The sequence below is a fragment of the Saccharophagus sp. K07 genome, assembly GCF_014336955.1.
Classification (GTDB): Bacteria; Pseudomonadota; Gammaproteobacteria; order Pseudomonadales; family Cellvibrionaceae; genus UBA5868.
Genome location: NZ_QRAI01000004.1, coordinates 1 through 230,686 on the forward strand (window position 1 = coordinate 1; position 230,686 = coordinate 230,686).

Genomic DNA, 230,686 nt, shown 5'->3' on the forward strand with positions numbered 1-230,686 from the left:
CGGTGCGGTGGGCACGCAGACCTCGACGGATCCTGCGAACGCGACGCCGTTCACCTGCACGGGCAGCCTGAGCTGCACGCTGCCTGCGGGCACGGTGCCGGGCACGTACACGGTGAGCTACACGGCGGTGGTGACCGATGCCGCGGTGGGCACGGTGCGGAACGCGGTGGTGGCCCAGGGTGGCAACGACGACCCGAGCGGCCCGCCGCCGTCGTGCGCGGGCGAGTGCGAGGTGGTCACGCCGGTGGCCGCGCCCACGGTGACCGTGGTGAAATCGTCCGATCCGGCGTCCGGCGAGATGGTGCTGGCCGGCCAGACGGTGACCTACACCCTGACCATCCAGATCGAGCGCTCGGCGCTCGCACAGGATCTGGTGCTGACCGACACCTTCTCGGGCGGCCAGGCGCTGGCCGGCGACCTGCCCGACGAGTGTGCGGCCACGGAGGCAGGCCTGACTTGCACCTTCCCGGCGGGTACGGCGCCGGGTGAGTACACGTTCTCCTATGCCACGGTCGTGGAGGCGGGGGCGTCCGGCACGATCGGCAACGTGGTCGTGGCGGCAGGCGGCGGCGACGAGGATCCGGTCTGCAACGTGTGCTCGACCGAACATCCGGTCGGTGTTCCCGCGATCGAGGCTGTGAAGACGGCCACGCTCACGGTGGATAACCGCACGCCCGGCGTCGGCAATGTCGGCGACGTGGTCACCTACACGATCACGGTCACCAACGTCGGAAACGTCACGGTCGATGGCTTGATCGTGACCGACAGCTTCAATGGTGGCGAGGCCGTCACCCTGACCTGCGCGCCGGCGCAGCTGGCACCGGGCGAGTCGGCGACCTGCGAGAGCTACAGCCACACCATCACGGTCGAGGATACGAACGTGGAGGATGGCCTGCTGCGCAACATGGTCATCGCGACCGCCACGGCGACTAGTGGCACCGCGAATCCGGTCACGGTCACCGTGACGAGCGAGTCCGAGGTGGTGGTCGAGGTCGAGCAGGATGTCACGACCGTGCGCATCGTGAAGCAGGCGAGCCCGCGTGATGTCCGGGTCGGCGACCTGGTGCGCTACACCGTGGTCATGGAGAACACCGGCAGTTACGACCTGGTCAACGGCACGCTGGTTGACATGCCACCGGCTGGCTTCACCTACGTCGACGGCTCGTTGACGGTGGCCGACCGTGATGGTGCGGGCGTGGTTGTCGGCAGGTATCCGGTGATCCGGGTCGAGGGCCTGGACATCGCCGCCGGCGAGACCGCGACCGTGACCTACCTGCTGCGCGTGGGTGCGGGTGTCCGCGCCGGCATCCATACCAACAGCGCAGTTGTCGAGGATGGCGGAGAGGTGATCTCCAATGTCGCCACGGCGGACGTGCAGCTTGTCGCCGATCCGTTGCTCGACGAGTCGCTGATCATCGGCACGGTCTTCAACGATCGCGACGGCGACGGCTGGCAGGACAGCGCCACCATGACCGGTGTCCACGTCCAGGGTGGCTTTGCGCCTGGCGCGTACGTGGCCAATTCGACCACGGTGGACCGTGGCAATGGCCCGCGGCCCGAGCCCGACGCCAGCTCGCCGCTGCTGCACGGCATCGGGATCGGCACGATCGAGGGCCGCCAGTCCGAGGCCGATCCGGTCGAGCGTCACCAGGTGGTGGTGAGCCAGCTGCTGACTGCGCCGGAGTTCACCGACGACTTCGTGCTGACCACGAAGGAGGGCATCACGGTGCGCATGGATGCGGAAGGCAACACCCGTGTCGAGCACAACGGTGACGCCGCCAGGGGGCTGACTGCTGCCGAGCCGGTGGTCGAGCGCCGCATCAGCAAGGTCGAGGGTGGCTACCGCGTCGACTACGTGATCGGCAACGCCGGCATCGACGAGCGCGGTATCCCGGGCGTGCGCATTGCCTCGGTGGAGGGCCTGATCGTCGAGACCGACCAGTTCGGCCGGTATCATCTGGTCGGCATCGAGGGTGGCCTGTGGGAGCGTGGTCGCAACTTCATCCTGAAGGTCGATCCCGCGACCCTGCCGCCGGGCAGCGAGTTCACCACGGACAACCCGCTGGTGCGCCGCATCACCCCCGGCCTGCCGGTGCGCTTCGACTTCGGCGTCAGGCTGCCGTCCGGCCTGGTCGAGGGCGGCAGCAAGGATGTCGAGCTGGAGCTGGGCGAGGTGCTTTTCGCACCCGGCAGCGCCGAGGTCCGCCAGCAGTACATGCCGGTGATCGAGGCCATGGCCGAGAAAGTCCGCCAGTACGGCGGTGGCGAAGTCGTGATCGAAGCCACCGCCGGCAACGAGGCACTGGCCTTCGACCGGGCGACCGCGGTGAGGGATGCGCTGCTGTCGCGCCTCGACGGCAAGCTGGCCAAGGCGCTGCGGGTCAGCACCCGCACGCAGCAGGATGATCCGGACTCGCTGGTCATCGGCGTGGACGAGGGTGGCCTGCTGCTCGGCGCGGTGATGTTCGACACCGACAGCTCGAACATCCGGCCGGAGTTCGAGCCGCTGCTCGACCGGGTCGCGCAGGCCCTGGAGAAGATGGGCAGTGGCAGCATTGCCATCGTCGGACATACCGACATACGTGCCTCCTACGAATACAACGCCAAGCTCGGCATGCGTCGCGCACAGGCGGTGTTCGATGCACTGGTCAAACGGTTGAGTCCGGAGGTGAGAGCCAGGATCCGGGTCGACATCAGCAACGATCCGAAAGCCCCTGTGGACGGTCGGAAATGAGGGGGCAGGCCATGGAAAAGCGTATGAAGATGAAGCTGCTCGACTACACGCTGATCAGCCTGCTGGCAGGCATGGCCGCCCCCGTGGCCGTTGCCGGGGAGGGCGACGGTAGCGGAGTCCCGGCACCGTCTCCGGCCCAGCTGGCCGGGGAGACGGCCCGGGCCCAGGCCGCCGGTGCGCATTCCCTGGACTGCAACGACAGCGGGTGCGCGGATGGCGAGGGTCTGCTGTTCCGGCTGCGTACCCGCAGTTACGACCGCCCGGTGTCGGTTGGCACCAGCAGGAAGTCCACGTCGGAAGAACTCCAGCCCGACCGCCGTGCCACCATCGCGGCCGAGAAGCCTGGCCGGGCCGTCGTGGTCGGCAAGTGGTCGGTGGACCTGCCGAACGGTGGCGTGATCTGGGCTACCGAGGACCCGAACCTCGGTGTGCCCGAGTTCACCCTCTCCGCGCCGTCGCTGGTGCCCTTCGACGGCTCGCGGATCACCAGGCCGGTCAGGTTCTACGCCTACAACAACTACCCGGCGTTCATCGAGCGTGTCGAGGTGCTGGTCTACCGGGCCAGCGACGCTGACCTGGTCGCGCCCCTGGCGAAGATCGAAATGCCGGTGGCTGCTGTCAGCGAGGTCGAGTGGGATGGCAGCCTGCCGTCCGGCTTCAAGGCCAGACCGGGTGACGAGCTCGTTTACGTCGCCCGGGCCTATGCCGCCGACGGGGCCTACGACGAGACCTGGCCGAGGCGCATGCAGCTGGTCACGCCGGAGGAGGCCGAGCGTGGCCGCCAGCTCCAGCGCAACGCCACCGAGAAGCAGTTCGGTGTGGCCATGGGCGCCGACGAGGCCGAGCGCGCGAGCCAGATCGACACGATCTTCGGCCAGAACACCCTGCGCCTGCAGAACATCCCGATCTACGGCTCGCGGGTGCGGATCCATGGCCGCAACATCCCCGAGGGGATGCTGGTGACGATCAATGGCCGCAACCATCCCGTTGACCTCGAGCGGAAGCTGGTTGCCGAGTACCTGATGCCAATCGGCCAGCACAGGTTCGATCTTGTCCTGAAGGACAGGGATGGCCGGGAGGTGACGCACAGCCTCGAGGTCGACGTCAGCGGCAGGTATTCGTTTGCCGTGGCCATCGCGGACCTGACCCTCTCCGGGAACAAGGTGACCGGTTCGATCGAGCCGCTGGCCGGCGACGAGCGCTACGACGACAGCTTCCTGGTCGAGGGCCGGCTGGCCTTCTACCTGAAGGGCAAGATCAAGGGCAAGTACCTGGTCACCGCGCAGGCGGACACCCGTGAGCGCGAGATCAGCAGGCTGTTCAAGGGCTTCTGGGACGCCGACCCGCAGGACATCTTCCGCCGGCTCGACCCGGACGCCTACTACCCGGTCTACGGTGACGACTCCACGACGTACCGTGACGTGGACACCATGGGGCGCCTGTACGTCCGCGTCGACTGGGAAAAGAACCAGGTGCTGTGGGGTAACTACCACACAGGCATTACCGGTACCGAGTACGCGCAGTACTCCCGTTCACTGTATGGCGCGGCGGCGAGCATGCGTTCGCGCCGTACCACCGCCTATGGGGAGCAGGGCAGCGAGTTGCGCGTGTTCGCGTCCGAGGCGCAGACCGCTCCGGGGCACAGCGAGTTCCTCGGCACGGGCGGCAGCCTGTACTACCTCAGGCACACCGACATCCTGCCCGGCTCGGACAAGGTGGTTCTGGAGATCCGCGACCGTACCACGGGGCGCGTCGAGAAGCGCGTCGAACTGCTTCGCGGCGCCGACTACGAGATCGACGAGTTCCAGGGCCGGATCCTGCTGACCCGCCCGCTGGCGCAGGTCACGCGCGAGAACATCCCGACGCTGACCATGGATTCGCCGCTGGACGGGTTCACGCAGGTCCTGCTAGTCGACTACGAGTACATCCCGAGCGGGTTCGACCCCGACGAAGTGACCGCCGGCTTCCGCGGCAGGCACTGGCTTGGCGACCACGTCGCCGTGGGCGCCACCTGGGTCGAGGAGAACCGTGCCGGCGATGACTACTCGCTGATGGGGGCCGACATCACCCTGCAGGCGGGCCGTGGCACCTACCTGAAGGTCGAGCACAGCCGAACCGAGGCGACCAGTGCGCCGGTGTTCTATTCGGACAACGGTGGCCTGAGTTTCACAGAGATCAATTCTGGCCTGGGCTCCCGTGAGGGTGAGGCGACCGCGGTCGAGGCGCGGGCCAACTTCAAGGAACTGGGCTGGACCGCGCTTGACTGGTCCGTGGGCGCCTGGTGGCGCAGGGCTGATGCCGGCTACTCGATCGCCCGCTTCGACATCGGGGCGGACGTCAAGGAGTATGGCGTCGAGGTGCTCGGGCAGTTCTCGCCGTCGTTCAACCTGTACGGGCGCTACACCCGTGCCGAACGTGGCGCCGAGGCGCTTGGCCAGGCGCAGCTGACGGGCGAGAGGCGCATCAACGACAACGCCACGCTCAGCGCCGAGTTGCGCCGGGTCGAGGAGGAGCGTACGTCCGGCGATGCCACCGGCACGCTGGCCGCCCTGCAATACCGGCACAGGTTTGGCACGAGGCTGGAACTGTGGGCCGCGGGCCAGGTCACTGTGGATGACGATGGCGGCGCCTATGACGACAACGACGCCTTCCGCGTTGGCGGCAAGTACCTGTTCGGTGACCTGTCGAGCGTGGGAGCCGAGCTGGGGACGGGCGACCGCGGCGACGCGGCCAGGATCGACGCCGAGTACCGGCTGACGCCCGACCATACCTTCTACGGTGCCTATACCTATTCGACCGACCGCAGCGATTACGATCCGCTGTTCCGCGACCGGCTGCACAACGGCTGGACGCTGGGCCAGCGCTGGCGGTTGTCGAACCAGGTCAACATGTTCAACGAGAGCCAGTACCTCAAGGCGCCGAACGAGTCCGGCCTGGCGCACACCTTCGGCATGGACTTCTACCCCGGCCTTGGCTGGAACCTCGGCTTCACCCTGCAGGATGCAGAGCTCGAGCGACTCTCCGATGGCGCCGTCATCGACCGCCGTGCGATCAGCCTGCATGGCGGCCGCACGTCGGAAGCCACCCAGTGGCAGAGCAAGCTCGAATGGCGGAAGGACACCGGCGCCGAGCAGCGCGAGCAGTGGGTGACCACGAACCGCCTGATGCACAAGGTCAACGATAGCCTGCGCGTCGCCGCACGGTTCAACTATTCGAAGACCGAGGACGAGCTGAACCCGCAGGCCGGCGCGAAGTTCATCGAGGGCAACGTCGGCTTCGCGTGGCGCCCGTGGAACACCACGCGCTATGCGCTGCTGGGCAAGTACACCTACCTGTACGACGTATCCACGCTGGGCCAGGTGGGCCCCAACGTCGCCAACTACGACCAGAAGTCACACGTCTTCTCGATGGAGGGCGTGTGGAACCCGGACGACAACTGGGAGCTGGCCGGCAAGCTGATGCGGCGCAAGGGCTCGGTGCGCCTGGGCAGGCTGGAGGGCGAGTGGGCGGATTCCACCGCCACCTTCGCCGCGGTCCAGGTGCGTCGGGAGTTCGCCGAGGACTGGCACGCCCTGGCTGAGCACCGCTGGCTCGACGTGAAGCATGGTGGCACCCGCCGCGGCTGGCTGGTCGGCATTGACCGCGACATCGGCAGGAACTTCCGGGTTGGCGTGGGCTACAACTTCACCGAGTTCAGCGACGACCTGACCGACTTCGACTACGACCACAAAGGGTGGTTCATCAACTTCGTGGGGAGCTATTGATCATGGGTTACGCGCACAAACCGCTTGCAGGCCGGCCGTTCCGGACCGATAACGGGGCGACCGGGCTGCCGCGCGGCGGACAGGACAACACCATGAAGACGGAAAACTCCCTCGGGCGCCGTGCGGGGCTCGCGCTGGTCGCCGTGCTGGCGCTGGTGTGGGCGGGCGCCGCGTTAGCGAGCGGGGCCAGCACCCAGCGGGAAGTGAACCCGACCGGCGGCGCGGCTGCGGACGCTTCCGACGGCCTGCGCTGGCTGTTGGGCAGCAACAGCCAGTTCCAGGTGTATCTGGGCGGGAAAGCGCAGGTCTACAACCCTACGGCAACCCCGATCGGGGGGGGGGCTCTCTTCAACAGCGTTTACCTGCGCGTGGATCGCGGTACGAACAACACGACCCGCGTCTATCACAACTCGGACCTCACCTCGGGCGTGACCGGAACGCTGCCGTTCACCCAGACCTCTCAATCCGGCATCAGCGGCAGCGGCACCGCCGCTTCGCCCTGGGAGGTGACGACGGTACTGACCCCGTCCAACTCCGCCGACAGCGGAATCACCGTGACCATCGTGGATAGCTACATCCGTCCGCAGATGTGGCTCACCAGGCGGGTGACCATCAGCGGGATGCCCGCCAGCGGCGCTGATATCAAGTTCTACCAGAACGTCGATACCTACCTGCAGGGTGGCGACAACGGCCCGGGCTTCGCCCGGACCTCGGCATGGAACACGACCGGCACGCCCGACATCGTCGGTGTGAGCAAGGGCGGGCAGTTCGAGGCGCTGTGGTACGTGCCTTCCTCGGGGACGCCGCACTGGGACCGCTATTTCAGCGGCTATTTCCAGTTCCCCGGTCGCCTGATATGCCGTGGCGCCACTAGCACCGGCGGCTGCCTGACCGGCACCGGCGACCTGAACAACGCGATCGATACCAATCCCAACACCGACAACGGCATGGCCGTGCAGTGGGACATCCCCGCCGGCGCCTCGACCTTCACTGTCGAATACCGCCTCACTTTCGCCATGGGGGCGGTGGACCTGACCAAGGAGTTCGAGCCGGAAGTCATCAGTGCCGGCGACGTGTCCACGTTGATCTTCAATCTCAACAACCGCACCGTCAACGCGGTGGCCAGCATCAACTTCACCGATACGCTGCCGACCCAGGTCCGGGTTGCGGCCACGCCCAATATCCGCACCAGTTGCCCCTCGGGCGGCGCCATGACCGGCAGCCTTCCCGGAGGCATGAGTGTCACGGCCACGCCCAATACGAATGTGATCCAGGTCGTCGGCGCCAGCGTCAACGGCGCACCGACCGGTGGCGAGCTGCTGTGCCAGATCGCGGTGGACGTGACCTCGGACGTCGTCGGTGAGCACCACAACACCAATGCCAGCATCAGCGGCACCAACAACCTGGTGAACCTGGTGGGCGACGAGGTGCTGACCGTGCTGCAGCCGCAGCTGGCCGCCAGCAAGTCGGTCGAGGGCACCCTGGTGCCCGGGCAGTCGGGCACCAGCGACGACGGCCATTACCTGATCGGCATCAAGAACACCGGTGCCGGCGCGACCGTCGGTACGATCAACCTGGTCGACACCCTGCCGGCCGGCTTCAGCGCGGTCGCAGCCTCCAGCGTCGACGGCACTATCGACTGCGGCACCCTGCCGGCTACCGGTACGCTGACCTGCAGCTTCACCCCGGCAGCGCCGATCGAACCGGGCGCCAGCGCCACGGTCCGGATCAACGTCGCGATCGAGTCCTCGGCCAGCGGTTCGGCCACCAATGTCGTGGCCGTTGGCGGCGGTGGCGATCCGGACCCGCTGCCGGCCTGCCCTGACGCGGACAACCTGCAGTGCGCGGAGGTCACCACGCCACTGTCACCTGAGGCGGACCTGCAGATCACGAAGAGCAACGAGTCCGATGCGGTGCAAAGTGGCGAGGAGACGGTCTACCAGATCGTGGTGAGCAACCTGGGTCCCAGCGATGCCGACGGTGCGGTGGTGAAGGACACCCCGGGTACAGGCCTGAGCTGCACGGCGGTCTCCTGTGGCGACGAGCAGAACGGCGCGGTCTGCCCGGTGCCGCCGCTCGACGTCAATGACCTGACGGGCGGCGGCATCGCCATCCCGACCCTGCCGGCAGGCGGTTCGGTGAAGTTCCAGGTCACCTGCACGGTGGATTGAGTGGCCGTGGTTGATGTGGGTGGCAAGCCAAGTGTCTGCATTGTGACGGATTTCCGTGTCCGCGAAGTTTCCTCCGACGCAAAATCTGGGTATCTGGCCCGAGCCGGTGGGCAATCGGCCGCAGGCCTGCAAGGGTCCGCTTGTGTCGGGCAGGGGTAGGGGAAAAGATGGCGTGGTTTCCCGTGCGGGGGCACGGGAAAATGTGTACGCCCATCGTTTGCATTACACCTGATCGCAGACGGCGGCGTCAGCCCCGTCGCTTCCGGATATGGGTGGCAGTACTGGACCGCTCGCATGGCGAAACTGGCAGGGGCAAGCCTCGGTAACAGGTTGCAGTGTGTTCCGGGCAGAAGGGATTCGAGGTTGTTCCGGGTGCTTGGACCCGGCTGGGCGTGATGGCATGGACTGCATGCCATCGCGATGCGATTGACCAGGTGGCGACTGATTGTCGAGGAATGCGTTGAACAGGGGGGGGTTGTGTTGCGGAGAGATCGGCTTGGGGGGCCGGATCCGTACCGTTCGATCATTTGTAGCAGCAAGAGAACATCGGGCTGGCCGGCGCGACGGGCATCGTGTAGTGCCGTGGCCGCCATCGCAGTGGCGTGCCTATGGCTCCTGCCGCAGGGGCTTCATGCACAGGATGCGCCGGGTGGCGTGAGCAATGGCCTGAGCGTCTGGTACGAGGCGTCCCACGGCTTTTCGGGCGGCGCCAGCCCGACCTGGGAGTGCCGTGCGCCGGCGAGCTGTACGCCGGCAGGGGTGGGGCAACTGACGCTACAGTACGACGGTGCGTCCAACGGAAACGTGGAACGCATCCCGGGCGCGATGAACTTCAATCCAGCGCTGCACTACAGTGGCCGGGCGTACATGGGGTCGACTTCGAACCTCAACCGCGACCACGTGGTGCCGCGAAATGCCGGTTCCGGTTTTGGCGTGGGATTCGTCAGCGACATGCTGCTGTCCCTGGTCGCGGTGGGAGCGACTTTCGGGGACTGCGGTTCCGATCGCTGCGATACGGGCATGCGGTGGAATGCCACCAATTTCGGCAAGCGGCAGAACGCCACGACCGGCCAGGCGAACTACGCCACTGGAAGCGAGAATGGCCCCACGGCGAACGTCTACGGTTTCTGGGCCAGCACGGGCTCGGGCCATGCCAACACCCGGAATGGCATGACCGGTTCCGGTACGACCAGGGAGCGGGGCGACGTTACCTACCAGTTGCGCCTCGGGAGCTTCCCGGGCTACGTCTATTCGGAGAGCAACAACTCGTATACCCCGGGCGTCAGCCGGCTGGCGGAAGGGTTCTACTACTCGCGCCAGGTCACGGCTGCGGAAGCGCAGCGGATCTCCTCCTATCTGGCCATCAAGTACGGCATCACGCTGGATGCGGATGCTACGCGGCGCAACGCCACCAACTTCCAGTACGTTTCCAGCAGCGGCTCGGTGGTGTGGGACGGCGACAACGCCGCCTATTCCGGCTTCCACAGCAACGTGATCGGCATTGCCAAGGATGGCGTGCTGGACCAGCGGATCTCGCGCAGCGTCAATGGCGGCAACGGGACGACGTTTGCGAACCAGCTCGATATCCTGACCCTGGCGCATGGCGTGCTGGCATCGCCAGGCGCGTTCGTCTACACGTGGCAGACCAATGCCGCAGGCGACGGGCCCGGCGACGGACCGCAATTACAGGAAGGCCAGTTCCTGATGGTCGGCCGCAATGACGGCGCGGTGGATGCCAGCACCGCCGCGACGGTTTCCGGCAATGGCACGACCGCAGACGGCCGCTGGCGGCTGCTGAACCGGCGCTGGCGTGCACAGAACACGGGCGGCGTGGGCGTGGTCAGCCTCCGGTTCCAGTTGCCCGCCGGTGGTGTAACCGCGTTGGGGGGCGATCTGAACCGTGTCGTCCTGCTGGTCGACAACGACAACAATCTTGCCAACGGTGGTACGCGCGTGGTGACCACGGGGCGCGCGGTGTCGGGCAACGACATCAGTTTCAATGTCACCCTTGCCGACGGGGAAGTCTTCACCCTGGCCTACGGCGTGCCCGCGTTGACCAAGACATTCTCGCCCTCGGCCATCGTCACCGGCGGCATTTCGACCCTGACATTCAACCTGACTCACCATGCGCCGGATCCGGCGACGGGAATCAACTTCACCGATACGCTGCCGACCCAGGTCCGGGTTGCGGCCACGCCCAATATCCGCACCAGTTGCCCCTCGGGCGGCCCCATGAGCGGCAGCCTTCCGGGCGGCATGGGCGTCACGGCCACGCCCAATACGAATGTGATCCAGGTCGTCGGCGCCAGTATCGATGGCGCGGGTGCAAGCGCGGTCTCGTGCCAGATCGCGGTGGACGTGACCTCGGACGTCGTCGGTGAGCACCACAATGCCGCGGCGAACATCTCGGGCACCAGCAATCTTGACAATCTTGTCGGCGACGAGGTGCTCGAAGTCATGCCGGTTCCCCTGGCCGATCTGTCGGTTTCCAAGACCAGCGGTACGGGGGCGGTGCTGGGCGGGGAAGAGATCGTGTATACGATCCTGGTCGCCAATGCGGGCCCGTCTGCGGCCGACGGTTCGGTCGTGAAGGATGTTCCGGCATCCGGACTGACCTGCACGCTGGTGACGTGCGGGAGCGAAACCGGCGGTGCGGCCTGCCCGGCCTCGCCGGACATCAACGACCTGCTTGGCGGCGGCCTGTCCATCCCGATCCTGCCGGCGAACAGTTCGGTGACGTTCGAAGTCACCTGCACGGTGGATTGACCGGCGAGCGGCAGTCGGGTTCACGGCCAGGTTCCCGGGTTCGCGGCCGGGCTCCGGATGGAGCCCGGTTTTTTTTGGTTCTTCTCCCAACTGAGGGGAGAGAGGCGCACGGCCGACCCGGCAGAATTGTTGTTCTCGAAGCAACAAAACGGGGCCGGCCAGTCCTGGGCGGTGCTGGAACTGGCGCCCGTAGAGGGCGCAGAGCGCCTTTGTTCGGGCTGTGACCAGCCGGTAGCGGCCATCCACGACCAGACCGTTCGTCGGATCCGGGACCTGCCGCTGTTCGAATACGCGGTGGAATTGTGGGTACCGCGGCTGCGCCTGGCCTGCCCGCGCTGCGGCCCGAGGCTTGAGCGACTGGACTGGCTAGACCCCCACGCCCGGGTGACCCGGCGGCTGGCCGAGAGCGTGGCCCGGCTGTGCGCCGGGACATCGGTGCGGCACACCGCCCGGTGGTTCGGGCTGGACTGGAAGACGGTCAAAGCGATCGACTTCCGGCATCTGGAGCGCTCGCTGGGCCCGCCGAACCTGGACGGCGTGCGGCTGCTGGCGATGGACGAGTTCGCGATCCAGAAGGGCCACCGGTACGCGACCGTGGTGGTCGACCCCGAGCGCAAGCGGGTGCTGTGGGTGGGGCGCGGGCGTTCGAGAGCGGAAATCAGGCCGTTTTTTGAGCTGCTGGGCCCGGTGCGCTGCGCCCAGGTCCGCGCCGTGGCGATGGACATGAACTCCGCCTACGACCTGTTCCATGTCGTGGCCAAGTACGGCCGGGAGGTGATCGACCGGGTCCGGGTGGACGAGGCAGACCGGCTGCGCGCCGATAAGCCGGCCCGGCGGGTGGTCAAGACATCGCGCTGGCTGCTACTTCGTAATCGGGAGAACGTGCCCGACGAGCAGGTGGTGCGGCTGAAAGAGCTGCTGGCGGCCAACAAGGCCTTGTTGACGGTCTACTTGCTGAAAGAAGACCTGAAAGGGCTATGGCGCTACCGGCGCGAGGCATGGGCCTGGAAAGCGTGGAAGAGCTGGAAGCGACGAGCCCTGCGCAGCGGCCTGGAGCCGCTGCGCGTGTTCGTGCGGCGGCTCGAGCCCTACCTGTCGGGGATCCTGGCCCACTGCCGCTGGCCGCTGGGAACCAATCTGGTCGAAGGCATCAACAACAAGATCAAGGTCATCAAGCGGGTGGCCTACGGCTACCGGGACGACGCCTACTTCTTCCTGAAGATCCGGGCGGCCTTCCCCGGACTTGGGTGAAGAACCTTTTTTAAGCGGTAATTCCGGCTCGTAAATGGCAACCGCACCAGCTCGCTCCAGATAACTTTTGCCGTAGTTGAACTGGATGCTGCCCTGCTCATCAGCTTCGAGTTTTCCCGCAACCACGGGCTCGATTGCATCGGGTAGCCATATCCAAACGTAGGCTTCTCTGTCCGTATGCTTAGAAGTCATCGTCTACATCCTTTGTCCTTTTGCGTATGGATTTGGGCAGCAGTGCGAGTTTGTCTTCGGTGTGGCGAATATGCCGGGTAAGCGTGGTTGCATCGGCATCAAACAGTTTGACGCCGACGATGGTGGCAACCTCAAAGGTTGCACCTAACTCACACTTGGGATCGCCTTTCTCAATACGTTGCAATAAACCACGGGAGATCCCGGCACGCTCGGCGACCTCCTGCGCAGTCATTCGGCGCTCTTTTCTTGCAGTGCGGATAAGGTTACCCAGAAGAGCAATTGCCTCCTGGCTATAGCGGGAATAGGTGCGCGTTGAAACTTTAGGCATGGCGTCGCCTTGACTTATATATGGATCATATAGCCATCTTATGGGCTATATATGGATCATTCTAGCAGAATTTAATTTAGTCCTTCGAATATGATCCATATGTAGATCATAAAGGCATCTAATGGTTTATATATGGATCAAGGAGGCGAATAGATGGATGTGCGAAACGCATTCAACTGAGCGTCTAAAAGACATTCAAGCAGCAATAAAAAAGACTTAACCCCCCCTAAGCGGCGCCACCACAAAGTTATCCCGCCCACTCGCCTTCACCTCATACAAACTCTCATCCGCGCGCTTCATCAACTCGGCGGCGGATTCGGCGCCGTCGCTGATGGCGGCGCCGATACTGGCAGAGGGGGTGCATTCCTGGCCGTCTTCCAGTGCGACCGGTTTTTTCAGGGTGGCACGCAGGCGGGTGAGCTGACTGCGCAGGCCTTCTTCCGATTGGATATCCACCAGAACAAGCGTGAATTCATCGCCGCCGAGACGCGCGACTGTATCCACCTCGCGCACCGATCGCAGCAGGCGTTGGGCGGTTTCTTTCAGCAGCACGTCGCCGGCTTGGTGGCCCAGGCTATCGTTGATCTGTTTGAAATAATCCAGGTCGAGATACACCAGCGCCATATGGGTTTTGTTGCGCCGGCTGTTGCGCAGGGCCTGTTCGAGGCGTTCGAGGAACAGGCGGCGGTTGGCGACGCCGGTAAGGTCGTCCTGGAACGCGAGCACTTCCAGGCGGGTGCGATCCTGTTGCAGTTCGGTGACCAGACGATTGAGTGCCGAGGTCATTTCGTTTTCGATATCCGACTGTTCGCGCACATCGAGATTTTTCTCGCGAATCACCCGGCGGGCAATTTCCGCCAAGTGCTGCAATTGTTTCTGCCGGCTGAGATGTTGCTGACGCGAGGTCGCGCCATTGTCGCTGGCGCCTTCGAGCATATTGCCCGGCACATAGATACCACCGTCGAGAATCAGATTGATCGCCGCAATGATTTCATCCGGTTCAAGATTTTTTTGGATAAAGCCGCTGGCACCACTGCCCAGTGCGCTGAGAATCACCTGCGGGTCGTCGCGACCGGACACTATGGCAATGGGCAGAGCCGGGTCGCGCTGTTTGAGTTTTAACAGTACATCCAGGCCGTGATCGGCGCCGAGGTTGTAGTCGAGCAACACCAAATCTATGTCGGAGTGCTGCTCCTGCATCGCCAGGGCTTCTTGACCGGTTGCTGCATGCAGAATGTGCTGAAACTGGTTGTTCGAAGACAACAGCATCTCCAGCCCGTGGCGAAAAAGTCCGTGGTCGTCGACGAGAAGCACCTTCATGTATGGAACAAGCCTGTCATGACTGAATGGCCCTTTTGCATGTGTCCAAGCCTTTTTTTATAAAACCGGCGGAGGCGTGCCGGTCACCAGCTATTAAAGAATGGTGGAGCAGAGGCCGGTTGGCAACTCTGTTTCGGCCTAGACCATTATTTTGAACGCTGGTTTCGCTGAGCTAAGCCGCCGAAGATTAGGGGCAAACTCAGGAATAAATCCGGGATAAACCAGGGAAAAGCCAGATACAAGCCAGGAAAGCATTTGGCGCCGACAGATTTTTGACTTAAGCTGCGACCCGCCTTTGGGAACGGGCTTTTTTGGCGGAAAATCACCGCTATTTTTCCTAATATGCGATACGTTTTGGTGCGTAGAAGTCGTCTATAGTTAATAACAAGATTTCCGGGCCACGGTTTTCTCTTCGCTTTGCGTTGCGGCACAGACAGGAGTCGTACGCCTCCCATACACCGATACCCATAACTCAAACACATGCGAAATTGGATAAATGCTGTATCGATAGCCCTGCTGGTGGCCCTGTCGGGTGTCCCGCTGTCGTCGCAAGTCCATGCCCAAAGCGTTAATCCCGCGGACGATACATTTCGTCTGCGCGTTACTTCTTTCTCTTTGAAAGGAATCGAACACGCCTACCGCCACGGTTTGTCCCCAAAAGAAGTGGAAAAACGGCTTGCACTGGAGCGAGCGCGTTTTCCGGAAACCATGAGCGTTGACGAGCTGCATCAGGTAGCCGATGCACTCACTCTCTTTTTGCGCAATAGCGGTTATGTCTTCCACACGGTTTATCTGCCGCCGCAACGGGTGGATGGCGGCATAGTGGAAATGCGTGTGCAAGAAGGGTTTTTGGGCGGGGTTAACGTTATTAATCAAACCTCCTGGCCGGACCGCCGCTTCGCGCGCATTTTCCGCAAGCAGGTGGGCAAGGTTCTGTACGGCCCGGACGTGGAAGAAAAGGTCCAGGCGTTGAAAGCCCAGGGCGGCTATCGCGTATTTGCGTTTTATTCCCGCGGCAAAAAAGCGGGTGAGACCTTCCTAAACCTGCGGGTCGATCCTGAGCTCAAACGCGTATTCGCCTTAAAAGCCGACAACCACGGCAGCCCGGCCAGCGGCGAGCATCGTTTGATCGGGCAGTACTCGGAATATCAACTCACCGGCCAGTTCGACCGCCTGTCGCTTGCAGTGCTTTATGCCGTGGACGACGTGGCTAACACCTATGGCAGCATTGCCTATCAGCGCCCCTTCGGTGGGCTCGATTTCATCTGGGATATCAGCGCCAGCAACAACCAGTTTGAAGTGGGCGACCGCTTTGCGGCCCTGGGATTGAAAGGCGATGCCACCACCGTGCGCACGGGTTTTACCTATGTGGCGCGCCACCATCCCACCGCGCGCAGCACCTTGCGCCTGGGCGTGTACGATAAGCGCAACAACATCGAAACCGACTCCATTACGGTGGCGGATGAGCTGAGCCAAGTGGTATCGCTGCAGTGGAGCAAGAGTTTGCAGTCGGCCAAACACGGGGCCGTATTCAACAGCCTGTTGGAATACAGCTACGGCGAGTATGAAGTCGACGGCCTGCCGGACGGTGACTTCAGCAAACTGGATTTCAGCGTGCTGGTCGCCAAAGGCACAGGTCGCGGTCGCTTGCGCAACGTGTGGCAGCTGAATGCACGCGGCCAGTACACGCCGGACATCTTGCCCAGCATTGAGGGGCTTGGTTTGTCCGGGGCCTATGGCGTAAGAGGTTTTGCACCAGGGGTGTTCAGCGCCGACAGCGCTGTGTTGGCGGCGTTGGAGTGGCGCCTGCCGAATTTGTTGCAGCGGGCGGACTCCTCCTGGCGCCTGGAGCCGTATCTGTTTGCCGAATACGCCAACGGCCACAAGGAAAATATTCTCGGCAATAAGCGCGATGCGCAGTTGAGCGGTGCGGGCATTGGTTTGTCGTTCAGCTGGGGCGGAAGGTTCAATGCTCAGTTGATAGGAGCAAAAGGGCTGGAGGGCAAAATTGACGGTGTTGAGGTCGAAAGCGATGAGCAGGTTCTGTTTGAAATCCGCTGGCAGTAATCCTGCGTCTGAGCGCATGGGTATTGGCCTTGCGCGCGCGCCTATTCCCCGCAAAAAACTCTACGCTGCTGTGTTGCTGGCTCTGGCCGGACCAGCTTACGCCCTGCCCGAAGGTGGCCAAGTGGTCGCTGGCGACGCCTCCATTGCCGTCAACGGCAATGTCATGGATATCCAACAGAACAGCCAGCGCGCCATCCTCAATTTCCACAGCTTTGATATCGCCAATCAGCAGACCGTCAATTTCCATCAGCCGGGCGCCGATGCCGTGGCACTCAACCGCGTAATGGGCGATCGCCTGTCGGAAATTCACGGCGCGCTCAACGCCAACGGCCAGGTGTATCTGATCAACCCCAATGGGGTGCTGTTCGGCAATGGGGCCGAGATCAATGTCGGCAGTTTGGTGGTTACCACTCTCGATATTTCTGACCAGGATTTTCTCGCCGGGCGCGATGCCTTTAGCGGCGCGGCCAGCGGGCGCGTGGAAAACCAGGGCCGCATCAACGCCGATGGCCGCGTGGTGCTCTTGGCTCCGGAAGTCGTCAACCGCGGCGAAATCACTGTCGCCAACGGCGACATAGTTTTACAGTCCAGCCGCCAGGCGCTGCTGCACACCCCCGGCAGCGAAATTCCAATTCTGGTGGAGGACGCCGACCTGCTCGGTCAAGTAGTCAATGAGGGCACCCTGACTGCAGGTGAAGTTGCGCTGATTCTGACCAGCGACAAAGCCAAACTGGCCTACGACGCCGCCATCAATAACAGCGGCCTGATCCGCGCCGTGCGCGCCACCGGCGAAGGTGGTGAGATTCATCTGCTGAGCGGTGCGGGCATACTCAATAGCGGGACTGTGGATGCCTCTGCAACAGCGGGTTCCGGCGGTGAAATCACCCTGACTGCCGAAACCATCAACCAATCCGGCCAAATTACGGCGAAAGCGGCGGGGACCGGTGACGGCGGCACTATCACCCTGCTAGCCGACAACGCCATCGCCATGCATTCCGGCAGTTTGATCGACGCCAGTGCCGATCAGGTTGGCGATGCGGGTGATGTGGTCATAATCGCGGAAAAATCGACTTGGTTTACCGAAGATTCCAATATCAACGCTCGCGGGGGCGAAATTGCAGGGGATGGCGGTTTTGTGGAGGTGTCCGGCCTCGAATTTATCAATGTTGCCGGTAATGTGAACACAGGTGCCAGCAATGGTGAGGGCGGACTTTGGTATATCGATCCTACCGATATCACCATTACTGACGGGGCCGCGGGTGATTTCAACTCGGACTTTACCGGGGGCAATCCCAATAACTGGTTTCCCAATAGCGGACAGAATGCCTCGACGATCAGTGTGACGTCACTGCGCAATCAGCTGGTCAACCACGGTAATGTGCGTATTGCCACTAATTATATGTCTCCGTCAAATACTGGAGTAACGGGCAATATAACTTTTGATGCAGTATTTGATTTCGATGGTCTGGGTACGGGCCGTTCCATAACACTGGAAGCAGACAACCAGATAATTTTTACCAGGTACGGAGGAATCTGGGATTCTAGTGGTGAGGGTGACGGGCTGAACCTGAATTTCACTGCTGCTAATGGCTTCATCATCGAGGATTCAAATCCCACCGCTCCAATTCCCGAGGATCGGGAATTAGGTGGAATCGTTAACAGCGGTTTGGGCACGATAAATATTACAGTGCTTGATGGAGACGCTTTAGTTACTGGTCTGGCCTCAGCTGCGACGGGCCTTGACGCTATCAAATTGGATGTTCAAAACGGCGCGATAATCGAGAACGGAAATTCCCTGTGGGACGTCATGCTCCTGACGAATGGCGGCGGAGTGACTTTGAAAGCGCAGTCCGGGATAAGCGGGCTCAGCATTCGTAATAATGAGGGCGGCGTCAGTTTGCTCGATGCTTCCACCACCACAGGCAATATCAGCGGGGTGCGTGCCGCCGGACATCTGGAGATTTCCCGTCTTGTTGTCGGTTCCACTTCTTCGGCTGCTGTGTCCGCCGAAGGGCAATTAACAATTGGGTCGGGCGCCCAACTGATCGGTAACAGCTTCGATTTCGAATCGGACACTCACATTTTGATTCCAAACGGTTTTACCACGGCCGGCACCCTGCGGCTGGACGCCCCGGATATTACCAATCTTACATTCGCCAGAACCTTAAATTTCGGCGCGGACCATCTGATCATCGACACCGAGGCCACCGGTGGCAATCTCATGATCAATTCCACGGTCAATACGCTCAGCGTAACCAACCGGTCAACCAATACCATCATTGTCGATGATACCGACGACTTGATTCTGGGAACGATTGAGCCGCTTGTGGGTGCGATCATGGTGAGCTCGGGTTCGGGTACAGATCTGACCGTTGGAGAAGACATCAATCTGACGTCCATGAATGGCGCGCTGACGCTGAATGCGGGGCGGGATCTGCTGGTCAATGCGGCCATCCTTGACGGCGCGGCCATCACCTTAACGGCCCCTCGCAACGTGCTCTTCTCTGCGGACGGTGCGGTGGATGCGGGGTCGGGCAACATCGGGATTACCGCCACCTCTGGTAATGTCGCGTTAGGGGCCTTAACGGGAGGCGCAATTACGGTTAATGCCGGCGGCTCCATCACCGACGCCAACGGCTCCGGTGTAAATCTCTCTGCAACCAGCGCCATCCTTACCGCTGGCACAGGTTCTATAGGGGCTTTGGCGGACGGTCTGGAAACTAGCGTAGGTACTCTTACGCTGAACTCCGCCAACGGCAGCGCGTTTATATCCAACAGTCAGGCGCTGAACCTGACCAGCGTGAACGTCGGCGACGACCTTAACGTCAGCCTGCCCACCGCCGGAAATCTCACCCTGAATCAGTCCACCCCCACCATTGGTGGCACCGCGACTTTCTCTGTGGCCAACGGCCAATTAATAGTGCCCAACACGGGGTGGACCACGACTGGCAATCTGACAGTCAGTGCCACACGTATTGTGGACTCGAACTCGAGCGCGACAGTTAGCCTGACGGCCAATAACGCCGACCTGACCCTTACCGGTGCGACGGCATCCACGTTGAATGTCGACTTCAATACCCTGGCGTTGCAGTTATCCGGCGGCCAGACGGTACAGGTGAACGATGACAATGACCTCACCCTCAACAACATCAGCAACAACGGGAACCTGACCGTAACTACCGAGGACGGCTCGGATCTCACCATCACAGATACCACGCCAGTTAGCAGTGGTCAGCTCACATTGAATGTGGGCCGAAATCTGGTGCTATCTACGGCCAGCTTGAATGTCACTGGCAATCTGACCATATCAGCCGACGACGTGCGCGATAGCAATGCGAGTTCCAACGTCTCCCTCGGCGGCGCCGATGCTGATATCACCCTGCGCACTGCTGGCAATCAGGACCGAAACTGGGATACGGATTTCGATCAACTGACTCTGTTAATCGCAGGGGGAGGCAATTTCAACCTGACCAATGCCGGCGCTTTGCAGCTGACCTCGGTCAAGACGGGTATTGGCAACGCCAGTTTTGCCACTGAGAGCGGCAACTTGACCTTTGTCGCAGGCACTATTGATGGCGACGCCGCGTTCAGCGCGACCAATGGCAATGTGGTGCTCAACAATGCGCCGACGGTGATGGGTGATCTGACCCTGACGACGGTGGGTTCCGGAAATGTGATTCTGCCCACTGCCGGCATCAGTATCGGCGGTACTTTAACGGTCGATGCCGACAATCTGTTGGACGGCGATGCCAACCTGACCCTGACCGCAACCGACGCCAACATCACCTTGCGCAATGCCGGTAATCAGGCCCGCAGCTGGACGACCACGTTTGACCAATTGGTGTTGGATATCACCGGCACGGGCAATTTCAGCCTGACCAACAGCGGCGCTTTGGACCTTGTTTCTCTAACCACCGGCGGTAATACCACGGTCACTACGAACGCGGGCGACCTGGCTATTGGAACGGCTTCCGTTGGTGGCAATGCCGGATTTACCGCTGCTGAAAACCTGACGCTGACTTCACTGACCTCTAATGGCAACGTCACCGTAACGGCTGCCGATGGCGACATCAGCTTTGGCACAAACTCGATTGCCGGCAATGCGGTGTTCAATGCGGCTGGCGACGTGATTCTGACCAGTGACAACCTGACCGTGGGCGGGAATTTAACTGTCGCCGCCGACAATTTACGCGGTAGCACTGCTGCCGCTGATCTGACCCTGAGTGCGACCAACGCCAATATCGACCTGAGCGCTGCGGGTAACCAGGACAGAAACTGGGAGACGGATTTCGCTCAGCTGACACTGGCGATCGCCGGCACGGGCGATTTCAACCTGACCAACGCTGGCGCTTTGCAGCTCACCTCTGTCGATACAGGTATTGGCAACGCCAGTTTTGCCACTGAGAGCGGCAACTTGACCTTTGTCGCTGGAACCATTGGCGGCAACGCCGCGTTCAGTGCGACCAATGGCAATGTGGTGCTGACAAGCGCACCGACGGTGACGGGTGATCTCAGTCTGACGACTGTGGGTTCGGGCAATGTGGTTGTGCTGAATTCCGTTATCAGTGTCGGCGGTGTTTTAACGGTTGACGCGGACAATCTGCTGGATATCGATTCTGATCTGACCCTGACTGCAACCAGTGCCGACATCACCCTGCGCAATGTGGGCAACCAATCCCACAATTGGACAACCACCTTCGACCAACTGGTATTGGATATTACCGGCACCGGCAATTTCAGCCTGACCAACAGCGGCGCTTTGGACCTCGTTTCGATAAGCACCGGCGGCAATACCAATATCTCGACTAATGCGGGCGACCTGGCCGTTGGCACTGCTTCCATTGGTGGCGATGCCGTATTTAGCGGCGCTGGCGATTTGACCCTGGGCTCGGTAAGCGCCGGTGGCGACGCGGCATTCACTTCCATCAATGGCGATATCTCCTTTGGCTCCGGCACCATCGACGGTGATACGGTATTTAATGCGACTGCGGGCAATGTGGAGCTGACGGGCACCCCTACCTTTAGCGGTGACTTAAGTCTGTTTACCGGCGATGTGATTCTGGCGGGCAACAGTCTGGCAGTGGGCGGCGATCTGACGATCGAAGCCGACGATTTGCGAGGCACTTCTACGGACTTGACCTTGAGTGCGGTGAACGCCGATATCACCCTGCGCGATGGTGGCACGCGAAACTGGTCGACGGATTTCAATCAGCTGGTGTTGGATATTGCTGGCACTGGCGACTTTAGCTTGATTAATAGCAAAGCTTTGTCTTTGACCTCTGTTACAACGGGAGGCAATGCATCTTTCACTACCACCGCCGGGAATCTTACGGTTGGCACGAGTGTGATTGACGGCGATGCGGATTTCACCGCGCAAAATGGTGGGATTACCCTGGGAGCTGGCACCTTCGGTGGTGATGTCACTTTCAATACCAGCGGTGGCGATATAGTTCTGACGGATACCCCTTCCGTGACCGGAGATTTAAACCTGGTCACCCAGGGCGCCGGCGATGTGGTTCTAAGTGGTGGGCTGGATGTTGGCGGCAAGCTGGTTGTCGACGCCAATGATCTGGTCACTACCGATCCCTCTCTGACGCTGACCGCTACCAGTGCCGATATCACTCTGCGTGATACTGGAGATCAAGCCCGCATCTGGAATACCACCTTTGACGAGTTGGTATTGACTATCGCCAGCACGGGCGATTTCAGTTTGACCAATACCGGCGCTTTGGATCTGACCGCAATTACCACCGGCGGCAACGCCAGCATTTCCGCAAACGGCGATTTGACCCTGGGTATTGCCAACATCGACGGCAACGCGAGTTTTACCGCGGATGGCAACTTGGCTGTGACTTCCCTAACGGCTGGCGGCAATGGGGAATTTACCTCTACCAATGGCGATATCACCTTTGGCTCCGGCTCTATCGACGGCAACGCTGTATTCACTGCAACCGAGGGCAATGTAGAGCTGACAGGTGCTCCGACCTTTGGCGGCGATTTAAGTCTGTATACCGGTGATGTGATTCTGTCCGGCGACAGTTTGGCGGCAGGCGGCGATCTGACGATCGAAGCCGACAATTTGCAAGGCTCGTCTGCCGACCTGTCCCTGAGCGCAGTGAATGCCGCTATCACCCTGCGCGCTGGCGGTGCTCAGCCCCGCAACTGGACAACCGATTTTGCTCAGCTGGTACTGGATATTGCCGGCACCGGCTCTCTCAACCTGACCAACAACGGCGCTCTTACCCTGTCCTCCGCGAGCACTGGCGGCAACGCGCTATTCCGGACGATCAGCGGCGACTTGACCCTCGGCTCGGCCATTGATGTGGCCGGCGAGCTGGCTCTGATCACCCAGGATTCCGGCGATGTGATTGTGTCGGCCGCTGGCCTGGAACACGGAAACCGTTTGACCATTGAGGCTGACAACGTATTGGCGTCAAGCGGGGATATAAGACTCACCGCCACTACTGCGGATATCACTTTGCGCGGCGGTGATCTTGCGACTTCATGGCTGACTGACTTCGATGAGTTGGCGTTGCAGATCGACGGTGACGGCGCATTTAGCTTGACCGATGAGAATGGTCTTACTCTCACCTCCATTCGCACTGGTGGCAACGCGAGTTTTACGACTACAGGTGCGAATTTGATCGTGAACGCTGATCCTGAGGTCAACGGAGATCTCACCCTCGCCACTGCTGGCATAGGCGATGTGGTTCTGACCAGCTCCAGCCTTGTGCACAGCGGCAATCTGACCATCAACGCAGACAATCTGACCGGCACTGATGAGACCCTGACACTCGCTGCCACTAATGCCGATATTCGCCTCCGCGACAGCGCCGACGCACACGCTTGGACGACCAGCTTCGACACCTTGACCCTGTCTATCGCTGGCGGTGGTGCGATTGCCGTGCAGGATACCGATGGGCTGACTCTCGGTGTCATCACCACTGACGGCGAGGCCAGTTTTGCCAGCACTAACGCGGATCTGATTCTGACGGCAGCTCCCTCGGTCGCGGGAGGTTTGAGCTTAATCGCCGACGGTTCCGGCGACGTGGTGCTGCAGAATTCGCAGCTGCTGCACAGCGGCGATTTGACGGTTGTAGCGGACAACTTGCGGGGCAACGCTGGTTCCGAGGTCACCCTGGCCGCGACCAACGCGGATATCACCTTGCGCGATGGCAGTTTGGCGCGCACCTGGAACACCGATTTTGCGCACTTGGCGGTGGATATTGCCGGCACTGGTGCGCTGGCGGTTATCAATCAAGGCAGTTTGGTCTTGGATTCGGTTAAAACCGGCGGCGACGCCAGCTTCCGCACCTCCAATGCTGATTTGACGCTGACAGCCAATCCCGACGTCGGCGGAGCACTGACCCTCGCTGCGATTGGCAGCGGCGATTTGATCCTTGCTAACGCCGGTCTTACCCATTCCGGTGACTTGACCGTGGTGGCTGATGAACTGATCAGCAACTCGCCTATTCGCTTGATCGCGACCAACGCGGATATTCACCTGCGCGGCGGCTCGTTGGCTCAGGCCTGGTCCACCGATTTTGCGCGTTTGAATTTGCGCATCGACGGCGCGGGCGATTTTGCTCTGGTCGATGACAACGGCCTGACCCTGGATTCGGTCAACGTGGGCGGTAACGCCAGCTTTACAGCAACCAATGCGAATTTGGTGGTGGAATCAGCTCCTGTGATCGGTGGTGACCTCACCCTGCGTACCCTGAACTCGGGCGATATAGTGATTCCGGATGCCGGGCTGGCGGTCAGTGGCGACCTCACCTTGATTGCCGACCGCGTATTGGATGGTGATGCCAATCTCGACCTGACGGCGGCCGGCTTGTCAGTAACCTTGCGCGACCAGCAGCAGGCGGCCAATTGGACGACCCACATTGACCGGTTGAATCTCGACCTTAGCGGTGGTGGCGCTTTAAATCTGACCAACACCGGCGCTCTGACCGTCGACAGCATAATCAGCGACGGCGCCGTTGATGTCGCGACCAGCGGCAATCTGCAGATCGGCAATTTGAGCGGCACGGACATGGCGTTTAACGGCGCGAATATCACGCTGCTGCAGAACACCTACGCTGTCGATGAGCTGGCGCTGACGGCGGCGGATCAATTGACCCTGGCCAACGGCGGCGTGTCGGTAGCAGACATGCTGCGGGTGACCGCAGCGCGTATGAATACCGCCGGCGGCGGACCTGTGGTTCTGGCAGCAAACAGTGGCGACCTGACGCTCACCGGAAATCAGGATCTGTCCCTGGTTACCCGTATGAGCCAACTCGGCCTGACCTACAACTCGGCCAACGCCCTGTCGATCCAGAACGACCGCAGCCTCACCCTGCAGCGTTTTGCGGTGCCGAATGTGACCAATCTTTCGCTCTCGGTTAATGGCACTCTGACCGTTCCTGCAACCGGCCTTGCAGCCAGCAACCGCCTCACCATAGACGCGGTGGATTTGCTCGATGGCGACCGTTCACTGTCGCTGTCGGCGCGGGAACTTGCGGTGCGTCTGAACAATGTGGGCGGCAACCACAATTGGACGGTCAATGCCGACTCTCTGGATGCTTTGCTGCGCGGCAAGGGCAATTTGACGGTTGCAGCGGCCAATGGACTGCGTTTGCAGGACCTCAATGGCGATTCCAACGCGGTGATGATTGAAAACGGGAATTTCTCCCTCGCATTGAGCAGCGGTGACTTGGTGCTGTCCGACAATATCAGCGCAGCGGATTTAACAGCGGATGGCCAGCGCGCCGGTATGATCGACTTGGAAATCCAGGAAGGCAGTGTCACTACCTCTGGCCCCACCACTTTGTCGTCTACCAATACCGTTGATCGGGACGCCGATGACCTGTATGGAATCAGCATTCGTCTTACCGATACCAGCGCCGCCGCGCGCAGCATAACTTTGGGCAGTGCGAACGGCTCGGCAACTTTGCGCGCCATCGGCGGCGATGTTCTTTTGGATACGCGCCCGTTGGGGACGGCGGAGGAAGCATCACGGACCTTGGTCCATACTTCCAACAGCTCGATTGAGATATTCAACAATTCCAATGATCCGCGCACTGGTACGGTATTGATCAACGGTGAACTGGTAGCAGCAGAGCCGTGGCAGAGCGTCGGACAGAACCGGCGTCTAGTGATCGTGGCCGATTACGCAGCACAACCGGCACCCGGTGGAGTATTGGACGAGTTGGACGATCTCGATGGCAATCTGGATATAGTGGACGAGGTGAACAAGTCCGGTCCGCAGGCGGCGCAACAGTTTGAGCAGGTGTTCGGCACCTGTGATGAACTGGATCAGAAAAATCAGCACCGCTGCCGGGTGGACGCCGCGCTCAAGTCCTTCCTGTCACATTGGTTAGTCGGCGGTGAAATGCCGCCGAAAACGGAGATCCGTAGATGATTGGCCGTTGGTTGGACGCAGTCCCGCCGTTGCAACGTCAGTATTCGCATCTGCCTTGGTGCCGCCGACTGGCCGCGCTTTTGGTAGCGTTGTGGCTGCCGGCTGCCGATGCCTATGCGCAGAAGGCCAGTGAAGCGGAACTCCAGGTGCGCGCTCAGTTCGTCTACAACTTCGCCAACTTCGTTGAATGGCCGGATGATGCGTTTGCCAATAAAACCGCGCCCATCAAAGTCTGCTTGTTCGGCGAGGTGGATTTCGGCCCCTATCTTTACACCTTCTCCGGCACGCGCATCGGCGAGCGGACGTTGACGGTGCAAAAGGCGGATCAAATCGAAGAAATTCGCTCCGGCTGCCATATTTTGTACGTCGGCCAGGATGAGCGGGTGCGGTTGCCGACCTTTTGGCAGGAGATTCAATACATCTACGTCCTCAGCATTGGCGATCGCCAAGGTTTTGCCGATAAAGGCGGCATCATCAATATTCTGCGTACGCGCGATCGCGTGCAGTTCGACGTGAATATCGAAAACGCTTTGCTGAACGGCCTGTTTCTGGATTCCGACCTGTTGGCGCTGGCTCGGGTGATTAAACGCAACTCCCGCACTGGTCCCTGAGTTTCCAGCATGCTGCGATACCGCGATCTCTCGATACAGCGCAAAATTTCGCTGATCATCGGCATAGGTATCGCCTCCGCGATGATCGTCACTGTCGCCAACTTTATTTCCTTCGACCGCGAGAACGTTAAACGCGACCTGAGCGAGGAAATGCGCGTGCTCGCCCGCATTACCGCCGCGCGCAGCGCCGCCGCCGTGGCCTTCGGCGACCGGGCCAACGCGCTGGAAAACCTCACCACCCTCGCCTTGCGCTCCACCGTGCAATACGCCTGTATTTACGACGAACAACAGGCATTGTTTGCCCGTTTTCACCGCAAAGAGAGCGAATTTCCCCCCTGCGCGGAGGTGCTCGATTATCAGGACAGCAACCAGTTGCTCGGGCGGCAGGATTTACTGGAAGTGGTGGAGCCGATCTTCCGCAAAGGGCAGCGGCTGGGTTATGTGCTGGTTGCATCCGACCTGTCGCCGATTTCCGAGCGCACCAACAAGTGGATCGTCACCAGTATTTTCGTAACTGCAGCCGCTTTGCTGGTGGCGTTCCTGATGACGCGTCGCATGCGCCGCAGCGTGGTGCAACCCATCATCAACCTCGCCAACGTAATGGACGATGTGCGCCGTTCCAACAATCTCAGCCTGCGCGCCTGGGCGCATGGGCGCGATGAAACCGGGCGGCTGGTGGAGTCCTTTAACGAAATGCTGGAGATCGTGGAGAAAAACAACCGCGATCTGGAGATGCTCTACCGCGGTCTGGTGGAAAAAAGTGCGGAGGCGGAATCCACCGCCGCATCCCTGGAATTGCGCAACCAGCAGATCAAAGACCTGTTCAACAGCGCCGCCCACGATTTGCGCCAGCCGCTGCAGGCCATGAGCATTTTTGCCCAGACCCTGCAGAAAAAAACCACCGATCCGGACCAACTCGCGGTGGTCGAAAAACTGCGCCAGGCACAGCAAAATCTCACCAGTTTGTTCAACGAAATTCTCGATGTGTCGCGCTACGAGTTCGACCTGAAAGCGGCGGGCACTCAGCCGATCTCCATCAAACAACTGCTCAGCAAAGTCTTTTTGGAATTTGAAGCCATTGCCCAGGAAAAAGGCCTGCGCTTGCGCTTCCACACCTGCGAATATCGGGTGTTGGCTCACGGCGCTCTGCTGGAGCGCATTATCCGCAACCTGCTCAGCAATGCCATCCGCTACACCGATCAAGGCGGTGTACTGCTCGGTTGTCGCCGGCGCGGCGATCGCCTCGTCGTCGAAGTGTGGGATACCGGGCGCGGCATTCCCAAGGCGCAACAGCAGGAGATTTTCAGCAAGTTTGTCCAGGTTAAAGGCGAAGATCGCGAGCAGCGCGGCGGCTTTGGTCTCGGCCTCGCCATCGTCAAGCAGTTCGTCGATAGTCTGGGTTATCACTTAACCGTGGAATCGCGCGAGGGACGTGGCACGGTATTTCGCCTAGTTGTACCGCTAGTGGATGAACCCACACCGGCGCGCCGAGTGGCTGTTCCAATGGGCGACCTGCGACCCATGGATCGCAAGTTCACCGGCGATGTGGCCACTCTGGAGGGCCTGCAAGAGCTGGAAGAAACCCGCATTTTGTTGATCGATGACAACTCCGATATACGTCAGGCGCTTAAGATGACGCTCACGGAATGGGGCTTCATAGTGGATGATTTTGCCGACATCCAATCGATGGAAACCTACTACCGTCAGGGTGGGCGTGTTCCCGAGGTGATTATTTCCGACTACGAACTCGGCCCGACGGAAACGGGTGATCTGGCTATCCATACGGCACGCCAATGCCTGCAGCGGGATATTCCGGCATGCATTATCAGTGCGGCGGAAGATGAAGCGGTTTGGGAAAAAATCAAAGCCACCGGTTTCGCAGCTCTGCGCAAACCAGTTAAACCGGCGCGTTTACGCGCATTGATCAACCATCTTTTGCAGTAGGTTGCGGACCTGTACCCACCCTGCTGCGACCGCTGTCAGCAGCATAGGTATTGGTGACACCAGCAAAAGCCCATCCGAAAGTAATGTTTTGCGATTTATCCGTATGAAACCCCCGCACAGCGCGTATAATCCGCGCACGAATTTTTCATGTTTCTCTCATTTTTGGCCCAAGGAGACACTCTCGTGAAATTTATGCCCTCAATGATCAAGGCCTTAGGTCTTTTGGCCGTCATTACCGGTTTCTCTGTCGCTGTATACGCCGCTACCGAAACCGTAGCGGATCGAACCAAGCCCGTTGGAGAAGTCTGCATGGCGGGCGATCCTTGCGCAGCGGCAGTTGTCGCTAGTGCCTCCTCCGGTGAACCCCGCAGTGGTGAACAGGTTTACTCCACCAAATGTTTTACCTGCCACGCCACTGGCGCTGCAGGTGCGCCGAAATTAGGTGATGCAGCGGCGTGGGCACCGCGCCTGTCTGAGCGCGGCGTAGACGGCTTGTATGAAAGTGCACTCAAAGGCTTTAAAGCCATGCCGGCCAAGGGTATGTGCATGGACTGCAGCGAAGAGGAAATCAAACACGCTGTGGACCACATACTGGCGAGCTCCAAATAAATTGCAAAAAACCGCCTTCGGGCGGTTTTTTTATGCCCCTATTTTTGTAAACCTTTCTTCTATCCTTTCCCCATATGCGTCGGCAGACATCAGATAGGATTTTTCAGATGAGCTACTACGAAAAATTGGCAAACCACTTTCGCAAACTCTCCCGCCTGTCTCATTTGGGATCCATATGCGGCTGGGATCAGGCGACCATGATGCCGCCCGGCGGCAATCAGGCGCGTGGTGAGGCTCTGGCGGAACTCGCGGTGGTCATGCACGAAATGGCCACAGCGCCACAATTGGCGGACTGGTTTGCTGCGGCCAAGCAGGAAGAGTTGAGTGATGCCGAGCGGGTGAGCCTGCAAGCCATGGAGCGCAATTGGCGGCTCGATACTGTGCTGCCCGCCCATCTGGTGGAGGCAAAGGCGCTGGCTGCTAGCCGCTGCGAACACGCCTGGCGCGAGCAGCGCAAAAATAACGACTGGCAGGGATTTCTGCCCAATTTGACGGAAGTGATTCAACTTGCGCGTGAAGAAGCGGCAATTCGTGCAGAGGCGACGGGAACCAGTGCGTACGACGCATTGCTGGATTTATACGAACCCGGCATGACCTGCGCCCAGCTCGACGCTCTATTCGGCGATTTGGTTACCTGGCTGCCGGATTTGATTAGGACTGCAGAAGAAAAACAAAAAACGCGAACCTTTACTGTGCCGCAAGGGCCTTTCCCAACCGAAAAACAAAAAGAACTCAGTCAGAGCGTAATGGCATTACTCGGTTTTGATTTTAATCACGGCCGTCTGGACGTCAGCGCTCATCCATTTTGCGGCGGCGTGCCAACCGATGTGCGCATTACTACGCGCTATGACGAAGCGGATTTTGTAAAAACGTTGCTCGGCGTTATTCACGAATCCGGCCATGCGCGCTACGAACAAAATCTGCCGCGCGAATGGTCCGGTCTGCCAGTGGGCCAGGCGCGTTCCATGGGCGTACACGAATCCCAGAGTTTGTTTTTTGAAATGCAGTTGGCGCGCAGTCGTGAATTTGCCGAATTATTAGCGCCTATGGCTGCCAAGGTATTTGCGCGCGAATCCGATCCGGCATTTTCCGCTGACAATCTCCACCGTTTTAATACGCGCATGAAGCGCGGTTATATCCGCGTTAACGCGGACGAAGTCACCTATCCCGCCCACGTGATTTTGCGCTACGAAATCGAACGTGCACTTATCGAGGGGACTTTGGCTCCGGCGGATATTCCAGATGTATGGCATGAAAAAATGCAGACCTATCTCGGGCTATCGACACTGGACAATTACCGCGACGGCTGTATGCAGGATATTCACTGGACCGGCGGTGCGTTCGGTTATTTCCCGACTTATACCCTGGGCGCAATGTACGCCGCGCAGTTATTTGCCGCTGTCGATAGATCCATTCCCAACCTCCGGGAAAATATCCTGCGCGGTGAATTAACCGAATTGTTCAACTGGCTCAAAACCCATATCTGGCAAAAAGCCAGCACCTTGAGCACCGATGAATTAATTCGCAGTGCGACCGGAGAAAGCCTTAACCCCGCGTATTTTCAACGGCATTTGCGGGCGCGATATTTGTGATGGTGTCGTTCTTATGCTCGGAGCGAGATTTGCTTGCCCCGAACATCATGAATACACTATGCGTTCGCTTACGGATCACCTACCAATGAAAAGGAGTTTTTATGGACACTTTAATCCCTGAATATTTTGAGTACCGGATCAAAGCAGGCGATAGCCTTTCGATGATCATGGCCAAGTTCTACGGTGTAGGGCCGCGCAGTCCGAGTTACAACAAGATTCTCAACCAGATACTGTCCCTCAATCCCCATATCAAAGACCCAAGCCTGATCCGAACGGGGTCACTGCTGCGGTTGATGGCGATTCCAAATGCAGCGCCAACACCAGTTGTTGCCTCCAGTCCCTTATTCAATCCGGTATCAACACCTTTTGTTCTCCCATCCGCTGCCATGTGCCCGGCGGAGTATGGCCCAGAGAGCTTTGTGCTCAACGATATCCCCGCTCAGGATGAATTGGATTTTTGGATGCTGAGCTGGCTGGCGCAGAATTCTAATTATCTTGTGATTCCTGGCAGCATCGCCGCAGGCGCTAAAGGTAATCTCCTCAGCCCGGCCAATATTGGTTTGATCGAGCAGATCAGCGAGCTTTACGCTCGCTACAAATCCGGCGCCCTTAGTAAAAACCAATACGACTACCAGCGCCGACTCTTACTCAATCAATTCAAAAACAATATCGGCCCTTTCGAGCGCTGGCTCTTCGGCAATAAAACTTCCCATGAGGCCATCCGCATCGCCCGCGGCGGCGGTATTCCCGCTACTAAAAATATCAGACCAAGCCGCGCGCCTTAAGAGGCTCGCAGCATATGGCAAACACGGTGGGTATGTATTGACCGGCGTCGGTGTCGCCGCCTCTTGTATGCAAATTGCGGATACGGATAGCCGGCAGGAGAAAAATGAGATATTGGTGGAGACGGTGGCGAGTACATCCGTTGGGCTAATAGGTGGCGTCCTCGTTAGCATGTTTTTGGTGTCAAACCCAGTGGGTTGGGGCACGGCGCTGGTCCTGGCAGCAGGAAGTGCGGCAGTTAGCTACGGAGCAGGCTACGGTGCGAAGAAGGCTTACACCGCCAGTGGTAGCGAGGTCGATTTCGTTGCTGGCACAGGTCTGGATTCCATATGTCGGAAGAATTAATCAGCACATTGTTTAATTTAGGCGTCTTTTTATGGGCCGCCGCAATGGCATGTCTCGCCTGTATTTTTGTCATGCACGTATTAGTTCCGAAACGACTGTTACAAGTCTATTTTAAAGAGCCGTATTTCTCGCCGGCGGAAATCGAGTTTTTCACTGGATTCCCGTTTGGCTACATGAGAACCGTTATGTTTATGCGCTTGGCGGGCTTTCCGCAAAGCGGGAAAAAGAGAGGCCTGACAGAAGCTTACAAATTGACTCCGTTGTGGTTTCAAACCGCCTCGAAAATCATTTTGACTGCATTCTTGATATTTTCACTACCTCTGATTGGATTAGGGCTTTTTTTCTTTTTTGCTTTATAGAGTCTTTTTGTGTTCGGTGATCTTTATGCCCAGGACAAATTCGGCGGCATCAGCAAAAACCAATACGACTGCCAGCGCCGACTCTTGCTCAATCAATTCAAAAACAATATCGGCCCTTTCGAGCGCTGGCTCTTCGGCAATAAAACTTCCCATGAGGCCATCCGCATCGCCCGCGGTGGCGGTATTCCCGCTACTAAAAATATCACCGACCAAGCCGCGCGCCTTAAGAGGCTCGCCACATATGGCAAACACGGTGGGTATGTGCTGACTGGTGTTGGCGTGGCGGCTTCTTGTATTCAAATCGCAGATACTGATGATCGACAAAAGAAGAACGAGATATTTGTGGAGACGGTGGCGAGCACTTCTATTGGCTTGGCGGCTGGTTATGCAATAACTCTCTTTCTTGTGTCAAATCCAGTCGGTTGGGGAACGGCTTTAGTTCTGGCTGCGGGGAGTGCTGCTTTTAGTTTTGGTAGCGGGTATCTCGCAAAGAAGGCTTACACTGCTTTGGGTAGCGAGGTGGACTTTGTATCGGGAGCGGGTGTGGATTCCATATGTCGTTAGAGCTTTTACGCTACCCAACATACCTATGGGCAATTCTGCTCTTCATCCTTATGGGTTGGCTCGTGGTTGTTTTTATCCTGCATTTCTTTGTGCCCAAGAGCTTGCTAAAAAACTATTTTAAGGAACCCTACTTTTCTCCTGCAGAAATTGAGTTTTTTACTGGCTTTCCTTTTGCGTATATGAGGACGGTCATGTTTATGCGAATTGCTGGCTGGCCGAGTAGTGGTAAAAAGCGTGGATTAACGGAAGCTTATAAATTAGCTCCCCCCTGGTTTCGTATCGTGTCAAAGCTTTTAATCAGAGTGCTGTTAACGGTTTTTTCTTTGTTTTTTATCCTGGGTATTTTTTTACTTAGTGCATTCTGCATACTTGGTCATTGTTGAAATGGGGGCTTGTCGCAGATTTTTTTTGAATGATGGATAGTTCAATTGTTCTGTGGCCCTGCTCAGCGTTTCGATGTTTGCGCTGTAGTGAAGTGGGCGATTTTTTTCAGTTTTTGACTACAACCATTGGCTTGGCTGAGACTGCAGAAGTAACTTAAAAGGCGCATTGAAGCGCCTTTTTTGCTTTCTAGGCTTAGTAGATTGGGTGTCAAGTTCCGCCACGCGCACGCTCGGTGCGTATAATGCCTCCTTTTTGGCAAGCAGAAGGTGAGGTTGAGATATGAGTACTCCTATCCGTATTGGCATTATTGGCTACGGCAACCTTGGGCGTGGGGTTGAGTTGGCGATTGCACAGAATCCCGATATGACCTTAGTCGGTGTTTTCAGTCGGCGAGATCCTGCCAGTGTTCCCAGTAAGGCCAAGGTCTATTCGGTCGATGAGGTGATGAACTTTAAGGATCGCGTCGATGTGATGATCCTGTGCGGCGGGTCGGCAACGGATTTGCCAGAACAGTGTCCGGCGTTTGCGCGGCATTTTAATACCGTCGACAGTTACGACAACCACGGCAAAATTCCCGAGTATTTCGAGCGCGTCAATGCGGCTGCGGTTGCGGGTGGCAACGTCAGTGTGATTTCGACGGGGTGGGACCCGGGTCTGTTTTCTCTCAATCGTCTTTTGGGGCAAGCCATTTTGCCGCAAGGTGTGGACTACACCTTCTGGGGCAAAGGTGTGAGCCAAGGTCACTCCGACGCCATCCGCCGGGTCCCCGGTGTAAAAGCCGGTGTGCAGTACACCGTACCTTCTGAAAATGCCTTGGCTCGCGTACGCGCTGGCGAAAATCCAGTATTAAGCACGCGAGAAAAACATAGACGGGATTGTTTTGTCGTTGCTGAAGAGGGCGCGGATCAAGCGGCCATCGTCGAGGCGATCGTCAATATGCCGAATTATTTTGCCGACTATGACACCACGGTGACTTTTATTACGGAAGAAGAATTAAAGCGCGATCACGCCGCTATGCCACACGGCGGCTATGTTCTACGCAGCGGCAAAACCGGTGCAGACTCAACCCAATTAATGGAATTTTCCATCAAGCTCAGCAGTAATCCGGAATTTACCGCGAGCGTGTTGGTCGCGTATGCACGAGCTGCGTTTAAATTAGCGCAAGAGGGCGCGGTGGGCGCTAAAACAGTTTTGGATATTCCGTTTGCGTATCTTTCGCCAAAATCCGGGGCAGAACTGCGCAAAGAGTTGCTGTAATAAACTAAATAGGGGTTATGTTCTAACCCTTAATTTGGGCCAAATCTCCAACCATCTTTTAGATGTTATTCGCTTTTCGAATTCCTGCGGCTTGGGTCGTTTGTCATTGAGTGTAATGGTGTACTCAAACAGCGGCTCAAAGCCAAAAGGCGACAGCAAGGCAATTTCACCCGATTCACTCAAAGTCGCTCCAACGGCGGTTTCAATCTCCACCCAATAACTCATGGCGTCCAGAGTGGATGTATAGGGGTTGTCGTTATTGCGTTGGTGCATGCGCGCCTGATTTTTAACGGACCATAAAATAGGCAGCCGATCCGTTAATTTGCTTTCGATTTCGCGATCTCTTTCTGCAGAAACATCGCTTGGATCAAAATAAATAAGATCTATGTCGTTCAGCGCGGTTGGCAATGAATAATCATGCAGCTTGTCCCACACCAGATTTCTGACAAAACCTGCCGCAAGGCACCAATCCGGTAGTTGCATTTCTGCTGCGGTAGAAAGCGCATCCATGCGCAGTGAATCGCACTCAATCCATCGTTTGATGACGGCTTCATAGTTCATGAAATAGTTGACATCTCTTACAAAGAGAGTCGATTCTCGCAATAAGTATGTTTGATCGAAAAGCCGGAAAGATCAGTATCCAGGCACGCCGGTCTTAATCGCAATGTTGACGGTGCTGCCGTTCGGTAAGCGTAAAGATGGGAGCCGCAATTACCACAAAATACGCGGAATTTTGCAGCAGAGGATTCAATTTCTTTTAGTAAATCAGCGCCAGATATCAGAGTGAAACTTTCGCGAGCTATGGTGACACCCATTGAGAAAGCAGAAGCATGCGCCTTGCGGCAGGTAAGGCAATGGCAACATTCAATCTCTGCAATAGTCTCGCCAACTCTATATTTGACGCTGCCGCATAAACATGAACCTTCGTACATCGCTGTCTCCGAACGCTATTGCGTTTGATTGAAATCGTTCAGTTTGGAGGTTTTCCAAATGTGAAACAAGAACTAATATTAAATGGGCCGAAAAGGGAGATTCAGAAAAATCGTATGGCTAAGGAAAAATATTGCTTAATTTTTACCGAGACGTTTTATGCAAATCTCCCGGGGAAAAATCACAAGGTCAGTCTTTGTCATATTGAGTTTGATGATTGGTTTTGTCATAGCTAACCAAGCCATAGCTGAAACAAGCAAAAACCGCATATTTGTTCTCACCGACATAGGCAATGAGCCAGATGACCAAATGTCGTTTGTGCGTTTGTTGATGTATGCCAATGAACTGGATATCGAAGGTCTGGTTGCGACCACCTCCACTTGGCAACGCAATCACACGCAACCGCAAACTTTGCGCGAAATTATTAAAACCTACGGCAAAGTCAGGCCGAATTTACTGAAGCATGAAAAAGGCTGGCCGGAAGGCAAAACCCTTCTTTCCTTGGTCAGCAGTGGCCAGCCCAGCTATGGCATGGCCGCCGTCGGCAATGGCAAATCCACGGACGGTTCGCGAGCATTAATTCAAGCGGCAGACCGAGCGGATAATCGACCGCTGTGGATCAGTATTTGGGGTGGTGCCAATACGCTGGCGCAAGCCTTATGGGATGTACGGGCAACGCGTTCTGCGGAAGAACTGGCTGCGTTTGTCGCAAAATTAAAAGTCTATTCCATTTCCGATCAGGACGATGCGGGCTTATGGATTCGCAGAGAATTTCCCGATTTGTTTTATATAGTGATGCCCTCCTCACAAGACAGTGACGATTATTACTACGCAACCTGGACCGGAATTGCGGGTGATTTTTTTTATCGCAACGGTATGGGCGCAGACAGCAGTTTAATTACCAATGAATGGTTGGAAGCCAATATTCGTAAAGGACCGCTGGGCAAACATTACCCGAAATTTGAATATATTATGGAAGGCGATACACCCGCCTTTTTGCATCTGCTCAATAACGGTTTGGCCAGCTATGAATCCCCGTCTTGGGGCGGTTGGGGTGGGCGTTATGTGTATCGCCAACCCAAAGGTGAAACGCGAAAAATATGGACACAAGGCGGCGGTGGCGGAAGTTTAACGTCGCAGGATGAAGTCATTGGTATCGACGGCAAAACCTACGTTTCCGATCAAGCCACTATTTGGCGCTGGCGCGAAGCCTTTCAACACGATTTTGCCGCGCGCATGGATTGGACAATCAAGCCTTATAAACAGGCCAACCATCATCCGGTGATCATTGTAAATGGCGTTACAGGAAGTGAACCTATTCGGGTTTCGATTGAAGTTGGTAAAACTCTGGTGCTGGATGCCAGCGAAAGCCATGATCCAGACGGGCACGCACTTTCCTATCAATGGATAATCTATCCGGAAGCGGGCTATGAACCCGGTCAATCCATGGCAGGAGTGGAATTCACCAACATCAACGGCAGCAAAGCTACTTTTAAAGCGTTAAAAACCTGCCGCGGCGACTGGCATAATCGCAATCCGGAGTGTGAAAAAGGCCTTGTGCATATTATCTTGGCAGTGACGGATAATGGCATGCCGAAATTAACCAGATATCGAAGAATTATCGCAGAGGTGCGTAAATAATTTTTCGTGCTATAGACGGCGAATTATTTAAATTTGATAAGCAACTCGCCGTCTGATAATGGACCATACTGATCATCCAATAGAAATATTTGCGATACCCCACTCGCTGCCGCAGCTTCCCGAAAAAATCTGAGTTCCAATTCGGTATAACCGCCTTCCATTTTCGAAACCAGGTGTATCAGCAGCTTTGGTTTGATTAAACCAAACAAGGTTTTGGGTTGACTGGCAACTGCGCGTTTAAATGCGTCCTCGACATCAGAGAATTTCCCCGCTAAAGAACGAGGATGTGCCAGCCCCTGTGACGGAAACTGCTTCTCGTTATTTTCCCCTACCGTTCTGGCTTCCAGATAACCTTTAAAGACTTTGATGTAAATAAGTTTTCTCATTTTGGGGGTCTCCTGTGTGCTGCCACCTTATGACAATTTTACTTAGGTCTCAATAAATAAATCGTATGGTCGCCGCAACCTGGGCTGATTTTTGGAGCTTTGAAGTTGCGAAGACCTATTTGTTGTTCTAACGTCCATAGAGGGTTTATAGAAATATGCTTAACATGGTTTATCGGGAGAGATAAATGTATCGAAATTTGATTTGTGCGCTATTGATTCTATGTGGAAGTCAGACTCATGCGGATCAAGCGGTTTCAGGAAATCTTGTCAGAATAGATGCTGCGTATAGCATCGAGTCAGTGGCGTATGATGACGAATATGACGAGGTGGCTTATGTGGGTGGCGCGTTGACCGGATTGGTGACCTTTCAATCAGAGCAGGGTTTTTATGGGCAGTTGGGCGCTGCGAGACTATCGATAGACGAAATGCAAATCAATGATGAAACCTATGATGTCAATATAAAGGAATCGGGTCGCTCTTTCGGCTTTGGTTATCGTATGCCCCGTGAAGCAGATGGTTTGTATTGGGGCATTGGCTATGGAAGGGTCAATGCTAAGGGTGCTGAGGCAGTTAACTCAATAAAGGTTTTTTGGGAGAAAGAGACAGATCTCCGCTACGGGGTCATCTCGGTTTCTTATAGCGATGGTAAAAATACGAAAATGCTAGCCGTAGCGGGACGTCATATATGGTTTTTTGGACACAGCGGATTCGGTATGGGGGTATCCTGGGGCGTAGGATCGGGCAAAATGAAATCAGAAAATATGAATGTTGATATGGGACAAGCAACATTGGGCGCGATCATAATGCTTAGACCCAAGTTCTAATAAGGTATTACAGGCCTGTCCTGGCTCGCGTAACTAATATCTCGCAGTGATTGTTTTGCTAATCCCGGGGGCGCTGCCCCTTTTCTATTTTTTTGGTCAATCAAATATTAATGATCGACTCCGCTAGCCCATGTAACATCGTCAAGCGGCAACTAAGATCTATATATCAAATTTTGCCATCCAGGATAACCTGATTTAAGAGGGAAAACGCATAACATACTCTTTCTGACCTGTAGCGCTGTCTAGGCTTTCTTCAATAATGAAAAACCCCTGCGATTTATAAAAATGGATGCTGGGTATATTGGCTTTATACACGGATAGGGTAAGAGTTTTTCTTATGGTTTTGGCGTGTTCAACAAGCGCTTTTCCTATACCTTCTCCCTGCTTATCGGGTTTGACAAAAATTGCGGCCAGTCTGTCATCCAGAAGTGCAACAAAGCCGAGAACTTCCGACTTATCTTCATATATGTAAACGTCGGATGCGGGAATATAAATGTCTCGCATATTTTGCAGCTGTGAGCGCCAAAAATTTGCCTCGACAAAATCATGTGCCTTGAGTGAGGCGGACAGCCATATATCGAGTACAGCATCCATATCTTCGGATAAAAATTTACGAATCATAAAAGCTGGTTGAAGTTTGATCTTTGCCAAATGGCATCATACAGGCTCTGAGGGATTGGAAGTTAAATAATTTGTAGCTGCTGATGTGAGGCGCCGTTCTAGGAATAGGAGGGCGTAATGCCCTCCCCGCATCATTGTTGGGTACTGCTATCAAGAAGAAAAACCAGTCCCAACATATGAAACTCGTCGACATTTTGCTCGATCGCCAACTCTCTAATATTCTGGTCCAGCGTGGCGGTTATGCCGTGATTTTTCAGTTTCTGCAACAGCTCAGTATGATCGGTGCGGGTGACATCGGCTAGCGCGGACAGAGGTGCGTCAATAAGCGCATAGGAAATCGGCCATTTTAATTGCGGAGCGGTGATATGTCCGAAGGAAAAGGTCGAAATAAAAACAATCATGGAAAAAATAGCCACGCTGCCCCGCCCCCAGTTGGATCGCAGGTGTTTTGTCAGCGGTTTGAAATTTATCACCATATGTCCAGCTGCGCCTATAATAAAAATCCACGAAAACCACTCGTGTGCGAAGCTGAGATAGCCGGGTACAACATCAAAAAACATCAGCACGCCGGTAACGGTCATCAAAATAAAGGAGCCTATGGTGATAGGTGTGGACCAGGTGCGTAAAGTAAATGGTTTTGCTGCTTTCATATCAAGTTCCTCTTGAACTGGTCAGCGGTCATTAGGGTGTAAACACAATGCGCTCGCCGTTAGACGGCGTTGCTGTCCACATATGTTCCACTTCGGAGAGAGGGACGGGTTTTGCGTCTATCTGAAATCTACCACGGGTAATTTCTTTGATCAGGGAAGGTAATTCTTTAAGAATATCGCGACCGGTAACAGAACCGAGCCCGCTGCCCACGATTTGAAAATTGGCTGCGCGCAAAAATAAACCTGGAATAGCGGCGATATCGCCAGCCATAGAACCGACATGTATCCAGGTGAGCAAACGGCTGCGATCAGCTCTCTGTGTCAAGACCGTCTCGATATTTTTTGCAGCGCTTTCGCCCCAGACAAAATCGAGCACTATATCCACCTCACGCGCGAGAGTGCCCAGTCTGCTGTCCCCAAGCGTCACAATATCGGTTGCACCGAGTGCGGGAAGGTGTGCGAGTTTATTTTCGTTGCGGCCGGCCGCGATGACTTGAGACGCGCCAAGGTAACGTGCAATTTGCACGGCCAAACTTCCCGAGCTGCCGGTAGCTCCGAGCACAAGTACTTTCATTTTTTTGCGAAATGGAACGCGACAACGCAATGCAAGCCAGGATGCCATGGCCGGATTCATGGCCGCCGCAATGGTCACCGGATCGCAACCGCTGGGCAGCTTGATGCTGTGGTCGACTTCGATCACGGTTTTCTCCGCCATAGAACCTATCTGATCAGGACTTACGACGAAATAACGCAACTTGCCATCTGGGCCTTTTCCAACACCATCCATGCCGGGAACCAAGGGAAGCTTTCCAACCCCGGAATAGTGGGCACCCGAGGCGCGTCCGCGCGTAACGTGGTGTAAGCCGGCGGCGAGAACTTCCACGAGCATTTCGCCGCGTCCGGATGGTGTGGGATCAGTGTAATCGCTGTAACTGGGAGGTTGATGAAACGAGGTGATAACGGCTGCTTTCATGGGGTCTCCTTGAGGCATGCGCCTCTCAATTAGTTCGTAGTGCGATCTATTATTGATGCGTAATACGAACTATGTCAAGCTGCCGCAAAAATTGAGAAACAGAAAAATCCTATGAAGAAAGAGCATTCCCTTTCCGCTGGTGAAGAACTGGTGGATGCGCTTATGACCACCTCCTTTATCACCATGGCCATCATCAACAAGATCGGCGCGGAGCATGATTTGTCGCTCTCGTTGATTCGAGTGCTGGGGATTCTGTGGGATCGACGGCCGCGCATGACGGAACTTGCCGATTACCTCGGTTTGGAAAAACAAACCATGTCAGGATTGATCGCCCGAGCGGAAAAAAGAGGATTGGTCGTGCGCGCAGCATGCAAAGACGACGGCAGAGCCACAGAAGTTTTTTTGACAAAAGAGGGAGCCGAACTCGTCAAACAGTTGCGAGATCAGGGACAGCAGGCGCTTATGCCATTGATTGAAAGTCTTAATGCTTCAGATCAGCAACGCCTGCAGGAACTACTGTTGCGCATGCTTAATGCAAAGGGCGCGCGTGGAAATTGACCTTCGGTATTATCGAAGGTCGTTGTTATAAAAATAAATTTACTGAATCTCAAAACTCATCTTCAGCTAAGGCATATGTCTCCATATTGCCGTGCTGAACCTTATAAAGCGTCATTGTCACGTTGCTGTAGCGTGTGCCGTTGTCGATAGGTGTTTCATTTAGAGTGAAATCCTCGGATCTGGATAGACGACCTGTGGTGAGGTCTCTATATCGAACGTCATATGCGCCGGCATCGATTTTCTCGAGGGTAAATTTCTGAAATGCGGGAATAAAGAAAAACCGCACGGGATTTGCCTCATCCTCCTTGAGAGCAACGAGTTTCACAAATACATCGGAATCATTTTGAATGTTGTCAATGGTAAGAATCGATAGGCCACCCTCGTTCAACTGCGGATATTCTGCAACATAAGCAGCCGTTGTTGGCCATGGCGCACCATTTGGTGCAGTGTCCGGTCTGACATAGCCTGGCTTGGGTGAAAGCTTTGGCTGGATATAGGGTGCCGGGTTGCCGGTGTAATAAGGTCGATGTCGCGCCGGCATATCAGCATACTCTTGGTAATTTATTCCGATTGCCAAAAGCGCGAGCAAGGGTAACAAGGTGTAAGCAGCTATAGATGCTACAGGCGCTCTCTTTTTGGCTTTTACGCCATCGGCTCTGACCTTAAAAAAATCATCGTTATTCAAAAGATAATTCAGATCGCGGGAATTTACGGCGGACCTGAAATGGGCATCAAAGGTTCGTAATCCATTCACAAATTCCTGATATGCAGACTCTGGGGAAATATGGAAAGTTTCCCTCTTGTTATTTGCCACTATTTTTACTTCTGTATCAGTGTAAATGCCGTAACTGTGGCGGTGCGTGGCCTTGATGTCGGAAATCGTCCAGATAGGCCAATAGGAAATTTTGTCAAATTGCAGTTTGATCAAGTATAGAGGTGTCACCAGCAGCCAGGACTTCAGCGGCTTTGTATGCCACGAAAAAATCCACACAATATTTTTCGCCAGAAAAAAGCTCAGCAGGGTCATTCCGCCAAAATAAAACTTGGTCGTATTATCGCTCCATGGTCCATCGCGCGATACGAGAAAGAGAACGCAAATAAGAAGGGAAAGAATGGCACACCAGCAATAGTTTTTGATTACACCGTCGAGTTTGATTCTCAGTTGATTGTTATTAAGTCCTAAGGCTCGCTCCTTTATCCTTCTTTGCGAGTCTTCATCCAAATCGTAGAAGTTGATATGCCCAGGGACAGGTGTACTGAATTCAATCTCTCTTATGGAATCCGAGCCGACATTTTCTTTCACGGGAGTTGGAGATTCCTGTTCTGTAATCCAGGCATCGTGCCGACTTCTGGCCTCCGGGTCAGACAATACCGCATAGGCATCGTCAATCATTTTCATCACCTGCCGTGACTCGGCGGAATTTCCATTTCGGTCAGGATGATACTTTTGTGAGAGTGTTTTGTAGGCGGCGCGAATCGCTTCTGGTGTCGCGTTTCTGGCTACTTTCAAATTATCGTAATGGGTCCGTACTTTTTTCATAATGAATAGTTTGAGTTGTTTAATTTTACGCAGCCAACGAGAGAAGTCCGGCGTACCCAAAGCCAGTCAAATCAAGATTCTGGGCGGTCAATTTCTAAACGATTGGTTCTCCTTAAAAACCAAAACGCATGTGATCAAAGATATGATTCGAGCTTGATACTTGGCTAGAGAGGCATCCGGCAAAATGTAACAGATTGTGAGCCGGTTCTTGCTATCGAGAAAAGTTCATGGACAATACGAAGGTCGAGCATAGCTTGGCGCTGAGTATCGCGGCATTTGCTACGCCTGCCTATACTGTAGCGAGGCCAATGCTGGCCTGGAAGCTTGTCAACTACTTGGAGAGCACAATATGGAAAACAACATCTACAAAGCCCCTGAATCAGAACTGACTCCCCCGAATGAAAGCCCTTCAGAGTTGGCACCGCGCGGCCGCCGGCTGTTGGCTTCGATCATCGATAGCTTGATTGTGGGCGTAGTAACGGTTCCCATTATGTATTTAACTGGCGGGTTTGATGGCGTCTCCGAGGGGCAGCAGCCATCTTTTTTATATGCATTGATCATTGGCTTTGTCAGCATCGCGGTCTTCCTCGCAATTAATTTCAATTTATTGAAATCCTCGGGGCAGACTGTTGGCAAGCGGGCTCTAAAAATAAAAATTGTGACACTCGATGGAGAGCTTCCTGAAGTAGGTAATCACCTTCTCAAGCGCTACGCCGTATTTATGTTGTCAGGACAAATTCCCTTTATTGGTCAATATCTTTCCTTGATCAATGTTTTATTTATCTTTGGTCGAGAGAGGCGCTGCGTTCACGACCATATTGCTGGAACCAAAGTTGTTTCCTGCTAATAGATCAATTCCCGAATTTGCGTAACAAGGACGTTGCGTGATTCTCTGCAATAAAATCTCACCTGTTGGTCCAATCAGATATGCGTATGGATACCTCAATAACGACTGCACATAATTTTTTTAATTAAACAACGCTGATATAGCACTCGCGATCCCTTCGACGACAGACACTACGCCTCCGACTATAGCTTCTAGGACGCCAACCAATGTCTCCAGTATGCTTCCCCCGCTTGCAACAACAGGCGTCGCCATACCGATTAAGGAGATAGTTATAACTGCTACAGCGAGCGCCTCGAATCCGGCGATGAGTACGTATATCAATGCCCCAATAAGTGCGAATGAGCAAAGGGAATTTAACGCTCTGATTTTTAATGATTTGTGCTTTCTATCCATGGTTGTTATCTCCTAAGACATGTGAATTGTCGCTCAATTAAATGAGCATTTCTGATCCCGATATGGGGAACCGTCGATAATACCAGTCAAAACTCTAAAGAGGATATAGGTATCCTTCAGGGGAAGAGAGCAAGCCGTTGATACATATTTGCCCAGCTATAAATGAGAAGATTGTCTCATACGATGTTGGCGTCAGTAATCATATTTGCCACTACTTACTAGTGGAAATACAATGGCCGCTTTCACCTGGAATCCATCAGTGACAAGGAGTGCTTATGACTGCCTCTAGCCCTGAATATTTTGAATATCGAATCAAAGCTGGCGACAGCCTGTCGATGATTATGGCCAAGTTCTATGGGGTGGGCCCCCGCAGTCCCAACTACAATACATACCTCAGTCAGATTCTTTCGCTTAACCCCCATATCAAGAATCCAACCAGATCCGTGCGGGATCCTTGCTACTATTGATGGCGGTTCCGAGCACAGCTCCTGGACCTGTAGCGACTACTTCCTATAGGTCAATTTACGATCCTGTTTCAGCTCATTTTCAACTTCCGCCTACAGCGCCAATGTGTCCAAAATCTGGTCCAGAGGCGTTTGTGCTCAATGATGTCCCGGCTCAGGATGAGTTGGATTTTTGGATGCTGAGTTGGCTGGCGCATAATTCTAATTATTTGGTTATCCCTGGTAGTATTGTCGCAGGAACACAGGGAAATTTGTTGAGTGGAGGTAACATTCGTTTGCTTGAGCAGGTTGGAGATCTTTATGCTCAATATAAATCCGGGGGAATTACTCAAAATCAATATGAGTATCGGCGCAGACTATTGCTCAATCAATTTAAAAATAATATAGGACCATTTGAGCGTTTTCTCTTTGGCAGCAAAACCACTCATGAAGCTATACGAATAGCCAGAGCAGGTGGAGTTCCCGCTACTGCAAATATTGATCACCACGTAGACCACCTTAAGCGCTTAGCCAGTTACGGAAAATATGGCGGCTATGTTTTGACGGGTGTTGGTGTGGCTGCCTCCTGTATGCAAATTGCAGATACAGAGGATCGTCAAAAAAAGAATGAGATATTTGTTGAAACAGTTGCGAGTACTTCTGTGGGCTTATTGGGAGGAGCACTCATAGGTGCATTTTTGGTGTCCAATCCCATTGGTTGGGGAATGGCTTTGGTATTGGCTTCAGGGAGTGTGGCGGCTGGTTATATTAGTGGTGTTGTTGCTAAGAACGCATATACCACGTTTGGAAAAGAAGTAGATTTTGTATCGGGAATGGGAGTGGATTCGGTATGTCGGTAGAGCTGCTGCGTTATCCGACCTATCTGTGGGCTACTTTACTTCTTGCTCTTATGGCTTGGTTGATGGTTATTTTTATACTGCACTTTTTTGTGCCAAAAGCCATGCTTAAAACTTATTTCAAGGAACCCCATTTCTCCCCAGCCGAAATTGAATTTTTTACCGGTTTTCCCTTTGCATACATTAGAACTGTAATGTTTATGCGTCTCGCGGGCTGGCCGGAAAGTGGGGAAAAGCGTGGGCTAACGGAAGCCTACAAGCTTGCTCCGTCTTGGTTTCGTGTCATATCCAGGATTTTAATAAGATTTTTGTTTGTGGGCTCTGCATTGTTGGGCATTCTTGGGATTTTTCTATTTGCCGGATTTTATTACTTTGAAAATTTCTCTAGCTAAGCTCCTTGATGAAATCTTTTGCCTAGCGTTCCTAACTGAGGCGAAAAATATTTTTATTTAAAATTATGGATCGTCTGGGAGTGCTATTAGTCAGTCCTAGACGATCCATATCCGTGGCTCTCCGTCTAAATAATTGCTGGCTCAATATCTTTAAATCTTGTCTTTTACATGGCTGAATACATCCAGCCTATCACCACCTGCGCTGTAATGCCCATCCAACGCGTAAGCCATTTCCTCCAGCGGCGCATTTCGGTAGCCGTAGGTTTGAATTTCTTGTACGTAGCGTTTGATAACCCCCCTGCACCGAGTAAGTGCCATTGGGCAACATGGACGAGTTCGTGGAAATGCAGTCTCAGAACTTCTGCCAGAGGTTTGAGTACATACAAAATAATACGTAAGCGGAAGCCAGCGCTACCACAGGCTTATGGTGGGTCAAGTAATTGATTCGCTGGCGATTGGGAGTGATGTGCTTTGTCAGAAAAGACGGGACGAAACGGCGTTTCCTTTCTGGACTGCAAGATCACAACAGTACATTTTCGACGTTGCTTTCTTTTTACAAAAACAGAATATAAAAATTAGCGCTAAAAACTGTTGGGAATCTTTTTGGTGCCTATTGTGCCAATTAACGTTTTTGTGCGTCCTCTTTATTGATTTAAAACTAGCATAAAGGTAGCTTGATAACGCGTTCAGCTAAATCCTGTCTATGCTTAAAAAGCTGTAGCGACCGGACCATCCCTTCGCAATTTTACAGGGATGTCTACCTGCCCTCCGATAGGTTTCAACAGGAGTAGGTTTTATGATTAGGCGCATAATAAAGAGTCCGAACGCCTGGCTCTCCCTTTGTATATCTCTCTTTTTTTCTCTTACTTTTTCGTTGCCGAGCTATGCCGACGGGACGGGCAATTGGGCCAATGGTGAGGAGACTTATAGAAAAGTCTGCGCGTATTGTCATGAGGCGGGCGTTGGTCCCTATTTGCTTGGTCGACAATTTCCTGCCGTAGTTATCCAATTCATAGCGCGTAATGGATTGCGTGCAATGCCTGCGATGAAGCCGGGTTTTATCGACGATGTTGCCTTGAAGAACGTCGCTGAATTCATCGAAAAATCCAAAGCCGGTCCAAATGCTCCTAAGGTGTCTTTCATGGAATCTTCAGTCCAAATCACTGACAGCGGATCTCGCACCTACGCCCAAGGCGAAGTGCCGGAAAGTCTTGCTGCTATTAAACCTGCGCGGAATGAGGAGTAAATCATGGATGCAAAACGTCGCATTTTATTAAAGGGCATTACCGCAACTGCTGCAGTCTCTACGGTCGCACCGCATGTGATATTGGCTGATCCTGTCGAGCAGGCATTGGTGACATTGCGCGAAACCAGCGCTGGCGATTTGGTACAAAAACCGATTGTGGCGGTCGCGATAGAATCGCTTAAAAACTCAGCCTTTATGCAAGCGGTTCGCACAGCACAGCCTGCCGAAGAAGTTATTTTGCAAGGCGTGGATTTTTCAGTTTTGAGGGAATTGCTCACGCAAAAAGAAAATAATCTGGTCGGCATTATTGATCACGCCAACGCGGCGGTGCTGGTGCAACTCAGTCGTCATTACAATGCAAAAATTCACTGGCTAGGCCAACACGCGATTTACGATCATTCCACCGCCCATAATTTTTTTAAAAGTGGCGACAGCAGCAGTTGTCACGCTTCCCTGCTTGAAGGGCTGGGCGCCTGTGAGGCATCGCATGCGGTGCGCGAACAGGGATTACATTCCAGCAGAATTTCCGGCAAAGCGACGGCGGTTCATCCGCAAGCCTGGGCAGGCCATTTAGCCTTGGCGCTCCATGATGTTGGCAAAGGCACGGCTAACACGCCTCTTGTTCTGAACCAGCCGAGTCAATTGATAAGCGGTTCGGCTGTGACCTTCTTGATCGAAACCTGTTAGGAGCAGCTCATGGAAAATGACGGCAAAACCGTGTTGCCGCGCAAGGTGACCGAAGCGAATTTTAATAAGGCAGTAGGCAAATTTCGTGAGCTGTTGGGTGAAGAAAACGTTCTGCTAAAAAACGAACAAATCGCGCCCTATATGAAAGTGATGATGCCAAAAGCTGAGGCTGAATTTGCGCCTTCCGCTGTTATTAGTGCGACAACGGTGGAGCAGGTGCAAGAAATTGTCCGGGTGTGTAATGAATTTAAAATTCCCATCTGGACGGTTTCCACCGGGAATAACTTTGGATACGGCACTGCGGCTCCTCATCATGCCGGGCAGGTGATTCTCGATTTAAAACGCATGAATAAAATTATCGAAGTTGATCCTGACCTTTGCACTGCGCTTATCGAACCTGGCGTTACTTATCAGCAGTTGGTCGATTATTTAAAAGAAAAAGGTTACAAATTGTGGGTCGATCCACCCGCGCCCTCGGCGATTGTGGGGCCGGTGGGTAATACCTTGGATCGCGGTGTTGGTTACACACCCTACGCAGAACATTTTATGGTGCAATGCGGTATGGAGGTGGTCCTGGCAAACGGCACTGTGCTGAGAACCGGAATGGGTGGCGTGGCCGGCTCCAATACCTGGCAAGTATTTAAATGGGGTTATGGCCCTTATCTCGACGGTATTTTCACGCAATCGAATTACGGCATAGTCACCAAAATGGGGTTGTGGTTAATGCCCGAGCCGCCAGTGTACAAACCTTTCTGTATTAAATTTAAAAACGACGATGATGTGGGCGAATTGGTTGATGCGTTCCGCCCATTGTCGATCAACAATATTATTCCAAACGGCGTGGTATTGGCCGGTACACTGTACGAAGCATCGGCCACTATAAGGCGTTCCGATTACACAACGGAAAAAGGCGCGACGAGTAAGGCGATCATTCAGAAAATTCGCGATGAACATAAGATCGGTGCCTGGAATATGTATGGGCGCTTTACGGCACCGCTGAGCAAGTGGCGGTTAACTGGAAAATCGTGCTCGATCTGGTTAAGCGCTTGGGTAAGGGTGAAATAGTCACCGAAAAAGAAGCCGGTGATGATCCAGCCTTTAAATACCGAGCCGATTTAATGCGCGGCAATATGACCATGACCGAGTTTGGTTTGTATAACTGGCGCGGTGGCGGTGGCTCTATGTGGTTTGCACCTGTGTCGCAAGCGAAGGGTTCGGAAACATTGAAGCAAGTGAATTTGGCAACCCGAATCCTCAATAAATATGGCCTGGATTACGTGGGTGAATTTATTGTGACCCAGCGCTGTATGCACCACATTATCGATGTGCTTTACGATCGTACCGATGAAGAGGAAATGCATCGCGCCCACGATTGTTTTGCTGAATTGCTCGATGAATTTGAAAAAGCGGGTTACGGTGTGTATCGCGTCAATAACGTCTATATGGATCGCGTCGCCAAGGCATTCGGCAAGGCGCAGCAGGAAATAAACCATACGCTTAAACGCGCTCTTGACCCCAACGGCATATTAGCGCCGGGCAAATCCGGGATTGATATCAACCGACCGGTATCTTGAGGCGACGGATGCTGCAGTTCATAACAACCAAATTGAGATGTAGAAAATACTTTCTCGAATAAAAAATTCTCGTCTTTGTCGATTGTCGCGGTCACCGTTCGACTATCGAGTGGGAGCTGATGTCAATCGATAAAAGCGAGGAAACCCTATGAGCAAAGTAACGCCCTTCCTGATGTTCGATAATCAACTCGCAGAAGCTATAGCGTTTTACACCTCTGTGTTTCCGGAATCAGAAATCAAATACAAGGCGCGCACCGGTGAGGACGGCCCAATTACGTCTGCGGAGTTTATCGTCGGCGGTCAGCATTTTATGGGCTATAACGGTGGTCCCTACTTCAAATTTTCCCAGGGAATCTCTTTTTTTGTCAGCTGTGAGGACCAGAAAGAAGTGGATCAGTATTGGGATGCGTTCGTGAAAGCTGGCGCAACGCCATTGCAGTGTGGCTGGATTACCGATCAGTTCGGGGTTACCTGGCAAATCGTTCCCAAGCGTTTTATGGGACTGATTGCCGACGAAAATCCGCAAAAAGTTCAGGCGGTCATGGACGCTATGATGACAATGGAGAAGCTTGATGTAGCGGCACTGGTGCAGGCTTACGAATCTGCGTCGTAACCTGTTGGTTGGCTTAGCTGAATCTAGATTTGCGCAGATAAAGATGCTCAGGGGCGAGCGCTGGACTCCCTCTCCCGCCGGAGAGGGGTTGGGGTGAGGGCCCCTAAGCCGCCACCACACTGCCGCCATGCTCCTCCAACTTCGCCGGTTGCGGAGCGAGTTTGGAGAATTTGGCGCAGCCGAATAAAACCCCACTGACCACCAGATAGCTCAGCGCCATAATCGGGCTTTCGCCAAAACCTATGGATTCGCCGTGCATAAAACCGAAGAAGGTCAGCACCGCGCCGGCGAGAGCAAAAGCGGAGGCTTTGGAGAAGGTGCGGTCGATAACGCAAACGCCTATGGCACCGAGCACCAATCCGCCCAGAATCGCGCCGCCGCCCAGCACTTCCAGGCCGTGATACAGCACGCCAGCCTGGCCGAGGTTTTCCAGCCCTACCGCCGCCGCGCTGGTACCGGCAGCGCCGAGCGAATTGTCGATCAGCATTTTGCCCCAGGCAGCCAGATGCGGTGCGAGAGCGAGAATAATCGCGGGCGCGTGGGATTTGGGACTCTCTTGAAATGCCTGAGCGCCGATCAGCATGCCGATATACAGCAGGATCGGTGAGATCGCCACCACCGGAATCAACGCCATCAGCAACGCGATAATGCCGAACCAGGAGAATATGATCACCGCCAATCCCGTGGCCGCTGAATAACCTATGCCGCCGCCCATGGCCTTCCAGCCGGGGTGGCCGATATAAACCGCGTTGATAAACGGATTGCCCATCAAACAGCCGATCAGGCTGATGGTGCCGTCCGCCGTCAGCACTCGGGTGGTCGGGTAGTTGTCGCCGGCCACCGCAGCGCTTTCCACGTTGTCCATGGCCTCGACCAGATCGTAGATACCAAAGGGAATGGCGGTCACCAGAATGACGCCGAGAAATTCAAAGCCGGAAAATACATGGCCGAAGGCTGGCAGCGGCACCGAGAAACCGAAATTTGACAGTGCGGAGGTGACATTAGTGACGGACATGCCGCCGTAATCCAGGCCAAAAGCGGTGGAGCCCCAGGCGATCAAGCTGCCAACCGCGATGGCCACTACTCCCGCCGGTACGCCGCGAAAATAACGCACACCGCCAAACCAGCTCACCACAATCACCGCAAAACACACCACGCCGATCAGCGGAGTGATAAACATCTCCTGCGCCGGCCGCATGGAAATAAACGCAATGGACACACCCGCAAGAGTGCCGAGCAGAGCTGCGCGCGGCGTGATTTTGCGAATATAGGGCGCAATAAATCCGCCGACCATCAACACAAAACTCTGCACAAATACCCAGGTAAGACCAGCCTCCCAGCCTTTGATGGGATCGCCCGTGCTGAGCGAAATCGGCAGCATAATCACAAACACCACCACAAACATATGCGGCACGCTGATGCCGGACGGCAGGGCGCACACATCGGTGCGACCGGTTTTTTGTGCGAGGCGATAGGCGAGATAGGCGTAATAAACCGTGCTCAAAAACATCATCAATCCCGCCGCCGGCAAAATGCGGCCAAAGACAATGTCATCTGGCATTTTCAGCACATAGCGCAGCAACCCGGTCAGCACCAGCATATTCACCAGAATGTTGGTGCCAAAACCGAACAATGCATTCCAATCCCCTGGCCGCCAAAGCTGCGGCCGGTGCAATATCGAGTTCATAGCGATGACTCCCAAGGTCATGAGGATAAGAGGACCAAGGTCAACTGCGAGGCAGGTTATGCCACTGATCGGTCCGGCGAGCGTGAAGGCGCCAACAGGGCGTGGCGCAAATTCCGAAGAGGCCTAAGCAAGCGTCAAGCCATTTGCATACATTGTTGTATACAACGCATAACCCTATGAAAATTAAAAGAATTTTTGCTGCGATCCAGAGCGGGCGGATGATATTGATTGCCCTATTGCGAGGCGTGGGGTGCGTTTACGGTGCGCGGCGGGGTAGAAAAAATAAGTTCCCTGGCTATTGGCGCAGAATTTTTTCCAGGGCTTTTCCCTTGGCAAGCTCATCAATCAACTTGTCCAGGTAACGAATCTTCTGCATCAAGGGATCTTCAATAGTTTCTACGCGAATACCGCAAACCACACCCTTGATGAGCGAACTGTTGGGATGAATTTCGGGAGCTTGCGTAAAAAACGTTTCCAAATCAATTCCGCGATCAATCTCCTTTTGCAGGCTCACTTCGTCATGCCCGGTAAGCCAGCAAATCACCTGATCAACCTCCTCTTTGGTCCTGCCTTTGCGCTCCGCTTTTTCCACATATAGCGGGTAAATCTTGGCGAAGGGAATATGGAAAACTTTATGGCCGGTCATTTGGGTTTCCTCGGGCTTAGATTCTGTGAGGTTAATCAAAACTCGTGCCCATGCTACAACTCTTTTTTATGAGTTTTGCATTTTTAATTACTGCTTCAATAATTTCCTTGGATTGGGAATCGCGAGAATATACAAGGACTGCAAACTGTAGGAGTTTGCTGAAATGTATGCCTTCGATTCGTTTTCAGTCGAAAATATAAAGATATCCAAGCGGTTGTTATTGAAGCCATAGTGTCTGGATTTTATTTGACAAACCATTGAATCAACAATGCTACGAGTAAATAACTGGCCGTCAGTATAAGCCTCCGCCGGTATTTAAATTTTCCTGCGCTCCTTGCAGATGGAGTATCACAGTAGCTGTGACGCAGAATCCGATCAATATTGGCCAGAAGGCGGTTTTTTGATTTTTGCTCATGAGGTGAATCCTTGAAGAATTTCATCATGGTTAATGCAACGCTTTGGCTCTAATGGTCCAAGATGCATGCAGATATCGTTGGTGTTTTTGGGGATTTTCATGGGTGTTGGCGAATGGATATTCATCAATCTGAATGTCAATTCTAATTTCAGTGTGTTGTTTCTAATCTGTCAGAACAGCATTGACTTGACGAATTGAAGCCATAAATATAATTTGGCAGAAGATGTGTCGGCATCAAGAGATCAGTTTGATATGTGTCGCGGTAATGTGGAAATTGTCGTGTGCATATTTTGGGATGTCGGGAAGGTTGGTCTAATCGATTGTCAGGACGAGAAAGCTATGGCTGAAAAGATAACAAGTTTGGAAGAAGATTTGTATCTCGAAAAAAGGAAGTTGGGAGAGCTTTTCGATAGTTCGTATCCCTTAAGTATAAATCTTTGGCGAGGCCGGAAGCCCGAGGATACGGGTAAGCCTGTACTTTATCCGATTTTAAAATCATTTCTCTTGTCTAATGGAAATATTCGAGATCCGGATATTAGAACGTATAAACGAAATGGTGAAGTCTGGATAGACTCTAAATCAGGTGGGGTATCGCTCTTCGATAAACTCGGCATTCCCAATAAGAAGTGGATGTATTATAGGTTGAGTTCTAAAACGAAAATTCCAAATGGACTGTATATAGTGAAAGATAGTTTTAATAAAAAACATGAGGCTTATCATTATAGTATAAAGGCAGGTTGGGACATGCCGCTTAAGAAGTTTCTTATGCTGTTGGATGAGCTGTCGGTAGATCTTATTTTTGAGGTGAAGTGATGGAAAAATTAACGCTTTCGGATCTTTGTATTTTGATTCCTTTGCTGGAAAGAGAGTTGGAAAAAATTCATTGTGAAATAGATTCTGATGACGATGAAATATCCAATGACGCATCTGAACTTTCAGTTCCTTATGGTGCTACATCGGCCAAATTGGAGAAAATCTACAAGTCGCTCTGGTCGGAAGGTGACAATTATCCATCTTATGAGGATCTCTTAAAAAGAAAATAAATCTGACGTGTCAGATCGGGCCATGGATGGTGCATTCGTATTATCTAAAGTCGATTGACACTTTTACCAGTTTAAGGCTGGAGTCTGGGACTCTGTTGTGTCTTATTAACAGCTTGTAAGGTTGGTTACAGATATTTTCCCACGAGTGTCCCCATAACCCCAATATGCTCCTCCCCCGCATTCAGCGCCGGAATATAGTGATAACTCTCCCCGCCCGCGCTTAAGAACAGCTTTTTATTTTCCACTCCGATTTCCTCCAGCGTCTCTAGGCAATCCGCACTAAATCCCGGACAAATAACGGCGACTTTTTTTATTCCGTTTTGCGCGAGTTGCTGGAGGGTGGTGCTGGTGTCGGGTTTTATCCATTCTTCTTTGCCGAATTGGGATTGGAAGCTGGTGATATAACGGTCTTTATCCCAGCCGAGTTTTTCGGCCACCAGGCGGGAGGTTTTTTGGCAGTAGCAGTAGTAGGGGTCGCCGCCGTCGAAATAGCGTTGCGGCATGCCGTGGTAGGAGAGAATTAATTTTTCCGGTTCACCGTGTTCGGCGATATGCGCTTTTACGCTGTTGGCGAGCGCTTCGATATAAAGCGGGTGGTCGTGATAGGTGTTGATGAAATGCAATTCGGGTGTCCAACGCCAGTGAATTAATTCCTGTGCGACCGCATCAAAGGTGGAGCCGACGGTGGGGCCGGAGTATTGTGGGTAGAGTGGTAAAACAATAATTCGATTAATGCCTTCGTCCTGAAATTCGCGCAGCACTTTTCCTATCGCCGGTTCGCCGTAGCGCATGCCTAATTTTACGCGCACTTTTCCCGGGTATTTGCGCTCGAAATATGCATTTAATTTGGCGGTTTGCTCCAGGCTGATGCTCATCAGGGGCGAGCCTTGTTCGGTCCACACACTTGCATAAAGCTTGGCAGATTTTTTTGGCCGCACGCGCAGGATGATTCCGTGCAGAATCGGCCACCATTTCCATTTGGGCAGTTCGATAACCCGGGGGTCGGAGAGGAATTCTTTCAGGTAGGGGCGCAGCGCTTCGGCAGTGGGAGCAGCGGGGGTGCCGAGGTTGGTCAGCAGTACGCCAACGGTGGGCTTGTGCCGCTCGTGGAAGGTTTTGTCCTGGCCGCGATAGTTCATGAAGGCTCCCAAACATCGGTTATCGGTTGTTATGGTTCGCCATTATGCCAGAGCTCGGCAGTGCTTGCCTGGGCCGGGTTACCCCGAATGGGCGATGTTAGGCTGCGCGTGCGTTTTTCGGTTGCTGGTTATAGATTGATAAAAATATCATGGCGCCTTTTTGCGTCGCTTGGGCTGTTCGATGACCGTTGCAAATACCATATCGCTGTTTATCGCTTTGACTATTCTGGCGGTGATTCCGGGGCCGGGGGTTTTTACCATTGTGGCCCGCTCCATGGCGTCGGGCTTTTATTATGGTTTGGCGGTGGTGCTCGGCATTATTTGCGGCGATTATGTTTTTATTCTGCTGTCGGTCTACGGCTTGTCGACGCTGGCGAATACGCACAGCGGATTATTTGCCGCTATCCAATATGCGGGCGCTGCTTATTTGTTTTGGCTCGGCGTCAAGCTGCTGGTCGCAAAGCCCAATTATCAGGAAGTAAAATCCGAAGCGGAGTTATCCTTTTTTTCAAACTATCTCGCGGGCCTGATCGTTACACTGGGCAATCCCAAAGCCATTTTGTTTTACTTCAGTTTATTGCCCGCCTTTGTCGACCTGCAGAAAATTTCGCTCGCGGAAGTGGGTTTGATTTTAGTTCTGGCGGGCACGGCGGTGGGTGGTGTGGCGGTTGTCTATGCCTATCTGGCTAGCGCCGCCGGGCAATTTTTTACCAGTGAGAAAGCGTTTAAGACCATTAATGTGGTTGCGGGAATTATTATGATTGGCACAGGGATTGTGTTGGCTTTAAGGGCTTGAAGGTGTTTTTTGAATTAATTGTTGGAAGGCGGCTGTGCGCCTTTCCGATCTACGAATTCAATTTCTACGAGGGAATTTAGGGGCGCAAAGTCCGGCGTTATGCCTTGCGCTGCAATTTCCAACACAGGCGAATTCCCAATAAAACCGCCACACCAATTCCAAACACCACCGCATCCTGATAACTCGACCGCACCTGCATAAACACGTGCAGCCACGCTAGCACGGCGATCAGATAAAAGCTGTTATGCAGGCGCTGCCAGTTTTTGCCCAGGCGACGCATCATGCTTTTGGTGGAGGTAATGCCCAATAAAATCAGCAGAACAATCGCGGGCAGCGTAAACAGTATGTAGGGGCGTTTGACTAATTCGGCGGCGAACAGGGTGAAGTCGAGGCCGAGAATAAAAACCAGAAATGCCGTCATATGCGCCAGCGCATAAAACAGCGTAAATAATCCCAACATGCGTCTGTGAATCTGCAGCCAGCGAAAATGAAAATGGCGGAATTTTACTAGGCGGCGCAGCGGAGTAACGGCGAGGGTGATTAATAAAAAATAAAAGGTGTAATGACCGGTCAATAAAACAATGGTTTTCGCTGGGTCGGCGCCGAGTTGATTGGTGAGAGTTGCCCAAACCAGCCAAGTAAAAGGTGCGAGCGATAATAAAAAAGTCGCAATCCGGCGCCAAGTGACGGGCATAAAACGATTCCAATAAATAAAACGGTCTCAATAAAACGTGCGCAAATCCATGCCGTTATAAAGGCTGGCTACTTGCTCGGCATAACCGTTGAACATTTGGGTCGGAATAATATTGGGGCGCAGCAGGCCGCTCGGCAGGCGGCGCTCTTGCGCCTGGCTCCAGCGCGGGTGATCCACTTTGGGATTTACATTGGCGTAAAAGCCGTATTCTTCCGGAGCAATGGCGCTCCAGCTGGTGTAGGGCTGAGTTTCCGTCAGCTCGATTTTGACGATGGATTTAATGCTCTTAAATCCGTATTTCCAGGGAACGACCAAGCGCAGTGGCGCGCCGTTTTGGTTGGGCAGAATTTTGCCATAAAGACCAACAGCTAAAAGTGTGAGCGGATGCATGGCTTCATCCAGACGCAAGCCTTCGCGATAGGGCCATTGAATGGTGCTCAAGCGCGCTTTTTGTCCGGGCATTTCTTCCGGCCGTTTAAGCGTGGTAAACGCCACGTATTTGGCTTTGCTGGTGGGTTCAAAACGTTTTAATAAATCCGCCAGAGGAAAACCGATCCACGGAATTACCATCGACCACGCCTCCACACAGCGCAAACGATAAACGCGCTCCTCCAGGGTTACGCCTTTAAGAATATCTTCCAGATTGTATTTGCCGGGTTTGGCCACTTCGCCGGCGATCTCCACTTGCCAGGGATCGGTGCTGAGCTTGCCGGATTTATTGGACGGATCGGATTTGTCGTAGCCGAATTCATAAAAGTTGTTGTAGGTGGTGACGTGTTGATAGGGCGTCAATTCTTCTTTGCTATCTGCGGCGGGGGTGGCTTTACCGATTTGGTTTTTCAGCCAGGCAGGACCCTTGGGATCGGCGGGTGCCATATGGACAGGTTCAGCGAGTGCGCCGCCGCTGAGAGCTATAGCTCCAAGTCCTGCGGCGCCTTTCATCCATTGACGGCGGTTGAGGTACACCGACTCAGGGGTGATCTCGGATGACGGAATATCGGAAGGGCGGCGGATCAACATAAGCACCTCGGCATGCTGTGTGAAGCAACACCGGCACAGGGCCGGTGCCCTTGGGTAACTTATTCAATCATTACCCCGCCCTAAAAGACCATCACCTAATGGCAAAGTGCGGTCGCTGCGTTTTCCCAGGCTTGGACTTCATTGGGGTGCTCAAACGAGTACAGCACGGTGAGATTGGGATTGACGTTTTCCAACATGCTTTCACATTGAGCCGCACAGGGACTCATCTCGATATAGACCCGATTAACCAATCCGGCCAAGTCACCTCTGGTGGCGCTTAACTCGGTTTGCAATCTATCCAAAGCGGTTATTAAAGCGCTGGCTTCCCCGTGACAGCGCATATGAGGATTGGTGTAGATGCCTTCGCTAATGGGGTTTTGGAGCTGGCTATTGCCAAAGATGTAACGAGTATTGCCTCGGATAACCACTTCCAATAGTGCGCAGCAGGAGCGAGGTCCTATGCCGCGCATATTGTGCACGTGAAATTTTTTCAGTTCCAAACAACGTCGGACCAGCTCGTTTGTACCAACCATGTCATAAGCAACACGCTGCAAGTGTAAAGGCATGGCGATTTCCCTCCCGATGAGTTAGCAACACAGTGATGATCTGCCTGCGGGAAGGCGATGTTTGTGCGGGAACCCACTGGCGGCGGCGCCTTGATGCACCGCTTACCAAGACACGAGGCTTCACCAAGAAAGCGTGTGCTCAGGGTCCAGAGAGGAGTGCAGCAACAATCTGTGCTCTTTGATCAGTTGTTGCGGCCGGGTAGCTATGGCCTGGTAGGTCAATTGCCCTTCGCTGGCCGAATTGGCTTCCAGGCCGACCCAGGAGTCGGGCTGAGTGCTTTTGGCGGTTTGTACGCACATGGAGGCAATATCCACCACCTGATTCCAACTAAAGGCCAGTGGATCTGTGAGCAGGAAGGGGAAGCTGGCGAAGCCGATAGCGCAGTTGCAGTGAATCTCGGTTTCGTCGACTTCAAAGGCGTGTTGGCGAATCGCCTGCAGCAGGCGTTCGGCCATCAGGGGCGCGGCCTTGCGGTTGCTAAAGCGCGCGACCACCAGAAACTCATTGGCACTCCAGCGGGCGAGAAAATCCGAGCTGCGGAATACCCGCGCCATCACCCGTTTGGTCTGTACCAGCACCTTGTCGCTCGAGCCGCGGCCATAGCGCTCATCAATCTGCTGTAGGTCTCCAATAGAGAGCATAAAAAACAACAGGTCCGAGTTGGGCGGCGGTGGTTCGCCCCCTGCCCGGCCCCGGTGGGAGCGCAGGGTCAGGGCTATATCGGAATCCAGATAGGTCGTCACATAACGGCGGTTGTGCAGGCCGGTCAAAGGGTCGATCAGACTGGTGTCTTCCAGCCGCTCGTTCTGCGCTTTGAGGTGTTCCATCAAATGCGCCTTCAACAAGGCTGCGCGCGTGTGCGTGTGGAAGCGGTTGAGCGTGTCCAGGTCGACATGATCAAACGCGTCCTGGGCGGACAGGTTCAACAGACAGAGGAAACCGACCACGCCGTCCTCAAAGCGGATCGCCAACGCGATCTCTGAGCGGGTGGGCAGCAGGCTCACCAGGGCGGCGTAGGCGGCGCTTTGGGCGGTGGGTTTTAGACGGTAGATATCGGCATCGAGCTTTTCACCCTGCTCGCAATAACGGGTGATCAGGGTATGGGCGTTGACTCTCAAGTTCTGCTGTTGGGCGTAGGGCAAACCGTGGCCAGCGATGGCCTGGAATTCCAGAGTTGCTTCGTCGAGCGACCAGTAGATCGCGCGCTCGGCGCCGGGGAACAGGCGGCTGGCCTCGCGCAGCAGCACGTCGAGCAGACGGGACGAGATCACCTCCTGATTGATGGTGGCGACTATGCCGTCCAGGGTCTCCAGCACGCGGTTGGCGTGGATGACCGCCTGGGTGCGCTCGCGCACTTTTTCTTCAAAGTGGCGGTGGCTGTCGAGCAATTGCAGGTGGGTGCGCACACGCGACAGCAGTTCGCCTTTGGCGATGGGTTTGGTGAGGAAGTCGTTGGCGCCCACCTCAAACCCGTCTTTCAAATCGGCGATCAGGTGTTTGCTGGTCATCAAAATGACCGGCAGCTCTTTGAGCGGGTAGACCTCGCGAATGGCGGCACACACTTCGTAACCGCTCATGCCGGGCATCAAGCTGTCGAGCAGAACCAGGTCGAAAAAGCCGCCTTTGTGCAGCAGTTCCAGTGCCTGGGTGCCGCTGTCGGCTTCCTCTAACTGGTAACCGAGAGGCACCAGGTAATCGCGCAGAATCTGGCGGTTGGCGGATTCGTCGTCGACCACCAGCAAGCGGAATTGCCGATTTTCGCGGACTTCCTCGGTGTCGACGATCGTCAGTTTGCCGTCGGTTATGACCACTTGGGGTGTGGTTTGGGCGACGGTTTCGCGAACAGCGGGCACTGGTGGGCGCGCTTCGCCTGCAGAGCGCAGACTGAAATAGAAGGTCGAGCCGCGACCGGGTTCGGAGGTGACGCGAATCTCGCCGCCCTGCAGTTCGACCAGCTGGCGGGTCACAGCCAGACCGAGGCCGCCACTGCCGGTGCGGTGGTGCTGCTCATCGAAGAAGGAGAAGATCTTCTCCAGATTGGCTTCCGGAATACCTTTGCCAGTGTCGCTGACCGACACCCAAATCCATTCGCCGTCGTGGTGGGCGGTGACCACTATGGAACCGTGATCGGTGAACTTAATGGCGTTGCCCACCAGGTTGTAGAGCACTTGCTGCAGGCGGTTTTCGTCGGCGAGCACCAGCGGCAGAGCCGCGTCCACGTGGTTGCTCAGGTCGAGATCCTTTTTCCCCACCAGCGGCCGGCTGAGCACCAGCACGGAATCCACCAGGGCGCGCAATTCCACCGGTTGCAGTTGCACCTGCAGCTTGCGGTTTTTCAGGCGAGCGAAGTCGAGAATGTCGTTGACCAGATTGCTCAAGCGCTTGCCGCTGGCGGAAATCATCTCCAGGTTGAGGCGCATATGCGGGTTGAGCTCACCGGCGACACCTTCGAGCAGCGTGTCCGCCAGACCGATAATGCCGGTGAGCGGTGTGCGCAGTGCGTGGGAGGTGTTGGCGAGGAAGTCGTCCTTCATCTTGTCCAGCTGGCGCAGGCGTTCATTCACTTCGCGCTCGCGCACCACCTTGCGGTGCTGCGCCTGGATAAAGCTCCATACCAGCAGGCCGAGCACTGCCGTGTAAATCAAATAGGCCCACCAGGTACGCCAGAACGGCGGCGTGATGGTGATGCGCACCTCAAGCCCGTCCTCGTTCCACACGCCGTCGTTGTTGGCGGCTTTGACGCGGAAAAAATACTCGCCCGGGCTGAGGTTGGTGTAAGTGGCACGGCGCGCGTGGCCTATATCGTTCCAGCTGCGGTCGAAACCTTCCAGTTTGTAGGCGTAACGGTTGCCCTCAGGCACATAGTAATTGAGCGCTGCAAACTCAAAGGAAAACACCGCCTGGCGATGGTTGAGCACTATATGGCGCGTGGTGGTGAGGGATTCTTTGAGGGCGGAGTCTTCCGCTCCCGGCTCCTGATTTTTGTTGAATACCTGGAATTCGGTAAGCACTACCGGCGGTTTGAAGGTGTTCTGCTGCAGTTGCTCCGGGGCAAAGCGGATAAAGCCCTGGATGCTGCCAAACACCAGGTCGCCATCCCGCAACTTCAGCGCCGCGCCGTAATTGAATTTGCCGCGCGCCCATTCAGTGCCGTTGTAATTGCGTACGGTATAGGTGCTTGGGTCCAGACTGGCTAGGCCATCGGAGGTGCCCAGCCACAACAGGCCTTGTCTGTCTTGCAGGATGGAGGTGATGTTGTCGCTGGCGAGGCCGTCTTCTGTGCGAATTACCTGAAAGGTGGTGCCATTGGGGTGTAAACGGTTGAGCCCGGCGCGGGTGCCGATCCAGATTTGCTGGTCGCTGTCCTCGAAAATCGTCAGCACTACGTTATTGCTCAGGCTGAGCGGATTGCCCTCCTGGTTTTGCCAGTGGCGGAACTCGCCCGTGTGTTTGTTCAAGCGGCTGAGACCGGAGTTGGTGCCGATCCAGATCATGCCGCGTTGGTCTTCAAATAAAGACCAGATAATGCTGCCGATGGTGTGACGGGGATCTTTCTTATCGTAGGGAATGCGCTCGAAGCGGTCGTTCTGCCGGTCGTAACGGTTCAACCCGCCACCTTCGGTGCCGAACCAGACATCGCCATCCTTATCCACCAGCACGGCCCAGACGTTCGGGTGGGAAATGGCTCCTTCTTCACCAGCCTGCGCCAGATACTGACGCACTTTGCCTGTCTTGGGGTTGTAACGGTTTACCCCGCCGCCCCAGGTACCGATCCAGATGTCGCCCTCGTGATCCTGCGCCAGGGCGAGAATGGCGTCCGCGCTGAGGGATGGGCTGGAACTGGGTTCGTCAGTGGCTTTGCGCAGGTACTCATAGCGGCCATCCGGGTGGATGCGGTTGATGCCGCCGCCGTCCGTACCGACCCACAGGCTGCCGTCCTCGGTTTCGAGAAAAGCGAGCGCCGACGGGTGGTTCAGGCCACTGCGATGTTCGGGGTCGTGATGCACATAGGCCACCCACTGGGCGGCGCGATGAAAGATATTGACGCCACTGGGGAAGTTGGCCGTCCAGATATCGCCGGATTGATCTTCCATCACCCGGCGTACCACGTCGCTGCTGATCGAAGTCGGGTCGAGGCTGTTGTGGATAAAACGGCGGACCTCGAGACGATCATCGCGGATCAGATTCAGCCCGCCACCATCGGTCGCCACCCAGATGTCGCCATTCCGATCTTCCAATACATCCCAGACGATATTGCTGCCCAAACTGTCCGGCTGGCCAGGGTTATAAGACCAGGACCGGCTGACCAGGCCATCGTCCACACGGTGGACGCCGGCGTCAGTGCCCAGCCAGATTTCACCTTCGCGCCCTTGAGATATAGCGCGCACTGTGTTGCTGGCGATCCGCAAGGTTGCGTCGGCCTGGGTGTGATAGTGGGTCAGTGACTGGTCGAGCGGGTCGTAACGGGTGGCGCCTCCGCCTTCTGTACCCAGCCAGATCTTGCCGTCTTTATCTTCGAATACAGACCAGATATGCGGGTGTGTCAGGCTGTGTGGCAAAGCGGTAAAACGTCCGGTCGCTGGGTCGAGCATACTGGCGCCACCACCGAACGTGCCTACCAGTAAAGCTCCGCTGCGTGTGATTTTGACCGAGCGCACTGTGTCGTGGGGCAGACTGTGGGGATTCTTCGGATCGTGGATAAAGCGAGTGAAGTTATCGGCTTGGCGGTTAAAGCGATTTACTCCACCTTCTGTGGCAATCCACAGATCGCCGTTGGCATCTTCTGTAATGGTCCAGATGGTGTTATCGCTCAGGCTGGCGGGGTTGTCTGGCTGGTTGCGATAGACGCGAAAAGAATAGCCGTCGTAGCGCACCAGACCATTTTCGCCGCCCATCCAGATAAAGCCGATGCTGTCCTGGAATATGGCGTCTATGGCGCTGAGGGTGACCCCTGCACGGCTTTTGACACTTTCAAAGCGGGCGTGGAAGTCCTCACTACTTGCGAGCGCACTGCAGGACCACACACATAACCAGAGCAACCAACCCAGGATATGTGGATGTTTCGTGATGTATTGTCGGGAAGGTCTCAAGCGGTCCGAACCTGTGACATGAAAACAACTGAACAGACGGCCCGCGCGCCCGTTCTCCCCGTTCAGTTTAGTTCGGGTTCCCAGTGTCGGTGCAGGCAATCATCGGCTAACCGAGCGAGCCGCCCCAATATGAGGCGGCATAAAGCACATCAAGGTTTAACTGAGCGCACCATACGCACGGCAAAGAGATTTTCCCGGCTGGTACTGACGTGGTCGCCGTTGATGAAGTTGACGCCCCAAGCTGAGTAAGGGTTGAAGTTATTGGGCGATGAGGTCCAGTAACCTTTGGCCTCGGTGGCAGGGAATAGACTGAGATCAATGGCTGGGTCGAAGCAGGCTGCCTCCACGATCGAAGCCAGTTCCTTGCGATTGGGCAGGCGCCAGTCGCTATAACCTGCAAAAGACTTGGCTGCTGCTGCAGCTTTTATAGCGTCGGGCCAGGTGAACTCCGCCGCTTTGCTTTCGTCCCGCACGCAATTGCCGTTTTGCCATTGGTAGCCGAGGGAGCAGCGCATCCACATAAGACCGGTTTTGGTATCCACGGCGACGCCGTTGTCTTCTGCAATCACAGCGCTCGAATCAAAGGTCCGGCGCAACAGCGTATTGCACTCAGCGGCGGCGCTCAGCGCAGCGAAAGTCAGGGCGCAGGCTGTCAGGGTTCGCATCAGGCTTTTCATTGTTGACCTCCTCTTACCAAACGCACGTGAGACGCATCGCCTTTATTGGTGAAGCTCGCACTGCCATCACTGAAATAGATGTACCACGCGCGCGACGGGTCGCGTGCCAGTGACTGGTTGGTGAAGAAGCGCGGTTCCTTGACGTCCGGGAAGTAGGCTGTGTCCACGGCGGGAAGCGCGTTGGACATAACCACGATGGAGGATAACTCGGCCACTGAGGGCAGACGCCAGTCGGAGAAGCCGCACAAGGAATTCTGGTTGACCCAGTTGACGAAGCTCTGGGTGTCGCAGCTGTCGGTGCCGCAGGTGCCGCTGCTGCTCTGGTCCGGGAAAGCGCCGTTGTATTCATCGCCGTCCAGCACCCAGCGGTAGGTGTGTCCGGTATAGCGGGGATGACTGGGATCGCTTTCTTTGATCTCCCAAATCAGGCCGGTGACGTTATCGCGCACACAGGACCAGCGAGTGCCTTCCGCCTCTGTGCCAGCGGGATCCCAGCTACCATCCTGAATGGCGAGTGGCGCGCCGGTGCTGTCCAGTTTAGTCCAGTCGAAGCCGGCCACGCCGCCACCGGTTTTGCTCAAGGTGCCTTGCGCGGCGGCCAGGTCTCGACCGTATTCGGCGTCTTGTCCGGGCAGTTCCGCTTGCGGGCAAGGCTGTTCGGTCGTTTCCGGGCCGGCGCACAGGACAAGCCCCGTGTCATTTAATTGGCCGACTACTGGATAGTCTTTGTGATGGTCATGATTGTCCTCAGGGGGATTGGAGCCGCCGGAAGTGCCGTCATTGCCGTTACACCCCCATAAGAGAGCTAAGGCTAATGGCCAGACTGGCCGTAAGAGTACGGATTTATTCATTTTATATAGACCCTTTCTATCGGAGTGACGCAGTTAATTGTCTGCGCGGATGCCTAAAAAGCGCAGAGATTGTTCCGAAAAACCGCACCGAACGAAACCCCTTCGATCGGGTGTGACTTGTGTCGCGTAGCTTAACTTAGGTCCTTATTAGCTTTAGTGCGACAAAGCTCTCAAAATTCACAGTTTAATTATTAGCCGGTCGTAGATGACCATAAGTCAATCGTATAATCGAGTCCCGAAAGCTAACTGAACAATCTTTGTACAGGGTGTGAAAAGGTTGCTCAGGTCTGGGTGGGTGTGAGATGGGAAGGATGGCCGAGAAAGGAATGTGGTGGTGTGGCTATTAAATCCTCACGCGCTTTAACGCTGTTTATTCTAATTCCAACAAGGTAGCAGATTATGTTTGCAAAACAGTCACTGTCCGAGTTCATCCGGACCCTGAAACTGGCTGGGGTGTTGGTGTCGGCCGCCGCACTGTTCGCTTGTGGCGGCGGAGATCCCGGTCCAGACGAACCTCCGGTCGGTTCTTCCTCCTCTTCTTCTTCATCCTCAAGTTCAGGCACATCCAGTTCCGGTGGTGTGCGCTTCGAAGATGCCGATTTGGCCGCGGGCGAACAGAAGTTCAATCAAACCTGTCTTGCGTGCCATAGATATGAAGGCAACGGCAGCTTCACCTCCGCTGGTGAAAAGCCGCGCTTCAACCTCAATGACATCATGGCCAAACGCGGAGGTTTCTCCGGTTTAGCGTCTTATATCGCCACCTATATGCCCTTAACCAACCCGGGTTCATGTCCTGGTGAGTGTTCGGTGAATACGGCTGGTTACATGGTGAGCCTGACCCGTCAAGAAGATAAGCCGGTCGCGTGTGATTCGTCCGAGCCATTGACTTACGGCATGCGCACCCTGCGCCTGTTGACCCAGCGTGAATACAAAAACTCGCTGATCGACTTGGGCCTGGCCTCCGAAAGCGACTTCTCTGAAGATCTGCTGCCGCCAGACTCACCGCTGACAAAAAGTTCTTACCCCATCCACGTCCACGCATCCGTTGCGGTTGATGAAGCCCGTAACAACATGCTGGTCAATGCGGCCGAGAAACTGGCCCCGGCTGCTGCTACCCGCGTTCGTCAGACCACCGGTTGCGGCACCAATGCGAACAACTGCGCGAACTCTTTCTTGAGCCTCGCAGAGCGCATTTTCCGCCGTCCTTTGACTTCCGCCGAGCAAAATACCTACCGCAAATTCTTCACCGATTACGGTGCAGAAGAAGGTATGACATTGGCGCTGACTGCAGCCATGACATCACCTCAGTTCCTGTATCGCTCCGAGCTGGGTATTCCGGTTGCTCAGGCAATTCAGCGCAACATGGACATCGGCAGCATCAATGGTCAGAGCAAATTGCGTCTGGCTGATGCCGACGCTTATGTATTGGATAACTACGAGTTCGCAGCCTTGCTGGCATACACCTACACCGGTAGTACTCCTGACCAGACTTTGATGCAGGCTGCTCGTAACAACCAGTTGTCCACTGAGTCGCAGATCAACCAGCAAATCGATCGCTTGTTACAGACCTCTCGCGGTCGCGAACAAGTGGGTGAGTTCGGTGGTAACTGGATGCGCGCTGACGACGTATTGCGTCAATCTCGCTCCGCCTTCCCAGAGTTCACTGCCGACATCAAGAAAGACATGGCTCGTGAAGTGCGCGAACTCTTCAAGCACGTGTTCTTCAACGACCTGCCCTACGACCAGTTCTTGGGTGGTGACTTTGCCGTGGTCAACCGTCGTCTGGCTCAGTTCTACGGAGTCAACAACTTCAACGGTTCCGACAGCGACTGGAAAGCGATTTCCATCCCGAATCGCGGTGGTGTGATTACCACTGGTGCATTCATGGCGGGTAACGCAGACGACGTGGCTTCTGGCCCGATCAAGCGTGCCGTTGACGTGCGTGAATTGATGTTGTGTCACCACATAGGTGCGCCACCGACCGACCTGGGCAGCTCTCTGGAGCGCGACCGTCTGAAACAAGAAGCCTTGGAACTCGAAGCCTCCGGCATCATGACCAGCCGTATGTACTTCGAAGCCATCACCAAGTCTGAAGACTGTCAGGTTTGCCACAGAACCATGATCAACCCATTGTTTGGTATGGAAGACTTCGACCAACTCGGCCGCTACCGTACCCACATGAAAGGTATGGGTGTGAACGGTGTTGACGGTCTGCCGATCGACACTGCAGGTCAGTTGATTGGTCTGAGCGATCTGTATGACTTCGACAACGTGATTGAATTTAACGGTTCTAAAGACCTCGGTCAGAAGATCTCTAAATTGCCGGCAGTACGTGAATGTTTGTTGGTCAACACATTCCGCTTCACCACAGGCTTGCCTTTGGACAAGGAGAACTATTCTCGTCAAAACGGTGGCCAGGTCGATGAGCCCATCAAGCTCAGCGACGATCAGCAAAGCAATTTTGCGTGCGTGAAAGACCAGTTGCGCAGTACGTTCGAATCTTCGAATGGCAGCGTCAGAAGCGTTTATCGCAAGATCGGTACTCTTGATCTGCTTCGTTTGCGCAAACCAATCGATCGCGCTTACGTTAACTGATGGCTTTTGGGAATAGATCAATGAACAAGATAGCTGAAAGAACATTGAAACAAATCAACAAAGACCGCCGTCGGTTTTTGGAAATGTTGAGTAAGGCAGGGGTTTCGACCTCTGTCCTCAAAGCGTCCAGCATCGCTGGCGCCATGATGGGTGCGCGTTTTGCGGAAGCTCAAGAAGCCCGCAAACTGATCCTGATTTATCACCCGAATGGTTCGCCAAATGGTCGTTACTTGAACGGCATTGGTATCCGTCCGTTCCAGCCCTACAGCAGCTCCGTTGCAACCCTGGAAATGACCATTTCCAACCCCGGTGGTCACGGTAACTTGTGGCTGGCGGCTGGTGCTGCGTCCTACAACAGCAACGATTCCAACTCCAGCAGTGTGAACATGCAGGTTGCCAAGGTGATCGGTAACCTCACGCCGTTCCGCTCCATTCAGTTGGGTGTTCAGTCTCTGAACGAAGCGGGTATTGACCGTCTGAACGGCGCGGCCGTAACGCGCATCAACAGCCCGCAGACTGCATTCCAGCAATACTTCAGTGGCGGCGCTGGCGGCGGCTCGAACAACGGCGGTGGCGGCGGCGGTCCTAGCGTTTACGACAAACGCCGTAGCGTTCTCGACGCCAATAAGCAAGGTCTGGATGCGTTGTTGAACTCCAACGTATTGGGCGTGGAAGAGCGTTTCAAACTGGAAGGTCACCTTGAAGCACTGGAAATCCTGGAGCGTCGTATCGCCCAGGAAGAACAGCGCGATAACCAAGGTGGCGGCGGTGGTGGCGGTGGCGGCGGCAACGCTTGCTCCAACCCCCAGGTGGCTACCAGCAAATCCGCGTTGCAAGAATATAAAGCGCAAGGTGATATCGCCGTTGCTGCTCTGGCGTGCGGCTTGACCAACGTGGTGTCTATCCAGTTCAGCGAAACTCAAGCCAGCTGGATTCCGAATGACGGTACTTCAGACGCCGTGCCTTGGAGTGCGGATCACCACCAAGCCAACCACGGTAATGGTCCCCAGCACCTGCCAGCAATCCTGGAGTATATGAACAAGGGCGTCGCCCACATTATCTCCAAGCTGCAGGCTGCGAACCTCTACGACAAAACCGTCGTGCTGGTGATCAGTGAAATGGGTGACGGCCAAGACCACTCTGCAGGTAATGGTCCGATCACGGTTGCAACTGGCATTTCAGGTCTGAGAGCCGGTTCACGCAACGTCGGTCAAAACCACTACGCGGTGTTCGCAGACGTATACAAACTGCTCGGATTGCAATCCTCTGTGGGCGGTATGCTAGCCAACTACGGCTCTGGTGGCATTGTCGCCTAATTCGGTTTACCGAAACACAAAAGCCCTCTTCGGAGGGCTTTTTTTTGTTTTTTACTGGGTGAGGGCGCGCAATTGGACAGGCGCGAAAAAAAGGCGATTCAACCGAATCGCCTTTTTATTTTTTTTTGCATAGACATGCTCTTCTCAGGATCAAATATCGCCCTCACCTAAATTTGAATTTGAAGAGGAGTTGGATTGTGCCGGTTGCAACTACGAACCTATAAACACTCTTTTTCCAGGAGATTGGAATTGCGTCTATTGCGGCGTGCAAACTTCCAAATCCCCTCTCCCTCTGGGAGAGGGTTAGGGTGAGGGGAATACGCAGAGGTCTCGGGAAAATCAGTCAACTATGTCAGGAAAAGACATTATTTTTTAGATTTATCACTCTCGATTTATAAATCCAAAGTCACACCCGCCACAATTTGCCTGCCCTCCCCGCGGTTAAAGCGCATACCCGCGACTACATCCGAATAATATTCATCGTCCAATAAATTTTTCACGCTGAGCTTGAAAGCCAAAGGCACGCCCGCCAGTTTGGTGAAATATTGCAGATTGGCTTCCAGGGTATAAAACGCATAAATGGAAAAATCGTTGCTGTGATTGGCGTAGCGCTGGCCGACATAATGACCACCAATGTTCAGCGATAAGGATTTAAACGGCTCGTGATGTAAAAAAAGACTGGCGGTTTGTGGACTGGTGGCTGCTGGTGTATTTCCTCGGTAAGGACCGTAGGTCAATTTATTATCCTGCGCGGAAAATGAACCCATAAACTGCGTCCGGAAAGAAATTTGCGCGGTGAAATCCATTTCGATTCCATAGACGCGCTGACCGTATTCCTGCCAGGAAAATTGCTTGATCGATACTTCGTCGATCCAATAAATATTGTTTTTATTGATGCGATAGGCGGCAAAGCCCGCGAGTATTCGACCATTCCAAAAATGACCTTTGATACCTGCTTCCCATTGATCGGAGAGTTCGGGCTCATCGATCGGATCGCCCAGAATGGCTTTGGCCTGATTGGAACGCAACCCCTGCGCGTAATTGCCGAACAACTGAATGTCATCCGTGATTTGATAGTGGAAGCCGGATTGCAGCCGAATTTTTTGCACGGGTTTGAACGACATTTCGGTATCTGTGGCAAAAATTTCGCGTGTCGTTTCAATTCGGCTCAAACGCGCACCGCCGGTCAGACTGAATTTGTCGTTGATTTCCAGGGTATTTTGCAAATAAATTCCAAATTCGTCGGACACTTGCCGATATTCGGATATTTCGAGATTGCCCGTGGGTCTGTCAGGGGAAAATAAAATATTGAATAAATAGACCAGCGAAGGAAAGTTCGACTCCGTCCAGGTTTGGCCAGATAAGGGCTGGCGACTTTCTATGGTATAGGATTGAAAAATATCCTGGCGATGCCAGTCAGCGCCAAGATGGATATGATTGGGCAAACCCAGCAGGGAAAAACTGCCCTCCAGTTCAACGCCCGATTGCATGCCGGTTTCCGAGGATTCTTCATCGTAAATACTGCGCACTGTGCCGAGCGATAACAGCGGATCGTAAGGATTCTGCGGATTATTGCGGTATAAAACCGGTATGGCTATCTGGCTGCCCGGAATCAACATCATATAAAGGTTTTGTAATTCTTCCGATTTCAGCAGCAGGTCGGATGCAAGATAATCCATGGTGCCGCGTACGCCGCGCCGCTCTTCATCGCGCAGGAAAAATTTACCTTTTAAACGCCAGCCGGAATCTTCCGCATCTCCAGGAAAAAATCGTATGGCGTTGATATGGAAAAGATGCCGATCGGCGGAAAAATATGGAGTCGCATAGCGGGCCATTTGATCGAAATTGGCGCCGGGAAAATTGTCTTCGGGAACAGGTATCAAAACCTGAAAATCGTCTACCGCTCGTTGTTCGGTCTGCTGAAATTCGTAGCCTATATCGACCAGGCTTTGATTATCGATTTGCCATTGCAGAACCGGTGCGAATAGGCGTTGTTGCAAATCATTGATGTCCGCCGCTTCAGCGCGCTGAAAATTGACAAGATTGGCGCGGAAGCGAAATTTATCGTCGAGCAAATGATTGCTGATATCGGCGGAGAATTTTTCCCAACCGTTATTGCCAACAGAAAAATTGAGTTGCGTCAAAGGTTCATCGAGCGGCCTTTTTCTCACCAGATTGATCATGCCCCCTGGTTCTCCCTGGCCGTAGCGAATGGTTGAAGGGCCTTTTAACACTTCTGCGTGTTCAATATTGTCCGGCAAAAAACGTCCGCCAGTGCTGTTTTCCACGCGCAAGCCGTCGACATAGACCGCATGCCGCGGAAATCCGCGCATATAAAAGTCGTCGTTGCTATCGCTGCGTCCATCGGCCGGGGTGATGCCGCTGCCATTTTTGAGCAGGTCGGAAATATCCAGCGGCATTTGATCCTGAATTAACTGCGATGGCAAAACCGTGTGAAAACGCGAATTGTCGTAAACCACTGAACCATTTTGCAGTTGGCTGTTGGTCAAGGTGTTGTAGCGATAGGGATAGGAGGGTGCGTAAACCAAAACTTCTTCAATGCGAGTGTTATTTTCCGCTGCGACATTTGCACCAGGTTCTGGTGCGGGTTGCGTATCCTCGCGGGGGAAAATTCGGAAGGAATTGGTCGCGTCGTCGTAGCGAAAATCCAGCGGCGCCTTGGCAAGCAATTTTTGCAGCGCCTGCTGTGGCGTATGCGGGCCAATAATAGGCGTGGAATTATAGCCATCCAACCATTTTTGATTGACCACCACCGTCACCTCGGCCTGCAGTGCGAGTTCGATTAAACCCGTCTGCAACGGCTGACCGGGTAAATCGAAATGGCGGTAGCTGGTGGGTGCTTCTGCGCAGGCGAATGAAGGGCAAAACAGTGCGGCGCACAGCAGCTTGGGGCGGAGCGCAAAAGCACGCCCGCGAATATTCCGTGACATAACCAGTACTCAATTTATTTTTATTTATTCCGCTGCGCGCAAAATCAGAGTTGCATCGTCCTGTGGATCGGGCTCGACCTTGAGCCCCAATGCGGCGGCAAGCGCTTGTGCGGTGGCGTTGGCATCTTGCAGTTGTAGCACAGCGCTGACTTGCAGGTCGCTCAAGGCGTGATCGGCAACCACAATGCGAAGGGATAAATAGCGATTCAGGTCTTCCACGACCTTTTGCAGAGATTCACCGCGATAAATCAATTGTCGCTGGCGCCAGGCGAGCGCGGCCTGGGCGTCAATGGGGAGGGCTGCGGCACCGGGCAGTGCATTGCGCAGGGTAAGTTGTTGATTCGCCGTTAAGGTGATAGCGGGCTCAAAGCGGGCGTCCTCATCCAGAGGGTTTTGCGACAGGCCAACTTTGCCTTCCAGAACGGTGACGATCGAATCCGTGCCGGTGGCGCGCACGGAAAATTGCGTGCCCAGAACGCGTACGGTGCCGTCGTTGGTGTGGACATCAAAAGGGCGCTTGGGATCGGAGAAAACCTCAAAAAACGCTTCCCCTCGCAGCAAATACACTAGGCGGCGTTTGGCGTGCAGCTCCACCAGCACTTCGCTATCGGTGTTAAGGACCAGACGGGAGCCATCTGACAGCAGCAATCCCCGCTGCTCGCCCACCAGCGTTTGTGCGTTGAGATATTCCGGCTCAGGCGCGCGCAGGAAAAATAACATGGCAACCAACGCGATGCAGGTGACGGCCAACCCCAGGGACCAGATTACATTGCTATGACGCTCGGGTTTGATGTTCTCGACATAGCGCAGAACCTCGCCTCTCCGCCACAGATCTTCGGCTTTGATATACGCGGCCTGGTGCAGAGGTGAGGCGTTCAGCCAGGCAAAAAAGGAATCCTTCTCCGACTCGCCGAGATCGGGAGAATTAAGACGTACCAGCCAGCGGATAGCAGCCTGTTCGGCTTGTTCGGCTTCGCGCGATCGCTTTGGTCGGATCATGAGATATTGGCCACGTAAAGTTCGCTAAAAGACATGACACCGCACACGCGGCTCACCTCCATCAAGCAGAGAAATCTTCTCGCAATGCTTCTCGCAAATACTGCAGCGCTTTAATCATATGCTTTTCCACGGTGCTGACGGGAATGCCCAATTCTTCGCTGATTTCGCGATAGGTTTTGTCTTCCATACGACTCAATAAAAAAGTGCGCCGGTATTTTGGGGAAAGCCCGTGCAGCACCTGCCGCAGTTTTTCCAAGTCCCGCTGTGACGAATAAGCGCGGTGTGGTGACGCGGCATCATCCGCTTCTTCCTCGTGCTCTTGAGTTGCAACATAGTGATTGTGATGGTGCTGTTTGCGAATGCGGTTGAGCGCGAGATTGCAAGCGGTTTGATATAGATAGGCTTTGGGGTTGTCGAGCTGGGCGGTATCCACCGAGCGCAGAACATTATGGAAGGCATCTTGGACTATGTCTTCAGCATCGTGGTGGGCATCAAATCGATGGGCAATAAACCTTTGCAAGTCTTTTTGATAACGCTCGAAAAGGGATTGAAGGTGATAGCGCTTGTTCATACTGCTCAGGGTTTGCCCATCTGGCGTGCGGCAGCATCGTAGCAGGTGCCACAGAAGGCAAACAAGCGCGTGGCGAAACGGCGATCCAGGATGTGACGCTGTTATGTGTGATTGTGCGTCAGCACGGCCAGAAACGGCGCTGTGGGTTTGTCGATCCAGTGGGAGTTGGCGACACCGGCGATGGTGAAGCCGAGTAGGACCAGAACGATTAACGCGGATCGGGCGATGGATTTGTGGGGGCGTCGATAAATAGCCGGTTCTGGTTGCAGTAACAAATGTTTGGGTATGCGGCGAGGTTTTTGAAAACACATAAAACAATCCTGCACGGTCAGTGGATTTGCTTAACAGCATTGCAAAGCAAATCGGTGGTGCCAGTGCAGGAACTGGGCAATGGCCAGATCAATTGTGGCGAATTGTGTTCCTGGCCCTAGCTCTCATAAGCGTTGATCAACGTCTCCAGATCAATTCGCTGCATACGCATCAGCGCTGTCATCATGCGGGCAATCCGCTCTTTTTCCCCTTTGGTCAAAAGTGTCATCAGCTGTTGTGGCACCAGTTGCCAGGACACGCCAAACCGATCTTTCAACCATCCGCACTGCTCCGGTTTGCCACCGTCGCAGAGTTTGTCCCAATAAAAATCAATTTCCTGTTGCGTGGTGCAGGTAATCACAAAGGAAATGGCGGGGGAAAAACTGAAAAAAGGACCGCCGTTCAAAGCGGTGAATTCGCTGTTGTTAAGTTCGAAGGTGATGGTCATAACACTGCCGGCGGGAGCTGGCGCGCCTTCACCGTAGTAGGTTGTACTGAGAATGCGCCCGCGGGGAAAAACCGACAGATAAAACCGCACTGCCTCTTCCGCATTATTGTTAAACCAGAGACACGGGGTTATAGGCTGCATGGCATGGCCTCTCAAAGTGGTGATGTACACCTTAGTCGCTTAGAGAGGCGGTAAATCGACAGGAGGAAGCTCGCGGCCAAGCCGCGAGCGGAGGGCTGATCAGGAGTTTTTGGCTTTGCCTTTGAAGATTAATTTGCGTCCCAAAATGCCCAGGCCAATGAGGATGTAAACGCCGAATTTTTTCAGAAACACTAGCGCCAGTGCGAGGAATCCGGTTTTTGCCAGAACTTTGCCGGCGACCAGGGCGCCGAGTCCGTAGGCGGCAACTTTATCGAGATCCGGATTGAAGTCCGCATAACGCGAGCCTTGATCAAATTCCGCCATGGCCAGCACCGCATCCAGGTTCTGATCGATCACCGCTTTTTGTTCCATACCGGCGATAAAGTTGAGTACCAGCACGCCTTTGCGGCCCAATACCCGGATGTTGTAGTTCAAGGTGTTTTCGCCCATGTCGCCGAATTTCAATTCCTTGGCCCAGTGCAGTTTGTGGGTGGCTTTATCGTAAAACGGCGGAGATGCCCAGCCGACCAATTCGATAGGCTCATAACCCGCCTTCACCCGCTCTTTGCTGGCTTCTGCAGTGTCGGCTTTCATTTGTTTGAGAAGTTCCTGGTAATCGAGACTGTCGGCATCATCATCGGAGACGTAACCGTCTTGTTCGTATTCAATGGTGACCGCCCAGGATTCCGCCTCGAAAGGCGTGACATCGGCCGGCATCAGCATGCCCAGGGTATCCTGCCCCGGTGGGTTGCCCCACACTTCCACCAGCACTTTTTCCGCATCTTCCGCGTTTAAGTAATAGAAACCCTCGGGTACATGCAAAGTGGCGCCCGCCTCCGGCAGTTTGATCTCGCCGGTCTGGCGCTTCAGTGACGACCACAGGTTCATGGCCCACAGGAGAAATTGGTCGTCTTCGGTCATAGCCGCAGTGGTGTCTTCTTCGCTGAGTTGATCCGCTTGCGGAAATTCCGCGCGGGCTGTCGCGGTGACGGTGAGCAGAAGCAGGGTGAGTAAGAGGCGAAGTGTCATGTGCCGTTCCTTATGTGTTGGCCGAGGGCGTGCGACCTTAGGGTGTAGCAATAAGGTCAGTTATTAACCGTAGATGCGATGGAGGGGCTGCAAATGAAGAAGATGGAATGCCTTCCCTGGAGTCGTCGCGTAAAAGGTCTGGTGAAATTATAGACGGAGGACAGATCTGTCAATTGTGCCCGGCGCCAGGTCAAGACCGGCTGCGGCGCATCATCAGAATCACGGGAATAATCGAAACCAGCACCAGCGTCAGCGCTGGCAGCGCCGCCCTCTGCCATTCGCCCTCGGAAGTCATCTCAAATACCCGCACCGAAAGCGTATCCCAGCCGAAGGGGCGCAGCAGCAGGGTGGCAGGCATTTCTTTCATCACATCCACCAGCACCAGTATCAGCGCGGTCATCAAACTGGGGGTGAGCATCGGCAGGTACAGCCGCCGAATCACCTGCCATTGGCTATGGCCGAGGCTCTGCGCTGCTTCTTGCAGTTGCGGGCGAATGCGTTCCAAGCCGGATTGCACAGGGCCGAGGCCGACGGAAAAAAAGCGAATGACATAGGCGACGATCAACGCTGCTACGCTGCCCAGCAGAATTTGCCCCGCCACCTGGCCATTTGGCAGAAAGTGGCGCAACAGCGGCCAGAGCACTTCGCGATCCAGCAGGGTAAACACCATCATCACCCCTACCGCCAACACCGAACCGGGCAGCGCATATCCCAGAGAGGTCAAACGAATCACATGGGCGATCCAGCGGGAGGGGCTTAAGCGCTGGCCAAAGGCGACCAGCAGCGCCATCAGCGCCACCAACGCGGCGCTGATGGCGCCGAGCAGGAAGGTGTGTTTCATCAATTGGAAAAAGCGGGCGTCTAAGCCGGCAAAACCGGTTTTGACCACCCACAGCGCCAACTGGCAGAAGGGCACCACAAACGCCAGCAGCAATATCAAGGCGCAATAACAACAGGCGAACCAGCCGCGCCAGCCTGCCAGGCGAATGCGTTCGTGGCGTTTATGGTTTTGCTGATGAACCCGTCCCCGCCCGCGCGCCTGCTGTTCCACCACCAGCGCCAGAGCGACAAACATCAACAACAGGCTGGCCAACTGCGCCGCCGCCTGCAGGTTGAAAAAGCCAAACCAGGATTTGTAGATCGCGGTGGTGAAGGTGTCGTAATTGAACACGGCGACCGCGCCGAAATCCGCCAGGGCTTCCATCAGCGCCAGAGCCGTTCCCGCCACTATGGCCGGCCGCGCCATAGGCAGCACCACACGGAAGAAACTCGCCCAGGGGCTGAGTCCCAGAGAGCGGGCGGCGTCGGTCAGGCTACGCCCCTGCTGCAAAAATGCGCTGCGGGCGAGCATATAGACGTAGGGATAGAGTACCGCGCCCATCACCAGAATCACCCCGAGCGGGCTGCGGATGTCCGGATACCAGGCTTGCGGGCCAAAGAGCGAGCGCCACAGGGTCAATACCGGCCCGCTATAACTCATCAGGCCGAGGGCGACAAAGGCGACGACATAGGTGGGAATGGCCAGCGGCAGTACTAGCGCCCAGTCCAGCCAGCGGCGGCCAGGAAATTCGCACACGGCGGTCAGCCAGGCCAGGCTGACGCCGATCAACATCACCATCACGCCGACACCGAGCATCAGCATCAGAGTATTGTTCAGCAGGCGGGCGAGGCCAGTGGCGATCAGGTGCTGCCAGACATCCACCTGGGCGGATTGCCAGCTGAAAAAAATCACTAGCACCGGCATCAGCACCAGTCCGGCCATCAGCCAGATAGGCAGCTGCCACCAGCGGCTATGCAGCGACACGGAGGACATTTGCAGAATCAGCGCCGCAGCATCGAGGAAAGGCGGTCATTCATGCAATCAACGATAACCCGCGCGATCCATCAATTTCACGGCATCGGCCTGCAGGTAACCGGTGGCTTCGACATTGACCAGGTCGCCGTAGAACTCACCCCAGGCCTGGACCAGAGGGGACGGTTTCACTTTTGGGTTGACCGGGTATTCCTCATTGGCTTCAGCAAACATGTACTGGGCTTCTTCCTGGGACAGCCACTCCAACAGCTTTTGCGCTTCTTCCGGATGCTTGGCGTGTTTGGTGATGCCCGCACCGGAAATGTTCACATGCACGCCCCGGTCAGCCTGGTTGGGCCAGAAAACCGCTAGGGGGATAGAGGGATTTTCCTTCTGCATACGGCCAAAATAGTAAGTGTTTACTATGGCCAGGTCGCACTGGCCAGCAATAACGGCTTCCAGGGCGAGGGTATCGTTGGAGTAGGGGTCGGTGGCGAGATTGTCGACCCAGCCGCGGATCACTTTTTCCGTCTGCTCTTCACCCAGGGTATTGATCATAGTGGCGACCAGACTCTGGTTATAGACCTTTTTGGAGGTGCGCAGACACAGGCGGCCCTTCCATTTGGGATCGGCCAGGTCTTCGTAAGTAGAGAGTTCTTCCGGCTTCACGCGCTCGGTGGAATAGACGATGGTGCGAGCGCGGGCGGACAGGCCGAACCACTGGTTGTTGCTCGCCTGCAGGTGGTTGGGAATATTGGCTTCCAGAATGGGGGAATCGATGGAGCGCAGCAGGCCTTTTTGCGCGGCGTGCCACAGGTTGCCGGCGTCCACCGTGATCAACATATCCGCCGGGGTGGCTTCGCCTTCATTCTCCAGGCGCGCGATCAGAGGACCGGCGCCGTCAGTAATAAAGCGGATATTGACGCCGGTTTCTTTGGTGTAGAGGTCAAACAGCGGCTTGATCAAGTGCTCAACGCGTTCGGAGTAAACCGTAATCTCAGGCTTTTTGGCGGCGGGACTGGCTGTTTCTTTTTTGTCTGTGCATCCGCTCAGTGCCAAAACAACGCTGGCGGTAACGGCTGCTGCCGTGCCCAAAAATCTCATGATTAACCCCCAAGAAAACGCGACACAAAATATGCAAATAGTAACCATTTGCAACAAGCGCTGCAAACCGGCTGGTGTGATGCTGTTCAGAAGCTGCGTTGTACCGGCACAGAATAAAGTGGGCTAGCGCGGAGATGAAATCCATTTCGCTGCTCTAACTTCTTGTTGGTTCAAACCTTTTATCTGACTCGCGAGTGAATGGCTTAGAATGGCGGTCCTTTTTGCCCCTACCTTCCTCTCCATGGAGAACCCAGGCGTATGAAAACCTTGTTGCGTTCGCTGTTGATTCTGGTCGGTTTGGTCGCGGTACTCCTGCTGGCTGTGGTGGTGCTGGTTTTTACCCTCGATCTCAATCGTCTCAAACCCTTGCTGGAAAGGCAGGCCGCAGAGCGGGGCATTGAATTGCAGATCCCCGGGGACATCAGTTGGAAGCTGTTTCCCAATCTGGCGCTCAGCCTGGGTGCACTCAATATTCACAGCATGGAAGACAAAACGCTGCTGGCGGCGGTAAATCAAGCCGATGTCTCCGTGCAATTGCTGCCGATTTTTAAACGCCAGATCCTGGTGGACGGCATCCGCTTGGATGGCCTGGAAGTGCACTATGCCGTAGATGAGCAAGGCAAAAGCGCCTGGGAAACCATTGGGGGTGATGGCTCAAAGCCAGCCGAGCCGCAAGCTGAACCCGACGATGCAGGCGCGCCGACCGAACTGGCCGTCGAGCGTGTGGATATCACCAAGCTGAAGCTGTTTTACACCAATGCGCAGACGGGCGACCGCGCGGAAATCCAGAACCTAAATCTGCAAGCCCGCAATGTGGCCTTGGAAGGACAGGCCTTTCCGCTCAAGCTGGAACTCGACGCCAAATACAACGATATGCCGAACACCCATGTGGTGTGGGATGGCCCTGTGGCGGTCAACCTGGATGCGCAAACCCTGAAAGTGACGGACGCGAACCTCAATATCCAGGTCGGCGCCGCCAAGCTGGTGGCTGCGCTGGCGACTGATACCTTCTGGGGTGAACCCTTAACCAGCAAGGGCCAAATCAAACTCGATCCCACTGCCCTGCCCCCGCTGCTGCGTGCGCTGGAGATCGAACCGCCACAAACCGCCAATCCCAAGGCGTTGCAACAGGTGGGCGCGACCGTCACCTACAATTTCGGGCCGGATTCTTTAACGCTGGAGCCGGTGTCCTTAACCGTGGATGGCACACGCATCGATGGTCAATTGCAGGTGAAGAATTTCGATAAACCAGCCATAGTCACTGGCTGGCAGGGCGGCTCTCTAGTGCTCGACGATTATTTGCCGCCGGAATCCGAGACCGAAGAAACCGCTGCGGCGCCGGAAACGCCACCGCAACCCTTGCCGTTGGAAACCCTGCGCGATTTGAATCTCAACGCTAAAGTCGGTTTTGAAAAGCTCACCTATAAAGGCTTGCCAATTAACCAGCCACAACTGCAGGTCACCGCCAATGGTGGATTGATCAAACTGGACACGCTGAGTTTGCAAACCGCAGACGGCAAAGTGACCGGTGAAGGGCAATTGGATGCGCGCGGTGCGGAAGCGCAATTGCGCATGGATGTGCAGTCGCAAGGCGTCGATTTAGGCACACTGCTTAAAACCTTTGCCGATCTGGATAAAGTGACCGGCAAAGCGTCCGCCACTGCCCATATCACCAGTCGCGGTGCAACCGATAAAGCCTTGCTGGAAGATAATTTAATTGTCGAAGCCACGGCGCAATCGGAAGAATTGCGCGTGGTGCCGATTAATATCGAAGAACAATTTTGCCGCGCCATTTCCATTCTGCAGCAACAATCCTTGCCGGAGAATTTAGAGTGGCCGGATATGACGCGATTGGAACCGGTAAAAATGCAATTGCGCTATGCAGAAAAAACCTTAAATCTGCAACAGCTCAATGCCACCATCGCCAATTTAATCAGTACCGCGAGCGGATTTTTTAAAGTCGATACCGGCGAATTTAATGTGCCGTTTTCTCTGTCGCTGGGTGAATTTGCCAATAAAGTGGAAGGCTGTTTACCCATCGATGAAAAATGGCGCAAACGCGCGCTTCCGATTCGCTGCAAAGGTTCTTTGGAAAATATCGGCCCGACCACCTGTTTGCCAGATACGCAATTGCTGACGGACTTGGTGAAAGACCGCGTGAAAAGTGAAGCCAAAGAAAAAATCGAAGAGGAAAAAGATCGTCTGGAAGACAAATTAGGTACTAAAGCCAAAGATTTATTGCAGGAAAAACTGGGCGAAGAAAAAAGCAAAAGTACGGAGCAGTCCGTGCGCAATTTGCTTGATCAATTTAAAAAGAAAAAAGAGCCTGAGCCTGCAAAGCAATAATCACCGAATATTGAATTGGGTTACATGAGTCGAATATCCGCATGAGTCGAACCTTCGCACAACGTCTGCTGCGTTGGTTCGACCAACATGGCCGCAAACATCTGCCCTGGCAAAATCCCATCACTCCCTATCGCGTCTGGGTGTCGGAAATCATGCTGCAGCAAACTCAGGTGGATACGGTGATTCCGTATTTCGAGCGGTTTATGCAGAGTTTCCCCAGCGTCAAACATCTCGCCGCTGCACCCATCGATGAAGTGCTGCACCATTGGACCGGGTTGGGCTATTACGCCCGCGCGCGCAATTTGCACCGCTGTGCGCAAATGATTGTGGACGAATACGCGGGGGAATTTCCCCAGGATGTGAACATTCTTGCCGAGCTGCCGGGCATAGGTCGCTCCACAGCGGCGGCCATTGCCAGTATCGCCTTTGAACAGCCGACCGCCATTCTCGACGGCAACGTCAAACGCGTGCTCGCCCGCCACAGCGCCATTGCCGGCTGGCCGGCGCAGCCGAAAGTCGCCGAGCAGTTGTGGCGTATCGCGGAAAGCCATATGCCGAAAAAACGCTGCCGCGATTACACCCAGGCCATCATGGATCTCGGCGCTACCGTCTGCACGCGGGCGCGCCCCAAGTGCGCTCTGTGCCCGGTGGCGGAGGACTGCATCGCCCTGGCGGAGGACAATACCACCGCTTATCCCGGGAAAAAACCAGCCAAAGATAAGCCGGTCAAACGGGCCTACTTTTTACTGTTGCAGGCACCCAACGGCGACATACTGCTGGAACGCCGCCCGCCGCAGGGCATTTGGGGTGGGCTCTGGTGTCTGCCGGAATTGCCGGTGGAGCAGCCGCTGGAAACCCACCTGGCTGGCTATGGCGAATTGAAGGGCACCGAGCGTTGGGAGGGCTGGCGTCACACCTTCAGCCATTATCATTTGGATATTCAGCCGGTATTGGTCAAACTGGCCAAGCGTCCGGTGGGCATCATGGAGGAAGGACGACATCTCTGGTATAACCTGCGCCAGCCCGCCGCGGTCGGATTGGCGGCACCGGTCAAAACCCTGCTGCAAAAATTATCCAAACCGCGCCAAGTCAATCTGTTGTAAGTCATTTCAGGAATTCGCCATGAGCCGTACCGTTTTTTGCCGTAAATATAAAAAAGAGATGGAAGGCCTGGACGCGCCTCCCTACCCTGGCCAGAAAGGTCAGGATATTTACGACAACATATCCAAACAGGCTTGGCAGGATTGGTTAAAACACCAGACCATGCTGATCAACGAAAAGCATCTCAACCTGATGGATAAAGCCGCGCGCCAATACCTGGCGGAACAGCTGGATAAATACCTGTCCGGCGAAGACTTTGACCGAGCCGAAGGATTCGTTCCGCCTACAAAATAATCAGGGCGCTACTCTTTTTGCATCTCGTGATGGCCAATGCTTGACTCCCGCCCAGAGAGCAGGTTTAATACGCGCCTCGCTCGGGCCAAGCGCCTGTCCGACAGCTGCCCAGATAGCTCAGTCGGTAGAGCAGGGGATTGAAAATCCCCGTGTCGGTGGTTCGATTCCGCCTCTGGGCACCATCATTTAGAAGGGTTTGGTAGTGATGCCAAGCCCTTTTTTATTGCCTTGAATTTCTGATTTTACCTTTCGTATTTTTGCCTCCATTCCATTCATTTTCGTACGACTCGATTCCTTTGTAAGCAAGCTGTTATCCGAGTCGCAGAACTGATATGCCCAGTTTGTAGTTTGGTTGTTCAGGGTCTAGGCGACCTAAGTTTCCTTTGTTACTATTCAGCCCTCGTTTAGGGATATTGCAGGGAAGTTTTGACGGGCGCGTATCGTAGGTGCTTAGGGAGAAGCTCAAAGGTATTGACCGATGAAGGGAAACACATCTATTGCTTCGCGATTTTGCGCCATAAATGGCGTATCCCAATCTTCCTCATATATTTCGCAACTGTTTCGGCCTAACAGGCGCTGCGTTTTGACTGACTAACTCACCGATGAGGTTTGCTATGCGCCGTTCTATTCCTTTTGTTTTTCTGCTGATTTTTTTGGAGGCTTCGGCTATGTCTTTTTTTAATCCAACTAAGACGTGTGTGTTTTCGGCGGTTAAAGCCCAACTTACCATGAACGGTGAACCACTAAAAAATGCAACAGTAATTCGCCGATGGGAATGGCAAGAACTGCGCGAAGAGAAAACACAGACGGATGAAAATGGATTTTTTGAACTGCCTGCGGTTTTTGAATCATCTTTAAGCCGTATGTTGCCAGTGGAGTTGGTTATTGCACAGGGGCTCTATGTTGTTGTTGATGGAGAAGAAAAAAAGTTCTGGTCAAACTCCAAACGTGAACCGGAGGAGAACGTGGAATTTAATGGGCGCCCTATATCTCTAGTGTGCGAATTAACTAATGAGATGAGAATTAATAGAGATTTTGGTTCAAGAATGAATACATTGTGTACATGGGAGAAATAAAATGGGAATTGAACTTAGTCCGGCATATGCAGCGAATTTGGCTGCAAACATTTACGATGTTAAATCTGCCATAACCAGGGAGGATTTTGTTGATGAATACAAGAATGATATGGAGCTTTCGCTGGCAAGTTTTGCGTCCGGTGTGACCGGCGGGTTCATTCTTAATAAGCCGCATGTAATGGCGGTATTTTCATCTGGCAAAGGTAAATACAAGGGACAAGCTTTTGTTGTCTTCAAGGGAACAGCAAGTCTTTATGATGCGCTCACTGACCTTAACACGGGAGTCCGTGCTTGTCATACGGGAACCCGTGTTCACCAGGGATTTTATTACGCTTTCGAATCAATTTATCAAGAGCTGAATCAGTTTCTTAGGGGCTTGAAAGGAGTTGCCGCGGTCCATTGTGTGGGGCATAGTTTGGGTGGGGCGATTGCAACTTTGGCTGCGGATTGGATTAAGTCAACCGGAGCTGTTGCACAGGTGAATCTATATACCTTTGGCAGTCCCAGAGTTGGTATGGAAATGTTTGCCAAAAAATGCACAACGCGGCTAGTGGCCGACAATATCTATAGGGTTTACCACAAAACTGATCCTGTTCCTATGGTGCCAACGTGGCCGTTTACTCACGTTCCTACCTCCAGTGTGGATTATCTTTTGTTTTCTCCCGTCTCGGCTATTCCTTGGGAATACCACAAGATGAAACATTATATCAAATCAGCAGAAAATGCGGCCGGATGGGCAGGCATGAAAACGAATCGACCTAAAGGTTATGGCCAAGTCGCGGTTGAAAGATGGTTGCAGTCTGATGGAATTGTGTCATTCACAGCGAATACCCTAGAGCTGCTTGATGCGGCCCTACTTTACGTAATCGAAAAAGTTATCAATGCGACGGGAATTGTTCTTGTGGCTGGATTTGCAACTTATTTTACCTTGCTTGATCGAATGGCCGTCTTTATGGCAAAAGCTGCGAAGACGACAGTAAAGGTCAGTATCTGGGTCCATCATTTGATTCGAAAAATGGCGGCCCTTATTGGGATAGTTGTCAAAGAAGGGGCAGACCTTACAGTTGAATTTATCCGCATGGTTTTTAATCGTGTATATCGTAAGATCGCGGATATGGTATGGCAGGCTGGACAGGACATTAATAAATAACGGTTGATTAACTTTGTTAACCATTTTCCTGATAGGTCTTTTTTTTATGTGTGCCGGAATCTTGGCGGGATTACTCGCTTGGATTTTGGCGCATTTTGTGAAAAAAGGACCTGATGGCCGAATTAATGTGAGTCAGGGCGGGCTTGTTGTAAAGCCAGTATTTGCCCTGGCCGTTGGCGGTGGCCTTCTTCTCGGTTTTGCTCTTATCGCTTTTGTCATTTCGGCACTTTGGTGGGTGTTTTCAGAGATTTTGCGTGATATGACACCTGGTGGCCTTTCTCTTTTGAGTCTGGGGATCGGCTTTTTGCCTTTGGTGGTATCTGCTCTTGGTGCAGGACTTGCCAAAATTCTGGGAGGGCGTATTGATGCGAGCGGAGCTCAGGGTTGTTTCTTTCTTGGTTTTGATTTGAATAATCTTGTCTATGCGCTTTTTATGAGTTATTGGGCAGTTTTCCTCTCAGGGGGACTGGCAATGTTTGGTCTTATTGGCAGCGGTATTTGGGCCGCCCTTCGGTAAAGTAATGCAAATAATCAATAACTATCCAGCAAAAACCCCCTGAACAAACCAACTGCCTTCCACTAAATCCTTATATACCCAAACCCTCAAACCATCCTCCCTTGCGGCAATATAATAATCCCGCGCTTTAGGCGCGGCCCACCAGTAACCCTCGATGCGTTCCGGGCCAGTTAATAATTGCAGTGTGCCGCGCCAGGAAAGAGTTTGCTGTCGATATTGGGCTGGTAGAGGATTTTCAAAAAGCCAGGTAGGGCGAAGGGCGTGTTGGTGGATTTGTGGAAGTTGTTGATTCACTGGAGTGAAGGCCGATAATTTTTCGCAAGTTTGCTCGGGTATATGACTGTCCTTGTAGCTGACTTTAAAAATCGCCTGCTCGCCGAGGCGGGCTTTTAATTTGCCTTCAAGGAGAGCCAAGTCATTACCACCACGGTTTTTGCTGCGTCGGCCACTGAAATCCAGGCTTTGATTCTGTTCCTGCCATTTCTGCAGATGTTGGCAGGTGAGTTCTATCGCATCTACGGCGAACGGCAATTGCTGGCTTTCGAGCTGAATAAGGGTGAGATCATAAAATAACTTCCAGGTATTTTGTGGGATGGCGCAGTGAACGCTGAGGTGATGCGAGTTTTGGTAAATATCAAACAGTCGCCATTCAACTTTCTGACAAGCGAGTTTGCGTTTGCGCAGGAATGCGCCGAGTTGCTGCAGCATCTGTTCCAGAGGGGTATGCAATTGTTCGACCTGGGTAATGGGATAATCGAATTGCATAGTGTCAAAGAAAAATTCTTTGGGTTGGTAGGTTTGAACCGGCTTTTCGAATAACGCTGTTTGCTGGAAATTCTGCTCAATGCCAAAAAGACGGGTAATAAAGTCAGCAAAGTCTTTGCCTAAGCGCTTTTTGATGCTGCTTATGGATTGGGTTTCGATTTGTCGGGAAATATCTCCCAATGTGTTAAAGCCGGTTCTCTTTAACGCTTCTACTTCATCTTCATCCCGCCAGTCAGCAAGTCTGGCGATTGGCACATGGTTTAAGCGAGCAATAAAATCCGCTGGGTTTTCATCGCCGGATATAGGGCTATTGTCATAGCTGAGCAACCAAGCCCCTTCTTCCGTGTGCGCCAAACCATAAGCTGTGGATATGTCTGCCATTGCAGTAGCAATTTTTCCGCATAGGTTTTTAAGTCCGCCGAAGAGTTTTAAGCAGCGGGAAATTTCCAGTAATAATCCTGAATCTGGAACTATGTTTGATCGTCGAATATGGACATAGGGCGTAAACGTATAGAGATGCGCCGTCAGTTGCTCCAGATATTCCTGTTCCCGTTGCATATCCCTTTGATAAGTGATGCAGTCGGATAAAAGGCGCGCCCTTGTCACATCCATACCAATATCCACACCCGCGCCGAGCGCGGCCGTGTTGGCGTAGATCACGCGCTGTTTTTCCAATACACAAACCGCCTGCTCATCGGGATGTACAGGAAAACTGACCAGCGGCAGATCCGGCAGGCGCAGGGCTAACCATAAACGGTTTTTCACGGCACTTTCCTTTTTGCGCGTTTTATCGAGCTGACGTTGTTGGTGGAATGTGTAGAAGGTGGAGATTGCTCTTGCCCGAGATTGGCATGTGCGGCTATCGGCAACCAGGTTTCCGGCAGGGCCAAATGGATCGATGTATTGGCCGAATTCAGTGAGCCTTTTTGTTTGAAAACCTGAATTTCCAGTGAGCGCAAATGCAATTGCGCACGTAAGCGTAAAGTGGCCGGTGAGCTTTGTTGGCGCACGGATAATGGCCGAAACAGCAGGTACAGGCCTTTGCCCTCGCTGCAGGCGAGCTGACATTTGCGCAGCTCGGTATAACTTAGATTGTGTTTGGGCTGCCACGCCATCAGTGCGGTGCAAATATCCGCGCGGGCAAGTTCAGTAAAACTCGCCAGAAAATCGGCTTTTTTTTCTGCCGCTACAACCAATAGGCGATCCAGATCAATGCCCGCTTGAATCAGTCCCGGCGCAAAGGGCAGGGCAGGCGGATTGAGCAGCACGGTGTATCCCTCCTTGAGCTGCCGCAATGCCGGAGCCAACAACAGCCATTCGCCTTGGCTCACCATATTTGTTCCATTCAATGCCGCCGGCTGACAGATTTCCACCAGACTCGCCAGCGGCCAGCCTTTATGCAATAAACATTCATTCAACTCCGCATGGCCGCTATCCAGAGCGGCTTGTGGTGCAAAACCCTGGGATTGCCCGCGCCATATATCACCGCGCTGGAGCAATTGCTCCAAAGTGATAAGTTTGTTTGGGTTCGGCTTGTCAGGGTTCATCACGCAAAAATCAAAGCTGTTTATTTATACAGTATATCGAAAGCGTGGTTTGGCGTGAGAATTTCTAGCCCTAGATGATGGACTGGATTAGATGTTTGCGGAATAACGCTGGTTTAATGAAAGTCCCTGGACTTAAGCTGAAAATCAGACGTCAATTTATGGCTGTAATCGGTCAGATGTCCGGCGACAACATGAACCACGGTATAGATCTTGTTGGTTTTTTTATCGCGCTCGGTGCCAATTTCCAGTTTTCCTTTCACCATCAACAATTGCGAATTTAATAACTCCCGGCGAAATTGCACCTGGGTTGCCTGCCAGACCACAACGTTGATGTTGCCGGTTTCATCTTCCAGGGTGACAAAAACCGTATTGTTTGCTGTGCCCGGGCGTTGGCGGCCAGTTACTAATCCGGCGACGCGCACAAAACCGCCGTGGCGCAAATGTTCCAGATCGCTGAATTTTTTGCAGCGATTAAAAGGATATTGCGCACGCAATAACGCCATAGGATGAGGCCGCAGGGATAAACCCGTGGTAGCGTAATCATCCAGCATATCTTTGGCTACGGTTGGTTCTGGTGTGAGCAATTCGTCGCATTCAATCTCGGCTTCTTCCAATAAAGTGAGATAGGGTTTGATCGCCGCTGCTTGCCAGCGCGCCTGATGGCGATTGCCACTTAAAGAACGCAAGGCATCGGCAGATGCCAAACATTGCAAATCCGTTTGTGTGAGATTGGTTCGCCGCGCCAGATCCTGCAGAGATTGAAACGGCTTGTCTTGACGCGATTCCGCAATCGCTTTGGCTTTTTTCTCATCGAGAGATTTTATCCGGCAAAAACCCAGGCGAATTCCTAATTCTCCATCGACCTCTTCTAATGTGTGGTCAAAATAGCTCGAATTAATGTCCACCGGCAGGACAGCAATATTATGGCGTCGCGCGTCTTGTACTAATTGCGACGGTGAATAAAACCCCATGGGCTGACTATTGAGCAGCGCACAATAAAAAGCAGCTGGGTGATGGCATTTGATCCAGGATGAGGCATAACATAGCAGGGCAAAACTGGCGGAGTGGGATTCTGGAAAGCCGTAGCCGCCAAAACCTTTTAATTGCTCGAAAAGTCGCTGGGCAAATTTCAGCGGATAATGGCGTTGCAACATGCCGTCGATAAAACGCTTTTCAAACTTCAATAAATTGCCATTTTTTCCCCAGCTTGCCATGGCGCGGCGCAATTCATCCGCTTCGCCACCGCTGAAGCCGGCGGCAACCATGGCAAGTCGAATAGCCTGCTCCTGGAAAATTGGGATGCCTAGTGTTGATTGTAAAACCTCTCTGATTTCATCACTGTAGTAACTGACCTCTTCTTGGCCATTGCGCCGCCGTAAATAAGGATGAACCATATCTCCCTGCACCGGCCCCGGCCGGACTATGGCAATTTCAATAACCAAATCATAAAACGTACGTGGGCGCAGCCGCGGTAGCATGGACATTTGTGCGCGGGACTCCACTTGAAAAACTCCCACGCTATCGGCCCGGCATAACATTTCGTAAGTAGCTGGATCTTCCGGAGGAATATCTTGTATTCCTTTAATGTGTGGTCCGTACGAGCTGACATAGTCAAACATTTTCTTTAAAGCCGTCAGCATGCCCAGCGCCAGCACATCGACTTTCAATAATTTCATGGTTTCCAGGTCTTCTTTATCCCACTGGATAATGGTCCTGCCGGGCATGCTGGCGTTTTCCAGAGGCACCAGATCGCTGACTCTGTCTTGCGCAATAACAAAACCGCCCACGTGCTGGGAGAGATGACGGGGAAAACCTTTGATTTCATTAACCAGATAAAAAAATTGCCTCAGCATTTTGTTTTGGGTATTCAGGCCGCTTGCGGCTATGCGTTCTTCTAAATCGCCACTGCTATCCCACCAAGCGTGGGATTTAGCAAAGTGATCAATTAACGTCGCATCCAGGCCGAGGGCTTTGCCCACATCGCGAATGGCACTGCGGGTACGGTAGGTGATTACCGTTGCAGCTATGGCAGCGCGCTCGCGGCCGTATTTTTCGTAAATATGCTGGATGACTTCTTCGCGTCTTTGATGTTCAAAATCCACATCAATATCCGGTGGCTCTTTGCGTTCTTTGGAAATAAAACGCTCAAAGAGGACATTGATTTGACCATGCCGAATTTCAGTGATGCCGAGGCAGTAACAGACCACTGAATTGGCGGCGGAGCCGCGGCCCTGGCAGAGAATATTTTTGCTGCGGGCGTACTGCACAATTTCATAAACCGTCAGAAAAAAATATTCATATCCTTCATCCTCAATTAATTGCAATTCCTTTCGCAAAATATCCTCAACCTCATCCGGGACGCCTTCCGGGTAACGGTTATGCTTTCCCAGGTCCACCAATTGCCGCAGATATTGCATGGAGGTCAAACCCGTCGGCACCAATTCGCGCGGATATTGGTAGCGCAGTTCGTGCATAAATTTTTCGCAGCGATTGGCAATGACGCGTGTTTGGTGCAGAAGTGATGTTGGATACAGCTGCTGCAGATTCTGTAGTGGCTTTAAATAGGCTTCTGCATTGCTGCGTAGGCGCGTGCCGAGTTCACTGACGGGGGTATTTTCGCGGATGCCGGTCAAAACATCCTGCAGCGGTTTGCGCGCACGTGTGTGCATCAGCGCTTCGCCGCAAGCGACCAGCGGAATATCCAGCGCCTGTCCGAGTTTGTGCCAGTGAATAAATTGGTGCTGCTCACCGCCGGCCAATTGGTGATCCACACCAATCCAAAGGCGATCTTTAAAAGCGCGCTTGAGCAGATGGGCGTTGCCATAAGCCCCGGTAAAATCCCGGTCCGCCAGCCAGATCACCAAACAGGTTTGCAGGCGGAAGCGCAAATCTTCCATATGGGCTTCGTAGGAACCCTTGTCGGCTCGTCGACGCGCCAAGGTAATAAACCCCGAAAGCTCTGCATAAGCCTTGCGGTCGGGGGCTATGGCAATGAGATGTAAGCCATTAGAAAGGCGAAAACGACTGCCGATCAGCAGTTTGAATATGTTCCGCTGTGCATCCGGTAAGTGTTTGACGATGCTATAGGCTTTGACGATGCCAGCCAGGGAGCACTCATCAGTGATGGCCAGCGCCTCGTAACCCAGCTCTATGGCGCGCAGCACCAATTCCTGCGGGTGCGAGGCGCCCGCCAGAAACGTGAAATTGGTGGTGGTGTTGAGGTGCGCGTAGAGCATAAATCCCACTGCATATACTGTATTTACATACAGTATATGCAGTGGGTGGTGCGGTGCAAGGCTGTGCTTGCGCTGAGCCTCTAATCGTCTGATTTATTTAAAGATTTTTTAACAAGCTGCAGGGTTGCACAGATATGTCGTGCTCCGGCTGGTCTAGCGGGCTTGCGCCCTTGATCAGCCATGCAAATCCCCTTCGTTGCCGAGCATTTTCACCATCTCATTGGTCGCCTTGACTAAGGCGTCGACAATGCTGGGTTCGTGAGAGGAGTGGCCGGCATCGCGGATGATATGCAGTTGTGCGTCCGGCCATGCGTCGTGGAGTTCGGTGGCGTTATCGAGAGGGCAGACCATATCGTAGCGACCGTGGATGATGATGCCGGGAATTCCCGCAAGTCGATCGGCATTTTTAATAATTTGGTCCGGCTCCATAAAAGCATTATTCACAAAATAATGCGCTTCGATGCGCGCGAGAGAAAGCGCCATATGCGGGTCGGAAAAAATATGCACTACATCCGGATTCGGCCGCAAGGTGGCGCAGCGCCCCTCCCAGATGGACCAAGCTTTCGCTGCGGACATTTTGGCAATTTCGTTCGCACTGGTGAGGCGTTTGTAATAAGCCTGAATAAAATCCCCATGCTCTTCCTCGGGAATCGCCGCGCAATAATCTTTCCAATAATCCGGGAAAATCCGGTCGGCGCCCGCTTGGTAAAACCAATACAAATCTTTTTCGCGGCACAAAAAGATTCCGCGCAAAATCATGCCGAGCACTTTTTCCGGATAGGTTTCTGCATAGACCAGCGACAGGGTTGATCCCCAGGAGCCGCCAAACAGCAACCATTTGTCGATGCCGAGATGTTTGCGAATGGCTTCCATATCGGCGACTAAATGCGCTGTGGTGTTATTTTCCAACTCTGCATGAGGTGTGGATCTGCCTGAGCCCCTTTGATCGAAAAGAACGATGCGATAACGATCCGGATCAAAAAAACGCCGGTCGTATTTCCCGCATCCAGCACCGGGACCGCCGTGCACGAACAGCACGGGAATGCCTTGGGGATTGCCGCTTTCTTCTACATACAGTGTATGAATTTCGTCCACCTTCAGAAGGTGTTCGGCGTAAGTGCGAATGTCGGGGAAAAGAACTTGCATGAGTTGCTCCGCCGCGCTTATGGCTCAGCCCTATGTCTTAACAGAGTAGGTGAAGGGCTGCTTTGCATCAAGACATGGGTTTTTTGGGCAAAAATTAACCAATTGGCTTGGTTGTCACGTTGGAATAGATGATTGGATTGCAATTATTGATGCCAAATTGTGTGTTATTTACCACAACTATAAGTTGCGTGACCGTTGCCCCCCCTATCGTTTTGGAGTAAGGTTGTGGCCGGGTGATTATGACAATAAGCGGTTGAAATTGCGCCAGAATTGGTTGAAATTCGATCAATTCTTTAATCGCCTTGATAAATACAAATATAGAACTACAAAAATACTAAAACTATAAAACTGGGCCTAAGGGGGAGTCTTGTTCTCATCATTAAATCCCTCCTTGTTAAATCAAGACTATATCTACTTGATCTGCTTGCACCTAGTGCCGTAATGGCTTGGAAATAATTAAAGGAAAGCGGGAACGAATCGTATGCATTCTGCACGTGCAGTTTGCATGCTTTTTTTAACAAAAAAACGCCTTTTGTGCTGAGGAAAATCTATGGGAGCTAAACCTAGTTCTTTCAAAAAGAAACTGCTCGCCTCTAGTATCTCGTCTTGCATGCTTGCGTCCTTAACTTTTGGGGCGAACGCGCAGGAAGATGCCAAGATTATCGAGGAGGTTCAAGTATTTGGTATTCGTGCCGCTACAGAAGCCGCAATGGATATCAAACGAGATTCAACCGGTGTCGTGGACGCTATCTCCGCTGAAGACATCGGTAAAATGCCCGACGCGAACCTTGCAGAATCTTTGCAGCGTATTACCGGTATTTCGATTGACCGAACAAACGGTGAAGGCTCCCGGGTCACGGTTCGTGGTATAGACCCATCCATGAACATGGTTACCTTGAATGGTCGCAACATGCCTGCGGTGACCAACAATGGTAACGTCGATGACACGGCATCTCGCGCATTCGACTTCGCCAACTTGGCATCAGAGGTCGTCAACGGGGTTGAAGTCTATAAAACCGGAAATGCAGCGATCACTTCTGGTGGTTTGGGTGCGGTCATCAATATCAAAACCTTGCGACCACTCGAAGTTGGTGAGCAAGCTTCTATCGGTGTTAAAGCGGTACACGATACCACTGTAAGAAATGGTGATGATCTCACCCCTGAAATCTCAGGTCTGTACAGCTGGACTGATGATGACAGCGTATTTGGTGTGGCAGTCGCAGGGTCTTATCAGGTTCGTGACAACTCGCGTTCTAACGCTTTTATCAACCAGTGGAATGAGGCAACTTGGGATAACCCCTCTCTCGCCCATTTGGACCCCACAGATCCTTCACAAGTACTGAATACACCGTTTGGTATTTTCTATCTCCCTAGCGATATTCGCTATGTGATTGAAGACAATACGCGTACTCGTACCAATGGACAGTTGACCCTGCAATTCAGTCCTTCTGATGCATTTACTGCAACTCTGGACTACACCTACGCCGAAAATGAGCTGGAAGCAGAGCGTTCTCAGCAATCTACTTGGTTTAACTTTTCAAACATTTCATTCATCGAGTTCAACCGCAATGCGATTGCCTCTCCAGCGATCTATGTGGAGGACTATCCATTACCGGGTGAGGAAGGCTACGGTAAAGACGTTTCATTTGCGCAACAGTATTTTGAAGCGACTACCACCATGGACTCCATCGGTCTTAACTTGAATTGGCAAGTGACTGACCGGTTGTCTTTTGAGTTGGACGCGCATAATTCCGTTGCTGAAAACGTCGGTCTGCAAAAAGAGCTTGGCTTGAACGCCAACATTGTTATCGGTGAGTACGCAGACTTCACCAGTGATTTGCCGGTGATGGGCATTACCATTGATGACTCCGTTTTAACCAAGGGTAATAACGACGGCATACTCAATGGTGGCGATGTGAGCGGCGCCATGGGAACCGTGCGTTATGCAAAACAAGAAACTGAAATTTCACAGCTGCGGTTGAATGGCAAATTCGACCTCACTGATGACAGCTTCTTGAAATTCGGTGCTGAAATTCGCAAAGACACCAACACGACTCGCGTGGACAATGGTGAAGCGACTGGACGTATCACCATGGGTAACTGGGGTGGTGTGAATCCGGATATTTTTGGTGAGGGTTGGGATAGCTTTTTCACCGCCGAGAACTTTGGCAAAGCATTCCCTGACTATGATGTGAGTACTACTAACCCGCGATTCCTGAATTTCGGTTTGAATGCGGATTATCACACCATCGAACGACGCATCGAAGAAATCTATGCTTCAGGTGTTGACCCGGTCAACTTCAAGGACTTCCCAGGCGGCAAGGTTCAGCCTAACAGCTTTGTTACCGGCATCTACAACGTAGACCGCGAGATCGAGGAAGAAGTTACCAGTCTGTTTGTGCAGTACGGCTTAGACTTTACCTTAAATGATATGCCCGCCAATGTCGTTGCCGGCGTTCGTGTAGAACAAACCGATATCACTTCAACGACCAATACTTTCATTCCAGTCGAATTGCACTGGGATGACCAGGACGACTGGAGCCAGGTATTGTCGAATGAGCAGGCTCTGATCTCTGCAAAAAGTGACTACCGCAACGTGTTGCCAAGTTTGGACTTTAGCGTCAGCCCATCAGAAGACGTAAAAGTACGTTTTTCTGCGAGCAAAACAATGGCGCGCGCTGGTTACGCCGATTTGCGCAGTGCTGTGGCAATCAACAACATCCGAGCCCTGACGGCGAATATTGGTAACCCAGCGTTGAAGCCGATGGAGTCTTTCAACCTGGATTTCTCAACGGAATGGTACTACGACGATGCCAGCTACTTGTCGGTAGGTCTGTTCTATAAGAAAGTGTCCAACTTTATTGGAACTGACACGTTTGTTTCTCCATGGTGGGACCTGAGAGATCCACGTACTGGACCGCGTTATGACGAAGCTGTGGAACAGCTGAGATCTGAAGGTATACAGCTGACGGATGAAAATATTCATACCCGTATGCTGATCAACGCCGGCCTGGATCCGAACGATGAAACAACCTACATCGCCGGTAACAGTGATGATGATCCAGCGCTTTGGATCACCAATACTCCGGTTAACGACCGCGACAACGAAATCAATGGCTTTGAGATTGCCATCCAGCATTGGTTCGGCGCCTCTGGTTTCGGCTTCCAGGCGAACTATACCGCTGTGAATGCGGATGTTAAGTTCGATGTGAACAAGCGCGGTGGTCAATTCGCCATGATCGGCTTGAGCGACAGTGCTAACTTCTCTGTGTTCTACGATGCGGATGGTTTGCAAGCTCGTTTGGCTTATAACTGGCGAGATCAGTTCCTGGATAACCGCACTCAATACAACAATGAACCATCATTTACCGAAGCATATTCTCAAATTGATGCGTCGATCAGTTACGATCTGACCGACAATTTGACGCTGACTGCTGAGGGCTTGAACATCACTGGCGAAAACTCTCGTCGCCACAGCCGTACAAAAGAAATGATGTGGAGTTTGGAAGATCTTGGCGCTCGTTACAGCGTAGGTCTCCGTTACAACTTCTAATGTTGGGTTGACTTTGCCCCTTCAGGAAAGCCGCTGGAGACAGCGGCTTTTTTCTTGCCACTCATTTATACGGTAAAGTTAAAGACCGGGGTGTTGGAAGGAAGGTTCATGATCAAAAAAATCGTGATATTGGGCGGAGGCAGTGCTGGCTGGCTTACGGCAGGTTTGATCGCCGCTGAGTGCCAAGCTGTCGAAGTTGTACTCGTTGAATCACCCGAAGTGAGTACCATTGGTGTGGGCGAAGGTACTTGGCCCACCATGCGTAATACGCTGAATAAAATTGGAATTTCAGAAACGGAGTTTATTCGAGACTGCTCAGCTTCCTTTAAGCAGGGTTCGAAATTTATTGGCTGGACGACTGGGCGCGGAGATGATGTTTATCATCATCCATTCACCTTGCCGAGCAGTGGAACGGAATGCAATTTGGTTGCCGCGTGGCGCAATTACTGTCCGAATGTGCCATTTTCCGAAGCTGTGAGTTTTCAAAGCAGGATCAGCGATCTGGGATTGGCGCCCAAAAATATTGCAATGGCAGAATACGCTGGAGCATTGAATTACGGATATCATTTGGATGCCGACCGGTTAGGAGTTTTGCTGAGCGATCATTGCCAGCGGAAATTGGGTGTTACAGTCATTCGCGATCATGTGACCCAAGTAAATTCTGCGGAAAATGGGGATGTTGAATCCCTAATGACAAAAAATTCCGGCATCGTGCAAGGCGATTTATTTATCGATTGCAGCGGTGGAAGAAGCTTGCTCATCGGGCAACACTACGGCATTAAATTAATCGATCAGTCAAAATATTCCGTAAACGACAGGGTGCTAGCGGCTAGGGTCCCCTACGGAAGCGAAAGGCCCGATATAGCCTCAATGACCATGGCTACAGCCATGTCCGCGGGCTGGATTTGGGATATTGGGCTGTCTACACGCCGCGGTGTTGGGTACGTATATTCCAGTGCTTATATCGATGACGAAGCCGCGGAAAATGAACTCAGGGAATATTTGAAAAAAGGAGCATCTCATTCAAATGTGGATGAGATTGAGTTAAGGCAGCTGCGCATTGCTGCGGGTTATCGAGAAAAAATGTGGGTTAATAATTGCGTAGCCATAGGAATGTCTGCGGGATTTATTGAACCCCTCGAGGCATCCGCGTTGGCTCTGGTCGAACTCTCGGCGAAGATGATCACCAATGAAATGCCGATGACTCGAAAAACCATGGAAATAGTTGCGCAGCGATTTAATAGAACATTTCGATATAGATGGGAAAAGGTCGTCGAGTTCCTCAAGCTGCACTATGTGTTGAGTTCGAGATCAGATACCCAATATTGGATTGATGCGAGATCCCCTGAATCCATTCCAGATGGCTTGAATGACTTGCTCGAATTATGGCGTTATCGTGCGCCGAGCAGCTATGACTTCCAATCAGTTGAGGAAGTATTTCCTAGTGCGAGCTATCAATATGTACTTTATGGAATGGGATTTCGAGCAAACGAAACCTTTGGCAAAAAATCCGATAGGGTGGAAGTGGGTATTGAGGCCATTAAAAGAAATTTTGAATTGGTCGGAAAATTTTCAGAAAGATTGCCGAAAAATTTTGATTTGATAGAGAAAATTCGCGTTCACGGTCTACAAAAGATCTGAGTACTTCTTATTAAGGTGAGCTATGCCTAGAATTGAGCTTCTTAACAACATAAATCATAAAAATTTACGTATTAATACGGCCAAAAAGAAGGAGTTTGGCGACTCTGTTGCAGGAGCGGTTATTTACCCGTTTGAGTTTTCCGCTGTTCACAAAGAATATCCAATTTTATTTCAAAAAGATGAGAATACTGGTGAGTTCCAGGCAATCGCATTTTTTGGCTTTGAGGAAAATGAAAATCTCTTTCTAGGTGATGACTGGGAGGCAAACTATATTCCAGCGGTCATTAGGCGAGAGCCATTTTTTATCGGCTTCCAGCAGGAATCGGGCAGTTCTGAACCTACCATGGTTGTCCATGTGGATATGAATAGTCCAAGAATCAGCACTGATGGTACTGGGCAACCAGTGTTTTTGGATAACGGCGGCAACACTGACTACTTGAACGAAGTTCGCGAAACGCTTGTGCATATGCATAATGGCATTGCGTCCAGCAAGCAGATGATGGCGCAATTTCTTGATCTTGATCTAATAGAGCGGGTCACCTTGGATATAACATTCCGCAATGAAGCCAAGTTTAAGACGGATATGTTTTACACAATTAATAAGGAGAAATTGTTTGGCTTAAATGAGTCGGCGGTTGCCGCAATGCATAAATCAGGATTGTTGCAGTTGGCCTATATGGCAATAGATTCGCTCAGTAATATAAAGACGCTCATAAAAAGAAAAGAGGCGAGATTATCGCGGAGCTGAGGGCGCAACATGAAGTAGCGGGAGTGCACTAGGCTGAGTGGCTTCTGGTAATTCTCCCAAGTCGCGTCTTGCTTTATGGTCGCGCCTTGCTTTATGACTGTTGAGTCCGGTTTTTGGTGTGGTGAATTAGATGGTTGCAAAAGTCAAAGAGATAGATGGAACTCGGTTGGGTTCCATCTCCAAAGATATATTGGATTCGCAATCTCCAATAGTTTTCAAAGGACTAATATCCCATTGGCCGCTTGTGCAACGTGCTAAAGAGTCCAATGAGCAAGCCATTGAGTATTTGAAGCATTTCTGCATTGAAAAACCGGTAGTTGTTTACTCTACGCCGCCAGAGCTGAAGGGAAAGTTTTTTTATACAGAAGATGGAACCGATTTAAATTTTAACTCCACGAAAGCCCCGCTAAGTTATGTTTTGCAAGAGTTAGCGCGTTTGCAAGACGTCGAGCAGCCTCCTTCGGTATACGTAGGGTCCACAACCGTAGACGTGTATTTACCTGGGCTGAGTGCTGAGAATAATATTCTCATTGAATCTCCAGCTCCCCCTCTGGTCAGCCTTTGGGTTGGTAATGGAACCACTGTTGCGGCTCATTTTGATGCGCCTGCCAACTTGGCCTGCTGCGCCGCGGGGCGCAGAACGTTTACCGTATTTCCGCCTGACCAAGTCGCGAATCTCTACGTGGGGCCACTTGATAAAACCCCATCCGGTCAGGCCATTAGCATGGTTGATTTCGACAATCCGGATTTTTCCAAATTTCCTAAATTTAAAGAAGCGTTGGAGCGTGCCTTTGTTGCCGAATTAGAAGCGGGAGATGCGTTATTTCTCCCGGGAATGTGGTGGCATCAAGTAAAAGCCAGTTCCAGCTTCAACGTGCTGATCAACTACTGGATGCGTGATGTTCCGCGTTTTATGGGACCTGGGATTGAGGCATTAAAACACGCCATATTAAATATACGAGATTTGCCCCCAAGTGAAAAAAAAGCGTGGCGTGAACTGTTTGAATTTTATGTTTTTTCTGATCAGGAAAATAAATTTGATCACATACCGCCGCCAGCCAGGGGATGTTTGGCTCCGCTAAATGAAGATAATGCGCGGCAAATTCGTGCTTGGTTACTAAATCGGCTTAATCGCTAAAGTCTGTTTAGATTAAATGAATAGAATTTAGTAGAGGAAAAGACTTGAAAAATCCAGAACGCCTAAAAATTGTAATTGCTGGTGGTGGCACAGCAGGTTGGATGACTGCGGCTGCTCTGGGTAAGTTGATGTCACATCGTTTGTCGATCAGGCTGATTGAGTCAGATCAGATTGGTACTGTAGGTGTTGGCGAGTCCACGATTCCTACAATGCAGGTCTTTCATCGCCTGCTGGGAATTGATGAGCGAACCTTTATGCGACAGACCAACGCAACATTTAAATTGGGTATCCGATTCGAGGGTTGGAAGGAAATCGGCAGTGAATATTTCCATTCGTTTGGAACGGCTGGTAAAGATACTTGGGCAGCTGAATTTCAGCACTTTTGGCTGAGAGCTAAGAAATTAGGAATTGCTGACGCCTTTGGCAGTTACTCTATAGAGTTGCAAGCAGCAGCAGCTAAAAGATTTGCTGCTGAATTTGAGCCGCGTTTAAATTACGCCTACCATCTGGATGCTACGGCATACGCAAAATATCTACGGGAGATGGCGGAAAAAAATGGTGTAATCAGGACGGAGGGAAAAATTAAGCATATCAAACTGGATGAACATTCGGGTCATATACGCTCGCTGATTCTTGAATCGGGTGAAGAAGTCGGTGGCGATTTATTCGTAGATTGTACGGGGTTTAGAGCACTATTAATGGAGGGGGCTCTGCATACCGGCTACGAAGATTGGTCGCATTGGTTGCCGTGTAATGGCGCAGTTGCGGTTCAAACAGAATCCGTTGAAGATCCAGTACCGTTCACTCGCGCAATAGCGCATTCTTTTGGATGGCAATGGCGAATACCTCTGCAGCATAGAGTTGGTAACGGACTCGTTTTTTGCAGTGATTATTGTTCCGCCGAGGAGGCCAAAGGCGTTCTCCTGAACAACATCAAGGGAGCTCCACTGAGTGAACCCCGCTTGATCTCTTTTAAGACCGGGAAAAGGAGAAAAAGCTGGAATAAAAACTGTGTGGCGATTGGTTTGTCGAGTGGCTTTTTGGAGCCGCTGGAATCGACCAGTATCCATTTGATTTCTTCTGCCATCTTAAGATTGATACGTCTTATTCCAATTAAAGAAATATCGGAAGAGGATGTGAATGAGTTTAACAGGCAGATGGACGTCGAGATGGCCGAAGTGCGAGACTTCATAATTTTGCACTATAAAGTTAATAACCGAGGCGACTCCAATTTTTGGAATTATTGCCGGCAAATGGAAGTGCCTGAAAAACTCCATCACCGGTTGGCGATGTACGAGCAATCTGCCCGTATCTTCAGAGCTCCAGAGGAGCTTTTCACCATAAATTCATGGAATCAAGTAATGCTGGGCCAAGGCATTACCCCGCGTGAATACCATCCGATAGCGGATATCACATCGGAAGCTGATTTGCGGGAATATTTCGACAAGATGCGGCGGTATATCAATGAGGTCGTCAGTAGGCTGCCCACCCATGCGGACTATTTAAAGTCCTACTGCAATAGTGGGGTCATGCAATAAATTTCAACTGCCCAAAAGACATTAAGGTTGGACGGGAGATAACTTCATAAAGGAAGTAATAGTTAATCTCCCATCCGCAGGATGACCCTGATGTTTGTATTCATTTGTGATTAGACCAGAGTGCAGACTGGTCGAACGGTAGATAACCAATCTATTGTAGCCCGCCTCTTCTGTGTGAATTTGAGTAAACAGATTGCTGTTGTCACAAATATATTGCGGCGGATCTGGGACTTCGCCATTTTGAATCTGCCTTTCTAAAACTTCGCTATAGGTTTCGACGCGCAGGCTGTCGACATACTCGAAACCCGTTTTGACATGCCTGTAAAACGCCGTCCCCCCACAGTTCAACTCTGGTCTGCTCAAATAGTGGATGCAAGCAAGTTGCTCTGGCTCATTTGAATCGAAATGGGGAATCCTCTGAAGAATATGAAGTTCTTCCGGTGAGCGTGTCACGCATGCATAGGTTGAAAAGAGGAAGCGGACAGTTCGATTATGTAAACCGAAACTCGGCAATACCATCTTGTTGACGGTCAGGGCTAGGTGTTCTGCGTAGCCTTGCGGCGCGGGTGCCCGAACACCCGGGTAAGAGGTTTTGTCTTGAATAAATTTTTGATGTCTTGCAGCTTCAACCAGGTCTGCTGGTAGAGGATGAAAATCGTCTATTACCATCAATGGCTGATGTTCGTTTCCTATTGTTTTGAAACTGCAGTTCATTTGATGAAACTACCAGAGTCTATATGACCGACTGTTTTGAAAATCAGACTTCGCTTTCACTTTCGGTTTCACTTTTCTTCTTCACCAAAAACTTGCCGAAGAAAACTCCCAGTTCGAACAATCCCCACATGGGCACTGCCAGCATGGCCTGTGAAAATACGTCGGGAGGCGTCAGCACCATGCCGATTACAAAACAACCGACGATAACGTAAGGGCGTTTTTGCGCGAGCCCTTCTGGGGAAATTACACCAGCGACAATCAAAATGATGGTTGCTACCGGAATTTCAAAAGCGAATCCGAAGGCAAAAAATAATTTGATAACCAGACTGAGATGGCTGGCAATATCCGGCATCACCGTAACGGACTGAGGCGCTATTGCGGTAAAAAATTCGAATAACATCGGGAATACCACAAAATACGCAAACGCCACGCCGAGATAAAACAAAATTACGCTGGAAATAAAAATTGGAATCGCCAGAGATTTTTCATTTTGATAAAGCGCCGGGGCAATAAACGCCCAGAGTTGATACAGCAAAAACGGCATGCTGACAAAAACGGCCACAAAAAATGTCAGCTTGAACGGCGTCAGGAAGGCCTGCGTAACATCGGTGACGATCAGGCTGCTGTTGCTTTCCGCCGGGAGGTGCTTGAGCAACGGGTCGGCGACGAATTCGTAAATATCGTTAGAGAAATACAGCAGGCCGCACAAAATCACGATCAGCACCACTATGGCCTTCAGCAGGCGGGTGCGCAGCTCGATAAGGTGCTCGATAAACGGCTGAGCGGGCAGCTGTTCTTCCGGTTCGTTGTTATGCGTCATAAACCATCAATGCTTGGAGCGGTCATCCGCGGACGAGCTGTCGCTGGAAAGCGGAGCTGAACTTTCGGATTGAGCGCTTGGTGGTTCTTGGGAGTCGGTTTGTACCGTAGGGGAAGATTGGCCTTCGGTGTGATCCGAGGAGGCTGGGGGCGCGGAGGATTGCGCTTCGCCGGTCAACAAGTTCCCGTTTTCGAACTCGCGTATCCTGGCTTCGAGTTCCAGGCGGGTATCCTTCATTTTTTCCAGGTTATACAGAACCTGTTCATTATGAAGCTCCCGGCGGATTTCATCGGCGCCTATATGTTTTTCCAGCTCTCGTCGCGTTTCCGCCAGGCTTCGTTTGATCCTGCCGATCCACAGCGCACAGGTGCGCACAGTGCCCGGCAGGCGCTCGGGACCTATCACGATAAGGGCTACTACGCCGATAACAAGAAGTTCGAAAAAGCTCACGTCGAACACGGCTTAAGACTGTTTGGTTTCAGATTTAGGCTGTTCGGCTTCGGTTTTGGTTTTGGCGTCTTCCGCGACTCGTTTCACTTCCGCAGATTCGTCTTTGTTCTCTTCGTCGGTCAGGGCTTTTTTAAAGCCTTTGATGGCACCACCCAGGTCGCCGCCGAGATTTTTCAAGCGTTTGGTTCCGAATAACAGCAGGACGATGACCAGGATAATAAGGAGTTGCCAAATGCTGATGCCGCCGATTCCCATAAATACACCTTTAAATTACTAAATAGCCCAAGATATTGGCCGCCTGTGTGTTGGTAGACCGTTTAAATATAGAAGCCATCTCAAGGTTGAGTTGGTCTCTACCGCCATAACCTATGACAGTTATCTTTCATACTTATGACTGGCGCATGGCCTTTTCCGTCAATCCGGACAAATTAAAACGCCGCGCGAGCTCTGCCAGCACGGCGTCCGCATTAGTGCCAAGATGCGACAACATTACCAAAGAATGAAACCATAAATCCGCTGTTTCATATATTACGTGACTCGTATCACCGCTCAACTCTGCGTCTTTCGCGGCAATAATCGTCTCTGAGCACTCTTCTCCGAGCTTTTTCAGGATCTGATTCAGGCCCTTGTGGTGGAGCTGAGCCACGTAGGAAGACTCTGGACTAGCGTTGTTTTTGCGATCTTCGAGTACTGTGGTGAGCTCTTTGAGTATGTCGTTCATTTATTTGTTCTTCAGATTGAGAAATTTACTTCGCGCTCAAGCTCCGTAGATATCCTCGGGCGCTTTGAGAACCGGGTCCGCCGCTTGCCATTCGCCGTCGCGCAGCACCCGGTAAAAGCAGGATTCGCGGCCGGTATGACAAGCGATGCCGCCTTTTTGCTGCACTTGCAGCACTATGACGTCGCCATCGCAATCGAGACGGATTTCCTCGACACTTTGCTGATGGCCGGAGGTCTCGCCTTTGTGCCACAGCTTGTTGCGCGAGCGCGACCAGTACACCGCTTCGCGTTTCTCAATGGTCAGGCAGAGTGCTTCGCGGTTCATCCAGGCCATCATCAGGATCCTGCCGGAGCGGGCGTCCTGAGCTATAGCGGGCACCAGCCCTTCGGAGTTCCATTTGACTTCGTCTAAGAATGCGGCCTGGGTCATAGCAATTTGGCAAGAGTGGTCACAATAGGGGGAGCAGTCTACCCGATCTTGTTATCGAGCGCCCAGAGCGGCAGAGGGGAAATCGACCCGCCGTTTGGTACGGCGGGTGCGGAAGGATCAAATTTTGAAACTGTCCATCTGGCGCTTCAGCTCAACACTTTCGGCTTCGAGCTGGTTGCCGTTGTCGGAAATGACCTTGGCGTTGTCGGATACACGCTCAGACAGAGAGTGAATCGCCGTGATGTTTTTGCTCACCTCGTTGGCGACCGAGCTCTGCTCGTCGGACGCGGTGGCGATCTGGTGGTTCATCTCATTGATGGTGTCGATATTGGCGCGGATGCGGTTGAGCGACTCTTCCACCTTGGTGGAGGTTTCCAGGGTTTCCTGTACGGAGGCAATACTGGTGTTCATCGACTGATGAGCTTCATCGGCAGCGCGTTGTAATTGCACGATGATCGAGCCGATTTCTTCGGTGGAAGCCTGGGTTTTTTGCGCCAGTGAGCGGACTTCGTCAGCGACCACGGCAAAACCGCGGCCTTGTTCACCCGCGCGCGCAGCTTCAATAGCGGCGTTGAGGGCGAGTAGGTTGGTCTGTTCGGCGATGGAGCGGATGACCTCCATCACAGAGCCGATGTTTTCACTGCTGTGTTTGAGGGTGTTGATCTTCTCTGCGGTGGCGCGGATCTGATCGGTCAGGCGATTGACGGTATCACGGGAAGACGACACGACTTGTGAGCCCTGCTCGGCAAAACGCGCGGTCTCGCGGGTGCGGTCGGCCGTGGCGCTGGCGTGACGGGCGACTTCGTCAGCGGAATGCGACAGCTCCTGCAGCGCGGCAGCGATTTGTTCGATTTCGCGCAGCTGCTGGCTGGTGGAGGTGACAGTGCTGTCGGTAGCGCCGGACATGACGCGCACATTATGGCGAACTTTTTCCGTGACTACTGTGACGTTTTTGATGATCGAGCCGATCTGCTCCATCACCAAGTTGAAATTGTTGGCGAGCTCGGCCACTTCGTCACCGCTGTCGGTGGGCAGGCGACGAGTCAGATCGCCACCACCTGCGGCAATGAGTCTCAGGGATTCGCTGATCTGATTGACAGGATAAATAATCAGTTTGCGCGACAGGAAGTGAACTGTCGCCAGGCTGGCGATCAACAAGATGATGACCACTATGGCGCTGACGCGAATTTGCTGAGCCAGAATTGCTTGCAGGCTCTGGGTAGAGAAAACGATATCGTAACGACCGATCACATCCTCACCGCGTTTGATTTCAACACCGGTGCGACCAACTTTTGGTGAATAATCAACAGTGCCAACTTCCTGAGCTGAGGCCAGTGTTTTTCCGCGGTGGTCGAATACTTTGATTTCGTTGACCAAATCCGTTTTGACGAAAGATTTGGCGATGGCCTCGATTTGCTGGAAGTCGTAAGCGAAAACCGCTTCCGAAAATGCCGAGTTGGCCAACTCAATCTGCGCGTTTATATCCGCTTCAAAAGAATGTTTTTGTTGCGCTTCGATGATCTTATAAGCCACCAATAAAACCGCGATGGAAACCACCACCATGGCGACCGAAAGAGCGATCATCAATTTCGTCGAGAGAGATCGTGTGATCATAAAGTTATAGTTCCTGCGTACGCTTCGCATCGGCAGAGATCGTCCTGATCCGAGCTGCCGGTTGAATGTGGATTACACGTGTGTGTTGTCGATTTCTGCTGAGTGAAACGCAATAGCAGTTTTCTTTTGAACGCCGTGGAAGAGGTACTCGTTGATACGCAAATACCGTTTGGCGTGGCCTTGTGCGGCGATGCTCTCGGATGGAGCATGCCTTTGCACAGGAATGGTAGTGGCGACCGCAACCATGAGTGCAGTACCAAACAACGCAATCGCCTTTTTTGTCCGTCCATTAACACCGACAGGGCGTTTGGAATGAATGGAAGTGCTTTGGGATGACGCGGGGTTTGGGGTAAATCTTTGTGCGCTCATGGGACTCTCATACAACTTCGGCCCCATATCCAGACGGAAATGTCGGAACTGCGATGGGGCATTTATGTTAATTTAAACTTAGCACAGGGTGGTCGCTTGTAAACCGCAGAACGGCCGCGCCAACCTCTATTCTTATCTGCTTCTGAGCTCCATTCGTCGCCAGTCATAAATCCTTATGCGCTGTTTAACAGCGATCCAAAAATCCTCAACAAAAACGTTCTAAAAAAGTTATCGGCAGCCACACAAAAAACTTGAGACAAGCGAGCGAGGCATTGGCACGAAATCTGATTGCACGAACTATGTGTGCAAGATATCGGAATATTTTTGTGAAAGCAGGTGCAGAACAGGCAAATATTCAAACTCGACCTACACTCAGTGGTCCCTCACGACTTTCAAGACCTCCCCAAGCTTCGCTTAGCGTTCACCACACCCCTCAGCCGGAATCATCTATGACGATTAATTGGAGCGATTATTCTCCCGCCGATTTTTATGATGAGCTTTTCAGCAGCCCCGGTAATCCTCGCAAACCGGCGCGCCGCTTGATCTCATATTTAAAATCGCTGCGGCAAGACGAAATTGAACAAAGACGCCAAGCCGCAGAAGCGACGATTCGCGAATTGGGCGTGACTTTTACGGTTTATACCGAAGAAGGAAATATCGATCGCGCTTGGCCGTTCGATATCATTCCGCGAACCATCGCAAAAAAACAATGGGATAAAACCGCTGCCGGACTAAAACAACGTCTGCAGGCTCTCAATCTTTTTATTGATGATCTTTATCACGAGCAAAAAATTCTGAAGGATGGTGTAGTGCCCGATTACATCATCAAACAATCCAAAAATTTCCGTCCCGAATGCGTTGGTGTTTCGCCCCCTTTTGGGGTGTGGGCGCATATCTGTGGCACCGATTTGGTGCGCGATAAGGACGGTGAGTTTTATGTGTTGGAGGATAATCTGCGTGTGCCCTCCGGCGTTGCCTATATGTTGGAGAACCGCGCAATCACTAAACGGGTATTACCCGATTTATTCGAAAAAGTTCATATCGAACCGGTAAATGATTACTGCGAGCGACTGTTCGACATGCTCATCTCGCTGTCGCCGCGCAAAATCAAACAGCCGGTGGTGGTGGTGCTGACACCGGGGATTTATAACTCTGCCTATTTTGAGCACGCCTTCCTCGCGCAACAAATGGGGGCGGAATTGGTGGAAGGAAGCGATCTCGTGGTGCAGGACGACTGCGTGTATATGAAGACCGTCGCCGGCCTGGAACGCGTGGATGTGATCTATCGCCGCATCGACGATATGTTCCTCGACCCGGAAGTTTTTCATCCGGATTCTGTTCTCGGGGTACCCGGTTTGATGCGCGCATGGCGCAAAGGCAATGTCGGTATGGCTAATGCGCCGGGCGCCGGAGTGGCGGACGACAAAGTGGTATACGCCTATGTGCCGGACATCATTCGTTACTATCTGGATCAAGATCCGATTGTCCCCAACGTGGAAACCTATCTCTGTTTTGACGATAAGCAGCGCGAATATGTGCTGGCCAACCTGGATAAATTGGTGGTGAAACCGGCGAACGAGTCCGGCGGTTACGGCATGTTGATCGGTCCTCACGCCAGCAAAAAAGAACGCGCTGAATTTGCCGAACTGATCAAAGCCAATCCGCGCAATTACATCGCGCAGCCGACTTTGTCGCTCTCTACTGCGCCCACTTTGATCGGCAATCATCTGGAGCCGCGCCACCTGGATTTGCGGCCGTTTATCCTGCAGTCCTCGGATATCTACGTCACCACTGGCGGCCTGACACGAGTCGCCATGCGCAAGGGTTCTCTGGTCGTCAACTCGTCTCAAGGTGGCGGCAGTAAAGATACCTGGGTGGTGGATACGGAGGTGAATTACTGATGCTGTCCAAAGTTGCCGAACGAGTTTATTGGACTGCCCGCTATATCGAACGCGTGGAAAATACCGCGCGTCTGGTGGCCGTCTATACCAATCTGCTGCTCGACTTGCCCAAAGGCGTCAATCTCGGCTGGTACAACCTGGTGCGCCTGAGCTGCCTGGAAGACTCTTTTATGGAACGCTACAAGGTGCAGGACGAGCGCAATGTGGTGAAGTTTCTGCTCGCCGATGAAAGCAATCCTGTTTCTGTGGTGACCTCGCTGAACATGGTGCGGGAAAACGTGCGCACCACCCGCGATGTGGTGCCGGCGGATACCTGGGAGATGATCAACGAGCTGTCCATCTTCGTCAGTGAAAACAGCGCCAAAGCGCTCAACCGCGGCCAGCGCCACGACTGTCTGGAAGGCATCATTCGCGGCTGCCAGCGCATCAACGGTTTGCTGTACGGCACCATGACGCACGATGAAGCATGGGACTTCCTGCGCCTGGGGCGCAACCTCGAACGCGCGGATATGACCACACGCCTGCTCGACGCCGGTTGTGTCGCCATAGTCCAAACCGAAGCCAACGAAGCGGCGGTCAATGCCCGGCAGATTATCTGGGGCAATGTGCTGCGCTCTCTCGGCGGCGAACAATCCTACCGACGCAAACTGCGCGCGGCCGTGCAAGGCGCCGACGTCGCCCAGTATCTGCTGGAAGACCCGCAGTTCCCGCGCACTATTGCCCACTGCCTCAACGCTATCGCCGACTCCGCCGCTAAGTTGCCGCGCTGCGAGCCGGTCAGCAAATACATCAAGGCGCTGCAGGGGCGGATATTCAAAGGGGTGGACTACTCAGACCTGGGCGAGTCCACGCGGGAATACTTGAACCAGCTCCAGGTGGAGTTGGGGCAGCTGCACGCGGTTTTCGCCAAGCAGTGGTTTAACTAAACCGCTGACCCCTCCCGATGTGATCTTGCAGGTGAGTTTCCTGGCGAGGATTGGGGTGGGGTTAGGAGAATTCAACGAATTTAAACCGGACCTTCAAATCCAGCCCCCTTCCATACCCCTTTTCAGAGCGGGCCGATCTTGGCTCAGGGGAGGTCGGGGTGGATCGAGACCGATTAGGATGCAATCACCATGACCATACGAGTGGCAATTCGGCATAACACTTATTACGACTTTGACCGGCCGATCAATCTGTCTCCCCACACGGTGCGCCTGCGTCCCGCGCCCCACTGTCGCACCCGGATTCACAGCTACAGCTTGAAAATTCAGCCGGAAAATCACTTTATCAACTGGCAGCAGGACGCCTTCGGCAACTATCTTGCGCGTCTGGTATTTCCGGAGAAAACCCGCCGTCTGGCGGTGGAGGTGGAAGTCATCGCCGATATGACGGTGATCAATCCGTTCGATTTTTTCCTCGAGGAGTACGCCACCCATTACCCCTTCAACTACGACAAACAAACCCTGAAGGAGCTGGCGCCCTACCTGGAAGTGCTGGAAGGCGGGCCGCTGTTTACCCGCTGGCTGGCGTCGGTGGATCTGAATAAAAAATGGCGCACCATTGATTTGCTCGTCGAATTCAACCAGCGCCTGCAGAAGGAAATTGAATACACCATTCGTATGGAACCCGGGGTGCAGGCGCCGGAGGAAACGCTCAAGCTCGCCCGCGGTTCCTGCCGCGACTCCGCCTGGTTGCTGGTGCAGTTGCTGCGCCATTTCGGTTTGGCCGCGCGCTTTGCGTCGGGTTATCTGGTGCAGCTCAAACCCGATACCAAATCCCTGGATGGCCCTTCCGGTGCGGAAGAGGATTTCACCGACCTGCACGCTTGGTGTGAAGTCTATTTGCCTGGCGCTGGCTGGGTGGGGCTAGATCCTACGTCTGGCCTGTTTGCCGGTGAGGGCCATATTCCCCTGGCCTGTACGCCCGATCCTGTATCGGCAGCCCCCATAACCGGCTACACCGACAAATGCGAAGTGGAGTTCTCCTTCAGCAACACGGTTGCGCGCGTCCATGAAGATCCACGCGTAACCAAACCCTATACCGAAGATCAATGGGACGCCGTCATGCAACTGGGCGACAAGGTCGACCACTTGCTGAATGAACAGGACGTGCGCCTGACCATGGGAGGTGAGCCGACCTTTGTCTCGGTCGACGATATGGAATCCGCCCAGTGGAACACTGAGGCATTGGGTGCGGATAAATTGCGCCTCGCCAAGGATTTGCTGCTGCGCCTGCGCGACCGTTTTGCCCCCTTTGGACTTCTGCACTACGGCCAGGGCAAGTGGTACCCGGGCGAAGAAATCCCCCGCTGGGCACTCGGCCTGTTCTGGCGCAAAGATGGTGAATCTCTATGGTTCAACCCGAAATATTTGGCGCGGGTGGATAAGGACTACGGCCACACCATCAACGACGCCGAACGCTTCCTAAAGCACTTGTGCAATCGTCTGGGCTTATGGGACAGCTTTTGCCAGCCCGCCTATGAAGACGGCCTGCATTACCTGCTGCAAGAGCAGAATTTGCCCGTCAATCTCGACGCTGAGATCGCCAGCGCCAAAGACTCCCTGGCGCGCCGCCGCTTGGCGCGGGTGCTGGAACAGGGCATTGGCACTCCTACTGGATACGTTTTACCCCTGGCGTGGAACTTCGGTACGGCGCACTGGTGTAGCAGCAATTGGCAGACGCGTCGCGGTCGCATGGTGCTGATTCCGGGCGACTCCCCTATAGGTCTGCGCCTGCCGCTGAACGATCTGCCGTTTGTGGAAGAGACCCTGCGGGAAATTGAGGTAGAACGCGATCCTTGGGCTCCAGCCGACACGCTGCCCAAACACAACGAAATGATCACCCAATATGACCTGATCGAGCAGCAAACCCTGTCTCCACCAGCTTATCTGGTGCAAGACGCCCAGATCCTGCGCCAGCCTCAGCCGCGCGATGACGAAGGCAAACCCAAGCCGGGCAAGGTCAAAGAGACGATTCGCGAGTATTGGGAAGTGCTGCGCACTTGCTTGTGCGTCGAGCCGCGCCACGGTCGTTTGCATGTATTTATGCCGCCGCTGACCCAGCTGGAGCACTATCTCAATCTGGTGGCGTGTCTGGAGGCTACGGCAGAGGATTTGAATCTGCCCATTGTGATCGAAGGCTACGAGCCGCCGCGCGACTCACGTCTGGTCAAGCTGTTGGTGACGCCAGACCCGGGTGTCATCGAAGTGAATATCCACCCGGCCAGCAATTGGCAAGAGTTGGTGGAAACCACCACGGCCCTGTACGAAGAAGCGCGTCAGGCGCGCCTCGCCACGGAAAAATTCATGCTCGACGGCCGCCACACCGGCACCGGTGGCGGCAACCACGTCACCATGGGTGGCGCCACTCCGGCAGACAGCCCGTTCCTGCGCCGTCCCGATGTGCTGCGCAGCTTTATCACCTTCTGGCAGCACCATCCGAGCTTGTCCTACCTGTTTTCCGGCATGTTTATCGGCCCCACTTCCCAGGCTCCACGGGTCGATGAAGGTCGCGACGAGATGTTGTACGAGCTGGAGGTCGCCTTCCAGCAGATGCCCAACGGCATAGTCAATCAGCCCTGGCTGGTGGATCGCCTGCTGCGCAACTTGTTGATCGATGTCACCGGCAATACCCACCGGGCGGAATTCTGCATCGACAAACTCTATGCGCCGGGTTCCAGCACCGGCCGTCTCGGCCTGTTGGAATTCCGCGGTTTTGAAATGCCGCCGCACGAGCGCATGGCGCTGGTACAAACCCTGCTTTTAAGAAGTTTGCTGGCGCGCTTCTGGAAAGAGCCCTACCACAAACCCCTGGTGCGCTGGGGAACCTTGCTGCATGACCGCTTTATGCTGCCGCACTATGTTTGGGCAGATGTTAAGGACGTGGTCAAAGATTTGAACGAGCACGGCATCGAATTCGATCTCGATTGGCTGTTGCCGTTCGAGGAATTCCGTTTCCCTCACTACGGGCGAGTGCAGTTGGATGATGCCTCGCTGGAGCTGCGCTGGGCCATCGAACCCTGGCACGTGTTGGGCGAGGAAGTGGGCAGTTTCGGCACGGCGCGTTATGTGGACTCATCAGTCGAGCGGGTGCAGATCAAAGCTACCGGTTTGACCGATAGCCGCTATATTGTGGTGTGTAACGGCCGCCGTGTACCTATGAATCCGACCGGGCGCCATGGCGAGTATGTTGCGGGCGTGCGCTACCGGGCTTGGCAGCCGCCATCGGCGTTGCACCCCACCATAGGCGTGCACGCACCTTTGGTGTTTGATCTGGTCGATACCTGGAATGGCCGCTCCATCGGCGGTTGTACCTACTACGTATCGCACCCGGGCGGACGCAATTACGACACCTTCCCGGTGAATGCGTTTGAAGCAGAGGCGCGACGGGTCAATCGGTTTACCGATATAGGCCACACTCAAGGACCTTATACGCCAAGGCCCTGGGTGGATGCGAAACGGGTGCTTAAACCACATACAGAGTCGCGCCCAATGACACCTCCGGCGCCGGAATCAACGGGGGAATATCCACATACCTTGGACTTGCGTCGCCTTTTTGAGACCTGATGGTGGCGAAAATTTGGCCAGACCGGAAAATGGCCGGTGACTTTATGGGTCAATCACCAAATAACACGACCCTCTAAATAGCCAAGAAAATTAAGGTCCCGTTTGCCACCATGAATTCCGATGTAACTGACCGCGCTGTACAAGCGCAATCCCAACTTGGTCACTTGGTCATACGCGACGAATCTCGCACCCCGGAAGGCGATTTGCGCGAGGGCTGGCGCTACCTGCTCGACGGGCTGCAGGCGCTCGGTCCCCAGGGGCTGAATGAGCGCGGGGAGAAGGCCCGGCGTTTGTTGCGCGATGACGGCGCCACCTATAACGTCCACGGCACCATGCGGCCGTGGGAGTTAGACCTGGTGCCCTTTGTGGTCGGCAGCGAGGAATGGGGACAAATCGAATCCGGCCTGCTGGAGCGCGCAGAGCTGTTCAACCAGTTGCTGCGCGATCTCTACGGCCCGCGCGACCTGGTCCGCACCGGTGTGATTCCACCGGAAGCCGTATTTGCCCACGGCGGCTTTCTGCGCGCCTGCTCCGGCATCCATCTGCCCGGCGATCACGATCTGATTATTCATGCCGTCGATATGGTGCGTACCAGCGATGGTGAATGGTGCGTGTTTGCCGACCGCAGCCAGTCTCCCAGCGGTGCCGGCTACGCATTGGAAAACCGCACTGTTATGTCGCGCGTGCTGCCCAGCCTGTTTCGCGACAGCCAAGTGCACCGCCTAGCACATTTTTTCCAGCGCCTGCGGGTCAAGCTCGCGCAACTAGCACCCCATGTCGACGAGCCGCGGGTGGTGGTGCTCACGCCCGGCGCGCTCAACGAAACCTATTTCGAACACGCCTACCTTGCCAATTACCTCGGTTACCCACTGGTGCAAAGCGGTGATCTGGTGGTGCGCAACGGCTTTGTCTGGATGAAATCCTTGGAGGGCTTGGCGCGGGTGGATGTCATTTTGCGCAGGGTGGACGACTGGTACTGCGATCCGCTGGAGCTCAAAAGTGATTCCCAGCTGGGCGTGCCCGGTCTGTTGGAAATCGCCCGCCAGAATCGCGTTGCCATAGCCAACCCGCTCGGTTCCGGGGTGCTGGAAAACCCGGTACTGCTGCGCTATCTGCCGCAGATCGGCAAACGTCTGCTCGGCCGCGAGCCGCGCCTTAAATCAGTCGCCACCTATTGGTGTGGCGATCGCAAGGACTTGGCCTATGTACTGGCCAACCAGGAACAACTGATCATCAAACCGATTTTCCGCGGCCAGGGACGCAGTCAGGTGGTGTCCGAACTGAGCCTCGCGGAGCGACAGGCGCTGCTCAAACAAGTCCAGGCGCAGCCGCATCTGTATGTGGCTCAGGAGCGCTTGGTTCCGTCCCATGTGCCGACCGTCGTGGACGGCACTCTGCAACCCCGCCCGGCGATTCTGCGCGGTTTTGCCGCAGCGAGTGAGTCGTCCTACACCGTTATGCCGGGGGGATTGACCCGCGTCGGCCTGACGGCGGGCTCGCCCCTGATCTCCAACCAGCTGGGTTCCATCAACAAAGATACCTGGGTGGTCGCCTCTGAACCTGAACGCCCGGTGGAAAGCGTGCCCCTGGGAGAGCGCCGACCATTGCTGCAGCAAAAAGCCGGCTTGCCGAGCCGCGTGGTGGAAAACCTGTTCTGGCTTGGCCGTTACGCCGAGCGTGCCGAAGCTTCTCTGCGGATGTTGCGTACCACTTTTGCGATGCTCAACGGCGCCGAGGTATTGCCAGCCGACAGCCGTCGCCAGTTGTTGCGCGCGCTGACCGAAGTAACCTGTACCTTCCCCGGTTTTGCCGGCCAGCCGGAGCTGATGAACGCGCCGGACAAAGAGCTGCTCTCGATAGTGGTCGACAGCAATCGCCTGGGCAGTGCGAGTTCGTCGTTGCGGGCCATGCTCAACTGCGCTGAAGAATGCAAAGAGCTGCTGTCCCCTGACATATTGCGCGTTTTCAACGATATACGCGATGCGTTGGAAGGCTTGAGCGACGCCATGGGCACCAGTCTGGCGGCCGCGTCGGAAGAAGCGCTCGATCCTTTAGTTACCACCCTGATGGCCTTCAGCGGTCTGTCTCAGGAAAGCATGATTCGCGGTGACGGCTGGCGCTTTATGGAGGTCGGTCGCCGCCTGGAGCGCGGTCTGCAAATCATCGCTCTGATTCGAGCGCTGCTGGTGCGCGATATGCCAGAGACGGAGCAGGCGACGATTCTCAAGGCCGTGCTTAAAACCCTGGAGGTCTTGATGACCTACCGCCGCCGTTATCGCGGTCGTATGGATATTGCCTATGGCCTGGAGCTGACCCTGCTCGATACCAGCAATCCCCGTTCATTGTTATATCAATTGGAACAACTGCAGGCTTTATTGGCCGATCTGCCGGATGCGGGACCGGCCAGTCGTGAGCTGCACGCTGAGCAGCGCGCTCTGTTGGATGCACACGCAACCTTGCGTCTAAGCCGGCTGGTGGAGCTGGTGGCGGTGAGCGAAGACAGTGACCGCCGCGATCAGCTGGATCAGTTGCTCAGCCGTCTTTATCACCTGCTGACGACCATTGCGTCGGACGTCAGCGACAAATATTTCGATCATCAAATCGCGCCCCAGCAGCTGGTGCGCGCGGTATGGGAGGCTTGATGCGTTATAGGATCATCCACGAGACCCAGTACAGCTACAGCATTCCGGTGCGGCGCTGCTACAACCTCAGTCATATGATCCCACGAGATACACCCCGGCAGAGTTGCACCCAGAGCAAAATCCGGGTCGATCCCAGCCCAGCGCAAGTGCAAAAGCACGAAGACTATTTCGGCAACACCGCCTATTTTTTTGCCATCCAGAAGTCCCACGATAATCTGTGCATCACGGCGGAAAACGAAGTGGAAATCCGCCGGGCGCCGGCACTGGCTCCGAGCAGCAGTTGCGCCGAGGTGTTGGCGCGGTTGCAATCCAGCAGCGCGGCGGAATGCTTGCTCGCGCGCGAGTTTATTCTCGACTCGCCCATGATCCGCAGCTTCCCTGCCTTGCGCGACTATGCTGCGGTTTCGCTCCACCCCGAGCGCCCTTTTCTCGATGCAGTGCGCGATTTGAATGAGCGCATCTACCGGGATTTCACCTACGACCCCGGCTTCACCACTGTGGCGACACCGCTGCAGGACGTGCTCGAACACAAACGCGGCGTCTGCCAGGACTTCGCCCACTTCGCCATCGGCTGCCTGCGCGCTGCGGGATTTCCCGCCCGCTATGTGTCCGGCTATCTGGAAACACTGCCGCCGCCGGGCAAGGAAAAACTTATAGGCGCCGACGCCACCCACGCCTGGTTTGCCGTCTACTCTCCCGAAACCGGCTGGGTCGAATTCGACCCCACCAACAACAAACCCGCCTCCGAGCAACACATAGTCACCGCCTGGGGGCGCGACTATTCCGACGTAACCCCGCTGCGCGGCGTGATTTTTGGCGGCGGTGACAAGCACGAGCTCAGGGTTGCGGTGACGGTGCAGCGGTTGGATTAGGCTCGGGTGTTTCGCAAAATGTTGGCCAATGGCAAGCCGCCAGATGACGGGGGCCAATTGCTCGCATAGGCGCGGGAGAGCTAGAGCGGTTGCACAAGTTTGCGGAATCTATTGGACGCGATCAGGTGTAATAGATGCTCGACCGGTTCCGCCCCGCCCGTTTGGCGTTGTAAAGGCCGCGGTCGGCGGTGTCGATCCACATGGTGGGGTCGGTGATTTTGGGGGTGAGTTCGGCGATGCCGAGGCTGATGGTGTAGTTGATGACGTGCTCTTCATAGGCCACGGATGAGGCTTCAACGGAGGTGCGCAAACGTTCCGCCACAATCTCTGCGCCAGTGGCGTCGGTGTCCACCAGTATCACCGCAAACTCCTCGCCGCCGTAGCGCCCCGCCACATCCGAATCGCGCAAGCTACTTACTAAGGCGGCCGCTGTGCGGCGGATGACTTCGTCGCCCGCAGGATGACCGTAGGTATCGTTGATATCTTTGAAATGGTCAATGTCCAGCATGATCAGCGAGCTTGCGCGGTGATAACGCTGATAGCGTTTGAATTCCTGCCGCAGGGACTGCTCCCAGGCTTTGCGATTGAGCAAACCCGTCAGCCCGTCCGTGCGGTTGATATGTTGCAGCTGCTCGTTGGCCTGCTGCAGCTGCTCGCGGTGGATCGCTACTTCGGTCACGTCGTAAATGATCACGCAGACATGATTGACCTCCCCCTGGGCGTTGGTTAGGGGCAGCATGGTGCAGTTCTGGTACATGAATTTGGCAGAGCCGGTGACCGGGCGGTAATTCTTGAAGTGAAACAGGTAGGGGCGCTGTTCCCAGGTGGTAAACGCAGCGGTTTGCAGCACTGCAACCGTCTCGATTTTGCGGCGAAACCAGGTTTCCGGAAGTTCGGGGAAAATATCGAAAATATTTTGATTCAGTACGGCTTCCGGTGCTTTGGCGCTGTGGTTTTGCATAAACCCGTTCCACAGCCGGATGTGCATGTTCAGATCGACCACCACCAGACCCACATCTATGTTGTGCAATATGTCCATTACCCAGTGGAGTTCATTGGCGAAATCTGGGGTGGTAGGGGTCATATTCACAACAACAGGTAGTCAAGTTTCTTGCACAACAGGTCAATAAACTCCTCAGTGAAAATCACCAGCAGGTCGCAATTGACGTTATAGCCTTCCAATTTATAGTTGATTTCCGTTACCAGCGCCTGTTGCCAAGTGACAGTTTTGGGATCAAACAGGTTGTCCAGGCGTTGGTGCTGGCCGAGAACCAACGGTGGGCCGAGGCTGAAGGACATATCCAGTTGTACAGCGACACCGCGCAAAAACGCGCCGAGCAGGACATTGGCGGTGTCCATCAAGAGTTCGCGTTCCGCTTGATGATCCAGCTCGCCATCGTATTTCAGCAGGCGGGAAAGGTCGGAAAAACTGGTGTCGTTGAAGAGCAGAATCGCCTCCCCGGCGATGCCGCCGCCGATAAATCCCTGGCAGACACCGGAAACCGACGCTGAACCGTCGATGGCGTTGATCGCCATGGCGATGTCGGATGGGGCAAGAATTTCAATGTGGGGAATGGAGAGCACCACAAACGTATCCAGCAGGCGCGCCAGGCGGTCGCCCGCTTGTCCCATAGCGATATTCGTCACCTCTTGCAGGCAATCGCGGTAGTCTTCGCTCAGGGTAATAGTGGTGTTCATGCCTTGCGGCTCTTGGCAAAATCGTGGGGCGTAATATCTATTCTAGTCGCCGGGCGCTAGAATGCCGCCCGGAATTCATATGACGCGCCCTTTGCTGTATGACAATTCATTTCACTCTTATCCCGGTTACCCATTACCAGCAGAACTGTTCACTGGTCTGGTGCGGTGACACAGGTAAAGCGGCCGTGATAGATCCGGGCGGCGATGTGGAACATCTTCTGCAACGAATCCAAGCGCAGAAGCTGCAGGTCGAGCAGGTCCTGTTGACTCACGGGCACATCGACCACGCCGGTGGCGCGCGGGCGCTGGCCGATCATCTACAGGTGCCGATTGTCGGGCCTCATCCCGACGAAACTTTTTGGCTCGATTTGCTGCCGCAACAGGCCCCGATGATGGGATTTGCTGAAGTTCCACCGCTGCGTCCCGACCGCTGGTTGCACGAGGGCGACACGGTCAAGGTCGGTGCACAGACACTCGAAGTACTCCACTGCCCAGGCCACACACCGGGGCATATTGTGTTTTTCCACAGACAAGACGGCATCGCCTGGGTTGGCGATGTCCTTTTCGCCGGCTCCATCGGGCGCACGGATTTCCCGCGCGGCAATTATGAAACCCTGGTGCAGGCCATTCGCAGCAAACTTTGGCCGCTGGGGGATCATGTGCGATTCGTGCCCGGTCACGGCCCTATGTCTACCATCGGTGAAGAGCGGCGTAGCAACCCGTTCGTGGCCGACAAACGTTTCGGTTAATCAAGAGGCAGCGCTATGAGCGAACAATTGGGCGACGATTTTGATCAGAACTACGTGAAGTTTCTCAGCGATGCCATAGAGACTGGTTGCGTCTGGGCGTTGGAAAGCGATGAAGGATTCGCGCTGTGCGCCTCCATCAACAATGAAGAAATTGACGTGATGCCCATGTGGTCCCAGCCAGAATATGCTGAATCCCATATCGAAGGCGAATGGAAAAACTATCGCGCGGTGCCTATAGCCCTGGAAGAGCTGCTCGAAGACTGGCTGCCCGGCATGCACGAGGATTTGACCTTGGTTGGACCCAACTGGAACAGTGATCTGGAAGGCGATGAAGTCGAACCACTCGATCTGTTGGAAGACTTCGAAGAAAATCTGGAAGATTGATTTTTAGTGCAGACCCGTGGGTTTTTCGCCAGCCAAACGAATACCGAGCACTTTCTGTAACTCGGCGGCGATCTCGGCCACTCCTTGTTGCGGACTGCGCACGTAGCGAATACGTCGCTCGGGGTCCACCACCACGATTCCCGGTGTGATGCGGATGTTATATCTCTGCGCCACATTTTCCGCTTGCAGCAACACTGGCAAGGTCATTTGGTGTTTTTGCAGAAATGCCTGCGGGTCGTCGTCCTCCCACACGTTCATCAAATAAAACTGAATCGGACGTTCGCCTTTGGCCTGATCGAGTTGTCGGATCACCGGCATCAGACTGTTACAGCTTTTGCACCAACTGGCCCAAAAAAACATGACTGTGGTTTTTCCCGCATCGGCCTCCTGATACAGGGACACAGGCGCGCCCTTCTGATCCATCAAAATCCAATTGGGAGCCACGTCGCCGATCGCACCGCCAGCTGAGACTGAGCGAACAACCAAGCAACAACACAGCGCCAGCAACAACACAAATGCATTTTTCCCCCCGATTGTCATCATTGGTCCAAAGACGCGCAGGTTCGCGGTGTTATAGAACATGATTTGGGGATACTCCTTGTTTGCGGTTAGAGCCAAGTGAAGAATATTTCGCCGGAAACTGAAAAACGCGAATAATCGAGACTGTCCCTTTTGATGAAGAACCCCCGCATGGGTTCACTACAAATACATCGCTAAACATCTTTATCGGAAAAAACGGTGAGTCGAATAGATATAAGTGGAGCGTCAACCAATGCCGATAGGATCGAGAAACTTCTAACGTACCACTTCCAAATCGCGCCCAAAAAAATGTCGGTGTAACACTCGGATCATGTTGTGGCGGATAAAGTGTTCCAAGTCCGCCAAATTCGGGAAGTCGGGTGTCAGCCCTTCGTGCCGGTGAAGCAGCTCCGTACCGTTGGAGCAGATAATTTCACAGGCGAGCAAGTAGGTGTATTGCGGCGACTCGCGAAACGGAGGGCAACGACGCAGCACTACAAAATTGTAGCCCTGCTGCAGCAAACGAGCGAGGTGTGGATAGAGGTTGTACTCTTCCGCCGAAAAGAGATATTCGGTTTCCTTGTACACCCGCCGACTGTGGATGTAACTGGTCATGAATCCCCCAGCGCACCGCCTGCGCTTAAGCGTGGTTGTTATTGTTTTAGCCGAGCAAAAAAACCGCCCTTGGTCTGGATTAAACCCTGTTCATTTGTTTCGCGGTGTGAGGTCAGTCCCATCCGGCAAGTTTTTATCGGATTATTGCCGAGGCTTATGACAAAACTTTGACATTCGTCATGTTGAAAATGGCGCCGCGTTACGGATCGCCCGGCGCAAGCGATGCAGGATAAGAACTAGCTTCTGCCCGTTGCCCTATGTGCTTGCGCCAGGCGGCAAATAACAGGATGGCGATCAACAGTTCCGCGAGATCGCCGCCGTAGTACATCAACTGCGCGGCCGCTTGAATGTCCGCCTGGCTATGAGGGGTGGCATAAGGGAATAGATGGATATACATCAATTTACTGCTGATGCCGTGAATCGCCATCGCCAGGAGGAGGATGCTCAAGCGGTCGCGAAAACCCGGGCGCGATGGTGCGGGATCCGGACCTGCCATGCTCCACGCAAATAAATAGCCTGCGAGTAAAAAATGCAGGTGAATGAAATGGTGCGACCAGGGTTGGTGCAACGAGGATCGATATAAAGGTGTGAGATAAAGAACCAGCATGCCGCCGAAGTTGAGAACCAATGCGGTGATCGGATGACACCACAGGCGAATTATTCGGCTGTGAAGGAATTGCACACACGCTTTTGCGCCGCGTCTGGGTAAATTGCGCAAGAGCAGACTAATGGGAGCTGCCATTACTAAAAACGTTGGCGCCACCATACCAATCAGCAAATGCTGTTGCATATGATGATAAAACGTATGGTGGTCATTCTGATGTAGCGGTGTTACAGCAAAAATAATTAACGCTGTGCCAAACCAAAAACTGGCCAAACGCCATAAATTCCAGATGCGTTTTTTCCACAAAATTTGCCTCAATACTCCGGCTGAATATATCAGAGCTAAACTCAGAATCAGTGTGGTGGGTAAAAAGGGATTCATTTGGGATGCATCAGGCGATAGCGCGCGAAGAATATCACTCCAATGATCAACAATAGAATTGCAGCAACGTTCCATGCGAAGTCGTAAGGCAAAATATTGTTTACACCGTAACGTATTTGGTGAAGCTTCAAGATTTTATGATTAATGGTGCCGTCAAATAACTGGAACCCTCCCGCACCCATAAAAAATCCCGCCCAGATTGCAATTATGTCTGCAGCTCCCCTACGGCGCTGCTCCAAAAAAATAAAAAATCCAGCAATAAGTGCCAGTAGTTCTACAGCATGGAGTAGGCCATCCGATAGCAGGCCGAAGGTAGGTGTCGCCAGGTCATAAAAATGGTGCCAGCCAAGGAGTTGATGAAAAATAATTTCATCCACGGCGGCCATGCAGCCGATACCGAATAATATGCCGGGACCGGTGGGACAGTTCACCAAAGGAAACTTTTCCATTAGGTCACCCAGAGAGAAAATAATCTCGCTAGAGAAAAACGGATTGATCTAAAAGGGAGCATCTAGATCAATCCGTTGGACAAACAATTGCCCTATGCGGATGTTCTATTTCATGGCTGCCATTTTGGCTTGGCTGCGCACACTTTCTTCATACCATTGGCGAATATGGCGCAGGTGCACATCTTCTTGTTCCAGCGCATGTTGAAATCGACTGGCCATATCCGTCATGTGCATGTCTTCGGCCAGCTTCATCAACAATTCCCAGGCTGCATTATCCGCCATCTCTATCGCCAGCATGGCTTGTAGGCTTTGACTAATGCTGGTGCGCGGGTCGGAAATGACTTTCATCAAGCCCGATGCCGCTACGCCTGATGCATCCGCATCGGGGGTTTGGGCGGTAGGGTCAGCGCCAATTTGTTTTAAGCAGTCCGCAAGCAACTCAAAATGCTCTTCTTCCTGCCGGCGAAATTCTTCCAACTTGTCGATGGGAAGTTGTACATCGGGCGATAGATCGTTAGGAGAATGCAGACATTTTGCAATTAATTGCTCATAGACGCGCACACCTGTTCGCTCGTACGCCAAGCGCTCACCTAATTTATTGATAAAAACTTCCGGATGTTTGCCGGATGCCATTTTGATAACAGTTTTAATCATGCTTTTGGCGGTCCCTGGTAAAGGAACAGAGCCAAGGGGTTCAGCATTTTCCAGGAAAAAATCTTCGATGGTGGACTTTGTCGTAGCGCCATTGGTAGTGGTCGGTATATCTTCATCCACATGCATCATCTTTTTAATCAGAATCGGCGACATATCTATGCCGGTGCGATTCATGCCCAAATGTTGGTCCATAATGATTGCCCTCTAAAAAGTTGTCGACCTATGCGATTTTTTTCGCCAGTTCAGTACCTGGTTGCCAGCGGTAGTTCATGGCGACGGCGTCGCTGGGTGAACCGGTGGAATTGAGTTGCTCGCGATAACGTTTGGAGGCTTCTCCTTCCTCGGTCTTGTGGACGAATTCCGTTCCGCGTGCGCGCAAGTCGATTTCTTCGCTCAAGGTTTTGCGCACGAATTCGCGTTGACTTTGATAGGCGATGGGATCGGGCAGTCTTTCTGGCAATATTTCCGCCGGATCGCGCCGCTCATATTTCTTGAATAAAGCCATTACTTTATTCAGATGACCCAACTCGTAATCCAGAAAACGTTCCCAAATCGCTTTTATCCTTGGATTGGATTCTGTCTCCATGCAGCTGTAGTAGTTATAAACTTCGTTTGCTTCATACAGCAGCCATTTTTCCAGCCAGGTTTCATTGGGGTCGATAATCGAGCCATATTGCGTAACGTGCTGTTCCTCGATGGAAGCAATTTCTGCATAAAGTGCGCGTGCAACCGGGTCGCTAAATGTTGGCCCAATATTCATGTAGTAATCACGCGTCTGATATTCACCGGAAAAAATCGTCAGCGCATTTAATTTGGAGATAGGATCCGTTGCGTGTTTGTCATAGGGCTCGCGCAAATCATCTTCGGGTGCGCGGTGTTCTACACTGGTAGGTCTGCCGGGCAGAATATCGGTGTAGCACTGCAAAATATTATTGGCGTCTTTGCCTTCCACGCGATCCATCAGCGCAGAATATCGATACATATGATCGAAATCTTCCAGCAAGCCAAAACGGTACGCCTGAGCTAAATATTCATCTGGTTCTTGCTGGGCAATGGCGGCGGTGACTTCAATGGCAACCTGCTCATAACCAATCGTAGTTTCCAGTGGCGAATGGTCGGCCCCGAGCAGCCAATTAATCATGGTTTGTTGATGGTGTTCGACGCGTCTTATATCCGCTAATGCATAGCGCAACGCGGGGTTGAATTGGCCGCACATATGAGAAAATCGATTGACCTGCTGTTCAATTCCATTCATCAAAATCACACGTACGCGTGTGAAAGCATCATCATCGAGTTTGCTCAGCGGTTTTGGCGTCAGTTCTCGCCAAGTGAATTTTTGCTGCTCCAGGGGGGTTCCCCGTGCATCCAATAGTGTAATGGTCATAAAGCACCCTCACCTCGATAGTGGTAGGAGACCATCGGCAATGCAAGCGGTATACCGCAAGGTTGCAAAATCAACATCTAATAAAAAATGCGATATTGCTTAACAAGATGGAGAAAGAAAAATTACAGGAGGAAATGGGTGAGGTAACGGATTTATCCGTTATAAGCATGTAGGAATTACAAATAAGTGCGTTAAATGGTTTTGGTTTGCTGCGATTGAATTAATTAAGCGCCGCACAGCGGCGCTTGCTTTTTATTGCAGTTGATCCAAAAGATCTTGCGCTAATTTTTTTAAACGTTGCGTATTTTCAGGTCCTATGCGAAACAATAATTTTTCCACTGCGGAGCGTTGTTCCAGTTCCGCTGTAGAAAAACGATAAGCAACGGATGGCCGTGCAAGCGTCGCATCTGGCGGTGGTGCCGGAGCTTTGACGATGCGGGTCAGTGCCCGAATAGTCACTTCGCGGAAATCCCCCTTTCTTACGCCAAGTTCCTCGTAAGCCTGCTCCAGCAACGGGTAGTAGCGTTCGTACATCTGCAGCAATTTTTCCGGGCCGACCTTTTCCAGACTTTCCAAGTAAGGTGTGTAACGCGCGTAGTTCTCGGCACTGATGGTCCAGGCTTCGCCGTTGTTAGCGGCGCTAAACGGCGTTTGCGGATCCTGAAACGGCCGGTATTGGCTCACCAGCTTTCCTTCTTCAAGAGCATTGACCGCGCGGACAAATTTGCGGATCAGATGGTCTTGGATCAGCCAGGATTGGAAGCTGCCTTCGGATGATTCCAACAAATAACTGAGAACAACCGCGTCGCTGCGATCCAGAGGTGGAAGTTTGCCCGCAGGTTCAGATGATTGCCGAGGCGCTTCCACGAGGGGGGCAGCCGCTTCAGTGTCTCCGGGCGGAGCCGGGTCGGGCGGCAAAGCAATCTCCGGTGCAACCTCGGCAACAGGAGCGGGTGGCAGAACCGTCGGCTCTGTTTTTGGCTTATTGCGCAGCAGCATCCAGTAAACTGCGCCGCCAATGGCGACAAGGGCAACCACTAACAACAGGATCGGAAAGGTTTTATTGCGACCGTATTCAGATTCATTCATAGCTATTGTCCGGATAGTTTTTCACCGCAACGGAATGTGGCGGAGTGAACTACTGCTGATAGAGGCTACTTTGGCAGAAAAGTTTATTCTGGTTATAGATCCCTCCGTATATATCTAACTCGTGTAGTCTGTCGCACGCTGTTTGTTGCCGAACCTTTTGCGAAGTTTGGCGGGATACCCTCGCCGGGATTACCAGTTGAGGCGCGGCCACTCCGGCCAATGGTCTTTGTCTGATTTGGACGCCCCCGGCGCTTCCGCTGGACGCTCCCCAGGCACCAGCGCGCGTTCCTCCCTGGGTGAGATTGGGGCCGGCTCTGAATCCTGTGCAAAAGCAAGGCTGAATTCTTCTTTCAGGATGGAGTAGATGGCGTGATCCACGTAACGATCGGTCAACCATTCCGCCTTGGGTTGCACACCCTCATAGAAAAATCCCAGGCGCTCCGGGACCTTGCGGCTGCTCATGTTCTGCGAAGCGCAGCGTATTTCAACCCGTTTCAAATCAAGGTGTTCGAAACCGTAGTGGCATAGGTGGCGCACCGCATCGGTCATTATGCCCTGGCCTACATATTCTGCGCCGAGCCAGTAACCGACGGTCGCTTTCCGCTCTGCTTTTTCCAGGTGGTAAAAACCGACGCCGCCGCATACTCGATCGTCCACCATGATGACAAATTGCGGGCCGCGTTCGGTGCAGAGTTGGCGAATAAAGGCTTCTGTGTCCTGAGGTGAATGGATGCGCTTGAGCCACGGCAGCCAAGGGTACAAATGACTTCGGCTGTTGTGGATTAGCTCAAACAGAGGTTCGGCATGCTCAACGCGCAGCGGATCGAGCCAGCCCATGTCGGTAGAAATGCGCATGTGTTAAACAAATTGCTGTTTTGTATGCCAAGTTTATATCGATCATTGCGTCGGAAGGAAAGGAATCAGTTCACCTTCACTTACAGCCGAGCGACAGAATATCCGTTTACCCAACACAGTGGTGCGCAACAGAACCTAACTGCGGGCTGTGTCTCCAAAAGCTTTCGCTATGGCTCGGTTAGCTCTTTGAGCATAGTCAAATTAATCTGTGAGGGTTCACTCCAGAATGTCCGCGCCAAGTGACTGCCCTTGTGGCTTGGCTAGGTATGTGGGCACTAAGGTTTGGCAGTTATCATGGCTTATCCAAAGTGGTGACCACTTCCTATCGGGTGAATCGGGTCTGCTTGACCCTATCTATCTATAACAGTAAGGCTGCGATTCGGTTTTCTTGCGCCGAATCGTTCTAATCCTCAAATTGCCCCACCTGCAACTGCCACCCACAATGAATTTGGGCACGGTGTTAGAAACGCCGGGCTGATCTGCGACTAGACAGTCGCTTGGAGTCGCGCTGGAGCAGGTGCGGCGGAGCTTTGGCATCAGTAGGTAAAGAAATTTTGGCTTCCGAATCGCTTGCGCAAGACTTGGCTACACCATCCGTATGGCGCATAGGGAAATGGGCTCTGATTTGCGTGTGCGTGAGTGCGTTGGCGGGTGCCGCTGCCATGTATATGGCCTACCAAAACTACGAGGCGTCGGTCGACAAGCTGTTGATCGATCCCCACCGGGATTATTCCCGTGTGCCCTTCAATATGGTGGACGCCACAGAATACTGTCGTCTTAAGACCGCTCGTCGTTACGGTAAAAATCTGGTGCTCAGTTATATCGACGAGCACTCCACGCGCCTCGACGTCAAAACCGGGCAATACAAGATCTTTATGTTTGTGCGCACAGGCAATTTGACCGATTACCAGGAAGAGGCGGTTCACTGCTTTATAGATCCGGAAAGCCGCATGTTGACCCATTACCGGACCATCAACTTGCACAAAGCCTCATTGATGTCCAGAGCCGCCAAATTCTTTGAACGTTGATTCCATGTGCCTGAACTTAATAGAGTTTTTGCCTTTTGTCCGATTTGTCGCAACGACTTCCGGCGCAACCCAACGGCCTTTCCTATACTCAGTTTGGATTAGGTAAAGGCGTATCGTCCTATGAAGTGGCTTCTATTGTTGGCGGGATTTTTTCCGATGGTGTTGGCCACTGCAGACAGCGGACGCGTGTATCTGTTGAGCAAGCGCCAGATCCTCAATTCCAACATGACGACCGTCGTATTTTTCTACGATCGCTCCGTTACCTCTATCGCAGAGTGCGAGCGTGAGATTCAACGGGGAATCCGCGGTCAATGGCGCTACTACACCCACAAATTCCCCACTCCCAAGGGCTATCTGGAGAAGCTGGACTATTACTGTGTGCAAACCGGCGCAGTGATCAGCCCCTGGTACGACAAGGCCCCCTATGACTTTGTGTATCAAATCGATATACGCCATTCCACCAGCCGTATTAAGGCGATGCCGCATTACGCGGAATGCCTGCGCGATCTGCGCCAGCAGATTCACGATGAAACACGGCATTTTTTCTGCGCGAAAGTCAGCCAGGAGATTCGTTTTTAGCCGTCCCGGTGGGAGAGGCCTAAACTGAAGGCAACAGTCGAAGAAAACCAAGGAATCCACAATGTGTTTTAAAGAACCAATGTGGGGTTTTGCACGACGTAAATTCGTGGAATCTGCCACATTGTCGCACTTCCGTTACCACAATAATGAACACGGACGGCGTGTATATGCCTATTAACCTGCTGTTCGATCCCACTGCTGCGCCTGGCGCGGCCAACTCAGGGGAGTCTGATCTCAGTGTTCACTGAATCCTTATGTGCCGAGCTGCGGGAAATACTGCCCGATTTTTCCCTGGATACGCCCTGCAATCCAGCGAGTGCCTCTCTGTCAGAAACAGCGCAGATTTACCTGGAGTTTTACGGCTTTCTGGAAGTGCTGAAAGATTCCAATGTGGATTATTTTTGGGGCTATCGCACCTGCCCCTGCCGCGGAGATCAACTGCGCATTGCCACTCATTACTGGCGTCTGCCGGAGGCAAAAGCGACGGTCTTTGTGGTGCACGGATTATTTGACCACGTCGGTTTGTTTCAAAAGCTGGTCGCTTATCTGCTCGCCCAGCAGTATTCGGTCGTGGCCATAGACCTGCCGGGCCATGGGTTGAGCAGCGGCGAAGCTACGGTGATCAAATCTTTTTTTGATTACGGCGCGGTTTTGGAGGACACCTTTAAGTTCTTCCGCTGGCAGCTGCCGGAAGGGCCGGTTTATGGCGTCGGCCAAAGCACTGGTGCTGCGGTGCTGATGGCCTTCGGTTTCAGCAGCTTGAAGCAGGGTGAAGCAGCGCCTTTTAAGCGCATGGCATTTCTCGGGCCTTTGGTGCGCCCGCGCCAGTGGACCTGGGGACGCATGGTTTTTCGCTGTGTGGGGCGCTACCTCAAACGCCTGACGCGGGATTTTGCCGTCCCCAATTCCCATAACGCGGAGTTTCACAGCTTTTTGCGTTACAACGATCCGTTACAAGCGCGCTGGTTGTCGATTGAGTGGATAGGCGCGTTGCACGAGTGGGTGGACGGATTTTCACTGCAGCCGAAAGACCCGACCCCGGCGTTGATCGTCCAGGGAACGGCGGATCGAGTGGTGGATTGGCGTTACAACGTGCCGGCAATTCAGGAGCGTTTCCCGAATTGCCAAGTGAATTACATCGAAGGTGCCATGCACCATCTGGTGAACGAGGCCGATACCTGGCGCAAACCTGTGTTCACGGGTTTGGGCCAGTTTCTGCGCCGAGGAAATTAATTGGCGGTATCGGCTTCCAGTTGCGGCAGCAGAGCGGCCAATTCCGGTGGAAAGAATGGCCTGCCGCGGTCATTGATTGCAGCCCACTGAACCTTGCCGTTGAGAATCAGCTTGCCGTCGCTGCGGTAGATGTCCTGCACGAATTCGCCGCGAATCTTACCCGCTCGACTGACATTCAGCCCCACCCAAAAATGGTCGCCGCTGCGCAGCGGGAAGCGGTAATCCAATTCAACCCGCGTGACCACCAGATTGATGCCTTTGGCGGCCAGCTGGGCGAAATCCAGATTGTGGCTGAGCAAATATTCGTGGCGCGTGTGCTCCAAATAATTCTGATAGACACTGTTGTTTACGATGCCTTGTAGATCGCACTCGTAATCGCGCACTTTGAAGTCGAGACGGAAGGCGTAATCCATTAAAACAATACCCTGCAGCGAATAGTGGCCGGAATGGCTTTGAGCTGTTCCAGAGCGAGCTCGCTATAGCCCGAATCCAGATCGATCACCACGTAACCCACCTTGTCTCTGGTTTGCAGATACTGGCCGGCGATGTTGATGTTGTTGTCGGAGAATATCTGGTTGATCGCCATCAGCACGCCGGGCACGTTTTGGTGAACGTGCAACAGGCGGTGCACACCTTTGTGCGTCGGCAGCGCCACTTCGGGGAAATTCACCGAGCCGATGGTGGTGCCATTGTCCGAATATTTGATGAATTTATCGGCCACTTCCACCCCGATATTTTCCTGCGCCTCCATGGTGGAACCACCGATATGGGGAGTGAGCAGCGCGTTGTCGAACTGGCGCAGCGGACTGACGAATTCTTCGTCATTGCCTTTGGGTTCGACCGGAAATACGTCGATAGCCGTGCCGGCAAGGTGTTTATCGGCCAGCGCGCGCGCCAGAGCGTCTATATCCACCACTGTACCGCGCGACGCGTTAATCAGAATTGCACCTTTTTTCATGGTGCGAATTTCTTTTTCGCCGATCATATTCTTGGTGCTGGGCAGTTCGGGAACGTGCAAGGTGACGATGTCTGCCTGCTGCAGCAAATCTTCCAGCGATCCGCACTGGGTGGCATTACCCATCGGCAATTTGCTGATCACATCGTAAAACACCACGCGCATCCCCAAGCCTTCGGCCAGCACACTCAACTGGCTGCCGATGGCGCCATAGCCGACAACACCGAGAGTTTTGCCGCGAATTTCATAAGAGCCGATGGCGGATTTGATCCACTCGCCGCGATGGCAGGCCGCGTTTTTGGCGGGGATATCGCGCAACAACAGAATCGCTTCGGCGATCACCAGTTCGGCGACGCTGCGGGTGTTGGAGTAAGGGGCGTTAAAGACCACAACGCCGTGTTCCTGCGCCGCCTTCAAATCCACCTGATTGGTGCCGATACAGAAGCAACCCACGGAAATCAGTTTGGGCGCATTGGCGAAGACCTTGGCGGTGACCTGGGTACGCGAACGGATGCCGAGAAAGTGAGCATCTTTGATGTGTTCGATCAGCTCGTCTTCCGCCAGGGCGGTTTTGAGGTATTCAATGTTGGTATAGCCCGCCGCATTGAGGCTGGCTACTGCGGAAGGATGCACACCCTCCAGCAGCACAAATTTGATCTTGTCTTTATCCAGAGAAATCTTCGCGTTCATGATGAATCGGCACCGGATGGGAGGGGGCAACCCCCGTAAAAAAGGGGCGCCAAGTTTAACACAGGCTGGTTATGGATTGAGCACAGAGTCGCGCGTAATCGTCTGTACACCCGTTTCCGTACCGAGCAACAACACGTCCGCACGGCGCATGGCGAACAAACCATTGGTCACCACACCCGTAATTTGATTGATGCGCTGTTCCAGCCCTACGGGATCGTGGATCTGCAGATCGTGGACATCGAGAATATGGCAGCCGTTGTCGGTGACAACGCCAGCGCGGTACACGGGGCGCCCGCCGAGTTTGCTCAGCTCGCGCGCGACGTAATTGCGCGCCAGGGGAATCACTTCGACTGGCAGCGGGAATTTGCCGAGCACCTGCACCTGCTTGCTCTGATCAGCGATACAGATAAACGTACGCGCTACCGCGGCGACGATTTTTTCCTGCGTCAGAGCGGCGCCGCCGCCTTTGATCAGCGCAAGATTGGGGTCGGCTTCATCCGCGCCGTCGATATAAAAACCGATCTCGCTGACATCATTCAAATCGCGCACCTCTATGCCGTGCTTGCGCAATCGCTCGGCGGAAGCGTTTGAACTGGCAACTGCCGCGGCGAATTTGTCCTTGTATTCGGCCAACAAATCAATAAAAAAATTGGCGGTGGAGCCAGTGCCTATGCCGAGCACGGCGGAGGGCTCCAGATGCGGCACAATACGGTCGATAGCGGCCTGGGCAACCGCCTGTTTGAGCTGATTCTGATTCATAGCGTGGGGAAATCGGGATAGAAAAAGCGCGCATTGTAGCGGGTTTCTCGCGCGACTGCGTCATGACTTCCTTTCCTTCATCCATTACCATTGCTAGCCTTTCCACACACACTCACTTCTCCCGGTTTGCCAATGCCCCAAAGTTACATCAAGCGCATATTGGATGCGCGTATCTACGATCTGGCGGTTGAAACCCCTCTGGATGACGCTCCGCTGTTGAGCGAGCGAACCGAAAATAACGTTCTGCTCAAGCGCGAAGATTTGCAGCCGGTGTTCTCCTTCAAAGTGCGCGGCGCCTACAACAAATTGTTGCAGCTGACCGAAGAGGAACGTGCGCGCGGCGTGATCGCTGCCTCGGCCGGAAACCACGCCCAAGGTCTGGCGCTCTCTGCCAAACACCTTGGCGTCACCGCCATTATAGTGATGCCCCGCACCACGCCATCCATCAAGGTGGACGCGGTGAAGCGGCACGGCGGGAAGGTGGTATTGCAGGGCGATACCTACGATGAAGCCTCCGCCTACGCCCAGGCATTGGTGGCGGAAAAAGGCATGATCTATATCCCGCCCTACGACGACCCGGACGTCATCGCCGGCCAGGGAACCGTGGCCATGGAATTGTTGCGCCAGCATCCAGCGCATATAGACGCGGTGTTTATTCCGGTCGGCGGCGGCGGACTGTGCGCCGGTATGGCGGCCTATATCAAATTTGTCCGGCCGCAAACCAAGGTGTTCGCGGTGGAGCCGGAAGACGCAGCCTGTTTGAAAGCCGCTATGAAACACAAGCGTCGGGTAGTACTCGATGAGGTCGGTATCTTTGCCGACGGTGTGGCGGTAGCGCAGATCGGTGAAGAAACCTTCCGCGTGATCAAAGACTGCATCGATGGCGTGATTACCGTCAGCACCGACGAAATTTGCGCGGCCATCAAGGATATTTTTGAAGACACCCGCTCCATCGCCGAACCTGCGGGTGCTTGCTCTCTTGCCGGCTTGAAAAAATATGTCGATAGCGAAGGCATTACCGGGCAGACCCTGGTGGCGGTCCACAGCGGCGCCAACACCAATTTCGACCGCCTGCGCTACATTTCCGAGCGCACGGAAATCGGTGAAGGCCGCGAAGCGGTATTTGCAGTGGTGATTCCGGAAAAACCCGGCAGCTACAAAAAATTCTGCAGCCTGCTCGGCAAACGCTCGGTCACCGAATTCAACTATCGCTATTCCGACAGCGGCCAGGCGAATATTTTTGTCGGCTTGCAGGTCAACCCTTACAAAAACGAGCGCCAGGAGTTGTTCGAAACCCTGACTAAGAAAGGTTATTTCGTCGTGGATATGACGGATAACGAAGTGGCGAAACTGCATATTCGCCACATGGTCGGCGGTCACGCGCCAAAAGAGCTGGATAACGAGGTGGTTTACCGCTTTGAATTCCCCGAGCGCCCCGGCGCTTTGTATAAGTTTTTGGACAAGCTCGCCGGGCGCTGGAACATCACCATGTTCCACTACCGCAACCACGGCGCCGCCTTCGGCCGGGTTCTCGTCGGCATGCAGGTACCGCCGGAAGAGCGCGAGGAGGTGGAACAGTCCCTGCGCGAGCTGAATTACCCGTACACCGAAGAAACCGACAACGAGGCCTACAGGTTCTTTCTGGCTTAAAAGTCTCTCAAAAGGAGTTCGCTCTACGAGGTGCGGACTCTTTTTCCGCTGACCGCAGGCTTAATCATTGCGTACTTGATGGAATCACTGCGTAACCGCGCGGTCCCATCAGTCTGGATCAACTGGGTGCCACCAAGATCAAATTTTAACCACTCTAATAACAAAACCTTTTTGGGGTGAGTGGCTGCTATTTATGTGATCCTTGTCAATTCTCCTTAAGTTGTATTTGCATTTACAGCAATTAGAACTAAGTTGAATAGTGAGTAAATTTTATTTCACAGGTTATTGTGCGCAGACTGGCAACTTCGGTATAAAGCCAGTCTCGCTCCATCCCGCCTGATTTTTCCAACGCATTTTAAGAAATACTGAGGTCCACCCAAATGAAGTCTGATGTTTTGACGCTAGCGGCCATAGTCTTTGTCATAGGCTTGGTTGTGAGTGGTTTGGGCATCATGGATGTATTTGAACCAGAGGTGTCTGCTCCTCCAGCAGCGCTTCAGCAGGGAGTTGTCGTTGTCCGGAATTGATCATCCGTCCAGCGAAGCCGTCATACTCAGATCAAAGAAAAAATCCGCTATTTCCCGGCCTTTTTAGGCGGAAGAAACAGCGGATTTTTTCGTTTCAGGCCTTTTTAAAACCTTCTTTGTCGTCGTCGATACAGTTTTTTTTCCGTAGCGATCAGATCCAAAGGTATGTCCCAGGGATCTGTGGGCAGGTGGTCGACGCGCTGTAATTCGTAGGCGATGCCGCACAGAAGCGGGCGCTGGGCGTGCAATTTTTGCAGGGCTCGATCGTAAAATCCCGCCCCCATTCCCAGGCGATTGCATTTTTTATCGAATCCCACCAAAGGCAAAAATACGATATCCAGCTTGTGTAAGGGTCTGGCTTTTTGCCGCGGTCCAGGCTCGGGTATGCCATAGCGGTTGCGATGCAAAACCTTTTGGGGTTGATGGCGGCGAAAAATAATCTGATCGCGACCGCGAATCACCGGCAAATAACAGTGTTTTCCGCGCCGCAGTGACCAGCGCATCAGCGGGCGCAAATCCATTTCACCATCGGCAGGCCAATAAAAGGCGATATGGCGGGCGTGGCGGTATTGCGGCAGCAGCAGAATGCGAGCACAGAGCTGGTGCGCGGCATTTTGCTGGGTGCGCAAAGGCAGTTCCCGACGCAGTTTGCGCAGATGGCGGCGAAGTTGTTGTTTGGAAGAGAGAGACATTAGCGCAGGAGGGAAATTAGAAGCCTGGGGTGCCGCTGTCGACTATACCTTGAACCCGACGGTTCAAGGGGGAGGGATCTGTTGCGTATTAGGCTTTCCGACGCGCGGACATGCACACAACACAAACTAGAAGCCTCCGGTTCTTACAGTATCGGCTCAGGGATTCGTCAACTGGCGAACACCCAAGGCGTTGACCAAGTATATCAAAGTGGGGGGGCGAAAAAAGCCTTAAATTTTCCTGCAGAGGACTGGACAAACGCAGGATTATGGGTTTAGCGCTCCGTCCAGCTTTTCCGCCAAACGTTCAAGTGCGGCACTCTGCTCCGCTGGCGCCGCGGTTTTGCGGCGTTCCTGCTGTAGTTCATGGCACAGGTTCAACGCCACCATGACGGCGATGCGATCTGTTCCCAAAACCGAAGGGCCGGCATTGCGCACCTGGCGCATGCGCTGGTCCAGTTCGCGTGCCGCTAACAGCAGAGCATCCTTCTCTTCGGCACGGCAGGCGACTTGGTAATCCTTATCCAATATACGTACGTTTACACGTTTGCTGTCGTGGCTCATTCTGGGTCGATCTCGAATTGTTTGAGGCGGGAAATCAGGGATTCAATACGACTACAGGCGAGATTATTAATTTCCTGTAAACGGGCGCGCTCTTCCATCCATTCCTGTTCTTTTTGGCGCAGGCTGCGGTTTTCCGCTTGTAGCTGATAAAACTGCTGGATCAATCTATCCAGCTTGGCTTCCACTTCCGCCATTAGTCGTTCCGACATAGGGTTCGCCCGTGACGCGATGATTGGCGGGTAACTATAGGTTCCGGCCCATGGCGGGTCAAGGCATGAACGGTGTTATGGCGGCTAAAGTGAGGGGTAATTCGTGGTAGCATGATCGACTTCCTGCGGCCGTCTATAAATCGGCGGCTCCTCCCTCACATGCATGCTTCGTATATTTTTGAGGTGACGAACCCGATGCAGATTTCCTATCAAGATTGGAGTGATTTTTTACTGAGAGTCGGTGCAGTGTGTTCCCCGGCGGAACTGCACGGACTCTTGTGCGGCATGCACTGTCGAGAGCCGAAAAACGATTGGATGGCCGATGCCCGAGCGTTTATGGATCTGCTGGATGGATGCGATCTAAATGCCGTGAATGCGGCGCTGGAAGCGCAGTACGAAGCCATAGGCGCGGCTTTGAACGACGGTCAATACCATATGCAGTTGCTGCTGCCTGACGATGTGTTGCCTGTCGCTTCGCGGGCAGAAGGGCTGGCTTTGTGGTGCCAGGGCTTTTTGCACGGGTTTGCCGGCAGCGAGGACCTGCTCGAGCGGCTGGACGAGGAAACCCGCGAAGCGGTGAAGGATTTAGCGGAAATTGCCCAGCTGGACGACCAGTGTGATGACAGCGAAGAAAACGAGCAGAATCTGCTGTCGCTGGTCGAATATGCACGTATGACGTTCTTTAGCATCGTCTCTCAACTCCGACCGCTCTCGGCGGAGGTGCCATACTCTTCTGCGACCCGTCACTAAGAGAACTCGCCCTATGTCGATTAGCAAAACCGAATACGCACGCCGTCGCAAAGCGTTGATGGAGCTGATGGAGCCCAACAGTATCGCCATAGTCCCATCGGCCAAGGAAAAAATTCGCAGCCGCGACACTCACTACACCTTCCGGCAGGACAGTGATGTGCACTACCTCAGCGGTTTTGACGAACCTGATGTGGTGCTGGTGTTGATTCCCGGGCGCGAACACGGCGAGTTTGTGATTTTCTGCCGCGAGCGCGACAAGGCGAAAGAAATTTGGGACGGCTATCGCGCAGGGCCGGAAGGGGCGTGCAAGATCTACGGCGCCGACGACGCATTTCCCATCGACGACATAGACGAGATTCTGCCGGGTTTGATCGAGGGCCGCGAACGCGTTTATTACGCCCTCGGGCGCGATCCCGAATTCGATGCGCAAGTCATGGGCTGGATCAACCGGATTCGCGCCAAAGTTCGCTCCGGCGCTATTCCTCCCGGGGAATTTCTCGACCTCAACCATTTCCTCCACGATTTGCGTCTATTTAAAAGTACGGCGGAAGTGCGTTTGATGGCCCGCGCTGGGGAAATTGCCGCCCAGGCTCATATCCGCGCCATGCAGTACTGCAAACCGGGCGTTTACGAATATCAGCTGGAGGCGGAAATTCTCCACGAATTTGCCATCAACGGCGCCCGTAATGCGGCCTACAACACCATCGTCGGCGGCGGTGCCAACGGCTGCATTCTCCATTACATCGACAACAACCAGGTTCTGCGCGATGGCGATCTGGTGCTGATCGACGCCGGTTGCGAATACGAATATTACGCCTCGGATATCACGCGAACTTTCCCGGTAAACGGGGTGTTTTCGCGCGAACAGAAAGCGCTGTACGAAGTGGTTTTGGAAGCCCAGGCTGCCGCTATCGCCAAGGTGAAACCCGGCAATCATTGGAATGAACCGCACGACGCGGCTGTGCGCGTCCTGACCGAAGGTCTGGTTCGCCACGGGCTCTTGAACGGCAATGTGGATGAGTTGATCGAGAAGGAAGCCTATCGCGAGTTTTATATGCACCGTACCGGCCACTGGCTCGGCATGGACGTTCACGATGTCGGCGATTACAAGGTTCACGGGCAATGGCGCGTGTTTGAGCCGGGCATGGTGTTGACGGTTGAGCCGGGTCTTTATGTATCACCAGACAACACTCAGGTCGCCAAAAAATGGTGCGGTATCGGCATTCGCATAGAGGACGACGTGGTGGTCACCAAAGACGGCTGCGAGATTCTCACATCTGGTGTGCCTAAAACCGTGGAAGAGATTGAAGCGCTGATGGCGGCCGGTCGGTCAAAAAGGGCGCAGAGCGCGTGAGCGAAACCCATCACCCTGTCGCCCATTACGATATCGCGATAGTCGGCGGCGGCCTTATGGGCGCCGCCCTGGCTTTGTTGTTCTGCAAAACCCTGCCCGGGCGCCGTGTTCTGTTGTTGGAGCAGCAGGCTCTCGAAGCAGTCGCTGATCATGTGCTGGCGCAACCCAATTTTGATGCCCGCTCCACGGCTCTCGCCCCTACGAGTGTTGCCACCTTGCGCCGTTTGGGCGTTTGGCCTGCTCTGGCAACTCATGCCACGGCGATTCGACGGGTACAGGTCTCCGATCGCGGCCATTTAGGTTGGGTGCGGCTGGACACTGACAATAATCACGGCGATCCCTTAGGTTTTGTGGTCGAGAATCGCGCTTTGGGACGCGCCTTGATCGACGCTCTATTGGCGTGCCCAGGTTTGCATATAGAAGCGCCGGTGTGTGTTAAACGCGTCCGGCCTGCCCAAGGGAAAACCTTTGTTGAAACGGCGGAGACGCAATTTAGTGCCGAACTGGTGGTGATTGCCGACGGCGCTGATTCACCCCTGCGACATGGGCTGGGGATTGGTGAATCTAACAAGGATTACCGCCAGAGTGCGGTGATCGCTAATGTTCGCCATGAAGAGCCGCATCAGGGAGTTGCGTTTGAGCGTTTCACCCACCACGGACCCTTGGCATTTCTTCCTCTGGGAGGTGCAGAAGGTCGGATCAGCGCAGTGGTGTGGACTTGGCCGGCGGAGCAAGCGGAACAGGCCATGTCCTTAAATGACGAAGCGTTTCTTGCGCGTTTGCAGTCCGAATTCGGCTACCGTCTGGGACGGTTGCGGCAGGTGGGGGTGCGGCAGAGTTACCCATTGCGCTTGTGTCTGGCGCGCGAGCAAGTACGCAGTGGCGTGGTACTGATGGGCAATGCGGCGCATTTTCTTCACCCGGTTGCGGGGCAGGGTTACAACCTGGCGCTGCGCGACGGTCTGCGTTTGGCTGAGGTCCTACAGGAAGCTGGTAATGGCAATCTGGGTGAACTTAGCCTGTTGCAGGAATACGAACGCCGGCAGGCGAACGATCAGCGCAATACGGTGCGCTTGAGCGATGGTTTTAATGAGTTGTTCCGCGCCGACCAGCTCCCTTTGATACTGCTGCGCAATCTGGGAATGATCGGGGTGGAATGGAGTTCCGTGATACGCAATGCCTTTATCCGCCAGTTGTCCGGGCGCGGGGATCGCCGAGCCAATCCCTGGGTTGGTAACCAGCGCATCAATTGAGGAGATGTCAGTGGATACAGAACGCTCGCATACAGCGGACGTGGTAATTGTTGGCGCCGGTCTGGTGGGTAGCGCCCTCGCTTGCGCACTCAGCAGTGCGCCTGATTTGCGCATCGTGGTGATCGACAACCAAACGCCCCCGCCTTCCCCTTCAGCTGATCGGTTCGATCATCGTGTGGTTGCCTTAAGTCCCGCCGCCATCAAGTTTCTGCGTGAGCTGCAGGTTTGGCAGAACATCGACGAGCGGCGTTATTGTGCGTATCAGGATATGGAGGTCTGGGATGGCGAAGGCAACGGCCGGATTGCGTTTTCCTGCAACGAGGTCCACAGAGACGAACTCGGCGTAATCGTGGAAAACAGCGTGGTGTTGCAGGCGCTGCATGCGGCCATGACGCCGCGTGTGACTTGGCTGACTCCGGTAAGCGTCACCGAGTGGCACCAGGTCAATGATCTGCAAAAGCTTGTTCTGTCCGATGGTTCCACAGTCACCGCATCACTGGTCACAGGTGCGGACGGCGCCCATTCCCAGTTGCGCGAAATGGCGGGCATACCCGTGAATGCCTGGGCCTACCATCACTCCGCCATTGTCACCACCATTCGCACGCAGCAACACCATCGTTTTACCGCCCGCCAGCGTTTTAGCCATCAGGGACCATTGGCATTTTTGCCATTGCACGGTGGCCCAAACGGAGAAATTGGACGTTATTGCTCCATCGTCTGGTCTCTGGACGAAGAGGTGGCTGAGCGCATGATGAACCTCGGCGACCAAGCATTCTGTCGTGAGCTGACGCGGGTGAGTGAGGCGTGTCTGGGAGAGGTCGAGTGGGCGGATCGCCGGCATTTGATTCCTTTGTGGCAGCGCCACGCGCGCGACTACGGTCGCCCCGGTTTTGCCTTGATTGGCGATGCCGCACACACGATTCACCCTCTGGCAGGTCAGGGCGTTAATCTCGGACTTTACGATGCGCGGGCTCTGGCGGGCGAGATAACCCGCGCGCACAGTCGCGGCGTGCCTTTACAGCATCCTTCAGTGGTGCAGCGCTATCAACGCCAGCGCAAGCTGCACAATCTCACCGCCATGGCATCCATGGAGGGCTTCAAAAGATTGTTCGGCAATCCTTCACCCTTGTTTTTAGTGGCGCGCAACCATGGGCTGAATTGGGTTGATCGCCAATTGTGGCTAAAGCGGCTGTTGATGCAGACCGCCGCTGGAGAAATCTGATCTCCTATGCCCGCCCGCACCGCTCAGCCGACGCCTCCCCTTATTGCCGAGTATCGCGATTGGCTGGTCTGCCACGACTGCGGCGTTGCACAAAAGGTCGTGCCGGTCGCGCGCGATTTACAGCTGGTGTGTTGCAACTGCGGTCACCCGCTGTATTTTGGCCGCGGCTCATGGCTCGATAAAACCACCGCAATGGCAGTGTCGGCACTGGTCTTGTTTATCGCCGCCCACGTCTTCGATTTTTTTACCCTGGTGCTCGGCAACAGCAGTCAAACCATCACTATTTTGGCGGGCGCAGGTTCTCTTATTGAGCGCGAAGAGTGGCTGTTGGCGAGTTTGGTGTTGGTCACCACATTTATTTTGCCGATTTTGGAAATTGCCGCGCTGCTGTATTTATTGTTGCCCTACCGTTTCAACAAACGCCTGCCCGGACAAATTCATGTGATGCGTTGGTTGGAGCGGTTGCAGCACTGGATTATGCACGACGTATTTTTATTGGGCGTGCTGGTGACTACCGTAAAACTGGGTGATAGTGCCACCGTTGTTCCCGGTCCGGGATTGCCATTGTTTTTTTTGTTGGTGGCGGCGTTGCAGGCGGGTTATTGGTTTATGGATAAACGCAATATTTGGAGTTGGCTCTACCCGAATAATTGTTTCAGTCAGAGCGACGAAGATGTTTTATATGATTGCGATGTCTGCAAAGCCATGGTCGGCGAAAGCATTATTCGCCATCACGGCTATTGTCCACGCTGTGGTGCGCGGATTTACACGCGCATTCCGCAAAGTCTGCAAAAAACCACGGCGCTGATTTTGGCGGCCATTATTTTGTATATCCCCGCAAATCTGTATTCGATCATGCTGTACGAAGAACTCGGAACAAATTACGACAGCACGATTTTGGCGGGTGTTATTGATCTTGCTGCGGCAGGATTGTGGATGGTGGCGTTAGTAGTGTTTGTGGCGAGCATAGTGGTGCCGATCGCTAAATTGTTGATGCTGATATTTTTGGTATGGTCGGTCAAAGTGCGTATGGAAGGCATGTACACAGTGCGCACGACCATGTATCGGGTAACCAAATTTATCGGCCGCTGGTCGATGGTGGATGTGTACGTGGTGACCTTATTAACTTCTGTCGTCCAATTTGGTCTGGTTGGCCATGTTGAGCCGGGGCCTGCGCTCTTGCCATTTGCTGCTGTAGTGGTTTTAACCATGTTGGCGGCGGAGACATTTGATCCGCGATTTATTTGGGACAACGCACCGCCTGATGCTGCCGCAGGCCATATGCGCGGTCGCACCCTTGCACAACTCAATTCAATGAATAACTCTGATTAAATCGACATTATGATTTTTCCTTTAGCCATAAGTGGTTGTTCAAGCGCCCGCGGCGCAGGAGAGCGGCTGTGAATTTGTCTGACGCCAGTCTCAAAAATGCGCCCTCCATATCACCCATCTGGATTGTGCCTATCGTAGCGCTTGTCATTGCTGCGTGGCTCGCCGTGCATTCCTGGCGGCAAAAAGGTACGGAAATCGAAATCCTGTTCGATAACGCCAACGGTATTCAGGTCGGGCAAACCCAAGTGCGTTTGAAAGATGTGCCGGTGGGAAAAGTTACCCGCATGCGCTTGAGCGAAGATTTATCGCAAGTGCGTGTATTTGCATTACTCGATCGCCAAGTCAGTCGCCATTTAAGTGAGAACACGCGTTTCTGGCTGGTGAGTCCGCGTGTCAGCGCCAGCGGCGTGTCCAACCTCGGCACCTTGATTTCAGGAATTTACATCGTCATGGACCCGGGAAAACCCGGGGATTTTCGCGATGTTTTTACCGGCTTGACCGAGCCTCCCGCAATTCAATCCGACGATCAGGGAACGCAATACGTATTGTTGGCGGATTCTCTGGGATCGATTGATTTGGGTTCGCCGGTATATTTTCGCCAATTGAAAGTCGGTGAAGTGACCAGCTATCGCCTGGATGACAAAGGCAACAATGTTGAAATTCGTATTTTTATCAAAGCGCCGCACGACAAACTCGTATTGCAACGCAGCCGCTTTTGGAATGTCAGTGGCGTGGATGTGAGCATTGGTGCCGACGGTATCAAAGCCGAAGTTGGCTCTTTGGCATCGATCATCAATGGCGGTATTGCATTCGAAAATACTGTCGGCTTCGAGCCACCGCGCCGGGCGCCGAGTGATCATCAGTTCTATTTGTATCCGGACCGCAGGTCGGTCATGGATGAGCGTTATACCCTGAAATATTTTTATCTCATTAAATTCAGCCACACGGCGCGCGGTTTGCAGGAAGGCGCTCCCGTGGAATTTCGCGGAATTAAAGTGGGAGAGGTCGTCGATGTGCAGCTGCAGTCGGTGGATAAAAATCCGCATAGTCTGCATGTTTATATTTCCATGGAGCCACAGCGCCTTGATCCCAAGCACGAACCGACGCGGGAAGAGTTTGACCAGTTAATGGAAGATCTCGTCAGTCAGGGGTTGCGCGCGAATTTGAAAACCGCCAATTTGTTGACCGGTGCAAAAATGATTGACTTGGTGTTCCCGCATGAGCCGACGCCGGGTGCATTCGTTCACTCAGAGCGCTACGGAGAAATTCCAGCCATGGACGACGCGGCGGAAGATTTGGAGCAGCAAATCAATCAGTTGGCCAAAAAAATCAACAAAATTCCATTGGAAAAAATGGGCACGGATTTGGCCGAGAGCTTTGCCAATCTCAATTCCATGCTGAAGGAACTGCAGCAGAACAATACTATAGCCAAACTCGACCAAACGCTCGGCAATGTCAGCGTCGCCAGCGAACAATTGGAATCCACCATGCTGGAAGCACAGAGCGCCATGCGCGATATGGCGAGCACACTCAAGTCAATTGATGGCATTCTCAGTCCGGATTCCGGTACTCAATATGAGTTGCGCTCCACTTTGGAAGCCTTGCAATCCGCCGCCGAATCCATGGAACGCTTGGGCGAAAAACTGAATCAAAAACCGAACGCACTGATTTTCGGAAATTAATCCTATGCGCCGAATTTTTCTTATCGTCTTACTTTGGCAATTGTTCGCTTGTAGTTCTACGCCGGAAATCAACCGCTACACTTTTGCGCGCGATATTCCCCCTACTGCGGGCGGCGCGGCAGAATTATCCGGCGGCTTGGGAGTTGGGCCGATTGAATTACCGGAATATTGGCGGCAAAAGGAAATTGTTGTGCTGTCCGGTGATAATCGCATTATCAGTAACCCCAATCACATCTGGGCGGGCGATCCTAAACTTGCGATCAGCCGAACCATAGCGACATCGCTCAGTCAACAACTGCAATTTAATGATATCTGGGCGCATCCCTGGGATTCGCGCAGCAAGCCGCAAAAGCAAATTTTATTGATTATCGAGTCCATGGGCGGACCTTTGGGTGGGCCGGTGGAATTGGTCGCCAAATGGCGCTTGACGGATGATTTTGGGATGAAGGTCATTGCCACTGAAAGGCAATCGTTTCAGGTAACCACTGCGAATAAATCCTATCCTGCATATGTGGAAGCGTTGAACCAAGCAGTTGGGCAACTTGCAGATGCATTGGAAAGTTCAGTGCGTCGCCATTTCCTTAATTAATCTTCGCGGGTTGGTGCAAAACACGTTTTTAACCATTTCCAGAAACTATTTCCCGCGGTGAGATAGCGGTCGAGTTCAACCTGGTTTTGCCAATAAAAATTTCCTTTGCGGAATAAAAATTCCCGTTTCAGCATGCGCTTGCGTGGATTCAGATGTTTGATAACGCGTGCGGGATTACCTGCTGCGACTACGTTAGCAGGAATATCGGATGCCACCACAGCGCCCGCGCCAATTACACTGTTATCGCCAATCGTGACTCCTTTGCAGACAATTACGCGAGCGCCGAGCCAGACATTATCGCCGAGGGTCACAGGTTCTGAGCAGCGAAAAGGTCGCGTGCGATTGTACAGCCCATGCCAGTCGCAATCGTTGATGCTACACTCCGTCGCGATCATGCAATTGGAACCGATGCGAATACCGATGGCAGAGGTAATTTCCACGCCGGGGGCGATCAGGCAATAATCACCAATTTCAATGAAGCCCTGCCCCTGCCGGCTCGACCAAGTGGTCATTCTGACGGGTTTTGTGGGATGGCTGATCAGATGCAAAAAATTCCCGGCGGAAATATTGCGACCGTGAATTTCGCAAGAGCGCGGTTTGACGATCAGTGGGTGAACGCCGAGCTGATCGAATTGCGGCACAACAAATCGCCGGACATACCAATCATTAATACGGCCGCTGAGATATTTGATAAAAAAAGGTCGATGATCTTTACGCACAGGGCTAATCGCACATGAATGAAATGTCGTTGCAGGATATGTCTAAATTAACGGAATTGCACCAAGCGCTTGAACAGCATCAGATTAAAGGTTTTTTGGCGCAGGATGAAGCTGAAGCGTTGTATCAGTATGCGCTGCATAGCAGTTCACTCGGCCCCTGTCTGGAAATCGGCAGCTATTGCGGCAAATCCAGCGTGTATCTCGGATCTGCCTGTCGCGCGCAAGACAATATTTTATTTACCATCGATCATCACCGGGGTTCGGAAGAGCATCAAACTGGCGAGGAATATCACGATCCGGATTTATTTGACCGCAACGCGGGACGAGTGGATACCTTTCCGGCGCTGCGCAAAACCTTGGATCTTTTTTCTCTACAACAAACCGTGGTCCCTATAGTTGCGCCTTCGCAAGTGGTGGCAAAAAAATGGGCCATGCCTCTTGGACTCGTCTTTGTCGATGGCGGCCACAGTTTGGAGCAGGCCCTGTTTGACTGCCTTACTTGGTCAGAATTTGTGGTTCCCGGCGGGTATTTGTTAATTCACGATATCTTTCCCAATCCTGCCGACGGTGGACAAGCGCCCTATCTTGCGTTGCAGGAAACGTTGAAAAAACAGACATTTTCCTGGGTTGGGACTGTGAGATCCTTGGCGATCCTGCAACGTCGATAATTAAGTGAGTTACACCACTTTCGATTTTCTGAAGCCGAATAATGTTCGATAACAAACGCAGAATTTACGACTTTTTACGACTGGATCACTTGCTGGACCGTGTCGAGGCGATATGGCCAGTGGTAACATACGCGGGTTTTTAACCAGTATAACCTTGGGGGTTATTTATGAAATCAATCAAAAGCAGTTTGTTGCTGGGTTCTTTAGTTGCGGCGCTCGGAGCCTCGGCCGCTGAGGCTCAGACTAACAGCAATGTACAAAATTATTCTGCTTCTAATCGTGCACCTGTCATCAGCTTCACGCATGTGGGTGCACGTTATATGTTCCAGGATCTGGACCAGGACGACGCCAATTGTGACCAGGATGGACCTAATATTTATGGTAGCCTCGACATCCAAGATGGTTGGTACGCTCGTGCATCATTTGCTGACGTGGGTGGCGATCACGGGTGTGGCTCCAGAAATGTACAGGTTGGAGGTGGTTTCCACACGCAATTGGATCGCAATCTGACAGCCTACGGAAGCTTGAGCTTTGAAACCATTTCTCCGGATCACTGGAAAAGCGATTCAGGTTTGATCTTTGCCGCTGGTATCCGCGGCTTTTTGACGAAGGAATTGGAAGGTGGTCTTGAACTGCAGCACAGCACTACATTTGATGGCAACACTTCCATCAATGGCCTGCTCGCCTATTGGTTCAACGATATGATCGCGGCTACAGTTGATGTAGGTTTGGGATCAGATGTCACTACTTTTGCGATTGGTGCACGTTTGAACTTCTAAAAATAAAAGGGCGACACTTGGTCGCCCTTTTTCTCAAGTTGACTGTCCCGCTTTTTCCGTGTTCCCAGCTAATAAATTGGACTTTTCCCAAACGCCTATTGGGCGCTTGATGGCTCGTTGAATCATATTTTCCTGTGCCGCTATTTCGGCTTCAAAAAATAAATTGCTGGCAAACCATTCGCCTTCCTTTTCTGATGGGGCTTGGATAGTCCCGCCGGCAAAAATATTGCTATGCGCTTCCACGTCTCGATTTTCGTTTACGTAAATCGACACTGCAGAGGCGTTTTTCTCAGGATAAAAAACATTTTCTTCAAGTAACACGCCAATGGCGTTCTGCATAAATAAGTTTGCAGTAATTCTTTCTTCATTTTTTGCGTAGCTTGCGGTATCTCCAATCCAGATATTTCGGCGCAGGCGAATATTGGATGAGCTTTCGTTTTCGGCCGATTGCACAACTACATTTGTATAAGAGAATTTATTGTCTTCAAATAAAATATCGTTGTTTTTTCCTGTTAGCAGGATGTCCGCCATGCCTTTGCCGGTAAATTCTGCATGTTCAGGCACAAGCTGATAAGCGGAAAATTCTAGTCCTATCACATGAAGGTTGGCGAAAGAATCGTTCATGGCAAAAAAAGCAGTGCGGGAATTTTCCAGCTTGGGACGTTCGCCTGAAATGCCGTAATAAGCGATAACTGCGGGCTCAGCTTCGCTGCGGCCAGAAACCAATTTAATCAATTGTTCATTGCGCCAGGTATCTCCGCGTTTTAAGTAAAGGTGATCGGGATAACCGTTGCGCATTTTCGCAAGGCCCGCACGCAGAGTTTTGCAAGGCGACGTTTCACTCAAGCAAGTATTGTCGTCATCCCCGGTGGAACTGCTGACATAGATCAATTTTGAATCTTTTGACGGGCGAATCGTGGTGAAGCCATTTTCCATTGCGGGTCTATTATCCAATGGAATTGTCTCGTTACTTGCCTCGGATGCAGCTTCCGTAATTTCTTCCTCCTCCTGTCCCGGCACGCCGATGCTGAAATTCACCACAAGCGGAACGCCGGCTTCACCTTGTGCATCTGGCTCGGCGTAAGGGGTGACGATAAGTGTATATTCGCCATCGGTAAAACCGTTGGCTAAAGGCATATGTTCAGCTTCGTCAGCCAAGGTATAGGTGGCACTGTTGGCGATGCGGCTGGCTGTGATAGGTCCGTCCAATTCAAAAAGCACGCTGCCGGTTTTTTCTGAATTCTCACTGATGGCAACAATATTGCCCCACTCTTCGCTCAGCATGCTGTTGTCAATTACCTTTCCCTCGTTAATACGAGTGATCGGATGAATCGAGCCGGTACCTTCATGCACAGCAACTAAGTCGGCAGCAATGATCGCAGGAACGGCCGGTGTCGGTTTTTTGCTATCGACCACTGTGAAGGAAATTTCTTTGGTCTGTCCTTTTTCGCCTTCCATATCAGGCCCTTCGTAAGGTGTTACGGCGAGCTTATATTTGCCTACCGGAAGGCCATCGTCTTTAATGCGCAGATTGTCTGTTTCGGCTTCCAGGGTGAAATCTGCCATATTTTCCCAGCGGTTGATTTGAAGCGGACCTTGCAGAGAAAAATGCACGCTGCCGACGAGAGATTCGTCGACAGGTTGAGCCAAGATATTGAGTTGATCGATATTGTATCCAGACAAATCTATAGTGGCGCCGTTAAACAGAATTGCTAGCTTGACTGACTCCTGAGATTCAGTAACACCAATAAGTTGTAGGGATTGAATATTGGATACGGCCGAAGCTGCGTTTAGCGAAAATCCTAATAGGGGCAAAGAAAGCAGAAAAGCGGTAAATAATTTCATTGCAACTCCAATGACATCTAACAAAGCGGAGCAAATAGCACCGTAGCACTAGGTCGTCGGAGAGTTTGGTTAATGAGAGGGATAGGGTGTTGACTAAAGTGCCAAATATGACAGGAAAATCAAAAATAATTTGCGGGAAGAAAAAACGGGGAATTGATTTAAGTTTGTTCAACCGGCGGTCCGATTTTACAGCCGCCGGTCGCGTTGTGAATTGAAAGTTTTATTTGAATCCGTCGCGAATAAATTGATTGATGGCAGCAGCTGAATATTTTGCATCCCAGGTTCCAACCTGCCTATTAAGAACCGCAGTCATAAATTCATCGAAACTATTTTGCCCTCCGAGGATTTGATTGTAGCCTCCAAGAGTACGTCCGGGTGCGCTATATTTTTTTTCAGCTCCTTGGTTGGGCGTGTCCCATTTCCATAGAATATTATTGCTCGCTTTTATGGAACCGCTGTCGAGTCCTAAAAAGGCCTTTCTGACCAGACTTTTATAAGTTTTATTCCAGTTTGTGTCCTCTGGAGATTGCCCGAAAACAATATTGCCGTGAGCTTGATAATCAGCGTCACCGTTGATATTAAAGTCGATACCCCAAAGGGCAGGTGTACACAAAACATTACCAGAGCATGGTTTGTCACCTTTGATCATGGAATGTCCTTCAGATACAACGTTGTTGACGGCATGCGCGCGCACACCGGAAACAAGAGGTTTGTCGCTGTATCCAATTAATAAGCCTATAGCGTTGCGGGCAAAAAAGTTATTTTCAGCAAGGCCTCCTGAACGCAACTGTGCGCCATGGCTTGAGGCTCTGGTGATAATATTGTTGCGTAATATCAGATTCTGTCCGACCGTCGAGTGTTGCACATAAATATTGTGATTAAACATATTGGCGCCGGCGCCGGCGACGGTCTGATGCCATCCACCGTGATCAAAGACATTTTCTTCCATTAACAATCCATCTACCCCATCTGCATACAAATTAGATGGTCTTTTATTTCGATTGAAAGAAGATTGGTTGTAGTAGGCGCCGGTCCAAATATTGCGTCTCAAAGAGATGTTTTTGGGATTCTCGCCATTCCAAAGTTGAAGAATTACCTCGGTGTAGGTGAATTTATTGTCTTCGAATAAGATATTTTCATTTCCGCCGAGCAGAGTAATGTCGGCTCCGTTAGCTCCAGTGAATTCCGGATTATTGGGATCCATTTTATAGGCGGAGAATTCAAGTCCTATAAAATGAAAATTTGTCATCTTGCCTTTGAAAATGTGTAGGGCAGCGGCTGCGTTTTCGAGTTTTGGTCTCTCTTTGTGGTCGCCGTAATAACTGATCACAGCTGGTTCCTGGGCACTTCTGCCCGAGTGAAGATTGATAAATCGCTGATCACGCCATACATCCCCTCTTTTGAGATAAAGGTGGTCTGGATAACCCTTGCGCATTTTTTCCAATCCGGCACCAATTGTTTTGCAAGGCTTTTGTGGGCTTGAACAATCATTTTTATTGTCGCCTTCCGAGCTGCTGACATAAATTTTTTTAGTATCTGGCGAAGCTTTGATGATGGTAAATCCTGTGTCGGAGATGTCTGCATGGGCTTCGCTGCAGAAGATTACAACTGATGCTAGGGAGAACGTTGTTATTAATCTTTTAATTTTCATGAAACCACTCCTTATTCAAAACAGTTGGTGTTTCGTTCGGTCTGGTGGGTTTTTATTGTTATAAAACGTTGCTGGTGATTATAGGTATGTATTCGGAGAAAACGTTTCAATGATGGAAATTCTGGCGCGCAACTAGTTTGTTTGCATGCACAAATTCGAAAAGAATCGAAGAATGTAAGCAACTTATAAAGATGTCTTATGCCAAGGAATATTTCGCAATTATACGAGTGAAGGGCTTCTAAGTGTGATTATGTGGGATAGGAAACAAAGGATGTGTGCACCGCCGCCTTTCTAATAAGGCCGGCGATGCAGGATAAAATTAGGGTTTAGTGCAGAGGATTCTGGTCGGAAGGAAAAAGCTCATCGAGATCAGCTTGGCCGTATTGATACACGGCGCCGCAAAACTCGCAATTGATTTGAATAATGTCTCGCTCACTCAACAACGCTTGCGCGTCGTTGCGGCCTAGTGACGACAAGGCTTGCAGGCCGCGTTCGCGTGAACAGGGGCACTTAAAAGCGAGTTGCTGAGCTGGAAATAAGCGCAGTTGAAATTCGTGGAATAGGCGCACCAGGAGTGTTGAATGGTCCAGTTCAAGAAGTTCTTGTGTGGTGACTGTTTGGGCCAAATGCTCGACCGTTTCCCAGGCGTCTTGACCATTGTTTCGCCCTTCACTGGGCGGTAGCGCTTGCAATAACAATCCTCCCGCACGATCTCCGTCGGAGCAGAGCCAAAGACGGGTCGGTAACTGTTCTGAACGGGCGAAATACTCGGTCAAACAATCCGCCAAGGTGTTGCCTTCCAATGCAACTATGCCTTGATAACGTTGCCCTTGAGTTGGATCCAGTGTAAGCGTCAGTATGCCGTTGCCAATCATTTCAGGGAAAGTCAGATTGCGCAGATCCGGCTCTCCATGTTCGCCAAATTTTACGATTCCTCGCAGTGTGCGTTGGTCGGTTGCCTCCGCCATTACCAGCGGCACCGGCCCAGCTCCCCGCGCTTGCAATGTCAGGGTGCCAGAAAATTTCAGAATTTCCACAATCAAGCTGACCGCCGCAAAAAACTCACCCAATAACGCACGAGCTTCGAGCGAGATATTTTGATGGGCCGTGGCATCTTTTAACGCTGTATCGAGGGAAACGATTTCGCCTCGAATATCGCAATCGTCAAAAACAAAACGGTGGATCTGATCCGCACTGGATGACTTCATCGGATTTTCCTTTGATAAAGGGTCAATCCCAATATTGGGATTCTTTGAATTGATGGATTTGGCGGCGCTGTTTTTTGGTCGGGCGACCTTCAGTGACTGGCTGCAGGGCGTACGCCAATTTGCGTTGCTGGGCGGAAAGTTCGCGACGCGCGATGCTTTCCTGTGTCTCTTCATAAAGCAGGGCCGCTTCCGGTGCGCCGCGGCGCTGCTCGGAGAGTGCTTTCACTATGACCTCGCGCTCATCGAAACCCTGGCGGATTTGCAGAACCATTCCAGGTGTTATATCGCGGCTGGCTTTGACGCGCTGGCCGTCAACGTGAACTTTGCCACCTTCAATGGCCTGCTTGGCCAGGCTGCGCGTCTTGAAAAAACGTGCGGCCCATAACCATTTGTCGATGCGTACCTTGTTTAAGGGTTCAGTATTCATGGTGACTCTGGACTGTGTACGGCTTGTGAAGGAATCAATTCATCGAAGTCGATGACATCGATAAATTCGCCAGAGCGCTGCGCCGGTTTTTGGGAATCGGGTTGATTGATGCAGACCAAGTAACGAAGCCCAAATGTTTGGGCAGTGCGTAATACTGTGACATTGTCATCGATAAAAAGGGTTCGGGACGGGTCGATATTTTCTGCCTGCGCCAGGCAACGCCAAAACTCCTGGGCTTCCTTTGGATAACGGTAATCGTGGGATGACACCACCAAGTCCAGCCAGCGGTCGATTTTGGTGACTTCCAGCTTCAAGGCAAGCCCCTTGCGATGGCTGTTGGTCGCCAAAATGACTTTTTTGCGCATATCCTTGAGAAAGCGTAAAAACGTTTCTGCGTGCGGCCGGGTTTGAATTTTATGTTGAATCTCGCGCTTCAACGCGGGAATATCCATGCGCACGAGATCCGACCAGTAATCCAGGCAGTACCATTGCAAGGTGCCTTCGTGGGACGCTATCAGCTGGCCTAATTCATGTTGCGCGTCGGGCAGGGCTAGGCCGTGGAACTCCGCGTAACGTTGGGGCAGGTGGGTCAACCAGAAGTAGTTGTCGAAATGCAGGTCGAGCAGTGTGCCGTCCATATCCAGCAAAACGGTATCCACTGCATTCCAATCAATCATGGGCAAAGTTGAACTAAAAAAACCGGTGGCCAGTATGCCTACAAAACCCGAGATATTAAAGCGCACCCTAGAATGTGAGAGTCGCCTCTTTCGCGTGGAATCCCTGGATTTACGTTTCAGCAATGGACAGGAGCGAACCTTTGAGCGCTTGATTGGCAGCGGTGTGCCCGCCGTCATAGTCGTACCCATGCTGGACGATCAGCGGGTGATTCTGGTGCGCGAGTACGGGGCGGGCATTCACGACTATCACGTATCCCTTCCCAAAGGGCGAGTGGATGCGGGGGAGAGCCTGGAGGAAGCCGCGGATCGCGAATTGAAGGAAGAGGCCGGTTACGGTGCCCGCAAACTCACTTTGCTTAAATGCCTGACACAGGCACCCAATTATTTATCACATCGCACCCAAATTGTTCTGGCTCAGGATCTTTATCCGGAAAAACTCGAAGGTGATGAGCCCGAACCTTTGGAACTCGAAATTTTACATTTAAATGAACTGCCAGCTTGGTTGGGGCGGGGCGATATCACCGAGGCGCGCACCATCGCCGCCTTGTATTTAGCGCGTGACTATATTGCTGCTCAAACAGCCTAATTGCCGCGGCTAACTGCCAAATTAGTTATGCAAACCCGTGCCAAATAGCGGCTAATTCGACCGCATAGCAGTTAAGCGACGACGCAGTGAGATAAGCCGGGTTCAGATCGGTGAAGCGCTTGCTTACTGCGGAAATATAGAGACGGAACGGGGCGGTACAAACAAGCGATTTAAAATTGTGGCGCTTGTTGTTGCAAAAAAGTCGTTGTAATCGAGCTTCGCTTGGGCGGCGTCGGGGAAAATTGACTATGCTTTTGTTCCAGCCTCCGGATACAGACTCCTGTCGGACGGACCATCAGATTGCAGTAAATTCAGGCAACAGCCGACCCATAAGCATAACGAAACAAGGCACGGATCATTATGAATACAGCCCCTCAAAATGTTTCGGGCATTGACAGTCACGATACGTCAATTCTCAAGCAGCAGTTAGTGCGCGAAATCACATGTTTGGAAAGACAATTGGAACGCATTCGCATGCGGGAAGATTTTGCGACTGACGCGACGCTTCAGACTTACGAGGAAATGATCGAAAGTCGCCGCAAGATGTTATACAACCTGCCTTGGGAATAAGGCAGGCAGAGCGCACCTGATGCCATTTCCCTTGTCGCACGCAGCCGACCTACGGTTATCTTCGCCCTATTGAACCCACTCGCCGGGACGGGACTCTACATACGCAAGTGCGCTATATCCGCACTTATGCTGCCTTTAGAATCCGGGTATCATCCGGGGGCCATAAAAACACATATACCGTCGCCAGCTGCTTTTATCTATGTATCACAGTTATTTCGGCTTGGATGAACAAGCGTTCTCCATTGCAGTAAACCCGCGTTACCTCTATATGAGCACCCAGCACCGGGAGGCGCTGGCGCATTTGCTTTACGGGGTAAGCAGTGGCGGTTTTGTGATGCTGACCGGCGAGGTTGGCACGGGCAAAACCACCATTATTCGTTGTTTACTCGAACAGCTGCCGGATAATGCCGACCTCGCCATTGTGATGAACCCTTCGGCAAGCGCGCGCGATCTGTTGTGCAGTATTTGCGACGAATTCGGCGTGGAATACTCAGCCGATGAAGCGAGTATCAAAGTTCTGACCGATAAGCTCAGTGAGTTTTTGGTTGAGAACCACCGCCAGGGGCGCAAGACCATCGTCTTGATCGATGAAGCGCAGTTATTGCGGATTTCCACCCTGGAACAGGTGCGCCTGCTGACGAATCTGGAAACCAACACGCAAAAACTGTTGCAAATCATTCTGGTCGGCCAGCCAGAACTCAACGAGTTGCTCGCCAAACCCGCCTTGCGCCAGCTGTCCCAGCGCATTACGGCGCGTTATCACCTGCGGCCTTTGAGCGTCGAGGAGACGGAGGCCTATATCAAACATCGTCTGGCGGTGGCGGGAATGCCGCCGGGCAGACAGCCATTTCCGCCAAAAGTCGTGCGCCGTGTGCACCAGATCAGCCGCGGTATTCCCCGCTTGATTAATGTGCTCTGCGACCGGATGTTGCTCGGCGCCTACAGTCGCGAGGCAACGCAGATCGACTCCGATATCTGCCGTCAGGCCGCCATCGAAGTGCTGGGCGAGGGCATAATGCCAAAGCGGCGGTCGTTCCAGCTGCAGCCGCATTGGATCTATGCCGGCACGGCGCTGATCGGATTTGTTCTCATCGGGGCTATTATCTGGTTATCGCTGGGTGCAGGTCGCGCAGTTCCCGAACCGCCGAAAATCGGTGGCAGCATTATCCGTGAAACCAATGCCAGCCCTGTAGCCGCGCCGCTTTTATCCGCAGCTCGTGAAGAAACCTGGTGGCAATTGAGTCAGGATCACGCCCTGGCGGATTTGCTCGGTGTGTTGGAGATCAGCTACGACGGTGCCATGTACCCCTGCTGGGTGGTGAGCAAGCAGGGCTTCAAATGCGAAACCCAAAAAGTGAACACATGGGAAGACTTTAAAGTCCTTAATCGACCTGCTGTGCTGTCCATTATCACGCCGGGTCGTCACAGTGCTTACGTGACAGTGGTTGGCATCAACGACACGCAAGCCTGGATCAAACAGAAAGATCGGATGACCACTGTTTCTCTTGCTGAATTGGGGCGTCTGTGGACCGGTGAGGTGGTGTTTATCTGGCGGCGACCTGAACAATTTAAGGATCCTATAGGTTTGGGATCGAAAGGTCCGCTGGTGAGCTGGGTTGCTGAGCAGTTTGCTGTTCTGGACCAGCAGAGCGCGCCCTTGACCCGCGATCATTTCAACGCGCAGCTGCAAAAGCGCGTCAAATTATTTCAGCGGGCAAACAATTTGAACGACGATGGTTTCGTCGGCATGCAAACCTTGTTGAAGCTCAATGAAGCACTCGGGGTGGAAAAATCCTTAACGGATTTGGCGCCGACATTGATTACGACGGGTGGATAATCTGCGATGTTAAACCCTGACAACGGTGAACACCTATGTCGCTGATTCTCGATGCGTTAAATAAGGCGGATCGCGAGCGCGAATATCGCGATACAGTGCCGGACATCAACACAGTTCACGGTGTGGCGCGCGCGAAGCAGGTGCGCCACCACTGGATTATTGCGGGATTATCCGCAGGTTTATTGGTGCTGCTGGTACTGCTCCTTGTTGTCTGGTGGCGCAGCTCGACGCCAGCGGTGGTGGAGCCTGTGGCGCAGACAAACTCCGAGATGGCACAGCCGTCTGCAGCAAGCACCCCTCCAGCAAAACCAGCCCCCCCGGTAACCGAAGTTGTGACTAAGCCTGTAACCTTTGTGGATCAGGAAGTTCAGGCCCTTTATCAACCGCAGGAAGATACCCGGGTAGTACAGGTCGTAGAGCCGAAAGTTCAGGCGGTACCTGTGCAACCGCCAGCGCCGGCAACTCCAGCGCGCCGGAATGACCTGAACGAAGAGACGATACGTGCGCTATGGGAAGAGACCAAACGGGAATTCGGCGAGCCGGTACCGCTACCGCTGATACCGCAGCCGCAACCTGTTGCGGTAAAAGCCGAACCCGCCAGGACAAAAACCAACGAATTGCCTGCCGATATACTGCCGGAAGAGACTCTCGCCGGGCATCCCACGGTGCCTTTTCTGCACGAATTGCCGGTGACCACACAAAACAAAATTCCTACTTTGATGTACGCCAAGCATCAGTACGACAACGGCATTGTGGTGCTCAACAAAGAGGAATTGCAGGTGGGAATGGCGACTCGCGAAGGAGTATTGCTGGAGCGGATTTTGGCCGATGGCGTGCTACTGTCCTATAACGGCACTCCATTTAAATTGGGATCGCTCAGCAGTTGGGTGAATTATTGATTGGGTGAGGTAGATAGGGGTCGACCACTTCCATTAAGCGATCCACTGCCCCGCGGTTCTGCTCAGTAAATTCCAACGCTTTGGCGCCGACCCGCAAGCGTTCCTCTGGGCGCTCGAACCAGCTGTCCAACTGTCGGGCGAGCGTCGCTGCATCGTGCACTGTCTTCATCCCTCCGCATTGCTCCAGCCGCTTGCTGATGTCGGCAAAATTGAAGGTGTGCGGCCCGCACAGAATTGGCAGACCCCAACAGGCCGGTTCAATGATGTTGTGACCGCCGCGTTCGATCAGGCTGCCGCCGACAAACGCCACATCCGCGCAGCCGTACAGCAGTATCATCTCCCCCATTGTGTCTCCCACAATCACTTCTGTGTGCTCCGGACAGGTTCCGCTGCTGCGGCGGCAGGTATTGAACCGGGCGGAACTCAGGGAATAAACCGTATCGAAGCGCTCGGGATGGCGCGGCACCAGGATCAAAAGTGCTGTTTGCTGGCGTCGCAATAGATTGGCAAAGGCATCCAGCACTATCTCATCTTCCCCTTCATGAGTGCTGGCGGCGATCACGACTGGCCGGTCCGCGCCGTAGGTCTGTCTTAGAGCAGTAGCGGCGGCTCTGATTTCAGGGGACAAGGTGATATCAAATTTCACACTGCCGATTACCCTGAGCTTGTTGGCTGCCAAGCCGAGGTCGAGAAAGCGCTGGCCATCCTCAGCATTTTGCACGGCGACGTGACTCAGGCATTCCAGTAACGCCCGTGTCGTTTTTGCAAAACGGGCATAGCGCTTGGCGGAGCGCTCGGACAAGCGGGCGTTGGCCAGAATGATCGGCAGCTGCTGCCGGGCGCATTCATGCAGCATATTGGGCCAAAGCTCGGTTTCCATAATGATGGACAGAATCGGCCGGGTTCGGCGCAGGAAGGCGGCAACAGTCCAGGGCAGGTCGTAAGGGGCGTATACGTGCAGAACCTGCTTGCCGAAGGTATTGGTTACGCGAGTGGAACCTGTGGGGGTCATGGTAGTGACCATAACCGACACACCTCCGTGGTCCAACAGGCGGCGAATAATCGGTGTTGCTGCTACCACTTCTCCTACCGAAACCGCGTGCACCCAAACCACCGGTCGTTGTTGCGGCGTCTCTGTATAGATGCCAAACCGCTCGGGCCAGCGGATTTTGTAACCGGGGACTTTTTTATCTTTGATCCACAGCCGGTAGAACACTACCGGCAGGGCGATGATAAAGATCAGTGTATAGAGAAAGCGCAGCATAGAGGCGCCTGTCCAATCAATCGGCGGATTCGTTGAATTGGGCGGCGTAGAGGCTGGCGTAGTAGCCGTTGCGAGCCAAAAGCTCGGCGTGCCGCCCCACTTCGACCACCCTTCCCTGATCCATCGCCACTATGACATCGGCGTTCTCAATGGTCGACAGGCGGTGCGCGATAACCAAGGTTGTCCGACCTTTCTGCAGCACTTCCAGCGCTGCTTGAATGGCTTTCTCTGATTCGTTGTCGAGTGCAGAAGTGGCCTCATCCAATATTAGGATCGGGGCGTTTTTATAGAGGGCCCGCGCGACCGCGATGCGCTGGCGCTGACCGCCAGACAAGCGCGCGCCTTGCTCGCCAACCAAAGTATCGAATCCTTGTGGCATGGCCTCGATAAATTCCAGAGCGTTGGCGTGCCGTGCAGCTTCGGTCACGCGGGCAAGATCCGGCTCGTCTTCGCCATAGGCGATATTGCGGGCAACTGTGTCGTTAAACAAAATCGTCTGCTGGTTCACCAGTGCTATTTGCCGGCGCAGGCTGTTAAGCGTTACCGAGCGAATATCCTGGTCATCAATCAAAATCGCTCCACTGGTGGGATCGTATAGGCGCAGCAACAAGTTGGTGATGGTGGTTTTGCCACTGCCGGATCGACCCACCAGCGCTACCGTGGTCCCGGGCTCAATGGTCAGATTGATATCGCGCAGGGCCTGCACGTCTTTGCCATAGGTAAAGCTCAGGTTGCGTAATTCGATCCGCCCTTTGCTCACCTGCAGTGGCTGAGTGCCGGTGTCGGGCTCCGGCTCCATATCGATTACTTCGAAGATGGTTTCCGCCGCCGCTAAACCCCTTTGGATGATTTCGTTGACCGCGGTCAGCTGGCGTAGCGGTTTGGTGATCATGGCAGAAGCGCCCAGATAGGCAATTGCGGAGCCGACGTTATCGTCCCACATGAGCAATACGAGAAACAGAATCACCGCGAGTGCTATAGCCACTACGATCTGAAACACTGGCCCCTGCAACGCCGCCACCCGTTCGTACTTGATGGACAGCCGGGTGTTTTCATCAGTGTTGTCATTGAAGCGGCGGATTTCATATTTCTGGCCGACGAAACTGCGCACCAGTCGGAACCCCTGCAGCGCCTCGTTGGCGATATGGGTAACGCCGCCCATGGTGGTCTGCATGCGCCGGCTGATACGGCGGAAATAGCGGCTGGCGATACTAACCAGAACCGCAAGAATCGGCGCGGTGATCAGGAAGCACAGGGTGAGCTGCCAGTTGTGATAGAGCATCAGGCCGAGTAGCGCTATAACCGTCAGGCCATCGCGCAACACCGTTTTCACCGCGTTGGTGACCGAACCTGTGACCTGGGTGATGTTGTACACCAGCAGGGACACGAGTTCACCGCTGTTGTGCTGGTCGTAATAGGTGGTGGGCAGATAGACGAGTTTGGCGAACAGCTCTTTGCGCAGGTCCGCCACCACATTCACGCCCACTCGCGCGATAAAAAAGTTGCCGAGATAACCGCCGAGGCCGTGCAACACCCGCAGCACCACCACGGCGATGGGCACCACCAACATGTATTGCGCGTCGCGTTTCTCCAGGCCGGTGATGAAGTACTCCATCATCTGCGCCATGGCGGCTTCCATAGCGGAGAACAAGACAAAGCCGAACAAGCTGATGGCGACAAACCAGCGATAGCGAAAAGCGTAGGTCAACAGGCGTTTATAGAGCTGAGCGCTGTTATAGGCAGACATGATGACGGCGTTCCGGCATGGTGGTTGGATTAGCGGCTGGAACAGATAAGACAACGGGGATGATCATCATCCCCGTGATGCTGGCCTGCTGCGATGTGGCTTATTTGACGGGTGTTAGCCATTCCTGATGCTGGTCGAGTTTGCCTTTCACTGCGTCGAAATACAGGCTTTGCAACTTGGAGGTAACCGGGCCGCGCTGACCCGCGCCTATGACTCGGCCGTCGAGCATGCGGATCGGCAGAACTTCTGCTGCAGTTCCGGTAAAGAAGGCTTCATCCGCGATATACACCTCATCGCGAGTAATGCGTTTTTCGCGCACTGTGTAACCCGCTTCAGATGCCAGTTGGAAAATGGTGCGGCGGGTGATGCCGTCCAGGCAGGACGTCAGTTCAGGTGTGTAGAGCACGCCGTCGCGGACGATGAAGATGTTCTCGCCGCTGCCTTCCGCCACATAGCCTTCGCTGTCCAGCAACAAGGCTTCTTCACAGCCGCAATCCAGGGCTTCGCGCAGCGCCAGCATCGAGTTGATGTAATGGCCGTTGGCTTTGGCCTTACACATGGCGATGTTGACGTGGTGGCGGGTGTAGCTGGAAGTGCGGACTTTGATGCCCTGCTGTTTGGCTTCTGGCGACATGTAAGAAGGCCAGTTCCAGGCGGCGACAATCACGTGGGTCTTCAGGTTGTCAGCGCGCAGTCCCATACCTTCGGCGCCGTAAAACGCCATGGGGCGCAGGTAGGCTTCGTCGAGGCCGTTTTCGCGCACTACTTGGCGATGGGCTTCGTTGATCTGCTCTTTCGACCAGGGCATCTTCATGCCCATGATGTGCGCGGAATTGAACAGGCGGTCGGTGTGCTCTTTCAGACGGAAGATGCAGCTGCCCTTATCGCCGGCGTGATAGGCGCGCACGCCTTCGAATACGCCCATTCCGTAGTGCAGTGTGTGGGTCAAAACATGAACGCGGGCGTCACGCCAGGGAACCAGTTCGCCGTCGAACCAGATGACGCCGTCTCTATCGGCAAATGACATAGGATTCTCCAATAACGGGTTTAAAACTAAGTGTCTTTTTCAAGTGTTGCATCGGAATCCAAAAGACGCCGCCAGACTTGGGTCACAATCCGACGCTCAGATTCCACTTGATCACCCGCTACGATTCCTGGCTGCTGTTGTAACGCCAGGCGGTGACCGAGGGACCGGAAGGCTTTGTAGGCTTCGATTAACTGGTTGACCTCTTGGGCACTTAACTGGCCGGACGTTCCGAGGCAAGTAAGGATTCGGATATTGTCGGTGAACTCAAATAATGATGGGTCACTGTGCGCCCAGGCCAGAACCGCGTATTGAACCATAAATTCAATATCGACGATACCACCGGCATCTTGTTTGAGGTTAAACAGCCCTTCCGCTTGCTGCTGTTTATTGCTGCCGAGTTGATTGCGCATTTTCTGGCGCATATCGGCAACCTCGCGTTTGAGCTTGGTCAGGTCGCGCTTCTGACTGAGCACCCGGCCGCGCAGCTCGGTGAAACGCTGCATCAGTTCCGGGCGCCCGGTGATGGCGCGGGCGCGCACCAGAGCCTGGTGTTCCCAGGTCCAGGCGGATTCGAATTGGTATTTTTCAAAGGCGTTGAAGCTGGATACCAGCAAGCCGGAGTTGCCGGACGGGCGCAGGCGCATATCCACTTCGTAGAGTTTGCCCGACGGCGTCTGGGTGTTGAGGATGTGAATGATCTTCTGCCCCATGCGCGCGTAGAACATGGTGTTGTCGATACTGCGCTGGCTGTCCGATTGCGTCACTGTGCTGCCCATAGGATCGGCGCCGTGGATAAACACCAGGTCCAGGTCGGAGCCGTGGGCGAGCTCAATACCGCCCAGTTTGCCGTAGCCGATAATAGCGAAATTGGGGACTTCGCTTACGTCGCCATCCGGATAACCGTGGCGGCGGACCATTTGTTGCCAGGTCAGCTGCAGCACATAGCCGAGAATCACTTCCGCCAGCTCGGTCAGATAATCGCTCACCCGCATCAAGGGCAATTTGCCGGTCACTTCGCACGCCGCCACCCGCAGAGCATGGGCGGAACGGAAATAGCGCAGCGCTTCCATCTGCTGTTCCAGATCCTCCGGGTCAATGCGCAACAGCTCCTGGCGCAAGTCCTGGGCGAGTTCTTCCAGCGGCGGCACGCTGTACAGGGTGGTGGGATTCAACAGCTCGTCCAACAGCGCCGGATGGTGGGCGAGTTGGGCGGCGATCCAGGGGCTGGCTTCGATCAGCACTACCAGTTGATTGAGCGCTTCTGGGTTTTCCGTCAGCAGCAAAACGTAAGCGCTGCGGCGCGCGGTGGCGGTCAGCAAGGGGATCACCCGGGCGAGGGTTTCGCACGGGTCGGCAGTGGTGGCCAAGCGCTGCAATAGGCGCGGCATGAATTCGTCGAAGCGCTCGCGGCTGAGGGCCGCCATGGACATGACCGCCGGCGAGGCCAGCAGCTCTTCACGCAGCAACAGCAGCGCGCGTTCGGGGTTGGGAAAGCCTAACCTAGTCAGTAATGCTGCGGCATCGGTACCCGGGTGGGTCAGTTGGTGCCAGAACAGACGCCAGTCGGCGAGTTCCTGCTGATCGGCATCGTTTTTCTGTTCGTCCGGTGTGGCTATAACTGCGCTGAACTGTTGGTGGACAAAATCGCGGTACTGGTTGAGTTGAGCGTAAAACGCGTCCCAGCTAGCAAAGCCCATCACATAAGCGATGCGACGACAGGATATATCGTCTTTCGGCAATTCCTGGGTTTGTTTGTCGTCGTATCCTTGAATGGCGTGTTCCACATCGCGCAAGAAACAATAGGCTTCACACAGGCGCTGGTCGACGTCCGGCGGTAGACATTGCAGGCGCTGCAGCATGGGCAGAACCTGCAGAACCCGCCGCTCCTGCAACTCTATATCGCGGCCGCCGCGGATGATCTGGAACGCCTGGGCGATAAATTCCACTTCGCGAATACCGCCGCGCCCGACCTTGACATTGTCGATCGCGCGCCGGCGTGAGACTTCCCGATTGATCAGCTGTTTGAGATTGCGCAGAGCATCGATCGCCGAGAAATCCACGTATTTGCGATAGGTGAAGCTGCGCAGCAGCGCCATCAGCTCCTGCTCATGGGTGGCGTTGCCGTTGCTGGCCACCACTCGCGCTTTGATCATGGCAAAACGCTCCCACTCGCGCCCCTGGGTCTGGTAATAGCGCTCGAGAGAATCGAAGCTGCTGACCAATGTGCCACTCTGGCCGTAAGGGCGCAGACGCATATCGACGCGGAACACGAAACCTTCGGGGGTGACTTGATCGAGGGATTTGATCAGACGCTGCCCCAGGCGGGTGAAAAATTCCTGGTTGCTATAGGAACGCGCTGCGCCAGTGGTTTCGCCGTTTTCCGGGAAGGCAAAAATCAGGTCGATATCGGAAGAGAGGTTCAGCTCCCAGGCGCCTAGTTTGCCCATGCCGATAATCAGCAGCGGCTGGCGTTCGCCTTTTTTATTGACCGGCTCGCCCATCTCCCGGCACAAGCGCTCGTAGTGGTAGTCGAGCGCGGTTTGTATGGCCAACTCCGCCAAGGTGGTCAGTTCGATCACTGTGCGGCGGGTGTCGGCCAGGCGGTTGAAGTCGCGCCAGATCAAACGCGTCATATGGCGATTGCGCCACAGACGCAGGCCACGCTCCCACTCTTCCGTCGACAGATCTTTGTCCGGCAGCCCTTGCTTAAAGTCGGCTACGCCGAATTCGCCCAGATTCTCCAGTACATACAGCAACCAGTCCGGGTGATCGCACAATTGGGTTGCGGTAAATGCACTGCCGATCAGCACTTTATGCCACTGCTGCAGGCGATCACCTTGTAGAAGATGCGTCAGCGTCGTGCGTTGTTCGGGAGTGGTGTTCTGGAAGAGGCGTTCTTGCAAATGCGAAAGGCGGGAGAGACTGACCAGATCTGTGCTGACCGCAAAACAAGGGTCGAGCGAGGAAGGTGTCATGGGAGAAGCTCGCTTTCCAGGTCGGATAGAAAGAAAAAGTGGTACAGCAGTATAGATAGTAAGTCGGGGACAGAAATCCCCGACTTTTGAGATTAGGGTGTGTAATTAACGGTGCGGGATTTATCCAACCACTGATCCAGCTCGCTGACATCCGCAGCAACCAGAACGCCAGCGGCCTGTTTCAATTGCAGAGTCGCCAGAACGTAGCTGTAGAGTGCGTTGTAGTAGTCGCGCTGAGCGATGTAGAGGTTGCGCTGGGCGTTCAATACGTCGACCAGATCGCGCGTCCCTACTTCATAACCTGCTTGAGTTGCTTCCAAAGCGCTGCGGCTGGAGGTGATTGCCTGCAGACGTGCTTTTACGGTCGCGGCAGTGGTCAATACATCCAGGTGACGTGAACGGGTGTTTTGCACGGTGTCGCGCTGGGTTTGCAGATAGGTTTCGCGCGCCTGGACATACTGCGCAGCTGCCTGGCGTCGGCTTGCGGAAATACCGCCACCGGAAAACAGCGGGACGGACAAGTCGAGACGAACGGTGGCGGCGTTCTGATCTTCAATGGAGATATCTTCCAACTCTTGTTCGGAATGGCCGTAGGTCAAAGATCCGGTCAAAGTCGGCAAGTGCGCGCTTTTGGCAGCTTTGGCACTGGCTTCCGCAGATTGGGCGGCAAACCAGGCAGCTTTGAGGGAAGCGTTATTATCCAGCGCCAATTTGACCCACTCGTCGCGGTTCAGAGGTTCCGGAGGAGTCACCGGAAACTGTTCGGACAGAGGTGACAAACCGCTATAGCTCTGGCCTGTTAGAACTTCCAAGGCTTCGAAGGCGATACCGAGGCTACCTTCCGCAACCAGGCGGTTGGCGGTGGCGGAGTCATACGCAGCTTGGGCTTCGTGCACTTCGGTAATCGCGGTCAGACCCACGGCAAAGCGCTGTTTGGTTTGCTCCAGCTGATGCGCCAACGCGTCTTGTTCGGCTTTCGCGGTGGCCAGATTGTCTACCGCCTGGAGAGCTGCGAAATACGCATTGGCAGTGCGCAGAATCAGATCTTCCTGGGCCAATACAAATTGCGCTTCCGCGGTGTCTGCCAGTGCTTTGCCGCGCGAATAGTTGTACCAAGTGCTCAGGTCGATAATGGATTGCCGCAGCGATGCTCCGTAGCCTGTGCTTTCCAAATCATATTTACCGGCTGGGCGAGTTTGTGTCGCTACCTCTGTGTCCAACCGAGTTTTGCTCCAATCGGCTGTTCCAGCGATTTGTGGCAGCAGTCCCGCACGAGTAATGCCTCGGTTCTCGACTCCCGCGTCTCGCTGTGCCTGAGCCGCTTTAAAACGGTGGTCGTTGGCCAGTGCCTGGGCGTAGATATCTTGGAGAGTTTCTGCCTGAGAAGTTTGTGTGAGCAAAACAAGCGCACAGCAAACCGAACTCAAGCCTGAAGCGATACGTGTTTTCATGAGGGTCCTTTAAGTCGTGTCGGTCAAAGTTTGGTATCGATCAATCGGGACGTGGCGAGTGTAACCACGGATCGTGAGTTATGCATGTGAATTTCTGTTAAGCGGGCCGTTGCGTCAGGCTTCAAGTGTAGACATCAATCAAATGAAAGCCCCCGTCATAATGAGCAATGTCCAAATAAGTGCGGGACGCTAAATCCCGTTTTAAATACCCATCCTGGTTTTTCAGCTCGCGCAACGCGGCAACATAGTCCTCGGTTTTTGTCCGGTTTGAGACCGATTCCGTTCGCGATCCCGCCGCCACTGACTCGTTGGTACGCTGCTCACCCGCCAATGGATTGGTTGGGCCAAGGGGGTAAACAAAGCCAGGATTTAAATTAACGGACATGGACGCAACTCCGGGCGATTCTCAAACACTGCCCGTTGTGATGGGGTGCGCTCGCGGACGGCTGAGATTGACAGCAATTATAGGCACAAGTTGCAAAGCGGAAAACGACCAGTCGGTCTTCGTTGGCAGATTAATTCCGACAAAGTGACCGATTGTGGAAAGACGAACTCGAAAAGGTGGTCATGCTTGGGTAGACTGTGCGCTCGTCTTGTCGGGGTGCTGGGTAGCAAAGGTGAAAACGCTGCTCGGCTGAGAAACACCCGCTGACCTGATCCGGTTAGTACCGGCGGAGGGAACGAGCGAAATTAAATGCCTGTCTTTTTGCATTTCTTATCCCTCCCTTGCCCGCGTCTAACTTTCCCTGAATTTTTATTAGAGATGTGAGTTGTCATGGCGATTGCGCCTGAATCCAGGAAACCTGCGGCAGTGGTTTTAAGTATTGCCGGTAGCGACAGTAGCGGCGGTGCGGGAATCCAGGCCGATTTAAAAACCGGCGCGGCATTTGGTGTATTTGTCGCGACCGCGATTACCGCCATCACCGCGCAAAATTCGGCGGGCGTGACCGGCATATATCCGATGACCGCCGCGCAGCTTGAGGCCCAGATCCAGGCGGTGCTCAACGGCTTGCCGGTCTCGGCCATCAAAATCGGCATGCTGGCCAATATTGAACTTGCCGAAACCGTTGCGCGCCTGCTGGAAACCACAAACCTGCCGGTGGTGCTCGACCCTGTAATGGGCGCCACCAGCGGCAGCAGTCTGGTGACCGAACAAGGTGTCACTGAATTTTTCCGCGATCGATTATTGCCTCTTGCCACAGTGGTCACGCCCAATGTGGCGGAAGCCGCCCGTTTATTGGATGCGCCACTGGCTTCCAGTTACGAAGAGTTGGAGCAACAAGCGCTCGCCCTGCATAAACGTAGTGGCCGCGCGGTGCTGCTCAAAGGTGGCGATGCACAATTGCCCCTGGCGGTGGATTATCTGGTGACCGACGAAGGCGTCAAACCCTTCTCTGCACCGCGCCAGGAAACCAGCCACACCCACGGCGGCGGTTGCACCCTGGCTTCCGCTATTGCAGCCAGTCTGGCGCAAGGGCTCGCGCTTGAGCAGGCAGTGGCGGCGGCCAAGACCTATATCCAGGGCGCCATTGCTCACAGCCCGCGTTTACAGCTGGTACCCCACAACGGCCCGATCCACCACTTTTACCAATATTGGTAAAAGTGACCCCCCATCCAGAGAGGAGCTCTATGAAACCGCAATCCGAACATTCTTTTGTCAATTCGCAGGCCCGGGTGGATGAGTCCTCGGTTCAGCCATTTCCCCAATCCCGCAAGATTTATGTGCAAGGCTCGCGTCCCGATATCCTCGTGCCTATGCGCGAAATCACCTTGGCGGATACGCCGACGGATTTTGGTGGCGAGAAAAATCCACCAGTGCGGGTGTACGACACTTCCGGTCCTTACACCGACCCGAATGTAAAAATTGATATACGCAAAGGTTTGCCGGATGTGCGCAGCGCGTGGATTGAAGAACGCGGCGATACGGAATTATTGCGCGGCAACAGTTCGACCTTTACCCGCGAACGCCTGCACGACCCGAAACTGGCAGCGCTGCGGTTTGAGCATATTCGCAGTCCGCGCCGCGCCAAGCCCGGCCACAACGTCACACAAATGCACTACGCGCGCAAAGGCATTATTACTCCGGAGATGGAGTACATCGCCATTCGTGAAAATATGAGTTTGCAGCAGGCGCGCGAGCAGGGCGTGTTGGCAGAACAACATCCGGGCATGAGCTTCGGTGCGAGCATTCCCAAAGAAATCACCCCGGAATTTGTTCGCTCGGAAGTGGCGCGCGGACGGGCGATCATCCCCGCCAATATCAACCACACCGAATTGGAGCCGATGATTATCGGCCGTAATTTTTTGGTCAAAATTAACGGCAATATCGGTAATAGCGCGATCAGCTCCTCTATTGATGAAGAAGTGGCGAAGCTGACCTGGGGAACCCGCTGGGGCGCGGACACCATCATGGATTTGTCCACCGGTAAAAATATTCACGAAACCCGCGAGTGGATTATCCGCAACTCGCCCGTACCCATTGGTACTGTGCCGATTTATCAGGCGTTGGAAAAAGTCGGCGGCATCGCCGAAGAGCTGACCTGGGAAATCTTCCGCGACACCTTGATCGAGCAGGCGGAACAGGGAGTGGATTATTTCACCATTCATGCGGGCGTATTGCTGCGCTATGTGCCCCTCACCGCCAAGCGCGTCACCGGCATCGTCAGTCGCGGCGGTTCCATCATGGCGAAATGGTGCCTGGCGCATCACAAGGAAAACTTCCTCTACACCCATTTCGAAGAAATCTGCGAAATCATGAAGGCCTATGATGTGAGCTTCTCTCTGGGAGATGGTTTGCGTCCTGGCTCCATTGCCGATGCCAACGACGCAGCGCAATTTGGCGAATTGGAAACTCTCGGTGAATTAACCCAAATCGCCTGGAAGCACGATGTGCAGACCATGATCGAAGGCCCCGGTCACGTGCCTATGCATATGATCAAGGAGAACATGGATAAGCAATTGGAAGTCTGCAAAGAGGCGCCTTTCTACACCTTGGGGCCGCTGACCACCGACATAGCGCCGGGCTACGACCACATCACCTCCGGTATTGGTGCGGCCATGATCGGCTGGTTCGGTTGCGCCATGCTCTGTTATGTGACGCCGAAAGAGCACCTGGGCCTGCCCAACAAGGACGACGTGAAAGAAGGCATCATCACCTACAAGATTGCCGCTCATGCCGCCGACTTGGCCAAAGGTCACCCAGGTGCGCAGCTGCGCGACAATGCGCTGTCCAAAGCGCGTTTTGAATTCCGCTGGGAAGACCAGTTCAACCTGGGACTGGACCCGGACACTGCGCGCGAATACCACGACGAAACCCTGCCCAAGGATTCCGCCAAGGTCGCGCATTTCTGCTCCATGTGCGGACCGAAATTCTGCTCGATGAAAATTACCCAGGAAGTGCGCGACTACGCAGCCTCTCAGGGAGTGGTGACGGATGTCGAAGCGGAAACCGTTACCCTGGTGGATGTGCAGGCGGAGATGGAAGCCAAGGCGCGTGAATTCCGCGCAAGCGGCAGCGAGATCTACCACAAGGTTTAAAAGTTGAGAGACGAGGACAGGTTATGGTGCGAGACGTGAAATTTTCCCGACAGGACGTCGAGGTGGTGAAAGAAGAGCCGATCTATTCCGGCTTCTTTCGCCTGGTCAATGTACGTCTCCGCCACCGCCTGTTCCGCGGCGGCTGGAGTCGCGAATTCAGCCGCGAACTCTTCGCCAAGGCGGAAGCGGCTTCTGCCGTGGTTTATGACCCGGTGCTGGATTTGATCGGGCTGGTGGACCAATTCCGCGTGGGCACTCTCGACTCACCTTATGGTCCCTGGACTCTGGAAAGTGTTGCCGGCATGGTCGAGGAAGGTGAGAGTCCGGCGAATATGATGTTGCGCGAGTTGCAGGAGGAAGCCGGTCTGCAAGCCAAGGATTTGCTGCCCATCACCGGCTTCTACCCAACCCCCGGCAGCTGCAACGAATACACCCATTTGTTCTGTGCCATCTGCGACTTAAGTGGCGCAGGTGGACTGTTCGGCGTGGATGGTGAGAACGAGGACATACTGTTCACCGCTTACCCAGCCGACGATGTGTTCAATGCTATGCTTCAGAGTAGAATGAACAACGCCGCCACATTAATAGGTTTGCAGTGGCTTCAGCTCAACCGCCCTCGATTGCGCGCACAATGGCAAAGCTGGTCGTAGGCACACAGGAGAATCCGTGATGAGAAAACCGCGATGGTAAAGGTGCTCGAACGACCCAGAGTTAAGCAGTCTCTGACCGTGAGCCTGCCTGATCATCACTCCTGCTGTGAAATCAATTACCACCGCTGTATGTCTCTTTTCCCCGGTTGCCGGGGTGACCGTGCGAGCTGGACATTTACCATAGGCGCCATTCGCGAAACCGCTGTTAAAGTCGAGTTGGAAGAAGCTGCTCCCTACACCTCCACTCTGCTGATCACGCAAACCTATTTAGCTCCTTTTTATCTTCAGGCACCGCAATTGCGTGTGCGTTTGTATCACGATGTAGGCATGGCTGAGGTGATTGCCTGGAATCGCCATCGCCACTGGCGGCCGGTGTATCAATACCCCAATCCGCATATGTACCACCCGGATGAAAAAATGGCGCTCAACCGCTTTTTGAGCGAGCTGCTGGTGCACTGCCGTAAATTGGGAATTGCCGACAATGCAATCTGTGAGTCGATTCGCATTAACAGAAACTAGCCACTGGCGAAATCGGAATTCACGTTCAAACTAGCTTCATATCAATCGGATATTTTCGATAAATCGAGCGACCTGAGGCAGTTTGAAGTAGTGGTGGGAGAATGACGAGCTTGAACGGTTCATCTATTAGGATTTTGCAAATTTCGGATTGCCATCTGGGGCGCGACGCCGACGAATCGCTGCTCGGTCTCAGAACGGCGGACAGCCTGACAGACGTGTTGGAACGCGTTGTCGAACAGGAAAAACCTTTCGATCTCGTGTTGTGCAGCGGCGATATTTCCAACGACGGCACCACGGCTTCCTACGATCGGTTTATTCAAACCGTACGGCGTTATTTGCCCTCCACACCGCTAGCGTGGTTGCCCGGCAATCACGACGACCCCGCAAGCATGCGCACCATTGTTTCCGCTGCGCCCAAATCCGATTTTGTCAGCATCGGCGGCTGGAACATTATCCTGCTGAATTCGCGCGTGCCTTTTGAAGAACGCGGCGAGTTGCCGCAGCGGGAATTGGATCGCCTGGAGCGCTTATTGGAATCCGATCCCGTATCGCCTACGTTGATTTTCCTGCATCACCAGCTCGTACCTGTTGGCAGCGCCTGGATCGATCAATATGTGGTGAGCAACGCGGCAGAATTTTTCGCCATTACTGATCGTTTTGAGAATGTGCGTGCGGTGTCCTGGGGACATGTCCACCAGGAGTTTTATACCGTGCGCAATGGCGTCGATTTATTGGCAACTCCCTCCACCTGTGTGCAGTTCAAACCGCTGCGCGACGACTTTACGGTGGACAGCGCCATGCCCGGTTATCGGGTCTACGACCTTCATCCCAACGGGGTCTATACTACTCAGGTCAGCCGGGTAGTCGAACGCACCTATATGATCGATATGGCCTCTGACGGCTATTGACCGTTTTTCTACCCCGCCAATACCCACATCAGGCCCCCTCGGGGCCTGATGCTTTTCTGGATGGTATTTTTTCATAACGGCTTTGCGCGACGGTGCTGCCCGTCCTGCTTAATCAAAGGATGAAAGTTATGCCTACTATGTTGTACATCCATGGGTTCCTGAGCTCCCCCAAATCGGCCAAAGCCCTGGCGACCCACCGTTGGTTACGATACCACCGCCCCGAATGGCGATATGAATGTCCGTTCTTATCCTCCCGCCCCATCGAAGCCCGCTCTGAGCTTGAAGCCCAAGTCACCCGATTGTTGGAAGAAGACGAAGACATCTATCTGGTCGGCAGCTCTTTGGGTGGGTTCTGGTCGACCTATCTGGCGGAGCGTTACAACCTTCCCGCTGTTTTGATCAATCCTGCGGTCAGCCCGCAGCGGCGGTTTACGGAGCTTGTTGGTCAACCTTTAAAAAACTACCATACCGGCCAACCTTTCACCCTGACCCAGCAGGATCTGGAAGAACTGGAAGCGTGCGATGTGGAACGTCTGCACGATACAGATCTCTACTGGCTGCTGGTGCAAACGGGTGATGAAACACTGGATTATCGCGATGCTGTCAAAAAATATCAGGGATGCCGGCAAACCGTAGAAACGGGCGGCAATCATGCTTTCGAAGGTTACGAAGGCTGGTTGGCGGAAATCGCCGCTTTTTTTGAAGAATACTCGTTTAATAAACACGAAAGCGCTTCATACAAATAAAGTTATCTGGCTGATTCGGCCGAATTTGCGATAACTTCGAGAAGCGCACAAATAAGAACGGCAGGGACGCGGTGAACCAATCAAATTCGGAAACAAGAGTGTTATGAGCAAATACACCGCTGAAGATATCGAAGTTCTCACCGGCCTGGAGCCCGTTAAAAAACGCCCAGGAATGTACACCGACACCACCCGCCCCAATCACCTCGCGCAAGAAATTATCGACAACAGCGTCGACGAAGCGCTCGCGGGTCACGCCAAAAAAATCGATGTCATCCTCCACAAAGATAATTCCGTTACCGTTGCCGACGATGGTCGCGGTATGCCGGTGGATATTCACCCGGAACAAGGTAAATCCGGTGTGGAAGTAATTTTGTCCACGCTGCACGCGGGTGGAAAATTCTCCAACAAAAATTACCAATTTTCCGGTGGTTTGCACGGTGTGGGGGTGTCGGTTGTAAACGCACTTTCCAAAATTCTGGAAGTCACCATTAAACGCGATGGCAAAATTTATCGCATCGGCTTTCAGGATGGCGACAAAACCGTAGATCTGCACGAAGTTGGCACTTGCGCCAAACGCGATACCGGCACCGCCGTGCGATTTTTGCCGAATCCAAAATATTTCGACTCACCGAAATTTTCCGTTTCGCGTCTGCGCCACGTACTGCGCGCAAAAGCTGTTTTGTGTCCCGGATTGCATATTTCCTTTTTGGATGAACAAAGCGGCGAAAAAGATGAGTGGTATTACGAAGACGGCCTGCGCGATTATTTAACCGGCGCGACACAAAATTGGCCGACGCTTCCGGAAACACCTTTTATTGGCAATTTCAACAGCGCGCACGAAGCTGTGGATTGGGCGGTGCAATGGTTGCCGGAAGGTGGTGACTTGGTGCAGGAAAGTTACGTTAACCTGATTCCCACCGCGCAAGGCGGAACCCACGTCAACGGTTTGCGCACCGGTTTAATGGAAGCCATGCGCGAATATTGCGAGCTGCGCAATTTGGTTCCGCGCGGCGTCAAACTCGCACCGGAAGATATCTGGATCAACTGCTGCTACGTGCTTTCCTACAAATTGGAAGATCCACAATTTTCCGGCCAAACCAAAGAGCGTTTGTCATCGCGCGAAGCGGCGGCATTTGTCGCCGGTGTCTGTAAAGACGCGTTCAGCTTGTGGCTCAACCAAAATACCGAAGACGGTGACAAGCTCGCCGACTTCGTTATCAACAACGCCCAAAAACGCGTGCGCTCCAGCAAAAAAATCGAACGCAAACGCGTAACGGCTGGACCAGCATTGCCTGGAAAACTCGCCGACTGTTCCACCGACGATCCATCCCGTGGTGAATTATTTTTGGTGGAAGGTGACTCCGCAGGCGGCTCCGCCAAACAAGCGCGCGACCGCGAAACCCAAGCCATCATGCCGCTGCGCGGAAAAATTCTGAACACCTGGGAAGTCGACAGCGCTGAAGTACTCGCCTCACAAGAAGTGCACGATATTTCGGTAGCCTTGGGAATCGATCCGGGCAGCGATGATTTAAGCAAATTGCGTTACCACAAAATCTGCATCCTCGCCGATGCTGACTCCGACGGTTTGCACATTGCTACTTTGTTATGCGCACTGTTCGTGCGCCATTTCCCTTCCCTGGTAAAAGCCGGCCACGTTTTTGTCGCCATGCCGCCGTTGTATCGCATTGATGTCGGCCAGGACGTTTACTACGCCCTCGACGAAGGCGAAAAACAAGGCATTCTCGACCGCCTTGCCGCCGAAAAGAAAAAAGGCAAACCCAACGTCCAGCGTTTCAAAGGTCTGGGCGAAATGAACCCCCTACAACTCCGCGAAACCACCATGGCCCCCGATACCCGCCGTTTGGTGCAATTAACCATCGACGATGACGATGAAACTCATCAAATTCTCGATATGTTGCTCGCGAAAAAACGCGCGGCGGATAGGAAGACGTGGCTGGAAACCAAGGGGGATTTGGCGGAGGCGGCGGTTTGACTAATTGAGAAAAAGCACCGACAGACTAGCTCTGTCGGGGTTATAGCTTTCTCCGTTGAGAGAGGAAATTTCAACTGTGAAAGGATCATGAGTAATGAAGGATCTTTCTTATTTTAGCGGCCATCATTTAGATGGCCTGACCTTTTGTAAGGAGGTTTATGCATTATTTGAAGAAATCCGTTCAACCCCAGATGGGGTGTCTAATCTGAGACTCAAAGCATCAGTTCTCGAAAAGAAACTGCTTGAAGAATTATTTCCTATTTGTAGGTATATTCAAACAAAATACAAGCCAGGACTTTATCTAACTGTTCAGTGGATTGACGGAAATCAGCAATTTGACGCCTTTGTTGGAGCAAGCGGGGAAAGCGTAAAGCAATTTGAGTCTCCGGCTCATTCATTTCTAGAAGTTACCTCTGCAGTACATCCTAAAGAATACTTGGCGCGGGAACGACTTCATACGCACGGATTATGTTATGGATATGACGGTTTGAAGCGGATAAAAGGAGATCGCAGCATAATGTCTGAGGTGGTGAGTTATAGTGGATTGAGTTTTATTAACGACGATGCGGAACGGATAGTCGACGCTATCAATAAAAAAGGCAAAATAAATTACCCAGATAATACAACATTGATCGTGCAATCTTCGCTTAGCACGATTTATTCGCTTGATGAGTGGCGTAGACTCGTAGATCTTGTTAGGTCAAAAGTTAAGTCAATTCCGTTCTTCGAAATTTTTATATGTGAGACTGGGGGCCGCTTCACGGATAGCTTATATCCATATGATAACCCTCAATAAGCATGTATATTTTTGCAAGACTTCTTCTGATGAAGAGAAAATTTTAATCATTTGATTTTACAATTTTTATGATTGCAACTGATTTGGTTGGTATGATTTATGTTGCGCCACTAAAGGCGGTTTTAGATCAATCCTGTTGTTTGTATGGGTACAAGATTTTTAGATATAAGAACATTAAAAGCATACTTTTATTTTTTCCGATTTGCTGACTTATTTTCAGTTGCGATCAAAAAAATTTTCAAACGTTCGAGCTGTAGAATTTACTCGGACGGGCAAGAGCAGTTTCGTCAAAAAATTCAATTGTCGGAAGATCAGGTTGCGCAATTTTTTAATCGAGCCGGACAAATGTCGGCTAGGCGCATACAAGACAAATTTGATTATTTGCCTTCTTTTGTAAAAGGAGGTGTGCAGTAGTAAGAGAAAAGATTGTGAGTTTGTAGTGCGCGAAAGTGCCACAGAAGAGCTAGCCTGTGGAAGCCGGCAGTTATTCTTTGGGTGTGCGAATTGCGAAGAAATTCTTCTGATGGTAAAGGCGTCGGAAGACGCTGCGCTTTTTTCCGACCTACGGCGAAGGATTCCTGAGCCTGAATCGCAAAATTCGCGAACCTCCATCTTCCCCTGATATGAGTTCATGTATGTGGAATGCTCCGCCCGGTTGTTTGACGATGGATTTATCTTGTTCTTCGGAAACTAATCTCCAGATTATTGTGGAGTCGGGATCTGGTCGGTAAGTTTCTGTTTTGCCTTCACTGGAAGAAGGGTTGTTGTACAGGATAATGATGTCACTCTTTTTATCGGGTGTGGTAATAATGGTTAAGCGCTCTGTGCCGATCACCTCGCCGAATTCTTTTTTGCTCCATGGTCGGAAAATTATTTGAGCTTCCACAGAATATTGGATGATGTTGTTTTGATTTTGTATTGGTTCATGGGCGAATGCGATTGAGGCATTCAGAGCAAGGAGTGATATAAGTATCTTAAACATAAATGTCCTTATTGAGATTAATCTAGTAGTTGCTTATCGAAGCTACCGAGATGCAGGGCTGAAAAATTAGTACTGGCCGTTGGGTAGCTTATATCTTACCCGTGGTGCTGTAACCAACAGAGTTTGAGGGTACACAAAGCTTTACCACATTAATAACACGACCGAAACGAAACACAACGTATGCCGCCGGCTCATTGCGATTGGAAGGCCCCAACGCGGAGCGTTCTTGTACAAGGCGTTCGTCTATAAATCTTGTGAAAGATCACGGATGATACTAATCTAGTTACTTGTCTATAAGTAACGAGATTAGTCTCAATGTCGGATCTTCAGGCAGTTCGTAACCTCCTGTCGAGTGGCCAAGCCCTGAAGGTGGATGATTTTTCATCTCTGGGCTTGTCCCGTCCCACCCTATTTCGCTGTTTAAACAAGCTTGTGGAGGAGGGGAAGATAGTGCGGGTTCAGCGCGGACGGTATCAATTGGCGGCCACAGCCGAGGCTGTTGACCCATGGGTAATGGCAACGCGGGCTGTGCCTGACGGCGTGCTTTGCCTGTTGTCTGCTCTTGCTTTCCACCAGTTGGGGACTCAGCTGCCGGCTGATGTATGGCTCGCTATACCCAAGAGTGCGTATAGACCCAAGCTGGACTATCCGCCTATTCAATATGTGCATTTCTCTGCAGCGGCATTCCATAGTGGTATTGAGGAACATCAAATGCAGGGAGGAGTAGTGCGAGTCTATTCAATAGCTAAAACAATTGCGGACTGTTTTAAATTTCGCAATCGCTTGGGACTAGATGTGGCATTAGAGGCTCTGAAGGACGCGCTTGAGCAGCGCCGGGTGACAATCAGCGATTTGTTGACTATGGCAAAAGTATGTCGGGTACAGGCAGTTATGGCGCCATATATTGATGCCATCGTGAGTGGCTAATTAAAAGGGAGGAAGGGACCGTGAGCAAATACACCTGCTTCAATTCGACAAAGACTGTTGAATTATGCAAAAGAAAATAAAGTGGATTTTCAGCAAGTTCTTACCCGATACGGATTGGAGCGGCTGTTATATAGATTGTCCCAGTCGACAGAGCGGCGACAGTTTATTTTGAAGGGGGCGATGTTATTTCGGCTATGGATAAATGTCCCTCACCGACCTACGTCAAACTAAATTGCCAACAGAATTGCCAGCTGGCCTAAGGTTAGAGTTCGCTTCAATTCGGGGAGCGCAATGGCAACAATTTTTAAAGCGCAACAGGTTAACGGCGCCGAAGTTGGAAAATGTTATTGAAGCGATAACAGATAAATGTTGGCCGTTAATGTTGCAAGCAGCGCGAATAAGCCGATGATTTTCATTTCGTACAAATCTTTACAGCACCCCTCCCTCCACTCGCCTAATATTCTCTCACCGGCGGCTTGACCGGAAGGATATTCAAAAGGAGATGTTTGTGTTTGATCGAAAATATTTGGTTATTTCCCTCTTTTACGCTGTGGTGGGTTTGTTGTTAGGGATTTATATGGCGGAGGCCAGGAATCACAGTTTGATGGTTGTACATGCCCATATGATGTTGTTGGGTTTTGTGGTTTCGTTTATTTACGCTGTGATCTACAAAAATTGGTTGCCTCGTGCCTTCGGTCCTCTTGCGCTTGCCCAATTTAGTCTGCATCAAGTTTCCACTCTGGTCCTGATCTCTGGCTTGTTTTTGCTTTATAAGCAGATGGCGCCGGAGCCAGTTCTTGGGCGGATCCTAGGTGTGTCGTCCCTGGGTGTATTAATCTCATTGCTGTTGATGATTGTTTTGGTGCTTAAGGAAAAGTCAGTTCGTGCAGCGGAATATGCTTTAACTTAAATCAGTTCTCCTTAGAGGGAGATGGGCATCTACGGTACGGGGCTTTTAGCCCCTTTTTTATGCTCTGCAAAATCCGTCTCGCCTGTTACACATTCGGCTTGCTATATTGGCCTGTAAGTCAAACACGCCGGAGGGTTGTATGGATGAGTTTATGCAGTTGGCCATCGAAGAAGCCAAGTTGGGTTTGCAGGAGGGTGGGATTCCGATTGGGTCGGTGATTGTGCATCAGGGTAAGGTGATCGGGCGCGGGCATAACCGGCGGGTGCAGCAGGGCAGTGTGGTTTTGCATGGTGAGATGGATGCGTTTGAGAACGCTGGGCGCCAGCCTGCGTCGGTTTATCGCGACTGCACGCTGTACACCACGCTTTCGCCTTGCCCTATGTGCACAGGGGCGATTTTGTTGTACGGCATTAAAAAAGTCGTCATCGGCGAAAATCAAACTTTTATGGGCGATGAGGATTTGTTGCGTTCGCGCGGTGTATCCGTGACGGTGTTGCAGGATAAAACCTGTATTCAATTGATGCAGGATTTTATTGCGGCAAAACCGGAGTTGTGGAACGAGGATATTGGAGTTTAACTTGTGAATAAACTCGGCTGAGTGGTTTGTTCAGCCGAGTTTACGTCAATTATTTTGCGTGCACTTGCTTGGATAAGTTTGATGAGCTTTTTCTGCGCTGGAATACGTAAATCAAACCAACTAATGTCCATACAGTTACAACATAAAGGCCATATAGCAACGGCTTTTGTTCTGCTGCAATTTCCGGGAAAAGCCATGTTGAAATAGTGGCGCTGCCGTTAAGACTGAGGTGCAGCATAATGGCAATCCAAACGCTGCTGTTGGTTCTTTGATAAATCCAGGAATACAGGTAAGTGGAACCGAGCACCGCCGTTGCAAACAATGCAATGGACCAGACTGTGACCGGCATGCCGCTGATGGCGGTTCCTGTGGCAGCCCAGAATAAGGGCGCATGCCAGAGCGCCCATACGAATCCCAGCAGAATATTGGCGCGGCCGAATTCCCGTTTGAGGTTAAATTGCGGCAGAGCGTAGCCGCGCCAGCCCAATTCCTCCGCCAAAGGACCCAACAATATCGATACCAATAAAATAACCGGAATCCAAGGCAAAACCCCGTAATTGGCATTTCCTAAATGGCCGCCAGCAAAATAAAACAATGCAAGTGATGCAGCGTAAATAGCGGGACCTATCAACAGTATCAAAACACTCCAGCGCAATGCGGCAAAAGCGGTAAGTCTGCGGCGGAATAAATGTTTGATTCCCGCAATGCCATCAAAATAGGCACTCAATAAAATGGCGCAGAGACTCGGGCCATAGGCGCCGAGAAAAAATAATACGAGCGTACTTCCGGAGGATTTAAATAAATCGCCTTGAATATCGGCCAAAATCGGCAGCCAGCAGCTCCAGGAAAAAATGCAGGTGACTACTGCAAAAGTCGCAAATTTATGATGGCTTAAAAATGTTTTCATAAGTCAGTCCTTTGTGAAGATAAGTATTGCGTGGGAGTACTATCAAATAAGATCCAATTTGCGCCCAAACCAAATTACTGTTGAGCTAAAAAGGATGCCGGAAGTAACCAGACCTATTTGCAGCAATGAAACGACCGTCAGACTGTTGGCCCAATGAAAAATGGTTGAACCGCCGCTAATCAATGCGGGCGTAGCAAGAACCAACCCTGTGGTTGCGGCGATAATTTTGATTTTGCGTGTACTTCGTGGTGCAGGCAGGGCTTGCATGGTTTTTTCGACAAAACCATCGTCGGCGATATAGGGAGTGCTGTTGCGCAGGTGTTTGGCTAAAAAGCTGTCGAATTCGTCGTGTGGCTCGTGAGACATAATCAACTCCAGTCTGCCAATAATTGTTTTAGCCGCGCTTTGCCGCGCGCTACGTGAGTTTTCAGCGTGCCGAGGGGAATACCCATTACGCCAGCCGCTTCCTCGTGCGATAAGCCGTCTTCAAAACAGAGTCGCACGGCAATTTGTTGTGCTTCACTGAGTTGTTTGAGCGCCTGTTCTATATCGCCCGTTCGCGCAATATTCGTAGCCTCGCATTCAGCGGCGGGAATTTCGGCGGCGCTGTCCAGGTCGCACCACTCAATGCGTTTTTTTCGCCATTTACTCGCGGCGGCGTTAAAGGCAATGCGATACAACCAGACGGAAAATTTCGCATCGCCTTGGAAACTCGCCAGCGCGCCATAGGCTTTGATAAATACTTCCTGAGCCAGATCGTCCGCAGTGTGATGGTCGCCGTTGCATAAACGTCTGCACCATTGGCGCAACTGTGACTGGTAGCGCAGGGCGAGCTGGCCGTAGGCGTGGCGATCGCCGTGATCGACCACCCGCGCTATCAAATCCTTGTCGGATAGGGACATGGGCGGAATCCGTTCCGACTAAGCTGCTTTGCGGCTGAGTTTCCAGCTGACTAGTTGTGCACCTCCCAAACCGATCAAAATCAGGCCGAAGGTTCCCGCTGCGGGGCCATTTATCGCAGTCAGAAAGATCGCGATACCTGCACCTAAACCGAGATTTTTGAGGCCCCGGCTGAGATCTTTATCTGCCGAATTCGCAGGGTCATCGAAAAACAACAGACTTTCTGGCACGTCTTTGCCGGCATCGATTAGCTTGTTAATGCACTCGCGGCGAATTTCGCCAAAGCGTCTTTGCGAACGGTAGTGCTGCAGGACCAAAATAATCGCGAGCGCAATCGGACCACCAAAAATCAACAAAATCGCCAAAACAGGTGCCACTACGCCTATGTAATCCGGAGTGTAGGCATTCAGCACGCCTTCAATGCTGTTGGGATTTTGGGGTGTCAGGGATTGTTGTGCTGCGTGCAGTTGAGATTCCGCCCCCGTCAAATCTCCTGTTTGCGCAATGCTGTGCAGCGAAAGCATGAGTGCGGCCAGTGTCAAAAAGGTCACCAAACAGTGGATGGCCGAGCGGCGTAAGCGAATCAGATTCATGGAAAAGTCCCCTACAAATGTGGATTGCGAATATAAGACGCCGCGACCTGCGTGTTTGGATTCAGCGATCACAAAATTTTTTTAACGCGGATATTAATCGCTAAGCAGCTGCGTTGCTTGAGTTTGTGGGGAGAGGATCGGCGTAATCCTTACGCCGACAATCGAAGGGGGAGGCGGATGTTTGGCAGGAACTAGAATTTGACCTTGGAGGCGGCGTCTTCCAGCGATTCGATGGTTTTTTTCAAACGGCGGCTCATATCCGCAGTGTCCGCCAGTTGGTTCGCCATATTCTGGGTGGTTTCCCGAATAATTCGCACATCGTTGAGCACTTGGTCGGTGGATTTGGTTTGCTCCGCAGAGGTTTTGGCTATGTCCTCGTTGGCGCGCGCGATTTGCTCGATTAATTGGTTGATGTGCTCCAGTGCGGCGAGGCCGATGCTGGCTTCTTCCACGCACAGGCTCACTTGCGTGCTGCTTTCGGTCATCTGGTTGACTGAGTTGTTCATGGCGCGCAGCAGGCTATCCATAGTGCGTTGAATTTGTTCGGTGGAGTCCTGCACGCGCAGTGCCAGGGTGCGCACTTCGTCGGCTACCACGGCAAAACCCCGGCCCTGGTCGCCGGCGCGGGCGGCTTCAATCGCGGCGTTGAGGGCAAGCAAATTGGTTTGTTCGGCAATGCCGCGAATTTCGCTGACGGTGCGGGTAATTTCCAGGCTGCTGTCCGCCAGCGCGCCGACGTTATCGGTTGCGGTGGCGATAATGTCCGACAATTTGCCGATGGATTGAGTGGTTCTACCGACTTTTTCCGCGCCTGCCGTTGCAGCGTCGCGCGCGGCTTTGGACAGTGATCTTGCGGTATCGGCTTGCATTGCGATTCCGGCGAAACCTTGCAGCATTTCTTCGATGGCTAGGGTGGAGTGGTGTGCAACGGTTTGCTGTTTCTTTAAATCCTCGCGCCGTGTCTGCGCGTGCGAGGTAATCATCTCGGATTCGACGTGGAGCTGTTCCACCGCGGTTTTAATGCTTTTTATCACCGTGCCGGTGCGCTCCAGCATGGAATTAAAGGCAGCTGCCATAGCGCCAATCTCGTCGCGGGAATCTATGTCGGCGCGATTATTCAAATCACCGGTTTGTTGCACTTGCAGCATGGTGGTTTTCAGACGATTGATATGGCGCTCGATCAAGGTGATCAGCAGCTGCGAGCAAAACATTTCGATTACCATCAGCGCTGCCACAACCCCGGCAAAAGCCGGTGCGGTTTCCCAAAATACGTCCAAAAATCCGCGCCCGGTGGCCGTGGCCAAGCGATTCATGGAAAACAATACCAGCAGACATAAAACGCCCAGCACAACAAAATTCAGCAACCAAAATTTGTATTTGAGTTGAGCATTTTTCAGAAAAGAGAGCATGGAAAAAACCGGTTATTGACTTGCACTGGCTTAAGAATAGCAGCTGATTCTTAAATCGCTTTTGACGTCAATCAGGTGTATGGCAGGCTTCGGTTTTGCGGCTGGCGCGGAAAAAATTGTGAGTCTTCACGCCTGTGCTGCGCTCCTTTTGGCTCAAGGACTCAACCTATCTGGGCGACCCTGGTAGAATGCCAGCTTTTTGCGACTGGCCAGGGTCATTAAATGCTGAACCAAACTCCCCTTCACGCCGTGCACCAGGAAATGGGCGGCAAACTCGTGGACTTCTCCGGATGGTCCATGCCCGTCAACTACGGTTCCCAGATCGAAGAGCACCACGCGGTGCGTCGCGATGCCGGCATGTTTGATGTTTCGCACATGACGGTCGTCGACGTGCGCGGCGCTGACGCCAAGGTGTTTCTCCAGTATCTGCTCGCCAACGATGTGGAAAAACTCAAAGCCAACGGTAAGGCCCTCTACAGCGCCATGCTCAACGAGCGCGGCGGGGTTATCGACGACCTGATCGTCTATCTGATGGACTGGGGTTACCGCCTGGTGGTCAACTGCGGTACCCGCGCCAAAGACCTGGCCTGGATCGAGCTGCAGGCGAAGAATTTTCAGGTGGAAGTGCAAGAGCGCCCGGAACTGGCGATGATCGCGGTGCAAGGTCCGAATGCACGGCAGAAGTTCCACTCCTTGCTGTCTGCAGAGGACGTCGCCGTGGTCGATGCCCTCAGTGTGTTCAGCGGCGCCTATCTGACCGGCGCGCGCAGCGAATGGTTTGTTGCCCGCACTGGCTATACCGGTGAAGACGGTTACGAAGTCATGCTGCCCGAGGCGGAAGCGGAAAATCTGTGGCGCTCCCTGGTGAATGCGGGGGTTCGTCCCTGTGGTCTCGGCGCGCGCGACACCCTGAGACTTGAAGCGGGCATGAACCTGTACGGCCACGAGATGAACGACGAGGTTTCCCCTCTGGTGGCCAATATGGCCTGGACCATCGCCTGGACCGAAGGGCGCGATTTCATCGGTCGCGCGGTGTTGGAGAAAGCCAAAGCGGAAGGTGTGCGCGATAAGTTGGTCGGCCTCGTTATGCACGAGCGCGGCGTTCTGCGCGATGGCTATCCGGTACTGGTGGCTGAATCCGATCGCCAGGGCGTGATTACCAGCGGCAGCTTTTCCCCGACCTTGGGTTATTCCATTGCCCTGGCGCGTGTGCCGGTTGAGGTTGGCTCCAGTGCCAAGGTGCTGATCCGCGGTAAAGAAGTCCAGGTCGACGTGGTGAAGCCAAATTTTGTGCGCAACGGCAAGCCGGTTTAAGATCGGCGCACTTTGTTTGAATATCCGGGCGCGATAAGCCCATTTAATCCGGGTGTTAAGCCCGACGAATTGTTTGAATCCGGGCGAAAGCCTGAAGAATTTTTCCACTGAGGATGCGATATGAGTGAGATACGCTCAGAACTGAAATACCTGTCCAGCCACGAATGGGCGCGCATTGAAGACGATGGCACTGTGACCATCGGCATTACCGACCACGCCCAGGCGGCCCTTGGCGATGTAGTGTTCGTCGAACTACCCGAAGTGGGCACCACGGTTAACGCCGGTCAGGAAGCGGGCGTGGTGGAATCTGTAAAAGCCGCATCCGATATCTATTCACCTGTGTCAGGCGAAGTCATCGCCATCAACGAGCGTCTGGTGGATGCCCCGGAAACCATCAACTCTTCCCCATACGATGACGGCTGGTTCTTCAAAGTTCAGCCGGACGACCTGGAAGAATTGGAAGATGCGCTCGACGCAGAAGCCTACCAGGCCAGCCTCGGCGAGTAAGTGTAAGTCCCATAAAAATGGCATCGTCGGCGAGCAGTTTTGCTATGCCGCGGTGCCGTGATCCCGCATAATTCGCGCCGCTGTTTTATCCCTCGCGAGGCGCTCGATGACTTCCTATCCCGCACTTATCCTCAACCCCCAAGCCGACCGACGCGTCAAAAAAGGCCATCTTTGGATTTATTCCAACGAGGTCAACACCGGCAAAACGCCGCTGAAAAGCTTTGCGCCCGGTGATCTCGCGGAAGTATTTGCCGCCGGTGGACAGTCCCTCGGGCTCGCCTTTATCAACCCCAATGCGCTGATCTGCGGGCGCTTGTTGACCCGCGACAGCCGTCAGGCGCCGAATACCAAATTTCTCCAGCACCGCATCACTCAGGCGCTGCGTCTGCGCGAGATGTGTTTTGCCGAGCCCTATTACCGGCTCGTCTATGGTGATGCGGATCTGCTGCCCGGCGTGGTGATCGACCGCTACGGCGATTATCTGGTGGTGCAAATTTCGGTCGCCGGTTTTGAGCAGCTGCGGGACGAATTGATTGCTGCGCTGGATAAAGTGCTGCAACCCAAAGGCATAGTGCTGAAAAACAATCACAGCGCGCGCGACCTGGAAGGACTGGAAGATACGGTGGAAGTCATAGGCTCAGTGCCGGATCTGCTCGCCTTGCGTGAGAACAACGCCCGCTTTGAAGTCTCCGCCACTACCGGGCAAAAAACCGGCTGGTTCTACGACCACCGGGTAAACCGCGCTTATCTGCAAGGGCTGGTGCGCGGCAAGCGGGTGCTCGACGTGTTCTCCTACGTCGGCGGTTGGGGTGTGCAAGCCGGCGTTGCGGGTGCTGAGCGCGTCACTTGTGTGGATGCCTCGGAAAGTGCGGTGGAAGGCGTGCGCCACAATGCTCGTCTCAACGGCATTGAAGACCGTGTCGAAGCCGTGCGCGGCAAGGCCGTGGACGTGCTGAAATCGCTGGTAGCCGACAAAGAAAAATTCGACGTGGTGGTGCTGGATCCGCCCGCCTTCATCAAAAAGCGCAAGGATCAGCAAGCGGGCGAGGCGGCCTATCGCCATATCAATGAACTGGCCATTCGCCTACTCGGCAAAGATGGTTTATTGGTGTCCGCGTCCTGCTCCATGCCGCTGACGCGCGACACGCTGCAGGAAATTGTGCGCGGCGCCGCTCGCCATTTGGATCGCCACGCGCAATTGATTTACAACGGCGGTCAGGGGCCGGACCATCCTATACATCCCGCCATTCCGGAGACGGATTATCTCAAAGGCCAGTTTTATCGCGTGGCCATGGAATAATTTCCAGCGCGATGGTCGATGCGCATCGGCCATCGCGATCTAAAATACTTCCAAATAATTTAATCCCTGAATTTTGTAAGGAATTGTGATTCCTTGCATGAATGCCTTGCGCGCTGCGCACGCGCCACCTTTAATGAAATGTTTGACGGCTCCGAATAAAAAATTTGCGGGCCCGTTTGCTTGGTTTTTAAAAAGTTTTGCGATAGGGTTAGGCAAATTTCAGCGCTACGGGTGGGTGTTTCTCCGGTAATCAATAACAATAAAATTCCCGAAAACATGCGCTGATCCGACCACCACAAATGGTAGAAATCATGGATCATCAACACCTTACTTTTGGTATCGACGTGGGTTCTACAACCGTCAAACTGGTTGCCGTAGAACCGCAAAGCCGCGCAATTCTCTGGTCCCGCTACGCGCGTCACGAAACCCGCCAGGCCGAAAAAGTTCTCGAAATGCTGGAACAGGTACTGGCCGACCTGCCGCATATCTCCTTACAAAATACACGGATATTTATTACTGGCTCAGGCGCAGGTCCAATTGCACCGCATTTGAATGCGAAATTTATTCAAGAGGTGAACGCCGTCACTATGGCGGTGGAAGCTCTGCATCCGGATGTGGGCAGTGTGATCGAGCTGGGTGGACAGGATGCCAAAATCATCATGTTCAAAACCAGCGAAAGCACCGGCGAAAAACGCGCAACTACCTCCATGAATGACAAGTGCGCATCCGGCACGGGTGCGACTATTGATAAATGTCTGATTAAAGTCGGCATGGCGCGCGATGAGGTTGCCAAATTAGTTTTTGATCCAACGAAATTACACCACGTCGCGGCGAAATGCGGTGTCTTCGCCGAAACCGATATTGTGAACCTTGTAAAAAGCGGAATTCCCGCCAATGAAATTATGTGTTCATTGGCGGATGCCATCGTCAGCCAGAATATTTCCGTGCTGACCCGTGGTAATACTCTAAAGCCAAAAGTTTTATTGCTCGGTGGCCCGAACACGTATCTGCCATTTTTGCGCGATTGTTGGCGCTATCGCATTCCGGAAACCTGGGAAGAGCGCGGGTTTGATTATCCGAAAGATGTGCCTATCGAAGAGCTGATTTTTTCTCCGGAAAATTCCGAATATTACGCCGCCTACGGCGCGGTGTTGTTCGGCCTGCATGAAAAAAATGTCGCCCCTTGTGAATCCCTCGAAGCTTTAAAAAGTTTTATTCGCGATGGCCGCAAAGCGCAGTTGGGCTCAAAAGCGGGGCCGCCACTGGTGTCCGATAAAACGGAAGCTGTTGAATTTGTACAAAAGTATCGCGTACCGTCTTTTGCGCCCAAACAAGTGGTCGGCGTTTCCGTTATCGAAGGTTATATAGGTCTGGATGGCGGCTCTACGTCGAGTAAATGTGTGTTGGTCGACGAGCGCGGCGAAATTCTGCAGAAGGTGTATCAGCTCTCCAAAGGCAATCCGCTGGAAGACATGAAAAATATGTTCTTGCAGCTGAAAACCTGGGCGCAGATGCAAGGCGCGGAATTGCGCATCAAAGGTTTTGGTGTAACGGGTTATGCCGGCGATGTAATGGAGGCGGCGTTAAAAGCGGACGCCAATATTGTTGAAACTGTCGCGCATATGAAAAGTGCGCAACATTATTTTCCGGATGTAGACGTGATCTGTGATGTCGGTGGGCAGGACATCAAAGTCATGTTTATGCAAAACCGCACCATCAAAAATTTCCGTCTGTCGAATTCCTGCAGCGCCGGCAACGGCATGTTGCTGCAAGCCATGGCGGACCAATTCGGTGTGCCGGTGGAGCAATATGCGGACAAAGCTTTTAATGCGGAACTGTCACCGGAATTCAGCTACGGCTGTGCAGTTTTTCTCGACTCCGACCGGGTGAATTTCCAGAAAGAAGGTTACAACGGCGAAGAATTATTGGCCGGCCTTGCCTTGGTATTGCCGAAAAATATTTGGCAATACGTAGTGCAAATTCCGCGCATGGCGGAATTGGGTCGCGTGTTTGTGTTGCAAGGCGGTACCCAGAAAAATCTCGCCGCCGTAAAAGCGCAAGTGGATTACATTCGCGAGCGCGTGCCAGATGCGGAAGTGCATGTGCATCCCCATACGGGTGAAGCGGGGGCGCTCGGTGCGGCGTTTGAAGCCATTCGGGTGGTAAAACGCAAAGGCAGCTCCAGTTTTATTGGTTTGGATTCCTCCATCAACTTGTATTACACCACGCGCAACGATGAAGGCACCCGCTGTAATTTCTGCGCCAATAACTGCTCGCGCACTTTTATCGATGCCCATGTCAGCGAGCAGGAAACTGTGCGTTATATTTCCGGCTTTTCCTGTGAAAAAGGCACAGTGGAAGATCACGACGCATTGCGCGCGCTCAATAAAAAACGTCGCCAGCGCATGATCGCCTTCCCCAACTTGGTGGATTACGAGGCTACCTGGGCTTATAAACAATTATATAAACCCGAGCCTCTGCCGGACGCCGGCAGCGAAATCGACGATATCGAAGTTAAAAAGACCCTTTTCGGTGGCGTCAAACATAAAAAAATCCGCCGCGGTTTTATGCGCTCGGATGAGAATGCACAAAACCTTCGCGATACTATTCGCATCGGTATTCCCAAAGCGCTGAATATCTGGAGCACAGCGCCTTTCTGGCGCGCCTATTTTGAAGCACTCGGACTTAAATCGCGCAATATCGTTTTTTCCGACGATACCAGTGAAGAAATGTGGCAGGCCGGTGGTAAATACGGCTCGGTGGATCCCTGTTTTCCGGCCAAGGTGGTACAGGCGCATATTCACAACCTGCTGTTTGAACACCACGTACAAAAGCCGCTGAATTTAATTTTCTTCCCATCCATTACGCATATTCCTACCTTTGTGGAAGGCGTAATGGATACCGCTTGTTGTCCTATTGTGGCAGGCACGCCAAAGGTCATTGGCGCAGCCTTTACCAAAGAGCAGGATTTCTTTGCGCAACGCGGCATCACCTATCTGGATACGGCGGTTACGCTCAATGAGCCTTTATTGTTGAAAGCTCGTATGTTCGAAGCCTTTGCCGAACATTTGCAGATAACCGAGGACGAAAATAATTTTGCGGTGGATCAGGCCTATAAAGCGCTCAAACATTTTGATCAGCATATGCAGGAAAAGGGGCGAATTATTTTGGATGCCATAGAAGCGGATAACCGCATGGCACTGTTGATGATCGGCCGCCCTTATCACAACGATCCCGGTATGAATCACGGCGTATTGGAAGAATATCAAGCGATGGGATATCCCATTCTGTCCATTCGCTCGATTCCCAAAGACAAGGAATATCTGGCGCGCTTTTTTAAAGAAGATCTCGACAAGCAGCATGTGGCTTCGCCGCTGGAAATTCACGATATCTGGCCGGAAAACTACAGCGTCAACAGCGTGCAAAAAGTCTGGGCGGCAAAATTCGCGGCGCGCCACCCCAATGTCGCGGTGTTGGATTTATCCAGTTTCAAATGCGGCCACGATGCGCCGACATACGGTCTGATTGATCGCATCATGGAAGCCTCCGGCTCACCTTATTCCGCGCTGCACGATATAGATGCGAACAAACCGTCGGGCTCGATCAAAATTCGCGTCAAAACCTACGGCTATACGCTCAAGCTGGCGGAAGAAAAATTGGAAGACGAAGCGCGCAAAAAACGCGAGCGCGAGCGCGCATTGGTGGAAAAACGTCTGGCGCTGCTCGAGGCTGCGCCGGACAAAATCAAGCAGGACGCCCAATTTGTGGTGGAGCTGGAAAAATGGCGCCAACGCAGACAGCAGTTGTTGGAGCAAGAGTCAGAGCAGGCATCCCTGGCGTCGGTAGGCGCTATGGTTGGCCAAAATAATTTGATTGCCGCTGTTGAAATTGATTGAGGAAACTAACGCATGAATCACGATTATCGTTCAGATAAAACATCGGAGATCAATTCTGCCGCCGAGTATTTGCAGGCGGTGGAAGAAAACCTCAAACAATTTGGCGCGGACGAAGCCGTCGAGCCAGCGAAGGAGCATTGGCGTGATCTCAACCCGACACGTTTTGTCGCCTCGCAGCGCGAACACACAACAATTTTGCACGCTGGATTGACCATGGCGCACGATTTATTTATTCAGTCCGCATTTCGCGGTCTCGGCTATAAAGTCGAAGCCATGGATGTGCCGGACAATCGCGCGCTGCAGTTCGGCCGGGAGTTTGGCAATCGCGGTCAATGCAACCCCACCTATTTCACTGTCGGTAATCTGGTGAAAAAATTAAAGGCATTGGAAGCAAGCGGTCTGACAAAAAAGGAAATAGTGCAAAATTATATTTTTGCCACTGCAGGTTCCTGTGGTCCCTGTCGTTTTGGTACCTATGTGACGGAATATCGCAAAGCCCTGCGCGATGCAGGGTTCGAAGGTTTTCGCGTTATTCTGTTCCAGCAAGCCGGCGGTATTAAACAAGCGACTGGCGAAGAGCTCGGTTTAAAAATCAACGCGCAATTTTTTGTCACCATCGGCAAAGCGATTTTGTTGGGCGATGTGCTCAACGCTTTGATGTACCGCATTCGTCCCTACGAAGTTGAACCAGGTGCAACCGATGCAGCATTGGATCGCGCCAAACAGCGCATTGCGCGCGCATTTGAGACGCGCAAAGGTTTGCTCAAAGCTCTGTGGCAAACGCGCAAAGAACTCGCCGCAATCAAAGTCGACAGAACCCGCGTTAAACCCAAGGTCGCCATTATTGGTGAATTCTGGGCCATGACCACCGAGGGCGACGGCAATTACAAAATGCAGCGTTTCCTTGAGCAAGAAGGCGCGGAAGTGGATATTCAGTTGGTTACCAACTGGATTTTATATCTGCTGTGGGGCGCCAAGTTCGACACTCTGGAGCGGGCAAGATTAAAAGGAACGGACAAACGCATAGGCGCAGATGGAACAGGCAGTAAATTCGCACTGGAGAATATCAATGTTGCGAAAAAATTGTGGGGCTTAAGAGCTGCAGAATGGTTTGTGCGCAGTTTGTTCCACAGCTATGCCGCTTTGCTCGGTTTGCGCCGCTATCACCTGCCGGATATGGAACATATCGCGGAAATCAGTCACCGTTTTTACGACAACAATTTGCGCGGTGGCGAAGGGCATATGGAAGTGGGCAAATTGATTCACAATGTCGTGGATCAAAAAGTAAATATGACCCTCAGTATCAAACCCTTTGGTTGTATGCCATCCAGCGCCGTATCCGACGGTGTGCAGTCGCTGATTACTGAGTTATATCCGAGCGCAATTTTCCTGCCCATCGAAACCAATGGCGACGGCGCGGTAAACGTCTACAGTCGCGTGCAGATGCAGTTGTTCAAAGCGCGTCAGGTGGCGGAAAAAGAAGTACAGGATTCGCTGGCGCAACTCGGCTGGACACTGGCGGACTTCAAAACCAAAGTGGAAAAACGCTCGCTATTAACCTCCGGCAGTTATTGCAGTCCTCATGCAGGCGCATGCACTGCACTGGATTTATTGCACGATGTTTCTCTGCGTGAACGCGGCTGGTTGGCGCGTTTTGCGGTGCAAATCAAAAAATTCTGGGCAGCGGGCAGACAGCACAAACAGCAAACTCTGTCTGCAGTCGCCAAAGCTGCAGAAAATATGCAACGACAAAAAGCCTCCGGAGTGGAAATGGCGGTAAAAATTGTCGAGCCTTAATAAACAATGAGAGAAGAGACCAACCTTACAGTTGGTCTCTCAATAAATAGGCAAACCAGTCAAACGATTTGTGATACCAACGGCGTTTGTGCCAACGTTCCAAAGTGATTTCGGTGCAGTGCTGCAGATCATGGTGAAACGCTTCAATTAAGCTCTCCGCGATTTTGCTGTCGAGAAGACCAATTCCAACTTCTTCATTAAGTGCGAGAGAGCGTGCATCAAAATTTGTCGATCCTACATGGGTCCACTTGCCATCAACTACCACGATTTTCTGATGCAATAAAGTTAGATTGTATTCATAGAGTTTTACCCCGCCTTCCAATAACGGACGGTAGAGCGAACAGCCTGCGCGACGCACAAATGGATTGTCCGTTTGTTTCCCGGGAATCATTAAATGCACTTCTACTCCGCGCTTGACCATTTTGCACAACAGCTCAACGAGACTTTTTTCCGGTGCAAAATACGGGTTTTGGATATAAACGCTTTGGCGCGCGCTGGCGATGGCGAGACTGTAGAGAAGGCCTACGGCGGAGATCGCATCCCCCGTAGCACTGCTTACCACATGAGCGGTAACAGAACCGGTGGGTTCCAGATGGGGAAAACAACTGCTCTCGGTTGGAATAACATCGGTCTCTTCCATCCAATTTTCCATAAAAACCGCCTGCAGCGAAAAAACTGCAGGGCCGGTAATTTTTATGCCTGTGTCACGCCAATGATGTTTGTCCTGGCCTTCACCAAGCCATTGATCGGCAATTCCATGGCCGAAGGTAAAACCGATTTTGCCGTCGATAATTAATAATTTTCGGTGGGTCCTGTGATTGAAACGCCGCAGATTCCACCAGCGGACTTTGCAGTACTCCCAGAATTTAACGCCGTTGTCGCGCAGTATTTTCAGTTGTTTTGGATCGGCATCCATTGCGCCTATCGCGTCTAAAAGCACGCGTACCTTTACGCCCTCTTTGACCTTCTGGCAGAGCAGTTGGACAAATTCTTTTTCCAGTTCACCTTTATCCCAGACGAAACTTTCCAAATGCACTGTGTCTTGCGCGTTGCGTATGGCCTCTACCAGCGCCGGGAAAATGGAGCCATTTTGAAAAAGTTCTACATGATTGCCTTCGTGCACAGCGCTTTTGGTCAAGCCGGCAAAATTCGATAGGCACTCGCCCACCTCCGGTAAATCATCCGGATTTAAGCGATATTTTGGTGTGCGGCGTCGATGGGAAATAATGAAATACAGCGCAGTCGCAGCCGACGCGAGAATCGCGGTTACGAGGATCCCAAGCAAAATGGCCTCCAGTCAAATAATGTCCCTCGACCGCGAGCGCAAGAACGGTGCCAATAAGCAGGAGGCCGCGCTAGCTCGGCGTCGCTGTTGTTGGGCAACGCAAAATGGATAGCAGAATTACATTTTGTCCGCGTTTTTTACATTAGGCGCAGGGGTGGCGTTTTCCGTTTCAGAGACATTTTCCATTTCACCCGAATTGCTATTGTCTGCTGGAGAATTCAGCGCCCTGATCAGATCACGCAGAGCAGAGTAGGTTTCTTTCCAGTCGACCCGATTGGGTAAGCCTTGTGCATTGATTGGAGGTAAATCCGTTTGCGCCGTTAAGGCCGCCAAACCGCGAGCTATGTCGCGCTCGACTTGGTCGCCCAGGGAAACAACAGAATTGAGTCGTCGCAACCCTTCCAGCTGAGCCTGCAACCTGACAGCCAATTGCTGGCCGCGCCACAGATCAGTACTGATGGTCGGAGTATTTGCCGCGGGTTGCTCATTAGCCAGGGCGACCAATTGTTCCGTTAACAGGGCGAGAGCAGCTTTTTGTAACAGCTCGCTTTGTTGCGCAGAAGACAGTACTTCGAAGCGATATTGCAACTGCCCAGGTTCGGTTGCCGCCCACGCAGCGCGCAAACGTTCGGCGTCCTCCGTCAGCAATTCCACTTGCAGGCGGAGCAGCTCGCGGCGCCGGTTGCGCGGCAATTCGTCTACGTGTTCAAAGCCTTCTTCGCGATGCTCATCACCTAAAGCCGTAATCGGTTGAAAAACCAGAGGGCCGCGATTGTTCTGCTCGCCAAATAAGAGAAATTCAATGGCGTAAATCCCGAGAGTGGCGTCGCTGTTATCGGTTAACCCGTGTTGTTCCCGCAGCACGTCCCGACTTAATGGCATGCCTATATCAAACACAATGCCCGAGTAAGGGTGATCGCCAAAACTGTCGAGATAACCGGGTTGGATTGGCCAGGCAGTGAGAAGAAATTGCGCTTCGAAGACAGAATAAAAATTCTTCGGCGCCACATTGCCCAGGCGGGAGAACACATGAAATTGCTCAAGTGCCGCGGCTGTGGCGCGCCAGGCATTTTGCGCCTGATCAAGCTTTTCCATGGTTGGAGTGGCAAGCAATTCGGTTACTGCTTTATTAAGTTCCCGCGCCGCATTAACCCCCTCGGTCAATATAGCTTCGCCGAGGGGCCAAGCTGGATTTGCGGTACGGGATTTTTCACTCGTCGTGACGATTGGTACTTGTTTGGCTGTATGCGCTGGGTGTTGGTGCAGATCTGACTTCGGATTGCAGCCGCTCAGAGCCGCCGTAGCCACCAGTGAGGTGACTACGGCGAGACGGACTGGCAGCGCCGCAAATAATTGGGTGCAAACCGCCATCGCGACTACCTCAAGCTGATGATGGGAATCCGGTTTTCTTCTGCGTAGGCGCGCAGGAGCGGATCGGGATCCACGGCAACGGGATGGCTCACTTCTTTTAATAGGGGAATGTCATTGACGGAGTCCGAATAGAAGTAGCTGGTGCTCAGATCCTGCCCCATCAAGGCCAGCCATTCGCGCAAACGGTGGACTTTGCCATCCTGAAAACAGGGAATGCCAGTTGCCCGGCCGGTGTAGCATCCATCGATCTCTTCGGGCTCGGTCGCCAGCAGATGAGGAATCCCCAACAGCTTGGCAATCGGGGCGGTAATAAACCGGTTGGTGGCCGTGATGATCAGCAGGGTATCGCCCTTCTGGCGGTGTTCTTCTATAAGCGCTTGCGCTTTGGGCAGCATGAGCGGGAGGATCTTATGTTCCATGAACGCCTGATGGAGACTGTTCAGTTCCTCGCGTGAAAACACCCTGAGGGGTGTCAGGGCGAATTCCAGATAGGCGTGGATGTCGAGAGTGCCTTTCTTGTACTCCCGGTAAAAGTAATCGTTGCGCTCGCGGTAATGCTCTTGATCGACCTTGCCTTGTTCGATCAGAAACTCTCCCCACAGGTGATCACTGTCACCGGCAATCAATGTATTGTCGAGATCGAATATCGCTAAACTCAAGGGGAAATACTCCAGAGGAAATGCAGCGGACCAGGGTTGATAGTAATGAAAAGGACGGGTAAATCTGCGTTTCAGCTAAATTGCTGAGTCCGACCAAACTGTGAAACAATAGCTCGACTAGTATAACAACAAGCGTGAGGCCGCCGTGATCGACGCCGATGGTTTTCGGCCCAATGTGGGCATAATACTCACCAATTCCCGAGGGGAGTTGTTGTGGGCTCGGCGTGTTGGTGGCCAGGATGCCTGGCAGTTCCCGCAAGGCGGCATAAAAACACATGAAACGGCTGAGCAAGCCCTGTTTCGCGAGCTGGAAGAAGAAGTCGGCTTGCGAGCCAGCGATGTGGAAATCCTCGGTGTTACCCGCGGCTGGTTGCGCTACCGCTTACCTTCCCGCTACGTCCGGCAACAGCAACCGGTCTGCATAGGGCAGAAGCAAAAATGGTTTCTGTTGCGCTTTCTCGGCAGTGACGAGCAAATCAATCTCGCCCTTAACGGCACCCCCGAATTCGATCAGTGGCGCTGGGTGAGCTACTGGTATCCCGTCAATAACGTGGTCGCCTTCAAACGCGATGTCTACAGGCGCGCACTGCGGGAACTCTCTCCTTTGCACGCCCACTATCAAGAAACGTCCTGCACGGAGACCGCCGCATGCTGAACTCGCTGCGCAGTATTGTGCAAGAAGTCAATTCCGCACGAGACCTGCCTTCGGTTCTGAAGATTATTGTTGCGCGTGTCAAAAATGCGATGAATACGCAGGTATGTTCCATCTACCTGCGCGATCCACAGGGTTACTACACCTTGATGGCGACGGACGGTTTGAATGAACAGGCTATAGGCCAGGTACGCTTGGCTTTTAATGAAGGTCTGGTCGGTATGGTGGCGGCGCGTGAAGAGCCGATCAACCTCGATCAAGCCGACTCCCACCCCAAGTTCCAATATTTCCCCGAAACCGGCGAGGAGCGCTACAGCGCTTTTCTCGGTGTGCCGATCATCCACCACCGCAATGTGCTCGGTGTACTGGTGGTGCAGCAGATGGAGCGGCGCAAGTTTGATGAAGGGGAAGAGGCTTTTCTGGTCACTATGTCAGCGCAGCTGGCCGGTGTTATCGCCCATGCGGAAGCGACCGGAGCACTGAATGTCATAGGCGGGACCAATACGCAACGGCGCGAAGCCAAGTTCGTCGGTGTGCCGGGTGCCCCTGGTGTCGCCATTGGGCGCGCAGTGGTGATTTCACCTCTGGCGGATCTTACGGCTGTTCCCTACCAAACCTGTGAGAACGTGGAAGAAGAATTGGCCTTCTTCCAAAGCTGTCTCGCTGCGGTGCGCGAAGATGTTAAACGTCTCGGTGAAGAACTGAAGTTGCGCCTCAATAAGGAGGAACAAGTCCTCTTCGATGCCTATCTGGGCATGCTGGATGACGCTTCCTTGGGTGGTGAAGTCACCGAGCGCATCTTGGAAGGGTTTTCCGCCCAGTATGCCTGGAGCGATGTGATCCTGGAGCATGTGAAAAACTTCTCCAGCATGAACGATCCATACCTGCGCGAACGCGCTTCCGACGTCCAGGATCTCGGCAGCCGCGTTTTGGCCTATCTGCAGGAATCTGCGCAAAAAGAGCGCATTTACCCCGAAAATACCATTCTGATTGGCGAAGAACTAACTGCGTCCGTGCTGGGCGAAATCCCCCACGGAAAACTTGCCGGTTTGGTTTCGGTGCGCGGATCAAGCAACTCCCACGTGGCGATTCTTGCGCGTTCCATGGGCATTCCAACGGTAATGGGAGCGGTGGATCTGCCGTTTACCAAGTTGGACGGGCGCGAAATCATTGTCGATGGTTACCACGGCTCTGTTTACAGTGATCCATCTCCCGGTCTTAAGTCCCACTATCAGGACATTGTTGAAGAAGATCTGCAATTGGTTGCCGGGTTGGAGCAGCTGAAGGAGCTGCCCTGCGAAACCTTGGATAAACACCGGGTGGCACTGTGGGTGAACACCGGTCTGATGGCCGATGCCATGTTGTCGCTCGAGCGCGGCGCAGAAGGCGTCGGTCTCTACCGCACCGAAGTGCCGTTTATGCTGCGCGACCGCTTTCCCTCCGAAGAGGAGCAGCGCATTGTCTATCGCGAACAGCTGCAGGCATTTGCTCCCCATCCCGTCACAATGAGAACCCTGGATATCGGCGGGGATAAGTCTCTGCCCTATTTCCCGATTACGGAAGACAACCCGTTCCTGGGATGGCGCGGTATCCGCATTACCCTGGACCACCCGGAAATCTTCCTGGCGCAAGTGCGCGCCATGCTCAAAGCGAGCGAGGATCTGAATAATCTGCGCATTCTGTTGCCGATGATTTCCTCTATTCCGGAATTGGAAGTGGCGCAGATGCTGATTTATCGAGCGTTTGATGAGTTGCTCGACGAGGGTTACAACATTCAGATGCCGCCGATCGGCGTGATGGTGGAAGTGCCGTCAGCGGTGTATCAAGCGCGGGAATTGGCCGCCCGGGCGGATTTTCTGTCCGTCGGCAGCAACGATTTGACCCAGTATCTGCTGGCGGTCGACCGCAATAACGCCCGGGTGGCGGATCTTTACCATTCGTTGCATCCGGCGGTATTGCGCGCACTTCATACGGTCGTGAAAGAAAGCCACAGCCAGGGAGTGCCGGTCGGAATTTGCGGTGAGCTCGCCGGCGATCCCGCTGCTTCCATGTTGCTGGTCGCCATGGGTTTTGACGTGCTGTCCATGAGTGCGACCAACCTTCTCAAGGTCAAATCCGTTATCCGCAGTATCACCCTGGAGCGCGCGGAAAAACTGCTCGCGGAAGTCATGACCTTGCCCGATACAGAATCGGTCAATCGTTGTATCGAATCGACCTTTGAAGAGAGTGGTCTGACTCGTCTTCTCAAACCCAAGTTGCCGACTTAACGCGTTCGTGCTTATGATTCGCCCTTCATTCACCGAGGGGCAGATGCGTTTCTCATGCTGACATATCCAAACATAGACCCCGTCGCAATCTCCATTGACGCTTTTACCATCGCCGGCAAGACATTGGGACCATTCAATATTCACTGGTACGGCCTGATGTATTTATTTGGTTTTACTGGTGGATGGCTGCTGGCGTGGTATCGCTCAAGCACGCGTGAGTGTGTAGTAAAGCCGCGGCAGACAGAGGACCTGGTTTTTTATTCCGCCATGGGCGTTGTGATTGGTGCACGCATCGGTTACATACTGTTCTACAATTTCCAGGCTTGGATGAACGACCCTCTGCTGATCTTTCGCGTGTGGGAAGGCGGTATGTCATTCCACGGCGGCTTGATAGGTTATGCCATAGCGATGTTGTTGTACGCTCGCAAGATCAATAAGAACTTTTTCGATCTGGTCGACTTTGTTGCCCCTTTTGCCCCCTTGGGTATTTTCTTCGGCCGCATCGGCAATTTTATCGGCGGGGAACTTTACGGTCGGGCGACCGATGTGCCCTGGGCGATGGTTTTTCCCTCAGACCCGACAGGTTTGCCACGCCATCCGTCCCAGCTCTACGAAGCGGTGCTTGAAGGGCTGGTGATGTTCGCTATTTTGTTCTGGTTCTCGCGCAAGCCTCGTCCCCGGGCAGCGGTAATCGGTTTATTCCTTCTTTTATATGGCGTTTTCCGCTTTTCCGTGGAATTTGTCCGCGAGCCGGATTCACACCTCAAAGCTGACCTGCTGTTTGGCTGGGTAACGCGCGGCCAGCAGTTGTGTCTGCCCATGATTATCCTCGGACTCGGATTGCTGATCTGGACCTACAGCCGCGAACCGAAGCGTCGCGCTCTTGAGTCAGCTAAGCAAGGGAAGGCGGCATGAAGCAGTATCTTGATCTGATGCGCCATGTGCGCGACACGGGTGTGCGCAAAGAAGATCGCACCGGAGTGGGAACACTCAGTGTATTTGGCTATCAAATGCGCTTCGACCTGCGCGATGGATTTCCTCTGGTTACCACCAAAAAATGCCATTTGCGCTCAATCATTCATGAGCTTCTGTGGTTTCTGAAAGGCGAAACCAATATTCGTTACCTGCAAGAGAACGGCGTGCGCATCTGGAATGAGTGGGCGACGGAAGATGGTGAATTAGGTCCGGTATACGGTGCTCAATGGCGCTCCTGGCCTACGCCGGACGGTGGCGTGATTGATCAAATCAGTGAGGTGGTCGAGCAGATCAAACGTAAACCGCACTCCCGCCGCTTGATCGTATCTGCCTGGAATCCTGCGTATTTGCCGGACGAAAGTATTTCGCCGAAAGACAACGCCGCAGCGGGAAAAATGGCGCTGCCGCCTTGCCATACGATGTTTCAGTTTTATGTGCTTGATGGTCGCCTGTCCTGCCAGTTATATCAGCGCAGTGCCGATATATTTTTAGGCGTACCTTTTAATATCGCGTCCTATGCGTTGCTGACCATGATGATGGCGCAAGTGACCGATTTATTGCCGGGAGAATTTGTGCATACCTTTGGCGATGCACATCTTTATACCAATCATCTTGAGCAAGTGGAGGAGCAATTAAGTCGCGCTCCGTTGCCTTTGCCGCAGATGGTGTTGAATCCCGATATAAAAAATATTTTTGATTTCCGTTATGAAGATTTTGAGTTGCGCAATTATCAACATCATCCTCATATAGCCGCGCCGATAGCAGTGTGATTTTCATGTCCGATATTTCTATCGCACTGGTTTGTGCACTTGCGGAAAATCGTGTAATTGGCAGCAATAACCAATTGCCTTGGCGATTGCCGCGCGATCTCGCCTATTTTAAATCCCTGACCATGGGGCACCCCGTGATTATGGGGCGCAAAACATTTGATTCCATTGGTCGCCCTTTGCTGGGACGCAGCAATATTGTCGTCACGCGTCAGCAAGATTGGCAGGTGGAAGGTGTTACCGCAGTAAACACACTGACCGAGGCGATTGATCACGCAGCCGAAATTGCGCGTGAAACCGATGTGCAAGAAATCATGTTGATCGGCGGAGCGAGTTTATATGAGCAGGCGTTGCCGCTGGCTCACCGGCTCTATCTCACCGAGGTTCATGCAACAGTACCGGGAGATGCTTTTTTTCCAGCATTTTCACCTAAAGAATGGTTAGAAATACGCAGAGAAGAAGTTCCGGCTGATGAAAAAAATCAGTTTCCCTGTGCGTTTGTTGTTTATGAAAGGCGGATTTTTGAATCCGATTTCTGATATCGACGAACGGTATTTTGGGTAATTTTTTTCATTTTGTTACCGAGTTGTTACCTTTTTTCGGGTGACGCAGGGGGTTGTGTTACGAAAAGTGATGTTGTCGGAAGGGAGGCAAAGCGCGAATTGATAAACATTTGTATGTTGCGAAGTCGTGCTTTTAAAATGCGTCACTCTGAGTTTTTTGGCCCAGTTACTCGTACAGTTCTGAATACATTTCCGATGAGGCAGTGTTTCAGTTGTCCGTATTTTTATTGTAAGCACCCGAGTTGGGGGGAATATGAAGAAGCAGCGAATTAAAGCTGTGGCTCTGTCCACGGTGATAACTGCCGGAGCGGTTTTTGCTGGCTCGTCGTTCGCAGACCAGTCGCTTGAGGCCGTATTGGCAGTGGGTCAGTCTAAGGTTGCGGATGCGCAAAAATCCCAAGTGCGCATCAACAAGCTGCAAGATGAGACAAACGACCTGATTAATAAATTTAAGCAAGTCAATAAAACTATCGAAGGTCTGCGTGTATATAACTCGCAGCTGGAGAAGCAGCTCGCCAGCCAGCGCGAAATCATGGCCCGACTGGAAGAATCCACCAGCCAAGTCACTGTAATTCAGCGCCAAATCCAACCTCTGGTTCTGGAAATGCTGGACGCAATTGAACAGTTTGTTCAGCTGGATGCCCCCTATAGAAAAGAAGACCGTTTGCAGCGAATTGCGAACGTTCGATCTTTGATGGACAACGCCGACGTAACGGTTGCGGAAAAATTCCGTCAAGTACTGGAAATCTACAGCATCGAATCCGAGTACGCGCGCAAAGTAGATACCTATGAAACCACTTTGAATGTGGGTGGCCAGGATCTGCAGGTCAATGTCGTGGCGGTCGGTCGCATAGCTCTGATGTATCAGACACTAGACGGATCTTTGGCTGGCGCGTGGGATACCAAAACGAAGCAGTGGGTGGCGTTGGATGCGGGTGAGTACAAAAATGCTATCCGCAGTGCAATCCGTATTGCTCAGAAGAAAGCCCAGAATGACATTATGCTCCTGCCTATTGCTGCTCCGGAGGCTGCAAAATGAAAGTTTTTGCTAAAAACAACATTCTTCGTATAGCAGCTGCAGGCGTATTGCTGTTCGCTGGCGCTGTACAGGCCCAAGACAACAAGGCCACCTCACTTGATCAACTGTTGCAGTTGATGAAAGAAAGCCGAGTTCGCGAGAGCCAGGAACATCAACAACGCGAAGCTGAGTTCCTGCGTGAGAAAAATCAGCGCGCCGCATTGCTGGCCAATGCTGAAAAAACTCGTGCTCAAGAAGAAGCTCGTTCTGCAGAGCTGGAAGCTACTTACGAGAAGCAAGACCTGCAAATTAAAGCCCTGCGAGCTCAATTAGATGAGCGCATGGGTTCTCTCAAAGAGCTTTTCGGCCATTTGAAAACCGCTTCTGGTGACTTGCAAGCCAACTTGAAAAATTCTCTGGTCAGCTTGCAGTATCCAGGTCGAGATGAGTTTGCCGTTGAATTGTCCAAAAAAATGGACAGCGAAACCAGCTTGCCGACTATCGAAGAAATCGAGCGCCTGATTTATGAAATTCAGCGCGAAACTGTTGAAGCAGGCAAAGTTGTTCGCTTCAAAGCCAAAGTGGCCACCGCTGACGGCCAACAAAGTGAACAAGAAGTTGTTCGTATCGGTAACTACGGCGTGGTTTCTGGTGGCAAATATCTGTTCTTTAGCCCTGATTCAGACACTCTGAATGTTCCCCGTATGCAGCCAGCAGGCTTGCCTGATCCTTCCAAGCTCGAAAATGCCACCTCCGGATTTACCCAGGTGGGGGTAGACCCGACTTTGCCGCTGGGTGGCGAGATCATGCAAATTATTGTTTCACGTCCTGATCTCAAAGAACGCTTGTCACAAGGTGGTCTGGTTGGTTACATCATCATCTTTGGCTTGGGCGGCATTGGTTTGATCCTGATCATCTGGCGCTTCGTCGCTTTGACCGTTATCGGCGGCAAAGTGTCTAAGCAGCTGAAATCAAGCCGTGCGACTACTGACAACCCGCTCGGCCGTGTGCTGAAAGTTGCTGAAGACAACCCCGAGATCGATACCGAATCACTGGAATTGAAGCTCGAAGAAGCGGTCTTAAAAGAACGTCCATCAATCGAAAGCGGCTTGAATATGATCAAGATCATTTCCATGGTCGCGCCTTTGATGGGTCTGTTGGGTACAGTGACCGGTATGATTCAAACCTTCCAGGCGATTACCGACTTCGGTGCTGGCGATCCTAAGCTGATGGCGGGTGGTATTTCGACTGCTCTGGTAACCACGGTTCAAGGTCTGATCGTGGCAATTCCGACAGTATTCATGCATACCATTCTCAGCGGTAAAGCCAAGCGTATCGTTCATGTATTGGAAGAGCAGAGCGCCGGAATCATTGCAGAAAAAGCTGAAAGCAAATAACAGGAGATAACCCATGTCCTGGTCATTGTCGGAAGCTTTGGAAACCGTCCAGACGTTTGTAGCGTCTGGCGGTCCAGTATTACTGGCTATCGCAGTGCTCACCTTTGTCCTCTGGACTCTGATTTTTGAGCGCCTCTGGTTTTACCGTAGCGGGTTGCGCTCGATGGTTAAGAGAACTGTGAGCACATGGGATGCACGCTCCGAGCGCAAATCCTGGAATGCCCATCAAATCCGCACGGCGATGGTCTCTCAGGTCACCTCGAGCATTCGAGCCAATTTGGACCTGATCGGTACCATCACCGCACTTTGTCCGTTGTTCGGATTGTTGGGTACCGTATCGGGCATGATTGAGGTGTTTAACGTGCTGGCGACTACGGGCGGTGCTGACGCTAAATCCATGGCCGGTGGTGTGAAGCAGGCTACTATCCCGACAATGGCGGGAATGGTGGCCGCAATTTCCGGCGTGTTCGGCGGCACTGTGGTGAATCAGATTGCCGATCGTGAAGCTCAATTATTGGAAGACCATCTTACGATGGACCATTAATAGCTTTCCCCTTTAACTAGAGCCGGTTTTTATTAACCGGCCCGTTTCAAGAGAAGTAACCATGAGCAGCAGGAAATCATCCGCTGATGAAGATCTAGGAGCCACAATCGACCTGACTCCTATGCTCGACGTGGTGTTTATCATGTTGATCTTCTTCATTGTGACGGCAACCTTTATTAAGGAGCCGGGTGTTGAAATAGATCGGCCTGATGCAAATACTGCGGCAGTTAAGAACGCCAAGATCCTGGTTGCTATCAATGCTGACAACAAAGTGTGGATTGATAAAAATGAAGTCGATCCGCAGTTTGTGAAAGATCAGATAGAACTGCTAATGGCGGAAAACCCAAAGAGCCCCGTTATCATTCAGGCCGATGCTAAATCCAGCATCAAAACTCTGAATGAAGTTGCCCAAGCTGCACGCTCGCTGGGTATTCTCGATGTCTCCATCGCGGTGCAGAAGGAGTAATCGTATGAGTATTGCCCGTTATTTCACCGCTGGTGGATTTGCGCTGGGTGTGACACTCGGTTTGCTTCTGTTGATGCACGTGTTGATCCAGACAAACATCAAAGCGCCTGGTGAGGTCGTGGAATTCAAGGTTCCCGACATCGTTATGCCAGAGCGCCAGATTGAAACCAAATACGATGTCAGCAAGCCGCAAAAACCGGAAGAGGTGGAGGTAGCGCCACCAGATTTACCGGAACCTACATTTGATACGCCCGACGCGTCCAATGAAGGTATTAGCATCGATACTAAGTTCGACAGTAAGCCGACTATCACTGGTCCAGCAGGTTTTGGTGATGGAGAAATGATTCCGTTGACGGTTGTGCAACCTGAATATCCTCGCCGCGCTGCACAGCGTGGAACTGAAGGCTATTGCACAGTGGAATTTACGGTTTCAGCGAATGGCACGACCAAGGATGCCTTTATCGCAGACTGTTCTGACTCCGTGTTCCAAAATGCGGCACTTAAGGCGGCAGAGAAGATCAAATACAAACCCCGTGTTGTAGATGGTCAACCTGTTGATGTGCCCGGGGTGCAGTATAAGTTCCTGTTCCAGATGGCCAAAGAATAAGTGGTGGTAAGATGAAAAAAGCTCTTGGATTAAAAATCGCAGGTGTTTTCACCGCGGTTGTTGGTTTGGGCCTTACCAGTCTGCCTTCTGTAGATGTAGCAGGTGTTCGGTTGATTGATAACGCTGCGGCGGCTCAGACGACCGCAGCTGCCAAACTGCCGGGCTGTAAAGCTCCTCCCGCAAAACGCCGTTTAAGTGCTTTGGGTCAGAAGTTCTTTAAAAAGGTTGCTGAAGTTGACAACCTGATGAGCCCCGAACCAGATCCTAAAACTGGCAAAGCTCCAGAACCTAACTACAAAGCTGCCTGGCCAAAGCTGAAGACGCTGATCGATAAGTGCGACGATTGTACGGAATACGAGTGGGCGCAGTTGTATCAACGGGCTGCAGTAATTCAGTACAACCTGGATAATATTCCGGGTGCCATTGATTACTTCCAGAAAGTACTTTCCAAGTCACCTAATATTCCGGAAACGCTGGAAGCTCAGTTGACCTATCAGATCGCGCAATTGCTGACATCTGAAGAGCGTTATAAAGAAGCGTTGGATCATTTTTCCAAGTGGGAAGCTCTGTGCCCCGCAGTTGTCCCCGACGATTATTTTTATTTCCGCGCGCAGAACCTTTATCTATTGGATCGCAAAGATGAAGCTCTGAAGGAATTGGTGAAGGCAATCAACCTAGTTAAGGAAAAAGGGGAAAAGCCTCGCGAAGGTTGGTATAAGCTGCAGCTGGCAATTTATGTCGATAAAGAAGATTACAAATCGGCAGAAAAAGTAGCTGAAACCCTGGCTGTGGAATACACCGATTTCAGAATTCTTGCTCAGTTGGCTTCTCTTTACGGTATGAATGGTAAAGAGAAAGAACAATTGGCGATTCTGGACGCTTTGTATGTCTCCGGAGCGCTGGATAAAGAGAATCAATATAAGAACCTTGCTTATCTGTACTTGGGAGCGGAAGCGCCCTATTTGGCAGGCAAGGTAATGAAGAAAGGAATTGATTCCAAAGCTGTTCCTCGCGATGCGAAAAACCTGGAAGTTTGGGCAGTTGCTTTGACTCAAGCTCAGGACATTAAAAATGCTCTGCCAATCATGGAAGAAGCAGCGCAAAAAATGGATAACGGCAAAATCTATGCAACACTCGCGGCCATTTATTTGAACGCGGATAAGTATGATGAAGCCGTTTCTGCTGCTCGTAAGGCGCTCAATAAAGGCGGTCTGCGAAGCCAGGGTGAAGTTCATATGTATATAGGTTCTGCATATCTGAACCTGAAAAAATATGACGAGTCCATTAAAGCTCTGCAAGAAGCCACCAAGGACGAGAAATATAAGACGCACGCTCAGAATTTGATTAGATACGTGCAGTCCGAAAAGGCTCGCGAAGAAGGCTTGAGAAACGCAAATCTCGATGCTTAATTCGCGCAGCGTTAGCAACAATAAAAAACCCCAGTTTGATATCAAACTGGGGTTTTTTATTGTTCTAGATATTTATTGGAGTCTTTGACGGAAGATAATCAGCCACTATTCGTGGCTGAGTTTTTCCAGTTTATCCAGATCTCTCACCGCCCCCATATCCGCGCTCGTCGCAAGTAATGCGTAAGCTTTTAACGCAGCGCTGACTTGGCGAGGGCGAGGATTTTTGGGTTTCCAACCGATCTTGTCCTGCTCCTGTCGACGGGCAGCCAGCTCTTCATCGCTGACAAGTACATTGATGCTGCGATTGGGGATATCGATCTTGATATGGTCGCCGTCGCGGACCAAGCCAATTGCACCGCCGGATGCCGCTTCTGGGCTGACATGGCCGATGGAGAGACCGGATGTGCCGCCGGAGAAACGACCGTCGGTGAGCAGTGCACAGACTTTGCCCAAGCCTTTCGACTTCAAATATGAGGTTGGATAGAGCATCTCCTGCATGCCGGGGCCGCCTTTGGGGCCTTCGTAGCGGACTATGACAACTTCGCCAGGTTTCACCAAACCATCCAGAATATGCTGGACCGCCTGATCCTGCGATTCGGTAACGTGCGCAATACCCTCAAAAACCAGGTTACTTTCATCGACACCAGCGGTTTTCACCACACAGCCTTTTTCCGCAATGTTGCCATAGAGCACGGCAAGTCCACCTTCACGGGAATAGGCGTGTTCTAAAGAGCGGATACACCCTTGCGCGCGATCGGCATCCAGGGTGGGCCAGCGAGTGTTTTGGCTAAAAGCCTGCTGGGTGGGAATTCCGGCAGGACCGGCTTTATAGAACTTGATGACCTCAGGACTGGGATTGAGCGTAATGTCCCAGGTGTCTATGGCTTCGCGCAGAGTTTTCGCGTGCACAGTAGAGCACTGGGTGTTGAGCAGGCCTGCACGATCCAGTTCGCCGAGTATGCCGAAAATACCGCCCGCTCTGTGCACGTCTTCAATGTGGTACTTCTGGGTATTGGGCGCGACTTTGCACAGTTGGGGAATCTTGCGGCTCAAGTGGTCGATGGTGCTGAGGTCGAAGTCCGTACCGGCTTCACGGGCAATCGCCAGCAGGTGGAGGATGGTGTTGGTGCTGCCGCCCATGGCGATGTCCAGGGCCATGGCGTTGGCGAACGCCTCTTTGCTGCCGATGCTGCGCGGCAGAACGCTGCTGTCGTCCTGCTCGTAATAACGGCGGGTCAACTCGACGATCAGCGAGCCGGCTCGTTCAAACAGCTGGCGGCGATCTGCATGGGTTGCCAAGACGGTGCCGTTACCGGGCAGGCTGAGGCCGAGAGCTTCAGTTAAGCAATTCATGGAGTTGGCGGTGAACATGCCAGAACAGGAGCCGCAGGTCGGACAGGCGCTGCGCTCGTATTCCGCGACGGTTTCATCGGAAACGGAGCTGTCGGCGGCGATCACCATGGCGTCGACCAGGTCAAGACCGTGAGTGGCCAGGCGGGTTTTGCCTGCTTCCATGGGGCCGCCGGATACGAACACAGCGGGGATATTCAGGCGCATGGCTGCCATCAACATTCCAGGGGTGATCTTGTCGCAGTTGGAGATGCACACCATGGCGTCGGCACAGTGGGCGTTGACCATGTATTCGACCGAGTCAGCGATGATGTCGCGGCTGGGCAAGCTGTAGAGCATGCCGTCATGGCCCATGGCAATGCCGTCGTCCACGGCGATGGTATTGAATTCTTTGGCAACGCCGCCGGCTTTTTCAATTTCGCGGGCGACGAGCTGGCCCAGATCTTTCAGGTGGACGTGACCGGGGACAAACTGGGTGAAAGAGTTCACCACCGCGATAATGGGTTTCTGAAAGTCGTCATCTTTCATGCCGGTGGCGCGCCAGAGTGCGCGCGCGCCAGCCATGTTGCGGCCGGAGGTGGTAGTACGGGAGCGGTATTGGGGCATGGTCTACCTCAGAAAATAAGAGCCGGAAACGGGCCTAGAAAAATAAAGTGCCGGAAACGGCGCGACAGAAAGTGCGCAAGCATAACAAATGTCACAGTTGCCACCCAAAAACGTTTGCAGATGTTGTCACATCATAGACTCTGGCGACGGCCAAAAACTCGGATTACGACTGGAAATGGTGATAAGCGGATCAGGTTTCCTGCAGTGCGTTAGGGTAGTGTTTGCCGAGCTGTTTCTGCAAAAACTCGTAGCGTTTGAATTGCTTGTGATCACTGGGGAGATAACCGATCGCACGCATAGCCCGACGGCACAGCTTTTCGTACTGAGCGTTGGTGCCACTGACTTCGGTTGCCGCCAGGATCGCTTGGATCAGGTTGAGATTGAGGCCGACGTGGCGTGGATAGGCGTTGATGGCTTGGGTGAAGACGTCTATGGCATTGTCGAAATCGCGTTTCTCGTACGAATTAATGCCAGATTTGGTCAGCTTGGTGGCGATCAGCTTGCCGTCATCGGATATAGGTTCGCTGGTAATACCGTCGAGAATGCGCAGCAGGTTTTTGTCGTCTGCGTGCTCCGCTGCTAGGGAAGTCAAAATGGCGCGCGCCTGATCCTCTTCGTTTATGGTGTGCAGCGTGCGGGCAAATTCGATACTGGCATCCACAGAGGGGTTTGCCAGGTTGTTGTAGAGTTTCTTTGCTTTGTCGGCTGCCGCAGTGGCCTGTTCCATTTTCCCCTGGCTTTGGAACAGCTGCGCTTCCACCATATGGGATTGGGCTTCGATTTCTGGAGCATTGTTGTAACGTTTGCGCGCGCGATCCAGATAGCTGACTGCTTGCTTGACCATGGCATTGCTTTCCGCAGCTTTGTCTCCGCTGCGGACTATGTCGGAGACTTTGCGCGCGAAATTGAAATAATCCTGGGGCGATTCATAGACGGAATTCATGCCCCAGCGAATTGCATTTTGATGGGATTTGGCTGATAGCTCATCGTCGCCGTTGCTGTCTGCCAGCGCCGCTAATTTTCGATGGCGATGCACCGATTTAGGCGAGACTTGCGCAGCTTTCTCTAGAGCTTTTTGCGCCCTTTGCACATCATTTTTCGCTACAAAAATATCGGCCAGCATGTCATGGGCTTCGATATAGCGCTCGTCCTCTTGAATAACTTCTTCCAGCAGATTCTCTGCGGAATCGAGTTTGCCCATTTCCAATAAAATTCTGCCCAACCCCAGCTTGGCCCATACCAGGGGTTTTTTATCGAGCACGCTTTCGTAAAGCTGTTTGGCTTCGACGAGCTGGCGCAGCAGAAATAACAACTGGCCTTTCATTTTGATGCAGTCATTGGCGTAGCGACTGCGGGCGGCAATCATTTCGTTACAGGCGTCCAGGGCTCTTTGATAGTTGCCGTCGGAAATGGCTTTTTTGATGTGCAGCAGCGCTTCGTGGCGAATGATGGCGCGGTTAAGGCGGGTGCGCAGCGAAGCTTCTGTATAGGGTTTGGTGATGTAGTCATCTGGCTGGCACTCGATAGCGCCGAGCACCATTTCGCGTGAGGATTCACCGGTGAGCATGATGAACAGGCTAGTCATCAGCAGGACGCGTAAGTAACGCATCTCTTCCAGGAGTTGTTGTCCGTCTTTGCCGTTGCCGAGGTTGTAATCGCAGATGACTATGTCGTATTTGGCTTGCCGACATAATTTAACGGCTTCGTCGCCATTGGCGGCGGTATCCACCGTTTCCACACCGAACGAACGCAGCGAGCGCATCAGCGAGCCGCGAATTTCCGGAAAATCATCGACTACCAAGCATCGCTTGGCGTTGTACATCTTAATGATGTCGATCTGACGTATATCGTTTGGGGAGGTTTCCATCGATCACCTTATATAACCACCCTGCCGGCAGGGTCTATGAGAAGTCTAGACTCTGTCGGTAGGTACGGCGAACGATGAGGGAGAATTAACGGATTTCGTGCAGATGCTTGACGAAAACTTTGGATTTTCGCTGGTAGTTGTACAGGGCTTTGCGTTCCACCGGCAGTAAATCCACCAGGGTTTCGACGAAGCCTTGTTCAATGAACCAGTGCGCAGTTTGGGTAGTTAACACGTAAAGACGGTTGATACCGATCTTCAGTGCCTGCCGCTCGATATGGGTCAGCAGTTTCGCGGCGCGTCCGTCGCGGCGATAGTCTTTATGGACCGCTACGCAGGCCAACTCCCCGGAGCCGGGCTCGGAAAATGGGTAGAGCGCCGCGCAACCAATAATGAGCCCGTCTTTTTCCATCACGGTGAAACTGTGAATTTCCCGCTCCAGCAGCTCGCGTGAGCGCTTCACCAGAATGCCGTCGGACTCCAGCGGTTCGATCAGCTTGAGCAGACCCTGAACATCTTCAATGCGTGCGCGTCGAATGGTTTCGTAACTGTCGCGGTACACCATGGTGCCGGCGCCGTCACGGGTGAACAATTCTTTTAACAGTGCGCCGTCTTCGCGGGAGGAAATTACGTGCGCACGCGGCACGCCGCCGTCACAAGCCTTGTAACAGGCGCGCAGGGAGAAATAAGTGTTGCTGCGATTCGCTTCTGGCTGTTCGACCAGGAATTTTTCGCACTTGAGGAGCGTCATTTCGCGATAGGTATTGCCAGTGGCGTCGCGGATGGGGCCGTCGTCGTTAAAGGCAATCAATTTGTCGGCGTTGATACCGAGGGCGATCTGGATCGCCACATCGGCGAAATTCAGATTGAAGATTTCGCCAGTGGCGGAATAACCGAGCGGTGACACCAAGGCTATAGCGCCGGAATCCAGCAGACTGACGATGCCTTGGCGGTCGACGTTGCGAACCTTGCCGGTGTATTGATAGTCGATGCCATCGATCACACCTTGGGGCATGGCGGTGACGAAGTTGCCGCTGCGCATGCGGATCTTGGCGCCGTACATGGGAGAGCTTGGCAGGCCGTTGGAAAAATTCGCCTCCAACTTGAAGCGAATGCTGCCCACCGCCTGAATCACCGCTTCCATGTCGCTCTTGGAGGTGATCCTCAAACCTTTATGAAATTGCGAATTGCGGTCTTCCCCGAGCATGGCGTCGATCTGCTTGCGCGCGCCGTGCACTACGACCAGCCGCACGCCCAAGCTGCTGAGCAGCGCAATATCCGAAATGATGTTGAAGAAGTTGCTGTGATCGATGCAGTCGCCCGGCAGCATGATGACAAAGGTTTTGCCGCGGTGCGCATTGATATAGGGGCACGAGTGGCGGAACCAGGTGACGTAATTATCGTGGTCGTGGGGATGGGAAGTATCGTCGCTCACAGCACAGTCCTAGCGGATGGAACAATCGCGCCAGTATACGCATTGACGGAGATTTCGGAAGATTCTGTCGATTTTTGTGGTGCGGTCAGCTCAGGTCTCCCCATAGCAACTGCACGGCGGTCAAGGCTGCCAAGGGTGCTGTTTCGGTGCGCAATACCCTGGGGCCAAGGGTGAGCGGAGCATATTGGAAATGTTCGATCGCCAGCTGAATTTCGCTATCGCTCAAACCGCCCTCCGGACCGATTAACAAGGTCACACCAGTCTGTGGGGCGTATTGTTTCAGCGTTGTTTCGCTGCGGTGGTGTAAAACCAGTTTTAAATCGTTATTGGGTTCGCGGAGAAATACTTCCAAGTCTTGCGCTTCTGCCAATTCGGGCAACACGTTGCGCTGACATTGTTCACACGCGCTGATGGTAATCTGGCGCCAGTGCTCCATTTTTTTTTGCAAACGCTCGCCTTGCAAACGCACTTCGGTGCGTTCGGTAAATAGCGGCGTGATACGGCTGACACCCAATTCAGTGGCTTTTTGCAAAACCAGATCCATGCGCTCGCCGCGGGAAATTCCCACGGCCAGATGAGTGTGCAGAGGAGATTCTTTGACTATGTGTTCCGCATCGCCAATCTGCACTTCGACAGAACGTTTGCCGACTTGCACCACTGTCGCCTGATATTCACGACCATCGCCGTTAAACAGTTTCAGTGGCCGACCTGCTTCCAAACGCAAAACCTTGCTGAGGTAGTGACTCTGCGCTTCATTCAGTGAAACAGGTTCACCGACGGCTAATGGAACATCGCAGAAAACACGTGGAACACGCATTACTGAGCGTCCAAGCCGAGATTGCGCAACAGGGTGGCGGTCGGTTCGGTTTGATTCATGGTGTAGAAGTGCAGGCCCGGCGCGCCGTTGTCGAGCAGGGTTTCACAGAGTTCGGACACCAAATCGAGACCAAAGGCTTTGATGCTTTCCAGATCATCGCCATAGGCTTCCAGACGCTTGCGCACCCAACGCGGAATTTCCGCGCCGCAATTGTCACTGAAACGCGACAAATTCTTGAAATTGGTGATCGGCATAATGCCCGGCACGATTGGCTGAGTGATGCCGGCGCGCTCGCACTGTTCAATAAAATAAAAATACGCGTCCGGATTAAAGAAATACTGCGTAAGGCCCGAATTAGCGCCCGCGTCGAATTTGCCTTTCAAATAACGAATGTCATGGTCGTAGCTGTTGGCTTCGGGATGAATTTCCGGATAGGCCGCAACTTCTATATGGAATTTGTTGCCAAAATGTTGGCGAATAAAGGCAACCAATTGGTTGGCGTATACCATCTGCGAGCCACCGCCCATGCCGGAAGGGCGATCACCGCGCAGAGCCACCAGACGCTTGATGCCCATAGCATCGTATTCTTGCAGCAATTTCAGGATGGTCGCTTCATCATCGCCACCGAAAGACAGATGCGGCGCTACCGAAAAGCGGAGATCGTGCAGCGCTTTTACAACGTGTTTGGTGTTGTCGCGCGTGGAACCGCCAGCCCCGTAGGTAACGGAATAAAAATCCGGTTGGAAGCGGCTCAATTCTTTTGCGACATCCAGCAAATTATTCCGCCCTTGCTCAGTCTTGGGCGGAAAAAATTCGAAACTTAAATGCAATTCGTTATTCATAAGCGCTACTCAGCAAAAAGCCCGGGAAATTAATATTTGTAGCTCTCGGGCTTGTAGGGTCCATCGACGTCGACATGAATATATTCCGCTTGCTCCGGACGCAGGCGAGTGAGAACGCCGCCAAATCCTTCCACCATAGCTTTAGCTACTTCTTCGTCGAGTTTTTTCGGCAGTACTTTTACGTAGATTTGTTTAGCTTTTTCTGCTTCTGGCAAATCGGCGAATTTGCGCTCGTACAAATAAATCTGTGCGAGAACCTGGTTGGCGAAAGAGCCATCCATAACGCGTGAAGGATGCCCTGTGGCGTTGCCGAGGTTGACCAAGCGGCCTTCGGACAGCAGGATCAAATGATCGTTGGCGGCTTTGTTGCGATACACCTTGTGAACCTGCGGTTTGATTTCTTCCCATTCCCAGGTTTTGCGCATAAAGGCGGTGTCGATTTCATTATCGAAATGGCCGATATTGCACACCACTGCGCCGCTCTTCAAAGATTGCAGCATGGCAGCATCACAGACATTGATATTGCCTGTTGCGGTAACAACCAGATCAGTTTTCGCCAATAAATCTTTTTCGATATCTTCGATGCGACCGGTATTGATGCCGTTTTTGTAAGGCGACACCACTTCGTAGCCGTCCATGCAGGCTTGCATGGCGCAGATGGGATCGATCTCGGTGACTTTGACGATCATGCCTTCCTGACGCAGAGAGGCCGCAGAACCTTTGCCCACGTCGCCATAACCAATTACCAGCGCTTTTTTACCGGACAGCAAATGGTCGGTGCCGCGTTTGATGGCATCGTTCAAACTGTGACGGCAGCCGTATTTGTTGTCGTTTTTCGATTTGGTGACAGCATCGTTGACGTTGATGGCGGGAACGCGCAGTGAGCCGTCTTCCATCATTTTCAACAGGCGGTGCACTCCTGTGGTGGTTTCTTCGGAAATACCGTGAATGTGCTGCAACATTTCCGGATATTTGTCGTGTACCACTTGAGTCAAATCGCCGCCGTCGTCCAGGATCATATTGGCGTTCCAGGGTTTGCCATCCTTCAAAATGGTTTGCTCGATACACCACCAGAATTCTTCTTCGGTTTCACCTTTCCAGGCAAAAACGGGAATGCCGGCAGCGGCAATGGCTGCGGCGGCGTGATCCTGGGTAGAAAAAATATTGCACGATGACCAGCGCACTTCTGCACCCAGAGCGACCAGAGTTTCAATCAGCACCGCAGTCTGAATGGTCATGTGAATGCAACCCATAATGCGTGCGCCTTTTAAGGGTTGCTCGGCGCGATATTTTTCTCGCAGCGCCATCAATGCAGGCATTTCACCTTCGGCAATTTGAATTTCTTTGCGGCCCCAGGCGGCGAGGTTGATATCGGCAACTTTGTAATCTGTAAATGTCATGACCAATTCCTAAAAATATCGGGCGGCATTAAAAGGCAAATGCCGCGCTGTTTTGAAAACGTTTAAAAAATTAAAGCGCTTTGCCTAAGGCTCTAAAGCGCTTTGCGCAAGGCTTCGGCTTTATCGGTTTTTTCCCAGGTAAAGTTGGGCAGTTCGCGACCGAAGTGGCCGTAAGCAGCGGTTGGGCGATAGATCGGGCGCAGCAGGTCGAGCATTTCGATCAAGCCGCGTGGGCGCAGATCGAAATGTTGACGGATAAGCTCAACAATTTTGGCGTCGCTCAATTTACCGGTGCCGAAGGTGTTAACGGAAATCGAAGTGGGTTCGGCAACACCAATGGCGTAAGAGACCTGAATTTCGCAGCGGTCGGCAATGCCGGCAGCGACAATATTTTTCGCTACATAACGACCAGCATAAGCGGCGGAACGGTCAACTTTGGATGGATCTTTACCGGAAAATGCACCGCCGCCGTGGCGTGCCATGCCGCCGTAACTGTCGACAATAATTTTGCGACCTGTGAGACCGCAATCGCCCACAGGGCCGCCGATAATAAATTGGCCGGTGGGGTTGATATGGAATTTAGTATCCGCGTGCAGCCACTCTGCGGGCAAAACGTGTTTGATGATTTCTTCCATCACCGCTTCGCGGATAACGTCCTGTTTGACGCTGGGGCTGTGTTGGGTGGACAGAACCACCGCGTCCACGGCAACCGGGCGATCACCTTCATAACGCAGTGTCACCTGACTTTTGGCGTCGGGGCGCAACCAGGGCAGCTGGCCGCTTTTACGCAGGAATGCTTGGCGCTCTACCAAACGGTGGGCGTAATAAATTGGTGCGGGCATCAAAACGTCGGTTTCGTTGGTGGCATAACCGAACATCAAGCCTTGGTCGCCAGCGCCCAGGTCTTTGTTATCGCTTTCATCCACGCCCATAGCGATATCGGCGGATTGTTTGCCAATGGCATTGAGTACGGCGCAGGAGGCGCCATCGAAGCCGACGTCACTGCTGTTGTAGCCGATGTCGAGAATCACCTGGCGCACCAGATCTTCCAGGTCGATATAGGTAGAGGTGCGCACTTCACCAGCGATGATCGCCATACCGGTTTTCACCAGAGTTTCGACGGCCACACGCGCGCTCTTATCTTCTTTCAGGATCGCGTCGAGAACGGCATCGGAAATTTGATCCGCCATTTTGTCGGGATGGCCTTCGGAAACAGACTCCGAGGTAAAAACGGAATAAAGCGCCATGATCTAACTCCTGCTCGATAAAACGTTGTGCGACTTGATGAACTGTCGCAGTTGTATTTGAAAACCGTTGCGCAAAGCGAAGTACACGCTTTGCCCTTCCTGCAGGCCGCTGGACGCGGCCCAATCGCGTAAGTCGGCTGGATCAAATCCCAACCAAAGATCGCCACATGCGTCCTGGGTCCAGCTCTGGTCGTGCAGACAGAGCTCCGTCACCAACAGCACGCCATCCTGCTTCAGGCTGTGGCTGATATCCGTAAACAAGCTCGCCGGGGATGGTGTGTGATGCAGCACCATGTTTACGACCGCACAGTCGAACGACTCCGGCAGGTTTTGCAGATAGCGGGTGTCGCCTTCGACCAGTTCGACATTGCGCAGTTGTGCGTCCTCTACCCGCTGTCGGGCGTGCGCCAGCATCTGCGGACTGTTGTCCAGGGCGATCACTTGCTCGAAGCGGGCGCTCAATACCGGCAAAAACTCGCCCTGACCTGGGCCGACTTCGAGCGCGCACTGCCGGCTGGGGGTAGGGCTGAGGTCCAGCAGCTCAGTGATTTGCCCCCGGTAGACCTCAAAGCTGGCGATCAAATCCTGCTGTTCTTTGAACTTGTCGGCGTTTTCCAGGAAGAAGCGGCGGGACGCCTGCGACCGCTCATGCCAAACCTGTTTCAGGCCTTCCTGGTAAGGCGCCTCCGCTGCGTCTATGCTGCGAAATAGCTCGCGCTTCAAGGGTGTCATGGGATCGTCGGGTGCCAAGGTGGAGCGTCGATAAAAGATCGAGTTGCCCTCGCGCCGGGTAACGACCAAACCCGCTTGCGCCAGAATCTTCAAATGGTGGCTCATGCCAGATTGCTTCACCTTCAGCGCCTGCGCCAGCTCCAGCACTCCGTAGGAATCCTGCGCGAGCACTTGAAGAATTGCGAGGCGCAGTTCGTCACCGGCGGCTTTCAGTAACTGGGCAAGTGAGTCCATGGCTAAGTGGGGTTGGCAAATGTTTGAGCAGTTTAGCAGCGATGGGAGGCTATATCAAAAAATTTTGATATAGGTGGTGAGGTTCATTGATGAAATATTGTGATTCGCCTGCTTGGGATTTTTTAAGGAGCGGGTTATTGTTCGCCGTCGTCAGTTGTTGGATATAACACCATAATGTTTCGAACTATCAAAACTCGAATCCCTCCTCTTTATATCGTTACAACGTTTGTGGCTTTGGTGCTGGTTCTGTTGGCGTTCATGCTCAGAATCAGCTACAGCGATGTTAAGTTGACCCATGCCAATGGAGCTGTGGAGGCAATAACCCTCCCTCTCAGCCGGACCTCTGTTGGTGGCCCCACGGTTTTTGCGGTTGACGGTCACATGTCCATCGGCCCATTGACGCCGAGGACTTTCAGAATTATTCCGGACGACAGAGTCCTCGAAATCAAAATCAACGGTGCGCCGGTTTCCTTGGAAGGCTATACCCAAGAGGAGCTGGGCAATTGGAGTATCGGCTTTTCCATTGATCTTTCACCCTATCTCCAAACAGGAGATAACACCTTTTTTATTCGTTACTCCGATCTGGGCGCCCCCGGTCTTACCGGGATGGTAATTAAAAATTCCGCGTCAGGATGGTATTGGCTGGTGCTGTTGGCGGTGGCGGTGGCCTTGGCGCCGTTATGTATCTATCCCGCCAAACGCTCGGGTGTCAGCAATTTACAAATCAGTATGTATGTTCTGATTATCACGGGTTGCATTATCCGTATTGCGACAATTTTTATTTATAACCCGGTTAATCACATCGGCAGTGATGCGCAAAGGCATTGGGAAGCCGGGATCGACGTATTGCGGGTCGATCTGATGACCATGACCGATCCCATCATGTACCAGCTTTATATGAGTTGGTTGGCGAAACTCTCGCTGAAAATTCCTGAATTGGTTGCGTTCTATACCAGTCTGCTCTCCATAATCACACCCTGGTTGTGGTACCGATTCTTTCGCGAGTTACAGAATTCCAAAACTCTGGCGCTGGTCGGTTGGGCAATACTGGCGCTACTGCCTTCATGGACCTCGATTTACAGCTACTTCATGCAGGAGACGCTCCTGTTGCCACTATTGGGAGCCGCTTTGTGGGCCACCTGGAGAGCACGACGAAAAAATACGGTCGCCGCATTTGCTTTGATGGTGGTTTTATGGATTATGGCCGGCCTGACACGCGGCATAGCAATCCCGTTCGCCGCAGTGTGTTGTTCCTGGTTGTGGTTGTTGCAAACAGAGAAGGTAAAAAAGGCTCTGATATCAAGCGCCATATTGCTGCTGATTCTGGGGCCTTTGACATACCGCTCATATCAGGCCGTCAATCAGTTTGCACCCCATGGAATGGGGCATTTGGCGGCGATCTATTCAATGTCGGGTAAAAGAGAGATCTTGCTGCATACAAGAAAAGGTGGTGCAAGCTGGTCACACATCTTCGGGTCTCCCTCAACTGGTGCTGAGCCGTTCTATCCGTTTTCGGACTGGAGGACTCAGCGTACTGGCAGAGTCGTTGTGTCGGTGGACTTCAACAATGGCAGTACCGATTGGGACAAAGCCTATGAGGCACTGGAATTTGACCTGGAGCGGTTTTTATGGGTTACAAAAGAGAATTTGATTTTTCTGTTTTTTGCCAACTCATGGCCGGATAATAATATGTCCAGGGTAGTTGATCAGGTTAACGGAGCCATGAGATGGATCTGGGCGCCTGCCACAATTGCCGTTTTGGTGTTTATATGCCTATATCGAAGAAGGCTGAAAAATGAATGGATGCTGCCGGCGGTGCTATTGGCTTGGATTGTTGTGCAGGGCCTTTTGCCAATTTCTGTCAACGAGGGCCGCTATCGAAAACCATTTGAAGGTCTGCTGTTGGCTCAGGCGGTTTTGCTGGTGGCTGCCAGACGTGGATATCTTCGATCTTGGGAAGTTGAACCGATTAAATTTTTGGATAAATTCTGGCTGCATAAGCCATCAACCACAAAATCATAATAAAAATTATGTCTCCGCTCCTTCTCAATATATGGAATAGCAGATTTTTCCGTTTCTTATTCGTGGGAGGCACAGCGACGGTCCTCCAAATGGTTTTGCTTGCTGCGTTTGTTGAGCTAGAGTTAATGGAGCCGGTCGTTGCGTCAGCGGTTTCATATGTTTTGTCGGCCTTCTATAACTATACGGCAAACTTCTATATCACGTTCGGCGCAGCAAAAACAAAACGTCATATAGAGACAGCGCCAAAATTTATTTTGGTGTCTGCTTTTGGGGTAACGGTAAACACGTTAGTTTTTGCAATCGCGAACTATTTTCTAGACTTCTATATGCTGGCTCAGGTGGTGGCTATAGTTGTAACCTTCCTTACCAATTACGTTCTACATAAATTTTGGATTTATCGGAGTTGATATGCCAAATAGATGCCCGAGCTTGGCAATAGTTGTTCCTTGTTACAACGAGCAGGAAGTCTTGCCGCAGACGTTTGTTGAGTTAAGAAAGGTGTTGGATAAGTTGCTCGAGGGCAACAAGGTAAATCAAAGCTCCAGAATTTATTTTGTGGACGACGGCAGTAAGGATGCGACCTGGTCGATTCTTGAGGAAAAGGCCAAGCAAGACGAATATGTAGTTGGTATAAAACTATCCCGTAACCGTGGGCATCAGAAAGCGCTCTATGCCGGCCTATGTTATACGACGGAAGATATAGTCGTAAGTATTGATGCCGACTTGCAGGACGGGCCGGAAAATATCGAGCTGATGGTCGATCACTATTTGAATGGTAGTGATGTTGTATATGGTGTTCGTTCCGAGCGTAAAACGGACACGTTTTTTAAGAGATTTACAGCTGAAGGTTATTACCATCTGATGAAAAAGATGGGCGTCGACCTAGTATTTAACCACGCCGATTTCCGCTTGATGTCGCGGCGTGTGCTGGAAGCATTTAAGTCCTATCCAGAGGCCAATCTCTTTTTGCGAGGTATTATTCGGGAAGTTGGCTTTCCCTCATCAATAGTAGAGTATGAAAGAAAGGAGCGGTTTGCAGGGGAGAGCAAATATCCGCTGAAAAAGATGCTTTCTTTTGCCTGGGAAGGCATTACTTCATTCTCTACGGTTCCCCTCCGAGCAATTACAGTTCTCGGCTTTTTATCCAGCTTTTTGTCCGTGCTAACCCTGGCGTGGGTTTTGGGTATCAGGGTGTTTACCGATGAGGCTATGCCGGGATGGGCGTCTATATTGTTGCCTCTGCTGTTTATTGGCAGTGTTCAGCTTCTTTGTTTAGGTGTTTTAGGTGAATACCTCGCCAAAATTTATAGCGAGGTCAAGCGCAGACCGAAGTTTCATATTCAGAAAGTGCAACGGAGATGTGAGGGTTCTTCAGAATGAAATTAGGACACGGGAATTTATCTGCCACAGATTTGGCGGGAAGAAAAGGGCAATTTTCAGAATTAAACACCTACCTGATAGCAAGTGTTTTTGCCAACTTGTTTTGTTTGCTGTCTTACGGTTACGACGGCGATATAGGCTACTGGCGCGAATGGATACGGCAGCTTCAGACCCAAGGGTATGGAGGGTTTGAGGGTAACTATCCACCTGTGTATGTTCACTGGCTGTGGGTGTGTGCAAAATTGGCGAGTGTTTTGGGGCTGTCTCTCGAAACTCATATCGAGGTGAAGGCGCTCTCTGTTATCCCCGTAATGTTCGTGCACTTGCTTATCATCAGGTTGGTATATGACCTAACCCAGAAGTGGACTGTTTCGCCAGAAAAGCGGAAGTTTATTAACTGGCTGACTGCGCTTAATCCAGTATTCCTATCCGATGGACCTATGTGGGGGCAGGTTGATTTGTTCCCCACTGCCGTTGTTGCAGTGGGCCTATTGGCCGCACATTCAGCTTCATCACGCTATTTTATTTTGATAGTCCCACTTTATTGTCTGGCTTTGTTAACAAAGTTTCAGATGATTGCCTTTGCTCCGGTATTTGGTTTCATTTTTTTTAGACAGCTGAAAATTAGCCTGATAAGCATAATCCCAGCGATTTTTTTGCTTGTGTTGGTGCTGTTGCCCTTTGCTGTCGGAAAAAATTTGCTTGGTGTGCTCGATAATGCATACGTGAAGACTCTCGGACAATACCCGCTTGCAACAATGTATGCTGCTAATACCTGGATGGCATTTTATGGAAATATGCAACCCGATAATTTGCGGGTGTTGCCATTGCTTTTGGGGGAGGCTGCCACTATCAAGAATGTCGGTATATTGTTGTTTGCCCTGTTATCAATCGCGGTGTTTTCAAAAGGTTGTTATCTGGTTTATCAAGAGCGTAAAGGAGCAGATGTTTCCACTCTAGATTCCTATATTTGGCGAGCCGCACTCACCTGTAGTTTTGGCTTTTTTATCGTTCTGCCGGGCATGCATGAGCGCTACCTCTTTTCCGCTAGTGTCATTGCGATCTTCTACATCGTGAGAGCGAATGGCTCCCTGCCTATTGCACTACTGGTAACGCTCTGCGCTTTGCTCAATATCCTGATCGTTTTGCCGCTGCGCGGTGATGAGCTTTGGAAGCCTTTGGCATTTTTCTCTTGTCTCGTATTTGCAGCATTTATGCTCGACTCGTGGTGGCCAAGAGCTTTTCATAAAGCAAAGGTTATTGGACGCCGCTTAATGGAAATCAAAGGGCTTCCGGAAGCTATTCTTTTATGTGTTTTAGTTGTCCCATTGGCTGCCGAGAAATATTTCTTCTGGGCCAACGAATCAATTCGGGATAACGAAATCAGGCTGACAGAACTGCAGCCCACTTCGGTTCGGCAAGACTGGGGCAGATTGAACATTAACAAAACTGTTGCTGGTGATGATTTTTCTGTTGGATTTATCAGATACCGGCACGGACTTGGTACGCATGCCAACTCCAGAATTGAGTATTCCCTTGATGGGAACTATGAGGCATTTAGATTCAGGGTGGGGGTTAACGAAGATTCTCGAAATGGTTCCATGAGATTTGAAGTATACGGTGACGGAAAGCTCTTATGGAAATCGGGAAGAATGAGTGGTGGTGAAATTGAAGGTGAGGTGATCTTAAATATTAAAGGTATTACCAAGCTAACTCTGGTGGTTAATTCTCTTGGCCCCATAAACAGCGACCATGCCAATTGGCTAAACCCTGTTTTAAGAAGATATCGATAGTTTTATTTTCTGAGGATGTACTGCGTGAAGTATTGGATTGACTTGGCGAAGCAAAATAAGTACTTGCTGGCGATTTTTGTCTTTGGTTGCATGCTGCGATTCATTCAACTCGATAGCTTACCCGCCGGCTTAAATCAGGACGAGGCTTCTGCGGGATATGACGCCTATGCTTTGCTCACCGAAGGTGTCGATCGAAATGGTTATGCATTTCCGGTACATCTGGTGGCTTGGGGCAGTGGGCAAAATGCTTTGTATTCCTATCTTGCTCTGCCCTTTATTGCAGTACTTGATTTATCTGTTTTTTCATTTCGCCTGCCTGCAGCGATTCTGGGTGCGCTTTCCATCCTTGCTGCCTATTGGATAGTGTTGCGTTTTAGATCAGAGATGGGGGCGCTGCTCGCCGCGTTTTTGGTGGCGATTAGCCCATGGCATTTAATGATGAGCCGATGGGCGCTGGAAGCCAATATCTTTCCGACTATCGTCCTTCGTCCTTGGCGCTTTTGCCTTCTTGTTATGGGCTGATGTGAGGCGAGGTGCTTGGCTCGCCTACGCAATTCTCCTATCTCTTTCATTGTACGCTTATGGCAGCGCATATCTATTTGTTCCGATAGTTGCAGCTGGCATATTAATTTTTGCCTTGGTCACTCGTTCAGCTCCCCTCAAAACTCTTTGCTGGTCCCATCTTGTGATGTTGGTTCTGGCAATTCCAATGATTCTGTTTATCTTGATTAATCTTTATGAGTGGGATCCGATAGTTTCTTCTTTTGGTTCTATTCCAAGATATACCGGTGTTAATCGGTTTACAGAAATAAGCGTACTCTCTGCGGGAGATAAGCTTACCGAAATGGCAAACAATCTGCTGACGGCTAAAAGAATTCTTCTGGACAATTTCCATGATGGAAATTTTTATAACAGCATATCCGAGTACGGTTATCTATATAAATTCAGTCTGCCTTTCATTGTTATAGGGCTGGTGGTGATGGTGGTTGACTGGGTAAAAAATCCCAAGTCTTTGCCGATTTTTTCAATTTTACTCTGGTTTCTGGCCGCCGTTGCAGTTTGTGCTTCTGTCAGTGTGAACTTCAACAGGATGAATATAATTTTTTATCCTTTGATCATTTTTGCCGCGGTGGGTGTAGAGTGCTTATTTAAACATAGTGCTTCTAAAGTAGCTGGGATTGTTGTAATTGCTATGTTTGTTGTGAGCTCTTTATCTTTTTGCCACTATTATTTCTTTGATTACAAGAACCAGATTGGTAGAGCTTTCTTCGAATCTTTGGGTGAGGCAATAAAATTGGCGGACGAGGTTGTGCCGGAGAAGGAGTTTATCTCGGTAACCTCTCGGGTAAATATGCCGTATATAGCAGTACTTTTTCACACAAAATATGACGTCAACGACTATATAGCGACACGCCAAATTGATCACCCCAAGGTGATGTGGCAGTGGGTATCATCATTCGGTCGGTACATGTTTTTGGATTCGAAGGTGGGAAGGAGTTTTACTGCAGCTGTTGTTTTTGATGTGGATGAAGCTCATCTCTTTGACGAAAGCAAATTTATTATCCGACGTTTCAAAAACTATGGCGTTGCGTTTTCCAGGAAAAAATTTCAAGAGGTTGACGGGGCTATTGTCGCTTTAACGAAGTGACAGAGAGCCTCATTATCCGAGATCCAACAAAATCCTCACCGCCCTCCGCAAACTGTCATTATCAAAAGGCTTGGTGATGACAGCATCGGCTCCTGCGGCTTTGGCTTTGCTCATCAGGCTGGGCATGGAGTTGGAGATGACGAGAATCTTCGCTTTGTGGGTTTGGGTGTTGCGGATATGTTCAATCAGTTCAACGCCGCCAATTCCTTCCAGGTTGAGATCCAGAGTCATTAAATGTGGCTTGCGGCGGATGTAGGTGACGCTGGCATCGAAGCCATTGTTGACCTGCAGCACTTCCAATCCCATATTGCGCAGCACGCGTTCGATGGCGTTGGCCATGGGTTTGTCTTCGTCGACGACGAGCGCCTTGGGGACTGGGTTGGTGCTGGCGTGGGTATGTTCCGATAACAGCTCGGCCGGGATGGCGAGGTGGTTTTGGTGCATGAAGTGGACCAGGTCTCTGGCTCTGACCAAGTGCTCGCCGCTCTCCTGGTTGCTTGGCAGCTTTCCTTTCTGCAGCCAGGATGTAACCGTTTGTATCGATACTCCGCAAAAGCGAGCTACTTCATCAGGACTGAGGTATCGGGCCTCAGATTCATGCATAGAGATTCTCCCTCTGCGGGTCAGGGTAATGGGATAAGTATAGTCAGCATTTGGTTATGCCAGAGGGCAATTGCAGGTACGGTAAGCTAAGGTTTGAAGCGCTCTCGTCTTGTATAATCGCACCCCTTCCACTATGCACCGTCCAGCCGTTGCGGCGCATTCGCCAGAGTACCTATCTCTTGTCAGGGGCTTCTTACATGTCAACTCAGCCACTACCTGTTGTTCATGCCTTATGGGTTGGGCGCGAATTGGGCGCTCTTTCTCGCTGCTGCCTTAAGTCCTTTGTTATGCGCGGCCATGAAGTGCGATTGCATACTTATGGCGATATAAATGACGTGCCAGATGGTGTGACGATTTTTAATGCTAGGGAAATCATTGCGGAAAAAAATATCATCAAGCATAAAAAAACCGGCAGCTACGCTTTATTCTCGGATTTATTCCGCTATCAACTGCTGAAGCAGCAAGACGGCATTTATATCGATTGCGATGTCTATTGTTTGAAACCCTTGTCGCTGCCGGCGTCCGGATATTTATTTGGTTTTGAGGAAGATAATCGAATTAATGGTGCTGTCCTGGCATTGCCGAAAGACAGTAAATTGCTGGACAGTCTTTTGAATGCGGCCTATGACCCGTTTTTCGTCCCGCCCTGGTATAAAAAATCCAAAAGAAGACGTTTGAAACTCAAAAAACACCTCGGTTTGGGTAAAAGCATTGCGGAAATGCCCTGGGGCGTTATAGGTCCGGATGCGATTACCTATTTCGCAAAGGAGCAGCAGCTATTTTCCGAGGCGCAACCAATCGATATGTTTTATCCAGTGCATTATCGCTGTATGCAGTATTTGCTGGATGGCGAGTTGCAGCTTGATGATGTTGTTACACAGAGAACTGTCGCAGTTCACCTCTACAATGAAATGCTAAGGAAAGTGGATTTTGCAAAATTGGATGCGAATTGCGTATTGAACAAATTTCTGCGCAACGAAATTTAGAGGGTGCAGTAGGTTCGAATAAAGTGCTTTAAATGGCGTTCTTCGAAACCTTGCGGGTCCCATGGTCTTAGAGACGCCAGATGCGCATAGCGCGGTTTAAGAACATAGGTTTCCGACTCTATGGTTCGGTATGCATTACCACTGCGAATGCGAGGGAAAACCTTGCGGCGGTAGTAATAATCGCCTTCAAAATCGTCAAGCTTGCGCAAATCGAGCGGGTTGACGGAGAGGTACAAAAAGCCCTGCAGGTCTTTTTCGCCGGAACGGGGCAGAATAACAGGATAGGTATCGCCGAGGACGCAAGTGCGGCGAAAGCCGTCGAGCCAGGCAATTTCCCGTTGATACGGATTTCGTACAACGCATTGCCAGATTTCTTCAAACATCAGGGAGCCATAAGTAAAAATATGGCGCACTTTCATCAGTAATTCACCGTATAGAAAATGCGAATCACGTTGGCTTCGAAAGCGTAGGTGGGTTCTTCGCCGACACGATATTTCGCTATCTCTTCTTCGCTGCCTTTTTTGCTGAGCAAGGCATTGCGGAAATTTTCGTAGTCGAACTGGATAAAGTCCCAATACAGACTGGCGCTGTGTTTTTTCGCAAATGGCAATTTAAAGGCGAATTCGTAGGTCAGACCCAGGCCGAAACTGTTGGAGCTAAAGGTGCTCAGTTCTTTATCCCGCGCCATAAATTCGTGGGAATTTTCGAAGGGGAAAAGGTCTTGATAAAAATCCGCCTGATTTTGCGAATAGCGGCGACCTTTGATTTCCAGCAGCATGCGTGAGCGAATCGGGTGGGTATAGCGGATTTCGTAATTTTCCGCCTTGATGCCCCAGCTGTCATTAAACGCGCGCGCTTCAAAGCGGACGGACGCGCGATAAGGCAGGTAATACATGGTGCGCACAGCAAATGCGTCGCTGTTGCGGGTTTCAGGATAAGCTTCTGGTGCGTAACCGACTTCGCCACCGATTGAAGGAATATAGCGAATCTGGCGATAGGGATTGCGCAAAAATCCATCGTCGACAACCGTTTCAGCGCTAAAGGAAATAATCCAGCGGCGCGTCAAAATCTGGCTTAAGCCAAGGCTGTAACGCTGGCGCTGGGCATCGCCGACAAAATCGCTCGAACCGTCGGAATTATTGCGCCGGACTTCATCGTCTCCCCGGCTATAGCCGAGGGACAAGGTCGTCATATCACCAAAAAAATCCTGACTCACGCCAAAACTAAAAGTTTTTGCGTCGTAATCACTTTCAGTGGAATTGGTGTAACCGAAAGAAAGCAGGGCTCGGTCGACGAGATAATCGGCTCCTATGCTGTATTCGGTGCGTTCTTCAGAATATTTACTGCCGGAAGTGAGCACGTCGATGGACGCGCTGGAGACCATATCCTGGTAATAGTTGGCGTAAACCGAGACTTTTTCTTTAAAGCCTTTGCGCACCAAAATGGAGGGCCCATCGATAGTAACGCCACCGCCGTCGTAGGAGTGGTACATGGCATCGGCGCGATCTTCGGGAATAACCAAAGCTGCGCAATGGAGTGACGCCAACCACAGAAAAAGAGTTGCGAGATATTGGACGGGGCGATTAACCGCAGCCACAACCGCCTCCTGCGCCGCCTTCTGCGCCGCGCGCGGCTTCGCGAGCTTCGTAAACGTGCATCAAATATTTGGATGCAACCGGATCGCGATCAAACGCCATAATTGGATCCGCCAGCAACCCGCGCTCGTAAGGTTTTACCCACGGCTTAAATGACGTACAGCCGCTGAAGGCCAGAATCATGAGAAAAATACCAATCACGCGCAGCATATATACGCTCCGCCAGCCGTTTATTCAGCCAGCAATTTTTTGATGACTTTTTTGTATTCCGCTTCTTCGCCGGGTTTATAACCTTGATGCAAATGCACGAGATTGCCTTTGCGGTCGATAAAATAGCTGGAAGGCATTGCTTGGTTTTTGTAGAGACCCGCTACTTTACCGTCGGAATCCAACAGCACCGGAAAATTGACCGGAGTTTTATTCATAAAATCTTTGGCGTCGTCGACGATTTCGTCAACGTTGATGCCGAGCAACACAAAGCCTGCTTTTTTGTAGCTTGCGTATATATCATTCAGCAATGGCATTTCCTGCCGGCAGGGGCCGCACCAGGAGGCCCAGAAATTCAGCATCACCACCTGGCCTTTGAGATCGGAGAGTTTCACCTTGCTGCCGTCGAGCGCAGTGAGGGTGAAGTCAGGCGCGGGGCCGGATAATTCTTTGGCCTGAAGCGAAAGACTGAAAATGGCAGCGAACAAAAAAGCGAAGAAGCGTTGCATAGGTCACCCGTCAATAAACTGCATTGATTAAAAGAACAGACTCAGCCCCATGTGGCCTTCCAGGTTCTGAATTTTTTTCGGCTCACCAAATAATTCGTGTTCCATTACGTGGTTGCGAAAATCCATGCGCAGCGCCAGCCAGTCGGTTAAAAACAAACGCCAGCCGCCACCGAAGTAATAGGTAAAAAATTCGGTATCGACAAATTTCGTGTTGCCCGCACCGCCGATCAGATAAATATTGCTGTTGAATGCCCAGCGCCCGATATAGACCTCACCGGGAAATAAATTGATACCCAGGCCGAGGTTGTAATACACCATCTCGCGATCTTTATCGCTGAGCAGGCGAACGTCACCGCTCAATTCTTCATAGGAGGTTTCGGAAAGCGTAGCGCTGGCGACGTTGGCTTCGAGAAAAAAATCTTCGGTGATGGCGAGACCAATGCGCGCGCCGAAGACATCGTTGGAGCCAAAATCCTCCACACTGATTACGCCAGCGTAAAAACCGATTTCGAGATTTTCAGTATCCAGTTTGTCTTCATCTATGGTGCGGCGTTCCAAATCCGGGCTGATCACGTCGTCAAGCACCGTGCGGTCCTGCTGGGCCAGGCCGGTGGCGGAGCAGGCCATAAGCGCCAGAGTTAAAACAGCACGCTGAATCCAGCTTTCCATTCCTCAACCTCTTGATTGTTGTCACGGGTGGTTAACAGCGTGTGTTGGTTGTATTCCAGCCGTGCAATGACTTTGTATGTGACATAAACCATAAGGCCGCCTCCGACGCTCACGGCGTTGTCTTTTTCATCTTCCGCTTCTGCCAATACGGCATCGCGAAAAACCTTCATGGTGCCAGCGCCGAGCGTAAAAAATGGCGAGACTCGCCAGTGCGGAAACGGTTGGTGGACCAGCATTACGCTGGTGAGCTTAGTGTTGTAGGTGTCGCCAAATGCCTGGGTGTATTTGAGTTCGCCGGAGATATTCGGGGTAAATCTATAACCTGTTTGCAATGTGTACATGGTAGCGCCGTCCATTTCGCCAGCCATCAGACCTAATTGCCAGGGATCTTTTGCTTCGCTCCAGGACGGTGTGCGGAAATCGAGCGGATAACCGTCGGTGTCGTAGAGATTGACGAGATCGCGCCGCGGAACCCAGCCGACTTTGCCGTCTTGCGTTTCGACCTTGTACCAGTCCGTACGGCTTTTGAATAAACGAATCCGTTCATTTTTTTCCACCGCATGAAAACGCGCGTAACCGCGACCTGGGTATACATAGAGTTCGATAAAGGGCGAGCCGACAATCGCGACTATGCTCGCTCTGTCGTTCCAGAGCGACGAAGTGTCTTGTGTCTGGGAATAAGTCTCTTGCACGCGGGAAATCGCATTGTGTGAAGGGGAGATAGCAATCTGCGCGTGGGAAATATCGTAGGAAAACGTCATGACAAGCGCCGCGAAAAAAAATAGCGCGCGCGGCAGCGGAGGGCGCCTTGAAGACCACGATCCATGGTGTCGATCAGGAGTGAAGGAGAAAGTCATGTTGGTCAAAAATTATTCTTCCGGCGCTACGAACGGGTCATTGTAATACTGGCCGCCGATATCCAGCCACTCCGCGATCAGTTTTAACTCGTCATCTGAGAGAAAACCCACATGCTGAATATCATAAACAGGGTTTGCTTGTTCGAAACGCCCGAAAAATTGGCCGCTGTTGCGCGCTCCAGCGACATTCATAGGTGGTCGCACTGTGACATTAATGAATTCAATAATCGGAATTGGTTCGCCGGTGTCAGGATCGAGAAGCAAATTTCCATCTTCGTCAGTTTCAAATTCGCCGGTGGGTCTTTCAATCACCACATCTGTTAAGGAATTGTCTACTACTTCCTGCTCGTTATCGGTAAATAGCAGTTCTCGGTAAGACCTGAGGTGGGCGGCGTTATCGGGAGATGCATCACCGGTCAATTCCAATTGTCCCGCGGGAACCTGCACATTATTGGCCGGGCCGCTGGAATGGCAGGTAGTACAGGTGCGATCTTCGATGACATTCCCCGCCTCATCACAAATGCGGCGATCGGCCTCCCAGAGCGGCTGTATATGGTGTTCGTAGTGAATCGTGATACGGCATTTGCTGTCCCATTTGCTGTCCCATTTGCTGTCCCATTCGCCTTCGGTACACCGGGTGGGCGGAGTCCATTGCGGCGGTGGCACTTCCAACGGCGGGCATTTGGGATCGCGCGGGTTGGCGTTGATGCTTTGCTCAATATTTCTGTAGGTCAGTCGAATATCAGCGCCGGCCTCCAACCCTGCTGCAGCGTTGGTCCATTCGTCGCTAAAGATCAAATCGACCGAGGGTATGCGCGGTGTTTGGTAGATGCGCGCGTGGTATTCGGCCATGGTCTCACCGGTTCGCGGATTTGAGAGCGGCAAGTCATTTTCATCGCGCAATTGTGTATTGAGGAACGGCATGCCGCCGAGCGCGCCTGCATAAATACTCATTGCTTCCGCATCCTGCCGGCCATGCGGCGCTTCACTTTGCGCCGTGTGGCAGCCGGTGCACTCGCGCTCCTCTCCGGGGCGCAGCTGCAGCCAGTTCTGATGCCGTCCACCTATGCGTTTACCGCGCGCATCCACTATGTCAAACATAAAGGGAACATCTGCCGGTACTTTGAATTTGGCGGAGCCGTCGGGCTCGATCGGCACATAACCAATAATGTCGCGCATGCCCTGGGCGGCGGAGACGCCAAAGGCGGTGTTGCCAATATCGCGCACGTTGTCATCGGGAATGGGTACGTTTTTGACGATGCGCAAAAAACGACGCTCGCGGTTGTCGGTGGGTGTGCGGGCAGGATCGGAAATCGCGGCTATGCCGCCACCGGGCGCTGCGTCTGAACCATCCACGTCATAAATGCTGCGAATATGCAGAACGCCAACTTCTTCATCGACCAATTTGGAATCTGGCTCCAGCGGACGCCAGGAGGTTTGGCGAGGTTTGGGCCGCAGGGTCACTGCATCGGTAAACATAACGCCTTCCTTGGGAATTTTGACCGGCAGTTGGGTGCGCGTTTCCGGGTTGTAAATCCACAGTCCGTAAAGCAAGGGCGCTGGCTGGGCACCGGTGGACAGCAATTCTTCCGTGCAGGGGGCAATGGTTTGGGTATCCGGATTGATCAGGCGGCACTGACTCCAACTGACCAACAGACGACCCGTGCCGTCGTAGAGAGGATAGGCGGAACTGAAATAGCCGCCCAGGGAAGGCAATTGCCCGCGCGTATCGACCGCGCCTGCGGCCAGACTGACTTGCGCCGGGCCTGCAGCACCCTTGTTGCCGGCGGTCGGTTGCAGAATATCGGTAAAGTCTTCGCCCGCAATGGCGACTATGTCCCCGCCCAGGCGCACGCCGGTGCGCGGCACCAGGATCGCCAGCAGGCGGCCATCTTCCAGTTCATAAGGTTTGCTCCACACGGCGCGGCTGTCGCCAGTGCCGGTGTTTTGCGAGTGGTAGCCGTAATAAAGCTCGAGCTGAGTGCCATCGGGTTTGACGCGATAGAGGCTCAGGCGATTGTGGCTGCCAATGGCGTCGCGGCGCAAAAAGATGATGTCGCCGTTGTCGAGCAGGGTGGGGTAGAGGTCCTGACTGGCGTTGAAGGTGATCTGCTGGCGATTGTTGCCGTCGGCGTCCATCACGTGCAGGGCGAAGGATTCCTGGTCGCGCTTGTCGTCCAGTCCGTGGTATTGCGGGCGGGCTTCATCCAACAAAATGGCGCGGCCGCGCTCCTGGCGGTTGGAGGAAAACAGAATGCGTCCGTCCGGCAGATACAGCGGCGCCACGTCGTGGCCTTCTTCGGCAAAAATGTCCGGCGTGTACTCTCCCGAGCCGGCGATGTGGTTGCCGATCACTTGGCGCAGAACGCGGGTTTCCAGATCGTATTCCCAGATATTCCAGGTCGGTTGTTCGTCGTCGCTGGCGTTGGGAATTTCCGGGGCGCGCATGGAAAACAGCAGCTTTTTTCCGTCCCAGGAGGTGGACAGGTCTTTTACGTCGTAGAGGGCAGGTGTGCCGTCCGGATTGCGCGGAAATACATCGTCCGTCAGCACGGTTTCCGCGGCGGAGGCTGAGGCGCGGATTTTTAGGACAAGACGCGCGCCCGGGTAAAAGGCCGCCGGGTCGAGAATATCCCGCTCTGCCGGATTGCCTTGTTCGTTGGTTGGCAGTGGCCGTTCCACATAAGCGACGGGGTAGTCGACGACCACCGGGTCGGAACCCTGAAAACCGCCGGAGCCGCTGTCCGTGACATCACATCCGCTCGCCAGGGCGATAACTGCCAACGCGCAGGTCGTGCGCACGGCCAGGCGGACAAAAGACGGAAACAAGGGAAGTTGGCTAACCACAAATATGCCTCTCTGCGTTCCTCGTACTGCCGCAATAGGGAGATATGTGACTCTGAGCGGCGCTCTGGCGCCGCGTTCACATGCAGCAGCAACCCTTAACGGGTGAGGTATTGCTCGATTCCTCGATTAATTAATGGACCCCTGTCTATATAACGTACAGGTGGATACAGCTTTAAAAGTAGTTGCGATAAAGACCGGCATAGCTTTCTGCCAGAGATTTTTGGCGGGAATTTGCAACCCGATTCACATAAAACGTCCGCCGTTACCTCTCAAAAGTAGTCGTTGACGACTAACCTTTCCTTTAAATGCCGGCCAGTGCTGTGTTTCGGCGGCTTAACGGCTGCTGTCATGCGACAAACGCATTAGCAGAAAGCGCACCAGCCGATTTCGTCCATCGTTTTGTTTCGGCTCCTGGAACAAAACGTGCTCAAGCGGGGCGCGCGGTAGAGAAAGTGAATACCCGCTCCGACCGTGCAATTGGACTGATGCAGTATCGGCGACCGATCTTCCACGTGGTTCAACCTCCGCGGGTCTGTCGCACTTAGTCGAGGATGAGACCTGACATGAATTCCTACAAATTGATCCGCTCAGCAGCGGTAGGCGTCAGCGTGCGCCTAGCAGTTGTCTGTTCGCTCTTTATGACGTGGTCCGCCGTAGCGGGAACGCTGGAGCAGGCCAAACGCATCCACGATCGCATCGCCGGTATTCCTCCGAGCGAGGAAATGTTGTTGGCGATGAAGGCGAGCATTGAATCGACCGGCAACGGGCGCGCGGCAGCGGAAATGGCGATGGACAATGATGCCTTCTATCGGGTGACCTTAAAAAACTGGGTGGCGCCCTGGACCAACCGCGATCAGACGCAGTTTGTGCCCTTGAACGATTACATAGCCACGGTGATGGGACTGGTGCGCGATGAGCGCGACTTTCGCGAGGTGTTGTTTGACGACGTGATCTACACCGCCAGCGGTGTATCGCCAGCCTATAGCACCTCAGATAACGAGCACTATGTAGAACTGGAAACCGGCCCCTCTTCCGGTCCGCCCTATGTCTTCAAAGACCGGCTGGTGCGCCAGCTGCAGTCAACCGTTACCGGCCTGCCAGCGGAAGCAACGGCGGGCGTGATTACCAGCCGCGCCGCCGCCAGAGCGTTTTTTATCGCCGGCACCAATCGCGCGCAGCTGCGTTTTACCTTGCTGAACCACCTGTGCCACGACCTGGAACAGCTGCAGGACACTACGCGCATTCCCGACCGCATCCGCCAGGACGTATCGCGTTCACCCGGCGGTGATGCGCGGGCGTTTCTCAATGGCTGCCTTGGCTGCCACGCGGGTATGGATCCGTTGGCACAGGCGTTTGCCTATTACGACTTTCTGTACGACGCGGACAACGATCTCACCGGCGAACACGGGCGAATTCATTACAACGCCGCAGGCCAGATCGACGAGGCCACCGGCACTCGCGTGAACAAGAAATACCGCATCAACAGCACCACCTTTCCCTACGGTTTTGTTACTCAGGATGACCGCTGGGACAACTATTGGCGCGCGGGTGTCAACGCCCAGTTGGGATGGAGCCCGGCGCTCCCCGGTAGCGGTTATGGCGCCAAAAGCCTGGGGCAGGAATTGGCCTACAGCGACGCCTTCGCCCAGTGTCATGTGACCAAAGTGTTTCGCGCGGTCTGTTTGCGTGAGCCGGAAGATGCAACGGATCGCGCTGCTATAACCACCATGAAGCAGGACTTTGCTGCAGATAACTACCGCCTGAAAACGGTATTTGCGGCAGCGGCTGACTACTGCAAAGGGGAGTGATATGGACCGGATTGTCGATAAATGTAAGCGGTCACATCTTTTGTGTGGCTTGAATATCACAGGCAGTAGGCTTCTGCTGATAGCCCTTGCCGCTGTCTTATTTGGCGGTTGTAGCAGTGGCAGCGGTAAGACAGGCGCGGAAAATCCACCGCCGCTGCCGACCACGGAAACCCCGCGCATTGTTTATGACGGCCCTGATCCTGCCAGCGCGGATGTGCAGAATTTCAAGATCAATGTGTGGGACAACTTGGTGGACCCGGGCCGCTGTGGCGCTTGCCATACGGAAGATCACACTCCTCGATTTACTCGCACCGATGACATTAATAAAGCCTATGAGGCCATCCTGCCTTTCGTGAATCTCGCAAAGCCGGATGAATCGCCAATGGTTAAGAAGGTCGCTGGCGGCCACAACTGTTGGCGGCAAGCGTCGAGTTTCTGCGCTGACCAGATCGGTACCTGGATCCGTAAATGGGTGTTTGACACAGGAGAGGTTGCGTTGACCGAGACCGCTCTGAAGGTGCCGTCACCGTTGGATGTCAGTTCAAGTCTGACTTTCCCCACGGATACTGCCAGTTTTGCGCAACATGTTTATCCGTTGCTGCGCCAATACTGCGCGGATTGCCATAGGGCGGATGCGCTCCAATCGCCGGTGCAGCCTTATCTCGCCAGTGGTGATGTAGCAGTCGCCTATGCGGCGGCCCAGACCAAGATGCTGTTTAACGTGCTGAAGGACGGTACTCGCGATGCGTCGCGTTCACGCCTGGTGGTGCGTCTGCGCGAAGAGGCCCACAACTGCTGGGACAATAACTGCGCGGCGGCGGGTGCGACTATGGAGGCCGCGCTGGAAGCCTTTGCGGCAACCATGGAAGTGCGCGAACTGGACACAACTCTGCTGGCCAGTAAGGCCATGCGCATTAAAGACGGTACCGCCATCAGCCAGGGTGGCAGGGTAGAGAACAACGCGATTGCGCTCTACAACTTCAAGGAAGGTAAAGACACTCAGGCGAATGACTACTCCATTGGGTTCCCTCCGGAACTGACCCTTAACTTGATCGGCGATGTGGAGTGGGTTAGCAACTGGGGAGTCCGGTTCAATAACGGACGCTTGCAGGGAAACGTCGAGACGAGCAGAAAGCTGCATCGTTATATTTCCGAGACGGGTGAATACAGCATCGAAGCCTGGGTGGTGCCCGCCGATATCACGCAAGAGGGACCGGCGCGCATTATCAATTACGCCGGCAAAGAGAATTCGCGCAACTTTATGCTCGGGCAGACCGGGCAAAGCTACGATTTTGCCAACCGCTCCACTACCACCAATGCCAATGGCGCTCCGGTGTTGTCGTCCGACGATGGCGACCTGTTGGCGACACAGCAACATGTGGTGGCTACCTACGATGCCATCAATGGTCGCCGCCTCTACGTCAACGGCGAGCGGGTCAATACCGATTCCCTGGCTGCCGGCAATATCAGCCAATGGGATCCGACCTTCGCTTTGGTGCTAGGCAATGAAACCGACGGCCAGTATCCCTGGCGCGGCACCATCCGACTTCTGGCTATTCATAACCGCGCTCTCAAGGAAGAGCAGATCAAAATCAATTATGGCGTGGGCGTGGGGCAGAAAATTCTGCTGGCTTTTTCCGTCAGCGATCTGATCGACGGCATGGACGACGCCTATATCGTCTTCCAGGTCGAACAGTTCGACGATTACAGCTATTTGTTCAACCGCCCCTATTTCTACAGCTTCACCGAAACGCCGCCGCGCGATATCGAAATTGAAGGTTTGCGCATAGGTATAAACGGTCGCGAAGCCAAAGTCGGTCAGTCCTTTGCCAATCTGAAAGTCACGCTGCGCAAAGACGATTACGACCCGGAGAAGGGAATTCCGCTTCTGGGAACCTCCGAGTTCGGCGCGGTGGTAGAAGCGGAACAAGGCCCCGAGCTGGACCAGTTTTTTCTCAGTTTTGATCGCATCGATAAGCTCAGCCGCGACCGCGTGGAAGAGCCTGCGCCACCGCCACCGGAGCCGGCCGATCTCGAGCCGCAGCCGCGCGTCGGCGTGCGCACCTTTGCGGAAATCAATGCGTCTTTATCCGCCATGACCGGCATCCCGGTAACCCATGCCGGGGTGGCGAAAACCTACGATACGGTGAAACAGCAGATGCCGCCGACGGAAAACATCAAAAGCTTCCTGGTGGCGCATCAGATGGGCATCACCCAGCTGGCGGTGAAGTACTGCAATGTGCTGGCGACCGAATTATCCGGTCGCCAGGCCTTCTTCCCGGGTTTTGCGGGCACATTCGATGACGACGATCGCGACGCCCTGATCAACCCTCTGCTCAAAGCTCTGCTCGCCCACCACATAGTGGCGGAAAACACCGAGCTGGAAGATCAGCCCTACGAGGTAGACAGTCGCGAACGGCTCAACGAATTGATCGACACCATGACGGCGTCCTGCCCGGCGCAAGGGTGCAGTGAGGAAGTGGTCAGCAACACCATCACCGCCGTGTGCGCCGCCGCGCTGGGCAGCGCCGTGATGCTGGTGCAGTAAGGAGGATGTATGACGGATAGCTTTCGCGAATTCACCGAGGTAGTGGCTTATGGCTAAACGCAGATTTTTTCAATTGGACGAGCCCCTTCGCCACGGCGACCACAGCCGTCCGCGCACGCGCCGCGAGTTTATTGCCCAGGGTTTTCAAGCGGGTATGGCAACGGTATTGGGCGCTTCCATTCTCGGTTTGCCGGGACGGTCGAATGCGCTTTCCATCGACCAGAGCGTGATTGACGCCTGCGGTATCAGCTTCGATGGCGCTGGGAAAATTCCTTTTATCTGCTTTGACCTGGCAGGCGGTGCCAATATCGCCGGTTCCAATGTGCTGGTCGGCGGACGCGGCGGCCAGTTGGATTTTCTCGATACCTCCGGCTACAGCAAGTTAGGGC

At 53.1% G+C, this 230,686-nt stretch carries 198 protein-coding genes, 1 tRNA gene, 1 other RNA gene, 1 pseudogene and 1 riboswitch (1 of these 202 cut by a window edge); of the genes and pseudogenes, 108 read left to right on the plus strand and 93 right to left on the minus strand.

Features of this window, described 5'->3' with window-relative positions:
- From DWB84_RS12350 to DWB84_RS12370, 5 genes and pseudogenes are all read left to right on the plus strand, one after another.
- Positions 1–2,734 (plus strand): OmpA family protein (locus tag DWB84_RS12350; RefSeq protein ID WP_187410128.1); only part of this gene is annotated, 2,734 nt, incomplete at its 5' end.
- Positions 2,735–2,745: 11 nt separating this feature from the next.
- The gene (locus DWB84_RS12355) at positions 2,746–6,498 is read left to right on the plus strand and encodes a hypothetical protein (protein WP_222868172.1); all 3,753 of its coding nucleotides are present in this window, start codon (positions 2,746–2,748) and stop codon (positions 6,496–6,498) included.
- 2 nt (positions 6,499–6,500) lie between these two features.
- Positions 6,501–8,669, plus strand: a complete 2,169-nt coding sequence (locus tag DWB84_RS12360) for a DUF11 domain-containing protein (protein ID WP_187410129.1) — start codon at positions 6,501–6,503, stop codon at positions 8,667–8,669.
- A 582-nt stretch (positions 8,670–9,251) separates the two neighbouring features.
- Positions 9,252–11,435 (plus strand): DUF11 domain-containing protein, encoded by a 2,184-nt coding sequence (locus DWB84_RS19390; protein ID WP_187410130.1) that lies wholly within the window; start codon positions 9,252–9,254, stop codon positions 11,433–11,435.
- Between the two features lie 207 nt (positions 11,436–11,642).
- Positions 11,643–12,686 (plus strand): annotated as a pseudogene (locus tag DWB84_RS12370) (ISL3 family transposase); the annotation flags it as partial.
- A gap of 181 nt (positions 12,687–12,867) precedes the next feature.
- Here DWB84_RS12370 and DWB84_RS12375 read toward each other — a convergent pair.
- On the minus strand, positions 12,868–13,206 hold the full coding sequence (locus DWB84_RS12375; protein WP_187410131.1) for a helix-turn-helix transcriptional regulator: 339 nt from the start codon (positions 13,204–13,206) through the stop codon (positions 12,868–12,870).
- A 216-nt stretch (positions 13,207–13,422) separates the two neighbouring features.
- Entirely contained in the window at positions 13,423–14,526 is a 1,104-nt protein-coding gene (locus tag DWB84_RS12380; protein ID WP_187410132.1) for a diguanylate cyclase, read from the minus strand.
- Positions 14,527–15,006: 480 nt separating this feature from the next.
- On the opposite strand from DWB84_RS12380, the gene DWB84_RS12385 reads away from it, so the two are divergent.
- The 11 genes from DWB84_RS12385 to DWB84_RS12435 all read left to right on the plus strand — a co-directional run bounded on the left by DWB84_RS12385 (position 15,007) and on the right by DWB84_RS12435 (position 34,444).
- A complete protein-coding gene (locus tag DWB84_RS12385) occupies positions 15,007–16,593 on the plus strand; it encodes a ShlB/FhaC/HecB family hemolysin secretion/activation protein (protein ID WP_187410133.1) in 1,587 nt (528 codons plus the stop codon).
- Positions 16,559–25,996, plus strand: a complete 9,438-nt coding sequence (locus DWB84_RS12390) for a filamentous hemagglutinin N-terminal domain-containing protein (protein ID WP_187410134.1) — start codon at positions 16,559–16,561, stop codon at positions 25,994–25,996. The genes DWB84_RS12385 and DWB84_RS12390 overlap by 35 nt, the downstream gene beginning before the upstream one ends.
- Positions 25,993–26,607 carry a YfiR family protein gene (locus DWB84_RS12395; RefSeq protein WP_187410135.1) on the plus strand — a complete coding sequence of 205 codons (615 nt, stop codon included), beginning with the start codon at positions 25,993–25,995 and terminating at the stop codon, positions 26,605–26,607. The genes DWB84_RS12390 and DWB84_RS12395 overlap by 4 nt, the downstream gene beginning before the upstream one ends.
- A 9-nt stretch (positions 26,608–26,616) precedes the next feature.
- Positions 26,617–28,551: an ATP-binding protein gene (locus tag DWB84_RS12400; protein WP_187410136.1), complete on the plus strand. Its 1,935-nt coding sequence runs from the start codon at positions 26,617–26,619 to the stop codon at positions 28,549–28,551.
- Positions 28,552–28,743: 192 nt separating this feature from the next.
- A complete protein-coding gene (locus DWB84_RS12405) occupies positions 28,744–29,160 on the plus strand; it encodes a cytochrome c5 family protein (protein WP_187410529.1) in 417 nt (138 codons plus the stop codon).
- Between the two features lie 107 nt (positions 29,161–29,267).
- On the plus strand, positions 29,268–30,752 hold the full coding sequence (locus DWB84_RS12410; protein ID WP_187410137.1) for a carboxypeptidase M32: 1,485 nt from the start codon (positions 29,268–29,270) through the stop codon (positions 30,750–30,752).
- A gap of 101 nt (positions 30,753–30,853) precedes the next feature.
- Complete coding sequence (locus tag DWB84_RS12415) at positions 30,854–31,537, plus strand: LysM peptidoglycan-binding domain-containing protein (RefSeq protein ID WP_187410138.1); 684 nt, start codon at positions 30,854–30,856, stop codon at positions 31,535–31,537.
- Between the two features lie 327 nt (positions 31,538–31,864).
- Positions 31,865–32,239, plus strand: coding sequence for a hypothetical protein (locus tag DWB84_RS12420; RefSeq protein ID WP_187410139.1), 375 nt, complete (start codon positions 31,865–31,867; stop codon positions 32,237–32,239).
- Between the two features lie 9 nt (positions 32,240–32,248).
- Positions 32,249–32,803, plus strand: a complete 555-nt coding sequence (locus DWB84_RS12425; protein ID WP_187410140.1) for a hypothetical protein — start codon at positions 32,249–32,251, stop codon at positions 32,801–32,803.
- Positions 32,794–33,186 (plus strand): hypothetical protein, encoded by a 393-nt coding sequence (locus tag DWB84_RS12430; RefSeq protein WP_187410141.1) that lies wholly within the window; start codon positions 32,794–32,796, stop codon positions 33,184–33,186. The genes DWB84_RS12425 and DWB84_RS12430 overlap by 10 nt, the downstream gene beginning before the upstream one ends.
- Positions 33,187–33,466: 280 nt before the next feature.
- Positions 33,467–34,444 carry a diaminopimelate dehydrogenase gene (locus DWB84_RS12435; RefSeq protein WP_187410142.1) on the plus strand — a complete coding sequence of 326 codons (978 nt, stop codon included), beginning with the start codon at positions 33,467–33,469 and terminating at the stop codon, positions 34,442–34,444.
- Positions 34,445–34,459: 15 nt separating this feature from the next.
- Here DWB84_RS12435 and DWB84_RS12440 read toward each other — a convergent pair whose 3' ends face one another.
- The gene (locus DWB84_RS12440) at positions 34,460–35,005 is read right to left on the minus strand and encodes a nucleotidyltransferase family protein (protein WP_187410143.1); all 546 of its coding nucleotides are present in this window, start codon (positions 35,003–35,005) and stop codon (positions 34,460–34,462) included.
- A 17-nt stretch (positions 35,006–35,022) separates the two neighbouring features.
- Entirely contained in the window at positions 35,023–35,376 is a 354-nt protein-coding gene (locus tag DWB84_RS12445; RefSeq protein ID WP_187410144.1) for a GFA family protein, read from the minus strand.
- Between the two features lie 157 nt (positions 35,377–35,533).
- Here DWB84_RS12445 and DWB84_RS12450 point away from each other — a divergent pair, with 157 nt between their 5' ends.
- On the plus strand, positions 35,534–37,015 hold the full coding sequence (locus DWB84_RS12450; protein WP_187410145.1) for a nucleoside hydrolase-like domain-containing protein: 1,482 nt from the start codon (positions 35,534–35,536) through the stop codon (positions 37,013–37,015).
- Between the two features lie 23 nt (positions 37,016–37,038).
- Here the strand turns inward: DWB84_RS12450 and DWB84_RS12455 are convergent, their stop codons facing one another.
- Positions 37,039–37,401 (minus strand): hypothetical protein, encoded by a 363-nt coding sequence (locus tag DWB84_RS12455; RefSeq protein ID WP_187410146.1) that lies wholly within the window; start codon positions 37,399–37,401, stop codon positions 37,039–37,041.
- Between the two features lie 185 nt (positions 37,402–37,586).
- Here DWB84_RS12455 and DWB84_RS12460 point away from each other — a divergent pair, with 185 nt between their 5' ends.
- On the plus strand, positions 37,587–38,225 hold the full coding sequence (locus DWB84_RS12460) for a hypothetical protein (protein WP_187410147.1): 639 nt from the start codon (positions 37,587–37,589) through the stop codon (positions 38,223–38,225).
- A 195-nt stretch (positions 38,226–38,420) separates the two neighbouring features.
- On the opposite strand, the gene DWB84_RS12465 is transcribed toward DWB84_RS12460, so the two are convergent.
- From DWB84_RS12465 to DWB84_RS12475, 3 genes are all read right to left on the minus strand, one after another.
- Positions 38,421–38,876, minus strand: a complete 456-nt coding sequence (locus DWB84_RS12465) for an N-acetyltransferase (RefSeq protein WP_255428988.1) — start codon at positions 38,874–38,876, stop codon at positions 38,421–38,423.
- A gap of 101 nt (positions 38,877–38,977) precedes the next feature.
- On the minus strand, positions 38,978–39,496 hold the full coding sequence (locus DWB84_RS12470; protein ID WP_187410148.1) for a DUF4405 domain-containing protein: 519 nt from the start codon (positions 39,494–39,496) through the stop codon (positions 38,978–38,980).
- A 31-nt stretch (positions 39,497–39,527) separates the two neighbouring features.
- On the minus strand, positions 39,528–40,469 hold the full coding sequence (locus DWB84_RS12475) for a zinc-binding dehydrogenase (RefSeq protein ID WP_187410149.1): 942 nt from the start codon (positions 40,467–40,469) through the stop codon (positions 39,528–39,530).
- Between the two features lie 111 nt (positions 40,470–40,580).
- Between DWB84_RS12475 and DWB84_RS12480 the strand changes: the two genes are divergently transcribed.
- Positions 40,581–41,027, plus strand: coding sequence for a MarR family winged helix-turn-helix transcriptional regulator (locus tag DWB84_RS12480; protein ID WP_187410150.1), 447 nt, complete (start codon positions 40,581–40,583; stop codon positions 41,025–41,027).
- A gap of 49 nt (positions 41,028–41,076) precedes the next feature.
- Here the strand turns inward: DWB84_RS12480 and DWB84_RS18885 are convergent, their stop codons facing one another.
- Positions 41,077–42,627 carry a J domain-containing protein gene (locus tag DWB84_RS18885; RefSeq protein ID WP_222868174.1) on the minus strand — a complete coding sequence of 517 codons (1,551 nt, stop codon included), beginning with the start codon at positions 42,625–42,627 and terminating at the stop codon, positions 41,077–41,079.
- A gap of 289 nt (positions 42,628–42,916) precedes the next feature.
- Between DWB84_RS18885 and DWB84_RS12490 the strand changes: the two genes are divergently transcribed.
- The 4 genes from DWB84_RS12490 (at position 42,917) to DWB84_RS12505 (ending at position 45,499) form a co-directional block, all read left to right on the plus strand.
- Positions 42,917–43,414 (plus strand): RDD family protein, encoded by a 498-nt coding sequence (locus tag DWB84_RS12490; RefSeq protein WP_187410151.1) that lies wholly within the window; start codon positions 42,917–42,919, stop codon positions 43,412–43,414.
- Between the two features lie 668 nt (positions 43,415–44,082).
- Entirely contained in the window at positions 44,083–44,274 is a 192-nt protein-coding gene (locus tag DWB84_RS19395; RefSeq protein WP_187410152.1) for a LysM peptidoglycan-binding domain-containing protein, read from the plus strand.
- Between the two features lie 131 nt (positions 44,275–44,405).
- On the plus strand, positions 44,406–45,110 hold the full coding sequence (locus tag DWB84_RS12500; RefSeq protein WP_187410153.1) for a glycine zipper family protein: 705 nt from the start codon (positions 44,406–44,408) through the stop codon (positions 45,108–45,110).
- Positions 45,101–45,499 (plus strand): hypothetical protein, encoded by a 399-nt coding sequence (locus tag DWB84_RS12505; protein ID WP_187410154.1) that lies wholly within the window; start codon positions 45,101–45,103, stop codon positions 45,497–45,499. Before DWB84_RS12500 ends, DWB84_RS12505 begins: the two co-directional genes overlap by 10 nt.
- A gap of 150 nt (positions 45,500–45,649) precedes the next feature.
- Here DWB84_RS12505 and DWB84_RS12510 read toward each other — a convergent pair whose 3' ends face one another.
- Positions 45,650–45,817 carry a hypothetical protein gene (locus DWB84_RS12510; protein ID WP_222868175.1) on the minus strand — a complete coding sequence of 56 codons (168 nt, stop codon included), beginning with the start codon at positions 45,815–45,817 and terminating at the stop codon, positions 45,650–45,652.
- 478 nt (positions 45,818–46,295) lie between these two features.
- Here DWB84_RS12510 and DWB84_RS12515 point away from each other — a divergent pair, with 478 nt between their 5' ends.
- The 5 genes from DWB84_RS12515 (at position 46,296) to DWB84_RS12530 (ending at position 49,619) form a co-directional block, all read left to right on the plus strand.
- Positions 46,296–46,745 carry a cytochrome c gene (locus DWB84_RS12515; protein WP_187410155.1) on the plus strand — a complete coding sequence of 150 codons (450 nt, stop codon included), beginning with the start codon at positions 46,296–46,298 and terminating at the stop codon, positions 46,743–46,745.
- A 3-nt stretch (positions 46,746–46,748) separates the two neighbouring features.
- Positions 46,749–47,432: a hypothetical protein gene (locus tag DWB84_RS12520; protein ID WP_187410156.1), complete on the plus strand. Its 684-nt coding sequence runs from the start codon at positions 46,749–46,751 to the stop codon at positions 47,430–47,432.
- Positions 47,433–47,441: 9 nt separating this feature from the next.
- A complete protein-coding gene (locus DWB84_RS12525; RefSeq protein ID WP_222868176.1) occupies positions 47,442–48,497 on the plus strand; it encodes an FAD-dependent oxidoreductase in 1,056 nt (351 codons plus the stop codon).
- Positions 48,458–49,006: an FAD-linked oxidase C-terminal domain-containing protein gene (locus tag DWB84_RS18890; RefSeq protein WP_222868177.1), complete on the plus strand. Its 549-nt coding sequence runs from the start codon at positions 48,458–48,460 to the stop codon at positions 49,004–49,006. Before DWB84_RS12525 ends, DWB84_RS18890 begins: the two co-directional genes overlap by 40 nt.
- A gap of 148 nt (positions 49,007–49,154) precedes the next feature.
- A complete protein-coding gene (locus tag DWB84_RS12530; protein WP_187410157.1) occupies positions 49,155–49,619 on the plus strand; it encodes a VOC family protein in 465 nt (154 codons plus the stop codon).
- Positions 49,620–49,722: 103 nt separating this feature from the next.
- Here DWB84_RS12530 and DWB84_RS12535 read toward each other — a convergent pair whose 3' ends face one another.
- Both DWB84_RS12535 and DWB84_RS12540 read right to left on the minus strand, forming a co-directional pair.
- On the minus strand, positions 49,723–51,306 hold the full coding sequence (locus tag DWB84_RS12535) for a hypothetical protein (RefSeq protein ID WP_222868178.1): 1,584 nt from the start codon (positions 51,304–51,306) through the stop codon (positions 49,723–49,725).
- A 295-nt stretch (positions 51,307–51,601) separates the two neighbouring features.
- Positions 51,602–51,952, minus strand: a complete 351-nt coding sequence (locus tag DWB84_RS12540; RefSeq protein ID WP_187410159.1) for a DUF2200 domain-containing protein — start codon at positions 51,950–51,952, stop codon at positions 51,602–51,604.
- A gap of 754 nt (positions 51,953–52,706) precedes the next feature.
- Here DWB84_RS12540 and DWB84_RS12545 point away from each other — a divergent pair.
- Together DWB84_RS12545 and DWB84_RS12550 are read left to right on the plus strand one after the other, a co-directional pair.
- On the plus strand, positions 52,707–53,180 hold the full coding sequence (locus DWB84_RS12545; RefSeq protein WP_187410160.1) for a hypothetical protein: 474 nt from the start codon (positions 52,707–52,709) through the stop codon (positions 53,178–53,180).
- On the plus strand, positions 53,180–53,410 hold the full coding sequence (locus DWB84_RS12550; protein WP_187410161.1) for a hypothetical protein: 231 nt from the start codon (positions 53,180–53,182) through the stop codon (positions 53,408–53,410). The genes DWB84_RS12545 and DWB84_RS12550 overlap by 1 nt, the downstream gene beginning before the upstream one ends.
- Positions 53,411–53,535: 125 nt before the next feature.
- On the opposite strand, the gene hemH is transcribed toward DWB84_RS12550, so the two are convergent.
- The gene (gene hemH / locus DWB84_RS12555; protein WP_187410162.1) at positions 53,536–54,549 is read right to left on the minus strand and encodes a ferrochelatase; all 1,014 of its coding nucleotides are present in this window, start codon (positions 54,547–54,549) and stop codon (positions 53,536–53,538) included.
- Positions 54,550–54,730: 181 nt separating this feature from the next.
- On the opposite strand from hemH, the gene DWB84_RS12560 reads away from it, so the two are divergent.
- Positions 54,731–55,345: a LysE family translocator gene (locus DWB84_RS12560; protein ID WP_222868179.1), complete on the plus strand. Its 615-nt coding sequence runs from the start codon at positions 54,731–54,733 to the stop codon at positions 55,343–55,345.
- Positions 55,346–55,442: 97 nt separating this feature from the next.
- On the opposite strand, the gene DWB84_RS12565 is transcribed toward DWB84_RS12560, so the two are convergent.
- The 6 genes from DWB84_RS12565 to DWB84_RS12590 all read right to left on the minus strand — a co-directional run bounded on the left by DWB84_RS12565 (position 55,443) and on the right by DWB84_RS12590 (position 64,244).
- Positions 55,443–56,039: a sulfite oxidase heme-binding subunit YedZ gene (locus DWB84_RS12565; RefSeq protein WP_187410163.1), complete on the minus strand. Its 597-nt coding sequence runs from the start codon at positions 56,037–56,039 to the stop codon at positions 55,443–55,445.
- A 27-nt stretch (positions 56,040–56,066) separates the two neighbouring features.
- Entirely contained in the window at positions 56,067–57,059 is a 993-nt protein-coding gene (gene msrP / locus DWB84_RS12570; protein WP_187410164.1) for a protein-methionine-sulfoxide reductase catalytic subunit MsrP, read from the minus strand.
- Between the two features lie 95 nt (positions 57,060–57,154).
- The gene (locus DWB84_RS12575) at positions 57,155–57,625 is read right to left on the minus strand and encodes a hypothetical protein (RefSeq protein WP_187410165.1); all 471 of its coding nucleotides are present in this window, start codon (positions 57,623–57,625) and stop codon (positions 57,155–57,157) included.
- 120 nt (positions 57,626–57,745) lie between these two features.
- Positions 57,746–62,650 (minus strand): two-component regulator propeller domain-containing protein, encoded by a 4,905-nt coding sequence (locus DWB84_RS12580; protein ID WP_187410166.1) that lies wholly within the window; start codon positions 62,648–62,650, stop codon positions 57,746–57,748.
- Between the two features lie 215 nt (positions 62,651–62,865).
- Positions 62,866–63,393, minus strand: a complete 528-nt coding sequence (locus tag DWB84_RS12585; protein ID WP_187410167.1) for a DUF1566 domain-containing protein — start codon at positions 63,391–63,393, stop codon at positions 62,866–62,868.
- Positions 63,390–64,244 (minus strand): DUF1566 domain-containing protein, encoded by an 855-nt coding sequence (locus DWB84_RS12590; protein ID WP_187410168.1) that lies wholly within the window; start codon positions 64,242–64,244, stop codon positions 63,390–63,392. Before DWB84_RS12590 ends, DWB84_RS12585 begins: the two co-directional genes overlap by 4 nt.
- Before the next feature lie 399 nt (positions 64,245–64,643).
- Here DWB84_RS12590 and DWB84_RS12595 point away from each other — a divergent pair, with 399 nt between their 5' ends.
- Entirely contained in the window at positions 64,644–66,839 is a 2,196-nt protein-coding gene (locus tag DWB84_RS12595) for a DUF1592 domain-containing protein (RefSeq protein WP_187410169.1), read from the plus strand.
- Between the two features lie 20 nt (positions 66,840–66,859).
- Positions 66,860–68,155 carry a DUF1552 domain-containing protein gene (locus tag DWB84_RS12600; RefSeq protein WP_187410170.1) on the plus strand — a complete coding sequence of 432 codons (1,296 nt, stop codon included), beginning with the start codon at positions 66,860–66,862 and terminating at the stop codon, positions 68,153–68,155.
- A 392-nt stretch (positions 68,156–68,547) separates the two neighbouring features.
- On the opposite strand, the gene DWB84_RS12605 is transcribed toward DWB84_RS12600, so the two are convergent.
- The 8 genes from DWB84_RS12605 to DWB84_RS12640 form a co-directional block, all read right to left on the minus strand.
- Positions 68,548–71,106: a TonB-dependent siderophore receptor gene (locus DWB84_RS12605; protein ID WP_187410171.1), complete on the minus strand. Its 2,559-nt coding sequence runs from the start codon at positions 71,104–71,106 to the stop codon at positions 68,548–68,550.
- Positions 71,107–71,130: 24 nt separating this feature from the next.
- Positions 71,131–72,105: a FecR domain-containing protein gene (locus tag DWB84_RS12610; RefSeq protein ID WP_187410172.1), complete on the minus strand. Its 975-nt coding sequence runs from the start codon at positions 72,103–72,105 to the stop codon at positions 71,131–71,133.
- 61 nt (positions 72,106–72,166) lie between these two features.
- Positions 72,167–72,676 (minus strand): RNA polymerase sigma factor, encoded by a 510-nt coding sequence (locus tag DWB84_RS12615; protein WP_187410173.1) that lies wholly within the window; start codon positions 72,674–72,676, stop codon positions 72,167–72,169.
- A 101-nt stretch (positions 72,677–72,777) separates the two neighbouring features.
- A complete protein-coding gene (locus DWB84_RS12620; RefSeq protein ID WP_187410174.1) occupies positions 72,778–72,987 on the minus strand; it encodes a hypothetical protein in 210 nt (69 codons plus the stop codon).
- 116 nt (positions 72,988–73,103) lie between these two features.
- Positions 73,104–73,574: a VOC family protein gene (locus DWB84_RS12625; RefSeq protein WP_187410175.1), complete on the minus strand. Its 471-nt coding sequence runs from the start codon at positions 73,572–73,574 to the stop codon at positions 73,104–73,106.
- A gap of 99 nt (positions 73,575–73,673) precedes the next feature.
- The gene (locus DWB84_RS12630; RefSeq protein ID WP_187410176.1) at positions 73,674–74,603 is read right to left on the minus strand and encodes a DUF2167 domain-containing protein; all 930 of its coding nucleotides are present in this window, start codon (positions 74,601–74,603) and stop codon (positions 73,674–73,676) included.
- A gap of 190 nt (positions 74,604–74,793) precedes the next feature.
- Positions 74,794–76,416, minus strand: a complete 1,623-nt coding sequence (locus DWB84_RS12635) for an iron ABC transporter permease (RefSeq protein WP_187410177.1) — start codon at positions 76,414–76,416, stop codon at positions 74,794–74,796.
- Positions 76,417–76,464: 48 nt separating this feature from the next.
- Positions 76,465–77,499: an extracellular solute-binding protein gene (locus DWB84_RS12640; protein WP_187410178.1), complete on the minus strand. Its 1,035-nt coding sequence runs from the start codon at positions 77,497–77,499 to the stop codon at positions 76,465–76,467.
- Between the two features lie 258 nt (positions 77,500–77,757).
- Here DWB84_RS12640 and DWB84_RS12645 point away from each other — a divergent pair, with 258 nt between their 5' ends.
- The 7 genes from DWB84_RS12645 to DWB84_RS12675 all read left to right on the plus strand — a co-directional run bounded on the left by DWB84_RS12645 (position 77,758) and on the right by DWB84_RS12675 (position 83,983).
- Entirely contained in the window at positions 77,758–79,845 is a 2,088-nt protein-coding gene (locus DWB84_RS12645) for an AsmA family protein (protein ID WP_187410179.1), read from the plus strand.
- Between the two features lie 41 nt (positions 79,846–79,886).
- Positions 79,887–80,948 carry an A/G-specific adenine glycosylase gene (mutY, locus tag DWB84_RS12650; RefSeq protein WP_187410180.1) on the plus strand — a complete coding sequence of 354 codons (1,062 nt, stop codon included), beginning with the start codon at positions 79,887–79,889 and terminating at the stop codon, positions 80,946–80,948.
- Between the two features lie 19 nt (positions 80,949–80,967).
- Positions 80,968–81,240, plus strand: a complete 273-nt coding sequence (locus DWB84_RS12655) for an oxidative damage protection protein (RefSeq protein WP_187410181.1) — start codon at positions 80,968–80,970, stop codon at positions 81,238–81,240.
- A gap of 106 nt (positions 81,241–81,346) precedes the next feature.
- A tRNA-Phe gene (locus DWB84_RS12660) sits at positions 81,347–81,422 on the plus strand.
- Between the two features lie 432 nt (positions 81,423–81,854).
- Entirely contained in the window at positions 81,855–82,316 is a 462-nt protein-coding gene (locus DWB84_RS12665) for a DUF6795 domain-containing protein (protein WP_187410182.1), read from the plus strand.
- Between the two features lies 1 nt (position 82,317).
- Positions 82,318–83,466, plus strand: a complete 1,149-nt coding sequence (locus DWB84_RS12670) for a lipase family protein (protein WP_187410183.1) — start codon at positions 82,318–82,320, stop codon at positions 83,464–83,466.
- A 13-nt stretch (positions 83,467–83,479) separates the two neighbouring features.
- Entirely contained in the window at positions 83,480–83,983 is a 504-nt protein-coding gene (locus DWB84_RS12675) for a hypothetical protein (RefSeq protein WP_187410184.1), read from the plus strand.
- A 21-nt stretch (positions 83,984–84,004) separates the two neighbouring features.
- Here DWB84_RS12675 and DWB84_RS12680 read toward each other — a convergent pair whose 3' ends face one another.
- The 4 genes from DWB84_RS12680 to pip all read right to left on the minus strand — a co-directional run bounded on the left by DWB84_RS12680 (position 84,005) and on the right by pip (position 90,677).
- Positions 84,005–85,513, minus strand: coding sequence for a DNA polymerase Y family protein (locus tag DWB84_RS12680; protein WP_187410185.1), 1,509 nt, complete (start codon positions 85,511–85,513; stop codon positions 84,005–84,007).
- Positions 85,510–86,295: a translesion DNA synthesis-associated protein ImuA gene (imuA, locus tag DWB84_RS12685; protein WP_255428999.1), complete on the minus strand. Its 786-nt coding sequence runs from the start codon at positions 86,293–86,295 to the stop codon at positions 85,510–85,512. The genes DWB84_RS12680 and imuA overlap by 4 nt, the downstream gene beginning before the upstream one ends.
- A 113-nt stretch (positions 86,296–86,408) precedes the next feature.
- Complete coding sequence (locus DWB84_RS12690) at positions 86,409–89,531, minus strand: error-prone DNA polymerase (protein WP_187410187.1); 3,123 nt, start codon at positions 89,529–89,531, stop codon at positions 86,409–86,411.
- A 174-nt stretch (positions 89,532–89,705) separates the two neighbouring features.
- Positions 89,706–90,677 carry a prolyl aminopeptidase gene (pip, locus tag DWB84_RS12695; RefSeq protein WP_187410188.1) on the minus strand — a complete coding sequence of 324 codons (972 nt, stop codon included), beginning with the start codon at positions 90,675–90,677 and terminating at the stop codon, positions 89,706–89,708.
- 550 nt (positions 90,678–91,227) lie between these two features.
- On the opposite strand from pip, the gene DWB84_RS12700 reads away from it, so the two are divergent.
- The 5 genes from DWB84_RS12700 to DWB84_RS12720 all read left to right on the plus strand — a co-directional run bounded on the left by DWB84_RS12700 (position 91,228) and on the right by DWB84_RS12720 (position 99,295).
- A complete protein-coding gene (locus DWB84_RS12700) occupies positions 91,228–94,230 on the plus strand; it encodes a TonB-dependent receptor (protein ID WP_187410189.1) in 3,003 nt (1,000 codons plus the stop codon).
- Between the two features lie 108 nt (positions 94,231–94,338).
- A complete protein-coding gene (locus DWB84_RS12705; RefSeq protein ID WP_187410190.1) occupies positions 94,339–95,871 on the plus strand; it encodes a tryptophan halogenase family protein in 1,533 nt (510 codons plus the stop codon).
- Between the two features lie 22 nt (positions 95,872–95,893).
- Complete coding sequence (locus tag DWB84_RS12710; protein WP_187410191.1) at positions 95,894–96,619, plus strand: SapC family protein; 726 nt, start codon at positions 95,894–95,896, stop codon at positions 96,617–96,619.
- A gap of 130 nt (positions 96,620–96,749) precedes the next feature.
- Entirely contained in the window at positions 96,750–97,757 is a 1,008-nt protein-coding gene (locus tag DWB84_RS12715) for a cupin-like domain-containing protein (RefSeq protein ID WP_187410192.1), read from the plus strand.
- Between the two features lie 44 nt (positions 97,758–97,801).
- On the plus strand, positions 97,802–99,295 hold the full coding sequence (locus DWB84_RS12720; protein ID WP_222868180.1) for a tryptophan halogenase family protein: 1,494 nt from the start codon (positions 97,802–97,804) through the stop codon (positions 99,293–99,295).
- A gap of 21 nt (positions 99,296–99,316) precedes the next feature.
- Here DWB84_RS12720 and DWB84_RS12725 read toward each other — a convergent pair whose 3' ends face one another.
- The 8 genes from DWB84_RS12725 to DWB84_RS12760 form a co-directional block, all read right to left on the minus strand.
- On the minus strand, positions 99,317–100,009 hold the full coding sequence (locus DWB84_RS12725; RefSeq protein ID WP_222868181.1) for a DUF6445 family protein: 693 nt from the start codon (positions 100,007–100,009) through the stop codon (positions 99,317–99,319).
- A 43-nt stretch (positions 100,010–100,052) separates the two neighbouring features.
- Positions 100,053–100,829, minus strand: a complete 777-nt coding sequence (gene tatC, locus DWB84_RS12730) for a twin-arginine translocase subunit TatC (protein ID WP_187410194.1) — start codon at positions 100,827–100,829, stop codon at positions 100,053–100,055.
- Between the two features lie 6 nt (positions 100,830–100,835).
- Positions 100,836–101,279 carry a Sec-independent protein translocase protein TatB gene (gene tatB / locus DWB84_RS12735; protein WP_370589712.1) on the minus strand — a complete coding sequence of 148 codons (444 nt, stop codon included), beginning with the start codon at positions 101,277–101,279 and terminating at the stop codon, positions 100,836–100,838.
- A gap of 12 nt (positions 101,280–101,291) precedes the next feature.
- Complete coding sequence (gene tatA, locus DWB84_RS12740; RefSeq protein ID WP_187410196.1) at positions 101,292–101,534, minus strand: Sec-independent protein translocase subunit TatA; 243 nt, start codon at positions 101,532–101,534, stop codon at positions 101,292–101,294.
- Between the two features lie 133 nt (positions 101,535–101,667).
- Positions 101,668–102,000: a phosphoribosyl-ATP diphosphatase gene (locus DWB84_RS12745; protein ID WP_187410197.1), complete on the minus strand. Its 333-nt coding sequence runs from the start codon at positions 101,998–102,000 to the stop codon at positions 101,668–101,670.
- A gap of 36 nt (positions 102,001–102,036) precedes the next feature.
- Positions 102,037–102,429, minus strand: coding sequence for a phosphoribosyl-AMP cyclohydrolase (gene hisI, locus DWB84_RS12750; protein WP_187410198.1), 393 nt, complete (start codon positions 102,427–102,429; stop codon positions 102,037–102,039).
- Between the two features lie 117 nt (positions 102,430–102,546).
- Positions 102,547–104,043 carry a methyl-accepting chemotaxis protein gene (locus DWB84_RS12755; protein WP_187410199.1) on the minus strand — a complete coding sequence of 499 codons (1,497 nt, stop codon included), beginning with the start codon at positions 104,041–104,043 and terminating at the stop codon, positions 102,547–102,549.
- Between the two features lie 72 nt (positions 104,044–104,115).
- A complete protein-coding gene (locus DWB84_RS12760; RefSeq protein WP_187410200.1) occupies positions 104,116–104,412 on the minus strand; it encodes a hypothetical protein in 297 nt (98 codons plus the stop codon).
- Between the two features lie 449 nt (positions 104,413–104,861).
- On the opposite strand from DWB84_RS12760, the gene DWB84_RS12765 reads away from it, so the two are divergent.
- From DWB84_RS12765 to DWB84_RS12785, 5 genes are all read left to right on the plus strand, one after another.
- Positions 104,862–106,313, plus strand: coding sequence for a circularly permuted type 2 ATP-grasp protein (locus tag DWB84_RS12765; RefSeq protein ID WP_187410201.1), 1,452 nt, complete (start codon positions 104,862–104,864; stop codon positions 106,311–106,313).
- The gene (locus DWB84_RS12770; protein WP_187410202.1) at positions 106,313–107,239 is read left to right on the plus strand and encodes an alpha-E domain-containing protein; all 927 of its coding nucleotides are present in this window, start codon (positions 106,313–106,315) and stop codon (positions 107,237–107,239) included. Before DWB84_RS12765 ends, DWB84_RS12770 begins: the two co-directional genes overlap by 1 nt.
- Before the next feature lie 189 nt (positions 107,240–107,428).
- Positions 107,429–110,860: a DUF2126 domain-containing protein gene (locus DWB84_RS12775; RefSeq protein ID WP_187410203.1), complete on the plus strand. Its 3,432-nt coding sequence runs from the start codon at positions 107,429–107,431 to the stop codon at positions 110,858–110,860.
- A gap of 110 nt (positions 110,861–110,970) precedes the next feature.
- Positions 110,971–113,502 (plus strand): circularly permuted type 2 ATP-grasp protein, encoded by a 2,532-nt coding sequence (locus tag DWB84_RS12780; protein ID WP_187410204.1) that lies wholly within the window; start codon positions 110,971–110,973, stop codon positions 113,500–113,502.
- The gene (locus DWB84_RS12785) at positions 113,502–114,374 is read left to right on the plus strand and encodes a transglutaminase family protein (protein ID WP_187410205.1); all 873 of its coding nucleotides are present in this window, start codon (positions 113,502–113,504) and stop codon (positions 114,372–114,374) included. Before DWB84_RS12780 ends, DWB84_RS12785 begins: the two co-directional genes overlap by 1 nt.
- 121 nt (positions 114,375–114,495) lie before the next feature.
- Here DWB84_RS12785 and DWB84_RS12790 read toward each other — a convergent pair whose 3' ends face one another.
- Both DWB84_RS12790 and DWB84_RS12795 read right to left on the minus strand, forming a co-directional pair.
- Positions 114,496–115,458 (minus strand): diguanylate cyclase, encoded by a 963-nt coding sequence (locus DWB84_RS12790; protein WP_187410206.1) that lies wholly within the window; start codon positions 115,456–115,458, stop codon positions 114,496–114,498.
- A 2-nt stretch (positions 115,459–115,460) separates the two neighbouring features.
- A complete protein-coding gene (locus DWB84_RS12795) occupies positions 115,461–116,072 on the minus strand; it encodes a histidine kinase (RefSeq protein WP_187410207.1) in 612 nt (203 codons plus the stop codon).
- A 98-nt stretch (positions 116,073–116,170) separates the two neighbouring features.
- On the opposite strand from DWB84_RS12795, the gene DWB84_RS12800 reads away from it, so the two are divergent.
- On the plus strand, positions 116,171–116,821 hold the full coding sequence (locus tag DWB84_RS12800) for an MBL fold metallo-hydrolase (RefSeq protein ID WP_222868182.1): 651 nt from the start codon (positions 116,171–116,173) through the stop codon (positions 116,819–116,821).
- A gap of 15 nt (positions 116,822–116,836) precedes the next feature.
- Positions 116,837–117,205, plus strand: a complete 369-nt coding sequence (locus DWB84_RS12805) for a DUF2750 domain-containing protein (RefSeq protein WP_187410208.1) — start codon at positions 116,837–116,839, stop codon at positions 117,203–117,205.
- 3 nt (positions 117,206–117,208) lie between these two features.
- Here DWB84_RS12805 and DWB84_RS12810 read toward each other — a convergent pair whose 3' ends face one another.
- The 8 genes from DWB84_RS12810 to DWB84_RS12845 all read right to left on the minus strand — a co-directional run bounded on the left by DWB84_RS12810 (position 117,209) and on the right by DWB84_RS12845 (position 123,755).
- On the minus strand, positions 117,209–117,787 hold the full coding sequence (locus DWB84_RS12810; RefSeq protein WP_187410209.1) for a TlpA disulfide reductase family protein: 579 nt from the start codon (positions 117,785–117,787) through the stop codon (positions 117,209–117,211).
- A gap of 213 nt (positions 117,788–118,000) precedes the next feature.
- Positions 118,001–118,339, minus strand: a complete 339-nt coding sequence (locus tag DWB84_RS12815) for a hypothetical protein (RefSeq protein ID WP_187410210.1) — start codon at positions 118,337–118,339, stop codon at positions 118,001–118,003.
- A 199-nt stretch (positions 118,340–118,538) separates the two neighbouring features.
- Positions 118,539–119,399, minus strand: coding sequence for a cytochrome c oxidase assembly protein (locus DWB84_RS12820; RefSeq protein WP_370589713.1), 861 nt, complete (start codon positions 119,397–119,399; stop codon positions 118,539–118,541).
- Entirely contained in the window at positions 119,321–119,773 is a 453-nt protein-coding gene (locus tag DWB84_RS12825; protein WP_187410212.1) for a DUF2243 domain-containing protein, read from the minus strand. Before DWB84_RS12825 ends, DWB84_RS12820 begins: the two co-directional genes overlap by 79 nt.
- Before the next feature lie 105 nt (positions 119,774–119,878).
- Positions 119,879–120,619, minus strand: a complete 741-nt coding sequence (locus tag DWB84_RS12830) for a DUF892 family protein (RefSeq protein ID WP_187410213.1) — start codon at positions 120,617–120,619, stop codon at positions 119,879–119,881.
- A 28-nt stretch (positions 120,620–120,647) separates the two neighbouring features.
- Positions 120,648–121,811, minus strand: coding sequence for a hypothetical protein (locus tag DWB84_RS12835; RefSeq protein WP_187410214.1), 1,164 nt, complete (start codon positions 121,809–121,811; stop codon positions 120,648–120,650).
- Between the two features lie 252 nt (positions 121,812–122,063).
- Positions 122,064–122,900, minus strand: a complete 837-nt coding sequence (locus DWB84_RS12840; RefSeq protein ID WP_187410215.1) for a DUF3014 domain-containing protein — start codon at positions 122,898–122,900, stop codon at positions 122,064–122,066.
- Between the two features lie 189 nt (positions 122,901–123,089).
- Positions 123,090–123,755: a GNAT family N-acetyltransferase gene (locus DWB84_RS12845; RefSeq protein ID WP_187410216.1), complete on the minus strand. Its 666-nt coding sequence runs from the start codon at positions 123,753–123,755 to the stop codon at positions 123,090–123,092.
- Positions 123,756–124,285: 530 nt separating this feature from the next.
- Here DWB84_RS12845 and DWB84_RS12850 point away from each other — a divergent pair.
- The 3 genes from DWB84_RS12850 to DWB84_RS12860 all read left to right on the plus strand — a co-directional run bounded on the left by DWB84_RS12850 (position 124,286) and on the right by DWB84_RS12860 (position 126,595).
- Complete coding sequence (locus DWB84_RS12850) at positions 124,286–124,783, plus strand: hypothetical protein (protein ID WP_187410217.1); 498 nt, start codon at positions 124,286–124,288, stop codon at positions 124,781–124,783.
- A 120-nt stretch (positions 124,784–124,903) separates the two neighbouring features.
- Positions 124,904–125,362 (plus strand): hypothetical protein, encoded by a 459-nt coding sequence (locus tag DWB84_RS12855; RefSeq protein WP_187410218.1) that lies wholly within the window; start codon positions 124,904–124,906, stop codon positions 125,360–125,362.
- 237 nt (positions 125,363–125,599) lie between these two features.
- Entirely contained in the window at positions 125,600–126,595 is a 996-nt protein-coding gene (locus DWB84_RS12860) for an alpha/beta hydrolase (protein ID WP_187410219.1), read from the plus strand.
- Here the strand turns inward: DWB84_RS12860 and DWB84_RS12865 are convergent.
- The 3 genes from DWB84_RS12865 to rpiA all read right to left on the minus strand — a co-directional run bounded on the left by DWB84_RS12865 (position 126,592) and on the right by rpiA (position 128,999).
- Entirely contained in the window at positions 126,592–127,008 is a 417-nt protein-coding gene (locus DWB84_RS12865) for a thioesterase family protein (protein ID WP_187410220.1), read from the minus strand. The genes DWB84_RS12860 and DWB84_RS12865 overlap by 4 nt on opposite strands.
- The gene (serA, locus tag DWB84_RS12870) at positions 127,008–128,240 is read right to left on the minus strand and encodes a phosphoglycerate dehydrogenase (RefSeq protein ID WP_187410221.1); all 1,233 of its coding nucleotides are present in this window, start codon (positions 128,238–128,240) and stop codon (positions 127,008–127,010) included. The genes DWB84_RS12865 and serA overlap by 1 nt, the downstream gene beginning before the upstream one ends.
- Positions 128,241–128,309: 69 nt before the next feature.
- Positions 128,310–128,999, minus strand: a complete 690-nt coding sequence (rpiA, locus tag DWB84_RS12875) for a ribose-5-phosphate isomerase RpiA (RefSeq protein WP_187410222.1) — start codon at positions 128,997–128,999, stop codon at positions 128,310–128,312.
- Positions 129,000–129,131: 132 nt separating this feature from the next.
- Here rpiA and ilvA point away from each other — a divergent pair, with 132 nt between their 5' ends.
- Positions 129,132–130,649 carry a threonine ammonia-lyase, biosynthetic gene (gene ilvA, locus DWB84_RS12880; protein ID WP_187410223.1) on the plus strand — a complete coding sequence of 506 codons (1,518 nt, stop codon included), beginning with the start codon at positions 129,132–129,134 and terminating at the stop codon, positions 130,647–130,649.
- Positions 130,650–131,029: 380 nt separating this feature from the next.
- Complete coding sequence (locus DWB84_RS12885) at positions 131,030–131,176, plus strand: hypothetical protein (RefSeq protein WP_187410224.1); 147 nt, start codon at positions 131,030–131,032, stop codon at positions 131,174–131,176.
- Between the two features lie 104 nt (positions 131,177–131,280).
- Here the strand turns inward: DWB84_RS12885 and DWB84_RS12890 are convergent, their stop codons facing one another.
- From DWB84_RS12890 to DWB84_RS12905, 4 genes are all read right to left on the minus strand, one after another.
- Positions 131,281–131,868: a 5-formyltetrahydrofolate cyclo-ligase gene (locus tag DWB84_RS12890; protein WP_187410225.1), complete on the minus strand. Its 588-nt coding sequence runs from the start codon at positions 131,866–131,868 to the stop codon at positions 131,281–131,283.
- A 17-nt stretch (positions 131,869–131,885) separates the two neighbouring features.
- A non-coding RNA gene (gene ssrS, locus DWB84_RS12895) (6S RNA) lies at positions 131,886–132,061 on the minus strand.
- Positions 132,062–132,132: 71 nt separating this feature from the next.
- A complete protein-coding gene (locus DWB84_RS12900) occupies positions 132,133–132,429 on the minus strand; it encodes a cell division protein ZapA (RefSeq protein ID WP_187410226.1) in 297 nt (98 codons plus the stop codon).
- Positions 132,426–132,638, minus strand: coding sequence for a TIGR02449 family protein (locus DWB84_RS12905; protein WP_187410227.1), 213 nt, complete (start codon positions 132,636–132,638; stop codon positions 132,426–132,428). The genes DWB84_RS12900 and DWB84_RS12905 overlap by 4 nt, the downstream gene beginning before the upstream one ends.
- 195 nt (positions 132,639–132,833) lie before the next feature.
- Here DWB84_RS12905 and DWB84_RS12910 point away from each other — a divergent pair, with 195 nt between their 5' ends.
- From DWB84_RS12910 to DWB84_RS12940, 7 genes are all read left to right on the plus strand, one after another.
- Positions 132,834–133,388, plus strand: a complete 555-nt coding sequence (locus DWB84_RS12910) for a UPF0149 family protein (protein ID WP_187410228.1) — start codon at positions 132,834–132,836, stop codon at positions 133,386–133,388.
- A 13-nt stretch (positions 133,389–133,401) separates the two neighbouring features.
- Positions 133,402–134,742: a Xaa-Pro aminopeptidase gene (pepP, locus tag DWB84_RS12915; protein WP_187410229.1), complete on the plus strand. Its 1,341-nt coding sequence runs from the start codon at positions 133,402–133,404 to the stop codon at positions 134,740–134,742.
- Complete coding sequence (ubiH, locus tag DWB84_RS12920; protein ID WP_187410230.1) at positions 134,739–135,995, plus strand: 2-octaprenyl-6-methoxyphenyl hydroxylase; 1,257 nt, start codon at positions 134,739–134,741, stop codon at positions 135,993–135,995. The genes pepP and ubiH overlap by 4 nt, the downstream gene beginning before the upstream one ends.
- 10 nt (positions 135,996–136,005) lie before the next feature.
- Entirely contained in the window at positions 136,006–137,217 is a 1,212-nt protein-coding gene (locus DWB84_RS12925) for a UbiH/UbiF/VisC/COQ6 family ubiquinone biosynthesis hydroxylase (protein WP_370589714.1), read from the plus strand.
- Between the two features lie 6 nt (positions 137,218–137,223).
- A complete protein-coding gene (locus DWB84_RS12930) occupies positions 137,224–138,549 on the plus strand; it encodes a PqiA/YebS family transporter subunit (RefSeq protein WP_187410232.1) in 1,326 nt (441 codons plus the stop codon).
- A gap of 68 nt (positions 138,550–138,617) precedes the next feature.
- A complete protein-coding gene (locus DWB84_RS12935; RefSeq protein WP_370589715.1) occupies positions 138,618–140,231 on the plus strand; it encodes an intermembrane transport protein PqiB in 1,614 nt (537 codons plus the stop codon).
- 4 nt (positions 140,232–140,235) lie between these two features.
- Positions 140,236–140,820 carry a membrane integrity-associated transporter subunit PqiC gene (locus DWB84_RS12940; protein WP_187410233.1) on the plus strand — a complete coding sequence of 195 codons (585 nt, stop codon included), beginning with the start codon at positions 140,236–140,238 and terminating at the stop codon, positions 140,818–140,820.
- On the opposite strand, the gene DWB84_RS12945 is transcribed toward DWB84_RS12940, so the two are convergent.
- Positions 140,817–141,539 (minus strand): DapH/DapD/GlmU-related protein, encoded by a 723-nt coding sequence (locus tag DWB84_RS12945; protein ID WP_370589716.1) that lies wholly within the window; start codon positions 141,537–141,539, stop codon positions 140,817–140,819. The genes DWB84_RS12940 and DWB84_RS12945 overlap by 4 nt on opposite strands.
- A gap of 23 nt (positions 141,540–141,562) precedes the next feature.
- On the opposite strand from DWB84_RS12945, the gene DWB84_RS12950 reads away from it, so the two are divergent.
- Together DWB84_RS12950 and DWB84_RS12955 are read left to right on the plus strand one after the other, a co-directional pair.
- Positions 141,563–142,207, plus strand: coding sequence for a class I SAM-dependent methyltransferase (locus DWB84_RS12950; RefSeq protein WP_255429001.1), 645 nt, complete (start codon positions 141,563–141,565; stop codon positions 142,205–142,207).
- 167 nt (positions 142,208–142,374) lie between these two features.
- Positions 142,375–142,986 carry a hypothetical protein gene (locus DWB84_RS12955; RefSeq protein ID WP_187410234.1) on the plus strand — a complete coding sequence of 204 codons (612 nt, stop codon included), beginning with the start codon at positions 142,375–142,377 and terminating at the stop codon, positions 142,984–142,986.
- Between the two features lie 33 nt (positions 142,987–143,019).
- Here the strand turns inward: DWB84_RS12955 and DWB84_RS12960 are convergent, their stop codons facing one another.
- The 5 genes from DWB84_RS12960 to yrfG all read right to left on the minus strand — a co-directional run bounded on the left by DWB84_RS12960 (position 143,020) and on the right by yrfG (position 148,794).
- Positions 143,020–144,831 carry a hypothetical protein gene (locus DWB84_RS12960; RefSeq protein WP_187410235.1) on the minus strand — a complete coding sequence of 604 codons (1,812 nt, stop codon included), beginning with the start codon at positions 144,829–144,831 and terminating at the stop codon, positions 143,020–143,022.
- A gap of 220 nt (positions 144,832–145,051) precedes the next feature.
- Positions 145,052–146,482, minus strand: a complete 1,431-nt coding sequence (locus DWB84_RS12965) for a hypothetical protein (RefSeq protein ID WP_187410236.1) — start codon at positions 146,480–146,482, stop codon at positions 145,052–145,054.
- A 326-nt stretch (positions 146,483–146,808) separates the two neighbouring features.
- Complete coding sequence (gene hslO, locus DWB84_RS12970) at positions 146,809–147,690, minus strand: Hsp33 family molecular chaperone HslO (protein WP_187410237.1); 882 nt, start codon at positions 147,688–147,690, stop codon at positions 146,809–146,811.
- 22 nt (positions 147,691–147,712) lie between these two features.
- Positions 147,713–148,117 (minus strand): ribosome-associated heat shock protein Hsp15, encoded by a 405-nt coding sequence (hslR, locus tag DWB84_RS12975; RefSeq protein WP_187410238.1) that lies wholly within the window; start codon positions 148,115–148,117, stop codon positions 147,713–147,715.
- A complete protein-coding gene (gene yrfG, locus DWB84_RS12980; RefSeq protein WP_187410239.1) occupies positions 148,114–148,794 on the minus strand; it encodes a GMP/IMP nucleotidase in 681 nt (226 codons plus the stop codon). Before yrfG ends, hslR begins: the two co-directional genes overlap by 4 nt.
- A 34-nt stretch (positions 148,795–148,828) precedes the next feature.
- On the opposite strand from yrfG, the gene nudE reads away from it, so the two are divergent.
- The 4 genes from nudE to DWB84_RS13000 all read left to right on the plus strand — a co-directional run bounded on the left by nudE (position 148,829) and on the right by DWB84_RS13000 (position 152,686).
- Positions 148,829–149,380 (plus strand): ADP compounds hydrolase NudE, encoded by a 552-nt coding sequence (nudE, locus tag DWB84_RS12985; protein WP_187410240.1) that lies wholly within the window; start codon positions 148,829–148,831, stop codon positions 149,378–149,380.
- Positions 149,381–149,740: 360 nt separating this feature from the next.
- On the plus strand, positions 149,741–149,950 hold the full coding sequence (locus DWB84_RS12990; protein WP_187410241.1) for a hypothetical protein: 210 nt from the start codon (positions 149,741–149,743) through the stop codon (positions 149,948–149,950).
- 199 nt (positions 149,951–150,149) lie between these two features.
- Positions 150,150–151,787, plus strand: coding sequence for an AAA family ATPase (locus DWB84_RS12995; RefSeq protein ID WP_187410242.1), 1,638 nt, complete (start codon positions 150,150–150,152; stop codon positions 151,785–151,787).
- 35 nt (positions 151,788–151,822) lie between these two features.
- Positions 151,823–152,686: a general secretion pathway protein GspB gene (locus DWB84_RS13000; protein WP_187410243.1), complete on the plus strand. Its 864-nt coding sequence runs from the start codon at positions 151,823–151,825 to the stop codon at positions 152,684–152,686.
- Here DWB84_RS13000 and waaA read toward each other — a convergent pair.
- The 6 genes from waaA to DWB84_RS13030 all read right to left on the minus strand — a co-directional run bounded on the left by waaA (position 152,664) and on the right by DWB84_RS13030 (position 161,535).
- On the minus strand, positions 152,664–153,950 hold the full coding sequence (gene waaA / locus DWB84_RS13005) for a lipid IV(A) 3-deoxy-D-manno-octulosonic acid transferase (RefSeq protein ID WP_187410244.1): 1,287 nt from the start codon (positions 153,948–153,950) through the stop codon (positions 152,664–152,666). The two genes, DWB84_RS13000 and waaA, sit on opposite strands and share 23 nt — an antisense overlap.
- 16 nt (positions 153,951–153,966) lie before the next feature.
- On the minus strand, positions 153,967–155,697 hold the full coding sequence (msbA, locus tag DWB84_RS13010) for a lipid A export permease/ATP-binding protein MsbA (protein ID WP_187410245.1): 1,731 nt from the start codon (positions 155,695–155,697) through the stop codon (positions 153,967–153,969).
- 100 nt (positions 155,698–155,797) lie between these two features.
- Positions 155,798–156,724: a branched-chain amino acid transaminase gene (locus tag DWB84_RS13015; RefSeq protein WP_187410246.1), complete on the minus strand. Its 927-nt coding sequence runs from the start codon at positions 156,722–156,724 to the stop codon at positions 155,798–155,800.
- A gap of 26 nt (positions 156,725–156,750) precedes the next feature.
- Entirely contained in the window at positions 156,751–159,699 is a 2,949-nt protein-coding gene (glnE, locus tag DWB84_RS13020) for a bifunctional [glutamate--ammonia ligase]-adenylyl-L-tyrosine phosphorylase/[glutamate--ammonia-ligase] adenylyltransferase (RefSeq protein WP_187410247.1), read from the minus strand.
- A gap of 92 nt (positions 159,700–159,791) precedes the next feature.
- The gene (locus DWB84_RS13025; RefSeq protein WP_187410248.1) at positions 159,792–161,150 is read right to left on the minus strand and encodes a TolC family outer membrane protein; all 1,359 of its coding nucleotides are present in this window, start codon (positions 161,148–161,150) and stop codon (positions 159,792–159,794) included.
- 121 nt (positions 161,151–161,271) lie between these two features.
- A complete protein-coding gene (locus tag DWB84_RS13030) occupies positions 161,272–161,535 on the minus strand; it encodes a hypothetical protein (protein ID WP_187410249.1) in 264 nt (87 codons plus the stop codon).
- A gap of 202 nt (positions 161,536–161,737) precedes the next feature.
- Positions 161,738–161,847, plus strand: a riboswitch (TPP riboswitch).
- Between the two features lie 78 nt (positions 161,848–161,925).
- Here DWB84_RS13030 and thiD point away from each other — a divergent pair.
- From thiD to DWB84_RS13070, 8 genes are all read left to right on the plus strand, one after another.
- Positions 161,926–162,750, plus strand: coding sequence for a bifunctional hydroxymethylpyrimidine kinase/phosphomethylpyrimidine kinase (gene thiD / locus DWB84_RS13035; protein WP_187410250.1), 825 nt, complete (start codon positions 161,926–161,928; stop codon positions 162,748–162,750).
- 29 nt (positions 162,751–162,779) lie between these two features.
- A complete protein-coding gene (gene thiC / locus DWB84_RS13040; protein WP_187410251.1) occupies positions 162,780–164,687 on the plus strand; it encodes a phosphomethylpyrimidine synthase ThiC in 1,908 nt (635 codons plus the stop codon).
- A gap of 23 nt (positions 164,688–164,710) precedes the next feature.
- Positions 164,711–165,337: an NUDIX domain-containing protein gene (locus tag DWB84_RS13045; protein WP_187410252.1), complete on the plus strand. Its 627-nt coding sequence runs from the start codon at positions 164,711–164,713 to the stop codon at positions 165,335–165,337.
- 33 nt (positions 165,338–165,370) lie between these two features.
- Positions 165,371–165,856, plus strand: a complete 486-nt coding sequence (locus DWB84_RS13050; protein WP_187410253.1) for a DUF1249 domain-containing protein — start codon at positions 165,371–165,373, stop codon at positions 165,854–165,856.
- 101 nt (positions 165,857–165,957) lie between these two features.
- Entirely contained in the window at positions 165,958–166,764 is an 807-nt protein-coding gene (gene cpdA / locus DWB84_RS13055) for a 3',5'-cyclic-AMP phosphodiesterase (RefSeq protein ID WP_187410254.1), read from the plus strand.
- 128 nt (positions 166,765–166,892) lie between these two features.
- The gene (locus tag DWB84_RS13060; RefSeq protein ID WP_187410255.1) at positions 166,893–167,510 is read left to right on the plus strand and encodes a YqiA/YcfP family alpha/beta fold hydrolase; all 618 of its coding nucleotides are present in this window, start codon (positions 166,893–166,895) and stop codon (positions 167,508–167,510) included.
- Between the two features lie 103 nt (positions 167,511–167,613).
- On the plus strand, positions 167,614–169,503 hold the full coding sequence (gene parE / locus DWB84_RS13065) for a DNA topoisomerase IV subunit B (protein ID WP_187410256.1): 1,890 nt from the start codon (positions 167,614–167,616) through the stop codon (positions 169,501–169,503).
- A 94-nt stretch (positions 169,504–169,597) separates the two neighbouring features.
- On the plus strand, positions 169,598–170,299 hold the full coding sequence (locus tag DWB84_RS13070; RefSeq protein WP_187410257.1) for a hypothetical protein: 702 nt from the start codon (positions 169,598–169,600) through the stop codon (positions 170,297–170,299).
- Between the two features lie 562 nt (positions 170,300–170,861).
- Here the strand turns inward: DWB84_RS13070 and DWB84_RS13075 are convergent.
- On the minus strand, positions 170,862–171,281 hold the full coding sequence (locus DWB84_RS13075; RefSeq protein WP_187410258.1) for a hypothetical protein: 420 nt from the start codon (positions 171,279–171,281) through the stop codon (positions 170,862–170,864).
- A 315-nt stretch (positions 171,282–171,596) separates the two neighbouring features.
- On the opposite strand from DWB84_RS13075, the gene DWB84_RS13080 reads away from it, so the two are divergent.
- The 4 genes from DWB84_RS13080 (at position 171,597) to DWB84_RS13090 (ending at position 173,695) form a co-directional block, all read left to right on the plus strand.
- Positions 171,597–172,208, plus strand: a complete 612-nt coding sequence (locus DWB84_RS13080) for a type IV toxin-antitoxin system AbiEi family antitoxin domain-containing protein (protein WP_187410259.1) — start codon at positions 171,597–171,599, stop codon at positions 172,206–172,208.
- Positions 172,209–172,289: 81 nt separating this feature from the next.
- Positions 172,290–172,439: a nucleotidyl transferase AbiEii/AbiGii toxin family protein gene (locus DWB84_RS19400; RefSeq protein ID WP_370589724.1), complete on the plus strand. Its 150-nt coding sequence runs from the start codon at positions 172,290–172,292 to the stop codon at positions 172,437–172,439.
- 277 nt (positions 172,440–172,716) lie between these two features.
- Positions 172,717–173,118 (plus strand): TonB-dependent receptor, encoded by a 402-nt coding sequence (locus DWB84_RS13085; protein ID WP_370589717.1) that lies wholly within the window; start codon positions 172,717–172,719, stop codon positions 173,116–173,118.
- 139 nt (positions 173,119–173,257) lie between these two features.
- Positions 173,258–173,695 carry a nucleoside deaminase gene (locus tag DWB84_RS13090; RefSeq protein ID WP_187410261.1) on the plus strand — a complete coding sequence of 146 codons (438 nt, stop codon included), beginning with the start codon at positions 173,258–173,260 and terminating at the stop codon, positions 173,693–173,695.
- A gap of 49 nt (positions 173,696–173,744) precedes the next feature.
- On the opposite strand, the gene DWB84_RS13095 is transcribed toward DWB84_RS13090, so the two are convergent.
- The 5 genes from DWB84_RS13095 to DWB84_RS13115 form a co-directional block, all read right to left on the minus strand.
- Positions 173,745–174,602 (minus strand): CPBP family intramembrane glutamic endopeptidase, encoded by an 858-nt coding sequence (locus DWB84_RS13095; RefSeq protein WP_187410262.1) that lies wholly within the window; start codon positions 174,600–174,602, stop codon positions 173,745–173,747.
- 42 nt (positions 174,603–174,644) lie between these two features.
- On the minus strand, positions 174,645–174,968 hold the full coding sequence (locus DWB84_RS13100) for a hypothetical protein (RefSeq protein WP_187410263.1): 324 nt from the start codon (positions 174,966–174,968) through the stop codon (positions 174,645–174,647).
- A 2-nt stretch (positions 174,969–174,970) separates the two neighbouring features.
- Positions 174,971–175,504: an RNA polymerase sigma factor gene (locus tag DWB84_RS13105; RefSeq protein WP_187410264.1), complete on the minus strand. Its 534-nt coding sequence runs from the start codon at positions 175,502–175,504 to the stop codon at positions 174,971–174,973.
- 18 nt (positions 175,505–175,522) lie between these two features.
- Positions 175,523–176,095: a DUF6249 domain-containing protein gene (locus tag DWB84_RS13110; RefSeq protein ID WP_187410265.1), complete on the minus strand. Its 573-nt coding sequence runs from the start codon at positions 176,093–176,095 to the stop codon at positions 175,523–175,525.
- A gap of 191 nt (positions 176,096–176,286) precedes the next feature.
- Positions 176,287–177,504: a methyl-accepting chemotaxis protein gene (locus DWB84_RS13115; RefSeq protein ID WP_187410266.1), complete on the minus strand. Its 1,218-nt coding sequence runs from the start codon at positions 177,502–177,504 to the stop codon at positions 176,287–176,289.
- 222 nt (positions 177,505–177,726) lie between these two features.
- Here DWB84_RS13115 and gcvT point away from each other — a divergent pair, with 222 nt between their 5' ends.
- The 5 genes from gcvT (at position 177,727) to DWB84_RS13140 (ending at position 186,318) form a co-directional block, all read left to right on the plus strand.
- Complete coding sequence (gene gcvT, locus DWB84_RS13120) at positions 177,727–178,818, plus strand: glycine cleavage system aminomethyltransferase GcvT (RefSeq protein ID WP_187410267.1); 1,092 nt, start codon at positions 177,727–177,729, stop codon at positions 178,816–178,818.
- A 120-nt stretch (positions 178,819–178,938) separates the two neighbouring features.
- On the plus strand, positions 178,939–179,325 hold the full coding sequence (gene gcvH / locus DWB84_RS13125) for a glycine cleavage system protein GcvH (RefSeq protein ID WP_187410268.1): 387 nt from the start codon (positions 178,939–178,941) through the stop codon (positions 179,323–179,325).
- A gap of 106 nt (positions 179,326–179,431) precedes the next feature.
- Entirely contained in the window at positions 179,432–180,625 is a 1,194-nt protein-coding gene (locus DWB84_RS13130; RefSeq protein WP_187410269.1) for a class I SAM-dependent rRNA methyltransferase, read from the plus strand.
- A 311-nt stretch (positions 180,626–180,936) separates the two neighbouring features.
- Complete coding sequence (locus tag DWB84_RS13135; protein WP_187410270.1) at positions 180,937–184,521, plus strand: BadF/BadG/BcrA/BcrD ATPase family protein; 3,585 nt, start codon at positions 180,937–180,939, stop codon at positions 184,519–184,521.
- A 12-nt stretch (positions 184,522–184,533) separates the two neighbouring features.
- A complete protein-coding gene (locus DWB84_RS13140; protein WP_187410271.1) occupies positions 184,534–186,318 on the plus strand; it encodes a 2-hydroxyglutaryl-CoA dehydratase in 1,785 nt (594 codons plus the stop codon).
- Positions 186,319–186,343: 25 nt separating this feature from the next.
- On the opposite strand, the gene DWB84_RS13145 is transcribed toward DWB84_RS13140, so the two are convergent.
- From DWB84_RS13145 to DWB84_RS13155, 3 genes are all read right to left on the minus strand, one after another.
- On the minus strand, positions 186,344–187,603 hold the full coding sequence (locus DWB84_RS13145) for a phosphatidylserine/phosphatidylglycerophosphate/cardiolipin synthase family protein (protein ID WP_187410272.1): 1,260 nt from the start codon (positions 187,601–187,603) through the stop codon (positions 186,344–186,346).
- Between the two features lie 117 nt (positions 187,604–187,720).
- The gene (locus DWB84_RS13150; RefSeq protein ID WP_187410273.1) at positions 187,721–188,974 is read right to left on the minus strand and encodes an imelysin family protein; all 1,254 of its coding nucleotides are present in this window, start codon (positions 188,972–188,974) and stop codon (positions 187,721–187,723) included.
- A gap of 5 nt (positions 188,975–188,979) precedes the next feature.
- Positions 188,980–189,633 carry an HAD family phosphatase gene (locus DWB84_RS13155; protein ID WP_187410274.1) on the minus strand — a complete coding sequence of 218 codons (654 nt, stop codon included), beginning with the start codon at positions 189,631–189,633 and terminating at the stop codon, positions 188,980–188,982.
- 145 nt (positions 189,634–189,778) lie between these two features.
- Between DWB84_RS13155 and DWB84_RS13160 the strand changes: the two genes are divergently transcribed.
- The 11 genes from DWB84_RS13160 to DWB84_RS13210 all read left to right on the plus strand — a co-directional run bounded on the left by DWB84_RS13160 (position 189,779) and on the right by DWB84_RS13210 (position 200,298).
- On the plus strand, positions 189,779–190,288 hold the full coding sequence (locus DWB84_RS13160; protein WP_187410275.1) for an RNA pyrophosphohydrolase: 510 nt from the start codon (positions 189,779–189,781) through the stop codon (positions 190,286–190,288).
- Complete coding sequence (gene ptsP, locus DWB84_RS13165) at positions 190,282–192,552, plus strand: phosphoenolpyruvate--protein phosphotransferase (protein WP_187410276.1); 2,271 nt, start codon at positions 190,282–190,284, stop codon at positions 192,550–192,552. The genes DWB84_RS13160 and ptsP overlap by 7 nt, the downstream gene beginning before the upstream one ends.
- A gap of 54 nt (positions 192,553–192,606) precedes the next feature.
- Positions 192,607–193,467, plus strand: a complete 861-nt coding sequence (lgt, locus tag DWB84_RS13170) for a prolipoprotein diacylglyceryl transferase (RefSeq protein WP_187410277.1) — start codon at positions 192,607–192,609, stop codon at positions 193,465–193,467.
- On the plus strand, positions 193,464–194,297 hold the full coding sequence (locus DWB84_RS13175) for a thymidylate synthase (protein WP_187410278.1): 834 nt from the start codon (positions 193,464–193,466) through the stop codon (positions 194,295–194,297). The genes lgt and DWB84_RS13175 overlap by 4 nt, the downstream gene beginning before the upstream one ends.
- 5 nt (positions 194,298–194,302) lie before the next feature.
- On the plus strand, positions 194,303–194,833 hold the full coding sequence (locus DWB84_RS13180; protein ID WP_187410279.1) for a dihydrofolate reductase: 531 nt from the start codon (positions 194,303–194,305) through the stop codon (positions 194,831–194,833).
- 277 nt (positions 194,834–195,110) lie between these two features.
- Positions 195,111–195,896: a DUF3450 domain-containing protein gene (locus tag DWB84_RS13185; protein WP_187410280.1), complete on the plus strand. Its 786-nt coding sequence runs from the start codon at positions 195,111–195,113 to the stop codon at positions 195,894–195,896.
- Positions 195,893–197,272, plus strand: a complete 1,380-nt coding sequence (locus DWB84_RS13190; RefSeq protein WP_187410281.1) for a MotA/TolQ/ExbB proton channel family protein — start codon at positions 195,893–195,895, stop codon at positions 197,270–197,272. Before DWB84_RS13185 ends, DWB84_RS13190 begins: the two co-directional genes overlap by 4 nt.
- 13 nt (positions 197,273–197,285) lie before the next feature.
- Entirely contained in the window at positions 197,286–197,816 is a 531-nt protein-coding gene (locus DWB84_RS13195) for a MotA/TolQ/ExbB proton channel family protein (RefSeq protein ID WP_187410282.1), read from the plus strand.
- A 61-nt stretch (positions 197,817–197,877) separates the two neighbouring features.
- Positions 197,878–198,282 (plus strand): biopolymer transporter ExbD, encoded by a 405-nt coding sequence (locus DWB84_RS13200; protein WP_187410283.1) that lies wholly within the window; start codon positions 197,878–197,880, stop codon positions 198,280–198,282.
- A gap of 4 nt (positions 198,283–198,286) precedes the next feature.
- Positions 198,287–198,889 (plus strand): energy transducer TonB, encoded by a 603-nt coding sequence (locus DWB84_RS13205; protein WP_187410284.1) that lies wholly within the window; start codon positions 198,287–198,289, stop codon positions 198,887–198,889.
- An 11-nt stretch (positions 198,890–198,900) separates the two neighbouring features.
- Positions 198,901–200,298 carry a lipopolysaccharide assembly protein LapB gene (locus tag DWB84_RS13210; protein WP_187410285.1) on the plus strand — a complete coding sequence of 466 codons (1,398 nt, stop codon included), beginning with the start codon at positions 198,901–198,903 and terminating at the stop codon, positions 200,296–200,298.
- Between the two features lie 105 nt (positions 200,299–200,403).
- Here DWB84_RS13210 and ilvD read toward each other — a convergent pair whose 3' ends face one another.
- The 8 genes from ilvD to DWB84_RS13250 all read right to left on the minus strand — a co-directional run bounded on the left by ilvD (position 200,404) and on the right by DWB84_RS13250 (position 210,825).
- Positions 200,404–202,254: a dihydroxy-acid dehydratase gene (gene ilvD / locus DWB84_RS13215; protein WP_187410286.1), complete on the minus strand. Its 1,851-nt coding sequence runs from the start codon at positions 202,252–202,254 to the stop codon at positions 200,404–200,406.
- A 190-nt stretch (positions 202,255–202,444) separates the two neighbouring features.
- Entirely contained in the window at positions 202,445–204,121 is a 1,677-nt protein-coding gene (locus DWB84_RS13220) for a tetratricopeptide repeat protein (RefSeq protein WP_187410287.1), read from the minus strand.
- Between the two features lie 85 nt (positions 204,122–204,206).
- Positions 204,207–205,553, minus strand: coding sequence for an amino-acid N-acetyltransferase (argA, locus tag DWB84_RS13225; protein ID WP_187410288.1), 1,347 nt, complete (start codon positions 205,551–205,553; stop codon positions 204,207–204,209).
- 85 nt (positions 205,554–205,638) lie between these two features.
- Complete coding sequence (locus DWB84_RS13230) at positions 205,639–206,370, minus strand: 16S rRNA (uracil(1498)-N(3))-methyltransferase (RefSeq protein ID WP_187410289.1); 732 nt, start codon at positions 206,368–206,370, stop codon at positions 205,639–205,641.
- Positions 206,370–207,212: a methylenetetrahydrofolate reductase [NAD(P)H] gene (gene metF, locus DWB84_RS13235; RefSeq protein ID WP_187410290.1), complete on the minus strand. Its 843-nt coding sequence runs from the start codon at positions 207,210–207,212 to the stop codon at positions 206,370–206,372. Before metF ends, DWB84_RS13230 begins: the two co-directional genes overlap by 1 nt.
- 29 nt (positions 207,213–207,241) lie before the next feature.
- Positions 207,242–208,612 carry an adenosylhomocysteinase gene (gene ahcY / locus DWB84_RS13240; protein WP_187410291.1) on the minus strand — a complete coding sequence of 457 codons (1,371 nt, stop codon included), beginning with the start codon at positions 208,610–208,612 and terminating at the stop codon, positions 207,242–207,244.
- Between the two features lie 92 nt (positions 208,613–208,704).
- Positions 208,705–209,859: a methionine adenosyltransferase gene (metK, locus tag DWB84_RS13245; RefSeq protein WP_187410292.1), complete on the minus strand. Its 1,155-nt coding sequence runs from the start codon at positions 209,857–209,859 to the stop codon at positions 208,705–208,707.
- A 3-nt stretch (positions 209,860–209,862) separates the two neighbouring features.
- Complete coding sequence (locus DWB84_RS13250) at positions 209,863–210,825, minus strand: metalloregulator ArsR/SmtB family transcription factor (RefSeq protein WP_187410293.1); 963 nt, start codon at positions 210,823–210,825, stop codon at positions 209,863–209,865.
- A gap of 174 nt (positions 210,826–210,999) precedes the next feature.
- Here DWB84_RS13250 and DWB84_RS13255 point away from each other — a divergent pair, with 174 nt between their 5' ends.
- The 6 genes from DWB84_RS13255 to DWB84_RS13280 all read left to right on the plus strand — a co-directional run bounded on the left by DWB84_RS13255 (position 211,000) and on the right by DWB84_RS13280 (position 217,668).
- Complete coding sequence (locus DWB84_RS13255) at positions 211,000–212,847, plus strand: glycosyltransferase family 39 protein (protein ID WP_187410294.1); 1,848 nt, start codon at positions 211,000–211,002, stop codon at positions 212,845–212,847.
- A gap of 8 nt (positions 212,848–212,855) precedes the next feature.
- A complete protein-coding gene (locus DWB84_RS13260; protein ID WP_255428990.1) occupies positions 212,856–213,254 on the plus strand; it encodes a GtrA family protein in 399 nt (132 codons plus the stop codon).
- A 22-nt stretch (positions 213,255–213,276) separates the two neighbouring features.
- Complete coding sequence (locus DWB84_RS13265) at positions 213,277–214,227, plus strand: glycosyltransferase family 2 protein (RefSeq protein WP_255428991.1); 951 nt, start codon at positions 213,277–213,279, stop codon at positions 214,225–214,227.
- Positions 214,224–216,020, plus strand: coding sequence for an NPCBM/NEW2 domain-containing protein (locus DWB84_RS13270; protein ID WP_187410297.1), 1,797 nt, complete (start codon positions 214,224–214,226; stop codon positions 216,018–216,020). The genes DWB84_RS13265 and DWB84_RS13270 overlap by 4 nt, the downstream gene beginning before the upstream one ends.
- 24 nt (positions 216,021–216,044) lie before the next feature.
- Complete coding sequence (locus DWB84_RS13275) at positions 216,045–216,542, plus strand: phospholipid carrier-dependent glycosyltransferase (RefSeq protein WP_187410298.1); 498 nt, start codon at positions 216,045–216,047, stop codon at positions 216,540–216,542.
- Between the two features lie 187 nt (positions 216,543–216,729).
- Positions 216,730–217,668 (plus strand): hypothetical protein, encoded by a 939-nt coding sequence (locus DWB84_RS13280; protein ID WP_187410299.1) that lies wholly within the window; start codon positions 216,730–216,732, stop codon positions 217,666–217,668.
- Between the two features lie 12 nt (positions 217,669–217,680).
- Here the strand turns inward: DWB84_RS13280 and DWB84_RS13285 are convergent, their stop codons facing one another.
- Positions 217,681–218,271 (minus strand): response regulator, encoded by a 591-nt coding sequence (locus DWB84_RS13285; protein WP_187410300.1) that lies wholly within the window; start codon positions 218,269–218,271, stop codon positions 217,681–217,683.
- 197 nt (positions 218,272–218,468) lie between these two features.
- On the opposite strand from DWB84_RS13285, the gene DWB84_RS13290 reads away from it, so the two are divergent.
- The gene (locus DWB84_RS13290; RefSeq protein ID WP_187410301.1) at positions 218,469–219,257 is read left to right on the plus strand and encodes a glycosyltransferase; all 789 of its coding nucleotides are present in this window, start codon (positions 218,469–218,471) and stop codon (positions 219,255–219,257) included.
- On the opposite strand, the gene DWB84_RS13295 is transcribed toward DWB84_RS13290, so the two are convergent.
- The 7 genes from DWB84_RS13295 to DWB84_RS13325 all read right to left on the minus strand — a co-directional run bounded on the left by DWB84_RS13295 (position 219,254) and on the right by DWB84_RS13325 (position 225,941).
- The gene (locus DWB84_RS13295) at positions 219,254–219,676 is read right to left on the minus strand and encodes a gamma-glutamylcyclotransferase family protein (protein WP_187410302.1); all 423 of its coding nucleotides are present in this window, start codon (positions 219,674–219,676) and stop codon (positions 219,254–219,256) included. The genes DWB84_RS13290 and DWB84_RS13295 overlap by 4 nt on opposite strands.
- Positions 219,676–220,854, minus strand: a complete 1,179-nt coding sequence (locus DWB84_RS13300) for a DUF3570 domain-containing protein (protein ID WP_370589718.1) — start codon at positions 220,852–220,854, stop codon at positions 219,676–219,678. The genes DWB84_RS13295 and DWB84_RS13300 overlap by 1 nt, the downstream gene beginning before the upstream one ends.
- Positions 220,841–221,062, minus strand: a complete 222-nt coding sequence (locus DWB84_RS13305; RefSeq protein WP_187410303.1) for a DUF4266 domain-containing protein — start codon at positions 221,060–221,062, stop codon at positions 220,841–220,843. The genes DWB84_RS13300 and DWB84_RS13305 overlap by 14 nt, the downstream gene beginning before the upstream one ends.
- A gap of 20 nt (positions 221,063–221,082) precedes the next feature.
- Positions 221,083–221,568 (minus strand): TlpA disulfide reductase family protein, encoded by a 486-nt coding sequence (locus DWB84_RS13310; protein WP_187410304.1) that lies wholly within the window; start codon positions 221,566–221,568, stop codon positions 221,083–221,085.
- A gap of 27 nt (positions 221,569–221,595) precedes the next feature.
- Entirely contained in the window at positions 221,596–222,237 is a 642-nt protein-coding gene (locus DWB84_RS13315) for an outer membrane beta-barrel domain-containing protein (protein ID WP_187410305.1), read from the minus strand.
- Entirely contained in the window at positions 222,207–222,998 is a 792-nt protein-coding gene (locus DWB84_RS13320; protein WP_187410306.1) for an outer membrane beta-barrel protein, read from the minus strand. Before DWB84_RS13320 ends, DWB84_RS13315 begins: the two co-directional genes overlap by 31 nt.
- A gap of 108 nt (positions 222,999–223,106) precedes the next feature.
- A complete protein-coding gene (locus tag DWB84_RS13325; protein ID WP_370589719.1) occupies positions 223,107–225,941 on the minus strand; it encodes a hypothetical protein in 2,835 nt (944 codons plus the stop codon).
- Between the two features lie 638 nt (positions 225,942–226,579).
- On the opposite strand from DWB84_RS13325, the gene DWB84_RS13330 reads away from it, so the two are divergent.
- The 3 genes in view from DWB84_RS13330 to DWB84_RS13340 are tightly spaced (at most 49 nt apart) and all read left to right on the plus strand, a layout consistent with a single transcriptional unit that may run on beyond the window.
- Positions 226,580–227,749, plus strand: coding sequence for a hypothetical protein (locus DWB84_RS13330; protein WP_222868201.1), 1,170 nt, complete (start codon positions 226,580–226,582; stop codon positions 227,747–227,749).
- A gap of 1 nt (position 227,750) precedes the next feature.
- The gene (locus tag DWB84_RS13335; protein ID WP_187410308.1) at positions 227,751–230,297 is read left to right on the plus strand and encodes a LamG domain-containing protein; all 2,547 of its coding nucleotides are present in this window, start codon (positions 227,751–227,753) and stop codon (positions 230,295–230,297) included.
- A gap of 49 nt (positions 230,298–230,346) precedes the next feature.
- Positions 230,347–230,686: the 5' end (the start) of a general secretion pathway protein GspF gene (locus tag DWB84_RS13340; protein ID WP_187410309.1), read on the plus strand. 1,202 nt of this gene lie beyond the right edge of the window; the window shows 340 of its 1,542 coding nt (coding positions 1–340); the start codon lies at positions 230,347–230,349; its stop codon lies off the right edge, out of view.

Bases quoted from the DNA above. Each gene is read 5' to 3' on its own strand.
- DWB84_RS12355 (WP_222868172.1), top strand. From the start codon at position 2,746: ATGGAAAAGCGTATGAAGATGAAGCTGCTCGACTACACGCTGATCAGC.
- DWB84_RS12360 (WP_187410129.1), top strand. From the start codon at position 6,501: ATGGGTTACGCGCACAAACCGCTTGCAGGCCGGCCGTTCCGGACCGAT.
- DWB84_RS12375 (WP_187410131.1), bottom strand. From the start codon at position 13,206: ATGCCTAAAGTTTCAACGCGCACCTATTCCCGCTATAGCCAGGAGGCA.
- DWB84_RS12380 (WP_187410132.1), bottom strand. From the start codon at position 14,526: ATGAAGGTGCTTCTCGTCGACGACCACGGACTTTTTCGCCACGGGCTG.
- DWB84_RS12385 (WP_187410133.1), top strand. From the start codon at position 15,007: ATGCGAAATTGGATAAATGCTGTATCGATAGCCCTGCTGGTGGCCCTG.
- DWB84_RS12390 (WP_187410134.1), top strand. From the start codon at position 16,559: ATGAGCAGGTTCTGTTTGAAATCCGCTGGCAGTAATCCTGCGTCTGAG.
- DWB84_RS12395 (WP_187410135.1), top strand. From the start codon at position 25,993: ATGATTGGCCGTTGGTTGGACGCAGTCCCGCCGTTGCAACGTCAGTAT.
- DWB84_RS12400 (WP_187410136.1), top strand. From the start codon at position 26,617: ATGCTGCGATACCGCGATCTCTCGATACAGCGCAAAATTTCGCTGATC.
- DWB84_RS12405 (WP_187410529.1), top strand. From the start codon at position 28,744: ATGCCCTCAATGATCAAGGCCTTAGGTCTTTTGGCCGTCATTACCGGT.
- DWB84_RS12410 (WP_187410137.1), top strand. From the start codon at position 29,268: ATGAGCTACTACGAAAAATTGGCAAACCACTTTCGCAAACTCTCCCGC.
- DWB84_RS12415 (WP_187410138.1), top strand. From the start codon at position 30,854: ATGGACACTTTAATCCCTGAATATTTTGAGTACCGGATCAAAGCAGGC.
- DWB84_RS12420 (WP_187410139.1), top strand. From the start codon at position 31,865: ATGTCGGAAGAATTAATCAGCACATTGTTTAATTTAGGCGTCTTTTTA.
- DWB84_RS12430 (WP_187410141.1), top strand. From the start codon at position 32,794: ATGTCGTTAGAGCTTTTACGCTACCCAACATACCTATGGGCAATTCTG.
- DWB84_RS12435 (WP_187410142.1), top strand. From the start codon at position 33,467: ATGAGTACTCCTATCCGTATTGGCATTATTGGCTACGGCAACCTTGGG.
- DWB84_RS12440 (WP_187410143.1), bottom strand. From the start codon at position 35,005: ATGAACTATGAAGCCGTCATCAAACGATGGATTGAGTGCGATTCACTG.
- DWB84_RS12445 (WP_187410144.1), bottom strand. From the start codon at position 35,376: ATGTACGAAGGTTCATGTTTATGCGGCAGCGTCAAATATAGAGTTGGC.
- DWB84_RS12450 (WP_187410145.1), top strand. From the start codon at position 35,534: ATGCAAATCTCCCGGGGAAAAATCACAAGGTCAGTCTTTGTCATATTG.
- DWB84_RS12455 (WP_187410146.1), bottom strand. From the start codon at position 37,401: ATGAGAAAACTTATTTACATCAAAGTCTTTAAAGGTTATCTGGAAGCC.
- DWB84_RS12460 (WP_187410147.1), top strand. From the start codon at position 37,587: ATGTATCGAAATTTGATTTGTGCGCTATTGATTCTATGTGGAAGTCAG.
- DWB84_RS12470 (WP_187410148.1), bottom strand. From the start codon at position 39,496: ATGAAAGCAGCAAAACCATTTACTTTACGCACCTGGTCCACACCTATC.
- DWB84_RS12475 (WP_187410149.1), bottom strand. From the start codon at position 40,469: ATGAAAGCAGCCGTTATCACCTCGTTTCATCAACCTCCCAGTTACAGC.
- DWB84_RS12480 (WP_187410150.1), top strand. From the start codon at position 40,581: ATGAAGAAAGAGCATTCCCTTTCCGCTGGTGAAGAACTGGTGGATGCG.
- DWB84_RS12490 (WP_187410151.1), top strand. From the start codon at position 42,917: ATGGAAAACAACATCTACAAAGCCCCTGAATCAGAACTGACTCCCCCG.
- DWB84_RS19395 (WP_187410152.1), top strand. From the start codon at position 44,083: ATGACTGCCTCTAGCCCTGAATATTTTGAATATCGAATCAAAGCTGGC.
- DWB84_RS12505 (WP_187410154.1), top strand. From the start codon at position 45,101: ATGTCGGTAGAGCTGCTGCGTTATCCGACCTATCTGTGGGCTACTTTA.
- DWB84_RS12510 (WP_222868175.1), bottom strand. From the start codon at position 45,817: ATGGCACTTACTCGGTGCAGGGGGGTTATCAAACGCTACGTACAAGAA.
- DWB84_RS12515 (WP_187410155.1), top strand. From the start codon at position 46,296: ATGATTAGGCGCATAATAAAGAGTCCGAACGCCTGGCTCTCCCTTTGT.
- DWB84_RS12520 (WP_187410156.1), top strand. From the start codon at position 46,749: ATGGATGCAAAACGTCGCATTTTATTAAAGGGCATTACCGCAACTGCT.
- DWB84_RS12525 (WP_222868176.1), top strand. From the start codon at position 47,442: ATGGAAAATGACGGCAAAACCGTGTTGCCGCGCAAGGTGACCGAAGCG.
- DWB84_RS12530 (WP_187410157.1), top strand. From the start codon at position 49,155: ATGAGCAAAGTAACGCCCTTCCTGATGTTCGATAATCAACTCGCAGAA.
- DWB84_RS12535 (WP_222868178.1), bottom strand. From the start codon at position 51,306: ATGAACTCGATATTGCACCGGCCGCAGCTTTGGCGGCCAGGGGATTGG.
- DWB84_RS12540 (WP_187410159.1), bottom strand. From the start codon at position 51,952: ATGACCGGCCATAAAGTTTTCCATATTCCCTTCGCCAAGATTTACCCG.
- DWB84_RS12545 (WP_187410160.1), top strand. From the start codon at position 52,707: ATGGCTGAAAAGATAACAAGTTTGGAAGAAGATTTGTATCTCGAAAAA.
- DWB84_RS12550 (WP_187410161.1), top strand. From the start codon at position 53,180: ATGGAAAAATTAACGCTTTCGGATCTTTGTATTTTGATTCCTTTGCTG.
- hemH (WP_187410162.1), bottom strand. From the start codon at position 54,549: ATGAACTATCGCGGCCAGGACAAAACCTTCCACGAGCGGCACAAGCCC.
- DWB84_RS12560 (WP_222868179.1), top strand. From the start codon at position 54,731: ATGACCGTTGCAAATACCATATCGCTGTTTATCGCTTTGACTATTCTG.
- DWB84_RS12565 (WP_187410163.1), bottom strand. From the start codon at position 56,039: ATGCCCGTCACTTGGCGCCGGATTGCGACTTTTTTATTATCGCTCGCA.
- msrP (WP_187410164.1), bottom strand. From the start codon at position 57,059: ATGTTGATCCGCCGCCCTTCCGATATTCCGTCATCCGAGATCACCCCT.
- DWB84_RS12575 (WP_187410165.1), bottom strand. From the start codon at position 57,625: ATGCCTTTACACTTGCAGCGTGTTGCTTATGACATGGTTGGTACAAAC.
- DWB84_RS12585 (WP_187410167.1), bottom strand. From the start codon at position 63,393: ATGAAAAGCCTGATGCGAACCCTGACAGCCTGCGCCCTGACTTTCGCT.
- DWB84_RS12590 (WP_187410168.1), bottom strand. From the start codon at position 64,244: ATGAATAAATCCGTACTCTTACGGCCAGTCTGGCCATTAGCCTTAGCT.
- DWB84_RS12595 (WP_187410169.1), top strand. From the start codon at position 64,644: ATGTTTGCAAAACAGTCACTGTCCGAGTTCATCCGGACCCTGAAACTG.
- DWB84_RS12600 (WP_187410170.1), top strand. From the start codon at position 66,860: ATGAACAAGATAGCTGAAAGAACATTGAAACAAATCAACAAAGACCGC.
- DWB84_RS12605 (WP_187410171.1), bottom strand. From the start codon at position 71,106: ATGTCACGGAATATTCGCGGGCGTGCTTTTGCGCTCCGCCCCAAGCTG.
- DWB84_RS12610 (WP_187410172.1), bottom strand. From the start codon at position 72,105: ATGATCCGACCAAAGCGATCGCGCGAAGCCGAACAAGCCGAACAGGCT.
- DWB84_RS12615 (WP_187410173.1), bottom strand. From the start codon at position 72,676: ATGAACAAGCGCTATCACCTTCAATCCCTTTTCGAGCGTTATCAAAAA.
- DWB84_RS12620 (WP_187410174.1), bottom strand. From the start codon at position 72,987: ATGTGTTTTCAAAAACCTCGCCGCATACCCAAACATTTGTTACTGCAA.
- DWB84_RS12625 (WP_187410175.1), bottom strand. From the start codon at position 73,574: ATGCAGCCTATAACCCCGTGTCTCTGGTTTAACAATAATGCGGAAGAG.
- DWB84_RS12630 (WP_187410176.1), bottom strand. From the start codon at position 74,603: ATGACACTTCGCCTCTTACTCACCCTGCTTCTGCTCACCGTCACCGCG.
- DWB84_RS12635 (WP_187410177.1), bottom strand. From the start codon at position 76,416: ATGTCCTCCGTGTCGCTGCATAGCCGCTGGTGGCAGCTGCCTATCTGG.
- DWB84_RS12640 (WP_187410178.1), bottom strand. From the start codon at position 77,499: ATGAGATTTTTGGGCACGGCAGCAGCCGTTACCGCCAGCGTTGTTTTG.
- DWB84_RS12645 (WP_187410179.1), top strand. From the start codon at position 77,758: ATGAAAACCTTGTTGCGTTCGCTGTTGATTCTGGTCGGTTTGGTCGCG.
- mutY (WP_187410180.1), top strand. From the start codon at position 79,887: ATGAGTCGAACCTTCGCACAACGTCTGCTGCGTTGGTTCGACCAACAT.
- DWB84_RS12655 (WP_187410181.1), top strand. From the start codon at position 80,968: ATGAGCCGTACCGTTTTTTGCCGTAAATATAAAAAAGAGATGGAAGGC.
- DWB84_RS12665 (WP_187410182.1), top strand. From the start codon at position 81,855: ATGCGCCGTTCTATTCCTTTTGTTTTTCTGCTGATTTTTTTGGAGGCT.
- DWB84_RS12670 (WP_187410183.1), top strand. From the start codon at position 82,318: ATGGGAATTGAACTTAGTCCGGCATATGCAGCGAATTTGGCTGCAAAC.
- imuA (WP_255428999.1), bottom strand. From the start codon at position 86,295: ATGAACCCTGACAAGCCGAACCCAAACAAACTTATCACTTTGGAGCAA.
- DWB84_RS12690 (WP_187410187.1), bottom strand. From the start codon at position 89,531: ATGCTCTACGCGCACCTCAACACCACCACCAATTTCACGTTTCTGGCG.
- pip (WP_187410188.1), bottom strand. From the start codon at position 90,677: ATGCAAGTTCTTTTCCCCGACATTCGCACTTACGCCGAACACCTTCTG.
- DWB84_RS12700 (WP_187410189.1), top strand. From the start codon at position 91,228: ATGGGAGCTAAACCTAGTTCTTTCAAAAAGAAACTGCTCGCCTCTAGT.
- DWB84_RS12705 (WP_187410190.1), top strand. From the start codon at position 94,339: ATGATCAAAAAAATCGTGATATTGGGCGGAGGCAGTGCTGGCTGGCTT.
- DWB84_RS12710 (WP_187410191.1), top strand. From the start codon at position 95,894: ATGCCTAGAATTGAGCTTCTTAACAACATAAATCATAAAAATTTACGT.
- DWB84_RS12715 (WP_187410192.1), top strand. From the start codon at position 96,750: ATGGTTGCAAAAGTCAAAGAGATAGATGGAACTCGGTTGGGTTCCATC.
- DWB84_RS12725 (WP_222868181.1), bottom strand. From the start codon at position 100,009: ATGAACTGCAGTTTCAAAACAATAGGAAACGAACATCAGCCATTGATG.
- tatC (WP_187410194.1), bottom strand. From the start codon at position 100,829: ATGACGCATAACAACGAACCGGAAGAACAGCTGCCCGCTCAGCCGTTT.
- tatA (WP_187410196.1), bottom strand. From the start codon at position 101,534: ATGGGAATCGGCGGCATCAGCATTTGGCAACTCCTTATTATCCTGGTC.
- DWB84_RS12745 (WP_187410197.1), bottom strand. From the start codon at position 102,000: ATGAACGACATACTCAAAGAGCTCACCACAGTACTCGAAGATCGCAAA.
- hisI (WP_187410198.1), bottom strand. From the start codon at position 102,429: ATGACCCAGGCCGCATTCTTAGACGAAGTCAAATGGAACTCCGAAGGG.
- DWB84_RS12755 (WP_187410199.1), bottom strand. From the start codon at position 104,043: ATGATCACACGATCTCTCTCGACGAAATTGATGATCGCTCTTTCGGTC.
- DWB84_RS12760 (WP_187410200.1), bottom strand. From the start codon at position 104,412: ATGAGCGCACAAAGATTTACCCCAAACCCCGCGTCATCCCAAAGCACT.
- DWB84_RS12765 (WP_187410201.1), top strand. From the start codon at position 104,862: ATGACGATTAATTGGAGCGATTATTCTCCCGCCGATTTTTATGATGAG.
- DWB84_RS12770 (WP_187410202.1), top strand. From the start codon at position 106,313: ATGCTGTCCAAAGTTGCCGAACGAGTTTATTGGACTGCCCGCTATATC.
- DWB84_RS12775 (WP_187410203.1), top strand. From the start codon at position 107,429: ATGACCATACGAGTGGCAATTCGGCATAACACTTATTACGACTTTGAC.
- DWB84_RS12780 (WP_187410204.1), top strand. From the start codon at position 110,971: ATGAATTCCGATGTAACTGACCGCGCTGTACAAGCGCAATCCCAACTT.
- DWB84_RS12785 (WP_187410205.1), top strand. From the start codon at position 113,502: ATGCGTTATAGGATCATCCACGAGACCCAGTACAGCTACAGCATTCCG.
- DWB84_RS12790 (WP_187410206.1), bottom strand. From the start codon at position 115,458: ATGACCCCTACCACCCCAGATTTCGCCAATGAACTCCACTGGGTAATG.
- DWB84_RS12795 (WP_187410207.1), bottom strand. From the start codon at position 116,072: ATGAACACCACTATTACCCTGAGCGAAGACTACCGCGATTGCCTGCAA.
- DWB84_RS12800 (WP_222868182.1), top strand. From the start codon at position 116,171: ATGACAATTCATTTCACTCTTATCCCGGTTACCCATTACCAGCAGAAC.
- DWB84_RS12805 (WP_187410208.1), top strand. From the start codon at position 116,837: ATGAGCGAACAATTGGGCGACGATTTTGATCAGAACTACGTGAAGTTT.
- DWB84_RS12810 (WP_187410209.1), bottom strand. From the start codon at position 117,787: ATGTTCTATAACACCGCGAACCTGCGCGTCTTTGGACCAATGATGACA.
- DWB84_RS12815 (WP_187410210.1), bottom strand. From the start codon at position 118,339: ATGACCAGTTACATCCACAGTCGGCGGGTGTACAAGGAAACCGAATAT.
- DWB84_RS12820 (WP_370589713.1), bottom strand. From the start codon at position 119,399: ATGGAACGTTGCTGCAATTCTATTGTTGATCATTGGAGTGATATTCTT.
- DWB84_RS12825 (WP_187410212.1), bottom strand. From the start codon at position 119,773: ATGGAAAAGTTTCCTTTGGTGAACTGTCCCACCGGTCCCGGCATATTA.
- DWB84_RS12830 (WP_187410213.1), bottom strand. From the start codon at position 120,619: ATGGACCAACATTTGGGCATGAATCGCACCGGCATAGATATGTCGCCG.
- DWB84_RS12835 (WP_187410214.1), bottom strand. From the start codon at position 121,811: ATGACCATTACACTATTGGATGCACGGGGAACCCCCCTGGAGCAGCAA.
- DWB84_RS12840 (WP_187410215.1), bottom strand. From the start codon at position 122,900: ATGAATGAATCTGAATACGGTCGCAATAAAACCTTTCCGATCCTGTTG.
- DWB84_RS12845 (WP_187410216.1), bottom strand. From the start codon at position 123,755: ATGCGCATTTCTACCGACATGGGCTGGCTCGATCCGCTGCGCGTTGAG.
- DWB84_RS12855 (WP_187410218.1), top strand. From the start codon at position 124,904: ATGAAGTGGCTTCTATTGTTGGCGGGATTTTTTCCGATGGTGTTGGCC.
- DWB84_RS12865 (WP_187410220.1), bottom strand. From the start codon at position 127,008: ATGGATTACGCCTTCCGTCTCGACTTCAAAGTGCGCGATTACGAGTGC.
- serA (WP_187410221.1), bottom strand. From the start codon at position 128,240: ATGAACGCGAAGATTTCTCTGGATAAAGACAAGATCAAATTTGTGCTG.
- rpiA (WP_187410222.1), bottom strand. From the start codon at position 128,999: ATGAATCAGAATCAGCTCAAACAGGCGGTTGCCCAGGCCGCTATCGAC.
- ilvA (WP_187410223.1), top strand. From the start codon at position 129,132: ATGCCCCAAAGTTACATCAAGCGCATATTGGATGCGCGTATCTACGAT.
- DWB84_RS12885 (WP_187410224.1), top strand. From the start codon at position 131,030: ATGAAGTCTGATGTTTTGACGCTAGCGGCCATAGTCTTTGTCATAGGC.
- DWB84_RS12890 (WP_187410225.1), bottom strand. From the start codon at position 131,868: ATGTCTCTCTCTTCCAAACAACAACTTCGCCGCCATCTGCGCAAACTG.
- DWB84_RS12900 (WP_187410226.1), bottom strand. From the start codon at position 132,429: ATGAGCCACGACAGCAAACGTGTAAACGTACGTATATTGGATAAGGAT.
- DWB84_RS12905 (WP_187410227.1), bottom strand. From the start codon at position 132,638: ATGTCGGAACGACTAATGGCGGAAGTGGAAGCCAAGCTGGATAGATTG.
- DWB84_RS12910 (WP_187410228.1), top strand. From the start codon at position 132,834: ATGCAGATTTCCTATCAAGATTGGAGTGATTTTTTACTGAGAGTCGGT.
- pepP (WP_187410229.1), top strand. From the start codon at position 133,402: ATGTCGATTAGCAAAACCGAATACGCACGCCGTCGCAAAGCGTTGATG.
- DWB84_RS12930 (WP_187410232.1), top strand. From the start codon at position 137,224: ATGCCCGCCCGCACCGCTCAGCCGACGCCTCCCCTTATTGCCGAGTAT.
- DWB84_RS12940 (WP_187410233.1), top strand. From the start codon at position 140,236: ATGCGCCGAATTTTTCTTATCGTCTTACTTTGGCAATTGTTCGCTTGT.
- DWB84_RS12950 (WP_255429001.1), top strand. From the start codon at position 141,563: ATGTCGTTGCAGGATATGTCTAAATTAACGGAATTGCACCAAGCGCTT.
- DWB84_RS12955 (WP_187410234.1), top strand. From the start codon at position 142,375: ATGAAATCAATCAAAAGCAGTTTGTTGCTGGGTTCTTTAGTTGCGGCG.
- DWB84_RS12960 (WP_187410235.1), bottom strand. From the start codon at position 144,831: ATGAAATTATTTACCGCTTTTCTGCTTTCTTTGCCCCTATTAGGATTT.
- DWB84_RS12965 (WP_187410236.1), bottom strand. From the start codon at position 146,482: ATGAAAATTAAAAGATTAATAACAACGTTCTCCCTAGCATCAGTTGTA.
- hslO (WP_187410237.1), bottom strand. From the start codon at position 147,690: ATGAAGTCATCCAGTGCGGATCAGATCCACCGTTTTGTTTTTGACGAT.
- hslR (WP_187410238.1), bottom strand. From the start codon at position 148,117: ATGAATACTGAACCCTTAAACAAGGTACGCATCGACAAATGGTTATGG.
- yrfG (WP_187410239.1), bottom strand. From the start codon at position 148,794: ATGATTGATTGGAATGCAGTGGATACCGTTTTGCTGGATATGGACGGC.
- nudE (WP_187410240.1), top strand. From the start codon at position 148,829: ATGCCTACAAAACCCGAGATATTAAAGCGCACCCTAGAATGTGAGAGT.
- DWB84_RS12990 (WP_187410241.1), top strand. From the start codon at position 149,741: ATGAATACAGCCCCTCAAAATGTTTCGGGCATTGACAGTCACGATACG.
- DWB84_RS12995 (WP_187410242.1), top strand. From the start codon at position 150,150: ATGTATCACAGTTATTTCGGCTTGGATGAACAAGCGTTCTCCATTGCA.
- DWB84_RS13000 (WP_187410243.1), top strand. From the start codon at position 151,823: ATGTCGCTGATTCTCGATGCGTTAAATAAGGCGGATCGCGAGCGCGAA.
- waaA (WP_187410244.1), bottom strand. From the start codon at position 153,950: ATGCTGCGCTTTCTCTATACACTGATCTTTATCATCGCCCTGCCGGTA.
- msbA (WP_187410245.1), bottom strand. From the start codon at position 155,697: ATGTCTGCCTATAACAGCGCTCAGCTCTATAAACGCCTGTTGACCTAC.
- DWB84_RS13015 (WP_187410246.1), bottom strand. From the start codon at position 156,724: ATGTCATTTGCCGATAGAGACGGCGTCATCTGGTTCGACGGCGAACTG.
- glnE (WP_187410247.1), bottom strand. From the start codon at position 159,699: ATGACACCTTCCTCGCTCGACCCTTGTTTTGCGGTCAGCACAGATCTG.
- DWB84_RS13025 (WP_187410248.1), bottom strand. From the start codon at position 161,150: ATGAAAACACGTATCGCTTCAGGCTTGAGTTCGGTTTGCTGTGCGCTT.
- DWB84_RS13030 (WP_187410249.1), bottom strand. From the start codon at position 161,535: ATGTCCGTTAATTTAAATCCTGGCTTTGTTTACCCCCTTGGCCCAACC.
- thiD (WP_187410250.1), top strand. From the start codon at position 161,926: ATGGCGATTGCGCCTGAATCCAGGAAACCTGCGGCAGTGGTTTTAAGT.
- thiC (WP_187410251.1), top strand. From the start codon at position 162,780: ATGAAACCGCAATCCGAACATTCTTTTGTCAATTCGCAGGCCCGGGTG.
- DWB84_RS13045 (WP_187410252.1), top strand. From the start codon at position 164,711: ATGGTGCGAGACGTGAAATTTTCCCGACAGGACGTCGAGGTGGTGAAA.
- DWB84_RS13050 (WP_187410253.1), top strand. From the start codon at position 165,371: ATGGTAAAGGTGCTCGAACGACCCAGAGTTAAGCAGTCTCTGACCGTG.
- cpdA (WP_187410254.1), top strand. From the start codon at position 165,958: ATGACGAGCTTGAACGGTTCATCTATTAGGATTTTGCAAATTTCGGAT.
- DWB84_RS13060 (WP_187410255.1), top strand. From the start codon at position 166,893: ATGCCTACTATGTTGTACATCCATGGGTTCCTGAGCTCCCCCAAATCG.
- parE (WP_187410256.1), top strand. From the start codon at position 167,614: ATGAGCAAATACACCGCTGAAGATATCGAAGTTCTCACCGGCCTGGAG.
- DWB84_RS13070 (WP_187410257.1), top strand. From the start codon at position 169,598: ATGAAGGATCTTTCTTATTTTAGCGGCCATCATTTAGATGGCCTGACC.
- DWB84_RS13075 (WP_187410258.1), bottom strand. From the start codon at position 171,281: ATGTTTAAGATACTTATATCACTCCTTGCTCTGAATGCCTCAATCGCA.
- DWB84_RS13080 (WP_187410259.1), top strand. From the start codon at position 171,597: ATGTCGGATCTTCAGGCAGTTCGTAACCTCCTGTCGAGTGGCCAAGCC.
- DWB84_RS13090 (WP_187410261.1), top strand. From the start codon at position 173,258: ATGGATGAGTTTATGCAGTTGGCCATCGAAGAAGCCAAGTTGGGTTTG.
- DWB84_RS13095 (WP_187410262.1), bottom strand. From the start codon at position 174,602: ATGAAAACATTTTTAAGCCATCATAAATTTGCGACTTTTGCAGTAGTC.
- DWB84_RS13100 (WP_187410263.1), bottom strand. From the start codon at position 174,968: ATGTCTCACGAGCCACACGACGAATTCGACAGCTTTTTAGCCAAACAC.
- DWB84_RS13105 (WP_187410264.1), bottom strand. From the start codon at position 175,504: ATGTCCCTATCCGACAAGGATTTGATAGCGCGGGTGGTCGATCACGGC.
- DWB84_RS13110 (WP_187410265.1), bottom strand. From the start codon at position 176,095: ATGAATCTGATTCGCTTACGCCGCTCGGCCATCCACTGTTTGGTGACC.
- DWB84_RS13115 (WP_187410266.1), bottom strand. From the start codon at position 177,504: ATGCTCTCTTTTCTGAAAAATGCTCAACTCAAATACAAATTTTGGTTG.
- gcvT (WP_187410267.1), top strand. From the start codon at position 177,727: ATGCTGAACCAAACTCCCCTTCACGCCGTGCACCAGGAAATGGGCGGC.
- gcvH (WP_187410268.1), top strand. From the start codon at position 178,939: ATGAGTGAGATACGCTCAGAACTGAAATACCTGTCCAGCCACGAATGG.
- DWB84_RS13130 (WP_187410269.1), top strand. From the start codon at position 179,432: ATGACTTCCTATCCCGCACTTATCCTCAACCCCCAAGCCGACCGACGC.
- DWB84_RS13135 (WP_187410270.1), top strand. From the start codon at position 180,937: ATGGATCATCAACACCTTACTTTTGGTATCGACGTGGGTTCTACAACC.
- DWB84_RS13140 (WP_187410271.1), top strand. From the start codon at position 184,534: ATGAATCACGATTATCGTTCAGATAAAACATCGGAGATCAATTCTGCC.
- DWB84_RS13150 (WP_187410273.1), bottom strand. From the start codon at position 188,974: ATGGCGGTTTGCACCCAATTATTTGCGGCGCTGCCAGTCCGTCTCGCC.
- ptsP (WP_187410276.1), top strand. From the start codon at position 190,282: ATGCTGAACTCGCTGCGCAGTATTGTGCAAGAAGTCAATTCCGCACGA.
- lgt (WP_187410277.1), top strand. From the start codon at position 192,607: ATGCTGACATATCCAAACATAGACCCCGTCGCAATCTCCATTGACGCT.
- DWB84_RS13175 (WP_187410278.1), top strand. From the start codon at position 193,464: ATGAAGCAGTATCTTGATCTGATGCGCCATGTGCGCGACACGGGTGTG.
- DWB84_RS13180 (WP_187410279.1), top strand. From the start codon at position 194,303: ATGTCCGATATTTCTATCGCACTGGTTTGTGCACTTGCGGAAAATCGT.
- DWB84_RS13185 (WP_187410280.1), top strand. From the start codon at position 195,111: ATGAAGAAGCAGCGAATTAAAGCTGTGGCTCTGTCCACGGTGATAACT.
- DWB84_RS13190 (WP_187410281.1), top strand. From the start codon at position 195,893: ATGAAAGTTTTTGCTAAAAACAACATTCTTCGTATAGCAGCTGCAGGC.
- DWB84_RS13195 (WP_187410282.1), top strand. From the start codon at position 197,286: ATGTCCTGGTCATTGTCGGAAGCTTTGGAAACCGTCCAGACGTTTGTA.
- DWB84_RS13200 (WP_187410283.1), top strand. From the start codon at position 197,878: ATGAGCAGCAGGAAATCATCCGCTGATGAAGATCTAGGAGCCACAATC.
- DWB84_RS13205 (WP_187410284.1), top strand. From the start codon at position 198,287: ATGAGTATTGCCCGTTATTTCACCGCTGGTGGATTTGCGCTGGGTGTG.
- DWB84_RS13210 (WP_187410285.1), top strand. From the start codon at position 198,901: ATGAAAAAAGCTCTTGGATTAAAAATCGCAGGTGTTTTCACCGCGGTT.
- ilvD (WP_187410286.1), bottom strand. From the start codon at position 202,254: ATGCCCCAATACCGCTCCCGTACTACCACCTCCGGCCGCAACATGGCT.
- DWB84_RS13220 (WP_187410287.1), bottom strand. From the start codon at position 204,121: ATGGAAACCTCCCCAAACGATATACGTCAGATCGACATCATTAAGATG.
- DWB84_RS13230 (WP_187410289.1), bottom strand. From the start codon at position 206,370: ATGCGTGTTCCACGTGTTTTCTGCGATGTTCCATTAGCCGTCGGTGAA.
- metF (WP_187410290.1), bottom strand. From the start codon at position 207,212: ATGAATAACGAATTGCATTTAAGTTTCGAATTTTTTCCGCCCAAGACT.
- ahcY (WP_187410291.1), bottom strand. From the start codon at position 208,612: ATGACATTTACAGATTACAAAGTTGCCGATATCAACCTCGCCGCCTGG.
- metK (WP_187410292.1), bottom strand. From the start codon at position 209,859: ATGGCGCTTTATTCCGTTTTTACCTCGGAGTCTGTTTCCGAAGGCCAT.
- DWB84_RS13250 (WP_187410293.1), bottom strand. From the start codon at position 210,825: ATGGACTCACTTGCCCAGTTACTGAAAGCCGCCGGTGACGAACTGCGC.
- DWB84_RS13255 (WP_187410294.1), top strand. From the start codon at position 211,000: ATGTTTCGAACTATCAAAACTCGAATCCCTCCTCTTTATATCGTTACA.
- DWB84_RS13260 (WP_255428990.1), top strand. From the start codon at position 212,856: ATGTCTCCGCTCCTTCTCAATATATGGAATAGCAGATTTTTCCGTTTC.
- DWB84_RS13270 (WP_187410297.1), top strand. From the start codon at position 214,224: ATGAAATTAGGACACGGGAATTTATCTGCCACAGATTTGGCGGGAAGA.
- DWB84_RS13280 (WP_187410299.1), top strand. From the start codon at position 216,730: ATGATTCTGTTTATCTTGATTAATCTTTATGAGTGGGATCCGATAGTT.
- DWB84_RS13285 (WP_187410300.1), bottom strand. From the start codon at position 218,271: ATGCATGAATCTGAGGCCCGATACCTCAGTCCTGATGAAGTAGCTCGC.
- DWB84_RS13290 (WP_187410301.1), top strand. From the start codon at position 218,469: ATGTCAACTCAGCCACTACCTGTTGTTCATGCCTTATGGGTTGGGCGC.
- DWB84_RS13295 (WP_187410302.1), bottom strand. From the start codon at position 219,676: ATGAAAGTGCGCCATATTTTTACTTATGGCTCCCTGATGTTTGAAGAA.
- DWB84_RS13305 (WP_187410303.1), bottom strand. From the start codon at position 221,062: ATGCTGCGCGTGATTGGTATTTTTCTCATGATTCTGGCCTTCAGCGGC.
- DWB84_RS13310 (WP_187410304.1), bottom strand. From the start codon at position 221,568: ATGCAACGCTTCTTCGCTTTTTTGTTCGCTGCCATTTTCAGTCTTTCG.
- DWB84_RS13315 (WP_187410305.1), bottom strand. From the start codon at position 222,237: ATGGAAAGCTGGATTCAGCGTGCTGTTTTAACTCTGGCGCTTATGGCC.
- DWB84_RS13320 (WP_187410306.1), bottom strand. From the start codon at position 222,998: ATGACGTTTTCCTACGATATTTCCCACGCGCAGATTGCTATCTCCCCT.
- DWB84_RS13330 (WP_222868201.1), top strand. From the start codon at position 226,580: ATGACGTGGTCCGCCGTAGCGGGAACGCTGGAGCAGGCCAAACGCATC.
- DWB84_RS13335 (WP_187410308.1), top strand. From the start codon at position 227,751: ATGGACCGGATTGTCGATAAATGTAAGCGGTCACATCTTTTGTGTGGC.